Source organism: Mycolicibacterium sediminis (assembly GCF_010731735.1).
Taxonomy (GTDB): Bacteria; Actinomycetota; Actinomycetes; order Mycobacteriales; family Mycobacteriaceae; genus Mycobacterium; species Mycobacterium sediminis.
The window spans coordinates 4506133-4732616 of the sequence record NZ_AP022588.1 but is presented as its reverse complement, the minus strand read 5'-3'; the positions used below and the strand labels follow the sequence as shown (position 1 = coordinate 4732616).

The 226484-nt window shown below is 68.7% G+C and carries 225 protein-coding genes and 3 pseudogenes (2 of these 228 only partly in view); 131 read left to right on the top strand and 97 right to left on the bottom strand.

The annotated features are described in order from the left end of the window. Window positions 1-482, bottom strand: partial view of a thioesterase family protein gene (locus tag G6N64_RS22665; RefSeq protein WP_163799991.1) — the 5' portion only. Its footprint begins 319 nt before the window's first position; the window shows 482 of its 801 coding nt (coding positions 1-482); the start codon lies at window positions 480-482; the stop codon falls past the left edge of the window. After that, window positions 479-1357, bottom strand: coding sequence for a RecB family exonuclease (locus tag G6N64_RS22660; RefSeq protein WP_163799989.1), 879 nt, complete (start codon window positions 1355-1357; stop codon window positions 479-481). The genes G6N64_RS22665 and G6N64_RS22660 overlap by 4 nt, the downstream gene beginning before the upstream one ends. An 82-nt stretch (window positions 1358-1439) precedes the next feature. Between G6N64_RS22660 and G6N64_RS22655 the strand changes: the two genes are divergently transcribed. Next, window positions 1440-2267: a tRNA (adenine-N1)-methyltransferase gene (locus tag G6N64_RS22655; RefSeq protein WP_163799987.1), complete on the top strand. Its 828-nt coding sequence runs from the start codon at window positions 1440-1442 to the stop codon at window positions 2265-2267. 30 nt (window positions 2268-2297) lie between these two features. On the opposite strand, the gene G6N64_RS22650 is transcribed toward G6N64_RS22655, so the two are convergent. From G6N64_RS22650 to G6N64_RS22640, 3 genes are read right to left on the bottom strand one after another with little or no spacing between them, the layout of a single operon-like run. Next, the gene (locus G6N64_RS22650; protein ID WP_163799985.1) at window positions 2298-2594 is read right to left on the bottom strand and encodes a DUF503 domain-containing protein; all 297 of its coding nucleotides are present in this window, start codon (window positions 2592-2594) and stop codon (window positions 2298-2300) included. A 6-nt stretch (window positions 2595-2600) separates the two neighbouring features. Continuing rightward, on the bottom strand, window positions 2601-3113 hold the full coding sequence (lppK, locus tag G6N64_RS22645) for a lipoprotein LppK (protein ID WP_484549456.1): 513 nt from the start codon (window positions 3111-3113) through the stop codon (window positions 2601-2603). A gap of 9 nt (window positions 3114-3122) precedes the next feature. Further along, a complete protein-coding gene (locus G6N64_RS22640; protein ID WP_163799980.1) occupies window positions 3123-3614 on the bottom strand; it encodes an MTB12 family secreted protein in 492 nt (163 codons plus the stop codon). A 145-nt stretch (window positions 3615-3759) separates the two neighbouring features. Here G6N64_RS22640 and arc point away from each other — a divergent pair, with 145 nt between their 5' ends. Next, complete coding sequence (arc, locus tag G6N64_RS22635) at window positions 3760-5601, top strand: proteasome ATPase (protein WP_163799978.1); 1842 nt, start codon at window positions 3760-3762, stop codon at window positions 5599-5601. A 61-nt stretch (window positions 5602-5662) separates the two neighbouring features. Here arc and G6N64_RS22630 read toward each other — a convergent pair whose 3' ends face one another. Next, a complete protein-coding gene (locus tag G6N64_RS22630; RefSeq protein WP_409370774.1) occupies window positions 5663-6838 on the bottom strand; it encodes a hypothetical protein in 1176 nt (391 codons plus the stop codon). A gap of 42 nt (window positions 6839-6880) precedes the next feature. Between G6N64_RS22630 and G6N64_RS22625 the strand changes: the two genes are divergently transcribed. Further along, window positions 6881-8269, top strand: a complete 1389-nt coding sequence (locus tag G6N64_RS22625; RefSeq protein ID WP_163799974.1) for a sensor histidine kinase — start codon at window positions 6881-6883, stop codon at window positions 8267-8269. Here the strand turns inward: G6N64_RS22625 and G6N64_RS22620 are convergent. Both G6N64_RS22620 and G6N64_RS22615 read right to left on the bottom strand, forming a co-directional pair. After that, window positions 8230-8919 (bottom strand): response regulator transcription factor, encoded by a 690-nt coding sequence (locus tag G6N64_RS22620; protein ID WP_163799972.1) that lies wholly within the window; start codon window positions 8917-8919, stop codon window positions 8230-8232. The two genes, G6N64_RS22625 and G6N64_RS22620, sit on opposite strands and share 40 nt — an antisense overlap. 23 nt (window positions 8920-8942) lie before the next feature. Then, complete coding sequence (locus G6N64_RS22615; RefSeq protein ID WP_163799970.1) at window positions 8943-10112, bottom strand: hypothetical protein; 1170 nt, start codon at window positions 10110-10112, stop codon at window positions 8943-8945. A 112-nt stretch (window positions 10113-10224) separates the two neighbouring features. On the opposite strand from G6N64_RS22615, the gene dop reads away from it, so the two are divergent. From dop to G6N64_RS22575, 8 genes are all read left to right on the top strand, one after another. Then, on the top strand, window positions 10225-11733 hold the full coding sequence (gene dop, locus G6N64_RS22610; RefSeq protein ID WP_163799968.1) for a depupylase/deamidase Dop: 1509 nt from the start codon (window positions 10225-10227) through the stop codon (window positions 11731-11733). Between the two features lie 118 nt (window positions 11734-11851). Continuing rightward, window positions 11852-12046 carry a ubiquitin-like protein Pup gene (locus G6N64_RS22605; RefSeq protein WP_163799966.1) on the top strand — a complete coding sequence of 65 codons (195 nt, stop codon included), beginning with the start codon at window positions 11852-11854 and terminating at the stop codon, window positions 12044-12046. Then, window positions 12043-12945 carry a proteasome subunit beta gene (prcB, locus tag G6N64_RS22600; protein WP_409370773.1) on the top strand — a complete coding sequence of 301 codons (903 nt, stop codon included), beginning with the start codon at window positions 12043-12045 and terminating at the stop codon, window positions 12943-12945. Before G6N64_RS22605 ends, prcB begins: the two co-directional genes overlap by 4 nt. Then, window positions 12942-13685: a proteasome subunit alpha gene (gene prcA / locus G6N64_RS22595; RefSeq protein WP_163799964.1), complete on the top strand. Its 744-nt coding sequence runs from the start codon at window positions 12942-12944 to the stop codon at window positions 13683-13685. Before prcB ends, prcA begins: the two co-directional genes overlap by 4 nt. A gap of 64 nt (window positions 13686-13749) precedes the next feature. After that, window positions 13750-15243 carry an aldehyde dehydrogenase family protein gene (locus tag G6N64_RS22590; protein ID WP_163799962.1) on the top strand — a complete coding sequence of 498 codons (1494 nt, stop codon included), beginning with the start codon at window positions 13750-13752 and terminating at the stop codon, window positions 15241-15243. Between the two features lie 13 nt (window positions 15244-15256). Continuing rightward, the gene (locus G6N64_RS22585) at window positions 15257-16813 is read left to right on the top strand and encodes an APC family permease (RefSeq protein ID WP_163799960.1); all 1557 of its coding nucleotides are present in this window, start codon (window positions 15257-15259) and stop codon (window positions 16811-16813) included. Further along, window positions 16806-18356 (top strand): GMC family oxidoreductase, encoded by a 1551-nt coding sequence (locus G6N64_RS22580; RefSeq protein ID WP_163799958.1) that lies wholly within the window; start codon window positions 16806-16808, stop codon window positions 18354-18356. Before G6N64_RS22585 ends, G6N64_RS22580 begins: the two co-directional genes overlap by 8 nt. A 52-nt stretch (window positions 18357-18408) precedes the next feature. After that, complete coding sequence (locus tag G6N64_RS22575) at window positions 18409-20181, top strand: putative nucleotidyltransferase substrate binding domain-containing protein (protein WP_163799956.1); 1773 nt, start codon at window positions 18409-18411, stop codon at window positions 20179-20181. 6 nt (window positions 20182-20187) lie between these two features. On the opposite strand, the gene G6N64_RS22570 is transcribed toward G6N64_RS22575, so the two are convergent. Both G6N64_RS22570 and G6N64_RS22565 read right to left on the bottom strand, forming a co-directional pair. Next, window positions 20188-20979 (bottom strand): class I SAM-dependent methyltransferase, encoded by a 792-nt coding sequence (locus G6N64_RS22570; protein WP_163799949.1) that lies wholly within the window; start codon window positions 20977-20979, stop codon window positions 20188-20190. Between the two features lie 33 nt (window positions 20980-21012). Beyond that, window positions 21013-22587, bottom strand: coding sequence for a DUF222 domain-containing protein (locus tag G6N64_RS22565; protein ID WP_163799947.1), 1575 nt, complete (start codon window positions 22585-22587; stop codon window positions 21013-21015). 260 nt (window positions 22588-22847) lie between these two features. Here G6N64_RS22565 and pafA point away from each other — a divergent pair, with 260 nt between their 5' ends. From pafA to G6N64_RS22530, 7 genes are all read left to right on the top strand, one after another. Then, complete coding sequence (gene pafA / locus G6N64_RS22560; RefSeq protein ID WP_174266864.1) at window positions 22848-24206, top strand: Pup--protein ligase; 1359 nt, start codon at window positions 22848-22850, stop codon at window positions 24204-24206. A gap of 62 nt (window positions 24207-24268) precedes the next feature. Then, window positions 24269-25315, top strand: a complete 1047-nt coding sequence (locus tag G6N64_RS22555) for a helix-turn-helix transcriptional regulator (RefSeq protein WP_163799945.1) — start codon at window positions 24269-24271, stop codon at window positions 25313-25315. Next, a complete protein-coding gene (locus G6N64_RS22550; protein ID WP_163799943.1) occupies window positions 25312-26295 on the top strand; it encodes a helix-turn-helix transcriptional regulator in 984 nt (327 codons plus the stop codon). The genes G6N64_RS22555 and G6N64_RS22550 overlap by 4 nt, the downstream gene beginning before the upstream one ends. Before the next feature lie 30 nt (window positions 26296-26325). Then, window positions 26326-26589, top strand: a complete 264-nt coding sequence (tatA, locus tag G6N64_RS22545) for a Sec-independent protein translocase subunit TatA (protein ID WP_163802036.1) — start codon at window positions 26326-26328, stop codon at window positions 26587-26589. A 62-nt stretch (window positions 26590-26651) separates the two neighbouring features. Further along, window positions 26652-27599, top strand: coding sequence for a twin-arginine translocase subunit TatC (tatC, locus tag G6N64_RS22540; RefSeq protein ID WP_163799942.1), 948 nt, complete (start codon window positions 26652-26654; stop codon window positions 27597-27599). Further along, complete coding sequence (locus G6N64_RS22535; RefSeq protein WP_163799941.1) at window positions 27583-30372, top strand: DEAD/DEAH box helicase; 2790 nt, start codon at window positions 27583-27585, stop codon at window positions 30370-30372. The genes tatC and G6N64_RS22535 overlap by 17 nt, the downstream gene beginning before the upstream one ends. A gap of 63 nt (window positions 30373-30435) precedes the next feature. Then, window positions 30436-31245 (top strand): DUF4333 domain-containing protein, encoded by an 810-nt coding sequence (locus G6N64_RS22530; protein WP_163799940.1) that lies wholly within the window; start codon window positions 30436-30438, stop codon window positions 31243-31245. A gap of 17 nt (window positions 31246-31262) precedes the next feature. Here the strand turns inward: G6N64_RS22530 and G6N64_RS22525 are convergent, their stop codons facing one another. Then, window positions 31263-32168: a LysR family transcriptional regulator gene (locus G6N64_RS22525; RefSeq protein WP_163799939.1), complete on the bottom strand. Its 906-nt coding sequence runs from the start codon at window positions 32166-32168 to the stop codon at window positions 31263-31265. Window positions 32169-32260: 92 nt separating this feature from the next. Here G6N64_RS22525 and G6N64_RS22520 point away from each other — a divergent pair, with 92 nt between their 5' ends. Continuing rightward, the gene (locus G6N64_RS22520; RefSeq protein WP_163799938.1) at window positions 32261-33103 is read left to right on the top strand and encodes an SDR family oxidoreductase; all 843 of its coding nucleotides are present in this window, start codon (window positions 32261-32263) and stop codon (window positions 33101-33103) included. Window positions 33104-33112: 9 nt separating this feature from the next. Here G6N64_RS22520 and G6N64_RS22515 read toward each other — a convergent pair whose 3' ends face one another. Then, complete coding sequence (locus G6N64_RS22515) at window positions 33113-34069, bottom strand: 5'-3' exonuclease (RefSeq protein ID WP_163799937.1); 957 nt, start codon at window positions 34067-34069, stop codon at window positions 33113-33115. Between the two features lie 22 nt (window positions 34070-34091). Between G6N64_RS22515 and G6N64_RS22510 the strand changes: the two genes are divergently transcribed. Both G6N64_RS22510 and G6N64_RS22505 read left to right on the top strand, forming a co-directional pair. Beyond that, a complete protein-coding gene (locus G6N64_RS22510; RefSeq protein ID WP_163799934.1) occupies window positions 34092-34487 on the top strand; it encodes a VOC family protein in 396 nt (131 codons plus the stop codon). 10 nt (window positions 34488-34497) lie between these two features. Beyond that, window positions 34498-35643 carry a M24 family metallopeptidase gene (locus G6N64_RS22505; protein ID WP_163799932.1) on the top strand — a complete coding sequence of 382 codons (1146 nt, stop codon included), beginning with the start codon at window positions 34498-34500 and terminating at the stop codon, window positions 35641-35643. Window positions 35644-35664: 21 nt separating this feature from the next. Here G6N64_RS22505 and G6N64_RS22500 read toward each other — a convergent pair whose 3' ends face one another. Further along, window positions 35665-36090: a F420-dependent biliverdin reductase gene (locus tag G6N64_RS22500; protein ID WP_163799930.1), complete on the bottom strand. Its 426-nt coding sequence runs from the start codon at window positions 36088-36090 to the stop codon at window positions 35665-35667. A gap of 35 nt (window positions 36091-36125) precedes the next feature. Between G6N64_RS22500 and dprE2 the strand changes: the two genes are divergently transcribed. From dprE2 to G6N64_RS22480, 4 genes are read left to right on the top strand one after another with little or no spacing between them, the layout of a single operon-like run. Beyond that, window positions 36126-36908 (top strand): decaprenylphospho-beta-D-erythro-pentofuranosid-2-ulose 2-reductase, encoded by a 783-nt coding sequence (dprE2, locus tag G6N64_RS22495; RefSeq protein WP_163799927.1) that lies wholly within the window; start codon window positions 36126-36128, stop codon window positions 36906-36908. Continuing rightward, window positions 36905-38083 carry a precorrin-6y C5,15-methyltransferase (decarboxylating) subunit CbiE gene (cbiE, locus tag G6N64_RS22490; RefSeq protein ID WP_163799925.1) on the top strand — a complete coding sequence of 393 codons (1179 nt, stop codon included), beginning with the start codon at window positions 36905-36907 and terminating at the stop codon, window positions 38081-38083. Before dprE2 ends, cbiE begins: the two co-directional genes overlap by 4 nt. Further along, window positions 38080-38841, top strand: a complete 762-nt coding sequence (gene cobM / locus G6N64_RS22485) for a precorrin-4 C(11)-methyltransferase (RefSeq protein ID WP_163799922.1) — start codon at window positions 38080-38082, stop codon at window positions 38839-38841. Before cbiE ends, cobM begins: the two co-directional genes overlap by 4 nt. Further along, entirely contained in the window at window positions 38841-39578 is a 738-nt protein-coding gene (locus G6N64_RS22480) for a cobalt-precorrin-6A reductase (RefSeq protein WP_163799921.1), read from the top strand. Before cobM ends, G6N64_RS22480 begins: the two co-directional genes overlap by 1 nt. Here the strand turns inward: G6N64_RS22480 and G6N64_RS22475 are convergent. From G6N64_RS22475 to G6N64_RS22460, 4 genes are all read right to left on the bottom strand, one after another. After that, on the bottom strand, window positions 39565-40623 hold the full coding sequence (locus G6N64_RS22475) for a phosphotransferase family protein (RefSeq protein ID WP_163799919.1): 1059 nt from the start codon (window positions 40621-40623) through the stop codon (window positions 39565-39567). The two genes, G6N64_RS22480 and G6N64_RS22475, sit on opposite strands and share 14 nt — an antisense overlap. An 83-nt stretch (window positions 40624-40706) precedes the next feature. After that, window positions 40707-42191: a precorrin-2 C(20)-methyltransferase gene (locus tag G6N64_RS22470; RefSeq protein ID WP_163799916.1), complete on the bottom strand. Its 1485-nt coding sequence runs from the start codon at window positions 42189-42191 to the stop codon at window positions 40707-40709. After that, the gene (locus G6N64_RS22465) at window positions 42188-42814 is read right to left on the bottom strand and encodes a precorrin-8X methylmutase (protein WP_163799914.1); all 627 of its coding nucleotides are present in this window, start codon (window positions 42812-42814) and stop codon (window positions 42188-42190) included. Before G6N64_RS22465 ends, G6N64_RS22470 begins: the two co-directional genes overlap by 4 nt. 45 nt (window positions 42815-42859) lie before the next feature. Further along, window positions 42860-44734, bottom strand: a complete 1875-nt coding sequence (locus G6N64_RS22460; RefSeq protein WP_163802035.1) for an AMP-binding protein — start codon at window positions 44732-44734, stop codon at window positions 42860-42862. 183 nt (window positions 44735-44917) lie between these two features. On the opposite strand from G6N64_RS22460, the gene G6N64_RS22455 reads away from it, so the two are divergent. The 6 genes from G6N64_RS22455 to G6N64_RS22430 all read left to right on the top strand — a co-directional run bounded on the left by G6N64_RS22455 (window position 44918) and on the right by G6N64_RS22430 (window position 50358). Further along, entirely contained in the window at window positions 44918-45316 is a 399-nt protein-coding gene (locus tag G6N64_RS22455) for a GlcG/HbpS family heme-binding protein (protein WP_163799912.1), read from the top strand. Between the two features lie 72 nt (window positions 45317-45388). Then, a complete protein-coding gene (locus tag G6N64_RS22450) occupies window positions 45389-45817 on the top strand; it encodes a diol dehydratase small subunit (RefSeq protein ID WP_163799911.1) in 429 nt (142 codons plus the stop codon). 9 nt (window positions 45818-45826) lie between these two features. Then, entirely contained in the window at window positions 45827-47539 is a 1713-nt protein-coding gene (locus tag G6N64_RS22445) for a propanediol/glycerol family dehydratase large subunit (RefSeq protein ID WP_163799908.1), read from the top strand. Between the two features lies 1 nt (window position 47540). Next, window positions 47541-48125 carry a propanediol/glycerol family dehydratase medium subunit gene (locus tag G6N64_RS22440; protein ID WP_163799889.1) on the top strand — a complete coding sequence of 195 codons (585 nt, stop codon included), beginning with the start codon at window positions 47541-47543 and terminating at the stop codon, window positions 48123-48125. An 11-nt stretch (window positions 48126-48136) separates the two neighbouring features. Beyond that, the gene (locus G6N64_RS22435) at window positions 48137-49984 is read left to right on the top strand and encodes a diol dehydratase reactivase subunit alpha (protein ID WP_163799887.1); all 1848 of its coding nucleotides are present in this window, start codon (window positions 48137-48139) and stop codon (window positions 49982-49984) included. Then, window positions 49981-50358 (top strand): glycerol dehydratase reactivase beta/small subunit family protein, encoded by a 378-nt coding sequence (locus G6N64_RS22430; RefSeq protein WP_163799884.1) that lies wholly within the window; start codon window positions 49981-49983, stop codon window positions 50356-50358. The genes G6N64_RS22435 and G6N64_RS22430 overlap by 4 nt, the downstream gene beginning before the upstream one ends. Here G6N64_RS22430 and cobG read toward each other — a convergent pair. Further along, window positions 50355-51464 carry a precorrin-3B synthase gene (gene cobG, locus G6N64_RS22425; protein ID WP_163799883.1) on the bottom strand — a complete coding sequence of 370 codons (1110 nt, stop codon included), beginning with the start codon at window positions 51462-51464 and terminating at the stop codon, window positions 50355-50357. The two genes, G6N64_RS22430 and cobG, sit on opposite strands and share 4 nt — an antisense overlap. Before the next feature lie 4 nt (window positions 51465-51468). Further along, window positions 51469-52434, bottom strand: coding sequence for a TauD/TfdA dioxygenase family protein (locus G6N64_RS22420; RefSeq protein WP_163799881.1), 966 nt, complete (start codon window positions 52432-52434; stop codon window positions 51469-51471). Window positions 52435-52826: 392 nt separating this feature from the next. Here G6N64_RS22420 and cobN point away from each other — a divergent pair, with 392 nt between their 5' ends. From cobN to G6N64_RS22385, 7 genes are all read left to right on the top strand, one after another. After that, on the top strand, window positions 52827-56420 hold the full coding sequence (cobN, locus tag G6N64_RS22415) for a cobaltochelatase subunit CobN (protein WP_163799879.1): 3594 nt from the start codon (window positions 52827-52829) through the stop codon (window positions 56418-56420). Between the two features lie 90 nt (window positions 56421-56510). Continuing rightward, on the top strand, window positions 56511-56900 hold the full coding sequence (locus G6N64_RS22410) for a PPOX class F420-dependent oxidoreductase (protein ID WP_163799877.1): 390 nt from the start codon (window positions 56511-56513) through the stop codon (window positions 56898-56900). Window position 56901: 1 nt separating this feature from the next. Next, complete coding sequence (locus G6N64_RS22405; RefSeq protein WP_163799875.1) at window positions 56902-57297, top strand: PPOX class F420-dependent oxidoreductase; 396 nt, start codon at window positions 56902-56904, stop codon at window positions 57295-57297. A 43-nt stretch (window positions 57298-57340) separates the two neighbouring features. Next, window positions 57341-57826 carry an FxsA family protein gene (locus G6N64_RS22400; protein WP_163799873.1) on the top strand — a complete coding sequence of 162 codons (486 nt, stop codon included), beginning with the start codon at window positions 57341-57343 and terminating at the stop codon, window positions 57824-57826. Window position 57827: 1 nt separating this feature from the next. Beyond that, window positions 57828-59438, top strand: coding sequence for an amidohydrolase (locus tag G6N64_RS22395; protein WP_163799869.1), 1611 nt, complete (start codon window positions 57828-57830; stop codon window positions 59436-59438). Next, entirely contained in the window at window positions 59431-61155 is a 1725-nt protein-coding gene (gene lnt / locus G6N64_RS22390) for an apolipoprotein N-acyltransferase (RefSeq protein ID WP_163799868.1), read from the top strand. Before G6N64_RS22395 ends, lnt begins: the two co-directional genes overlap by 8 nt. 52 nt (window positions 61156-61207) lie before the next feature. After that, window positions 61208-61966, top strand: a complete 759-nt coding sequence (locus G6N64_RS22385) for a polyprenol monophosphomannose synthase (protein ID WP_163799866.1) — start codon at window positions 61208-61210, stop codon at window positions 61964-61966. 21 nt (window positions 61967-61987) lie between these two features. Here the strand turns inward: G6N64_RS22385 and G6N64_RS22380 are convergent, their stop codons facing one another. After that, window positions 61988-62326, bottom strand: coding sequence for an RNA polymerase-binding protein RbpA (locus tag G6N64_RS22380; protein WP_163799864.1), 339 nt, complete (start codon window positions 62324-62326; stop codon window positions 61988-61990). Window positions 62327-62448: 122 nt separating this feature from the next. Here G6N64_RS22380 and G6N64_RS22375 point away from each other — a divergent pair, with 122 nt between their 5' ends. The 9 genes and pseudogenes from G6N64_RS22375 to G6N64_RS22335 all read left to right on the top strand — a co-directional run bounded on the left by G6N64_RS22375 (window position 62449) and on the right by G6N64_RS22335 (window position 70771). Continuing rightward, entirely contained in the window at window positions 62449-62790 is a 342-nt protein-coding gene (locus G6N64_RS22375; RefSeq protein WP_174266862.1) for a hypothetical protein, read from the top strand. Between the two features lie 35 nt (window positions 62791-62825). After that, the gene (locus G6N64_RS22370; RefSeq protein WP_246230766.1) at window positions 62826-64460 is read left to right on the top strand and encodes a RecQ family ATP-dependent DNA helicase; all 1635 of its coding nucleotides are present in this window, start codon (window positions 62826-62828) and stop codon (window positions 64458-64460) included. A gap of 72 nt (window positions 64461-64532) precedes the next feature. After that, entirely contained in the window at window positions 64533-65759 is a 1227-nt protein-coding gene (locus G6N64_RS22365; RefSeq protein WP_163799862.1) for an alpha/beta hydrolase, read from the top strand. Window positions 65760-65845: 86 nt separating this feature from the next. Continuing rightward, window positions 65846-66553 (top strand): hypothetical protein, encoded by a 708-nt coding sequence (locus G6N64_RS22360; RefSeq protein ID WP_163799860.1) that lies wholly within the window; start codon window positions 65846-65848, stop codon window positions 66551-66553. A gap of 122 nt (window positions 66554-66675) precedes the next feature. After that, window positions 66676-67488, top strand: a complete 813-nt coding sequence (locus G6N64_RS22355) for an ABC transporter permease (RefSeq protein WP_174266986.1) — start codon at window positions 66676-66678, stop codon at window positions 67486-67488. Next, window positions 67485-68225, top strand: a complete 741-nt coding sequence (locus tag G6N64_RS22350) for an ABC transporter ATP-binding protein (RefSeq protein ID WP_163799858.1) — start codon at window positions 67485-67487, stop codon at window positions 68223-68225. Before G6N64_RS22355 ends, G6N64_RS22350 begins: the two co-directional genes overlap by 4 nt. Window positions 68226-68263: 38 nt before the next feature. Further along, a pseudogene (locus G6N64_RS22345) lies at window positions 68264-69013 on the top strand (PhnD/SsuA/transferrin family substrate-binding protein); the annotation flags it as partial. A 98-nt stretch (window positions 69014-69111) separates the two neighbouring features. Further along, the gene (locus tag G6N64_RS22340) at window positions 69112-70152 is read left to right on the top strand and encodes an LLM class flavin-dependent oxidoreductase (protein WP_246231295.1); all 1041 of its coding nucleotides are present in this window, start codon (window positions 69112-69114) and stop codon (window positions 70150-70152) included. Between the two features lie 46 nt (window positions 70153-70198). Beyond that, window positions 70199-70771, top strand: a complete 573-nt coding sequence (locus G6N64_RS22335; RefSeq protein WP_163799854.1) for a hypothetical protein — start codon at window positions 70199-70201, stop codon at window positions 70769-70771. Between the two features lie 4 nt (window positions 70772-70775). On the opposite strand, the gene G6N64_RS22330 is transcribed toward G6N64_RS22335, so the two are convergent. Then, the gene (locus G6N64_RS22330; RefSeq protein WP_246230765.1) at window positions 70776-71486 is read right to left on the bottom strand and encodes a hypothetical protein; all 711 of its coding nucleotides are present in this window, start codon (window positions 71484-71486) and stop codon (window positions 70776-70778) included. A 67-nt stretch (window positions 71487-71553) separates the two neighbouring features. On the opposite strand from G6N64_RS22330, the gene G6N64_RS22325 reads away from it, so the two are divergent. The 4 genes from G6N64_RS22325 to G6N64_RS22310 all read left to right on the top strand — a co-directional run bounded on the left by G6N64_RS22325 (window position 71554) and on the right by G6N64_RS22310 (window position 77540). Next, window positions 71554-73065, top strand: a complete 1512-nt coding sequence (locus G6N64_RS22325; protein ID WP_163799852.1) for a carboxylesterase/lipase family protein — start codon at window positions 71554-71556, stop codon at window positions 73063-73065. Between the two features lie 59 nt (window positions 73066-73124). Next, window positions 73125-75062 (top strand): primary-amine oxidase, encoded by a 1938-nt coding sequence (locus G6N64_RS22320; RefSeq protein WP_163799849.1) that lies wholly within the window; start codon window positions 73125-73127, stop codon window positions 75060-75062. 90 nt (window positions 75063-75152) lie between these two features. After that, window positions 75153-77123 carry a DUF7064 domain-containing protein gene (locus G6N64_RS22315; protein WP_163802030.1) on the top strand — a complete coding sequence of 657 codons (1971 nt, stop codon included), beginning with the start codon at window positions 75153-75155 and terminating at the stop codon, window positions 77121-77123. A 90-nt stretch (window positions 77124-77213) separates the two neighbouring features. Further along, window positions 77214-77540, top strand: a complete 327-nt coding sequence (locus tag G6N64_RS22310; RefSeq protein WP_163799847.1) for a YnfA family protein — start codon at window positions 77214-77216, stop codon at window positions 77538-77540. Window positions 77541-77640: 100 nt separating this feature from the next. On the opposite strand, the gene G6N64_RS22305 is transcribed toward G6N64_RS22310, so the two are convergent. The 3 genes from G6N64_RS22305 to G6N64_RS22295 form a co-directional block, all read right to left on the bottom strand. Then, window positions 77641-78528, bottom strand: coding sequence for an SCO6745 family protein (locus tag G6N64_RS22305; RefSeq protein WP_163799845.1), 888 nt, complete (start codon window positions 78526-78528; stop codon window positions 77641-77643). Window positions 78529-78616: 88 nt separating this feature from the next. Then, a complete protein-coding gene (locus G6N64_RS22300) occupies window positions 78617-79108 on the bottom strand; it encodes an RDD family protein (protein ID WP_163799843.1) in 492 nt (163 codons plus the stop codon). Between the two features lie 25 nt (window positions 79109-79133). Beyond that, window positions 79134-80144, bottom strand: coding sequence for a DoxX family protein (locus tag G6N64_RS22295; protein WP_163799841.1), 1011 nt, complete (start codon window positions 80142-80144; stop codon window positions 79134-79136). A gap of 150 nt (window positions 80145-80294) precedes the next feature. Between G6N64_RS22295 and G6N64_RS22290 the strand changes: the two genes are divergently transcribed. Further along, window positions 80295-81692, top strand: coding sequence for an FGGY family carbohydrate kinase (locus G6N64_RS22290; protein ID WP_163799839.1), 1398 nt, complete (start codon window positions 80295-80297; stop codon window positions 81690-81692). Between the two features lies 1 nt (window position 81693). On the opposite strand, the gene G6N64_RS22285 is transcribed toward G6N64_RS22290, so the two are convergent. Further along, window positions 81694-82599 carry a LysR family transcriptional regulator gene (locus G6N64_RS22285; protein ID WP_163799837.1) on the bottom strand — a complete coding sequence of 302 codons (906 nt, stop codon included), beginning with the start codon at window positions 82597-82599 and terminating at the stop codon, window positions 81694-81696. 67 nt (window positions 82600-82666) lie between these two features. On the opposite strand from G6N64_RS22285, the gene G6N64_RS22280 reads away from it, so the two are divergent. Continuing rightward, complete coding sequence (locus G6N64_RS22280) at window positions 82667-83479, top strand: acyl-CoA thioesterase domain-containing protein (RefSeq protein ID WP_163799835.1); 813 nt, start codon at window positions 82667-82669, stop codon at window positions 83477-83479. A 23-nt stretch (window positions 83480-83502) separates the two neighbouring features. Next, window positions 83503-84984 (top strand): FGGY-family carbohydrate kinase, encoded by a 1482-nt coding sequence (locus tag G6N64_RS22275; RefSeq protein WP_163799833.1) that lies wholly within the window; start codon window positions 83503-83505, stop codon window positions 84982-84984. A gap of 10 nt (window positions 84985-84994) precedes the next feature. On the opposite strand, the gene G6N64_RS22270 is transcribed toward G6N64_RS22275, so the two are convergent. Continuing rightward, window positions 84995-86029, bottom strand: a complete 1035-nt coding sequence (locus tag G6N64_RS22270) for a sugar-binding transcriptional regulator (RefSeq protein ID WP_163799831.1) — start codon at window positions 86027-86029, stop codon at window positions 84995-84997. 130 nt (window positions 86030-86159) lie between these two features. Here G6N64_RS22270 and eltD point away from each other — a divergent pair, with 130 nt between their 5' ends. From eltD to G6N64_RS22230, 8 genes are all read left to right on the top strand, one after another. After that, the gene (gene eltD, locus G6N64_RS22265; protein WP_163799829.1) at window positions 86160-87248 is read left to right on the top strand and encodes an erythritol/L-threitol dehyrogenase; all 1089 of its coding nucleotides are present in this window, start codon (window positions 86160-86162) and stop codon (window positions 87246-87248) included. A gap of 85 nt (window positions 87249-87333) precedes the next feature. Beyond that, window positions 87334-88713: an extracellular solute-binding protein gene (locus G6N64_RS22260; RefSeq protein ID WP_163802029.1), complete on the top strand. Its 1380-nt coding sequence runs from the start codon at window positions 87334-87336 to the stop codon at window positions 88711-88713. Between the two features lie 15 nt (window positions 88714-88728). After that, a complete protein-coding gene (locus G6N64_RS22255; protein WP_163799826.1) occupies window positions 88729-89685 on the top strand; it encodes a carbohydrate ABC transporter permease in 957 nt (318 codons plus the stop codon). Window positions 89686-89688: 3 nt separating this feature from the next. Then, window positions 89689-90576 (top strand): carbohydrate ABC transporter permease, encoded by an 888-nt coding sequence (locus G6N64_RS22250; protein WP_163799824.1) that lies wholly within the window; start codon window positions 89689-89691, stop codon window positions 90574-90576. After that, window positions 90576-91682, top strand: coding sequence for an ABC transporter ATP-binding protein (locus G6N64_RS22245; protein WP_163799822.1), 1107 nt, complete (start codon window positions 90576-90578; stop codon window positions 91680-91682). The genes G6N64_RS22250 and G6N64_RS22245 overlap by 1 nt, the downstream gene beginning before the upstream one ends. Beyond that, window positions 91679-92803, top strand: coding sequence for an ABC transporter ATP-binding protein (locus G6N64_RS22240; RefSeq protein ID WP_163799820.1), 1125 nt, complete (start codon window positions 91679-91681; stop codon window positions 92801-92803). Before G6N64_RS22245 ends, G6N64_RS22240 begins: the two co-directional genes overlap by 4 nt. Next, window positions 92800-94545 carry a D-erythrulose 4-kinase gene (gene derK / locus G6N64_RS22235; protein WP_163799819.1) on the top strand — a complete coding sequence of 582 codons (1746 nt, stop codon included), beginning with the start codon at window positions 92800-92802 and terminating at the stop codon, window positions 94543-94545. The genes G6N64_RS22240 and derK overlap by 4 nt, the downstream gene beginning before the upstream one ends. After that, window positions 94542-95012, top strand: a complete 471-nt coding sequence (locus G6N64_RS22230) for a ribose-5-phosphate isomerase (protein ID WP_163799817.1) — start codon at window positions 94542-94544, stop codon at window positions 95010-95012. Before derK ends, G6N64_RS22230 begins: the two co-directional genes overlap by 4 nt. 8 nt (window positions 95013-95020) lie before the next feature. Here the strand turns inward: G6N64_RS22230 and G6N64_RS22225 are convergent, their stop codons facing one another. Continuing rightward, window positions 95021-95653: a flavin reductase family protein gene (locus G6N64_RS22225; protein WP_163799815.1), complete on the bottom strand. Its 633-nt coding sequence runs from the start codon at window positions 95651-95653 to the stop codon at window positions 95021-95023. A 100-nt stretch (window positions 95654-95753) separates the two neighbouring features. Here G6N64_RS22225 and G6N64_RS22220 point away from each other — a divergent pair, with 100 nt between their 5' ends. After that, on the top strand, window positions 95754-96623 hold the full coding sequence (locus tag G6N64_RS22220; protein ID WP_163799813.1) for an EamA family transporter: 870 nt from the start codon (window positions 95754-95756) through the stop codon (window positions 96621-96623). Between the two features lie 80 nt (window positions 96624-96703). Here G6N64_RS22220 and G6N64_RS22215 read toward each other — a convergent pair whose 3' ends face one another. Genes G6N64_RS22215 through G6N64_RS22200 form a run of 4 tightly spaced genes read right to left on the bottom strand, consistent with a single transcriptional unit; the run spans window position 96704 to window position 100884 of the window. Next, window positions 96704-97561: an ABC transporter permease gene (locus G6N64_RS22215; RefSeq protein ID WP_163799811.1), complete on the bottom strand. Its 858-nt coding sequence runs from the start codon at window positions 97559-97561 to the stop codon at window positions 96704-96706. Beyond that, entirely contained in the window at window positions 97558-98433 is an 876-nt protein-coding gene (locus G6N64_RS22210; protein ID WP_163799809.1) for an ABC transporter permease, read from the bottom strand. Before G6N64_RS22210 ends, G6N64_RS22215 begins: the two co-directional genes overlap by 4 nt. Window positions 98434-98436: 3 nt before the next feature. After that, entirely contained in the window at window positions 98437-99624 is a 1188-nt protein-coding gene (locus G6N64_RS22205; RefSeq protein ID WP_163799807.1) for a polyamine ABC transporter substrate-binding protein, read from the bottom strand. Window positions 99625-99675: 51 nt separating this feature from the next. Further along, window positions 99676-100884: an ABC transporter ATP-binding protein gene (locus tag G6N64_RS22200; protein WP_163799805.1), complete on the bottom strand. Its 1209-nt coding sequence runs from the start codon at window positions 100882-100884 to the stop codon at window positions 99676-99678. A 362-nt stretch (window positions 100885-101246) separates the two neighbouring features. On the opposite strand from G6N64_RS22200, the gene G6N64_RS22195 reads away from it, so the two are divergent. Further along, window positions 101247-101726, top strand: coding sequence for a TspO/MBR family protein (locus G6N64_RS22195; protein ID WP_163799803.1), 480 nt, complete (start codon window positions 101247-101249; stop codon window positions 101724-101726). 7 nt (window positions 101727-101733) lie between these two features. Then, window positions 101734-102222, top strand: coding sequence for a phosphate-starvation-inducible PsiE family protein (locus tag G6N64_RS22190; RefSeq protein ID WP_163799801.1), 489 nt, complete (start codon window positions 101734-101736; stop codon window positions 102220-102222). A gap of 1 nt (window position 102223) precedes the next feature. Here G6N64_RS22190 and G6N64_RS22185 read toward each other — a convergent pair whose 3' ends face one another. Next, window positions 102224-103381 (bottom strand): epoxide hydrolase family protein, encoded by a 1158-nt coding sequence (locus G6N64_RS22185; protein WP_163799799.1) that lies wholly within the window; start codon window positions 103379-103381, stop codon window positions 102224-102226. 10 nt (window positions 103382-103391) lie between these two features. Further along, a complete protein-coding gene (locus G6N64_RS22180; protein ID WP_246230764.1) occupies window positions 103392-104927 on the bottom strand; it encodes an adenylate/guanylate cyclase domain-containing protein in 1536 nt (511 codons plus the stop codon). 195 nt (window positions 104928-105122) lie between these two features. On the opposite strand from G6N64_RS22180, the gene G6N64_RS22175 reads away from it, so the two are divergent. Next, a complete protein-coding gene (locus tag G6N64_RS22175; RefSeq protein WP_163799796.1) occupies window positions 105123-106334 on the top strand; it encodes an acyl-CoA dehydrogenase family protein in 1212 nt (403 codons plus the stop codon). A gap of 105 nt (window positions 106335-106439) precedes the next feature. Here the strand turns inward: G6N64_RS22175 and dacB are convergent, their stop codons facing one another. The 6 genes from dacB to G6N64_RS22145 form a co-directional block, all read right to left on the bottom strand. Next, entirely contained in the window at window positions 106440-107795 is a 1356-nt protein-coding gene (gene dacB, locus G6N64_RS22170) for a D-alanyl-D-alanine carboxypeptidase/D-alanyl-D-alanine endopeptidase (protein WP_246230763.1), read from the bottom strand. 48 nt (window positions 107796-107843) lie between these two features. Then, window positions 107844-108467 (bottom strand): uracil phosphoribosyltransferase, encoded by a 624-nt coding sequence (upp, locus tag G6N64_RS22165; RefSeq protein ID WP_163799794.1) that lies wholly within the window; start codon window positions 108465-108467, stop codon window positions 107844-107846. A 4-nt stretch (window positions 108468-108471) separates the two neighbouring features. Further along, window positions 108472-109677 (bottom strand): URC4/urg3 family protein, encoded by a 1206-nt coding sequence (locus tag G6N64_RS22160; protein ID WP_163799792.1) that lies wholly within the window; start codon window positions 109675-109677, stop codon window positions 108472-108474. After that, a complete protein-coding gene (locus G6N64_RS22155; RefSeq protein WP_163799791.1) occupies window positions 109674-110942 on the bottom strand; it encodes a GTP cyclohydrolase II in 1269 nt (422 codons plus the stop codon). Before G6N64_RS22155 ends, G6N64_RS22160 begins: the two co-directional genes overlap by 4 nt. Window positions 110943-111014: 72 nt before the next feature. Further along, window positions 111015-111260, bottom strand: coding sequence for a hypothetical protein (locus G6N64_RS22150; protein WP_163799789.1), 246 nt, complete (start codon window positions 111258-111260; stop codon window positions 111015-111017). A gap of 89 nt (window positions 111261-111349) precedes the next feature. Then, window positions 111350-112807 (bottom strand): MFS transporter, encoded by a 1458-nt coding sequence (locus tag G6N64_RS22145; protein ID WP_246230762.1) that lies wholly within the window; start codon window positions 112805-112807, stop codon window positions 111350-111352. 258 nt (window positions 112808-113065) lie between these two features. On the opposite strand from G6N64_RS22145, the gene G6N64_RS22140 reads away from it, so the two are divergent. Further along, window positions 113066-113803 (top strand): YoaK family protein, encoded by a 738-nt coding sequence (locus G6N64_RS22140; protein ID WP_163799788.1) that lies wholly within the window; start codon window positions 113066-113068, stop codon window positions 113801-113803. A gap of 98 nt (window positions 113804-113901) precedes the next feature. Here G6N64_RS22140 and G6N64_RS22135 read toward each other — a convergent pair whose 3' ends face one another. Together G6N64_RS22135 and G6N64_RS22130 are read right to left on the bottom strand one after the other, a co-directional pair. After that, complete coding sequence (locus G6N64_RS22135) at window positions 113902-115761, bottom strand: HNH endonuclease signature motif containing protein (RefSeq protein ID WP_425487201.1); 1860 nt, start codon at window positions 115759-115761, stop codon at window positions 113902-113904. A 150-nt stretch (window positions 115762-115911) separates the two neighbouring features. Further along, window positions 115912-116580: a response regulator transcription factor gene (locus tag G6N64_RS22130; protein WP_163799786.1), complete on the bottom strand. Its 669-nt coding sequence runs from the start codon at window positions 116578-116580 to the stop codon at window positions 115912-115914. Window positions 116581-116713: 133 nt separating this feature from the next. On the opposite strand from G6N64_RS22130, the gene G6N64_RS22125 reads away from it, so the two are divergent. Together G6N64_RS22125 and G6N64_RS22120 are read left to right on the top strand one after the other, a co-directional pair. Continuing rightward, entirely contained in the window at window positions 116714-116995 is a 282-nt protein-coding gene (locus G6N64_RS22125) for a GlsB/YeaQ/YmgE family stress response membrane protein (RefSeq protein ID WP_163799784.1), read from the top strand. A gap of 94 nt (window positions 116996-117089) precedes the next feature. Further along, window positions 117090-117479, top strand: coding sequence for an STAS domain-containing protein (locus G6N64_RS22120; protein ID WP_163799782.1), 390 nt, complete (start codon window positions 117090-117092; stop codon window positions 117477-117479). Here G6N64_RS22120 and G6N64_RS22115 read toward each other — a convergent pair. The 4 genes from G6N64_RS22115 to G6N64_RS22100 form a co-directional block, all read right to left on the bottom strand. Continuing rightward, on the bottom strand, window positions 117454-118776 hold the full coding sequence (locus tag G6N64_RS22115) for a metal-dependent hydrolase family protein (protein WP_163799780.1): 1323 nt from the start codon (window positions 118774-118776) through the stop codon (window positions 117454-117456). The two genes, G6N64_RS22120 and G6N64_RS22115, sit on opposite strands and share 26 nt — an antisense overlap. A gap of 67 nt (window positions 118777-118843) precedes the next feature. Continuing rightward, window positions 118844-120019 carry a polyamine ABC transporter substrate-binding protein gene (locus G6N64_RS22110; protein WP_246230760.1) on the bottom strand — a complete coding sequence of 392 codons (1176 nt, stop codon included), beginning with the start codon at window positions 120017-120019 and terminating at the stop codon, window positions 118844-118846. A 105-nt stretch (window positions 120020-120124) separates the two neighbouring features. Beyond that, window positions 120125-120934, bottom strand: coding sequence for an MOSC domain-containing protein (locus tag G6N64_RS22105; protein ID WP_163799778.1), 810 nt, complete (start codon window positions 120932-120934; stop codon window positions 120125-120127). 637 nt (window positions 120935-121571) lie between these two features. Next, window positions 121572-122255, bottom strand: a complete 684-nt coding sequence (locus G6N64_RS22100; protein WP_308206622.1) for a carboxymuconolactone decarboxylase family protein — start codon at window positions 122253-122255, stop codon at window positions 121572-121574. A gap of 24 nt (window positions 122256-122279) precedes the next feature. Between G6N64_RS22100 and sigJ the strand changes: the two genes are divergently transcribed. Then, on the top strand, window positions 122280-123212 hold the full coding sequence (sigJ, locus tag G6N64_RS22095) for an RNA polymerase sigma factor SigJ (protein WP_163799776.1): 933 nt from the start codon (window positions 122280-122282) through the stop codon (window positions 123210-123212). Between the two features lie 102 nt (window positions 123213-123314). Here sigJ and allB read toward each other — a convergent pair whose 3' ends face one another. Further along, complete coding sequence (gene allB, locus G6N64_RS22090) at window positions 123315-124673, bottom strand: allantoinase AllB (protein WP_163799773.1); 1359 nt, start codon at window positions 124671-124673, stop codon at window positions 123315-123317. Between the two features lie 221 nt (window positions 124674-124894). On the opposite strand from allB, the gene G6N64_RS22085 reads away from it, so the two are divergent. Both G6N64_RS22085 and G6N64_RS22080 read left to right on the top strand, forming a co-directional pair. Beyond that, window positions 124895-126400, top strand: coding sequence for an NCS1 family nucleobase:cation symporter-1 (locus tag G6N64_RS22085; protein WP_174266861.1), 1506 nt, complete (start codon window positions 124895-124897; stop codon window positions 126398-126400). Window positions 126401-126413: 13 nt separating this feature from the next. After that, on the top strand, window positions 126414-127136 hold the full coding sequence (locus tag G6N64_RS22080) for an aspartate/glutamate racemase family protein (RefSeq protein ID WP_163799772.1): 723 nt from the start codon (window positions 126414-126416) through the stop codon (window positions 127134-127136). A 54-nt stretch (window positions 127137-127190) separates the two neighbouring features. Here the strand turns inward: G6N64_RS22080 and G6N64_RS22075 are convergent, their stop codons facing one another. Together G6N64_RS22075 and G6N64_RS22070 are read right to left on the bottom strand one after the other, a co-directional pair. Beyond that, on the bottom strand, window positions 127191-128006 hold the full coding sequence (locus G6N64_RS22075) for a bifunctional allantoicase/(S)-ureidoglycine aminohydrolase (protein WP_163799769.1): 816 nt from the start codon (window positions 128004-128006) through the stop codon (window positions 127191-127193). Then, window positions 128003-129280, bottom strand: a complete 1278-nt coding sequence (locus G6N64_RS22070) for a DUF6986 family protein (RefSeq protein WP_163799767.1) — start codon at window positions 129278-129280, stop codon at window positions 128003-128005. Before G6N64_RS22070 ends, G6N64_RS22075 begins: the two co-directional genes overlap by 4 nt. A 179-nt stretch (window positions 129281-129459) precedes the next feature. Between G6N64_RS22070 and G6N64_RS22065 the strand changes: the two genes are divergently transcribed. Both G6N64_RS22065 and G6N64_RS22060 read left to right on the top strand, forming a co-directional pair. Next, the gene (locus G6N64_RS22065) at window positions 129460-130221 is read left to right on the top strand and encodes an IclR family transcriptional regulator (protein WP_163802022.1); all 762 of its coding nucleotides are present in this window, start codon (window positions 129460-129462) and stop codon (window positions 130219-130221) included. Window positions 130222-130400: 179 nt separating this feature from the next. Beyond that, window positions 130401-130850 carry a CDGP domain-containing protein gene (locus tag G6N64_RS22060; protein ID WP_163799765.1) on the top strand — a complete coding sequence of 150 codons (450 nt, stop codon included), beginning with the start codon at window positions 130401-130403 and terminating at the stop codon, window positions 130848-130850. Here G6N64_RS22060 and G6N64_RS22055 read toward each other — a convergent pair. Further along, window positions 130835-131797, bottom strand: coding sequence for an EamA family transporter (locus G6N64_RS22055; protein WP_246230759.1), 963 nt, complete (start codon window positions 131795-131797; stop codon window positions 130835-130837). The genes G6N64_RS22060 and G6N64_RS22055 overlap by 16 nt on opposite strands. 69 nt (window positions 131798-131866) lie before the next feature. Here G6N64_RS22055 and G6N64_RS22050 point away from each other — a divergent pair, with 69 nt between their 5' ends. Further along, entirely contained in the window at window positions 131867-132739 is an 873-nt protein-coding gene (locus G6N64_RS22050) for a LysR family transcriptional regulator (RefSeq protein WP_163799763.1), read from the top strand. Between the two features lie 312 nt (window positions 132740-133051). Further along, complete coding sequence (locus G6N64_RS22045) at window positions 133052-134281, top strand: sensor histidine kinase (RefSeq protein ID WP_246230758.1); 1230 nt, start codon at window positions 133052-133054, stop codon at window positions 134279-134281. Between the two features lie 509 nt (window positions 134282-134790). Here the strand turns inward: G6N64_RS22045 and G6N64_RS22040 are convergent. Next, window positions 134791-135039: an alpha/beta fold hydrolase gene (locus G6N64_RS22040; RefSeq protein ID WP_163799761.1), complete on the bottom strand. Its 249-nt coding sequence runs from the start codon at window positions 135037-135039 to the stop codon at window positions 134791-134793. Window positions 135040-135203: 164 nt separating this feature from the next. Here G6N64_RS22040 and G6N64_RS22035 point away from each other — a divergent pair, with 164 nt between their 5' ends. Then, a complete protein-coding gene (locus tag G6N64_RS22035; protein ID WP_163799759.1) occupies window positions 135204-136076 on the top strand; it encodes a GntR family transcriptional regulator in 873 nt (290 codons plus the stop codon). 16 nt (window positions 136077-136092) lie between these two features. Here the strand turns inward: G6N64_RS22035 and G6N64_RS22030 are convergent, their stop codons facing one another. From G6N64_RS22030 to G6N64_RS22010, 5 genes are read right to left on the bottom strand one after another with little or no spacing between them, the layout of a single operon-like run. Next, window positions 136093-136857: an SDR family NAD(P)-dependent oxidoreductase gene (locus G6N64_RS22030; protein ID WP_197748302.1), complete on the bottom strand. Its 765-nt coding sequence runs from the start codon at window positions 136855-136857 to the stop codon at window positions 136093-136095. A gap of 29 nt (window positions 136858-136886) precedes the next feature. Continuing rightward, window positions 136887-138131, bottom strand: coding sequence for a flavin-dependent oxidoreductase (locus tag G6N64_RS22025; protein ID WP_163799755.1), 1245 nt, complete (start codon window positions 138129-138131; stop codon window positions 136887-136889). Next, window positions 138128-139627, bottom strand: a complete 1500-nt coding sequence (locus G6N64_RS22020) for an aldehyde dehydrogenase family protein (protein WP_163799753.1) — start codon at window positions 139625-139627, stop codon at window positions 138128-138130. The genes G6N64_RS22025 and G6N64_RS22020 overlap by 4 nt, the downstream gene beginning before the upstream one ends. Then, window positions 139624-140622 (bottom strand): PDR/VanB family oxidoreductase, encoded by a 999-nt coding sequence (locus G6N64_RS22015; RefSeq protein ID WP_163799752.1) that lies wholly within the window; start codon window positions 140620-140622, stop codon window positions 139624-139626. The genes G6N64_RS22020 and G6N64_RS22015 overlap by 4 nt, the downstream gene beginning before the upstream one ends. Window positions 140623-140634: 12 nt before the next feature. Continuing rightward, window positions 140635-141723 carry an aromatic ring-hydroxylating dioxygenase subunit alpha gene (locus G6N64_RS22010; RefSeq protein WP_163799750.1) on the bottom strand — a complete coding sequence of 363 codons (1089 nt, stop codon included), beginning with the start codon at window positions 141721-141723 and terminating at the stop codon, window positions 140635-140637. Window positions 141724-141950: 227 nt separating this feature from the next. Here G6N64_RS22010 and G6N64_RS22005 point away from each other — a divergent pair, with 227 nt between their 5' ends. Genes G6N64_RS22005 through G6N64_RS21960 form a run of 10 tightly spaced genes read left to right on the top strand, consistent with a single transcriptional unit; the run spans window position 141951 to window position 149940 of the window. Then, window positions 141951-142421, top strand: coding sequence for an SRPBCC family protein (locus G6N64_RS22005; RefSeq protein ID WP_163799748.1), 471 nt, complete (start codon window positions 141951-141953; stop codon window positions 142419-142421). Window positions 142422-142434: 13 nt separating this feature from the next. After that, window positions 142435-142794, top strand: a complete 360-nt coding sequence (locus tag G6N64_RS22000; RefSeq protein WP_163799746.1) for a nuclear transport factor 2 family protein — start codon at window positions 142435-142437, stop codon at window positions 142792-142794. Further along, a complete protein-coding gene (locus G6N64_RS21995) occupies window positions 142787-143551 on the top strand; it encodes a glucose 1-dehydrogenase (RefSeq protein ID WP_163799744.1) in 765 nt (254 codons plus the stop codon). Before G6N64_RS22000 ends, G6N64_RS21995 begins: the two co-directional genes overlap by 8 nt. Before the next feature lie 18 nt (window positions 143552-143569). Continuing rightward, the gene (locus G6N64_RS21990; RefSeq protein WP_197748301.1) at window positions 143570-144313 is read left to right on the top strand and encodes an SDR family NAD(P)-dependent oxidoreductase; all 744 of its coding nucleotides are present in this window, start codon (window positions 143570-143572) and stop codon (window positions 144311-144313) included. Between the two features lie 55 nt (window positions 144314-144368). After that, window positions 144369-145259, top strand: coding sequence for a fumarylacetoacetate hydrolase family protein (locus G6N64_RS21985; RefSeq protein ID WP_163799742.1), 891 nt, complete (start codon window positions 144369-144371; stop codon window positions 145257-145259). Beyond that, on the top strand, window positions 145256-146362 hold the full coding sequence (locus G6N64_RS21980; RefSeq protein WP_246230757.1) for a quinone oxidoreductase family protein: 1107 nt from the start codon (window positions 145256-145258) through the stop codon (window positions 146360-146362). The genes G6N64_RS21985 and G6N64_RS21980 overlap by 4 nt, the downstream gene beginning before the upstream one ends. 33 nt (window positions 146363-146395) lie before the next feature. Beyond that, window positions 146396-147316, top strand: a complete 921-nt coding sequence (locus tag G6N64_RS21975) for a VOC family protein (RefSeq protein WP_163799740.1) — start codon at window positions 146396-146398, stop codon at window positions 147314-147316. Beyond that, the gene (locus G6N64_RS21970; RefSeq protein WP_163799738.1) at window positions 147313-148386 is read left to right on the top strand and encodes a cupin domain-containing protein; all 1074 of its coding nucleotides are present in this window, start codon (window positions 147313-147315) and stop codon (window positions 148384-148386) included. The genes G6N64_RS21975 and G6N64_RS21970 overlap by 4 nt, the downstream gene beginning before the upstream one ends. A gap of 2 nt (window positions 148387-148388) precedes the next feature. Next, entirely contained in the window at window positions 148389-149210 is an 822-nt protein-coding gene (locus tag G6N64_RS21965) for a fumarylacetoacetate hydrolase family protein (protein ID WP_163799736.1), read from the top strand. A gap of 7 nt (window positions 149211-149217) precedes the next feature. Further along, window positions 149218-149940, top strand: a complete 723-nt coding sequence (locus tag G6N64_RS21960) for a maleylpyruvate isomerase family mycothiol-dependent enzyme (protein ID WP_163799734.1) — start codon at window positions 149218-149220, stop codon at window positions 149938-149940. A gap of 24 nt (window positions 149941-149964) precedes the next feature. Here G6N64_RS21960 and G6N64_RS21955 read toward each other — a convergent pair whose 3' ends face one another. Genes G6N64_RS21955 through G6N64_RS21935 form a run of 5 tightly spaced genes read right to left on the bottom strand, consistent with a single transcriptional unit; the run spans window position 149965 to window position 154102 of the window. Next, the gene (locus tag G6N64_RS21955; RefSeq protein ID WP_163799733.1) at window positions 149965-150819 is read right to left on the bottom strand and encodes an NmrA family NAD(P)-binding protein; all 855 of its coding nucleotides are present in this window, start codon (window positions 150817-150819) and stop codon (window positions 149965-149967) included. After that, window positions 150819-151715, bottom strand: a complete 897-nt coding sequence (locus G6N64_RS21950; RefSeq protein WP_163799731.1) for an LLM class flavin-dependent oxidoreductase — start codon at window positions 151713-151715, stop codon at window positions 150819-150821. Before G6N64_RS21950 ends, G6N64_RS21955 begins: the two co-directional genes overlap by 1 nt. Beyond that, complete coding sequence (locus tag G6N64_RS21945) at window positions 151712-152212, bottom strand: nitroreductase/quinone reductase family protein (protein WP_174266860.1); 501 nt, start codon at window positions 152210-152212, stop codon at window positions 151712-151714. The genes G6N64_RS21950 and G6N64_RS21945 overlap by 4 nt, the downstream gene beginning before the upstream one ends. Next, the gene (locus G6N64_RS21940; protein WP_163799729.1) at window positions 152209-152982 is read right to left on the bottom strand and encodes an SDR family NAD(P)-dependent oxidoreductase; all 774 of its coding nucleotides are present in this window, start codon (window positions 152980-152982) and stop codon (window positions 152209-152211) included. Before G6N64_RS21940 ends, G6N64_RS21945 begins: the two co-directional genes overlap by 4 nt. Window positions 152983-153016: 34 nt before the next feature. After that, window positions 153017-154102: an alkene reductase gene (locus tag G6N64_RS21935; RefSeq protein ID WP_163799728.1), complete on the bottom strand. Its 1086-nt coding sequence runs from the start codon at window positions 154100-154102 to the stop codon at window positions 153017-153019. 191 nt (window positions 154103-154293) lie between these two features. Here G6N64_RS21935 and G6N64_RS21930 point away from each other — a divergent pair, with 191 nt between their 5' ends. Beyond that, window positions 154294-154806 (top strand): MarR family winged helix-turn-helix transcriptional regulator, encoded by a 513-nt coding sequence (locus G6N64_RS21930; protein WP_163799726.1) that lies wholly within the window; start codon window positions 154294-154296, stop codon window positions 154804-154806. 64 nt (window positions 154807-154870) lie between these two features. On the opposite strand, the gene G6N64_RS21925 is transcribed toward G6N64_RS21930, so the two are convergent. The 6 genes and pseudogenes from G6N64_RS21925 to G6N64_RS21900 form a co-directional block, all read right to left on the bottom strand. Next, complete coding sequence (locus tag G6N64_RS21925) at window positions 154871-155341, bottom strand: nuclear transport factor 2 family protein (RefSeq protein WP_163799724.1); 471 nt, start codon at window positions 155339-155341, stop codon at window positions 154871-154873. A 151-nt stretch (window positions 155342-155492) separates the two neighbouring features. Beyond that, complete coding sequence (locus tag G6N64_RS21920) at window positions 155493-157952, bottom strand: helix-turn-helix transcriptional regulator (protein WP_163799722.1); 2460 nt, start codon at window positions 157950-157952, stop codon at window positions 155493-155495. Between the two features lie 17 nt (window positions 157953-157969). Then, window positions 157970-158290 (bottom strand): annotated as a pseudogene (locus G6N64_RS30715) (AAA family ATPase); the annotation flags it as partial. Between the two features lie 62 nt (window positions 158291-158352). Beyond that, window positions 158353-159801, bottom strand: a complete 1449-nt coding sequence (locus tag G6N64_RS21910) for a dihydrolipoyl dehydrogenase family protein (protein ID WP_163799718.1) — start codon at window positions 159799-159801, stop codon at window positions 158353-158355. Between the two features lie 19 nt (window positions 159802-159820). Beyond that, entirely contained in the window at window positions 159821-160705 is an 885-nt protein-coding gene (locus tag G6N64_RS21905) for an alpha/beta fold hydrolase (protein WP_163799716.1), read from the bottom strand. 365 nt (window positions 160706-161070) lie between these two features. Beyond that, window positions 161071-162042, bottom strand: coding sequence for a LysR family transcriptional regulator (locus G6N64_RS21900; protein ID WP_163799714.1), 972 nt, complete (start codon window positions 162040-162042; stop codon window positions 161071-161073). A 160-nt stretch (window positions 162043-162202) separates the two neighbouring features. Here G6N64_RS21900 and G6N64_RS21895 point away from each other — a divergent pair, with 160 nt between their 5' ends. Next, window positions 162203-163138 (top strand): LysR family transcriptional regulator, encoded by a 936-nt coding sequence (locus G6N64_RS21895; RefSeq protein ID WP_163799711.1) that lies wholly within the window; start codon window positions 162203-162205, stop codon window positions 163136-163138. A 393-nt stretch (window positions 163139-163531) separates the two neighbouring features. Here the strand turns inward: G6N64_RS21895 and G6N64_RS21890 are convergent, their stop codons facing one another. After that, window positions 163532-164257, bottom strand: a complete 726-nt coding sequence (locus G6N64_RS21890) for a TetR/AcrR family transcriptional regulator (protein ID WP_163799709.1) — start codon at window positions 164255-164257, stop codon at window positions 163532-163534. Between the two features lie 61 nt (window positions 164258-164318). Here G6N64_RS21890 and G6N64_RS21885 point away from each other — a divergent pair, with 61 nt between their 5' ends. Further along, window positions 164319-165251 carry a LysR family transcriptional regulator gene (locus tag G6N64_RS21885; protein ID WP_163799707.1) on the top strand — a complete coding sequence of 311 codons (933 nt, stop codon included), beginning with the start codon at window positions 164319-164321 and terminating at the stop codon, window positions 165249-165251. A gap of 27 nt (window positions 165252-165278) precedes the next feature. Here G6N64_RS21885 and G6N64_RS21880 read toward each other — a convergent pair whose 3' ends face one another. The 3 genes from G6N64_RS21880 to G6N64_RS21870 all read right to left on the bottom strand — a co-directional run bounded on the left by G6N64_RS21880 (window position 165279) and on the right by G6N64_RS21870 (window position 167997). Further along, window positions 165279-165911, bottom strand: a complete 633-nt coding sequence (locus tag G6N64_RS21880; protein ID WP_163799705.1) for an isochorismatase family protein — start codon at window positions 165909-165911, stop codon at window positions 165279-165281. A gap of 24 nt (window positions 165912-165935) precedes the next feature. After that, window positions 165936-166604: an MspA family porin gene (locus tag G6N64_RS21875; RefSeq protein WP_409370771.1), complete on the bottom strand. Its 669-nt coding sequence runs from the start codon at window positions 166602-166604 to the stop codon at window positions 165936-165938. 715 nt (window positions 166605-167319) lie between these two features. Next, window positions 167320-167997: a cutinase family protein gene (locus G6N64_RS21870; protein ID WP_163802015.1), complete on the bottom strand. Its 678-nt coding sequence runs from the start codon at window positions 167995-167997 to the stop codon at window positions 167320-167322. Window positions 167998-168222: 225 nt separating this feature from the next. On the opposite strand from G6N64_RS21870, the gene G6N64_RS21865 reads away from it, so the two are divergent. Then, window positions 168223-169215, top strand: a complete 993-nt coding sequence (locus G6N64_RS21865) for an NADPH:quinone reductase (RefSeq protein WP_163799703.1) — start codon at window positions 168223-168225, stop codon at window positions 169213-169215. 101 nt (window positions 169216-169316) lie between these two features. After that, window positions 169317-170528 carry a multidrug effflux MFS transporter gene (locus G6N64_RS21860; RefSeq protein ID WP_308206620.1) on the top strand — a complete coding sequence of 404 codons (1212 nt, stop codon included), beginning with the start codon at window positions 169317-169319 and terminating at the stop codon, window positions 170526-170528. 23 nt (window positions 170529-170551) lie between these two features. Here G6N64_RS21860 and G6N64_RS21855 read toward each other — a convergent pair whose 3' ends face one another. Both G6N64_RS21855 and G6N64_RS21850 read right to left on the bottom strand, forming a co-directional pair. Continuing rightward, entirely contained in the window at window positions 170552-172909 is a 2358-nt protein-coding gene (locus G6N64_RS21855; protein ID WP_246230754.1) for an FdhF/YdeP family oxidoreductase, read from the bottom strand. Between the two features lie 53 nt (window positions 172910-172962). Continuing rightward, the gene (locus G6N64_RS21850; protein WP_163799701.1) at window positions 172963-173406 is read right to left on the bottom strand and encodes a nuclear transport factor 2 family protein; all 444 of its coding nucleotides are present in this window, start codon (window positions 173404-173406) and stop codon (window positions 172963-172965) included. Between the two features lie 187 nt (window positions 173407-173593). Here G6N64_RS21850 and G6N64_RS21845 point away from each other — a divergent pair, with 187 nt between their 5' ends. Then, a complete protein-coding gene (locus tag G6N64_RS21845; protein WP_264002326.1) occupies window positions 173594-174019 on the top strand; it encodes an ester cyclase in 426 nt (141 codons plus the stop codon). A 13-nt stretch (window positions 174020-174032) separates the two neighbouring features. Here the strand turns inward: G6N64_RS21845 and G6N64_RS21840 are convergent, their stop codons facing one another. Then, entirely contained in the window at window positions 174033-174611 is a 579-nt protein-coding gene (locus tag G6N64_RS21840; protein WP_163799697.1) for a TetR/AcrR family transcriptional regulator, read from the bottom strand. Window positions 174612-174710: 99 nt separating this feature from the next. Here G6N64_RS21840 and G6N64_RS21835 point away from each other — a divergent pair, with 99 nt between their 5' ends. Next, window positions 174711-175589 (top strand): SDR family NAD(P)-dependent oxidoreductase, encoded by an 879-nt coding sequence (locus G6N64_RS21835; RefSeq protein WP_163799696.1) that lies wholly within the window; start codon window positions 174711-174713, stop codon window positions 175587-175589. A gap of 5 nt (window positions 175590-175594) precedes the next feature. Then, on the top strand, window positions 175595-175981 hold the full coding sequence (locus G6N64_RS21830; protein ID WP_163799694.1) for an NIPSNAP domain-containing protein: 387 nt from the start codon (window positions 175595-175597) through the stop codon (window positions 175979-175981). Between the two features lie 545 nt (window positions 175982-176526). Here G6N64_RS21830 and G6N64_RS21825 read toward each other — a convergent pair. Both G6N64_RS21825 and G6N64_RS30710 read right to left on the bottom strand, forming a co-directional pair. Next, window positions 176527-177177: a TetR/AcrR family transcriptional regulator gene (locus G6N64_RS21825; RefSeq protein ID WP_163799692.1), complete on the bottom strand. Its 651-nt coding sequence runs from the start codon at window positions 177175-177177 to the stop codon at window positions 176527-176529. A 107-nt stretch (window positions 177178-177284) separates the two neighbouring features. Continuing rightward, window positions 177285-177632 (bottom strand): annotated as a pseudogene (locus tag G6N64_RS30710) (TetR-like C-terminal domain-containing protein); the annotation flags it as partial. Window positions 177633-178090: 458 nt separating this feature from the next. Here G6N64_RS30710 and G6N64_RS21815 point away from each other — a divergent pair. From G6N64_RS21815 to G6N64_RS21805, 3 genes are all read left to right on the top strand, one after another. After that, a complete protein-coding gene (locus tag G6N64_RS21815; protein WP_246230753.1) occupies window positions 178091-178432 on the top strand; it encodes an MmpS family transport accessory protein in 342 nt (113 codons plus the stop codon). An 84-nt stretch (window positions 178433-178516) separates the two neighbouring features. Beyond that, window positions 178517-179107, top strand: coding sequence for a YceI family protein (locus tag G6N64_RS21810; protein WP_163799688.1), 591 nt, complete (start codon window positions 178517-178519; stop codon window positions 179105-179107). 1 nt (window position 179108) lies between these two features. Beyond that, complete coding sequence (locus tag G6N64_RS21805; RefSeq protein ID WP_163799686.1) at window positions 179109-179798, top strand: hypothetical protein; 690 nt, start codon at window positions 179109-179111, stop codon at window positions 179796-179798. An 84-nt stretch (window positions 179799-179882) separates the two neighbouring features. Here G6N64_RS21805 and G6N64_RS21800 read toward each other — a convergent pair whose 3' ends face one another. The 3 genes from G6N64_RS21800 to G6N64_RS21790 all read right to left on the bottom strand — a co-directional run bounded on the left by G6N64_RS21800 (window position 179883) and on the right by G6N64_RS21790 (window position 181232). Further along, window positions 179883-180131: a hypothetical protein gene (locus tag G6N64_RS21800; RefSeq protein ID WP_163799683.1), complete on the bottom strand. Its 249-nt coding sequence runs from the start codon at window positions 180129-180131 to the stop codon at window positions 179883-179885. Between the two features lie 179 nt (window positions 180132-180310). Then, window positions 180311-180568 (bottom strand): DUF3297 family protein, encoded by a 258-nt coding sequence (locus tag G6N64_RS21795; RefSeq protein WP_163799681.1) that lies wholly within the window; start codon window positions 180566-180568, stop codon window positions 180311-180313. Window positions 180569-180632: 64 nt separating this feature from the next. Continuing rightward, window positions 180633-181232 (bottom strand): LGFP repeat-containing protein, encoded by a 600-nt coding sequence (locus G6N64_RS21790; RefSeq protein ID WP_163799679.1) that lies wholly within the window; start codon window positions 181230-181232, stop codon window positions 180633-180635. Window positions 181233-181388: 156 nt separating this feature from the next. Between G6N64_RS21790 and G6N64_RS21785 the strand changes: the two genes are divergently transcribed. Beyond that, the gene (locus tag G6N64_RS21785) at window positions 181389-183077 is read left to right on the top strand and encodes a GMC family oxidoreductase (protein WP_163799676.1); all 1689 of its coding nucleotides are present in this window, start codon (window positions 181389-181391) and stop codon (window positions 183075-183077) included. Between the two features lie 67 nt (window positions 183078-183144). After that, the gene (locus G6N64_RS21780; RefSeq protein ID WP_163799674.1) at window positions 183145-183954 is read left to right on the top strand and encodes an LLM class F420-dependent oxidoreductase; all 810 of its coding nucleotides are present in this window, start codon (window positions 183145-183147) and stop codon (window positions 183952-183954) included. A gap of 29 nt (window positions 183955-183983) precedes the next feature. On the opposite strand, the gene G6N64_RS21775 is transcribed toward G6N64_RS21780, so the two are convergent. Then, complete coding sequence (locus tag G6N64_RS21775; RefSeq protein ID WP_174266859.1) at window positions 183984-184775, bottom strand: SDR family oxidoreductase; 792 nt, start codon at window positions 184773-184775, stop codon at window positions 183984-183986. A 62-nt stretch (window positions 184776-184837) separates the two neighbouring features. Further along, on the bottom strand, window positions 184838-185806 hold the full coding sequence (locus G6N64_RS21770) for an aldo/keto reductase (RefSeq protein ID WP_163799670.1): 969 nt from the start codon (window positions 185804-185806) through the stop codon (window positions 184838-184840). A 146-nt stretch (window positions 185807-185952) separates the two neighbouring features. Here G6N64_RS21770 and G6N64_RS21765 point away from each other — a divergent pair, with 146 nt between their 5' ends. From G6N64_RS21765 to G6N64_RS21755, 3 genes are all read left to right on the top strand, one after another. After that, entirely contained in the window at window positions 185953-186411 is a 459-nt protein-coding gene (locus G6N64_RS21765) for a nuclear transport factor 2 family protein (protein WP_246230752.1), read from the top strand. Between the two features lie 20 nt (window positions 186412-186431). Continuing rightward, on the top strand, window positions 186432-187124 hold the full coding sequence (locus tag G6N64_RS21760) for a helix-turn-helix transcriptional regulator (RefSeq protein WP_163799668.1): 693 nt from the start codon (window positions 186432-186434) through the stop codon (window positions 187122-187124). Window positions 187125-187278: 154 nt separating this feature from the next. Continuing rightward, entirely contained in the window at window positions 187279-188400 is a 1122-nt protein-coding gene (locus tag G6N64_RS21755; RefSeq protein WP_163799666.1) for an epoxide hydrolase family protein, read from the top strand. A 72-nt stretch (window positions 188401-188472) separates the two neighbouring features. Here the strand turns inward: G6N64_RS21755 and G6N64_RS21750 are convergent, their stop codons facing one another. Both G6N64_RS21750 and G6N64_RS21745 read right to left on the bottom strand, forming a co-directional pair. Further along, window positions 188473-188724: an anti-sigma factor family protein gene (locus G6N64_RS21750; protein ID WP_174266858.1), complete on the bottom strand. Its 252-nt coding sequence runs from the start codon at window positions 188722-188724 to the stop codon at window positions 188473-188475. Beyond that, the gene (locus tag G6N64_RS21745) at window positions 188721-189347 is read right to left on the bottom strand and encodes an RNA polymerase sigma factor (RefSeq protein ID WP_174266984.1); all 627 of its coding nucleotides are present in this window, start codon (window positions 189345-189347) and stop codon (window positions 188721-188723) included. Before G6N64_RS21745 ends, G6N64_RS21750 begins: the two co-directional genes overlap by 4 nt. A 304-nt stretch (window positions 189348-189651) precedes the next feature. Between G6N64_RS21745 and G6N64_RS21740 the strand changes: the two genes are divergently transcribed. After that, on the top strand, window positions 189652-190158 hold the full coding sequence (locus G6N64_RS21740) for a YkgB family protein (protein ID WP_163799662.1): 507 nt from the start codon (window positions 189652-189654) through the stop codon (window positions 190156-190158). 72 nt (window positions 190159-190230) lie between these two features. Beyond that, window positions 190231-191682, top strand: a complete 1452-nt coding sequence (locus G6N64_RS21735) for a dihydrolipoyl dehydrogenase family protein (RefSeq protein ID WP_163799660.1) — start codon at window positions 190231-190233, stop codon at window positions 191680-191682. Between the two features lie 28 nt (window positions 191683-191710). Here G6N64_RS21735 and G6N64_RS21730 read toward each other — a convergent pair whose 3' ends face one another. Further along, window positions 191711-192256, bottom strand: coding sequence for a YceI family protein (locus G6N64_RS21730; protein WP_174266857.1), 546 nt, complete (start codon window positions 192254-192256; stop codon window positions 191711-191713). Between the two features lie 173 nt (window positions 192257-192429). Between G6N64_RS21730 and G6N64_RS21725 the strand changes: the two genes are divergently transcribed. Then, window positions 192430-192987, top strand: a complete 558-nt coding sequence (locus G6N64_RS21725) for a hypothetical protein (protein WP_163799658.1) — start codon at window positions 192430-192432, stop codon at window positions 192985-192987. Between the two features lie 28 nt (window positions 192988-193015). Continuing rightward, on the top strand, window positions 193016-194011 hold the full coding sequence (locus G6N64_RS21720) for an NAD(P)H-quinone oxidoreductase (protein ID WP_246230750.1): 996 nt from the start codon (window positions 193016-193018) through the stop codon (window positions 194009-194011). Window positions 194012-194113: 102 nt separating this feature from the next. On the opposite strand, the gene G6N64_RS21715 is transcribed toward G6N64_RS21720, so the two are convergent. Then, entirely contained in the window at window positions 194114-194356 is a 243-nt protein-coding gene (locus G6N64_RS21715) for a hypothetical protein (RefSeq protein ID WP_163799656.1), read from the bottom strand. Window positions 194357-194635: 279 nt separating this feature from the next. On the opposite strand from G6N64_RS21715, the gene G6N64_RS21710 reads away from it, so the two are divergent. After that, window positions 194636-195550, top strand: a complete 915-nt coding sequence (locus G6N64_RS21710; RefSeq protein ID WP_163799654.1) for an MBL fold metallo-hydrolase — start codon at window positions 194636-194638, stop codon at window positions 195548-195550. Here the strand turns inward: G6N64_RS21710 and G6N64_RS21705 are convergent. From G6N64_RS21705 to G6N64_RS21675, 7 genes are all read right to left on the bottom strand, one after another. After that, window positions 195544-195927, bottom strand: coding sequence for a hypothetical protein (locus tag G6N64_RS21705; RefSeq protein ID WP_163799652.1), 384 nt, complete (start codon window positions 195925-195927; stop codon window positions 195544-195546). The two genes, G6N64_RS21710 and G6N64_RS21705, sit on opposite strands and share 7 nt — an antisense overlap. A gap of 52 nt (window positions 195928-195979) precedes the next feature. Then, window positions 195980-196816 (bottom strand): alpha/beta fold hydrolase, encoded by an 837-nt coding sequence (locus G6N64_RS21700; protein WP_246230749.1) that lies wholly within the window; start codon window positions 196814-196816, stop codon window positions 195980-195982. Between the two features lie 72 nt (window positions 196817-196888). Then, window positions 196889-197656 (bottom strand): SDR family NAD(P)-dependent oxidoreductase, encoded by a 768-nt coding sequence (locus G6N64_RS21695; RefSeq protein ID WP_163799650.1) that lies wholly within the window; start codon window positions 197654-197656, stop codon window positions 196889-196891. 36 nt (window positions 197657-197692) lie between these two features. Further along, window positions 197693-198775 (bottom strand): ABC transporter permease, encoded by a 1083-nt coding sequence (locus G6N64_RS21690; protein WP_197748300.1) that lies wholly within the window; start codon window positions 198773-198775, stop codon window positions 197693-197695. Beyond that, complete coding sequence (locus G6N64_RS21685; RefSeq protein WP_163799649.1) at window positions 198772-199779, bottom strand: ABC transporter permease; 1008 nt, start codon at window positions 199777-199779, stop codon at window positions 198772-198774. The genes G6N64_RS21690 and G6N64_RS21685 overlap by 4 nt, the downstream gene beginning before the upstream one ends. After that, window positions 199776-201308 (bottom strand): sugar ABC transporter ATP-binding protein, encoded by a 1533-nt coding sequence (locus G6N64_RS21680; RefSeq protein WP_197748299.1) that lies wholly within the window; start codon window positions 201306-201308, stop codon window positions 199776-199778. The genes G6N64_RS21685 and G6N64_RS21680 overlap by 4 nt, the downstream gene beginning before the upstream one ends. Window positions 201309-201311: 3 nt before the next feature. Next, complete coding sequence (locus G6N64_RS21675; RefSeq protein WP_197748298.1) at window positions 201312-202358, bottom strand: autoinducer 2 ABC transporter substrate-binding protein; 1047 nt, start codon at window positions 202356-202358, stop codon at window positions 201312-201314. Window positions 202359-202673: 315 nt separating this feature from the next. Here G6N64_RS21675 and G6N64_RS21670 point away from each other — a divergent pair, with 315 nt between their 5' ends. Both G6N64_RS21670 and G6N64_RS21665 read left to right on the top strand, forming a co-directional pair. Then, window positions 202674-203798, top strand: a complete 1125-nt coding sequence (locus G6N64_RS21670; protein WP_163799646.1) for a substrate-binding domain-containing protein — start codon at window positions 202674-202676, stop codon at window positions 203796-203798. Further along, window positions 203789-204484 (top strand): helix-turn-helix domain-containing protein, encoded by a 696-nt coding sequence (locus G6N64_RS21665; RefSeq protein ID WP_163799645.1) that lies wholly within the window; start codon window positions 203789-203791, stop codon window positions 204482-204484. The genes G6N64_RS21670 and G6N64_RS21665 overlap by 10 nt, the downstream gene beginning before the upstream one ends. On the opposite strand, the gene G6N64_RS21660 is transcribed toward G6N64_RS21665, so the two are convergent. After that, on the bottom strand, window positions 204478-205647 hold the full coding sequence (locus G6N64_RS21660; RefSeq protein WP_163799643.1) for an AI-2E family transporter: 1170 nt from the start codon (window positions 205645-205647) through the stop codon (window positions 204478-204480). The genes G6N64_RS21665 and G6N64_RS21660 overlap by 7 nt on opposite strands. Window positions 205648-205716: 69 nt before the next feature. Between G6N64_RS21660 and G6N64_RS21655 the strand changes: the two genes are divergently transcribed. After that, window positions 205717-206448, top strand: a complete 732-nt coding sequence (locus G6N64_RS21655) for a hypothetical protein (protein ID WP_163799641.1) — start codon at window positions 205717-205719, stop codon at window positions 206446-206448. Here G6N64_RS21655 and arr read toward each other — a convergent pair. Continuing rightward, window positions 206435-206854, bottom strand: a complete 420-nt coding sequence (gene arr, locus G6N64_RS21650; RefSeq protein WP_163799639.1) for an NAD(+)--rifampin ADP-ribosyltransferase — start codon at window positions 206852-206854, stop codon at window positions 206435-206437. The two genes, G6N64_RS21655 and arr, sit on opposite strands and share 14 nt — an antisense overlap. Before the next feature lie 244 nt (window positions 206855-207098). Here arr and G6N64_RS21645 point away from each other — a divergent pair, with 244 nt between their 5' ends. Then, complete coding sequence (locus G6N64_RS21645) at window positions 207099-207716, top strand: FKBP-type peptidyl-prolyl cis-trans isomerase (protein ID WP_163802003.1); 618 nt, start codon at window positions 207099-207101, stop codon at window positions 207714-207716. Between the two features lie 18 nt (window positions 207717-207734). Here G6N64_RS21645 and G6N64_RS21640 read toward each other — a convergent pair whose 3' ends face one another. Next, the gene (locus G6N64_RS21640) at window positions 207735-207869 is read right to left on the bottom strand and encodes a DUF2256 domain-containing protein (protein ID WP_163799637.1); all 135 of its coding nucleotides are present in this window, start codon (window positions 207867-207869) and stop codon (window positions 207735-207737) included. Between the two features lie 74 nt (window positions 207870-207943). On the opposite strand from G6N64_RS21640, the gene G6N64_RS21635 reads away from it, so the two are divergent. From G6N64_RS21635 to G6N64_RS21615, 5 genes are all read left to right on the top strand, one after another. Beyond that, on the top strand, window positions 207944-208333 hold the full coding sequence (locus G6N64_RS21635; RefSeq protein ID WP_163799635.1) for a TA system antitoxin ParD family protein: 390 nt from the start codon (window positions 207944-207946) through the stop codon (window positions 208331-208333). 34 nt (window positions 208334-208367) lie between these two features. Continuing rightward, window positions 208368-208943 carry an ATPase gene (locus G6N64_RS21630; RefSeq protein WP_163799633.1) on the top strand — a complete coding sequence of 192 codons (576 nt, stop codon included), beginning with the start codon at window positions 208368-208370 and terminating at the stop codon, window positions 208941-208943. 81 nt (window positions 208944-209024) lie between these two features. After that, the gene (locus tag G6N64_RS21625; protein ID WP_163799632.1) at window positions 209025-210476 is read left to right on the top strand and encodes a sugar porter family MFS transporter; all 1452 of its coding nucleotides are present in this window, start codon (window positions 209025-209027) and stop codon (window positions 210474-210476) included. Between the two features lie 46 nt (window positions 210477-210522). Then, a complete protein-coding gene (locus G6N64_RS21620) occupies window positions 210523-210804 on the top strand; it encodes a hypothetical protein (protein ID WP_163799630.1) in 282 nt (93 codons plus the stop codon). Between the two features lie 40 nt (window positions 210805-210844). Continuing rightward, on the top strand, window positions 210845-211117 hold the full coding sequence (locus tag G6N64_RS21615; protein WP_163799628.1) for a YdeI/OmpD-associated family protein: 273 nt from the start codon (window positions 210845-210847) through the stop codon (window positions 211115-211117). Between the two features lie 6 nt (window positions 211118-211123). On the opposite strand, the gene G6N64_RS21610 is transcribed toward G6N64_RS21615, so the two are convergent. After that, window positions 211124-211414, bottom strand: coding sequence for a putative quinol monooxygenase (locus tag G6N64_RS21610; RefSeq protein ID WP_163799626.1), 291 nt, complete (start codon window positions 211412-211414; stop codon window positions 211124-211126). Window positions 211415-211508: 94 nt separating this feature from the next. Between G6N64_RS21610 and G6N64_RS21605 the strand changes: the two genes are divergently transcribed. From G6N64_RS21605 to aceA, 10 genes are all read left to right on the top strand, one after another. Next, on the top strand, window positions 211509-212327 hold the full coding sequence (locus G6N64_RS21605) for a DNA-formamidopyrimidine glycosylase family protein (protein ID WP_276018163.1): 819 nt from the start codon (window positions 211509-211511) through the stop codon (window positions 212325-212327). A 16-nt stretch (window positions 212328-212343) separates the two neighbouring features. Beyond that, window positions 212344-212709, top strand: coding sequence for an Hsp15 family ribosome-associated heat shock protein (locus G6N64_RS21600; RefSeq protein ID WP_163799624.1), 366 nt, complete (start codon window positions 212344-212346; stop codon window positions 212707-212709). 152 nt (window positions 212710-212861) lie between these two features. Next, window positions 212862-214331 carry a DUF3375 domain-containing protein gene (locus G6N64_RS21595; protein ID WP_163802001.1) on the top strand — a complete coding sequence of 490 codons (1470 nt, stop codon included), beginning with the start codon at window positions 212862-212864 and terminating at the stop codon, window positions 214329-214331. Between the two features lie 20 nt (window positions 214332-214351). Further along, the gene (locus tag G6N64_RS21590) at window positions 214352-215080 is read left to right on the top strand and encodes a DUF4194 domain-containing protein (RefSeq protein WP_409370786.1); all 729 of its coding nucleotides are present in this window, start codon (window positions 214352-214354) and stop codon (window positions 215078-215080) included. Then, window positions 215073-218465, top strand: coding sequence for an ATP-binding protein (locus G6N64_RS21585; RefSeq protein ID WP_163799622.1), 3393 nt, complete (start codon window positions 215073-215075; stop codon window positions 218463-218465). The genes G6N64_RS21590 and G6N64_RS21585 overlap by 8 nt, the downstream gene beginning before the upstream one ends. Window positions 218466-218488: 23 nt before the next feature. After that, window positions 218489-218797: a hypothetical protein gene (locus G6N64_RS21580; protein WP_163799620.1), complete on the top strand. Its 309-nt coding sequence runs from the start codon at window positions 218489-218491 to the stop codon at window positions 218795-218797. Further along, on the top strand, window positions 218794-219579 hold the full coding sequence (locus G6N64_RS21575) for a DUF6498-containing protein (RefSeq protein ID WP_163799617.1): 786 nt from the start codon (window positions 218794-218796) through the stop codon (window positions 219577-219579). Before G6N64_RS21580 ends, G6N64_RS21575 begins: the two co-directional genes overlap by 4 nt. Window positions 219580-219644: 65 nt before the next feature. Next, window positions 219645-219872, top strand: coding sequence for a hypothetical protein (locus G6N64_RS21570; RefSeq protein WP_163799615.1), 228 nt, complete (start codon window positions 219645-219647; stop codon window positions 219870-219872). Between the two features lie 23 nt (window positions 219873-219895). After that, the gene (locus G6N64_RS21565) at window positions 219896-220648 is read left to right on the top strand and encodes an alpha/beta hydrolase family protein (RefSeq protein ID WP_163799614.1); all 753 of its coding nucleotides are present in this window, start codon (window positions 219896-219898) and stop codon (window positions 220646-220648) included. A 127-nt stretch (window positions 220649-220775) separates the two neighbouring features. After that, a complete protein-coding gene (gene aceA, locus G6N64_RS21560) occupies window positions 220776-223073 on the top strand; it encodes an isocitrate lyase ICL2 (RefSeq protein ID WP_163799612.1) in 2298 nt (765 codons plus the stop codon). A gap of 1 nt (window position 223074) precedes the next feature. On the opposite strand, the gene G6N64_RS30520 is transcribed toward aceA, so the two are convergent. Then, window positions 223075-223206 (bottom strand): hypothetical protein, encoded by a 132-nt coding sequence (locus G6N64_RS30520; protein ID WP_264002311.1) that lies wholly within the window; start codon window positions 223204-223206, stop codon window positions 223075-223077. A 108-nt stretch (window positions 223207-223314) separates the two neighbouring features. Between G6N64_RS30520 and G6N64_RS21555 the strand changes: the two genes are divergently transcribed. After that, window positions 223315-223986 carry an alpha/beta hydrolase gene (locus G6N64_RS21555; protein WP_163799610.1) on the top strand — a complete coding sequence of 224 codons (672 nt, stop codon included), beginning with the start codon at window positions 223315-223317 and terminating at the stop codon, window positions 223984-223986. Window positions 223987-224000: 14 nt separating this feature from the next. Here the strand turns inward: G6N64_RS21555 and G6N64_RS21550 are convergent, their stop codons facing one another. After that, entirely contained in the window at window positions 224001-225341 is a 1341-nt protein-coding gene (locus G6N64_RS21550; RefSeq protein WP_163799608.1) for an APC family permease, read from the bottom strand. 109 nt (window positions 225342-225450) lie between these two features. On the opposite strand from G6N64_RS21550, the gene G6N64_RS21545 reads away from it, so the two are divergent. The 3 genes in view from G6N64_RS21545 to G6N64_RS21535 are tightly spaced (at most 38 nt apart) and all read left to right on the top strand, a layout consistent with a single transcriptional unit that may run on beyond the window. After that, on the top strand, window positions 225451-225837 hold the full coding sequence (locus tag G6N64_RS21545) for a nuclear transport factor 2 family protein (protein ID WP_197748297.1): 387 nt from the start codon (window positions 225451-225453) through the stop codon (window positions 225835-225837). 38 nt (window positions 225838-225875) lie between these two features. After that, window positions 225876-226307, top strand: a complete 432-nt coding sequence (locus G6N64_RS21540; RefSeq protein ID WP_246230748.1) for a PPOX class F420-dependent oxidoreductase — start codon at window positions 225876-225878, stop codon at window positions 226305-226307. Window position 226308: 1 nt separating this feature from the next. After that, a protein-coding gene (locus G6N64_RS21535; protein ID WP_163799606.1) for an NAD(P)/FAD-dependent oxidoreductase crosses the window boundary here: on the top strand, window positions 226309-226484 show its beginning. It continues 1183 nt past the right edge of the window; 176 of the gene's 1359 nt are visible here — the first part of the coding sequence; it begins with the start codon at window positions 226309-226311; the stop codon falls past the right edge of the window.

The following is a 226484-nucleotide window of genomic DNA, read 5'->3' as shown; positions in this document are numbered from 1 at the left end:
GCGGTGACCTGACTGCGCCAGCTCACCGATTCCAGGTATCCGGGCGCGCCCATCCAGCCGTGCGCATTCTCCCTGGCCTCGCCCTCGACGAGCGGGGGATGGCGGTCGGTGACGACGTCGGTCGTGTCGCTGGTCGCGAGCAGCCAGGCGCTCAGGCGGGCGACCGCGCGGTCGGTGCCGTCCGGACGGGTGGCGAGCATCTCGGCCATCATCAGCGAGATGCGCGATCCCGGCCGGTCCACCCAGGCCCGAACCTTCACCGGCGCAACGGGAATCGCGCCCAGGATGTCCATGGCCAGACGGCCGACCCGCAGGCCCGGCGCGGTGTCCGCGGCGAACTCCTCGATGGCCTTCGTCATCAACGCCAGCGGCGGCGAGCCGTGCTGGATCGACGAGTCCCAGTTGCTCGCCGTGCCCATGGTCGACTCGAACACCTGGAGGTCGCCGTCCGCCGGCAACCGGCGGTAGTGGCGGTCGATCACGCGGCGGGCTCCGTCATCTCGGGCCAGCCGGGATACGGCGGCGGCGTCCCCCCGAAGACGGGGCAGAACTCGTGGTGGGCACACCAGTCGCACAGCCGCGACGGGCTCGGCCGGAAGTCACCGGTCCGACCGGCCGCCAGGATCGCCCGCCACATGGCCATCAACGTCTTCTCGAACCGTTCCAGCTCGTCGAGGTCGGGCGTGTAGTCCAGCACCTGCCCGTCGGTCAGGTAGATCAGCCGCAGCCGCGCCGGCAGCACGTTGCGGGAGCGCAGCAGCGCCACGGCGTAGAACTTCATCTGGAACATCGCCTTGGCCTCGGCGACCGCCCGCGCGGCCGGCGGAGCCTTCCCGGTCTTGTAGTCGACCACCCGCATCTCCCCGGTCTTGGCGACGTCGATCCGGTCGACGAAACCGCGCAGCAGGGTGCCGTCGGCGAGTTCGACCTCGACGTGCTGTTCGCAGCTCTGCGGGTCGAACCGGGTGGGGTCCTCCAACCGGTAGTACCCCGACAGCAGCCGGCGGGCCTGCTCGAGGAGTTCGGCCTGCATCTCCGGTGCGAAACCGGCTGCCACCTCGGGTCTTTCGCCCGCAACGCGCTCCCAGGCGGGACCGACCAGCGACAACGCGGTGGCGGGGTCCCGTTCCGCAGCGGGCAGTGCGTACAGCTGCTCGAGGGCGGCGTGCACGACGGAGCCGCGGACCTGCGCGGTCGACGACGGCTCGGGGAGCCGGTCGATGGCGCGGAAGCGGTAGAGCAGCGGGCACTGCTTGAAGTCGCTGGCGCGCGAGGGCGACAGCGCGGGACGCCGGACCCGCGCGGCCGGCGGCACGGTGATCTGCTCGTCGTCCAAGCCCGTCCCTCCGTTCTTCATCCGTCGTCCCTCGAAGGGTATGACGGGGGTCGGACAACCCCGCGCACCGCATTCGGCGCGCCCGATGGCAGGCTGATCACCCGTGCCCACTACCGGTCCGTTCGTCGTCGGCGATCGCGTGCAGTTGACCGACCCCAAGGGTCGGCACTACACGATGGTCCTGGCGCCGGGCGGCGAGTTCCACACCCACCGCGGAGCGATCACCCACGACTCCGTCATCGGTCAGCCCGAGGGCAGCGTCGTCAAGTCGACCAACGGTGACCAGTTCCTGGTGCTGCGGCCGCTGCTCATCGACTACGTGCTGTCCATGCCGCGTGGTGCGCAGGTGATCTACCCGAAGGACGCCGCCCAGATCGTGCACGAGGGCGACGTGTTCCCCGGGGCGCGCGTGCTCGAGGCGGGCGCCGGATCGGGGGCACTGACGTGCTCGCTGCTGCGCGCCGTCGGCCCCGAGGGGACGGTGACGTCCTACGACGTGCGCGCCGACCACGCCGAACACGCCGAACGCAACGTCGTGACGTTCTTCGGTGGGCACCCGGCCAACTGGGACCTTCGCGTGGCCGACGTCAAGGACTACGACGGCGACGAGGTCGACCGCGTGGTGCTCGACATGCTGGCCCCCTGGGAGGTGCTCGAGTCGATCGCCGGGGCGCTGATCCCCGGCGGCGTGCTGATCGTCTATGTGGCGACGGTGACGCAGCTCTCGCGCACGGTCGAGGCGCTGCGCGAGCAGCAGTGCTGGACCGAACCGCGGTCGTGGGAGTCGCTGCAGCGCGGCTGGGACGTCGTCGGGCTCGCGGTCCGGCCCCAGCATTCGATGCGCGGCCACACCGCGTTCCTCATCAGTGCCCGCCGGTTGGCGCCGGGTGCGGTGACGCCGGCGCCGTTGCGCCGCAAGCGGAACATCTAGGCGTCGTCACTGCTGCGACGCAGGAGCGGCTCAATCGTCACTGCTGCGACGCAGGCCGCGCCGCGCTGACAGCAGCTGGATCTCCGGACGCGAGGCCACCAGACGCTCGGCCGCGTCGAGGATCTCGACCACGTGGCCCCGGTCCGCCGCCACGACCGCCGCGCCGATCCCGGCCCGCCGGTGCAGGCCGAGGTCGCCCGTCTCGGCGGCGGTCACGCTGAGGCGGCGGCGCAGCTCGGCCACGATGGGCCGGACCACGGAACGCTTCTCCTTGAGCGACCGCACGTCGCCGAGGAGGAGGTCGAATTCGAGCCACCCGATCCACACGGGCGATCAGCCGGGCGGTGCGGGGGAGCTGACCAGGGGTAGCAGCTGATCGGCGCTGCGACGGGCCAGCTGCCAGCCGTCGCGGCTCGGGCTGAACTCCATCGGGTACACGAACGGCGGGAGTGAGGACTCCGCCGCACCCAGCGTCATCGTCGCCGAGACGTCGCCCGGCTGCGGGGCCCAGGCGATGTCGCCGGCCTGCACAGTCAGCGGTGCGTAGCCGTTCGCGGCCAGCGCGTCGGCGAAGTTCTGTAGGACGGGCCGGTCCTCGGCCGTCCCGTACTGGATCAGCCCGACCTTCCGCTCAGGGGGAACCGAAGGGTCGGCCAGCGCGAGGACCACGGCCGTCAGCGCCTCGGGCGCGGGCAGTGGCGTCGCCTCCGGGGCGACGGCCGACGGGGTGGCGAGGGCGCGGGTCGCATCCGGCTCGGGGGACGCCGCGTCGGGAGCGCACCCGGACAGCCCGAACGCCGCCACGAATGTGACGGCGCTCAGGACTGCTGTCGGGGTGCGGCGCACCGGTGGGGGTCAGCCCACCGCCGACATCACGGCAAGGGCGGACTCCTTGGTGATCTGGTATCCGGTCGGGCTGGGACCCGAGACGAAGACCACCGGCTGGGTGGCGGTGCCACCCGTGGCCGCGGTGGCCGTCACGTTGGCGGTGACGACGGGACCGTTCTGGTCGATGTCCACGACGGTGAACGTGACGGGGAAGTAGCCCTTGGCGGCTGCGTCCTGGTACTTGCGGTCGGCCAGGCGGCTCTCGACACGCCCGAGGCCACCCTGGATGTAGGTGCCCTTCGAGGAGAACGAACCCGGGCCGACGAGACCGTTGAGGGTCTGCGTCAGCGGTGCCTGGAGATCGGGCGCGGGGGCCTGCGGCAGTGGTGCATCCCACACGACCGGGGTGATGGCGGGCGAGGCGGCGAGCGTGCTCGATGCAACGGACGTCACACCGCCTGCTGCTGCGGCTACCACGGCCGCCGCTGCCATGCCGGTAACGAGGGTTTTGAGGATCACGACGGACCTTTCGATGGGACCAACTCTTGTCAGAGGCTAACAGTGTTGCTGGTGTGTCGAATTCCTACACCACACACAAAGACTGAATCGCCGGTAGCGTTGAAGGTGTTACTGCACCAACTTTCGGTGCGGGGAGGAGCCTGACATGAGTGAGTCGGAGCGTTCGGGAACGAACCCAGAGGACTTCACCTCTCCACTATCGAGCAGTGATGCTGCCGAACTGGAGGAACTGCGCCGCGAGGCGGCGTTGCTCCGGGAGCAACTCTCGGAGGTCGCGAGCACGCCCAGCGCGTCACGCAGCCCGCGCGACGTCCATCAGTTGGAGTCCAGGATCGACTCGCTCGCCGCGCGCAACGCGAAGCTGATGGACACCCTCAAGGAGGCGCGCCAACAATTGCTGGCGCTGCGCGAGGAGGTCGACCGGCTCGGACAGCCGCCGAGCGGCTACGGCGTCCTGCTCGCCACGCACTCCGATGACACCGTCGACGTGTTCACCTCGGGCCGCAAGATGCGCCTCACCTGCTCGCCCAACATCGAGGTCGACGAACTCAAGCAGGGCCAGACGGTTCGCCTCAACGAGGCGCTGACCGTGGTGGAGGCCGGCAGCTTCGAGTCCGTCGGCGAGATCAGCACGCTGCGCGAGGTGCTCTCCGACGGGCACCGCGCCCTCGTCGTCGGTCACGCCGACGAGGAACGCATCGTGTGGCTGGCCGAGCCGCTCGTGGCTGCGGAGTTCCTGCCCGAGGGCGTGCCGCTGCCCGACGACCAGCCCAACGACGACTCGCGGCCGCGCAAGCTGCGCCCGGGTGACTCGCTGCTGGTCGACACCAAGGCCGGATACGCCTTCGAGCGCGTCCCCAAGGCCGAGGTCGAGGACCTGGTCCTCGAGGAGGTACCGGACGTCAGCTACGAGGACATCGGTGGCCTGACCCGGCAGATCGAGCAGATCCGCGATGCCGTGGAGCTGCCCTTCCTGCACAAGGACCTCTACCGCGAGTACTCGCTGCGTCCGCCGAAGGGCGTGCTGCTCTACGGCCCTCCCGGCTGTGGCAAGACGCTAATCGCGAAGGCCGTCGCCAACTCGCTGGCCAAGAAGATGGCCGAGCTGCGTGGCGAGGACTCCCGCGAGGCCAAGTCGTACTTCCTCAACATCAAGGGTCCCGAGCTGCTCAACAAGTTCGTGGGCGAGACCGAGCGGCACATCCGGCTGATCTTCCAGCGCGCACGGGAGAAGGCCTCCGAGGGCACGCCCGTCATCGTGTTCTTCGACGAGATGGACTCGATCTTCCGGACCCGTGGCACCGGCGTCAGCTCCGACGTCGAGACCACGGTCGTGCCGCAGCTGCTCAGCGAGATCGACGGCGTCGAGGGCCTGGAGAACGTCATCGTGATCGGCGCCTCCAACCGCGAGGACATGATCGATCCGGCGATCCTGCGGCCCGGCCGCCTGGACGTCAAGATCAAGATCGAGCGGCCCGACGCCGAGGCGGCGATGGACATCTTCTCGAAGTACCTGACCGAGAACCTGCCCGTGCACGCCGACGACATCGCCGAGTTCAACGGTGACCGTTCGCTGACGATCAAGACCATGATCGAGAAGGTCGTCGACCGGATGTACGCCGAGGTCGACGAGAACCGGTTCCTGGAGGTCACCTACGCCAACGGTGACAAGGAGGTCATGTACTTCAAGGACTTCAACTCCGGCGCCATGATCCAGAACGTCGTCGACAAGGCGAAGAAGTTCGCGATCAAGTCCGTCCTCGAGAGCGGTCAGCACGGTCTGCGGATCCAGCACCTGCTCGATTCGATCGTCGACGAGTTCGCCGAGAACGAGGACCTGCCCAACACGACGAACCCCGACGACTGGGCCCGGATCTCGGGCAAGAAGGGCGAGCGGATCGTCTACATCCGCACGCTCGTCACCGGTAAGTCGTCGAGTGCCAGCAGGGCGATCGACACCGAGTCGAACCTGGGTCAGTACCTCTAGCCACCCACCGCCGGCCACCCACTCCGGCGAGCAGTCACGAACTTCCCTGAATCCCCGTGATTCAGGGGAGTTCGTGTCTGGTGGACTGCTCGAGCTCGAGGTAGACGTCCCGGCCGGCGAGGCTGACCGCGACGTCGGCGATCAGCGGGTCGAAGAACCGCTCGCGGTACAGCGGGTCGACGCTGGTGCTCACCGTGAAGTACAGCCCCGACAGCACGGCGACGAACAGCGACATGTGCACGACCGTCTGCGGCACCGGGACGTGGACGCCGAACCAGGTTCCCGCGCACGGTGGTTGACCCACTGCGCACGATTCCTCGGCCGACCACAGGACGGCGACGTCGTCGGGTACCGCGATGACGCCCAGCGCCAGGAAGAACGCGAACAGCCCGGCGGTGAAGAAGACCACCTGGATCGCCTGCGACACCACCATGACCGCGACCACGTTGATCTGCTCGCCGCGCGACAGGGGAGTGCGTGGCACGGCGCGCCCGGCGGCCACGGCCAGCGGCGTCGCGGCGAGCAGCCGTGCAGTGTCGGTGTTCTCGGCGCGGTCCTCGCGCAGCGCACGGACCTCGTCCCGGATGGTGGTGACCATGAACAGCAGCGCCACCAGGGCGAGGAACCCGATGACCTGCCACAGTCGCTGCCGGGTCATTCGCGCGGCGAGCTGCCACAGTTCGCCGGTGAAGTAGACGACCACGGTCAGCATCAGCAGCGGCAGGGCCCGGCTCATCAGCGTGCCGAGCGCGCCCAACTGCACCCAGGCGAACCGGAACGCCCACGCCGCGATCGATCCGAAGCCCAGGTAGGTCAACCACACCGCGAGCAGCGTGATGACGACGAACAGCGGGGCCTCCGCGGCCGCGGCGCCGGTCCAGCCGCTCACGGTGACGGGCATGACCACGACGAAGATCGCCATCACGAGCAGTGCGGCGCCGCGCCTGCCGGCCTCGCCGCGCGACGTGTCTAGGCGGTGCAGCACGTACAACCCGAACGGGGCGCCCAGCAGGACGGCGCCGATGACCCCCAGCCGCAGCGCGTAGCCGTAGTCGGGACGGTCGCCCGTCACCTCGGCCAGGAGCATGGTCACCGCGGTCAGCGCGCCGACACCGCTCACCATCGGCGCCGACCGCGCGATCAGATTCCGGGACCGGACCCGCCGGGTGAGCACCAGGGGCAGCCCGCGGTGCAGGAACCACTCGTGGATCTGCTTGATCTCCGGCGCGTCGGGCACGGCTGACATTGTTACCCGACGCTGTGGTCAACTGGCCTGACTATGGCGAGGGGATTCACCGGCCGCTACTCCGCGGGCATCTCGGCACGCTCGGCGTTCGTCGCGGCCACGGTGGTGTTCGTGGCGCTGGGCGTCGCCGGCGCGGGACTCGCCGCCATCCAGTACCGCACCCTGCTCGAGGGCGTCGACGACGCTGCCGCGTCCAGGGTTGCCGCGGTGTCGAGCGACGTGGCACTGGGCGGGCCCGCCGCGGTGGACCCCGCGCTGCTGGCCACCGACGAGCGCATCGTCGCCGTGCAGATCATCGCCTCCGACGGCACCGTCGTCAGTCGTTCGTCGTCGGCGCCCGAGCGGCCGCTGCTGCCGGCCGCCGAGGTCGGGACGGGGTTGCGGATCGGGATCCCCGACCGGGCGTCCCCGTACGGCAACATCCGGTTCAGCGCACAGACGCTCGACGGGCCGGACGGGCGGTACACGGTGCTGGTCGGGGAGGGCAGCGCCTCGATCGTGTCGACGTTGCGCAACGTGATCCTCGCGCTGGCGCTCGCCGCGCCCGTCGTGATCGGCGTCTCGGGCCTGGCGACCTACCTGCTGGTGCGCCGGTCGCTGCGGTCGGTCGACGAGATCCGTTCGCGGGTCGCCGAGATCACGACCTCCGACCTCGCGGAGCGGGTACCGGTGCCCGAGAGCCGGGACGAGATCGCGGCGCTGGCGGTGACGATGAACGAGATGCTGGCCCGCATCGAGGCGGGCCACGCCGCGCAGCAGCGCTTCGTCGGCGACGCCTCGCACGAACTCCGCAGCCCCCTGACGACGATCATCTCGGCGCTCGAGGTGGCGGTGGCGCATCCCGAGGTGTTCGACTCCGAACTCGCAACGGCGACACTGCTGCCCGAGACTCAGCGGATGAAGGCCCTCATCGACGACCTGCTGCTGCTCGCGCGCGCGGACGAACGGGGTCTGACGGTGGCGCGTGACGACGTCGACCTCGACGACCTCGCGGCAGCGGAGGTCGACCGGCTCCGCCGGGGTACGACGCTGACGGTGCGGACCGACATCCCGCCGGCGCGGGTGGTGGGCGATTCGGCGGCGCTCGCACGGGTGCTGCGCAACCTCGTCGACAACGCCGCGCGGCACGCCGCCTCCCGCGTCGAGGTGACGGTGGAACCCGGGCCCGAGGCGGTGGCGGTGCGGGTGTTCGACGACGGTCCCGGCATCCCGGTGCGCGACCGCACCCGGGTGTTCGACCGCTTCGTGCGGCTGGACTCCGACCGGTCGCGCAGCGCGGGGGGCACGGGCCTCGGGCTCGCGATCGTCCGCGAGATCGTCGGCGCGCACGGCGGCACGGTGACCGTCGGCGACCGCGACGGCGTGGGTACCGTCGTGACGCTTCAGTTGCCCGTGACGTCGGCTCCCGAGTCGAGGCGGTAACCGACACCGCGGATCGTCTGAATCGTGCTGACGCCGAACGGGATGTCGATCTTGCGCCGGACGTAGCCGACGTAGACCTCGACCACGTTGTCCGCCCCCTCGTAGTGGGCGTCCCAGACGTTCTGCAGGATCTCCGTCTTCGTCACCACGGTGTCCTTATTGCGCATCAGGTACTCGAGCAGGCCGTACTCGCGCGGGGTGAGCGAGATCGCCGTGGCGTCGCGGTGCACCATCCGGCGCGAGGGGTCGAGGGTCAGCGAGCCGGCCGTCAGCATCGCGGGCCGCTGCGGTGCGGACCGCCGGATCAGGGCGCGGAGCCTGGCGACCAGCACGATGAACGAGAAGGGCTTCGTCATGTAGTCGTCGGCGCCGAGTTCGAAGGCGTCGGTCTGGTCGTACTCGCCGTCCTTGGCCGTCAGCATGAGCACCGGTGTCCAGACGTCCTTCGAGCGCATACGGCGGAGCACCTCGTAGCCGCTGAGGCCGGGAAGCATGATGTCGAGCACGATCACGTCGAAGTCGTTCTCGACGGCGTGACCGAGACCGTCCACCCCGTTGTCGGCGGCGACGACGACGAAACCCTCGGCGCGCAGTCCGATGGCGAGAGTTGATGCCAACAGTGGCTCGTCCTCGACGACCAGAACCTTCATCGCACCGCCGATTCTGCCATCCGTCACAGCCCGCGATGGAGCCGCGTGACGTACCCCCGGTAGCGGTTGCGGGCCACCAGGACGGCGCGGAGGTCGTCGATGAGGGGGTCGAGGAACTGCTTGCGGTACTCGCCGTCGCCCACCGACCGGGCGCTCACGTACATGAACGTCAACGCGCCGAGAAACATCGAGACGTGGATCAGCGCCTGCGGGATGGGCAGCGTCATGCCCATCCAGGTGCCCTGCCAGGACCCGTCGACGGTCAGCCGGGTCAGCAGCTGCGGGGTCAGCGCGAGCAGGCCCATGATGAGGAAGATCACCGACGTCACGGCGGCGACCGCGGCGATCTGGACGAACTGCGACACCGCCACGACGAACACGACGTTGGCGCGCTCGCCGCGGGACAGGGGAGCGTCGGTGCCCTCCGCCGGATCCGGCAGGGCGGCGAACGGGGTGTCCTCGAGCCGGGTGACGTCGACGTCGCGCACCGCGTGCGCCGACAGCATCGGCCGGACGCGCTCGACGACGCCCGTGCACAGGAACATCCCGGCCAGCACCACCATGAACCCGATCAGCAGCCACAGCCTGCCGCGGCCGATGGTCGTCGCCATCGACCACACCGGGCCGTTGAAGAAGACGAGCACGGTGAGCAGGAGCACCGGTAGCGCGCGGGTGAACAGCGCGCCGACGGACTTCAGGTGCGACAGCGTGAGCCGGATGGACCAGCCCACCACCGATCCCGCTCCGCTGCCGTTGAACAGCAGGACGGCGGCCACCGCCGCGGCGGTGGAGAGCACCTCGGCGAGGATCGCCGCGGGCTTGCCCGCCGCGGCGTCGACGACGGCGAACACCAGCAGCGACGCCCCGAGGGCGATGCGGCGGCCCCGCCGGGTGGCGATGCGCGAGGTCCACCACGCGGCCGCGCCCGCCAGCGGCAGGACGACGACAAGGATGGCCACGATCAACCACTCGGCGGGTGTCGGGTCGTTGTCGATGTCGATGTAGCCGCCGCCGGAGGCGACGGTGACGATCCGGACGGCGACGGCCACGGTGGCCAGCGCGGTGAGGGCGGGCGCGCTGCGCCACCACAGCCGCCGCCAGCGCGCCCGTGGGGTGAGGACCGACGGCAGGCCGAAGCGCAGGAACCACTGTTCGGCGGCGACCCGATCACCCGCCGGGACGGGGGCCGTCACCCGGCGAGCCCGCGGAACGGGGTGGTCTGCGTCGACGGCGTACTCATCGTCGACTACTGCACCAATCAACCGCGGTCTCCGCAAGCGAACGCGGGTAGTTAGGGTTGACCTCATGCAACGGATCATCGGTACCGAGGTCGAGTACGGCATCTCCTCGCCGTCGGATCCGACCGCGAACCCGATCTTGACGTCGACGCAAGCCGTACTGGCCTACGCCGCGGCAGCCGGGATCCAGCGGGCCAAGCGGACCAGGTGGGACTACGAGGTCGAGTCGCCGCTGCGCGACGCGCGGGGTTTCGACCTCAGCCGCGCGTCCGGACCGCCGCCGGTCATCGACGCCGACGAGGTCGGCGCGGCCAACATGATCCTCACCAACGGCGCGCGGCTGTACGTCGACCACGCCCACCCCGAGTACTCCGCGCCCGAGGTCACCGACCCCATGGACGCCGTCATCTGGGACAAGGCCGGCGAGCGCGTCATGGAGGCGGCCGCGAGGCACGTCGCGAGCGTGCCGGGTGCCGCCAAGCTGCAGCTGTACAAGAACAACGTCGACGGCAAGGGCGCCTCCTACGGGACGCACGAGAACTACCTGATGTCGCGGCAGACCCCGTTCTCCGCGATCATCGCCGGCTTCACGCCGTTCCTGGTGTCGCGTCAGGTGGTCACCGGGTCGGGACGCGTCGGCATCGGTGCGTCCGGCGACGAGCCCGGCTTCCAGCTGACCCAGCGCGCCGACTACATCGAGGTCGAGGTCGGCCTCGAGACGACGCTCAAGCGCGGCATCATCAACACCCGCGACGAGCCGCACGCCGACGCGGACAAGTACCGCCGCCTGCACGTCATCATCGGCGACGCCAACCTCGCCGAGACGTCGACCTACCTCAAGGTCGGCACCAGCTCACTGGTGCTCGACCTGATCGAGGAGGGTCCGCAGCACGGCCTGGACCTCTCCGACCTGGCGCTCGCGCGGCCGGTGCACGCGGTACACGTCGTCAGCCGAGACCCCTCGCTGCGCGCGACGGTGGCGCTCGCCGACGGCCGGGAACTGACGGCGCTTGCGCTGCAACGCATCTACCTCGACCGCGTGGCCAAGCTGGTCGACGCCCGCGACCCCGACCCCAGGGCCACCCACGTGCTCGAGACGTGGGCCGACGTCCTCGACCTGCTCGAGCGCGACCCGATGGAGTGCGCCGAGATCCTCGACTGGCCCGCGAAGCTGCGTCTGCTGGAGGGTTTCCGCCAGCGGGAGAACCTGGGCTGGTCGGCGCCGCGCCTGCACCTCGTCGACCTCCAGTACTCCGACGTCCGCCTCGACAAGGGTCTCTACAACCGGCTGGTGGCCCGTGGTTCCATGCGCCGCCTGGTCACCGAGCAGCAGGTGATAGACGCCGTCGACAACCCGCCCACCGACACCCGCGCCTACTTCCGCGGCGAGTGCCTGCGCCGGTTCGGCGCGGACATCGCCGCCGCCAGTTGGGACTCGGTGATCTTCGACCTCGGCGGCGACTCGCTGGTCCGCATCCCGACCCTGGAGCCGCTACGCGGGAGCAAGGCCCACGTGGGGGCGCTGCTCGACTCGGTCGACAGCGCCGCCGAACTCGTCGCTCAACTGACGAACTGACCCGGGGAGCGCGGCGAATCGCGCGTCGGGGCAGCCCGGCTGATCGGTCGGGCGACCGGTAGGGTGAAGAGACTGGTGGGCAGTTCACGAGCCCGCCTATTCAACGCAGGAGGCAGCGATGGCTCAGGAGCAGACCAAGCGTGGCGGCGGTGGTGGCGATGACGACGACGCCACCGGCGGATCGGGCGCGGGTCAGGAGCGTCGCGAGAAGCTGGCCGAGGAGACCGACGACCTGCTGGACGAGATCGACGACGTCCTCGAGGAGAACGCCGAGGACTTCGTCCGCGCGTACGTCCAAAAGGGCGGACAGTGACCTGGCCCAGTAGCGACAAGCTGGCCATCTCGCACCCGATCTCCGGAGCATCCCCACTTCACATGGACTCCTCGTCCTTCTCGGAACTCCTGCGCAGGCAGGCTCCGCATCTGCTGCCGTCCGGCCACGATGGACTGCACGGCGTGCCACCGATCTCCGACGCGTTGCCGCACGGCACCACGATCGTCGCGCTGAAGTTCCCCGGCGGCGTCCTGATCGCCGGTGACCGGCGCTCTACACAGGGCAACATGATCGCCGGTCGCGACGTGCAGAAGATCCACGTCACCGACGACTACACCGCGACGGGCATCGCGGGCACGGCGGCCATCGCCGTCGAGTTCGCGCGCCTCTACGCCGTCGAACTCGAACACTACGAGAAGCTCGAGGGCGTCCCGCTGACGTTCCCGGGCAAGGTGAACCGCCTCGCGATCATGGTGCGCGGAAACCTCGGAGCCGCCCTGCAGGGCTTCGTGGCCCTGCCCCTGCTCGTCGGGTACGACCTCGACGACTCCGATCCCCGGGGTGCCGGCCGCATCGTGTCGTTCGACGCGGCGGGTGGCTGGAACGTCGAAGTCGAGGGCTACCAGTCGGTGGGCTCGGGTTCGCTCTTCGCCAAGTCGTCGATCAAGAAGCTCTACTCCCGCGTCACCGACGCCGACACGGCGCTACGCGTCGCCGTCGAGGCGCTGTACGACGCCGCCGACGACGACTCGGCGACCGGTGGGCCCGACCTGGTGCGCGGGATCTACCCGACCGCCGTGGTGATCGAGGCCGAGGGCGCCGAGGAGATCGGCGAGGAACGCATCGCCGCCATCGCCCGCGACGTCATCCAAAGCCGTTCGCGGACCGACACGTTCGGGCCCGACTCGGCCAACCACCCCGGTGAGGTCGACCTGTGAGCTTCCCGTACTTCATCTCGCCCGAACAGGCGATGCGCGAGCGCAGTGAACTGGCGCGCAAGGGCATCTCCCGCGGCCGCAGCGTCGTCGCGCTCGCCTACTCCGGTGGCGTGCTCTTCGTCGCGGAGAACCCGTCGCGTTCGCTGCAGAAGGTGAGCGAACTCTACGATCGCGTCGGCTTCGCCGCGGTGGGCCGGTTCAACGAATTCGACAACCTGCGGCGCGGTGGCATCCAGTTCGCCGACACCCGTGGCTACGCCTACGACCGGCGCGACGTCACCGGCAGGCAGCTGGCCAACGTGTACGCCCAGACGCTGGGCACCATCTTCACCGAGCAGGCCAAGCCCTACGAGGTCGAACTCTGCGTCGCCGAGGTCGCGCACTACGGCGAGACGAAAGCGCCTGAGCTGTACCGGATCACCTACGACGGGTCAATCGCCGACGAGCCGCACTTCGTCGTCATGGGCGGCACCACGGAACCGATCATCACCGCGCTCAACGACACGTTCCAGGAGAACGCCAGCCTGGAGGAGGCAGCCAAGATCGCCGTCGACGCGCTGCGGGGCGGTGCCGGCGGCAACGGCGCAGAGCCGCGCACGCTGGGGCCGTCGGTCTTCGAGGTGGCGGTGCTGGACGCCAACCGGCCGCGCCGTGCGTTCCGCAGGATCACGGGGTCGGCGCTGGAGGCGTTGATACCCGCCGAGGAGCCGGTCTCCGACGAGGAGAAGACGGCCGACTAGTTCACCTCTCGTTGCGCTCCGTGCCGGGGTAGTGTCCCGTCTCGGCAACGCGAAGGGGTGACCGATGAACGGCGAGCCTGACCTCTGTATCGGAGGCGCGTGGCGCCATGCGTCCGACGGCGGCACGCGCAGCAGCATCAACCCGGCGGACGGCAGCGTCGCCGGGGTCGTGGACGAAGCCACCGTGGAGGATGCCCGGGCAGCCGTGGCGGCAGCACGAACGGCCTTCGACGACGGGACGTGGCCCTCGACGCCGGTGATCGAACGTGCCGCACTGCTCGACCGGGTCGCGGACCTGTTGCAGCGCGACAAGGAATCGCTGTCGCTGCTCGAGACGGCCGACACCGGAAAGACGCTGGCGGAGAGCCGGATCGACATCGATGACGTCACGTCGGTCTTCCGGTACTACGCGAAGCTGGTCGGCGTGCAGTCCGACCGCCTCGTCGACGTCGGCGATGCCAGTGTCGTCAGCAGGGTCGTGCGCGAGCCGATCGGCGTGTGCGTCCTCATCGCGCCCTGGAACTATCCGCTACTGCAGATGTCGTGGAAGATCGCCCCCGCGCTCGCCGCGGGCTGCACGATGGTCGCGAAGCCGAGCGAGGTCACCCCGCTGTCGACGATCGCGTTCGTCCACCTCCTCGAGGAGGCCGGCGTCCCGCCGGGAGTGGTCAACCTCGTCCAGGGCAGCGGCGCCGTGCTCGGCGATGCGCTGACCGGTGATCCGGCCGTCGACTTCGTGTCGTTCACCGGCGGGTTGGCCACCGGCCGCACCATCTCCCGGGTCGCCGCCGAACACGTCACCAAGGTGGCGGTGGAACTCGGCGGGAAGAACCCGCACATCGTGTTCGCCGACGCCGCCGACTCCGCCGAGAGTTTCGACATGGCCGTCGACCACGTGCTGACCGGGGTGTTCCTGCACTCCGGCCAGGTCTGCTCGGCGGGCACCCGGTTGATCGTCGAGGAGTCGATCGCCGACGACTTCGTGGCCGCACTCGCCGAGCGGGCCGCCAAGATCCGCGTCGGGAACGGGATGGATCCGGCGTCGGAGACCGGCCCGCTGGTCTCCGAGCAGCATCGCGACAAGGTCGAAGCCTATGTGGCGCTCGGGATCTCGGAGGGTGCCAAGCTCGTCGTCGGAGGAGAACGCCCGAGCGATCCCGCGCTCGCCGACGGCAGCTACTACCTGCCCACGATCTTCGATCGGTGCGACCGGACGATGCGCATCGTCACCGAGGAGACCTTCGGGCCGATCCTGACCGTCGAGCGGTTCACCGACGAGGCCGAGGCGATCCGCCTGGGCAACGACACGGACTACGGTCTCGCGGCGGGGGTCCGGACGTCCGACGCCGCCCGCGGTGAACGCGTGGTGCGCGCGCTTCGGCACGGCACGGTGTGGCTCAACGACTTCGGCTACTACACCGCCGCGGCGGAGTGGGGTGGGTTCGGGAAGTCCGGCAACGGCCGCGAACTCGGCCCCGCCGGGCTCGCGGAATACCAGGAGATGAAGCACATCTGGCACAACACCGCGCCGATGCCGGCCGGCTGGTTCAAGGGTTAGGGAAGGGTCCGTCATGGTGATCGAACAACCGCCCGGAGCGACGGGGAGTGCCCACGGTGACAGCGGCATGGAGGACTTCGGCTACAAGGAGTCCCTCGACCGCAGCATCGGCAAGTTCGCGAGCTTCGCCGCAGGGGTCAGCTACATCTCGATCCTGACCGGCACGTTCCAGCTGTTCTACTTCGGCTTCGGCACGGCGGGTCCCGCCTACCTGTGGTCGTGGCCCATCGTGTTCGTCGGCCAGATGGCCGTCGCGCTGTGCTTCATGGAACTCGCCGCGAAGTACCCGGTCGCGGGATCGGTGTACAACTGGTCGAAGAAGCTCGGCAGCCGGCTGGTCGGCTGGATGTCGGGCTGGCTCATGCTGACCGCGTCGATCGTGACCATCTCGGCGGTCGCGCTGGCCTACCAGCTGAACCTGCCGCGACTGTGGAGCGGCTTCCAGATCATCGGCGACGGCACCGGCGAGTACGACTACGCCGCCAACGCCGTCCTGCTGGGCACGGTGCTGATCGCGTTCACCACGCTGATCAACGCGCTCGGCGTGAAGCTGATGTCGCGGATCAACAGCGCCGGCGTGTTCATCGAGCTGATCGCGGCGGTGCTGATCGTCGTCCTGCTCGCGGTGAACGTCGAGCGCGGGCCGGACATCTTCTTCTCCAGCAACGGTTATGGCGCCGGCGAGAGCGGCGGCTGGCTCGCCGCGTTCCTGATCGCCTCGCTCGCATCGGGATACGTGATGTACGGCTTCGACACCGCCAGCTCGCTGGGGGAGGAGACCGTGGAACCCCGACGCACGGCCCCGAAGGCGATCTTCCGGGCGATCCTGGCGTCGTTCGTCATCGGCGGCGGCATCCTGGTGTTCGCGGTGATGGCCGCGCCGAACCTGGAGGACCCCGCACTGGGCGAGAGCACCGGCGGCCTGCAGTACATCGTCGAGCAGGTGATGTGGGGCCCCCTCGGCACGATCTTCCTGATCTGCATCGTGATCGCGGTGACGGTCTGCACCCTGGCCGTGCACACGGCCGCCATCCGTCTGACCTTCGCGATGGCACGCGACAACGCACTGCCGTTCGGCGAGCGCCTCGCGACCGTCAACCCGAAGACCCAGACGCCGATCATTCCGGCGGTCACCATCGGCGTCATCTCGGTGATCATCCTGGTCATCAACATCGGTCAGCCGAAGATCTTCACCGTGCTGACGTCGATCGCGATCATCATGATCTACCTGGCCTACCTGATGGTGACGGGACCGCTGCTCAAGAAGCGCCTGCGCGGCGAGTGGCCGCCGAAGGACCTCAAGGAGGGCGGCTACTTCACGATGGGCCGCTGGGGCCTGCCGGTCAACATCGTCGCCGTCGTCTGGGGAGTCGGCATGGCGCTGAACCTCGCGTGGCCGCGGTCCGCGGTCTACGGCGACCCCTGGTACAACACGTGGGGCGCGTTCGTCTACATCGGCGTGATCCTGGGCGCCGGCCTGCTGTGGTATTTCATCAAGGGCCGCAACCACATCGGCACGCTGAAGTCCCATGCCGCGGAGACCACGGCGACGGCGCTGCCGGATGCCTGACGCCACGTTCGACTACGTCATCGCGGGCGGCGGGTCGGCGGGCTGCGCCCTCGCGGCGCGCCTCTCCGAGGACCCGGACGTCACCGTCTGCCTGCTCGAGGCCGGGCCCTCCGACGTCGGCGACGACGACATCCTGGTGCTGTCGGAGTGGATGCACCTGCTCGACTCGGGCTACGACTGGGACTACCCGGTAGAGCCGCAGGAGCGGGGCAACTCGTTCATGCGGCACGCCAGGGCCAAGGTCCTCGGCGGGTGCTCGTCGCACAACTCCTGCATCGCGTTCCTGCCGCCCGCCGAAGCGCTCGACGACTGGGTCGCGATGGGTGCGACAGGATGGAGTCCGGCCGAGATCGCACCGCTGGTGCAGCGTCTCACGGGCACGGTCGGATTACTGGACGTCCCGCCGGCCGATCCGTGCGGCACCGCGGTACTCGAGGCGGCCGCCAAGGTGGGCCTGCCGACCGTCGCGTTCAACCGCGGCGAGACTGTGCGCAAGGGCGCGGGCTGGTTCCAGATCAACGCCACCGACGACGGCATCCGGAACTCCAGCTCGCACGCCTACCTGCACCCGATCCTCGACTCGCGGCCGAACCTCGAGGTGCGCACCGGCTGCTGGGTGTCGGAGATCCTGTTCGACGACGCCACAGATCCCACGTCCCCTCGCTCCGCTCAACCAGTTGCCACCGGGGTGCGCTACCAACGCCCCGACCTCACCGGCTACGACGTCGCGACCGCTCGGCGCGAGGTGATCCTCACCGCCGGCGCCATCGACACCCCGAAGCTGTTGATGCTCTCCGGGATCGGGCCGACCGCACACCTGCGCGAGATGGGCATCCCCGTCCGGGTGGACTCGCCGGGCGTCGGATCGAATCTCGACGACCACGTCGAGGGTCTCGTGTTCTGGGAGGCGTCGCGCCCGATGGTCACCACGTCGACGCAGTGGTGGGAGATCGGACTGTTCACCACCGTGGACGAGGGCGTCAGCCAGCCGGATCTGATGATGCACTACGGCAGCGTGCCGTTCGACATGAACACGCTGCGGCGCGGCTACCCCACCACCGACAACGGGTTCTGCCTGACGCCCAACGTCACGCAGGGCAAGTCCCGAGGCACGGTTCGCCTGCGCACCAGGGACTTCCGTGATCGGCCCAAGGTCGACCCGCGCTACTTCACCGATCCCGACGGGTACGACGAGCGGATCATGCTCGCGGGGCTGCGGCTGGCCCGCGACATCGCCGCCCAGTCGCCGCTGGCGGAGTGGGTGGCGCGCGAACTGGCCCCGGGGCCCGATGCCACGACCGACGACGAACTCCTCGACTACGTGCACCAGTGCCACAACACCGTCTACCACCCGGCCGCCACCGCGCGGATGGGTGCGGCCGACGACCCCATGGCGGTGCTCGACCCGCAGCTGCGGGTCAAGGGCGTGTCGCGGTTGCGGGTCGTCGACGCCTCGGCCATGCCGAAGCTGCCTGCGGTGAACCCGAACATCACCGTCATGACGATGGCCGAGAAGTGTGCCGAACTCATCCGAAACGCCTGACGCCGACCTTGACCTAGCGTCGTTCCTGGCGAAGTACACACCGTTCCAGGCCATGGCCGTCGACGAACTCGACGCCCTGGCGGCCGACTGCACCGTCGTCGACTTGGACGCGTCCGCGTTGGTCGCGGACTACGCCGCGCACGTGCCCGACGAAGTGTGGATGGTGCGGTCGGGTCAGGTGTCGCTCACGGCCAGTGACGGTTCGGTGATCGACACCGTGGGCCCCGGCGGCCTGTTCGGCTACACGCCGCTGCTCACGTCGGGGTCCGTGGAGTTCGCGGCGCACACCACGATGCCCACCACCCTGATCCGGCTGCCCGGCGGCCTGGTCCGTGCCCAGTTCGCGAAGCCCGCGGGTCTGGCGTTCCTCGCGGCGTCGGCGTGGACGGCCGGTTCGGCGGAGCGGCCGACCGTGGCACCGGCGACCGACAGCAGGCCGGTGACCGATCTCCTGCACGGGGAGGTGCTGCTGGTCGCGCCCGAGACGTCGGTCCGGGACGCCGTGGTGCGGATGACGGAGCGCGGGGTGTCGTATGCCCTGATCCGTTCCGCGGACGGGGAACTCGGCATCTTCACCGACCGCGACCTGCGTACCCGCGTCGTCGCGCAGGGGTTGCCCGTCGACGTGTCGATCGCGTCGGTGATGAGCGCACCCGCCCGGACGATCACCGCCGATCTGACCGCCGAAAGCGTCCTGATGGAGATGCTGGAGTGCGGGTTGCGGCACATGCCGGTGGTGACCCCGCGCGGCGAGGTGATCGGCGTGCTCGAGGACGCGGACCTGCTCGCCGCCTCAGCCCGGCAGAGCTTCGTGCTCCGACGGTCCATCGGCATGGCCCGCACCGCGGACGATCTGTGGGCGCTCGGGGGTCGCGTGTCCGGCATCGCCGCCGACCTCTTCCGCAGCGGCACGAAGGCGTCGGCGACGAGTGCGATCGTCTCCGTCGTCACCGACAGCCTGGTCCGAAAGGCGTTGCAGCTCGCGGTGGCCGAGCAGGATCGGCCACCGACGGACGGGTTCGCGTGGCTGCTGCTGGGCAGCGTGGCCCGGCGCGAGGCGATGCCGTCCTCGGACGTCGACAGCGCCCTGTCCTGGCGCGATGACCTGGATCCCGAGGCAGGGCGGTTGCGGGCCGTGGCGGCGCGCACCCACGAGATCCTCGACGGGTGCGGCCTGCCGGGGGACACCAACGGCGCAGTGGCCCACCACCCGAACTTCGCCCGCTCGCAATCCCAGTGGACCGCCGCGGCGCACGGCTGGCTGGACGATCCGCTGCGGGATCGCGGTCTCATCCTGTCGTCGCTGCTGATCGACGGCCGTGTCGTCTGGGGTGATCCGGCGCTGAACACGGTGGCGTCCGCGTACCGGCGGATGCGCCGGGACCATCCGAATGCGCTTCGGCTGCAACGGCTCAACGCGTTGGCCGATCGGGTGCGGGCACGGTCGCTGCGCGACGTCCTGTCACGGCGCGGTGGCACGTTCGACCTCAAGAGCCATGCGGTGACGCCGATCGTCAACCTCGCCCGCTGGGGTGGCCTCGCCGCGGACGTCACGTCGGCGACGACACCGGTGCGGCTGAGCGCCGCGGCGTCGGCGGGCGCGATCCTCGAGTCGGACGCCACGACACTGGCCGACGTGTTCGTCATGCTGCAGCGGCTGCGGATGGCGCACCAGGTCGACCAGCTGTCCGCGGGGCACCCGCCCGGCGACGTGATCACGATGTCGGAGCTCTCCCCGCTGAACCGCAGCCTGCTTGGTGACGGGCTGCGCGAGATCGCCGCCGTGCAGCGACGGGTGCGAGGATCGGGGTACGTACCGGGCTGATCCGGGTCACGGCCTGGTGGCGATCAGGACCTCCAGGGCGACGGGTTCGACGAACTCCGCGCCCGGCTCGATCACGAGCAGGGCGTCGGTCACCGCCCGCTCGAAGGCCGCTCGATCGTCGCCCAGCAGGTCGCGCAGTGGGACCGAGGTCGAGTACAGGTAGCCGATCGCCTGCTCGACAGTCCACGTCCGGGTGAACTCGACGACCCTGCGGTGGACGCGCGTGAACGCCGACCGCGCCAGGACGTCCTCGTGCGACCCTCCGGCGTCGCCCGGGTTCGGTGCGGCCGCCGGCCACTCCGGCAGGAACCGATGCTGCAGGTCGTCGATGGCCCGCTGCCATGGCGTGGTCGGGTGGACGAGGCAACCGTCGTTCGCGATGACGAGGCCGCCCCCGTCGTCGACCATGCCGTCGAGGACCGTCAGCACGCGTTCGCGGTCCATCCAGTGGAACGAGCGGCCCATGGTCACCAGGGTGAAGCGGCCCAGTCCGCCGGGAAGGTCCGCGGAGCCGCCGCGTGTCCAGGTCACGTTGCTTCTCTGGGCCACTCGCGCCCGCTCGGCGGCCTCGACGAGCATCTCGGGTTCGGGGTCCAGGCCGACGGCCTCGGCGACGTGCCGGGCGAGGGGGATCGTCAATTGGCCGGTGCCACAGCCCAGGTCGAGCAGTCGTCCGGTCCCGTCCAGGTGGAATCGCGCGACGAGATCGTCGACGAAGACGTCCGGGTAGCCGGGCCGGTACCGTGCGTAGTGCCATGCGGTCCCGGCGAAGAGGCCGCGCTCCGACTCGGATGTCACGCGCCCATCGTGCGCCTGCTGCGTCTGCGAGCGCTATGGGACGTCGTCGTCCACCCGCCCCGGGCCGATGAGCCGTTCGGGGTGGTGGAAGTGGTTGATCCGGGACTGGCCGGTGTCCAGTTGGGGCGGCGGGATCCACTCGGTCAGACCGTTATCGCGCTTGCGGGTGCTCCATCGGGTCGTGTCGACCAGGCGATTGTGCGGACCGCAGGCGAGGGTCAGGTCGCCGACGTCGGTGCGGCCGCCGTCCTTCCAGTCGGCAACGGCGTGGTGCACCTGCGAGTGATAGCCGTCGACCGTGCAGCCCGGTCGCGTGCAGCCGCGTTCCCTGGCGATCAGCGCGATGCGTTGCGCCGGCGAGGCGCAGCGTCTGCTGCGGCCGAGGTGCAGTGTCTCGCCTGTGTGCTCGTCGTACACGTGCAGGTAGTGGTACGCCCGAGCCGACAGTCGGATCAGGTCTGCCATCGGCAACCGCGACCCACCCGCGGTGAGCGCGACGCCTGCGCCTCTTTCCAGCTCCTGCAGCGTCGTCGACACGATCACGGTGACCGGCAGGCCGTTCAGCTTGCCGAGCTTTCCGGAGCAGAGCAGCGTCCGGCACAGCGTGAGGACGGCGTCGTGGTTGCGTTGCGGCTGAGAGCGGTAGTCGCGGTAGGTGGGTGCGGGCTCGTCGAAGGGGTCGGGCTGCGGTTCGGGGTCCCTGGCGGGCTCGAGTTCCGGCTCGTCGAACGAGTCGGGCTGGGGATTGTCTGGCGGGGGTTCCGGCCCGAATTCGGAGGCGGGCTCAGGTTGTTCGAATGCGAGCTGACCCTCGGTGTCCCCGGACCCGTCTTCTCCAGGGCTGGCTTCGCCGGAGCCGTCGTCGTAAGAATCATCCAAAGCCGGCACTGTCGGGACGTCGTCGTCGGGGTTGCACATCCCGTAGCCGGCGAACTTCGCCAGCAGCGGCTCGGCCATCGCACGCAACTCGGCGCTGATCCATCCCTGGACGTACGACGTGCCGTCGGCCTGCTGCTTGCCGATCGCAATGCCCCGCTTGCGCTTGCACTCGGCGTCGGAGAAGTCGCCGTCGGGGTGCAGAACCGTCAGCGTGTACTCCGCGAGCCCGGACAGCTCCTCGGGTCCGTACTGCGTGGCCAATTCGGCGAGTTCCCGCTCGACCTGCTGGCCGGTGGCGAAGTCGACGTGGGCGGGCAGCTTCTTGAAGAACCACTGGATGACCTGGACGTGCTCGTCGCCGATCAACCCCAGGGCCTGGGCGGCGGCGGTGTGCTCGAGCAGCGGCGGAAGCGGCTCGCCGGTGAACGACCGTCGGTGCCCGAGGTTCGCCGCCCGGGTGAAGCGGCGCGACGCCTCCGCGGTGCTGATCCGCGACCGGTACGCCAGCGCCTTGACCAGTGTCGTGTCGCCGAAGTCCTGCGGGCTCGCTTCTGCCTTCAGGCGGTTCAGGGCGGCGTGTTGCATGACCGGGACGCGTCGGTGTGCTGTTTCGACGTCGTGCAACGCCTCCAGCAGTTCCGACGGGCTGGACCCGCCGACGTCCGCGGCGACCAGCGCGTCGACACCGGCGAGGAACGCGGCGACGGCGGCGGACAATTCCCGGGACATACCTCGAACACTAGTTCGATGGTCTGACATCGAGGGCCTCATTTGTGACGAATGAAACCGTTGTGGCAGAAGAGTTTTGAGGGATTTGCGAGGGTGCGGAAACTCAGGTATCGAACCGGCGTGTCGCCCGCAGACACGCACGCTCGCCGAAGGTCTGACGCCCGCGGTTACGAAAGGCGGGACGACTGTCACGCGCGGCGGGTGACACGAGGGGGCGGCTCTCCCCACTTCCGCCGGCACCAGCCCGTAAGCTCGGGAACGTGCAGCGGCGAATCATGGGCATCGAGACCGAGTTCGGCGTGACGTGCACGTTCCACGGCCACCGGCGCCTTTCTCCGGACGAGGTGGCGCGCTACCTGTTCCGCCGGGTGGTGTCGTGGGGACGTAGCTCCAACGTCTTCCTCCGCAACGGTGCGCGGCTCTATCTGGACGTCGGATCCCACCCCGAGTACGCCACGGCGGAATGCGACAGCTTGGTGCAGCTGGTCACCCACGACCGCGCCGGCGAGCGCGTGCTGGAGGACCTGCTGATCGACGCCGAGCAGCGCCTGGCCGACGAGGGCATCGGCGGCGACATCTACCTGTTCAAGAACAACACCGACTCCGCGGGCAACTCCTACGGCTGCCACGAGAACTACCTGATCGTTCGCGCCGGCGAATTCTCCCGGATCTCTGACGTCCTGCTGCCCTTCCTGGTCACGCGTCAGCTGATCTGCGGCGCGGGCAAGGTCCTGCAGACGCCCAAGGCGGCGACGTTCTGCCTCAGCCAGCGCGCCGAGCACATCTGGGAGGGCGTCTCCAGCGCCACCACGCGCAGCAGACCGATCATCAACACCCGCGACGAGCCGCACGCCGACGCCGAGAAGTACCGCCGCCTGCACGTCATCGTCGGTGACTCCAACATGTGCGAGTCGACCACGATGCTCAAGGTCGGCACCGCCGCGCTGGTGCTCGAGATGATCGAGGCCGGCGTGCCGTTCCGCGATTTCTCGCTCGACAACCCGATCCGCGCCATCCGCGAGGTCAGCCACGACCTCACCGGGCGTCGGCCGGTCCGGTTGGCGGGTGGGCGGCAGGCCAGCGCGCTCGACATCCAGCGCGAGTACTACAGCCGCGCCGTCGAGCACCTGCAGACCCGCGAGCCCAATGCCCAGATCGAGCAGGTCGTCGATCTGTGGGGCCGTCAGCTCGACGCCGTCGAGAGCCAGGACTTCGCCAAGGTGGACACCGAGATCGACTGGGTGATCAAGCGCAAACTGTTCCAGCGCTACCAGGACCGGTACAGCATGGAGCTGGCCGATCCGAAGATTGCTCAGCTCGACCTCGCCTACCACGACATCAAACGGGGTCGCGGCGTCTTCGACCTGCTGCAGCGCAAGGGTCTGGCCGCCCGCATCACCACCGACGAGGACATCGAGGCAGCGGTCAACGAGCCGCCTCAGACCACGCGCGCGAAGCTCCGCGGCGAGTTCATCAGCGCCGCGCAGGCGGCGGGCCGGGACTTCACCGTCGACTGGGTGCACCTCAAGCTCAACGACCAGGCGCAGCGCACCGTGCTGTGCAAGGACCCGTTCCGGTCGGTCGACGAGCGGGTGAAGCGGCTCATCGCCAGCATGTGATGAGGCCGGGCGCGCGCCATGCGTGCGGCCGGGACACCGCGGCGGGGGATTAAGCTTCACCAGTGGGGATCTCAAAAGTCGAGCGGTTGATGAACCTCGTCATCGCACTCCTGTCCACCCGCAACTTCATCACCGCGGAGCGCATCCGCAAGACCGTCTACGGCTATGGCGACAGCCCCAGCGACGAGGCGTTCTCCCGGATGTTCGAGCGCGACAAGAACGAGTTGCGCGACCTCGGCATCCCGCTGGAGACCGGCAAGGTGTCCTCGATGGACCCCACCGAGGGTTACCGGATCAACCGGAAGGCCTACGCGCTGCCTCAGGTCGAACTGACCGCCGACGAGGCGGCTGCGGTCGCCATCGCCACCCAGCTGTGGGAGTCGCCGGAACTGGTCACCGCCACCCAGGGTGCGCTGCTCAAGCTGCGGGCCGCGGGTGTCGACGTCGACGCGCCCGACAGCGACGTCATGATCAGCACGTCGGCCGCGATGCCCGGGTTGCGTGGCTCCGAGGACGTGCTGCGAATCCTGTTGGACGCCATCGACTCCGGTCAGGCCGTCCAGTTCCAGCATCGATCCTCGCGCACCGCCCCGTACACCACCCGCACCGTCGAACCGTGGGGCGTGGTCACCTACCGGGGCCGCTGGTACCTGGTCGGCCACGACCGCGACCGAGACGACACCCGGACGTTCCGGCTGTCCCGCGTCGGGTCGGAGGTCACGGCGATCGGCCCGCGCGACCAGGTCGTACGACCCGAGGGCGTGGATCTGCGCGAGATCGTGCACCGTGCGGTGGCGGAGTGGCCGCCGGGCGCGCAGGCACGGGTCTGGGTCGCGGAGGGGCGTGGCACCGCGCTGCGACGCTCGGCGACGGGGTCGACCGCCAGGACCGTCGGCGGCCGCGCCGGTGACGAGCTGGCGATCGACATCGGCATGCACGACAGGCTGGCCCGCGAGGTGGCCAGCTACGGCGCCGATGCGCTGGTGCTCGACCCACCGTCGCTGCGGGACGACGTGATCGCCCGGCTGCGCGCCCAAGCGGGAATGGGGGCGCGACCGGTGGAAGCGCCGGCCGAGGTCGCCGCGAACAGCGGGGCGGAGCGCCCGTGACCAGTGTCTCGACGCGCCTGGTGCGGCTGCTCAACATGGTGCCGTACTTCCAGGCCAACCCCCGGATCACCTACGACGAGGCGGCGATCGACCTCGGCGTCACGGTGGACCAGCTGCGGGAGGACCTGACGCAGCTGTTCCTATGCGGGCTGCCCGGCTACGGCCCGGGCGACCTGATCGACTTCGAGATGGACGGGACCACCATCGAGGTCACGTTCTCCGCGGGGATGGACCACCCGCTGCGGCTGACGTCGCCCGAGGCCACCGGCATCCTGGTCGCGCTCCGGGCGCTGCTGGAGGTGCCCGGCATGGTCGACCCGGCCGCGGCGCGCAGCGCGATCGCGAAGATCGAGTCCGCGGCGGGCACGGCCAGCGGTCAGGAGGGGGGCGTCGCCGCGGCGTCGGACGAGCCCGCGCCCGTCGAGAGTTCGGCCGCGGCCGCAGTGCGGTCGGCCGTGCGCGACGACCACGCACTCTCCATCGACTACTACTCGGCGTCGCACGACGTCCTGACGACGCGCGTCGTGGATCCGATCCGCGTGGTGCTGGTCGGTGACCACAGCTATCTCGAGGCGTGGTGCCGGTCGGCCGAGGGCGTACGGCTGTTCCGGTTCGACCGCATCGTCGACGCCCGCGAACTCGAGGAGCGCTCGGCGCCGCCCGAGCCGGCGGTCGCCGCCGGGCCGGACACGTCGCTGTTCGACGGTGATCCGTCGCTCCCGTCGGCGACGCTCCTGATCGAGCCGTCGGCATCGTGGATGTTCGACTACTACCCGCTGCGCGTCGAGCGGGAGTTGGCCGACGGCACCTGCGAGGCGACCATGACGTACGCGTCGGACGCCTGGATGGCGCGGTTCGTGCTCGGCTTCGGCTCCGGTGTGCGGGTGCTAGAGCCGCAATCGCTGGTCGAGAGGGTGCGCGAAGCTGCGGTCGCCGCGCTGAAGGCGTACGAACTCGGTGGGGCCGAAGTCGGCGGGTAGACTCGGCGACGACACTTGGAGGTGACCGAAATGGGTGGTCTGCAACCCTGGCATTGGTTGATCGTGATCGCAGTATTCGTGCTGCTGTTCGGCGCCAAGAAGCTGCCCGACGCAGCACGTTCGCTCGGCAAGTCGATGCGCATCTTCAAGTCGGAGATCAAGGAAATGCAGTCGGACGGCAAGCCCGACGCGACCGATGCTCCCGCGACGCCGATCGCCTCGGAGCGCGTCGTTCCGAGTTCCGAGCCCACGGCGCATCCGGTGGCCGAGCCCTCCGACAAGCGCACGGCCTGAGCCACGCCCCCGGCGACCGCGACGACACGTCGCGTCGCTAGTCGGTGCCTTCCGGACCCCCCGTGCGCACACCCGGTCTCTTCACGAAGCTGGATCCGCGTCGTCGACGCTCGCGGGTCAATCCCGACGGCACCATGTCGCTGGTCGACCACCTCGCGGAACTCCGCAATCGACTGCTGATCGCCGTCGTCGCCGTCGTCTTCACGACGACCCTCGGCTTCTTCTGGTACACCCACGGCATATTCGGCACGCCGAGCCTCGGCGACTGGCTGCGCCAGCCCTACTGCTCGCTGCCCGCGTCGTCGCGCGCGACGATCGCGCCGGACGGCGAGTGCCGGCTGCTCGCCACCGCGCCGTTCGACCAGTTCATGCTGCGCCTCAAGGTCGCGTTGACCGCGGGCGTCGTCCTCGCCTGCCCGGTGTGGTTGCACCAGATCTGGGCGTTCATCACCCCCGGCCTGTACAAGAAGGAGCGCCGCTTCGCGTCGGTGTTCGTCGGCTTCGGGGCGACGCTGTTCATCGCCGGCTCGGTGCTCGCCTACGTCGTGCTGTCGCAGGCCTTGGCCTTCCTGCTCACGGTCGGCAGCGACGTCCAGGTCACGGCACTCTCCGGCGACCAGTACTTCAGCTTCCTGCTCAACCTGCTGCTGGTATTCGGCATCAGCTTCGAGTTCCCGCTGCTGATCATCATGCTCAACCTCGTCGGGATCCTCACCTACGAGCGGTTGAAGGCATGGCGGCGCGGGCTGATCTTCGGCATGTTCGTGTTCGCCGCATTCGCGACGCCGGGTTCGGACCCGTTCTCGATGCTCGCGCTCGCGTGCGCCCTGTCCCTGCTGCTCGAACTCGCGATCCAGGTGGCCCGGTTCAACGACCGCCGCAAGGCCCGCCGAGCGGGTCTCGACACGCCCGACGACGAGGCCGCCCCGATCGGGGAGACCGAGGACGTCGGCGCGCCGAGTCCCGTTCCCGATCCGTCCCGACTGACGGTCGATGACCAAGCCACCTGAGTCGTCGCTGCCCGGCGAACTGGGCCGGTTCGCCGCGGAACTGCCGTTCGGACTCGACCCCTTCCAGCTGCGGGCCTGCCGCGCGCTGGAATCCGGCCACGGCGTGCTGGTCTGCGCGCCGACCGGCGCGGGCAAGACGGTCGTCGGTGAGTTCGCCGTCCACCTCGCGCTCGCCGCAGGCCGGAAGTGCTTCTACACCACGCCGATCAAGGCCCTGAGCAACCAGAAGCACGCCGATCTGGTCCGGCGCTACGGCGCCCACCGCATCGGCCTGCTGACGGGGGACCAGTCGATCAACGGCGACGCCGACGTCGTCATCATGACCACCGAAGTCCTGCGCAACATGCTCTACGCGAACTCGACTGCGCTGCACGGGCTCTCCCACGTCGTGATGGACGAGGTGCACTTCCTCGCCGACAGGATGCGCGGCGCGGTCTGGGAGGAGGTCATCCTCCACCTCCCCGAGGAGGTCCGCCTGGTCAGCCTGTCGGCGACAGTGAGCAACGCCGAGGAGTTCGGCGGCTGGATCCAGACGGTGCGCGGCGACACCACCGTCGTCGTCGACGAGCACCGGCCCGTGCCGCTGTGGCAGCACATGCTCGTCGGCCGACGCCTGTTCGATCTGTTCGAGGGCGGTCAGGCAGGCCCCGGTACGACGCTGGTGGACAAGGAGTTGTTGCGCCACATCTCGCTGCGCCGGGAGTCCGACCGGATGTCGGACTGGCAGCCGCGAGGGCGCGGCCGGTCGGGCGGCAGGGACCGGGGTGGCCGGCCGACCATCTACCGGCCACCGGCCCGTCCGGACGTCATCGGGACGCTCGACCGCGAGGGTCTGCTGCCCGCGATCACGTTCGTGTTCTCCCGGGTGGGCTGTGACGCCGCGGTCAAGCAGTGCCTGCGCTCGCCGCTGCGGCTGACCACCGAGGAGGAACGGGGGCGCATCGCCTCGGTGATCGACCGGCGCTGCGCCGATCTCGCCGAGGAGGACCTCGTCGTGCTCGGCTACCACGAATGGCGCGAGGGCCTCCTCCGCGGCATGGCGGCCCACCACGCCGGGCTGCTGCCCGTGTTCCGGCACACCGTCGAGGAACTGTTCACCGCCGGGCTGGTCAAGGCCGTGTTCGCCACGGAGACACTGGCTCTCGGCATCAACATGCCCGCCCGCACCGTCGTCCTTGAGCGCCTGGTCAAGTACAACGGCGAACAGCACGCCCCTCTGACACCGGGGGAGTACACCCAGCTGACGGGTCGCGCCGGCCGGCGCGGCATCGACGTCGAGGGCCACGCCGTCGTCCTGTGGCAGCCCAACGACACCAGCGTCGAGCCGGCCGACGTCGCGGGGCTGGCCTCGACCCGCACGTTCCCGCTGCGCAGTTCCTTTGCGCCGTCGTACAACATGACCATCAACCTGCTCGGCCAGATGGGTCCAGAGCAGTCCCGCAGACTGCTCGAACGGTCGTTCGCGCAGTTCCAGGCGGACAAGTCGGTGGTGGGTCTGGTCCGCGGCGTCACACGGGGCGAGAAGATGCTCGACGAGATCGCCACCGAGCTGGGCGGCAGGGATGCGCCGGTACTGGAGTACGCGCGGTTGCGTGCGGCGGTCTCGGCACGGGAGCGGGCGCAGTCGCGGTCGTCGCGCCTGCAGCGGCGCAAGGCGACCAACGACGCGCTGGCCGCCCTGAAGCGGGGCGACGTCATCGCGATCGGGCAGGGCAGGCGCAGCGGGGTCGCCGTCGTCCTCGAACCCGCCGGCGACGCGGATGATCCGCGGCCGCTGGTGCTCACCGAGGAGCGCTGGGCGGGGCGGATCTCGTCGGCGGACTACACGGGCCCGTCGTCGAAGCTCGGCACGATGTCACTGCCCAAGCGCGTGGAGCACCGCCAGCCCCGGGTGCGCCGCGACGTCGCGGCCGCGCTGCGTTCGGCCGCAGCGTCTCTCGACGTTCCGTCGCGCCGGTCACGACGCGACGCCGAGGGCGAACCGGACATCGATCCCGAACTGGCCAGGTTGCGCGAGCAGGTGCGCAACCACCCGGCGCACCACGAGCCCAACCGCGAGGAGCGGGTGCGGGTCGCCGAGCGGTACCTGCGCATCGAGCGGGACAACGCCGACATCGAGAAGAAGGTGTCCTCGGCGACGAATTCGCTGGCGCGGACCTTCGACCGCATCCTGCTGCTCCTCACCGAACGCGGCTTCGTGGCCGAGTCCGAGGACGACACTTGCGGCGCAGGCGACCCCGTGGTGACCGACGACGGCCGGCTGCTGGCGCGCATCTACAGCGAGAGCGACCTCCTGGTCGCCGAGTGCCTCCGGCAGGGCACGTGGGAGGGGTTGAAGCCGGCCGAACTCGCGGCGGTGCTGTCGTCGGTGCTGTACGAGTCCCGCGGCGACACGCCCGGCGCGGCACCCGGGGTCGAGTCGATCACCACGCCGCTGCGTCGCGCCCTGTCGCAGACCCGAAAGACCTGCGCCGAGATCCGCTCCGACGAGCAGAGGCATCGCCTGGCGCCCAGTCGGGAGACCGATCCGGGTTTCGTGGTGGCCATCCACCATTGGGCGACGACAGGCGATCTGTCGGCGGCGCTCGCCGCATCCGACGCGAACGGCAGCGGATCGCCGCTGTCCGCAGGAGACTTCGTGCGGTGGTGCCGACAGGTTCTCGACCTGCTCGATCAGGTGCGCAATGCGGCCCCGTCCGCGCCTCTGCGCAGTGCCGCGAAACGCGCCATCACCGACATTCGGCGCGGCGTCGTCGCAGTTGATGCAGGGTAGTGTGTTGCCAGCGCTTCGGTTACCAACACAATCGCCAGAGCGAGCAATCATCAAGGAGAGACGATGAGCGGACCGCAGGGATCCGACCCGAATCAGCCGTGGTCGGGTCAGCAGTCGCCGCAGGGCGACCAGCCCGCCTGGCAGCAGCAGAACGCCACTCCCGATCAGCCCGCAGGTGATGCTCCCGCGTGGCAGCAGCAGCCGCCCGCGTACAACCCGCAGCAGTACTCGCCGTCCGACCAGTTCGGTCAGCAGCCGACGGCGTACGGCCCCACCTCGTATCAGCCGCCGCAGCCCGAGCAGCAGTACGGGCAGCAGCCGCAGTACGGCCAGCAGCCGCAGTACGGCCAGCCCGGCCAGTACGGCCAGCCGCAGTACGGCCAGCAGCCGGGTCAGTACGGTCAGCCGCCGCAGTACGGTCAGCAGCCGGGCCAGTACGGCCAGCCGCAGTACGGGCAGCCGGGCCAGTTCGGCCAGCCGGGTCAGCCCGATCAGCAGTTCGGTCAGTACGGGGCGCCGGGTGACGGCCCGAAGAAGTCGTCGTCGAAGCTCATCCTCGCGGTGGCCGGCGGTGTGCTCGCGCTCGTCGTGATCGTGGTCGTCGTCCTCGGCTTCTTCACCCCGGGCTGGTTCGTCGAGAAGCAGCTCGACGTCGACGCCGCGCAGACCGGCGTCGCGCAGGTGCTGGGCGACGAGGCGAACGGATACGGTGCCAAGAACGTCTCGGACGTCAAGTGCAACGACGGCGCCAATCCTCAGGTGAAGAAGGGTGACACCTTCTCCTGCGAGGTCAGCATCGACGGCACCAAGCGTCAGGTCACCGTCACGTTCCAGGACGACGACGGCACCTACGAGGTCGGCCGACCCAAGTAGGCGGTTCAGCCGGCTGGTCAGCGGGTCGCCACGACGTCGTGGACCATCGACCTGAGGGCGGCAACGCCAGGGTCGGCGTCGACGCGTGCATGCCAGTGCAACCGGATGTCGTATCCGGGCAGTGTCAGCGGGATCTCGAAGATCTCGACACCCCGCGTGCGTGCGTAGTGTTTCGCGAGCCTGCGCGGGATCGCCGTGGCGCAATCGCTGGACTCCACCACCGGGACGGCCGAGCTGTAGTGCGGCGCGGTCACGACGACCCTTCTCGTGCGCCCGATCCGGGCGAGCGCATCGTCCACCTCGCCCCCTCGCTCGGGTGTCACGCGCACGTGAGCGTGCGGGATCGACAGGTAGTCCTCGAGCGAGAAGTCCCGATGCGCCAACGGATGTCCCGCGCGCACGATCCCGACGATGCCGTCGGTGAACGCCGGCTCTGACCGCCATGCCGCCGGTATTGCGGCGGCGATGCCCAGGTAGAGGTCGAGGTCTCCGAGTTCCATCGCATTGGTGGCGGCCATGCGGTCCAAGGTGATGACGCGCAACGACGATTCCGGCGCGGTGGCCTGCATCCGTTGATACAGGCCGGGCAGCAGGGTCGGCCCGTACAGTTCGGCGAACGCCATGGTCCACGTGCGACGGGTCGTGGCGAGATCGAACGCGGCGAGATCACTCGTCAGCTCTTCCAGTGCGCTCAGTGCCGCCGAGAGGCGAGGCGCAATGGCGAGCGCACGTGGTGTCGGTGCGAGTCCTCGGCCCGTCCGCACGACGAGTGGGTCGTCGAGCAGAATCCTCAGGCGGGCAAGGGCATTCGACACCGCGGACTGGGTCACGTTGAGCCGCGCCGCCGCCTTCGTCGCGCTGCCCTCGTCCAGGACGGCCCGCAGCACGACGAACAGGTTGAGGTCGACCGACGCGAGATTCACGACGGTGATTCTAGCCATGAGAACGAATGATTGGTGTAAATGTCGGAGCGCTCGTAGCGTCGAAGACGTCGACCAACCACGAGGAGGTACCCATGAGCGTTCTTGTGACGGGTGCGAGCGGCGGCATCGGCTCCGCGATCATCGAGACGCTGCGACGTTCGGGTGCGCCCGTTCGAGGGTTGTGCCGCAACCCGAGCGGCGTTCCGATGCCCGAGCCCGATCTGTTCGTCGGCGACCTCGCGAAACCGCGTTCGCTGCGGGCGGCACTGCACGACGTGCGGGCCGTCTTCCTGTACTCCTTCCCCGAGCCTGATGGTTTACCCGCCCTCGTAACGGAATTCAGATCGGCGGGAGTCGAGAAGGTGGTCGTCCTGTCGACCATCGACACCACGCGGGACGAGCCGTTCGTCGAGTACAACCGGGAACGTCACCTCGCCGTGGAGAACGCGATGGTGGACGGCGGTTTCACGTGCGTCTGCCTGCGTCCGGGTGCCTTCGCCCGCAACGCGGTGCGCTTCTGGGGCGAACAGATTCGTGCGGAGAGGTTGGTTCGCCTGCCGTTCCCCGAGTCTCGGCAGGCCCCGATCGCCGACGAGGACATCGCTGCCGTCGCCGTGCGGAGTCTCACGTCAGACGCCCTGGACCACCGGCGGATCGTGCTGACCGGGCCGGAATCCCTGACGATGCGCAGGCAGGTGGCACTCATCGGTGCCGCAATCGGTGAGCCGATCGACGTCGACGAGATCTCCGAGCCCGCGGCCCGGACGCTGTACGGGCGCGTCCTGCCCCCGGCCTACCTGGATCTTCTGATGGGGCAGTGGGCCTTCGAAGTGACCGAAGACGCCGTCGTCACCGACGCGGTCGCGACCATCACCGGACGCGACCCGATCGACTACGGGACGTGGGCACTCACCCATCGCGCCATGTTCGCGTGACGCCGGCACCTAGCCGGGCAGATCGTCGAGCGCCTTCTGCAGCCTGCCGATCGACGAGGTGACGCCGTACTCCGCGGCGAGTTCGGCGACCTTGCGGGGGTGCTTCGCGGTCAGCGGCAGCACGTCCGAGTCGCCCGAGACGGTCACGGGCGCGTCGCGTGCCACCAGCACCACCGGCTCGGCGGCGGCGATGTAGTCGGCGGCCGCCAGGAGCTTCTTCCGCTGTGCGGCAGGCATCTTCGAGGTCTTGTCGTTGGCCGCGGCGACGATCGCCTCGAGCGATCCGTGCTGGGCGAGCAGCGTCGCGGCGGTCTTCTCCCCGATGCCAGGCACCCCGGGCAGGCCGTCGGACGGGTCACCACGCAACAGCGCGAGTTCGGCATAGGCGGTACCCGCCCGGTCGAGCGGCACGCCGTAGGTCTCGGCGACCTCCTTCGGCCCGAAGGTGATCGCCTTCGACAGCCCCCGGCCGATGTAGAACACCCGCACCGGCACGTGCTCGTCGCCGACGAGCTGCAGCAGGTCGCGGTCACCGCTGACCACGACGACGGGGTCGGTCCGCTCGCGGGTCGCCAGCGTTCCCAGCACGTCGTCGGCCTCGTAACCCGGTGCGCCCGCGGTGGCGATGCCGAACGCGTCGAGCATCGCCATGATCATGTCGACCTGCGGGGTCAGCTCGTCGGGCACCTCCTCGACGTCGGGCTCGCCGCCGGTGTGCTCCTTCTCGACACGATGCGCCTTGTACGACGGGATCAGGTCGACCCGCCACTGCGGCCGCCAGTCCAGGTCGAGGCACACCACCAGGCGTGACGGCCGCTCCCGGGTGATGAGGGTGGCAACGGTGTCGAGGAATCCGCGCAGGGCGTTGACCGGCCTGCCGTCGGGCGCCGTGATCGAGGACGGCACCCCGAAATAGGACCGGAACCACATGCTCGCGCCGTCGAGAAGCAGGATGGGTGCGCTCACCCGAGTGACAGTAGCGTGGGGTATGACCTTCGCCGTCGAAAGCATCGACCACGTCGTCCTCAACTGCCACGACGTCGAGACGACCGCCGACTGGTACGTGCGGGTGCTCGGAATGCGGCGCGAATCCTACGGCGACGGCCGGGTGTCGCTGACGTTCGGCGGCCAGAAGATCAACGTCCGTCCCACCGGTGCCGAGGGCTGGGTCACCGCCGCGGCGGACGCCCCGGGCTCGCTGGACCTGTGCTTCATCGTCGACGCCGAGGCCGCCGAGGTCGGTGACCAGCTGCGCGCCCGCGGTGTCGAGATCACCGAGGGCCCGATCTCGCGGACCGGCGCCAGGGGCCCGATGACGTCGCATTACTGCCGGGATCCCGACGGCAACCTGGTCGAGGTCGCCACGTACCGGGGCGCCGATTAGCCTCGAAGACATGGACTCCGACGTCGAGAACAGTGGACGATTCAGCACCGACGTGTACGCCGATCGACTGCGCGCCGCCCAGGAGGCCACCGCGGCCGCCGGCCTTGCCGGGCTGATCATCACGCCCGGGTACGACCTGCGCTACCTGCTGGGGTCTCGCGCCCAGACGTTCGAACGACTGACCGCGCTCGTGCTGCCCGCGGCCGGGGCGCCGACGATCGTCGTCCCCCGGATGGAGCTGGCGGCGCTGCGCGAGTCCGCGGTTCCCGATCTCGGCCTGGCCGTGCGGGATTGGGTGGACGGCGACGACCCCTACGCCCTGGTCGCCGACACCCTCGGCGGCCTCGGTGTCGCGACCGCCGTCACCGACTCCATGCCCGCACTGCACCTGCTGCCGCTCGCCGACGTGCTCGGCGTGGTGCCGGTGCTCGCCACCGACGTGCTGCGCCGGCTGCGGATGGTGAAGGACGCCGCCGAGATCGACGCGCTGCGCAAGGCCGGTGCGGCGATCGACCGCGTCCACGCCCGGGTGCCCGAGTTCCTGGTCCCGGGCCGCACCGAGGCCGACGTCGCCGCCGACATCGCGGAAGCGATTGTCGCCGAAGGCCATTCGGAGGTGGCGTTCATCATCGTCGGATCCGGGCCCAACGGCGCCGATCCGCACCACGAGTGCTCCGATCGCGAACTGCTCGAGGGCGACGTCGTCGTGGTCGACATCGGCGGGCCGTACGAGCCCGGCTACAACTCGGACTCGACGCGCACGTACAGCATCGGGGAACCGGCCGAGGACGTCGCACGCCGTTATGCCGTGCTGGAGCGAGCGCAGCGGGCTGCGGTCGCGGCGGTGCGGCCGGGCGTGACCGCCGAGCAGGTCGACGCCGCCGCGCGCCATGTGCTCGCCGCCGAGGGCCTCGCCGACGTCTTCGTCCATCGCACCGGGCACGGCATCGGTCTGTCGGTGCACGAGGAGCCCTACATCGTCGCCGGCAACGACCTGCCGCTCGAGGTGGGCATGGTGTTCAGTGTCGAGCCGGGGATCTACTTCTCCGGCGAGTGGGGCGCGCGCATCGAGGACATCGTCGTGGTCACCGAGGACGGCGCGCTGTCGATGAACGACCGGCCGCACGAGTTGGTCGTGGTGCCGGTGCGGCGTTAGTCGCCCCGTCGGCGGAGCCGATCAGTCACCGGAGCGGTCGAGCAGTTCCGACGAGCCGAGCACGCGCTCGACGCGGACCTCGATGACGACGCGTCGCGGGTTGACCCGCGGGGTCCGGTAGCGCTGTGCGTAGCGCAGTTCGGCGTCGCGGACGGGTTCGGTGTCGCCGCTGACCGTCGACTTGCCCTCCAGCGAGAGCCACCGCGCGCCGTCCACCTGGCTGAGCACCGCGACGCCGCGCTCGGCCGCGTTCACCGCCTTCTGCGACCCGCCGGTCGTGATCACCCGGGCGATGTGCGTCTTCGGGTCGAACGTGAAGCCGACCGCCACGACGTGTGGTGAGCCGTCGGACCGCAGCGTGGTCAGCATGGCGAGATGGCGCTCCGTGAGGAACGCGATCGCGTCGTTCGTGAGCCGGGTCGTTGCCTTGCGACCGGAAGTAGCCATCGGGGTCCAACCTAGCGCAGGACATAATCGCAGCCATGGAGGACACGACGGCCCGGGACGGCCTGCGCGAGGAACCGCCGGCGGGCGGCGTGGTGGTCGTGTTCGGCGGCCGCAGCGAGATCGGGGTCGAGCTGGCGACCCGGCTCGCCGCCGGGGCCACGGTGGTGCTCGCCGCGCGTCGTGCCGATCAGTTGGACGACGAGGTCGCCGCGGTGACGGCGGCGGGCGCCCGGGCGGTGCACACGGTCGAGTTCGACGCCGACGACCTGGCGTCGCACCCGAAGGTCGTGGCGTCCATCGTCGCCGATCACGGCCGGATCGGCACCGCGGTCGTGGCGTTCGGGATCCTGGGTGATCAGGCCCGCGCGGAGGGCGACGCCGCCCACGCGGCGGCCATCGTCCACACCGACTTCACCGCACAGGTCAGCCTGCTGACGGTGCTCGCCGCCACGATGCGCGGCTGGGGTCGCGGCGACCTCGTGGTGTTCTCGTCGGTCGCCGGCGCGCGGGTGCGCCGGGCCAACTACGTCTACGGGTCGGCCAAGGCGGGTCTCGACGGGTTCGCCCGCGGTCTCACCGACGCGCTGCACGGGTCGGGGGTGCGGCTGCTGCTCGTCCGGCCGGGCTTCGTGATCGGCCGGATGACCGAGGGCATGTCGCCTGCCCCGCTGTCGAGCACCCCGGCCCAGGTGGCAGAGGCGGCGGCGAAGGCACTCGCCGGTCGGCGGACCGAGATCTGGGTGCCGAGGGCGCTGGGCGCGCTGGTGGTGGTGCTCCGGTTGATGCCGCGTGCGGTGTGGCGGAGACTTCCCCGATGATCGTCGTGGTGGGCATCGGCGCCGACGGGATGGCGGGCGTCGCACCGGCGTCGAGAGCCGAATTGCACCGCGCCACGGTCGTCTACGGCTCGAGCCGGCAGCTGGAGCTGCTCGACTCGTCCGTGACCGCGGTGCGCCGGGAGTGGCCGTCGCCGATGTTGCCCGCGCTGCGCACGCTGCTCGACGACGTGGACGGCGACGTGCACGTGGTGGCCAGCGGGGATCCGCTGCTGCACGGCGTGGGCGGGGCGCTGATCCGAGTGCACGGCGCCGAGCGGGTCGCGGTGCTGCCGCACGTGTCGTCGGTGACGCTGGCGTGCGCGCGGGTGGGGTGGCCGGTGCAGGACACCGAGATCATCAGCCTCGTCACCGCCGAGCCGCACACCGCGGTGCGTCGCGGTGGCCGCGCCGTCGTCCTGTCCCGGGACGGCTCCAGCCCGGCTGCGCTGGCGCGACTGCTGACCGACACCGGCCGGGGCGAGTCGGAGATGACCGTGCTCGAACAGCTCGGCGGTCCAACCGAACTGCGTCGTGCCGCCACGGCGCGCGAGTGGGCGTCGCGCCCGCCGACGGGCGTCGACGCGCTCAACGTGATCGCCGTGCGCTACCTACCCGAGGAGCGTGTGCTGGCGACGCTGCCCGACGACGCGCTGGAGCACGACGGCCAACTCACCAAGCAGTCGATGCGGGCGGTGACGATGGCGGCGCTCGCGCCACGGCCCGGCGAGATGCTGTGGGACGTCGGATCCGGCTCGGGGAGCATCGCCATCGAGTGGTGCCGTGCCGGGATGGATTGCCGCGCAATCGCGTTCGAGCGCTCGGAGGTGCGGCGCGCGCGGATCGTCGCCAACGTCGCGGCTTTCGGCGCCGCGGTGACGGTACGGACCGGCGCACCGGGGGCGTTCGACGCCGAATCGGCGCCCGACGTCGTCTTCGTGGGCGGCGGGGTCAGTCAAGCAGGACTGCTCGACGCGTGCTGGGACCGTCTCCCTCCGGGTGGCAGGATCGTCGCCAACGTGGTGACGGTCGAATCGGAGGCCGTTCTGGCGCAGTGGTATTCACGCCATGGGGGTGAGCTGCGCCGCTTCCAGCACTCGCGCGGCGAACCCGTCGGCGGCTTCACCGGCTGGCGGCCCGCCATGCCCGTCACCCAGTGGATCGCGAGCAAGCCGTGACCGTGTATTTCATCGGCGCCGGACCGGGCGCCGCCGACCTGATCACCGTGCGCGGACACCGGCTGATCGAGCGCTGTCCGGTGTGCCTCTACGCCGGCTCGATCATGCCCGCGGACCTGCTGGCGCTGTGCCCGCCGGACGCGAGGGTGGTCGACACCGGACCGCTGAACCTGGACCAGATCGTCGACGAGCTGGCCACCGCGGACGCGGCGGGCCACGACGTCGCCCGCCTGCACTCGGGGGACCCGTCGCTGTACAGCGCGATCGCCGAGCAGTGCCGACGCCTCGACGCGCGCGGCATCGACTGGGAGGTGGTGCCCGGCGTACCCGCCTTCGCCGCCGCGGCCGCCACGCTGGGCCGGGAGCTGACAGTGCCCGGCGTCGCGCAGACGGTCGTCCTGAGCCGCGTCGCCACGCTGTCGACCGCCATGCCGCCGGGGGAGGACCTGCGCACGCTGGCCACCACGGGCGGGACACTGGTGCTGCACCTCGCCGCGGCGCAGATCGACGCCATCGTGCTCGAGCTGGTCGCCGGGCGGTTCACGCCCGAGACGCCCTGTGCCGTGGTGGCATTCGCCAGCTGGCCGGAGGAGACGGTGATCCGGTGCACCCTGGCCGACGTCGCCGAGCGGATGCACGCCGCGAACGTCACCCGCACTGCGGTGATCGTGGTCGGCGACGTGTTGGCCGCGGACGGCGTCGGCGGCACCGACAGCTACCTGTACTCCGCGGACCGTCGCCGGGGGAGTCGGCACTAGTGCGCCTGCTGTTGCTCGGCGGTACCGGTGAGGCGCGCGCCCTCGCCGCCCGCCTGCACGACGAGGTCGAGGTGATCAGCTCGCTCGCCGGCCGCGTGCCCGATCCCGCGCTACCGGTCGGACGGGTGCGGATCGGTGGCTACGGCGGCGCGGCCGGACTTCGGGACTGGTTGACCGACAACGCCGTCGACGCCGTCGTCGACGCCACCCACCCGTTCGCCGCGACCATCACCGCGCACGCGACGGCGGCGTGCCGCGCTTCGCAGGTGCCCCACCTGGTGCTGGCCCGGCCCGCGTGGGCACCCGGCCGTGCGGTGGTGGTGGGGTCCGACGTCGAGGCCGCCCGCGTCGTCGCCGAACGGGGCCACCGGCGGGTGTTCCTGACCACGGGCCGATCCGGCACCGCGGCGTTCGCCGGCGTCGACGCGTGGTTCCTGATCCGCGCGGTCACCGCGCCGGACCCCGACACGCTGCCCGCTGACTGCGAGCTGCTGCTCTCCCGCGGCCCCTACCACGTGGACGGCGAACGGGACCTGTTGCAGCGGTACGGGATCGACGTGCTGGTCACCAAGAACAGCGGTGGTGCGATGACCCACGCGAAGCTCGACGCGGCTGCCGACCTCGGGGTGGCGGTCGTGATGGTGGAACGACCCCCGCTGCCCGACGGCGTCGAGGTGGTGGCGACCGTCGACGAGGCCGTGTCCTGGGTCCGGGCGCGCGAGGTCAGCGCCTCGTGATCAGGTCCATGCTGTCGAGGTCGCGGATCGCCTGGCAGCCGCGTTCGAGCATGACGCGCATCATCTCGTCGCCGCGCTCGGTGTTGCCGGCGAACGCGCAGCCGAGCGTGGTGATCAGCGGCGCCTGCAGCATGCCCAGTCGGTAGTCCCGCCAGCACGCGTCGCGGTCGTAGTCCGTCACGCCATACCCGAGCAGTTCGTCGTGGTAGGCGGCCACCAGGTGCTCGTCGAGTTCGGCGCGCAAATCCGGCAGCAGGCTGGTCGCGGTGAAGTAGGCCAGGTCGCGCGCCGGCAGACCGGCGCCGAGGGTCTGCCAGTCGACCACCGTGATCGCGGTCCGGTCGGGGGTGAACAGCAGGTTGTCGAGCCGGTAGTCACCGTGCATCAGCGAGAACCGACCCGGCTCGGCGAGCAGCCACGGCGTCACCTTGGCCATGGACTGCGTTGCGGTCGAACGGTTCTCGTCGGCCATCCGGTCGCCGAGCCGGTCGAGGGTGATCTGGGTGGCCATGACCGCGAGGTCGCCCATGCCCTTGGCGATGTCGGCGGTTGCCAGCGGCATCACCAGACCGGGGAAGTCGGCCCAGGCAGGGTCACACCACGTCGGTCCGTGCAGGCCGGCGATGGCGCGGACGGCGAGTTCGGCCTCGGTCGCGTCGCAGCCGCCGATCTGGTCGCCCTGCACCGCGGGGGCCATGTCGGCGAGCAGCAGCACGATGTCGCCGCCGTCGTCGGAGATGTCGCAGTAGTACATCCGTGGCATCGGCACGCGGACGGACTCCGCGATCCGCGTGTAGAAGGCGTGCTCAGCGCGGTATCCGAGCGCGACGCGTTCGCGCACGGTCTCGTCCTGCGAGGGCAGCTTCACCGCGAAGGTCGGGGGCAGGTCGACGTCCCGCGCGTAGGTGACCGTCAGGCGGTACGTCGCACCGGTCTGCCCGGTGCCGATCGGTTCGGCCTCGACGGCGGTCACGTTGGTGCCGAGCGCCGCGGTCAGGAACTCCGGCGTCACGTCGGCGGGACTGCGCGGAATCGATACGGCCATACCCGGGTCCGACGTCACGAGGCCGGACACTATCGGCGGTGCTGACAGCTGTCAACGGTGGTCGACGGCCTGCGGCGGGTCGTTCAGTCGGGGTAGCGGCGCAGGGTGAACACGCGGTCACCCGAACCGTTCGAGTGCCACCGGGTCTGCGACGAGCCGACGATGAGCAGGCAGCGCATGTCGACGTCGGCCGGGTCGAGGTCGCCCAGCCGCACGACGCGCACGTGCTCGCGCGGCCCGGATACGTCCCTGCCGATCACGACCGGGGTGCCGGGATCGCGGTGCTCGAGCAGGATGTCGCGCATCGCACCGACCTGCCAGGTGCGGGTCTTGCTCGCCGGGTTGTAGATCGCGAGGACCAGGTCGCTGGTGGCGGCCGCGGTGAGCCGGGCGGCGATCACGTCCCACGGCTTCAGGCGGTCCGACAGCGAGATCACCGCGTAGTCGTGTCCCAGCGGTGCGCCGACCCGGCTCGCCACGGCCTGCGCCGCCGTCATCGCCGGGATGACCCGCACGTCGACGTCCGGCCACGCCTCGGCCTCCTCGAGCACCGCGGTCGCCATCGCGAACACGCCGGGATCACCGGAGGAGACGACGGCCACCGCCCGACCCTCCCGGGCGAGCGAACAGGCCAGCCGGGCACGCTCGGGCTCGTCGGTGTTGTCGCTGGGGTGCAGTGTCTGACCGTCGCGGACGCCGACGCGGTCGAGGTAGGGGGCGTAGCCGATGAGGTCGGTCGCCGCCGCCAGCTCACGGCGCGACTGCGGCGTCATCCACTCGGCGTCGCCGGGGCCCAGGCCCACGACGGCGACGCTGCCGGCCGGTTCCGGTGGCGAATCCGGCGACGGCGCCATTCCGGGCACCATCGCGATCGCGAAGTACGGCACCGACTCGGGATCGGCGTCGGCGGCGGGCAGCACGCGCTGCCGTTCGGTGCTGGCCCGTTCGACGTAGAACGCCCGATCGAGCCGGCCTGCCTCCGAGAGTGCCCGAAGCACAGCGGGATACGTGCGGCCGAGCTTCATGATGACGGCGGCGTCGGTGTCGAGCAGCCGGCGGCGGAGTTCGGCGGGCGGCAGGGTGCCCGGCAGGATCGTCAGGACCTCGTCGCCCTGCACCAGCGGTGTGCCCGTCGCGGCCGAGGCCGCGCTGACCGACGTGACGCCGGGCACGATGATCGCCTCGAAGCGTTCCGTCAGCCGGGTGTGCATGTGCATGTAGGAGCTGTAGAACAGCGGATCGCCCTCGGCGAGCAGTGCTACGTCGCGGCCTGCCTCGAGGTGCACGGCGATCCGCTCGGCCGCCTCGGTGTAGAAGTCGGCCATCGCGCCCGCGTAGCCGCCCGGGTGGTCGCTGGTCTCCGTCGTCACCGGGTAGACCAGGTGCTCCTCGATCTGACCGGGCCGCAGGTACGGCTCGGCGATGCCGCGAGCGATGCTGCGGCCATGTCGCGCACTGTGATACGCCACGACGTCGGCCTCGCCGATCACCCGGGCGGCCTTCACGGTGACGAGTTCCGGGTCGCCGGGGCCGAGCCCGACGCCCCACAGCCTGCCGCGTGCGGTCATTCGCGCTCGCTGGCGATCGCGTTCACGGCGGCCGCGGCCATCGCGCTGCCGCCCCGCCTGCCGGTCACCACCAGGTAGGCCATCCCGCGGGGTCGGGCGATCAACTCGTCCTTGGACTGCGCCGACCCCACGAATCCGACGGGACCGCCGAGCACGGCGGCCGGGACGGGCGCGCCCTCGTCGATCAGTTCGAGCAGCCGGAACAGCGCGGTCGGCGCATTGCCGATCGCGAGCACCGCGCCACCCATCCGCTCCGCCCACAGGTCGACGCCCGCCGCGGAGCGCGTGCTGCCCAGCTCGACGGCCAGGTCCGCCGCGCGCGGGTCGGTGACCAGCGGGACCACCTCGTTGTCGGCGGGCAGTCGCGCGCGGGTGATGCCCGACGCGACCATCGAGGCGTCGCAGAGGATGGGCGCCCCGGCGGCCAGCGCCGCGTGCGCGCGGGTCACGACGTCGTCGGTGAAGGCCACGTGGTCGGCGACGTCGACCTGCCCGCAGGTGTGGATCAGCCGGACGACGACACGGGACACGTCGTCGGGGAAGCGGGCCAGGTCGGCCTCGGCGCGGATCGTCGCGAACGACTGGCGGTAGATCTCCGCGGCATCGCGGACGTAGTCGAGCACCCGCTCACCCTACGGGGAGGCCGAGCGGCAGAGGTCGCGCGCCGGTCACCCGCTCGGCACCGTCGCGGCGGCCAGCGCGTCGAGCACTCCGGGATCCTCGATGGTGGGTGGCACCGCGTACTCCTCACCGGCCGCGATCTGGCGCATCGTGCGGCGCAGGATCTTGCCCGACCGCGTCTTCGGCAGGGCGGGCACCGCGAACACGTCCTTGAGTGCGGCGACGGGTCCGATCTGGTCGCGGACCAGTGCGACGACGTCGGCGCGCAGCGTCTGTGCGTCGACGGTGGCGCCCGACTTGAGCACGACGTAGGCGGCGGGACGTTCACCCTTGAGTGCGTCGGGGACGCCGATCACCGCGCACTCGGCCACCGCGGGATGCGTGGCGACGACGGCCTCCATCGATCCGGTGGTCAGGCGGTGACCGGCGACGTTGATGACGTCGTCGCTGCGTCCGAGCACGAACAGGTAGCCGTCGTCGTCGAAGTAGCCGGTGTCGCCCGTGGCGTAGTGACCCGGGAACGCGCGGAGGTAGGAGTCGACGAAGCGTTCCGGCGAGTTCCACAGTCCGAGTAGCGATCCGGGCGGCAGTGGCAGCGCGATGACGATGTTGCCCTCCTGCCCGGCCGCGACGTCGCCGCCGTGGGCGTCGACGACCTTCACGTGGTAGCCGGGCACCGGCAGAGACGCCGAACCGGGCTTCACTGGCATCGGCTCGAGCCCACGCAGGTTGGCGCAGATGGACCATCCCGTCTCGGTCTGCCACCAGTGGTCGACTACCGGCCGGCCCAACCTATTGGCGGCCCAGTGGTAGGTCTCCGGATCGAGTCGCTCGCCCGCGGCGAACACCGTGTGCAGCGAGGGCATCTCGTAGTCCGCGAGCAGGGCGCCGTCGGGGTCCTCCTTGCGGATGGCGCGCAGGGCCGTCGGCGCACAGAACAGCACGTTGACGTCGTGCTCGGTGATCACCCGCCAGAACGCGCCCGCGTCCGGGGTGCCCACGGGCTTGCCCTCGTAGAGCACCGTCGTGGCACCGGCGATGAGCGGCGCGTAGACGATGTACGAGTGGCCGACGACCCAGCCCACGTCCGACGCCGCCCACATGACGTCGCCGGGGTGTACGTCGTAGATCGACGCCATCGACCACGCCATCGCGACGGCGTGTCCGCCGTGGTCGCGCACCACGCCCTTCGGCTTGCCGGTGGTCCCCGAGGTGTAGAGCACGTACAGCGGATGGTTGGCGGGGACGGGTACGGCGTCGACCGGTGCGGCGTCGGCCACCACGGTGTCCCAGTCGAGCCAACCGGCGGGCGTCACGGCGTCGGCGGAGACCTCGGGCCGGTGCTTGACGATGACGGTCGACGGCGGAGAGGCGCTCAGCGCCAACGCCTTCGACACGGTCGGCAGGTAGTCGACGGTCCGGCCGGGTTCCAGGCCGCCGGTAGCGGTGAGCAGTGCCGTCGGCTGGGCGTCGTCGATCCGGGCAGCCAGCTCCGCCGCCGCGAAGCCGCCGAACACGACCGAGTGCACGGCGCCGATCCGCGCGCAGGCCAGCATCGCGACGAGCGCTTCGGGGATCATGGGCAGGTAGATGATCACGCGGTCGCCGAACTCCACGCCGAGCGATCTCAGCGCGCCGGCGAGCGTGGCCACTTCGTCGCGAAGTTCGGTGTAGGTGAACCGGCGCCGGGTCCCCGTCATCGCGGAATCGAAGATGAGTGCGGGGCGGTCGCCGTGCCCGGCGTCGACGTGCCGGTCGAGGGCCTCGTGACTGGTGTTCAGCATCCCGTCCGGGAACCAGCGCCACGCGTGCGGGTCGGTGTGGTCGAGTGCCGACCGGGGCGGGGTGTGCCAGTCGATGGCCGCCGCAGCGCGCAGCCAGAACGCCTCGGGGTCGGCGATGCTCTCGCGGTACGCGCCCATGGCGGCAACGGAATCCGGAACGCTCAACGGCCGTCCTTCCTCGTGTCGGTCTCGTGCAAGCTAGGCGCGCCAGCGTTGCATCACGGTTGCACCGGGACCGCCGTCCATCGTCTACGCTCGCCAATCATCGGCGTCGCCCGACGTCAAACTGGTTGACCGAGAGCACATCCGAAGGGGCAGGCCATGAACCGACTTCCACTCGACACCGCGACGAGGATCGTCGCGGCCGCGACCGCCAAGGCGACGGAGATCGGCCAGCCGATGAACGTGGCCGTCGTCGACGACGGCGGGCACCTCGTCGCATTCGCCCGGATGGACGGCGCGATCAAGGCGAGCATCGACATCTCGATCCGCAAGGCGCGGACGTCGATCCTGATGAACCTGCCCACCAGCGCGCTGATGGACGTGTGCCAACCGGGTGGCGAGCTGTACGGGCTCGAGCAGTTGTCGGGTGGCCTGGTGCTGTTCGGCGGTGGACTGCTGCTCGAGGTCGACGGCGAGGTCGTCGGGGCCATCGGCGTCAGCGCGGGAAGCGTCGAGCAGGACGTCAGCGTCGCCGAGGCGGGCGTCGCCGCGCTCTGACGGGATCGGGCCACGCGGGTCTGACCTGCCGTGCAACGAACATGCAACGTGACCCAGCGCACAATCGAAGGCGTGACGGAACCCGTACTGGACCCGGCGGCCGACTACCCACTGAGCGTGCACCGCACCGACGTGCTGTTCACACCCACCGGGAAGTCGATCGAGGACATCACGATCGAGGCGGTGATGGCCGGTGAGGTCGGCGCCGAGGACCTGCGCATCACACCGGACACGTTGCGGTTGCAGGCGCAGCTGGCCGAGAAGGTCGGACGTCCCCAGTTGGGCGACAACCTGCGGCGCGCCGCGGAGATGACGGCCATCAGCGACGAGCGCGTCCTCGAGATCTACAACGCGCTGCGGCCGAACGCGTCGACCAAGCCGGAGTTGGACGCGATCGCCGACGAACTCGAATCCGTCTACGGTGCAACGTTGCTCGCCGGTCTCGTCCGCGAGGCGGCCGACGTGTACGAGCGTCGCGACGTCCTGGCCACCGGCGAGTAGGAGCAGACGATGACCGCAGCACCGCAGCACGGCACCGACGGCGTCCGGCACTCCAAGCGCACCGAGGTGCTGGAGAACCGCCCGGTCAATCTCGACGGCTTCGTCGAGGAGTGGCCCGAGGCCGGCATGGTCGCGATGGACAGCGCGTTCGACCCCGCCCCGAGCGTGCGGGTGGCCGACGGGCTGATCGTCGAGATGGACGGTCGCGTCCGCGCCGCCTTCGACTTCATCGACCAGTTCATCGCCGACAAGGCGATCGACGTGGCGAGCACCGAGGAGTCGATGGCGCTGTCGGCGCAGCACATCGCGCGAATGCTGGTCGACCCCGGCGTCTCCCGCGACGAGGTGCTGTCGGTGACCCGGGGCCTCACCCCGGCGAAGCTGCTCGAGGTGGCCAAGGCGATGAACATCGTCGAGATCATGATGGGCATGCAGAAGATGCGGGCCCGCCGCACGCCCGCGAACCAGGCGCACTGCACCAGCGCCCGGGACAACCCGCTGCAGGTGGTGTGCGAGGCGGCCGAGGCGGCGATCCGCGGCTTCGCCGAGGTCGAGACCACCCTCGGCGTCGTGCGCTACGCGCCGCTGGTCGCGATGGCGCTGCTGATCGGCAGCCAGGCCGGCGAGGGCGGCCCGCTCACGCAGTGCGCGCTGGAAGAGGCCACCGAGCTGGAACTCGGCATGCGCGGCATCACCGGCTATGCGGAGACCATCTCGGTGTACGGCACGGAGGCGGTGTTCGTCGACGGCGACGACACGCCGTGGTCCAAGGCGTTCCTCGCCGCCGCCTACGCGTCGCGCGGCATCAAGATGCGCTTCACGTCGGGCACAGGCTCCGAGGTGCAGATGGGCAACGCCGAGGGCCGCTCCATGCTGTACCTCGAGATCCGCTGCATCCTGGTCGCCAAGGGCGCGGGAGTGCAAGGGCTGCAGAACGGTTCGATCTCGTGCATCGGCGTGCCCGGTGCGGTGCCCGCGGGCATCCGGGCCGTCGCCGCGGAGAACCTCATCGCGTCAGCAGTCGATCTGGAGTGTGCGTCCGGCAACGACCAGTCGTTCTCGCACTCGCCGATGCGTCGCACCGCGCGCCTGATGCCGCAGATGATGCCGGGCACCGACTTCGTCTGCTCGGGCTACTCGGCGGTGCCCAACTACGACAACATGTTCGCCGGGTCCAACGTGGACGCCGAGGACTTCGACGACTTCAACACCCTGCAGCGCGACTTCCAGATCGACGGCGGTCTGCGGCACGTCCGGGAGCCGGAGATCCTGGCCGTCCGGCTGCACGCCGCGAAGGCGCTGCAGGCGGTGTTCCGCTACCTCGACCTCGCGCCGATCACCGACGACGAGATCGATGCCGCGGTCTACGCCCACGGCAGCAACGAATTGATCCCGCGCGACGTCCTCGAGGACTTCAAGAGCGCCCAGCAGGTAATGGATCGGGGAGTCACCGGTCTCGACATCGTCAAGGCGCTCGAGTCGACGGGTTTCTCCGGCATCGCGGACCACGTGCTGACCGTTCTGCGGCAACGGGTCTCGGGCGACCTGCTGCAGACCTCGGCGATCCTGACCAGGGACCTCGTGCCGCTGTCGGCGATCAACGACCGCAACGACTACGCCGGTCCCGGCAGCGGCTACCGGCCGTCCGGCGCCCGGTGGGAGGAGATGAAGCGGCTGCGACACGTCACCAGCGCCGCCAACCCGGAAGAGGAGGTCGACTGAGATGACGTCACCGGTCGAGACACGGACGCTGGCCTTCACCGAGATCGGCCCCGCCGAGCGCGGCACGCGCTCCGACGAGGTCGTGGTGTCGGTGTCGCCGGCGTTCGCGGACTTCTTCTCCAAGACCATCACCGGGCTGTCGCACGCCGACGTGATCCGCCAGTTGCTCGCGGGCATCGAGGAGCAGGAGGTGGAGGCACGCTGCATCAGGGTGTCGCACAGCTCCGACCTCGCGGTGGTGGCCCACACCGGCGCCAAGCTGTCCGGGTCGGGCATCGGGATCGGTCTGCTGTCCCGGGGCACCACGATGATCCACCAGCGCGACCTGCCCCGGCTCTCGAGCCTCGAGCTGTTCCCGCAGTGTCCACTCATGACGCTGGAGACCTACCGCCAGGTCGGGTCGAACGCGGCGCGGTACGCCAAGGGTGAGTCGCCCGAGCCGGTTCCGACGATGAACGACCAGATGGCGCGGCCCCGCTGGCAGGCGAAGGCCGCGCTGCTGCACCTCAAGGAGACCGAGCAGATCCGCAAACAGGCGCGGCCACTGGAGGTGTCGCCCGAGTTCTCGGCGGTCGCCGCGAGCTGAGGGTCCACGACGTGGCAGTCCTGTGCGTCGGGGTCGACATCGGCAACTCAACCACCGAGGCCAGTGCGGCGACCGTCTCCGACGACGGCGGTGTCGACTACCTCGGTAGCGCGCTGACCCCCACCACCGGCGTCAAGGGGACCGTCGGCAACGTCGACGGAGTCGTTGCGGCGGTGACCAATTCGCTCGCCGGCGCGGGCGTGGCGCTGGCCGACCTCGACGTCATCCTGCTCAACGAGGCGACCCCGGTGATCAGCGGGCTGGCCATGGAGACCATCACCGAGACGATCATCACCGAATCGACGATGATCGGACACGATCCCCGCACGCCGGGCGGCCGTGGGCTCGGCATCGGAGTGGTCGTCGCGTTCGGCGACCTTGGCCAGGTCGACGCCGGCACGGCCGTCATCGTCGCCGTGCCCGCAGGCGTCGACTTCGACGCCGCCGCAGCGGCGATGAACGCCGCCCGTACGCGCGGGGTGGCCGTCGAGGGGGCGATCCTCTGCCACGACGACGCCGTCCTCGTGGTCAACCGGCTCGAGGTCAAGATCCCCGTCGTCGACGAGGTCTCGCGCATCGATGCCATCCCGGTCGGCATGCGCGCGGCGGTGGAGGTCGCCGCACCCGGCCAGTCGATCCGGACGCTGTCGAACGCCTACGGTCTGGCGACGATCTTCGAACTCGACGCCGCGGAGACGAAACTCGTCGCGCCCGTGGCCCGCGCGCTCACCGGCAACAGGTCGGCCGTGGTGATCCGCACGCCGTCCGGCGACGTGGGCGACCGCGTCATTCCCGCGGGCTCGCTGGTGCTGACGGGGGAGCGGCGGCGGGCCACCGTCGACGTCTCCGGCGGCGCCGCCGACATCATGGCGGCCGTCGAACGCGTCGGCCCGCTGACCGACGTCACGGGCGAGGCCGGCACCAACACCGGCGGGATGATCTCCGGCGTCCGACAGAGCATGGCCGACCTGTGCGGCCACGACCTCGGCGACGTCCGCATCGGCGACCTGCTCGGCGTCGACACGTTCGTGCCGCAGGAGGTCCGCGGTGGGCTCGCGGGCGAGGTGGCGCTGGAGAACGCGGTCGCTCTCGCGGCGATGGTCCGCACCCGCGAGAGCGGCATGCAGGCCGTCGCCGACGCGGTCCGCGAGCGACTTCGCGCGGTGGGCGCCACGCACGTCGACGTCGTGGTCGGAGGCGTCGAGGCGGAGATGGCCGTGCTCGGAGCGCTGACGACCCCCGGCACCGACCGTCCACTGGTGGTGCTCGACCTCGGCGGCGGATCCACCGACGCCGCGCTGCTCACCGCCGGCGACGCGGTCGGCACCGTGCACCTGGCGGGCGCCGGCGATCTGGTGACCAAGTTGATCGACGCCGAACTCGGCACGCAGAACCTCGAACTCGCCGAGGAGATCAAGCGCCACCCGCTGGCCAAGGCGGAGAGCTTCTTCCACGTCCGGCTCGAGAACGGCACCGTGCAGTTCTTCGAGAAGCCGCTGCCCCCGCCGTCGTTCGGGCGCGTCCTGACCCTCGGCGAGCACGCGATGAGTCCCATCCCGACCCGGCACTCGCTGGACCGGATCCGCACCGTTCGGCGTTCCGCCAAGGACCGGGTGTTCGTGGTGAACGCGCTGCGGGCGCTGGCCCGGGTGGCCCCCGACGGCGACCTGCGCCGGATCGGCTTCGTGGTCCTCCTCGGCGGGTGTGCGCTCGACTTCGAGATCCCGCAGATGATCGCCGACGCGGTCGCGCCCCACGGGATCGTCTGCGGCACGGGCAACGTCCGGGGGACCGAGGGGCCGCGCAACGCGGTGGCCACCGGGTTGGTGGCGTCGTTCGCGCGGCGGCACGCGTCGTGAGCCGCGACAAGGGGCCGACCCGGCCGGTGATCGTGGTCGCCAGTGTCGCCGCCGGGCCCATCGAGGACGCCGTGCTCGCGGGCATCGAGGAGGAGGGCGTGCCGTTCGTCGTCGACAGGGACGTCGACCGCGCCGAGGGAGCGGATGCGGCGGCCCTGGCCCGGGTCGCCGCCCTGCGGTCACCGCTCGGCGTCGGGGTCGGAATCGATGCGGCGCAGGGGATCTGCGTGCAGCCCGAGAAGGTGGCCGACCCGATGGCCGATCTGATGTCGCCCCCCGGGGCCGGAGCGGAGACGGCCCGGGTACTCGGGCACGACGCCGCGCGCATCTGCGTCGGCCTGCCGCTCAAGGGTGCCGGCCGGCGCGGGACCTAGTCCCGTGACCGGTAGCCGTCCTCGGTGGCCACCAGCACGTCACCCACCGGCGGGCTGCCGCAGGCGCGTCCGCACCCGACGAAGTGCCGGTGCACGGCGCTCGGCTCGCGGACGGCCTCGGCGGCGTCCCGCCGCACGTCGGTGAGCGACCGTTCGCAGCCCGGACTGCCGGTGCAGGCGCTGACCGACAACCAGGGGGAGTCGGCGTCGAACACCAGGCCGAGCGGCGCGAGCACCCGCAGCGCGACGTCGGCGACGCCCTCGTCGAGGTCGCACACCAGCACCGAACGCCAGGGCGTAATGACCAGGGGCGCCTCGATGGCGGCCAGGAACTCCGCGGTCCGGGCCTCCAGCACGCCGAGGCGCACGGCCGCGCCGAGCGCCACGCGACCGTCGTCCTGATCGATCCATCCCACGGGCGGGCGCACCTCGGGCGGCCACGTGGCGCCGGGGTCGGCCGTCCGCTCCAGACCGGCCAGCACCACCGTTGGATCATCGAGTTCACCGACCCGCCAGGCCTTTCCGCGGACATCGACGAACCGTCGGGCGATGCTCGTCAGTGCGTCGACCGCGTCGTCCATCGCCACCCGCACCCCGGTGTCGACGCCGGACAGCAGCACCGCCGCGACGTCGGGGGTCAGCGCGTGCACGGCGGCGTCGGTACCCAACCCCGACACGTCGCCGCGACCGTCGTCGACCCCGAACAGGAACCGCCCGGGGAGATTCTCGAGGACCGCGTCGCGCCGGATCGCCGCGTCGAGGTCTCCCACCACGGCGCGCACGTCGACGATGCCGCCCGACCGGCCCGACAGCGGGGACGCCACGACGTTGCGCACCCGCTCGTGGCTGGGCGAGGGCAGCAGGCCCGCGTCGGCGACCGCCTCGGCGAAGGCGCCGGTGTCCGTGACGCCTCGAGCCTGCAGGTTGCCGCGGGAGGTGAGTTCCAGTGTCGCCGAGCCGAATCGGGTGGCGGCCGCGGCCAGGGCGCCCAGTTGCCCGGCGGTGATCATGCCCCCGGGCAGGCGGATCCGCGCCAGGGCACCGTCGGCCGCCTGGTGCACCTGAAGTGCGCCGGGACACGCATCGTCATCGCGGCTACGGATCACACCCCTACGGTACGGCGGTGAGCCTCCGCGGTGCCACGACGTCGGAGTAGTGCGAGGCGTCGCCGGTGATGACGCGGCTGGTCGCGCCGTGTACGTCGACGGGAACGTCGCCCGCCAGCGTGACCCGGCTGAGCTTGCGGTACTGGTCGTCGTAGTCGGACACGGCGTAGTGCTGGGTGGCACGGTTGTCCCAGATGGCGAGGTCGCCGGGCAGCCAGTTCCAGCGGATGGTGTTCTCCAGCCGGGTGACACGCGCCTGCAGCAGCGCCAGCAGCGTCGCCGACTCGTGGTTGCCGAGCCCGACGAACCGCTTGACGAAGTGGCCGAGCAGCAGCACCTTGCGGCCGGTCTCCGGGTGGACGCGCACCACGGGGTGTTCGGTCTCGTAGGTGTCGGACACGAACTCGTCGCGGTACTGCCGCGCGGTGTCGGCGGCGGGGTTCTGCGCGGCGGCCCGGCTCTCGTCGTAGTCGCGGATGTAGTCGTAGTCGTTGGTGTGGATGGCCCGCAGGTTCTCGACCAGGTGCCGCAGCGGCTCGGGCAGCTGGTCGTAGGCGGCCTCGGTCGACGCCCAGGTGGTCGTGCCGCCGTACTCGGGCAGCGTGACCGCCCGCAGCAGCGACGCCTTGGGGATGCGATCGACGAACGTGACGTCGGTGTGCCACGAGTTCGCCTTGTCGTAGCGCGAGTCGATCGGCAGGACGTCGGTACCCCGGGACAGCACGGTCGGGTGGGCGAGCGTGGGGGTGCCGAGCAGGCGGGCGAACTCCAGCTGCAAGGCGTCGTCGAGGTTGTGCTGATCCCGGAAGAAGATCACCTTGTGGGTGAGCAGTGCGTCGTTGATCGTCGCGACCGTGGCGGAGTCGAGGTGAGGGCCGAGGCGGACGCCGTCGATCCGGGCCCCGATGTGGGCGCCCAGCTTGACGACGGTGGGTGCGTCGGCACGAGCGGACGGTTGAGGAGAAGCCATCCCGTCATCTCCTCAGACGGACGCCGTCGGCGCCACCGTTTCGCTTGGCACGAGCCGAAGTCCGGCCGCCCAGGGTGACCTGGGTCACGTCGCGAGTCGATGTGTTCCGTGCCACACGAAACCCGCACATCCGGTACCGCCGGTACTACGTTTTGCTCAGCAGTACCGCCCGCCGGGACAACGACGTCCACGGGCGCTGATCGAGAGGAACGACCATGTTCGCACTCATCGCCTTCGCAACCCTCGTCGTGGCACTCGTCGCGATCCTGGGCCTTCCGTACCCGCAGTCCTGGCAGAGTCGCTGGGGCAACTACGACCGCTGATCGATGCTGCGGTCGCATCGGACCGCGGGGATGGACCGGCCCCGCGGCCCGGTGCGGTACGAATAGGGCGTGGCTGAAACTGCGTCGGTGCCGACCATCCTCCTGCTGTCGACGTCCGACACGGACCTGATCGCGGCGAGAACGAGCGGCGCCGCGTATCGCTGGGCCAATCCCTCGCGGCTGGTGGAGGGCGAACTCGCCGAACTGCTCGACGGCGTCCAGGCGGTCGTGGTGCGCATCCTCGGCGGCTACCGGTCGTGGGAGGACGGCATCGACCAGGTCGTCGCCTCCGGACTGCCCACGGTGATCATCAGCGGCGAGCAGGCACCCGACGCGGACCTGATGAGCCATTCGTCGGTCCCCGCGGGCGTCGCACTCGAGACGCACGTCTACATGGCCCAGGGCGGCGTCGCCAACCTGACGCAGATGCACGCGTTCCTGTCCGACACCCTGCTCATGACCGGGTACGGCTTCGCGCCCCCGGTGGCCACCCCGACCTGGGGTCTGCTGGACTGCCCGGCCGGCAACGAATCGACGAACACCGGACCCCGCGTGGCGGTGCTCTTCTACCGCGCACAGTTCCTCGCGGGCAACACCGCCTACGTCGGCGCGCTGTGTCACGCCATCGACGCGGCCGGCGGTCGGCCGGTCGCCATCTACTGCGCCTCGCTGCGCAACGCCGAACCCGACCTCCTCGACCTGCTCGGCTCCGTCGACGCGATGGTGACCACGGTGCTCGCCGCCGGCGGTGCCACCCCGGCCGCCGTGGGTGCCGGCGGCAACGACGACAGCTGGAACGTCGCGCATCTCGCTGCGCTCGACGTCCCGATCCTGCAGGGTCTGTGCCTCACGTCGTCGCGCAGTACCTGGGCCGCCAACGACGACGGCATGTCGCCACTCGACGTCGCGACGCAGGTGGCCGTCCCGGAGTTCGACGGCCGCATCATCACGGTTCCGTTCTCGTTCAAGGAGATCGACGACGACGGCCTCATCTCCTACGTGGCCGACCCGGAGCGGTGCGCACGGGTGGCGGGCCTCGCGGTGCGCCATGCCCGTCTGCGCCACGTGCCGCCCGCCGACAAGCGGGTGGCCCTGATGTTCTCGGCCTACCCCACCAAGCACGCGAGGATCGGCAACGCCGTGGGGCTGGACACCCCGGCCAGCGCGGTCGCCCTGCTGCGCGCCATGGACGCCGCCGGCTACGACATCGGCGAGGTCCCCGGCGTCGAGGCCGGCGACGGCGACGCCCTGGTGCACGCGCTCATCGAGCGCGGCGGGCAGGACCCGAACTGGCTCACCGAGCAGCAACTGGTCGGGAATCCCATCCGGGTGTCGGCCGCCGAGTACCGGGAGTGGTTCGCCGCGCTGCCCACCGACCTCACCGATGCCGTCACCGCGCACTGGGGTCCGCCGCCGGGCGAACTCTACGTCGACCGGAGCAAGGACCCGCAAGGCGAGATCGTCATCGCCGCAATGCAATCCGGCAACGTGGTCATCATGGTTCAGCCGCCGCGCGGCTTCGGTGAGAACCCGGTGGCGATCTACCACGACCCGGATCTGCCGCCCAGTCACCACTACCTCGCCGCCTATCGCTGGGTGGACCGCAAGTTCGGCGCCGACGCCGTCGTGCACCTCGGTAAGCACGGCAACCTCGAGTGGCTGCCGGGCAAGACCCTCGGCATGTCCGCCAGCTGCGGCACGGACGCCGCCATCGGCGACCTCCCGCTGATCTACCCCTTCCTCGTCAACGACCCGGGGGAGGGCACGCAGGCCAAGCGCCGCGCGCACGCGATCCTCGTCGACCACCTCATCCCGCCGATGGCCCGCGCCGAGAGCTACGGCGACATCGCCCGCCTCGAGCAGCTGCTCGACGAGCACTCCGCGATCTCGGCGCTCGACCCCGGCAAGCTGCCCGCGATCCGGCAGCAGATCTGGACGCTGATGCGGGCCGCCAAGATGGATCACGACCTCGGCCTGGCCGACCGCCCCGACGAGGACGTCTTCGACGACATGCTGCTGCACGTCGACGGCTGGCTCTGCGAGATCAAGGACGTCCAGATCCGGGACGGGCTGCACATTCTGGGCGTGGCACCCACCGGCGACGTCGAACTCGACCTGGTGCTCGCGATGCTGCGCGCCCGCCAACTCTTCGGCGGCGAGCAGAACGTGCCGGGGCTGCGCGAGGCGCTCGGACTGGCGGAGGACGGTCAGGACAGCCGCATCTCGGTCGACGCCGCAGAGGAGGAGGCCCGCCGGCTCGTCGCCGCCCTGCAGGACTCCGGCTGGGACGCCGCGGCCGTCGACGGCATCACCTCCGACCCAGCGGTCGCGTCGGTACTGCGATTCGCCGCCGACGAGGTGGTGCCCCGGCTGCGGGGAACCGAGCGCGAGATCGACCAGATCCTCCACGCCCTCGGCGGCGGGTTCATCCATTCGGGCCCGTCGGGGTCGCCGCTGCGCGGGCTGGTCAACGTTCTGCCCACCGGCCGCAACTTCTACTCCGTCGACCCGAAGGCCGTCCCGTCCCGGCTGGCGTGGGACACCGGTGTCGCGCTGGCGGATTCGCTGCTGCAGCGCTACCACGCCGACCACGGCGAGTGGCCCCGGTCGGTGGGTCTGTCGGTGTGGGGCACGTCCGCGATGCGGACCTCCGGTGACGACATCGCCGAGGTGTTCGCGCTGCTCGGCGTCCGGCCGGTGTGGGACGACGCGTCGCGGCGCGTCGTCGACCTCGAGGCGATGTCGCTCGCCGAACTCGGCAGGCCCCGCATCGACGTGACGGTGCGGATCTCGGGCTTCTTCCGCGACGCCTTCCCGCACGTCGTCGCGATGCTCGACGACGCGGTGCGCCTGGTGTCGCGGCTCGAGGAGTCCGACGCCGACAACTACGTGCGCGCACACACCCGCGTCGACCTCGCCGAGCACGGCGACGAACGCCGCGCCACCACCCGCATCTTCGGGTCCAAGCCAGGCACGTACGGCGCCGGCCTGCTGCAGCTGATCGACAGCCGCAACTGGCGCGACGACCAGGATCTCGCGGAGGTCTACACCGCGTGGGGTGGGTTCGCCTACGGCCGCGGCCTCGACGGCGCCCCGGCGACGGCCGACATGAACACGGCCTACCGGCGCATCGCGGTGGCGGCGAAGAACACCGACACCCGCGAGCACGACATCGCCGACTCGGACGACTACTTCCAGTACCACGGCGGCATGATCGCGACCGTCCGTGCACTTACCGGCCGCGACCCGGCCGCCTACATCGGCGACAACACCCGGCCGGAGTCGGTGCGCACCCGCTCGCTGTCCGAGGAGACCAACCGCGTCTTCCGCGCCCGGGTGGTCAACCCGCGGTGGATGACCGCGATGCGCCGACACGGTTACAAGGGCGCCTTCGAGATGGCCGCAACCGTGGACTACCTGTTCGGCTACGACGCCACCGCGGGCGTGATGGCCGACTGGATGTACGAGCGACTCGCCGGCGAGTACGTCCTCGACGAGGAGAACCGCAAGTTCATGAACGAGTCCAACCCGTGGGCGCTGCACGGGATGGCCGAGCGACTGCTCGAGGCGGCCGGCCGCGGCATGTGGGACCAGCCGGAACCCTCGACGCTGGCCGACCTGCGCCAGGTGCTGCTGGAGACCGAGGGCGACCTCGAGGGCTGAGGGCCGTCGTCGAGACTGCGCCGGTGGTCGTGATCTCTGCGCAATCACGACCGTGGGCGCGGTCTCGACGCCATTGAGTAGGTTGATCACATGCCCGTGACCTTCGCCGACGTCGCCACGTCGGAGTACATCCTGCTCACCACGTTCACGAAGGACGGCCGGCCCAAGCCGACCGCCATCTGGGCCGCGCCGGCCGGGGACGCCCTGATCGCGATCACCCAGGAGAAGTCCTGGAAGGTCAAGCGGATCCGCAACACCTCGCGCGTGACCATCGCCGAGTGCGACCGCGGCGGCAAGCCGAAGGGTGAGGCCGTCGAGGCGTCGGCGACCATCCTGCCGAAGTCGGCGAACGCCAAGACCTACGACGCGATCGGCAAGCGGTACGGCCTGATCGGGAAGACGTTCAACGTCTTCTCGAAGCTGCGCGGCGGCATGACGAAGAACGTGACGATCGAGCTGACGCCGGCCCAGGGGAGTTGAGATGGCGCCGGAGTTCAAGGACGTCTACGGCGAGAAGTACCTGCTGCTGACCACGTTCACCAAGGACGGACGGCCGAAGCCCACCCCGGTGTGGGGCGTGCCCGACGGCGACAGGCTGGTCATCAGCACCGACGACGGGTCGTGGAAGACCAAGCGCATCAACAACACTCCGCGCGTCACCATCCAGAAGTGCGGCGTGCTCGGCAAGGTCAAGGGCGAGCCCGTCGAGGCGGTGGCCCGCAACCTGCCGAAGTCGGAGACCCGTCGGGTGTTCGACATGGTGACCCGCCGGTACTGGTGGCACGCGTGGTGGTGGATCCCGCAGGCGCGGATCCGCGGCGGCGTCGACAAGGTGCACGCCGCCATCGAGGTCACCGCGGTCCCCGACGGCGGCTAGGGACTTGAAGGAACCCGGGCGATCCCGCGAACGTTGTCACCACATGGCTATGCGGCTCTTCCTGGTCTACGTCCTCGCCGAACTGGCAGTGGTCGTCGGACTGGCATCGACGATCGGCATCGGGTGGACGTTCCTGATCCTGGTGGGCACGTTCGCCCTGGGGTTGGCGGTCGCCGGATCGCAGATCAAGCGGCAGGTCCGCCTGCTGCAGTCCGGTCTGACGTCGCCGCAGGGCGCGGTCACCGATGGAGCGCTGGTCGCCCTCGGCGTCGTCCTCACGGTGATCCCGGGCCTCGTCACGTCCGTACTGGGCCTGCTGCTGCTCGCCCCGCCGACCCGGGTGCTCGCGCGGCCGGCAGTGGCCGCGCTGGCAGCCCGCGGGTTGGGCCGGATGCCGCTGATCGTCACGACCGCCACCGGACCGCGTCGGGCGCGGCCCGGGGACTACATCGACGGCGAGGTCGTCGACGTCACGGACACCGAGCGGCCCGGCCTGCCGCCGACCTTCGGTCGACCGCCCGCGCCGTGACGTGACCACACTGCTCGTCAACGGCCGGATCCACAGCCCGGCCATGCCGGACGCGACGGCGATCGCGGTCGGCGACGGCCCCGACGCCACGGTCCGATGGCTCGGCTCCGACGACGTCGGCCGTCTGCAGTTCCCCGACGCCGAGGTGGTCGACCTCGCCGGGGCATTCGTCGCCCCCGCGTTCGTCGATGCCCACGTTCACCTCACCTCCACCGGGTTGAACGTCGACGGCCTCGACCTTCACGAGGCGACGTCGCTGGAGCACTTCCTGCGCCTGGTCGGCGACTACGCGCGTCGCATCCCCGAGGGGCCGGTCTGGGGACACGGCTGGGACGAGTCGACCTGGCCGCGGCCCGTGCCCCCCACGACCGCCGACCTCGACGCCGTGCTGGGGGATCGACCGGCGTACCTGGCGCGGGTCGACGTGCACTCGGCGGCGGCGTCGACCGCACTGCGGGCCCTGGTCCCGGAAGCGGGCGCGGCCCCGGGATGGGATCCGGAACGACCGCTGACGGCCGACGCGCACCACCTGGTCCGCGCCGCGGCGCGGGACCTGCTGACCCCCGGGCAGCTGACGGCGGCGCGGATCGCCGCGCTCGACCTCGCCGCGCGCAACGGTGTCGTCGCCGTCCACGAGTGCGCGGGCCCGGCCATCGGGGGACTCGACGACTGGCTGGCGGTGCGGGATCTGGTGCACGGCGTCGACGTCGTCGGCTACTGGGGCGAGGCGGTCGGCACGGCCGCGCGGGCCCGCGAGCTGGTGGACGCCACCGGGGCCGCGGGCCTGGCGGGCGATCTGTTCGTCGACGGCGCGCTCGGTTCGCGCACCGCCTGGTTGCACGACCGGTACGCCGACGCCGACACGTGCGGCAACGCCTACCTCGACGTCGACGCCGTGGAGGCGCACGTCGCGTCTTGCACCGAGGCGGGCGTCACCGCCGGGTTCCACGTCATCGGCGATGCGGCCACCGCCGCGGTGGTCGAGGCCTTCGGCCGCGTCGTGGGACGCGTCGGGGCGCCCGCGGTCGCGCGGTGTGGGCATCGTCTCGAGCACCTCGAGATGGTGTCCGAGCAGCAGGCCGCCCAGCTCGGCGCGTGGGGCGTCATCGCGAGCGTGCAGCCGCACTTCGACGCCGTCTGGGGTGGTCGCGACGGCATGTACGCCGCTCGGCTGGGGCCCGATCGGGCCTCGGGGCTCAACCGGTTCGCCCTGTTAGCATCCTCAGGCGTGCCACTCGCCTTCGGTTCCGATTCCCCCGTGACCAGCATCGATCCGTGGTCGACCGTGCGCGCTGCGGTGCGTCACCGCACCCCGGGCAGCGGGGTGTCGGCGCGGGCGGCGTTCGCTGCGGCCACCCGCGGGGCATGGCGGGCCGCCGGTGTCCGCGACGGGGTGACCGGCACGCTGGTCCCCGGAGCACCCGCGTCCTACGCGGTGTGGGAACTGCCCGACGGACCCGCCTCGCTCGAGGTGGCCGCACCCGCCGACCAGGTGCAGCGCTGGTCCACCGAACCGAACTCGCGGGTGCCCGCGCTGCCGAACCTCGATTCCGGACGTCCCCTGCCGCGGTGCCGCACGACGGCGCACCGAGGGGTCGTCCTCCATGGCTGAGCCCAGTACGACGTCGGAGGCAGCCGACCCCGACGCCGCGACGCCCACGACGACGTCACCCGGCTTCGCCGCCCGGGCCGCGACGCGCGCCCGCGGTGTCCTGACCCCGCGCCTGATGCGGCTGAGCGCGTCCGTGGCGGGCGGCCTCGCGCTGTGCCTGGCGTTTCCGCCGTTCGGCTGGTGGTTCCTCGCGTTGCCCGCGGTCGCGTTGCTGGCCTGGGTGCTGTTGGAACCGGCGACTAGTCGACGCGGTGGCTTCGGCTACGGCTTCGTGTTCGGGATGGCCTTCTACCTGCCGCTCATCCCGTGGATCAGCGGCCTGGTGGGCGCCTTCCCCTGGGTGATGCTCGCCGCGCTCGAGGCGCTGTTCGTCGGGGTGTTCGGCCTGCTGGCGGTCGTGGTGCGCCGACTGCCGGGATGGCCACTGTGGTTCGCGGGCGTCTGGATGCTCGCCGAGTGGCTGAAGTCCGTGATCCCGTTCGGGGGCTTCCCCTGGGGTGCCGTCGCCTTCAGCCAAACCGACAGCCCGCTGCTGACCGTGGCGCGCCTCGGTGGTGCGCCGTTGGTGTCGTTCGTCACCGTCCTGGCCGGGTTCTGCTTCGCGGCGCTGGTGTTCGAGGCGGTGCGGTGGTGGCGCACCGATCACCACCTGGCCCGGATCTCGCTGCCCGCCGTCGTCGTGCCGGGGGTGTGCCTGGTGGTGATCCTGCTGCTGATCGCACTCGCCGGACCCGCGGTGCGCAAGGCCGGTGTCGGTGCGGGTGACGACGAGACGGTGGCGGTCGCCGCGATACAGGGCAACGTGCCGCGTCTCGGCCTCGACTTCAACGCCCAGCGCCGGGCGGTGCTCGACAACCACGTCCGGGAGACGATGCGCCTCGCCGAGGACGTTCGCGCGGGCCGTGCGCCGCAGCCCGCCATCGTGGTGTGGCCGGAGAACTCGTCGGACATCGACCCGATCGCCAACCGCGACGCCGCCGAGCAGATCTCGCTCGCCGCCGACGCGATCCGTGCGCCGATCCTGGTGGGCGCCGTCGTGAAGGCGCCCGGCTACACCGTCGACGCCCCGGCCGCCCACAACACGGTGATCGTGTGGAACGACGCAGGTCGGGAACCCCCCGGGCCGGGTGAGCGGCACGACAAGAAGATCGTGCAGCCCTTCGGCGAGTACCTGCCCTGGCGCAGTTTCTTCAGCCTGTTGTCCTCGTATGCCGACCGGGCGGGCTACTTCGTCCCCGGCGAGGGCAACGGCGTGGTGCACGCCGCCGGCATCCCGGTGGGTGTGACCACCTGCTGGGAGGTCATCTTCGATCGCGCCGCTCGCGAGTCGGTGCTCGGCGGCGCCCAGCTCCTCACCGTGCCGGCCAACAACGCGACGTTCGACGAGCCGATGAGCGCCCAGCAGCTGGCCTTCGCCCGCCTGCGCGCCGTCGAGCACGACCGGTACGTCGTCGTCGCCGGCACCACGGGCATCAGCGCCGTGATCGCTCCGGATGGCCGCGAACTGGCCTCCACGGCGTTCTTCGAGCCCGCCTACCTCGACATGCAGGTGCGGCTGAAGTCGGATCTCACCCCCGCCACCCGCTGGGGACCCATCGTCCAGGGGCTGCTGGTGTTGATCGGGGTGTCGTCCGTGGTCGCAGCGATGCTGCACAATGGAGCTTTCGTGCGTCGCCGCCGGACGGCGCCCGCACCCGACGGTGAAGGAGTGGCATGACCGACCAGCGAGGAGCCTTGCGGTCGCGCATGACGTCGGAGTGCGGTCGCGCATGACCAGTGGTGAACGCCCCAGTCAGCGCACGCTGGTCATCATCCCGACCTACAACGAGCGCGAGAACCTTCCCCTGATCGCAGCACGGGTGCACGCCGCCGTGCCGCACTGCCACGTCCTGATCGTCGACGACGGCAGTCCCGACGGCACCGGTGAACTCGCCGACGAGCTGGCACTCGCCGATCCCGACCGGGTGCACGTCATGCACCGCGTCAGCAAGGACGGCCTGGGCGCCGCGTACCTGGCCGGCTTCGCCTGGGGGCTGGGACGGGGCTACTCGGTGCTGGTCGAAATGGACGCCGACGGCTCGCACGCCCCGGAGGAGCTGCATCGTCTGCTCGACGCCGTCGACGCGGGCGCCGACCTGGCGATCGGTTCGCGCTACGTGCCCGGTGGCGAGGTCAGGAACTGGCCGCGGCGCCGAATGGTGTTGTCGCGGACCGCGAACGGGTACTCCCGCATCTCGCTGGGAGTCGACGTCAACGACATCACCGCGGGTTACCGCGCCTACCGCCGCGAGGTGCTCGAGAAGATCGACCTCGGCGCGGTGGACTCCAAGGGGTACTGCTTCCAGGTCGACCTGACGTGGCGCACGATCAGCGCGGGCTTCGTGGTGGTCGAGGTGCCGATCACGTTCACCGAACGCGAGCTGGGCAAGTCCAAGATGAGCGGTTCGAACATCCGCGAGGCGATCGTCCGGATCGCCCAGTGGGGCATCCGCGGGCGCATCGATCGCGCCCGCGGCGCCGTCCGCTAGGGGCGGCGGTCCGCTGCCGGGTCAGTTGCCCCGGCGGCGCGTCTTGATCAGGTCGAGGCGCTCCTTGAGCAGCTCGTCGAGTTCCTCCACCGAGCGGCGCTCGAGGAGCATGTCCCAGTGCGTACGCGGCGGCTTGACCTTCTTCTGCTCGGGCACCTCGCCGTCGATCAGCGTGCCCTCCATGCCGTTGCGGCAGGGCCAGGTGCCCGGGATCTCGGCGTCGTCGGCGAACGGGACCTCGAACTCCTCGCCGTTGTCGGTGCGGTAGCGAGCGACCTGACGCGGCGCCAGGTCGTGATTGCGATCGGTCTCGTAGCTCACGGCCCCGAGCCGGCTGCCCCTCAACACACGATCAGCCATCGTCACCACTCCTTCTCAAGATTTCGTCCGAGAACGTCAACGCGTTGCGGCGCCGAGAAGTTCCCGACCCAACGGTCCATGATACCGGGATACCCACGATCGGCCGTTTAGAGTCAGTCGTCGTGGAGACCGCGACCCGCAGACGCGCCAAGTCCCAGCCCTGCCGGTGGTGTGGCCGCGACGTCGACGATGCGGGCATCGGCCGGCGCAGACAGTACTGCAGGCAGTCCTGCCGGCAACGGGCCTACGAGCAGCGGGCACTGGTGAAGGGCACGTCGGTGCCCACCGACGCGGTGGTGCTCACCGCCGACGAGGCCGCCCAACTGGCCGACCGCGTGTATCAGGTGAGGTGCGCCGCCGAGGACGTCGCGACCGCGGTCGACGAGGGGGCCGACGCGGACGAGCTGCGCGGCCTGTGCGACGCCCTGATGCGGGCGGCGAAGGCCGCCGACGGCTGGCGCTAGGTTTTTCCCACCGTCCCGCGGGTAGCTGCACGCCCGTGGTGAGGGACGACGGGTACGCGGACGAGTTGCGCAGCGCCGCAAGAGAAGTGTTCGGCTGGCAGGAGCTGCACCCGGAGCAGCTGGAGGCGATGACGGCGGTGATGTCCGGCCGCGACGTGCGGGCCGTGCTCCCCACCGGATCGGGCAAGTCGGCGATCTATCAGGTCCCCGCAGTCCTCCTCGACGGCGTCACGCTGGTGGTGTCCCCGCTCATCGCGCTGCAGCAGGATCAGATCGCGGGCCTCGACGACACCGACGCGCTCCGGGCCGTCGCCATCCACTCGGGGCAGGGCGTCCATCAGGTGGAGGACGCCTGGGCAGCCGTGTGCGAGCGGGACGCCGACTACGTCTTCCTGTCGCCCGAACAGTTGGCGAACGACGACGTGGTCGCTCGCCTCGCGTCGACCGGGGTGTCGCTCATCGTCGTCGACGAGGCCCACTGCGTGTCGGCCTGGGGGCACGACTTCCGTCCCGACTACCTGCGGCTGCCGGACGCATTTGCGGCCATCGCGCCGTCGGCTCCGGTCGTCGCACTCACCGCGACCGCGTCGACGGTGGTGCGCCGCGAGATCGCCGAGCGGCTGCGGCTGCGGGATCCGCTGTTCGTGACGGGGAGCTTCGACCGGCCCAACCTCCGGCTCGAGGGCAGGCAGTACCTCCGGGACGCCGACAAGCGCAGCGCGGTGGTGGCAGCCGTCGCCGAACTGGCGGTCCCGGGGCTGCTGTACACGGCGACCCGCCGGGACGCCGAGCGCTACGCCGCCGACCTGACCGGGCGCGGCATCGGGGCGGCGGTCTACCACGCGGGGCTGTCGGCGGGTCAGCGCAACGCCGTGCACGAGGGGTTCCGCGGGGGGCACCGGGCCGAGGCGTTCGACGTGGTGGTCGCGACGTCGGCGTTCGGGATGGGCATCGACAAGCCGAACGTACGGTTCGTGGTGCACGCGTCGGTGCCCGACTCGCTCGACTCCTACTACCAGCAGATCGGCCGGGCGGGTCGCGACGGCGGGGACGCGCTCGCGCTGCTGTTCTACCGTGCCGAGGACCTCGGCCTCGCCACCTTCTTCACCGTGCACCGGCCGAACGAGGATCTGCTGGCGGCGGTCCACGGCGCCCTCGACGTGGACCGGCCGAAGCGGATCAAGGCGCTGCGCGCCGAACTCGACGTACGCGGGCGCACGCTCACCAACGCCGTCAACCTGCTGGAGCAGGCCGGCGCGATCACCGGCACGCGCACGGGTTTCCGCTCGACCGGGTGGGCCGTCGAGGACGCGGTGCGCGGCGCCGTCGAGGTGGTCGAGGCCCGCGAGCGCATCGACCGCAGCCGCGTCGAGATGATGCGCGGTTACGCCGAGACCCGGGATTGCCGGCGGCAGTTCCTCCTCACCTACTTCGGCGAGACGCTGCCGGGTCCGTGCGGCAACTGCGACCGGTGTGCGGAGCGGGCCGCCGACGCCGACACGGCACCGCCGGCGATTCCGGTCGATACCGCTGTGTCGCATCGGGATTGGGGACGCGGCGTGGTCATCGGCGGGGATCCCGACCGCATCACCGTGCTGTTCGACGACTACGGCTACCGCACGCTCGCAATGGCGCTCGTCGAAGAACGGGACCTCCTGACCGCCCGCTGATCTCGCGCGAGACGCCCTGTGTGCCGGGGCGAGGCCGTACGATGAGGCCCCCGACTGCCGAAATGGGGAGCCGTGTCCTCGTCCCCGCCCGATGCCGGCCCGACCGCTGACGGAACCCGGCGCGTCTGGAGCTTCGCCGGCTTCGTGCTGGATACGGCGCGGTACGAACTGCGCCGGGGTACTGCGGTGATCCGTGTCGAGCCACAGGTGTTCGACGTACTGACACTGCTGGTGCGACACCACGATCGGTTCGTCGCGAAGGAGGAGCTGTTCGACTCGGTGTGGGGTGGGCGCTTCGTCGGTGAGGCCGCGCTCACCAGTCGCATCAAGGCGGCCCGTCGGGCGCTCGGCGACGACGGCGAGTCACAGCGCTTCATCCGGACGGTGCGAGGCCGTGGCTACCAGTTCGTCGCCACGGTCGACGTCGACGAGACGGCTGTGCCCGATCCGTCACCCGCGCCGCGGCAGCACATCGCGTTCTGCCGTGCCGCCGACGGCGTCCGGCTCGCCTACGGCGTCGCGGGGGAGGGCCCGCCGCTGGTGCGTGCCGCCAACTGGATGACCCATTTGGGTTACGACATCGAGAGCCCGGTGTGGCGCCACTGGGTACGCGATCTCGCGGCGCACCACACGTTCATCCGGTACGACGAGCGTGGGTGCGGACTCTCCGACTGGGAGGCCGGCGACTTCACGTTCGACGACTGGGTCGACGACCTCGAGACCGTCGTCGAAGCGCTTGGACTGGACAGCTTTCCACTGCTGGGGGTGTCGCAGGGCGGCGCGGTCGCAGTCGCCTACGCCGCCCGACATCCCGGTCGGGTCACCCACCTCGTCCTGTGCGGCGCGTACGCCCGCGGCCGAGCCGTGCGGGCCACCAGTGACGAGGAGAACCGTGCCGCCGCACTCGATCTCGACCTGGCGCGGGTCGGGTGGGGCCGCGACGATCCCGCCTTCCGGCAGGTGTTCGCCGCCCAGTTCCTGCCCGACGGCTCCCGCGCGGACTGGGAGGCGTTCGACCATCTGCAGCGGCGGACCACCTCGGCGGACAACGCGGTGCGGTTCCTCGAGGAGTTCGCGCGCATCGACGTCCGCGACGATGCCGGCGCCGTGGCCTGCCCCACGCTCGTCCTGCACTCGCGCGACGACCACCGGGTGCCGGTGCGCTACGGCGAGGAGTTGGCCGCGCTCATTCCCCGGTCCCGTCTGGTCGAGCTGGCCAGCAGCAATCATCTGCTCGTCGAGGGCGAACCCGCATGGCAGGTGTTCTGCGACGAGGTCGAGGCCTTCCTGTCGGGGTGAGTCGCGGGGTGAGTCGCGGGCGATCTCCACGCAATCTCCATGCAATCTCCATGTACCGCCCGCACCGGCGACACATCATGATCACCATGAGAAGACACCTCCGCACCCTGCTCGTGGGTCTCAGCGCACTGACCGCACTGGCGACCCTGTCCGCCTGCTCCGGCGGGTCGTCGAGCCAGTCGTCGCCCACCGCGGCACCGTCGTCGACCACAGCCTCGGGCCCGGCGCCGTTCCCCGCCTCGGCCCGCTACATGGCCGACGCGGAGGCCGACGGCAAGAAGATGACGATCGGCATCTCCGTGGATGGAGACAGCATCGCCGCCTACGCCTGCAACGGCGTCGACGACGAAGCCTGGTTCTTCGGTGAGCAGTCCGACGGGAGCGTCGACATCACCTCGCGGTTCCGCGACACCCTGAACGCATCGTTCGACGGCACCGACGTCACCGGTGACCTGACCATGAACGGCGTGACCTACGACTTCCGTGCCGCGGCGGTGTCGGCACCCGCGGGCATGTACACGGCGGCGCTCGACGGCACGCGCGCGTCGTGGATCGTCCGGCCCGACGGGTCGGTGACCGGCGTGCAGTTCACCGCCGGGAGCACCGGCCGCGACTTCGAACAGGCCGAGCTGCAACAACTCAACGCGGCCCAGTTCCAGACGCAGGTGCGCAACAAGCGGATCCTGCAGCAGGCGAACCAGTCGGTGAAGCTCACCAACGGAACCCTCACCTCGGCGATCAACGGGCGCACCGTGACCGCCGACCTCGTCGTGGGCACCACCAGGTTCGGCTGACCCGGCGAATGCGCACGCCCCCGTCGGTGGGCCGATACCCGGTCCCCGTCGGGGGCGTCGCCTTTTCGTCAGGGGGAATCGAACCCTTCCGGCCGTCGACGCGGGTTGCGTAGCGTCGCCGCATCGTGACCGCTTCCCTCAACGCCGCCGCAGCTGCGTCCCCCACGACGGGGAGGACGCCGCGGCCCCGCCGCCGGTGGGCACTGATCCGGCTGGCCTCGCCGATCGCACTGCTCGCGCTGTGGCAGCTGGCCAGCGCGGTCGGCGTCCTCCCGCAGGACGTGCTGCCCGCACCGTCGCTGATCCTCGAGGGCGGGTTCGAACTGATCGCCAACGGGCAGTTGGCCGACGCGCTCGGGGTCTCGGGCCTGCGGGTGCTCGAGGGTCTGGTGCTCGGCGGTGTCGTCGGGGTGGCGCTCGGCACCGCGGTGGGTTTGTCCCGCTGGACCGAGGCGACCGTGGATCCGCCGATGCAAATGCTCCGCGCGCTACCGCATCTGGGTCTGATCCCGCTGTTCATCCTCTGGTTCGGCATCGGTGAGCTGCCGAAGGTGCTGCTCGTGGCGCTCGGCGTCAGCTTCCCGCTGTACCTCAACACGTTCTCCGCGATACGCCAGGTCGATCCGAAGCTCTTCGAGACCGCCGCGGTGCTCGGATTCTCGTTCCGCCAGCGGTTCCTCGACATCATCGTCCCGAGCGCGGCGCCGCAGATCCTCGTCGGCTTCCGGCAGTCACTGGCCATCGCCTGGCTGACCCTGATTGTCGCCGAGCAGATCAACGCCGACAAGGGAATCGGCTTCCTGATCAACAACGCCCGCGACTTCCTCCGCATCGACGTCATCATCTTCGGCCTGATCGTGTACGCCCTCCTGGGCATCGGCACCGATGCCGGAGTCCGCGCCCTCGAACGACGAGCACTGAGGTACCGCCAATGACCATCCTGTCCGAACCCCAGACCGGCACCGCCGCAGCGGAACTGCGCCACGTCGACAAGTGGTACGGCGATCACCACGTGCTCGACGACGTCTCACTACGCGTCGGTGACGGCGAAATCGTCGCGCTGATCGGGCGCAGCGGATCGGGCAAGTCGACGGTGCTGCGCGTCCTCGCCGGCCTGTCGGACGACCACACCGGCGAGCGGGTCGTGTCCGGCGCTCCCGCACTGGCCTTCCAGGAGCCGCGGCTGTTCCCGTGGCGGGACGTCCGCACCAACGTCGCGTACGGCCTGCGACGGACCGCGGCGTCCGCGAAGGAGGCCGCCGCGCGGGCCGAGGTCGCGCTCGCCGACGTGGGACTCGCCGACCGGGCCGGCGTCTGGCCCGTCACGCTGTCGGGCGGCCAAGCGCAACGGGTGTCGTTGGCCCGAGCGCTGGTCGCCGAACCAAGGCTACTGCTGCTCGACGAGCCGTTCGGTGCGCTCGACGCCCTGACGCGACTGACGATGCGCGCGCTCCTGCTCGACCTGTGGCGCGAACACCGCTTCGGCGTCCTCCTCGTCACCCACGACGTGGACGAGGCCATCGCCCTCGCCGACCGCGTGGTCGTCCTCGACGAGGGGCGCGTCATCCACACCCTCGACGTGGCGGACCCACGCAGACCGGCGGGCGACCCGTCGCCGGACACCGAGCGGCACCGCACCGAACTGCTCGACCAACTCGGCGTGCACCTCTGACCGCCGACTCCGCCAACCACCCCGCGAAAGGGAGCACCGTGCTTACGCCCCGACGAATCGTCGCGTCGAGAATCCTCGTCCTGCTCACCGTGGTCGGCGTCCTGGCCGGCTGCGTGTCCCGCGAGGAGAGCACACCCGCAGCGGCGGCGCCCCCGACGGTGCCACTGTCCGACCTCGCCGGACTGGTGCTCGCGGTCGGTGACCAGAAAGGTGGCACCGAGGCGCTGCTGCGGTCGGCGGGTCAACTCGACGACCTGCCGTACCGAATCGACTTCTCGACCTTCACCTCCGGCCCCCCGCAGATCGAGGCGGCCACGGCGGGCCGGATCGACTTCGCCATCACCGGGAACACGCCGCCCATCTTCGGTGCCGCGTCGAACGCGAAGGTGAAGGTCGTCTCCACCTATGACGGTGGAGGAGCGGGCGATCAGATCCTCGTCCGCAACGATGCAGCCATCCGGTCCGTGGGCGACCTGCGCGGCAAGTCCGTGGCGCTGGCCAAGGGCAGCTCCGCGCACGGCCACGTCCTCGCGCAGCTGGACCGCGCCGGGCTCTCGCCCTCGGACGTCTCGCTGGTCTTCCTGCAACCCGCCGACGCGCTGACCGCGTTCACCCAGGGCCGGGTCGACGCCTGGGCCACCTGGGATCCCTACACGGCGCAGGCCGAACGGCAGCTGCCCGTGCGCAGCATCGCCGACGCCGACGGCGTCACCAACGGCGCCGGCTTCGGCATCGCCTCGGACGTCGCGCTCGCAGATCCGTTGCGCAACACAGCCCTGTCCGGACTGCCGAGGCCTGCCGCGACAGGCGGATCTCCGGGATGGGCCAATGACCGACGAATCCGGACAGACGTGGCGCCGACGCGCCAACTTCCGTTACGCCGACGATCGTCGCCTCGTCGCACGCCTCGTCGCAGCAAGTCGTGCCCGACGGCTTTCGCCCACCGACCCGTCGCTACCTGGCCGAGATCGCCCGCGCCGCCGACCGACTCGGGTACGAGGGGGTGCTCACCCCCACCGGCACCTGGTGCGAGGACGCCTGGCTGACCACGGCCGCCCTACTCGCCGAGACGGAGCGGTTGAAGTTCCTGGTGGCCTTCCGGCCCGGTCTGGTGCCGCCGACACTGGCCGCGCAGCAGACGGCCACGCTGCAGCGGTTCTCCGAGGGCAGGGTGCTGCTCAACATCGTCACCGGCGGTGACGACGTCGAGCAGCGCCGCTTCGGGGACTGGCTCGACCACGACCAGCGGTACGCGCGGACGGGGGAGTTCCTGCACGTCGTGAACTCGGTGTGGCGCCAGGAGTCGGTCGACTTCGAGGGCGAGTACTACACCGTCAAGGACGCCCGCGTGTCCGCACCGCCGAACCCGTTGCCGCAGATCTACTTCGGCGGCTCCTCGCCTGCCGCGATGCCCATCGCCGCCGAGCACGTCGACGTCTACCTCACGTGGGGAGAACCACCCGCGGCGGCGGCCGCGAAGATCGCCCGCGTGCGCGAACTGGCCGAGCAACGCGGCCGCAAGATCCGCTTCGGGATCCGGTTGCACACCATCAGCCGTGACACCTCCGAGGCGGCGTGGGCGGTGGCCGACGAGCTGCTCGCCGGTCTGTCCCCGGAGCAGATCGCCAACGCCACTGCGCTGCACGCCAAGTCGGAGTCCGAGGGCCAGCGGCGCATGACCGCACTGCACGGCGGCAGGGTCGACCAGCTCGAGATCCACCCCAACCTGTGGGCGGGCGTCGGCCTGGTCCGCGGCGGCGCGGGTACGGCGCTCGTCGGCAGTCACGACGAGGTGGCCGCGCTCATCGGTCAGTACCACGCCGCGGGCTTCGAGGAGTTCATCCTGTCCGGCTATCCGCACCTCGAGGAGGCGTACTGGTTCGCCGAGGGGGTCCTGCCGCGGCTGCGGCGGGCGGGCATCGCCTGAGCCGGTCGAACTCCGGCGTCCCGCCCGACCTCGCTAGGCTCCTCGCGTGGACGACTGGTTCGAGCGCAGCCCCTTCGTGGGGTTCGCGCCGTGGATCATCTACTGGGTGGTGGCCGAGGGCCCCAGCACGTGGCTCTTCGGCGCGCTGTGCGCCGTGCTGTCGGCCATCATCCTGGGCGTGTCCATGGGATTCGGCGGACCGCGCCTGCTGGAGATCGTCACGATCGTCTTCTTCGTCGGCGTGACCGCCGCGGCGATGGCGGTGGGCGCCGCCGACCGCGACTGGATGGACACCTACGCCACGACGCTGTCCAGCGGCGTCCTCGCGGTGATGGCGCTGGGCTCGCTCGCGTTCACGCCGTTCACCGAGCAGTACGCCAGGGTGTCCCCGCCGCTGGAGGGCTGGGAGAAGCCGGCGTTCCGGCAGACCAACCGCGTGCTCACGCTGATGTGGGCGCTGGTGTTCACGTTGATCGCGGTGCTGGGCTTCGTCGCCGCCCAGGTCCCGCAGACCCGCGACTGGACGAACTGGGTGATCCCGATCGTCGTGATCGTCGGCGCGGTGGGGATGACGCAGACCTACCCGGCCAAGGTGCGGGAGAAGGCACGTCCCGCCTGAGCGGTCAGCAGGACAGGTGGTCGCCTATGCCCTCGGGCGGCGCGGCGCGGCGCAGGCAGCCGAAGCCCTCGATTCCCGTGGCGGCGAACCGCACCCCGGTCCGGTCGGCGTAGTCGACGCAGTAGACGTCGGAACCGTCGACGCGACAGCCGTAGTCGCCGAACGTCAGGGACCGTCCTGCCGGCAGTTCGGGACCCAGCCCGCTGCCGAACCGTCCCGGATCGCCGTGCGACGACCCGATGTCGACGCCTCTGCCCGGGAAGTCCACCCAGCCGCCCTTCCACTGGCCGTACGTGTCGGGCGCCTCCGCCGGCGGATCGGCCAGGTCGACGAGGCACGCCAGCGCTCCGTCGAAGCGGCGGTCGGTCATGCAGTTGGGCGTCCCCGAAGGCCCCGTGAACGCCACGTCGTCGCCCAGGTCGGTGGCGACGCCGCCGCGGGTCGCGGTGCGGTAGGCCGACGCCTCCGCGGGCGTGCCCGCCTCGATCCACCCGATCAGGTCGCCGATCGGCGCGCCCGCAGCGGGCGGCCGCGCGGTGCCAGGAGGGGTCCCGGTGGTCGGTCGTGCCGTGGTGGTGGGCGGGGTCGACGCGCTGCTCGACGGCGTCGTGAGCGCGGTCATGGAGCGTGCGGGCTGGTCGTCGGACGTCGCGGAACACCCCGCCAACAGCGCGGACGCCGCGATCACAGCCGCGATCTCGAAGGCCATCCGCATGGCTGCCAGGCTAGCGGGCCACCCCGCGGCGTCGACGGCCATACGGTGTCTTCGCTACCGTCTTGTCATGCACGAGAACACCGTCCGCGTGACGATCGACAGCGGCACCATCGAGGGTTTCACCCGCGACGGGGTGCATCGCTGGCGTTCCATCCCGTACGCACGCCCGCCGATCGGTCGTCTGCGCTATCGCGCGCCGCAGCCGGTGCAGCCGTGGCGGGGCGTCCGGTACTGCCACGGTTACTCCTACTGCGCGCCCCAGGAACGCAAGTACACGCTGCTCGGAGTCGGCCGATACCAGCCGATGAGCGAGGACTGCCTGACCGTCAACGTCGTCGCTCCGGAGGGGGGTCCGCAGGACGGTCCGCTGCCGGTGATGTTCTTCGTCCACGGCGGCGGCTACATCCTGGGCAGCTCCGCGACCCCGATCTACGACGGCGCGTCGCTGGCCCGACGTGGATGCGTGTACGTCTCGGTCAACTACCGGCTCGGGCCGCTGGGCTGTCTGGACCTCGCGTCGCTGGCGACCGAGGAGAACCCGATCGACGACAACCTGTTCCTGCGCGACCTGGTGCTCGCGCTGCGCTGGGTCCGTGACAATGCCGCGGTGTTCGGCGGCGACCCGGACAACGTGACGATCTTCGGCGAGAGCGCGGGTGCGCACGCCGTCGCGACCCTGATGGCGGTGCCGGAGGCGAAGGGGTTGTTCCACCGGGTGATCTCGGAGAGCCCGGCGAGCGGCATGGCGGGCAGCCGTGAGGTTGCCGCGGAGTTCGCCGACGACTTCGCGGGCATCCTCGGCGTCGCGCCCGCGGACGGTGCCGCCGCGGTCATGTCCGCGAGTTCCACGCGGCTGGTCGACGCACTCAGCGAGTTGATGCGCGACGGCATGAAGAAGATGCGTGGCGCCTTCCCCGTCGGACCGACCTACGGCACCGACCTGCTGCCCAGGGACCCTGTGGCGGCGATGCGCGACGGCGACGCCCACCAGGTGCCGCTGATCGTGGGCACCAATGCCGACGAGGGCAGGCTGTTCACGCGGTTCCTGCAGTTGCTGCCCACCACCGAGCCGATGATCGAGATGCTGCTCGCCGACAGCGACGTCGAGGTGCGCGACCGGATCACCTCGGCCTATCCCGGCTACCCCAGCGCGTCGGCGTGCGTGCGGCTCGGCGGGGACTTCGCGTTCGGAACCGCGGCCTGGCAGATCGCCGAGGCGCACGGCACCCACGCGCCGACCTACGTGTACCGCTACGACTACGCGCCGCGCACGTTCCACTGGTCCGGGCTCGGAGCGACCCACGCCACGGAGTTGTTCGCCGTGTTCGACGTCTACCGCACCCGGTTCGGCTCGCTGATGACGGCGGCAGCGGACCGCCGGTCGGCGCGCCGGGTGAGCAACGACGTGCAGAACCGGTGGCGCGCGTTCAGCCGCGAAGGGGTGCCCGGCGAGGGGTGGCCGACCTACTCCCGGGAGGAGCGCGCGGTGATGGTGTTCGACCGTCGCACCCGCATCGAGCACGACCCGAACCCGGAGCGCAGGCAGGCCTGGGAGGGGTTCTCGCTCACCGCGAACTGACGCGTGACGGCGCGCCGCGAAAGGCCGCGCCGCCCCGCGGGATGTGATCGAGTGAGCGGGTGAGCCACCCACTCGACCCCCTGACCGCCGACGAGTTCACCGCTGCCGCCCGGACGCTGAGCCGCGACCACGGTGTCGGCCCGGGCTGGCGCTACGCGTCCATCGAACTGCTCGAGCCTGCCAAGGCCGAGGTGGCCGCGTTCGACGCTGGCGGCGTCGCTCCCGAGCGACGTGCCGTCGTCGTCTGCTTCGAGCGCTCGGCGAACGCCACCTACAAGGCCGTCGTCTCCGTGACCGCGGGCCGCACCGAGTCGTTCGACCACGTTCCCGGCGTGCAGGCCAACTTCACCGTCGACGAGTTCGCGGAGTGCGATCGGGTGCTACGTGCCCACCCCGACGTGCTCGCCGCGCTGGCTCGGCGGGGCATCACCGACATCGACGGCGTGTTCATGGACACCTGGACCTACGGCGCCGCCGTCATCCCCGAGGAGTTCCGCGGCCGACGGCTCGGCTGGTCCGACACCTGGTACAAGGACGCACCGGGTTCGAACCCTTACGCGCACCTCGTGAGTGGGCTGCACTGCGTGATCGACCTCAACGACATGGAGGTGCTGCGCGTCGACGACGACGGGCCGTTCGCGAACGGTGCGCACGAGCAGCCACCCGTGATGGGCGAGTACGTGCCGGCCCGCGTGCCCGAGGCGATCCGGTCGGCGTCCCGCCGGGAACCGCTGAAGCCGCTGCACATAACGCAGCCCGAGGGTCCGTCGTTCACCCTCGACGGGAACCTGCTCCGGTGGCAGAACTGGTCGCTGCGCGTCGGATTCAACTATCGCGAGGGCATGACCCTGCACACCGTGCGATACCGGGACGGTGATCGCGACAGGTCGGTCGCACACCGAATGTCGTTCGCGGAGATGGTGGTTCCGTATCGCGACCCGTCCATCGACCACTACCGCCGGACGGCGTTCGACATCGGCGAGTGGGGCCTGGGCTTCATGACGCAGTCGCTGGAACTGGGCTGCGACTGCCTGGGCGAGATCCGCTACCTGGACGCCGTCCTGCACGACAGTGCCGGTGAGCCGTACACGATCACCAACGCGATCTGCATCCACGAGGAGGACAACGCCGTCCTGTGGAAGCACGTCGATCACGACACCGGCGCGGAGGTCCGCCGCATGCGTCGGCTTACGGTGTCGTTCCACGTCACGGTGGCCAACTACGAATACCTCGCCTACTGGCGGTTCTACCAGGACGGCAACATCGAGTGCGAGGTCCGCGCGACCGGCATCATGGTGACCACGCCGCTGATCGACGGTCAGTCGCACCCGAACGGCACGCTGGTCGACGAACGGACCTATGCGCCGTTCCACCAGCACTTCCTGGTGGCCCGCCTCGACATGGACGTCGACGGGTCGGACAACACCGTCTACGCGAGCGAGTCGTACGCCGAGCCGATGGGTCCGGACAATCCGCACGGGCTGTCGGTGGTGGTGCGGAACACGCCGCTGCGCACCGAGTCCGAGGGAATGCAGGACATGGACTTCGCGACCCAGCGGGCGTGGAAGGTGGTCAACACCAACGTCGTCAACGGGCTGGGCACCCACCCGTCGTACAAGCTGGTGCCCGGTGGGGCCATCCCGCCGATGTTCGACCCCGAGTCGCCGGTGTTCAAGCGCGCCAACGTCATCGGGCACACGCTGTGGGTGACGCCCAACCATCCCGAGGAACGCTGGCCGGCGGGGGAGTTCGTCAATCAGTCGGCGGAGGACGACGGTCTGGGCGTGTGGACCATGGCGGACCGGCCGATCGAGAACACCGACGTCGTGCTCTGGTACGTGTTCGGACTGCACCACGTCACCCGGCCCGAGGACTGGCCCGTGATGCCGGTCGACGTCGTCTCGTTCTGGCTCAAGCCGTACGGCTTCTTCGACCGCAACCCGAGCCTGGACGTCGCACCGTCGCCGTCGGAGCACTGCGAATCCTCGGGTAGTTGACACCCGTCAACTGAATGTCCGGAAACGTCCTGCGGTGCGCCGTCGGTGTCCTAGGTTGACTACGTGCAACCCGACACCGCCGCGCCTCTGATGGAACGCCCCACCGACCTGACCGCGGAATGGCTCACCGCCGCCCTCGGACGGGGCACGGTCACCGACGTCACGGTCGACCGCATCGGCACGGGACAGATGAGCGAGTGCTACCGCGTCGGCCTCGTGTGGGCCGACGGCGACGGTGGCCCCGCGTCGGTGGTGCTGAAGGTGGCCGCCGCCGATCCCAGCAGTCGCCAGACCGGACTGGCGATGGGTCTGTACGAGCGCGAGGTGCGGTTCTACGCCGACATCGCGCCGGGGATGAGTGGACCCGTTGCGCCGTGTCACCACACGGCGTACGACGCGTCGACGGGCGCCTTCGACCTGCTGCTGGCCGACGCCGCACCCGCGACGGTCGGCAACGAGATCCGCGGCGCCTCGCTCGACCAGGCGGTCCTCGCACTGACCCAGCTGGGACTGGTCCACGGCCCGCTGCTCGGGAACGCGGCGCTGGCGGGAGCCGACTGGCTCAACCGCGAGTCCCCGGTGAACCAGGGCCTGCTGTCGGCGCTGTACGCCGGCTTCATCGACCGCTACGGCGACCAGATCGCACCCGAGTACCGGAACGTCTGCGAGAGGTTCGTCGAGTCCTACGACGCGTACGCCGCCGCGGAGGCGGAGTCCGACGCGCCACACGGCCTGGTCCACGGCGACTACCGGCTGGACAACATGCTGTTCGGTGAGGAGGGCGCCGACCGCCCGCTGACCGTCGTGGACTGGCAGACCGTGACCTGGGGTCCGGCCTTCACCGACGTCGCCTACTTCCTCGGTTGCGCACTGCCGACGGACCGGCGCCGCGAGCACTACGACACGCTGCTCCGGGCGTACCACTCGGCGCTCGGACCGGATGCCGGCGTGACGCTCGAGGAGGTGCGCGACGGCGTCCGCCACCAGACGTTCTTCGGCGTGCTGATGTCGATCGTCTCGCCGATGCTCGTCGCCCGCACCGAACGCGGCGACGAGATGTTCATGGCCATGATCGAACGCCACTGCCAGCACGCCATCGACACCGGCGCGCTGGCGATCCTGCCGGAGCCGTCCGCGCCGGAGCCGTTGCAGCCGAGCGCCGACGACGAGGGTGGCCACCCGCCGACCGACGAACCGCTGTGGAGCGAGAGCTGGTACTTCGACTTCATCGACGCCGCACAGGACGTGGGCGGGTGGATCCGCCTCGGCCTGCTCCCCAACCAGGGGCACGCGTGGATCAACGGGCTGCTGTGCGGGCCGGGCATGCCGACCATCGCGGTGCTCGACTTCGAGGCGGCGCTGCCCGAGACGCCCGGCCAGGTGCGCACCGACGACGTGGAGTTGACGCTCGAGGCCGCCGAACCGCTTCGGCGCTACCGTGTTTCGCTGCGGGGGCGGGGTGAGGCGCACGACGATCCGGCTGCGCTTCTGCGCGGCGAGGTTGGCCGCCCGGTCGACGTCGTCATGGACCTGGAGTGGACCACCGTCGGCACCCCGTACCAGTACCGGCTCTCCACGCGGTACGAGATCCCGTGCACGGTGTCGGGCAGCGTTGTCGCCGACGGTCGCACCTACGAGTTGGCCGGCGTCCCCGGTCAGCGGGATCACTCCTGGGCGGCGCGGGACTGGTGGAGCATGGACTGGGTCTGGAGCGCACTGCATCTCGACGACGGCACGCACGTGCACGGCCTGGATCTGCGCATCCCCGGCGCTCCACCGCTGGCGGCCGGCTACGTCCAGAAAGAGGGCGAGCCGCTCGTCGAACTCGCGGCGGTGACCGCGCGTGAGACGTTCGACGACGACGACCTACCGGTGTCGACCGTGCTCGAGTGTGCGCCTGGGGATCTGACCGCGAGCGTCGAGGTGCGCGGTCACGCCCCGGTGCTGCTCACCTCGCCCGATGGGCGGGTCAGCCGCTTCCCGCGCGCGTGGGCGACGGTGACCACCGCCGACGGCCGTACCGGCGTCGGCTGGCTCGAATGGAACCGCAACCTCACCTGACTCCTCCCTCTTCCGGCGAGCGTGCGTGTCTGCGGGCGACACGCCGATCGCTGCCCGGAGTTCACGCACGCTCGCGGCAGGCTGTCGGGCATGGTGCTCAAGTCGATCGTCCTGTTCGTCGCGGCCGCGCTGCTCGAGATCGGCGGGGCATGGCTGGTCTGGCAGGGCGTTCGCGAGCATCGTGGCTGGCTGTGGATCGGCGCTGGCGTCGTAGCGCTCGGCGCCTACGGTTTCGTCGCGGCGTTCCAGCCCGACGCGAACTTCGGCCGGGTGCTCGCGGCCTACGGTGGGGTGTTCATCGCGGGATCGCTGCTGTGGGGCATGGTCGCGGACGGCTTCCGGCCCGACCGCTGGGACGTCACCGGCGCGGTCATCTGCATCGTCGGCGTTGGACTGATCATGTACGGGCCGCGGTAGCCGCCGGCGAGCGTGCGCGACGTCGGGTTCGCGACCGGCGTGTTGCCCGCAGACACGCACGCTCGCCGAAGGAACAGAGCCGGAGGAGTCAGGCCAGCGGCTAGGGCAGGTGAGGGTCGTCGTCGTCGAGGTCGTCGCGCGTCAGTCCCATCGGGGTGGCGGAGGGGATGTCGCCACCGGCGATTACGGCGCGGGTGATCGGACCCAATGTCGAGAACAGCGTGGTGAGTTCGTCGTCATCTAGGGCGTCGAACGCGGGCAGGGCCAACGCGTCGGTGACGTCCTCGACGCGCTGCTTCAGGTCGCGACCGGCGTCACTGAGCGTGCCCGTCGCATCGACGAGCCCCCGGTCGGCCAGACCCGCCACGCACCGGTCCCACTCGTCGTCGTCGTACTGCCTGCTGAACGTGATGAACTCACGCGGCACCCGGTCGGCCAGGGCATGCAGGACGTTGCAGTCCCGGCCCCCGATCCCGTTGGCCAGCAACACCGCAACGTGACCGTCGCCGCGGTGCTCGCGCAGGAGCGTGGCCGCATGCCACAGCCGCGCGACCGGCTCGTCCGGCCAGGGCAGCGACAGGTTGGCGGCGAACAGCGGCCGGCCGGTCCAGTCCGCGCTGCGCGCGGCCTTCTCGAGCAGGGCAGCGGCAATACCCACGGACTCGGTGTCGACGACGCCGCAGCGGTTCAGTGCGGCGACCGCCGACTCCTGCCGGGCTTGCAGCGCGGCGGCGGGTGACGCATGGGTCCACGCCGAAGGCAGCGCACGCGACACGTGCTCGGCGGAGAAGTTGTAGAACGCGGCGGCGACCACCTGCGCGGGCACCTCGCCCAGCGGGGCGGACCGGCCGGCGAAGTAGCCCATCCAGAATCCGCGGTACCCGGCGGCGTCGAAGGCCGCCTTGGCCTCGGGGGCGAAGTAGGTCAGGGCGTGAACGGGCTCGATGCGGTCGAACAGCCTGCGAGCAATCAGCGGTGATCTGGTCACCCCGACGAGTCAACCATCCCGGTGCCGGTGGCCTCGACGGGCCGCCTGGGCATCGCGTCCCTCGCCGCATCGCCGGTGACGCAGGTCCTCAGCTCTTGAGGACCTGCGTTCCCTCGGCCAGTTCGTCGTGCTTGCCCTGCTTGGTGGCGCTCCCGCTGATGGTCACGGCGATCACGACGATGGCGACGAACCCCAGCAGACCGCCCACGTAGGGAACGATCGGCAGCAGTGTGAACGCGTTCCGGATCGCCGACTCCTTGAGGTCCGGCTTCGGCATCCCGCGGCCGCCCCGCACGTGCAGACCCAGCACCTTCTTGCCCGGCGTCCACCCCTGCGTCACCTCGAACAGCAGGAAGTAGCCGAACATCAGAGCGCCGGTGAACAGCCCGGTCACCAGGATGTTGGACAGCGTGTCCGTCGTGAAGGCGAGGAAGAATCCGACGATGCCGACGATGAAGCCGTCGATCACCCTGGCGAAGAACCGGACCAGGAGGCCGCCGGGCGTTCCGCCCGCGTTCGGGTAGGGCCCGCCGCCGTAGGGCGCCGAGTGCGGATCGGGGTAGGGCTCGCCATACGTCATGCGGGCCAATCTACGCCCGCACGACTCAGATGAGACCCTGCTTCTTCGCCTGCTTGCGTGCCTGCTTGACCTGCTTGCGGGTCAGATCGGCGTACTCCGAGCCGCGGTCGCTCGCCAGTTCGGCCAGCTCGGCGCTGCGCTCACGCGCGCGCTCGGCGAACTCGGCGCTCCGGTCGCGGGCGAGGGCGGCGAGTTCGGGTCCGCGCTTCTGCGCCTTCGCCGCCAGCTTCTCGCTGCGCTTCTGCGCCTTGGCGGCCAACTTCTCGCCACGCTTGGACGCCACGTCGGCGAACTCACCACCGCGCTTCTGGGCCACGTCCGCGAACTCCGCGCCACGCTTCGAGGCGACTTCCGCGAACTCGGCGCCGCGCTTCTGCGCGACCTCGGCGAGTTCCGCACCGCGCTTCTGGGCGACCTCGGCGAACTCCGCGCCGCGCTTGGAGGCGACGTCGGCGAACTCGGCGCCGCGCTCACGGGCGACGTGCAGCCCGCTCTGGACGTTGTGGCCGACGCGGTCGACCAGTTCGCTGTCGATCAGCGCGGTGTTCGATCCGACGCTGGGCAATGCGTGGGTCACCGACTCGGAGACCTTGCGCGCCGCGCGCCGTCCGCGCCAGCCCAGTGAGGGTCGGCCCTCGAGGTCGACGGCGGCGATGATCAGACCGCCGATGAGGCTGACGTCGGCGAGGAAGGCCTTGCGCTCGCCGGCCTTGCGCTCGGGGTCGCTCTCGTTCCAGAAGGCATGCGCACCAAGGCTTCCGGGCACCACGCTGACGGCCAGAGCGGCAGACGCCACGCGGGGCAGCTTGCCTGCGGCCAGCAGCAGGCCCGCGCCGATCTGCACGCCGGCGGTCACCTTGGCGACCGTCTCGGCATTCGTCGGCACGTTCGGGCCGACCGGTTCGGGGAGCTTGCTGAGTCCGTCCAGAGTGGGGCGAGCGGCTTCGATGGCCGGTTTCGGGTTGCGCAGAGAGTCCACACCGCGGGAAATGAAGGTGGTTGCGAGCATGGGGCGTGCGACACGACGAATCAACATGGCGCATAGGTTCCCCGAAGATCAATCTCACAAACACTGTCGGCGCCACCCGTCCCAGTCCATGAAATCGCCAGGTGAGACGGGTGGGCACCGCCGTCGCCGACCTGCGGGCGGTAACTTCGCACTAGGTACAAGTAGAAGGAGATCGCGGTGACACTCGTCGCGGGAATCGACTCGTCTACCCAGTCGTGCAAGGTCGTCGTCTGTGACGCCGACACCGGCGAGATCCGACGGTCGGGATCGGCGGCGCATCCCGCCGGCACCGAAGTCGATCCGGTGGTGTGGTGGACGGCGCTGGGCGAGGCGGCCGAGGCCGCGGGCGGTCTGGACGACGTGGCGGCGGTGTCGGTGGGCGCTCAGCAGCACGGCATGGTCTGTCTCGACTCGGCCGGGCAGGTGGTGCGCCCGGCGCTGCTGTGGAACGACACGCGCTCGGGTGAGGCTGCATCGGCACTGGTCGACGAACTCGGCGGCACCGCGGCCTGGGCGGATCGCATCGGCGTCGTGCCGGTCGCGTCCATCACTGCCGCCAAGTTGCGGTGGCTGGCCGACGCCGAACCCCGCAACGCCGACGCCACCGCAGCGGTCTGTCTACCCCACGACTGGCTGACCTGGCGGCTGTCCGGATCGACAGACGTCGACGACGTCCGCACCGATCGCAGCGACGCCAGCGGCACCGGCTACTTCTCCGCGGAGGACGACGACTACGACCTGGACCTGCTCGCGATGGCGATGCGGGGGCGGCGGCCTGCGGTGCCGACGGTGGTGGGTCCCTCGGCGTCTGCGGGCCGCGCGACGACGGGGGCGGTGCTCGGCGCGGGTGCGGGTGACAACGCCGCGGCCGCACTCGGCATCGGCGCCGGACCGGGCGACTGCGTGGTGTCGCTCGGGACGTCGGGCGTCGTGAGTGCCGTGGGCGACGCGGCGTCGCACGACGCCTCCGGTCTGGTGGCGGGCTTCGCGGATGCCACCGGACGGCAGCTGCCCCTGGTCTGCACCCTCAACGGTGCGCCGGTGCTGGCCGCGGTGGCGAAGATGCTGGGCGTCGACTTCGACGAGTTGGACCGCCTCGCGCTGTCGGCGGCCGTCGGCGCGGAGGGGCTGAGCCTGGTGCCCTACTTCGACGGGGAGCGCTCACCCAATCTGCCCGAGGCCCAGGGTGCCCTGCAGGGCGTCACGACCCGGAACCTGTCCTCTGCCAACGTCGCTCGGGCGGCCGTCGAGGGACTGCTGGCCTCCATCGCGTTCTGCCTGGACCGCATCGCGGGTCAGGGCGTCGACGTGGAGCGCGTGCTCCTGGTGGGTGGCGGCGCGCGATCGGAGGCGGTCCGGCGGATCGCGCCCGCCATCCTCGGCAAGCCGGTGCACGTTCCGACCCCGGCGGAGTACGTCGCGCTCGGCGCCGCACGCCAGGCCGCCTGGGCGGTGTCGGACGCCGAGGAGCCGCCGTCGTGGTCCTTCGGCGTGACGGCCACCTACGAGGCGGATCACACGCCCGAGGTGGTCGAGCGGTATCAGGTGGCGCAGCGGCTGACGTTCGGTCAGTGAGTCACGGCCGCGGCCACGACGTCCGCGGCGGCACCCGATCGGTGGGCGTCAGCCGGTCGAGGACCGCGCGCAGCGGTGACCACGTGGCGCGGCCCGCGCGGGTGACCGCATAGGCGGTGAGGACCACCGGTGGATCGGTGAGCGGGAGCACCGTCACGCCGGCCCGGGTGGGCCGGTCCATCGGTAGCAATCCGATGCCGTACCCGGCCGCGATCAGGTCCTCGACCAGGTCCAGGCTGTCTATCTGGTGCGCGATCCGCGGGGTGAACCCGGCCAGAGCGCCCAGCGTCCGCACCGCGTCCTCGTCGGCGGTGTTGCGGGAGTTGACGATCCACGTCGCACCGGCACGGGCCGGGAGGTCCGCCGCGCCGTGCGGGTCGTCGGCGGGCACGCCGAGACCCCACGCCGTCGACCACATCGCCACCGGGGTCAGCACCGGGCCGGGCGACGCGGGCGCGAGGTTGTAGTCGTAGGTCAGCGCGAGGTCGAGGTCGTCGTCGGCGAGGAGGGCGAAGGCCTCGATGGGCTCGTACTCGGAGATGACGACGTCGATGCCCGGGTGCCGGTCGGCGAGTTCGGCGAGGATCGGCAGCAGGGAGTTCCGGATCCCGGTCGCGAAGCCTCCGACCCGCAGGGTGCCGGCGGGTTCGGCGTCGGGGTCGAGGTCCAGGCGAGCGGCGTCGACGGCGGCGAGGATGTCGACGGCGTGGTCGGCGAGACGCCGCCCCGCCGGCGTGAGGCGCACGCGACGGCCTTCGGGCTCGATGAGTTGGACGCCCGTCTCCTTGGCCAGCGCGGCGATCTGCTGGGACACGGTCGAGGTGGTCAGGTGGTGGCTGTCGGCCACCGCCCGCATCGAGCCGAGCCGCGACAGCGCGAGCAGCAGCCGGAGTCGTCGGGTGTCCACGGTGCCATTGTCCGCACATCGCGATCGCTGCGTGGGTCAACGATCGAGGATGTGCGACGATGCCGGAATGGCCACCCGCCCGGCGCACTTCGTGCAGACGTCCGACGACACGTTCGAGCCGACGGCACTCGCCCAGAGTCACTGGGGCGACGACCACCTCAACGGCCCGGCCGTGGTGGGACTCGCGGCGTCGGTGCTCGACGAGGTACACGGAGATCCGTCGTTCACGCCGGCGCGGTTGACGGTCGACCTGTTCAAGGCGGCCAGGGGAGTCCCGACGACGGCGGTGACGCGGGTGATCCGCGACGGTAGGCGCGTGCGCAACGTCGAGTGCGAACTGCTGCAGGACGGCGCCGCGGTCGCCCGGGCGATCCTGGTTCAGTACCGCAGCTCGGAGGCGCCGCGTGGTGAGGAATGGTCGCGGACGGTCGAGTTCGTGCCGCCACCCGACGTCGACGACTCCCTGCACATCTACGTGGGGTGCGACGACGTCGGATGGACGAACGCGATCGCCGAGCACCAGAACGCCGCACGGAAACGGTGCCTGAACCGGTCGATCGACGCGGTCGAGGGCCGCGCGAACTCGCCCCTCACCAACGCAGCGGCCGCCGCCGAGGGCACCAGCCTGGTGACCAACCTCGGCACCGCGGGCGTCGGCTACATCAATGGCGACCTGACGGTCGCGCTCGCCCGGTTGCCGCGCACGCACTGGATCGGGGTGCAGGCCGACTCGCACTGGACTGCCGACGGCATCTCGGTGGGTACGGCGACGCTCTTCGACGACGCGGGTCCGTTCGGGACCGGTGTCGTCACCGCGGTCAGCAATCCGGCCGCACAGATCGACTTCGGCCACGACCCGTTCCCGGACCGAACCCGCTGATCCCGGCACGTAGGGTTGGCGCCGTGGACCTGCTGCTCGGCATCGACATGGGGACGGGGAGCACCAAGGGCGTGCTCGTCGATGCCGCCGGTACCGTGCTCGCGACCGAGACGATCGCCCACTCGGTGGACCTGCCGCGTCCCGGCTGGGCCGAGGTGGACGCCGAGAACCTGTGGTGGCGGGAGGTCTGCGAGGTCAGCGGCAGGCTGATGGCGGCAATGCCCGACGGCGGCAGGCTCGCGGCGATGTGCGTGAGCGGCGTCGGTCCCTGCCTGGTGCTCTGCGATGCCGACCTGAGGCCGCTGCGACCCGCGATCCTGTACGGCATCGACACCCGCGCCACGGCCGAGATCGACCTGTTGACGGAGGAATTCGGTCGGGACGCGATCCTCGACCGCGCCGGCACGCTGCTGTCGAGCCAGGCCGTGGGCCCGAAGCTGGAGTGGGTGTTCCGGCACGAACCGGAGGTGTTCGCCGCGGCCGCCGGTTGGTACGGCTCGAACTCCTATGTCGCCGCGAAGCTCACCGGCGAGTACGTCATGGACCACCACACCGCGAGCCAGTGCGATCCGCTGTACGCGACGCGGCACTTCGACTGGAACCGGCCCTGGGCGGAACGCATCTGCCGTCATCTCCCGCTGCCTCGGCTGGTGTGGCCGAGCGAGGTCGTCGGGACGGTGCGGCCCGAGGCCGCGGAGGCGACGGGCGTGCCCGTCGGGACGCCCGTGGTGGCGGGCGCCGTGGATGCCTACTCGGAGGCCTTCTCCGTGGGCGTCCGGGAGCCCGGCGACCAGATGCTCATGTACGGCTCGACGATGTTCCTCGTCCAGGTGATCGACTCCTACTACAGCGACCCGACGCTGTGGACCACCGTGGGCGTCGAGCGCGGGACGCTCGCGCTGGCGGCCGGGACGTCGACGGCCGGCAGCCTCATCGGCTGGTTGCAGACCGTCACGGGGGGAGCGCCGTTCGACGAGCTGATGGCCGACGCCGCTGCGGTGCCACCGGGTAGCGAGGGGCTGCTCGTCCTGCCCTACTTCGCGGGCGAACGCACACCGGTGTTCGATCCGCGGGCCAGGGGAGTGGTGGCCGGACTCACGCTGCGGCACGGCCGCGGGCACCTGTTCCGTGCCGCCTACGAGGGCATCGCGTTCGGCATCCGGCAGATCCTCGAGCGGTTCGACGACGCGCACACCGGCATCCGGACCGTGGCCGTGGGCGGTGGCCTTCGCAGTCCCGTATGGGCCCAGGCCGTCAGCGACGTCACCGGCCGCGCCCAGCTGGTTCCGGAGCAGGCGATCGGCGCGAGCTACGGTGATGCGCTGCTGGCCGCGATCGGGGCCGGTCTGGTCCCGAGCGACACCGACTGGGCGAAGATCTCGCGGGAGATCGAGCCGAACCCGTTGACGCGCAACCTCTACGACGATCTCTACGAGACCTGGCGCGAACTGTATCCGGCGACGCGCGATCAGGTGCACCGCCTCGCGGGGCCGACCACGCCCTGAGGCGGCGGGGTCAGGATCCCGAGGCGGCGCCGAGGAGCGCCTCGGCGGTGGCGGGGTCGGTGACCAGTCGGTTGAAGTAGCCGCCGCGGGCGCCCGCGACGATCGAGGCGAGCTTCTCGGGCCCGACCGCCACGGCAATCGTGACCGGAATGTGTTGCAGGGTGTCCAATTCGAGGGCGATCAGCCGATCGCTTCCCTCGAAGTCGACCTCGACGCCCGCGCCGTCGTAGAACCTGGAGCAGACGTCGCCGACGGCGGCGCGCAGCGACGTCGAACCGGTCGGGACGAACCGCGGGATGTCCGAGCGGGTGAGCGGCGGAGCGCCGATCCCCATCAGCGCGCACCGCGCCGCCGGCCACTGGTGCAGCACCCGCTGGATGCTCGGGTCGTTCAGCAGCGACTGGTACAGCTCGGGTCCGGGCAACGCGGGGGCGAACAGGTAGTTCGCCCGTCCGCCAACGCGATTGGCGACCAGTCTCGTGATCTCGTTGGTCTGGTACCACTCCTCGGGCTGGTCGTTCCCGCCGACCGTGGGCGCGATCACCACGCCGGGTAGTGGGGTCAGGTCGTGCTGGGCGAGTTCGTAGACGGTGCGACCGGACGACACCAGGAGGACGTCGCCGGGGAGCAGGCCCGCCTCGGCGAGGGCGCGGCCGGTGGCGGGTGCCAGGGTCCGGCCCATCACGTCGACGACCCCGCGGCCGGGACCCGGTGTCGGCAGTGGGGCACTGAGGTACACGCGTTCCAGACCGGTGGCACGTGCCACCTGGTCGGCCAGGTCCCCGGACCGGGCCTCGGCCGGTGGGACCACCTCGATGCGGACGATCCCCTGACGCTTCGCCTCCGCGAGCAGCCGGCTGACCGTGGCTCGGCTGGTGCCGAGCTGGTCGGCGACCTCGGCCTGGGTGACGTCGTCCTCGTAGTAGAGCCGGGCCGCGGTGTAGAGCAGCGCGGACGGGAAGTGGCTGGTCTCGCCCTCGGAAGGGGTCCCGGGATGGCCGTCGACGGTCGCCGTCGCGGGGTTCTGCGGTACCGACCGGGGCATGGTCGAAGTATGCCCCAGAACATCTGTTCTGGGCAGATTTTTGCTGAACATCGGTTCTGGACAAATGTGCAAGCCGTCGATAATGTGAGCGCGACCACACATGCGAAGAGTGCCATGAAGGGCTGGAACGATGAGCGAACAGATCCCCGAGAAGATGCAGGCCGTGGTCTGTCACGGCCCCCGCGACTACCGCCTCGAGGAGATCGCCGTCCCGCAGCGCAAGCCGGGCGAGGCCCTGATCCGAGTCGAAGCCGTCGGCATCTGCGCCAGCGACCTGAAGTGCTACCACGGTGCCGCCAAGTTCTGGGGCGACGAGAACCGCCCCGCCTGGACCGAGACCATGGTGATCCCTGGACACGAATTCGTCGGCCGCGTCGTGGAACTCGACGACGAGGCGGCGTCGCGGTGGGGCATCGCGGTCGGTGACCGGGTGACCTCCGAGCAGATCGTGCCCTGCTGGGAGTGCCGATTCTGCAAGCGCGGGCAGTACCACATGTGCCAGCCCCACGACCTCTTCGGCTTCAAGCGCCGTACGCCCGGTGCGATGGCCTCCTACATGACGTATCCGGTCGAGGCGCTGGTACACAAGATCTCCGGTGACCTGCCGCCCGCGCACGCCGCGTTCGTCGAGCCGCTGTCGTGCTCGCTGCACGCCGTGGAGCGCGCCCAGATCACCTTCGAGGACACCGTGGTGGTCGCAGGCTGCGGGCCCATCGGGCTCGGGATGATCGCGGGCGCGAAGTCCAAGAACCCCATGCGCGTCATCGCGCTCGACATGGCACCCGAGAAGCTCGAACTCGCCAAGAAGTGCGGCGCCGACCTGGTGATCAACATCGCCGAGGAGGATGCCGAGACCATCGTCAAGGACCTCACCGAGGGATATGGGGCCGACGTCTACCTGGAGGGCACCGGCCACCCGTCCGCGGTGCCGCAGGGACTGAACCTGCTCCGCAAGCTCGGCCGCTACGTCGAGTACGGCGTCTTCGGCAGTGACGTGTCGGTCGACTGGAGCATCATCAGCGACGACAAGGAACTCGACGTCCTCGGCGCGCACCTGGGGCCGTACTGCTGGCCCGCCGCCATCAAGATGATCGAGTCCGGCGTGCTGCCGATGGACCAGATCTGCACACACCAACTGCCGTTGACCGAATTCCAGCAGGGCCTCGACCTCGTGGCCAGTGGCAAGGAATCCGTCAAGGTCTCACTCATCCCGGCCTGAGAGGCAACCCCATCATGAATCGCAGGCAACCATGAATCCCGTTCCAGGACAGCGCTTCCGCGGTCCGCAGATGTCGCGTCGCAACATGCTGGCCGCCATGGGAATGGCCGGCGCCGCAGCGGCGAGCCTGCCGCTGCTGTCGGCGTGCGGCGTGGGCGGCGGGACGAGTCTGCCGAACGGCGCGGGTGAGGTGAGCGGTGGCTTCGACTGGCGCAAGGCCGCGGGGTCGACGCTCAACATCCTGCAGACCCCGCACCCCTACCAGCTGTCGTATCAGCCGCTGCTCAAGGAGTTCACCGAACTCACCGGGATCAATGTCAACGTCGATCTCGTTCCCGAGGCGGACTACTTCACCAAGCTGAACACCGAACTCGCCGGCGGGTCCGGCAAGCACGACGCGTTCATGCTGGGCGCCTACTTCATCTGGCAGTACGGGCCGCCGGGATGGGTCGAGGATCTCGGCCCGTGGCTGCAGAACACCTCGGCGACGAGTGCGGAGTACGACTTCGACGACATCTTCGAGGGCCTCCGCACCTCCACCCGCTGGGACTTCACGCTCGGCAACCCGCTGGGTACCGGCGGGCAGTGGGCGATCCCGTGGGGCTTCGAGAACAACGTCGTCGCCTACAACAAGCGGATCTTCGACGAGAAGGGCATCACGAAGCTGCCCGACAACCTCGACGACTTCATCCAGTTGGCGGTCGACCTCACCGACCGGTCGGAGAACCGGTACGGCCTGTCGACCCGAGGGTCGAAGTCCTGGGCCACGATCCACCCCGGATTCATGACGCAGTACACGCGCCAGGGCGCGGTCGACTACACGTGGAACGGCTCGGAACTCGTCGCCGAGATGGACAGCGACCAGGCGATCGACTTCACGAAGAAGTGGATCGACCTGCAGCACCAGGCCGGTCCGACGTCGTGGACCACCTACGACTACCCCAACGCGACAGGGGATCTCGGTGACGGCAAGGCGATGATGGTGTTCGACGCCGACAGCGCCACGTACCCGAAGAACAAGCCGGGTGCGAGCAAGGAGGCAGGCAACATCGCCTGGTATCCCGGTCCCGCGGGCCCGGACGGCAACTACAAGACCAACCTGTGGACGTGGAGCTGGGCCATGAGCGCCAATTCGCGCAACAAGCTGCCCGCGTGGCTCTTCATCCAGTGGGCCACCGGCAAGGACTCGATGAACAAGGCCGTCGAGGGCGGCACGTACGCCGACCCGGTGCGGAAGTCGGTGTTCGACACCACCTTCAAGCGCGTCGCGGCCGACCAGTTCGGGTACCTCGAGACCTTCGAGACCGTCATCGGCGAGTCGAAGATCCAGTTCACCCCGCAGAAGAAGTTCTTCGACACCACCCAGAATTGGGCCGTCGCGCTGCAGGACATCTACGGCGGTGACGACGCGGCGTCGCGGCTCCGCAGCCTGGCGAAGACCAACACGTCCAAGGTCAACCTCTAGGAGATCTGGTAACCCATGACGACTCAGACTCCGAAGGCGCCGGCCACCTCGCCGGAACAGCCCGCCGCCGCGTCGCGGCGCACCCTGCCCGAGGTGCCGAGCTGGCGCCGCAAGGCCCGGCCCTACCTGCTGTCGATCCCCGCCGTGGTGATCGTCATCGGCATCCTCTACCCGTTCGCGGTCGGCGCCTACTACGCCTTCCTCAACTACGCTGCCGTGAACCCGGATCCGCACTTCGTGTGGTTCCAGAACTTCGGCTCCGTTCTCGGCGACCAGGTGTTCTGGAAGAGCGTCCAGGTCACCGTCACGTTCGCCCTCGTGGCGACGGCGGTCGAGACGGCGCTCGGCGTCGGGCTCGCGCTGCTGCTGAACCGGTCGTCGATCATCGGCAAGATCTTCGAGAAGGTCCTGATCCTGCCGCTGATGATCGCTCCCGTCATCGCGGGCGTCATCTGGAAGCTGATGTTCAACCCGCAGTTCGGCATCCTCAATCACGTGCTGGGGCTGGGCAACACGTTCGACTGGCTGTCGGCGGGCACCGCCCTGTGGTCGGTCATCCTGGTCGACGTCTGGATCTTCACCCCGTTCGTGGCCATCCTGGTGCTGGCCGGCATCCGGTCGCTGCCGAAGGAGCCGTTCGAGGCCTCCGAGGTCGACGGGGCGTCGGGCATCTACATGTTCCGCAAGCTGATGCTGCCGATGCTGTGGCCCTACATCCTGGTAGCCGTCATCTTCCGCTTCATGGACAACCTCAAGGTGTTCGACCACATCTACGTGTTGACCGCGGGCGGCCCGGGAGTCGCGACCCGCACGCTGCAGATCGGCGCCTTCGAGGACTCGATCATCAACCTCGACTACTCCCGCGGCAGCACGTACATGCTGCTGCTCTGGATCATCGTGTTCATCACGGCGCGCTACCTGGTCAGCGTGCTCGGCAAGGCGCAGCGTCGTGCTGCGGGAGCGGAGTCCTAGATCATGGCCGCGAAGTCGTTGTTCAGCAGGGCCGAACTCCTGCCGGGTCAGAAGCGTCTGTCGATCGGGTCGGTCGCCGCCGACGTCGGTCTGGTGTTCTGGTTCCTCTTCTCGCTGTTCCCGATCTTCTGGATGCTGATGCTGGCCCTGAAGAACGCCGAGCAGCAGACCACCACGTACTTCACGTTCAGTCCGACGTGGTCGAACTTCGCCACGGTGCTGTCGGACAAGGGCACTCAGATGACGAGCGTCGACTTCAAGGCGTCGTTGCTCACCAGCCTGCTGAACTGCGGTGGTGCGGTGATCGTCTCGCTCGTCATCGGCATCCCCGCCGCGTACGCCGCGGGACGGTGGCAGTACCGCGGGTCGAACGACCTGATGTTCCAGATGCTGTCGTTCCGGTTCGCCCCCGAGCTGATGGTGATCGTGCCGCTGTTCGTGATCTACAACCAGATCGGCCTGTTCGACACCAAGGTCGGCATGATCTGGGTGCTGCAGCTGGTCACGATGCCGCTCGTGGTGTGGATCCTGCGGTCCTACTTCCAGGACCTCCCCGAGGATCTGGAGCAGGCGGCCCTGCTCGACGGGTACACCCGCCGGCGGGCCTTCCTGATGGTCGCGCTGCCCATCGTGCGGCCCGGCATCGCCGCCGCCGCGCTGCTCGCCTTCATCTTCGCGTGGAACAACTACGTGTTCCCGCTGATCCTGGCCGACAGCAACGCCGGCACCGTCACGGTGGCGATCACCAAGTACCTCGGCGGCGGCGGGCAGGCGTACTACAACCTGACCGCGGCGGCGGCGCTGATCGCCGCGCTGCCACCACTCATACTCGCGCTCACGATCCAGCGTTATCTGGTGCGTGGCCTGTCATTCGGGGCGGTGAAGGCCTGATGGCCTCCGTAACACTCAAGAATCTGTCGAAGACCTTCGGCAAGACCCAGGCGGTCCGCGACCTCACGGTCGACATCGCCGACGGTGAGTTCTTCGTCATCCTGGGCCCCAGCGGCGCGGGCAAGACGACGACGCTCAAGTCGATCGCCGGTCTCGTCGACATCGACGGGGGCACGGTCGCCATCGATGGCACCGACGTCACCAACGTCGAGCCGTACCACCGCAACGTGGCCATGGCCTTCGAGAGCTACGCGCTGTACCCGCAGAAGACGGTGAGCGAGAACCTCGCGTCACCGCTGAAGTCCGGACGGACCGGCAAGTACACGGCGGCCCAGCAGACCGAGCGCATCGATCAGGTCACCACCACGCTGGGAATCAACCACCTGCTCAAGCGCTTCCCGCGGGAGCTGTCCAACGGTCAGCGCCAGCGCGTGGCACTGGGCCGGGTGCTGGTGCGACCCGCCGACGTCTACCTGCTCGACGAGCCGCTCAGCCACCTCGACGCGAAGCTGCGCGCCTCGATGCGCGCCGAACTCAAGCAGCTCGGCGCGATGTCGAACACGACGACCGTCTACGTCACCCACGACTACCAGGAGGCGCTCGCGCTCGGCGACCGCATCGCGGTGCTCCGCGAGGGCGTGCTGGTGCAGATCGGTACGCCGGAGGAGATCTGGCGGCGTCCCGCCGACACGTTCGTCGCGCGGGCCCTGGGTCAACCCGAGATCAACGTGTTCGACGGCGTCGTCGACGGCGGTCGAATCCGGCTGGGCGACGGCACGTTCGACGTGCCGGTGCCCGCGGACGTCACCGCGTCCTCCGGAGACCGGGTACGGGTCGGCCTGCGGCCGTGCGACGTACACGTCTCGGAGACCGGGTCGCTGAAGGGTTCGGTGCAGCTCGCCGAGCGGCTCGGCCGCAACGTCGAACTCACCGTCCAGATCGGCGGCGAGCAGCTCATCGTCCTGGCCTCGGGCAGGGAGGGCGTCGGCGAGGGATCGCCGGTGTCGATGTCGATCGCCGACTCCGACGTGCACGTGTTCGAAGCGGGCGAGGGTGACACGACCCGCCTCGGTGCGCACGACAAGACCCTGGAGGCAGCACAGTGACCACCACCACCGAACGTCCGACGACCACGACGGCACAAAGTCTCACCCTGACCGATCTGGTGAAGACGTACACGGCCCGCGGGCGCGAGAGCTTCGCCGCGGTCAAGGGCATCAACCTCGACATCGCGCCCGGCGAACTCGTCGCCCTGCTCGGCCCGTCGGGCTGTGGCAAGACGACCACGCTGCGCATGATCGCCGGGCTGGAGACCGTGACGAGCGGCTCCATCAAGATCGGTGACCGCGAGGTCTCGCAGCTGCCGGCCGCCAAGCGCGGCATCGGCGTGGGCTTCGAGAGCTACGCGCTGTACCCGCCGATGTCGGTGCGCGACAACCTGCTCTACGGCCTCAAGGCGCGCAAGGTCAAGGGCGCCGAGCAGATGGTCGACTCGATCAGCACCCGGCTCGAGATGGACGAGTTGCTCGGCCTGCGTCCGGCCGGTCTGTCCAGTGGCCAGAAGCAGCGCGTCGCGCTTGCGCGTGCCCTGGTCCGCAACCCACCGGTGCTGCTGCTCGACGAGCCGCTCAGCCACCTCGATGCCTCCGCGCGCCAGCGGGTCCGTCGCGAACTGAAGGTGCTGCAGAGGGAATTCGGCTACACCACCATCGTGGTCACCCACGACCAGGTCGAGGCGCTGTCGCTGGCCGACCGGCTCGCCGTGATGGACGCCGGCGTGGTGCAGCAGTTCGGCACGCCGGACGAGGTGTTCGACGATCCGGCCAACCTCTTCGTCGCCCAGTTCGTCGGCGAGCCCGCCATCAACGTCGTCGAGGGCGTCGTCCGGGTGGCCGACGGACGCACTCGGGTCGAGATCGGTTCACGGGCAGGCCATCTCGAGACGAGCGCCACCTCCGTCCCGGACGGTACCCGCGTGAAGGTCGGCGTCCGCCCGCAGGACTGCTCGCTGACCGAGTCGGGGGAGGGCGTCGCCGTGACGGTCGCGTACTTCGAGCACCTGCTCGAGTTCGGCCTCGCCACCACCACGGTGTCGGGCATGGAGGACGGCCTCGTCGTGCAGACCCCGGCCACCGAGGAGTACCAGCTCGAGCAGACCGCCGTCGTGACGGCACCCGCCGAACGCGTGTACCTCTTCGACGCGGAAACCGGGGATCGGCTCCGATGACCAAGCTGTTCAACGACCCGGCCCGCTTCACCGAGGACATGCTCACCGGGTTCCTCGACGCCAACGCGAGGTACGTCGTCGGCGTCCCCGGCGGCGTGGTGCGGGCGCACGACACCCGCCCGGGCAAGGTGGCCGTGGTCATCGGCGGGGGATCGGGCCACTATCCCGCCTTCTGCGGGACCGTCGGCCCGGGGTTCGCCGACGGCGCCGTGGTCGGGAACGTCTTCACGTCGCCCTCGGCGGAGGACGCCGCGTCCGTGGCCCGTGCCGCGCACGGTGATGCGGGCGTGCTTCTCACCACGGGCAACTACGCGGGCGACGTCATGAACTTCACCCTCGCCGTCACCCAGTTGCGCAACGAGGGCATCGACGCCGAGTACTTCGCCGTCACCGACGACGTCGCGAGCGCGCCGAAGGGCGAGGAGGCCAAGCGACGCGGCATCGCCGGCGACGTCACGGTGTTCAAGTGTGCCAGCGCCGCCGCCGAGGACGGGCTGGACCTGGCCGGGGTGGTACGGGTGGCCCAGGCCGCCAACGCCGCCACCCGGACGCTTGGGGTGGCCTTTGACGGCTGCACCCTGCCCGGCGCGGACCATCCGCTGTTCACCGTGCCGGAGGGCCACATGGGCCTCGGTCTCGGCATCCACGGCGAGCCGGGCGTCGCCGACGAGAAGATGCCCACCGCCGAGGAATTGGCGCACACCCTCGTCGACGGTGTACTGGCCGACCACACCGAGTCCGACTCGACGCGGATCGCGGTCATCCTCAACGGCCTGGGCCGCACCAAGTACGAGGAGCTGTTCGTGGTGTGGGGCACCGCGTCCCGGCTGCTGCGCGAACGCGGCTACGAGGTGATCGATCCCGAAGTCGGGGAGCTGGTCACCAGTCTCGACATGGCCGGCTGCTCGCTGACCGTCATGTGGCTCGACGACGAACTCGAGAAGTACTGGACCGCACCGGCCGACACCCCCGCCTACCGCAAGGGATCGACGACGCAGCGCGACGAGGGTTCGGTCCGGACGGACGCGGCCGCGGATGCCGCCGCACCGACGGTCGACCTCGCCGAGTCGTCGGACGACGACGGTCGTGCGTGCGGTCGCACCGTCGCCGCCGCGTTCGACGCCCTGGCGACCATGCTGGCCGGCGCCGAGGACGAACTCGGCCGCATCGACGCCGTCGCCGGTGACGGTGACCACGGTCGCGGCATGGTGAAGGGGTCGTCCGCCGCCCGTGAGGCCGCGGCCCGAGCCGTCGAGGGCGGCGCGGGTCAGGGATCGGTGCTGGCCGCTGCCGGCAAGGAGTGGGCCGCGAAGGCGGGCGGCACGTCGGGCGTGCTGTGGGGTGCGCTGCTGACCGCGGTCGGGACGCGGCTGGGCGACACCGGCCGACCGGACGCCGCGACCGTCGCCGCGGGAATGCGCGACGGCTACGACGCGCTGATCACCCTGGGCGGTGCGGCACCGGGCGACAAGACGATGCTCGACGCGATGCTGCCGTTCGTCGACGAACTCGAACGTCGGGTGGCCGACGGTGCGTCGTGGCTGGACGCGTGGACTGCGGCCGCGGACGTCGCGACCACCGCGGCGGCCGAGACGGCGGACATGCGGCCGAAGGTCGGTCGTGCCCGGCCGCTCGCCGAACGCAGCGTCGGCACGCCCGACGCGGGTGCGACGTCGCTCGCGATGTGCGCACACACGGTCGCGGAGAGCTTCGCGGCCACCACGAGGGAAGACGGGACATGACCGAACGCACACTCCGCATCGTCGTCGGCTCCGACGACGCCGGCTTCGAGTACAAGGAAGCCCTCAAGGGTGACCTGAACGCCGATCCGCGCGTCTCCGAGGTCACCGACGTCGGCGTCGGCACCGACGAGAACACCGCGTACCCGCACATCGCCGTCGCCGCGGCCAGACTGGTGGCCGAGGGCAAGGCCGATCGCGCACTCCTGGTGTGCGGCACGGGTCTCGGCGTCGCGATCAGCGCGAACAAGGTGCCCGGGATCCGGGCGGTCACCGCGCACGACGGCTTCTCCGTGGAGCGCTCGGTGCTGTCGAACGATGCTCAGGTGCTGTGCTTCGGCCAGCGCGTCATCGGTCTGGAACTGGCGCGGCGGCTGGCCCGCGAGTGGCTGGGTTACGAGTTCGACCCCAACGGCCGGTCGGCCGACAAGGTCGAGGCGATCTGCTCCTACGAGTCCGTCAGCCAGTAGCCCCGGCTTCAGGACCGGTCGTCGGGCCGCGTCATCGCGAACTTCGACTCCGGGCCGATCTCCGCGTAGTCGGCGGGCCCGCCCGCACGCAGGATGGGTCGGGCGCCATAGGTGTCGTAGACGCCGTCGATGAGGCGCTCGCGGTCGATGTGGACGGCCACCACCTGGCCCAGGACGAGCCACGTGTCGACGTCGGTGCCGTCGACGTCGGTGAGCCGGATCAGTTGCGTCAGGCGGCATTCGAAGTTCACCGGACTCTCGAGCACCCGTGGCGAGCCGACCAGTCGGGACGGCACGGGCGTCAGGCCGCTGCGGGTGAACTCGTCTTCGTCGGACGGTATGGACGCCGAGGTCTCGTTCATCGGGTTCGCCAGTTCACGGGTCGCGAGGTTCCACACGAAGTCGCCCGTCGCGGAGGCGTTGGCCACCGAGTCCTTCCACCCGATCGACGAGAAGCCGACGATCGCGGGCCGGTAGTTGAAGCCGTTGAAGAAGCTGTACGGAGCCAGGTTCCGCGTTCCACTCGCACTCAGCGACGAGATCCATCCGATCGGGCGCGGACCGACGATGGCGTTGAACGGGTCGTGCGGCAGGCCGGTGCCCGCGGCGGTCTCGTAGAAGTGCGCGTCGTCTCTGGCCATGGGGTGCCTCCTGGGTCGCTCTTGATCGTCCACGAATGATGAACGGTGTGTCCATGTAAAACACGTGGACGCGAATGGTCATGCACCGTTGAATGGCCTGGTGACATCCAATCAGGCCCGCACCGGCGCCTTCATGGCGACCGGATCGATGCTGAGCGTTCAGGTGGGGCTCGCGTTGTCGTTGAGCTTCGTCGACCGCATCGGCGTCGAGGGCGCGGCGTGGTTGCGCCTCGTCTGGGCCGGGGTGCTGCTCTTGGTGCTGGTCCGCCCGCGGCCGTCGGCGTTCACCAGACGATCCTTCCTGACGTGCGTGCTGCTGGGCCTCGTGACCGCCGGCGTCACGATGCTGTTCATGGCGGCCATCGCACGCATCCCGCTGGGCACCGCCAGCGCGCTGGAGTTCCTCGGACCGCTCGGCGTGGCGGTGTTCGTCGGCAGGGGCGGGCAACGTTTCCTGTGGCCCGGTCTCGCCGCAGTGGGCGTCCTGCTCCTGACGCGGCCGTGGGAGGGCACCGTCGACCTGGTCGGCGTCGGCTTCGCCCTGTCGGCGGCCGTCTGCTGGGCGCTGTACATCCTGCTCACCCAGCGGGTCGGCGACGACGTCGAGGGCATCCAGCCGCTCGCCGTGTCGATGGCGACCGCCGGTCTCTTCGCGACCCTCGTCGTGGGCCCGATGGTGCTGCCACGCGTCACGCTCGACGTCCTGCTATGGGGCATCGGCCTGGCACTGCTGCTGCCGGTCATCCCCTTCACCCTCGAACTGCTCGCGCTGCGACGCCTCACGACCGCCGCGTTCGGCACGCTGATGGCCGTCGAGCCCGGCTTCGCGATGCTGGTCGGATTCGTCGTGCTGGCCCAGGTGCCCGGCGTCGCGGCGCTGATCGGCATCGCACTGGTGGTGGCCGCGGGCATCGGCGCGGCCCGCAGCGGCGCCCGCACCGTGCCTCCCGTACCGGCCGAGGTGGGCTGACCCGCTACCCTCCGCCGAAACTGCGGTGAGATCGCGATTTTCGGCTCGCCGACGATCTCCCAGCAGTCTCGGCGAGATCCTCAGGTGATCTTCTTGCGGCGGTACAGCGTGCCGACCGCGAGCAGGATCAGGCTGATCACCAGGATCGCCGTCGCCAGCACGTTGATCTGTGGCGGCACCGCGGCCTTCACCGCCGCGTTGACGTACAGCGGATAGGTCACCGTCGACCCGCTCACGAAGTACGTGATGATGAAGTCGTCGAGCGACAGTGCGAACGAGAGCATGGCCGCGGCAACGATTCCCGGCACGATCAGCGGCAGCGTGACCTTGAAGAACGTCCGGGCCGCGTTGGCGCCGAGGTCCATCGACGCGTCCTCCAGCGTCCAGTCGAAACCGCGGACCCGGGCCCGCACCGTCATCGCGATGAAGCTGACCTGGAAGGCGATGTGCGCGATCACGATCGTCGAGTAGCCCGCAGCCCAGCTGAGGTCGAGGAAGAGCGTGAGCAGCGATGCGCCCATCACCACCTCGGGTGCGGTGAGCGGCAGGATGAGGAACGTGTCGATGGCCCGGTCGCCACGAAAGCGCTGGCGTACCAGGGCGATCGCGACAAGCGTGCCGAGCACCAGCGCGACGGCAGTGGACACCGCGGCGACGTTGAGGCTCAGTTTGAGCGCCTCGGTGAGTGCCGGGTACTTGAACGGGTCGGCCCAGTTGTCCAGCGTGAAGCCCTGCCAGGTGTAGTTGAACTTGCCGGCCGGCTTGTTGAACGAGAACAGGATGATCACGAAGATCGGCAGGAACAGGTACAGCAGTACCAGTCCGGCGACGATGCGAAGCACGTTGTCGCCCAGGTTGAGTCGCTGCGCGAGGGACCGCTTGGGAGTCACGTCGCCGACGGTCTCGTTGGCCTCGGTGATGTCGTCGTGAATCGTCATACGAGGTCCTCCGTTCCCAGCGCCCGGGTGTAGAGCAGCACGCCCACCACGATCAGCGCCATCAGCAGGAAGCTCAACGCGGCCGCCGCCGGATAGTCCTTGACCACCAGGAACTGTTTCTGGATCACGGTGCCGATCATGGTGGTCTGGGTGCTGCCGAGATAGTCGGCGTTGATGAAGTCGCCGACCGCGGGGATGAAGACCAGCATGCTGCCCGCCAGCACGCCGGGCATCGACAGCGGCAGGATCACCTTGCCGAAACTTCGTGGCGCAGATGAGTACAGGTCCTTCGACGCCTCCAGCAGGCGCGGATCGATCTTCTCCAGGCTCACGTACAGCGGCAGGATCATGAAGATGATCCAGTTGTAGGTCAGCCCGCCGATCACGGCCCAACCCGTGGACAGCAGCCGGCCCTCGTCGGGCAGCAGTCCGATGGCGCCGAGCCCCTGCACCACCCAGCCCTCGTCGGCGAGGATCGTCTTCCAGGCCAGGGTTCGGATCAGGAACGTCACGAAGAACGGCAGGATGACCAGGCCGAGGATCAGGTTCTTGTATCTGCCTGCCTTGAAGGCGATCACGTACGCCAGCGGATAGGCGAGCAGGATGCACAGCACCGTCGCCACGGCCGCGTAGATGAACGATCTGGTGATCTGGTCGGAGTACGTGCTGAAGGCGTGACCGAAGTTGCCGAAGTTCCAGTCGAACGTCAGCGTCGGCAGGTAGATCGAACCGGCCGAGGTGGACAGGGACGTCCGGGCCAGTGACACGAACGGCACCACGAAGAAGATGCCGAGGTACACGAGCGCCGGCAGGACCATCAGGTAGGGCGCGACCTTGCTGCGCTGCCTACCGCTCGCTGCGACTCCTGCCATGCGTCAGCCGCCGGTGACGGCGGCGTAGAGGGTGTTGTACTCCTGGGTCTGCTCGTCCGTCAGCGCAGCCCACGACTTCAGGTTCGAGTCCATCTCGGACGACGGGTTGATCAGCGGGTTCTTCGCGGCTTCCGGATCGACCTTGGCCAGCTCGTCGGTCATGTCCGTCAGCACCGGCACGTACTGCACGAACGCCACCAGCTTGGCGTAGTTGGCGCGGTCGTAGACGTAGTTGATCCACTCCTCCGCCCCCTTCTGGTTCTGCGTGGTGTACGGGATCGTCATGGTGTCGATGAACCAGTCGCCACCCGACTCCGGCACGATGAACTGGAGGTCCGGGTTGTCCGCCTGCAGCTGCACGATGTCACCGGAGTAGGCCTGGGCGATCGCGATGTTGCCCGCGGCCAGGTCATCGGCGTAGTCGTTGCCGGTGAACCGGCGGATCTGGCCCTTGTCCTTCTGCTCGCGGACGAGGTCGACGGCCTTGGTCACGGAGTCGGTGCTGGGGTCCTCGACCGACCCGCCCTGGGACTGCATGATCATCCCGAGGCCGTCCTGCATGTCGGAGAACAGGCTGACCCGTCCCTTGAACGCGGGATCCCACAGATCGTCGATCGACCTGATGTCTCGTCCCGTGGCCGCCCGGTTGTAGGCGAGGCCGACCATGCCGGTCATGTACGGCGCGGTGACCTTGCGGCCGGGGTCGACCTTCGAGTCGAGCAGGTCCGGGCGGAGGTTCTTCTTGTTCGGCACGCCCTCCTCGCTGATCTCGTTGAGCCAGCCGAGGCCCTTGATGCGGGCGGCCATGAACTCCGTGGGGACGACGAGGTCGGCGCCGATGTCCTGCTTGCGCGACAGCGGCTCCTTGACCTTGGCGAACCACTGCTCGTTGTCGTTGAAGTCCTCCTTGTAGTCCACGGTCAGACTCGAGGCGGTCTGGAAGGCGGCCACGAATCCGTCGGCCATGTACAGCGGCCAGTTGGAGATGCGCAGGGTGTCACTCGACGTCCCCGTCGTGTCACTGCCGCCGCCACCGGAGGACGAGCTGTCCGACCCGCACGCCGCCAGGAAGGCCGGCCCGAGGATCGCGGCGGCCGCCGCCGCGGCACTGCCGCCGATGAATCGCCGCCGGCTGGTCGGATTCGCCGCCAACCGGGAGAGGAGTCGAGGGTCGAAGTCGTTGCGGGCCATGGCTGCTGTGCCTTTCGTCGGGTGCGTGGAGAAGTCGAGGAGGTCGATCGGTCAGTCGTCGAGCATCTCCTCGAGATCCTCGGTGGTGGGGATGTCCGCGGCGGGCAGGACGAGGGACGCCTCGGGATCCCAGCCGACGTGCACGGCTTCGCCAGGGTGCAGGGTGGGCAACCGCTGCTCGGGGCCGACGTGCGCGAGCACCACGGAGCCGTCGGGTGCGGTGATCGACACCCGGATGACCGGCCCCTGGAACGTGAGGTCCTTGACCGTGCCCCGAACGGAGACGAACTCCCCGGAGAGCGGATCGAGGGAGACGCGCACCCGCTCGGGGCGCACCATGAGCGTGGCGTGACCGCCGGACTCGATGGCCGTCGCACCCGCACGCGCCTTCAGCGACGTGCCGAGGACGGACACCTCGGCGACGCCGTTCGAGACGGCGGTCTGGCGTCCTGGCCAGAGGTTGGCCTGCCCGATGAAGCTCGCCACGAACACCGTCGACGGAACGTCGTAGATGTCGGTCGGCGACCCGATCTGCTCGACGTTGCCCGCGTTCATGACCGCGATGCGGTCGCTCATCGTGAGCGCCTCCTCCTGGTCGTGCGTCACGTAGATGAACGTGATGCCGACCTCGCGCTGGATGCGCTTCAGCTCGAACTGCATCGCGTGCCGCAGCTTCAGGTCGAGCGCGCCGAGTGGTTCGTCGAGTAGCAGGGCGCTCGGGTAGTTCACCAGTGCGCGGGCCAGGGCGACGCGTTGCTGCTGACCACCGGAGAGCTGGGAGGGCCTGCGCTTGGCGAAGTCGGTAAGCCGGACGATGTCGAGGATCTCGTCGACGCGGCGCTTGACCTCCGCTGAGTCCATCCGGGCGGACTTCTTCCGACTGCGCGGCCCGTACGCGACGTTGTCCCACACGTTCATGTGCGGGAACAGCGCATAGTGCTGGAACACGGTGTTGACGTTGCGCTTGTGCGGCGGGACCTTCGAGACGTCGACGCCCTCGAGGCGGATGGCCCCGGTGGTGGGGGTCTCGAAGCCCGCGATCATCCGCAGCGTGGTGGTCTTGCCGCAGCCCGACGGTCCGAGCATTGAGAAGAACTCGCCGGAGGCGATCGAGAAGTCGGCGTCGGCCACGGCGACGTAGTCGTCGAACCTCTTCGTGACGTGGTCGATCTCGATGACCGGGCGGCCCGCACTGCGGGTGGCCCCGTCCTCTCCGGTCGTGTGGTCGACGGCTGTGGTGCCTGTGCCGGTCAGTGTCATCTCCCTCGTACCCGCGCACGGCTGTCCGCCGGGGCCATGCCGGCCCTGATCAGCCCGTGCGCCGTGGGTAAACCTTCGCTGATCTTGCAGACCTTCGCAACCGTTTCCGCAACGAATTTACATTCGGACGATGGATTCCCTCGTCGTGAATGTGGCCGAGATGCAGATTCCGCGCGCCCGGACCTGGGCACTTACGCACCCGTCGACCGCGCCGGACCAGTCGGCGCACTCGGTATCGGCCAACACCGCCGTGTCGTCGGCTCCGCTGTGGCAGCGTCCTGTCTCGCGTGACTACGGTGGGATCGCGATCGCGCCCGAGCGTGTGGCGCACCGGCCCCCGGGCCCGACGAAGGGATACGACGATGCGTCCTACGACTCTTGCCAAGACCGGCGGGGCGGTCCTCGCCACCGCGGTGGTCGGCGGTCTCGCGAGCCGCCCGGCCCAGTCCGCCTGGTTCGCCGCCCTTCGCAAGCCCAGCTTTCAGCCGCCGCGCCAGGCGTTCCCGATCGTGTGGCCGATCCTGTACGCCGACATCGCGGTGGTGTCGGCGAATGCGGTCGACACGCTGACCGAGCAGGGCCGCCGAGACGAGGCGAAGACGTTCTCGATCCTGCTCGCCCTGAACCTGGTGTTGAACGCGAGCTGGTCGTGGCTGTTCTTCAGCCGACGCAAGCTCGGGACGTCGGCGATCGCGGCGGGGGTTCTCGCCGTCAGCAGCGCCGACCTCACCCGCCGGGCGGCGAACGTCAACGGTGCCGCGGCAGCACCGCTCGGGTTGTATCCGCTGTGGTGCGCGTTCGCGACGGCGCTGTCCACGCGGATCTGGATGCTGAACCGCTGAGCCGGTGATGGCCAAGTCCGAGGGCGACGGCGAAGAGGAACGCCAGCGCCTCGCCGACCGGGTGCTCGGCTGGGCCGAGGACGCGATCTACTGGGGCATCGCCGTGGTGCTGCTCCTGGGCTCGGTCGCGATCCTGGTGGCCCAGTTCGCCAAGCTCCTCCACCTGCGCGATACGCCGACGTCGACGCTGGCCATCGAGATCCTCGACGGCCTGCTGCTCATCTTCATCTTCGTGGAACTGCTCTATGCCGTCCGGGTCAGCCTGCGCTCGCACGAGATCGTCGTCGAGCCGTTCCTGATCGTCGGGATCCTGGCGGCCATCAAGGAGATCGTCGTGCTCTCCGTCGAGGCCGCCGCCCTGCTGAACAAGGGTCCCGAGTTCTCCCGCGCGGCGGTGGAGATCGGCGTGCTCGGCGGTGTGGTCCTCGTGCTGTCGCTCTCGGCGTGGGTGATGCGGGTGCGGACGTCGGAGAGCGGCACGCGGGACGAGGACTGACTCAGCGCACGCTCGAGAAGAAGGCCCGCACGTCGTCGACGAACAGTTCGGGTTGCTCGAACGCGGCGAAGTGACCGCCGCGCGGCATCGTCGTCCAGTGCGTGATGTGGTAGTTCTGCTCGCACCACGACCGCGGCGTCGGGCCGATCTCCTTGGGGAACGACGCGACGCCCGTGGGCAGTTCGATGCGGCCGGCGCCACCGAACGACGTCTGGCTCTCCCAGTACAGGCGCGCCGACGAGGCACCGCTGGCGCCGACCCAGTAGATCATCACGTCGTCGAGCATCTCGTCGCGGCTGAGCGCGTTCTCGGGATGGCCGTCGCAATCGGTCCACGACCAGAACTTCTCGACGATCCACGCCAGCAGCGCGACGGGGGAGTCGACGAGGCCGTACCCCACCGTCTGCGGACGGGTGGCCTGCTCCTTGAAGTAGCCGTTGTCCTGGGTGCGGTAGTGGTTCAGCCCCGCGAACGCGGCCTCGTCCTCGTCGGTCGGATTGGACTTCGCCTCCTCGGTGGGGGAGCCGATGGGGAAGTTGGTGTGGATGGCGACGCAGTGTCCGACGTCGCGTCCGATCTGCGCGGTGACCGCGCCACCCCAATCGCCGCCCTGCGCGCCGTAGCGGCCGTAGCCGAGCCTGGTCATCAACGTCTCCCACGCCGCGGCGACTCGGGCGACGTTCCATCCCGTCGCGTCCGGCTTGCCCGAGAAGCCGTAGCCGGGCAGCGACGGGCAGACGACGTGGAATGCGTCCTCGGCGCGTCCGCCGTGCGCCGTGGGATCGGTGAGCGGCTCGATGATCTTCGCGAACTCGACGATCGATCCGGGCCAACCGTGCGTGATCACGAGCGGCATCGCGTCGGCGTGCTTCGAGCGCTGATGGATGAAGTGGACGTCGAGGCCGTCGATCTCGGTGGTGAACTGGTCGAACCGGTTGAGCGCGGCCTCCCGCGCCCGCCAGTCGTACTCCGACGCCCAGTACCGGGCGAGTTCGCGAGTGTAGGCGAGCGGGATGCCCTGACTCCAGTCGAGTGCCGTTCCGTCGCCGACGGTTTCGGCCTCGGGCCACCGGGTGTCGTCCAGTCGCCGCCGAAGGTCGGTGAGGACGTCGTCGGGGACGGCGATGCGGAACGGGATGACGTCGTCGGTGGAGGGCATGCCCTCCTTTCTAGTCGCGGTGGGCGACCAGGCGCACCGAGATCCGCGTCGGTTCGGCGCGTCCGCGCAGCAGGATGGGATCTCGGATCTCCCAGTGCGCGCGTTCGGCGTCATCGACGCGGTCGGTGGCGGCGCCGGACGCGAGCGCGCGGCCGTCGACGACCTTGGCGGCGTCTGCGAGACGCGCGGCCTCGTTGACCGGGTCGCCGATCACCGTGTACTCGTAGCGGTTCTCGGCCCCGATGTTGCCGGCGAAGACCGGTCCCGCGGACACGCCGATGCCGAAGTCGACGTCGGGTAGCCGACGCAGGTCGTCGGCGAGGGCACGTGCCGTCCGCAACGCGGCCTCCGCGGCGTGCTCGGTGGCCACCGGCGCCCCGAACACCGCGAGGGCGGCATCGCCCTGGAACTTGTTGATGAGCCCGCCGCGTTCGTCGACGGCGGCGACCACGATGCGGAAGAAGTCGTTGAGCAGGGCGGCCACCTCGCGCGGTGAACGGGTGGACGGAAGGCGCGTGGACCCCGCGAGGTCGATGAACAGGATGGCGACGTCGCGGACCTCGTCGGACTCGGCGCCCCCGCCGGACTCCACGGCCAGCCGTGCGACGTCGGGACCGACGTGCCGGTCGAACAGGTCGCGCAGCCGGTCCCGCTCGAGGAGTCCGGCGACCATGCGGTTGAACCCGTTCTGCAGCCTGCCGATCTCGGACTGCTCGTAGACGTCCACGGTCCGCCCGAGTTCGCCGCGTTCCACCTCCGCCATCGCCGCGACGACGTCGTTGAGCGGGTCCGAGATCGACTTGGACACCAGGATCAGCGCCCGCAGGCTCAGCGCCACGGACGCCGCCGACAGCACGACGACCGGCACCACGACCGACGCCGACGTGGGGATCAGCCAGCCGTTGGCGGCGAACACCACGATGAGGGCGATCGTCGCGGTGGGCAACGCACTGTTGACCAACCACATCAGGACCAGGCGAGCAGTGACACCGGGAGCGGTCTCGCGGCTGACGAACTCCTTGCTGGCCGCGGCGACGACGGGCCGGAGGATCGGCTGGGTGAACAGCATTCCGGTGCTGACGCTGGACGTGCAGCCGAAGGACACCGCGAGCAGTAGGAGCAGTTCGACGCCGATCCCGGCGCGCGTGTTCGCCGCGAGCAGCACCGCCCCACCGACCAGCCAGGTGGCGAGCAGCAGGATGGACTGGCGCCTGTTGGCGTCGATCGCGCTACTGCGCTGCACGGCGTCGGGTGGGTCGCCCGAGACGTACCAGCGCAGCGATGGCGCGACGATGAGGTACCCACCGCACGCCGTCGCGATCACGCCTCCGACGATCAGCCCGATGGCCAGCGCGAGGTTGAACGGGGTGGAGAGCCCGGCGGCTTCTGCGCCGTGGACCTGCAGTGACAACGAGATGACGACGGCGGCGACCTCGGCGGCCGTCACCAGCTGGGCCAGGGTCAGCCCCAGTGCGTAACGGACTCCCAGGCGCGTCGCGGAGACCCGGCGAGGCGTCCTCGACTGGTCGTTGCGCACCGGGGTCACGGTGTCACATCTTCGCGGTAGCGGGACGCCTCGGCGGGGAGAACCGTCGATCTCGGCCACCGCGGGGGCGGGGCGGGACTTGACCGACCGGAATCACAGTGTACAGTCGTTCACCGAAGCCGGTTGTCGATAGCTCGCATCACGCTGCCCACACCTCGCGCCCCTGCACCCGGACCCGTGAAAGGACCACTCCCGATGTCGTTTTCGCTCGAACCGTCCGAGGACGTCATCCAGATCAGGGACTGGGTGCACGAGTTCGCTGAGAACGTGGTGCGCCCCGCGGCCGCGGAGTGGGACGAGCGCGAGGAGACGCCGTGGCCGATCATCCAGGAGGCGGCCAAGGTCGGCCTCTACTCCCTGGACCTCTTCGCGACCCAGTCCGCAGAGCCCACCGGCCTCGGCATGCTCACGGTGTTCGAGGAGATGTTCTGGGGTGACGCCGGCATCGCGCTGTCGATCCTCGGCACCGGGCTCGCGGCGGCGTCGCTGGCCGCCACCGGAACCCCCGAGCAGCTCGGGGAGTGGCTGCCGCAGATGTTCGGCACCGTCGACGAGCCGATGCTCGCGTCGTTCTGTGCCTCGGAGCCGGGCGCCGGCTCCGACGTCTCGGCCATCATCACGCGGGCGAAGTACGACGAGGCGTCCGACGAGTGGGTCATCAACGGCACGAAGACGTGGGCCACCAACGGTGGCATCGCCAACGTCCACATCGTGGTCGCGTCGGTCTACCCCGAACTGGGCTCGCGAGGCCAGGCGACGTTCATCATCCCGCCGGGCACCAAGGGATTCAGCCAGGGCCAGAAGTTCAAGAAGCACGGCATCCGCGCCTCGCACACCGCCGAGGTGGTGCTCGACGACGTCCGTCTCCCCGGCAACCTCATCATCGGCGGCAAGGAGAAGTTCGACGAGCGGATCGCCAGGGCGCGCGACGGCAAGCGCTCCGCCGGCCAGGCCGCGATGAAGACGTTCGAGCGCACCCGGCCGACGGTCGGTGCGATGGCGCTCGGCGTCGCCCGCGCCGCATACGAGTACGCGCTCGACTACGCCCAGCAGCGTGAGCAGTTCGGCCGCAAGATCGGCGACTTCCAGGCGACCGCGTTCAAGCTCGCCGACATGAAGACCCGCATCGACACCGCCCGCCTGCTGGTGTGGCGCGCCGGCTGGATGGCCCGCAACGACAAGCCGTTCACCAACGCCGAGGGATCGATGGCCAAGCTCGCCGCCAGCGAGACCGCGGTCTACGTGACCGACGAGGCCATCCAGATCCTCGGCGGCAACGGCTACACCCGCGACTACCCGGTCGAGCGGATGCACCGCGACGCCAAGATCTTCACGATCTTCGAGGGCACCAGCGAGATCCAGCGCCTGGTGATGGCCCGCGCCATCACCGGTCTCCCGCTGAAGTAGGGAGCTCCCTCGGCGACCGTGCTCCCCGCAAGCGGGGTGCCCCAGTCTGCAGCCGACACGCCGACCCGGAACCTGAGTTCACGCACGCTCGCGGCAGGTCCGCGCTCAGCGGCATCCGCACTGCCGCAGGACGGTGGCCACGGCGTCGAGGGCGGGTTTCGCGACGTCCTGCATCGTTCCGGTCGACATGAGCGTGAAGGTCAGCGCCCGTCCGTCGACGTCGGTGACGAAGCCCGCCAACGCGTTCACGAAGTCCAGGGTGCCGGTCTTCGCCCGCACGAACCCCGCACCGGGGGCCGGCGCGACGAACCGGTTGGACAGCGTCCCCGAGCCGCCGCCGACTGCGAGGTCGTCGACCATGGGTCGCAGCGTCGTCGAGTGCTCACCCGAACCCGTTGCTGCGGTGAGGATGTCGTCGAGGAGTCGGGCGGGGATGCGATCCTCGGTCGAGAGGCCGTTGAGGTCCTCGATCGACAGTCCCGTGAGGTCGAACCCCGCTTCGGTGAGCGCCTCGGACACCGCGGCCACCGACCCGTCGAAGGTCGGCGACTGTCCGCGGGCGCGCGCCACCTCGAAACCGATCGTCTCGGCGGTGACGTCGTCGGAGGCGACCATCATCTGGTGCAGCCGCACGCTCAGCGGCGCGGACCACACGGTGGCGACGGGCTCCGCCGTCGGCGGGGCCGCACCCGTCGTGACGGCCGCGGGGTCCACCCCCAGCCGCTGGGCCAGCGCGCGGCCGACGTCCAGGGCGGGCGTGGCCGAGCGAGGCGAGTAGTCCATCAGCGGCGGTAGACGCCCACCCTCAAGCATGACCGACTCGATCGGCGCGATGCTGCCGCCGGCGATGTCGATCGGGTTCCATCCGACGGCCATGGTGGGTCCGGGGAACAGTGACCCGTCCACCACGACGTTCCGCACCGGGATGCCCGACGCGCGGACCTGGTCGGCGAGGTCGTCGAGCCGCGGTGCGTCGGTGTAGTAGCCGATCGTGCCCGCCGGCTCGGCGGTCAGCGTCGCGTCGCCGCCGCCCACGAGGACGACCTCACCGGGAACGGCGCCGGGAACCACCGTCGTCGGCACCCGGTGTGCGGGCGACAGGGTGAGCAGGGCGGCGGCGGCGGTGAGGACCTTGGTGACCGAGCCGGGTGTCTGCGGGAGTGCTGCACCCTGCGACCACAGTTCTGCGCCGGTGAGGGCGTCGGTGACCTGTCCGGTCAGCAGGCCCAGGTCGGGGTTCGCCAGCGCGGGGGCGAGTGCGGCCGCGAGCCCGTCGACGGTGGGGGTGGGCGCGTCGGGGGACAGCGGAGCGAATGGCGTCGCCCGCAGTTGGGGGCCGACGTCCTGCTGCGGGGTCGGCCGCGTGGCATGGACGCGGGTGTAGGCGTAGATCCCGGTGGCACCGGCGAGGAGGGCGATGACGACTGCTGCCGCGATGAGGACCACCCGGCGTGACGTCACGCCCGATTGTCGGCTACGCCCGGTGCGTCGGGCAAACCAGGGTGGCCGCTACTTGGTGCCGAAGATGCGGTCGCCGGCGTCCCCGAGCCCCGGCACGATGTAGCCGTGCTCGTCGAGCTGCCGGTCCACGGCGGCCGTGTAGATGGGCACGTCCGGGTGCGCGCGCTCCATCGCCGCGATCCCCTCCGGGCACGTCAGCAGGCAGACGAACTTGATGGACTTGGGTCGGGCCTCCTTGAGGCGCTCGACGGCGGCCACCGCGGAGTTGCCGGTGGCGAGCATGGGGTCGACCACCACGACGTCGCGCTCGTCGAGGTCGCCCGGCAGCTTGAAGTAGTACTCGACGGCCACCAGGGTCTTCGGATCGCGGTACAGACCGATGTGGCCGACCCGTGCGCCCGGGACGACGGCGAGCATGCCGTCGAGGATGCCGGTGCCCGCCCGCAGCACCGATACGAAGACTAGCTTCTTGCCGTCGATGACCCTGCCCGTCGTGTGTTCGAGCGGTGTCTCGATCTCGACGTCCTGGGTGGGGATGTCGCGCAGCACCTCGTAGGCCATCAGCATCGAGACCTCGTGCAGCAGCTGCCGAAACGTCCTCGTGGACGCATCCTTTCGGCGCATGAGCGTCAGCTTGTGCTGCACCAGCGGATGGTCGATCAGATGCACCATGGCGTCAGAACACCGTCCCGTCACTATCGATGGTCAGGGGTGGGAGTCCACCCCGGAGGCGATGGGCGGTGGCGCGGCCGGCTGCCCACGTGCCACCTTCGAGGACGCGGGCCAGCGGCACGTCGACGCCCAGGTCGGTTCGGACGAGCGCGGCGACCTCGTCGAGCAGTGCCACGGTCAGCGCTCGCCACTCGACGACGAGTTCGTCGCCGGCCGACCACGTGCGCGTGGACCATTCGGGGTCGCGCAGCGCCAGCACGCCGCCGTCGATCAGCAGTCCGCCGTTGCGGTACTCGGGCAGCCCGGTGAGGGCGTCGATCCCGTCGACCGCCACCCCGGACCACTCGAGGGGTTCGAGCAGTGAGTAGGTGAGCCACTGCGACAGCTTGTGGAACGGCATCCAGCCACCGGTGCCGTCGGGTCCGGGGATCGCGGCGTGGTGCCAGCAGTCTCCGAGCGGGATGTCTCCGATCACGTTGTCCGACGGCCAGATCGGCGACAACGAGACCAGCAGCTGGGTGAGGATGGCGTGGGCGGTGATGCGCCGGTCCGCGCCGACGAGCGCGTCGAACAGACCGCCGGGCCGAGCGGGGGAGCCGAACACGACAGGCTGCGCGTCGAGTTCGGCGCCGAGGCGGCGTAGCACCTCCACCCGGCCGGGAAGTCCGATAAGTGGGTTCGACGCGTCGACCTGGAACGCCCGGGCGAGGGAGTCGACGTCGAGCGCGCGCAGGCTTGCGGCGTCGGCGCGCAGCGGTCGGGTGGGGTCGCTGGAGAACAATCCCGCCGTGAAGGCGTGAAAGCTGGCCACTCCCAGGCCCTCCGAGCGCGTGAACGTGGCGCCGCCCGTCTCGCGGTAACGCCAGTCCGGACCCGCGCCCGCGTCGAGCAGCACGCTGACGACGGTGAGGTCGATCATCGCCCGGGCGCGTTCGCGGTCGTCGGCGTCGTCGAGGAGATCGCCGAGTCGGCGCCTGCGGTCCACGCCGCCCGCCTCGAAGTGCCGCCACCGACTGTGGAACGGCACGTCCAGGTCCGGATGGCGCGACCGGGTGAGCGTCGCGACGTCATGAGCGACCTCGGGCAGTCGGTCGTCCCACACGGTGAACCAGGGGGAGTCGCCCGCGCGTGCCCGGTTGAGCAGCAGGCCGGCTCGTTCCCGGATGGTGGCGGTGGACCTGAGCGTCGTCGCTGCCGCGTGGGCGTTCACGCGTCGAGTCCGCGGCCCTTGGCCTTCTTCAGTTCCGCGGCGTCCGGGATGGGTCCGGGTGTGAAGTACCCGGCCGCGGTCTTCGCGTCGATCTCCACGCGTGCGTCCGCCGGGATGAGGTCGTCGGGGAGGTTGACCCTCGTCCCCACCTCGATGCCGGAACCGGTGATGGCGTCGTACTTCATGTTGCTCATCGAGACCAGTCGGTGGATCTTGCGGATTCCCAACCAGTGCAGGACGTCGGGCATCAGTTCCTGGAAGCGCATGTCCTGCACGCCCGCAACGCATTCCGTGCGAGCGAAGTACTGGTCGGCGGTGTCGCCACCCAGTTGTCGCTTGCGCGCGTTGTACACCAGGAACTTCGTCACCTCACCGAGCGCGCGACCCTCCTTGCGCGAGTACGACACCAGTCCGACGCCGCCGCGCTGGGCGCCGAGGATGCACTCTTCGATCGCGTGCGTCAGGTAGGGCCGGCAGGTGCAGATGTCGGAGCCGAACACGTCGGAGCCGTTGCACTCGTCGTGCACCCGCGCGGTGAGTTCCACCGAGGGGTCGGCGAGATCACCCGCGTCGCCGAACACGTAGAGCGTCTGCCCGCCGATCGGCGGGAGGAACACCTCGAGGTCCGAGCGCGTGACGAGTTCGGGATACATGCCACCCGTCTCCTCGAACAGCGCGCGGCGCAGATCGCTTTCAGTGCAACCGAACCGGCGGGCCACCCCCGGCAGGTACCACACGGGCTCGATGGCTGCCTTGGTCACCAGTGCGGCGCCACCCTCGAGCAGGAAGCGGCCGTCGGGTCTCAGGCGGCCACGCGCGATGGCGTCGGCGATCTCGGGGAGGATGACGTGGGCACGCGTCACCGCGATCGACGGTCGGATGTCGTACCCGGCGGCGATCTCGCCCGCGAACACGTCGGCGACCGAGGCACCCCACGGGTCGAGGCTGACGATCGCGTCCGGGTCGCTCCACTGCGGATGGGGACCGATCAGGTGGGTGGGCGACGTGTTGGTCAGATCCGCGCGGTGGTCGCGTGACAGGGCACCCGCGGCCACGGCGAGTGCGCGGTAGACGCCGTACGAGCCGCTGTGCGTGCCGATGACGTTGCGGTGCAGGCGCGTGGTGGTGGTGCCGACGACGGGCCCACGTCCTGTCGGCGTATCGGCGCCCCAGGTGATCGGCAGCGCGCCGAAGCCGCCGCCGTGTGACGTCAGCCGGATGTGGCCTGCCGACCGGGGTGCCGCAGGTGTCACGTCAGACGACATGGTGCCTCCTGGTGGGAAGGCGCCAGCTTAGCGATCCTTCGGAGCCGCTGCCGGTCGTCCGGCGGGGTGGGGTTAGTCGGGTGTCTCGGTGGTGGCCGTGACGGGTGGCGTCGCCACGATCGGGGTGTCGGGACCTTCGGTGGCGCCGCCGTCCACGGAGGGCTCGGCGGTGGTCATCTCGGGGGTGGTGACGGGCCCCGGCGGTGCCGGCTCCGGCTCGGCCTGGCTGGCGCCGCTGAAGGTGACCGCGACGGCAGCCGCGACGACGGCGGTGGCTCCGGTGAGCCCCATCGACTTCTTCATCGGGGTCGATTCCATGACTGTCTCTCCTCGGTGTTCGTGACGACTGCGCTGTCGTCGCCCGAGCGCCTACCCGGCCGTCCACCGGCTAATCGGGCGTTCCGTCATCAGCCCCACTCGTGGTTCATCGCCCGCGAGTCGACGTTGGTGTCGGCCGCACGAGGCGACCCCTGGCCGGCGCGGGACGTCGCGATGAGGACCAGGGCCGCAGCCGCGGTCACCGCACCTCCGGCGAAGATGAGGACGAAGGCGTGCTCGGAGGGCAGGCCCGTCGACCCTTCCGCGGCGGAGCGGGCGAGCAGGACGGCGACCGCTGCCGCCGCGATGGAACTGCCTACCGTGCGGGCGATGGCGTTGACACCTGTGGCGACCCCGGTCTCGTCGGCGCGAACCTCGCTGACGACCAGCGCGGGCAGTGCCCCGTAGCCGAGGCTGATGTAGGCGTTGACCCAGATGCCGGCGACGATCACCTGCCAGGATTGGTCGTGGGAGATCGCCAGCCAGAGGAAGCCGATCACCCCGGTGACGGCGCCACTGACGAGCACCACCCGCGCACCGAAGCGTTCGATGAACCGTCCGCTCAATGTCGCGGTGACGAATCCCGCGATCGCGCCGGGGAGTAGGAACACCACACTCGCCTGCAGGACCGTCGCGCTGAAGCCGTATCCGGCGACGTCGCGGTCCACCTGGACGAACTGCGTAAGGCCGAGGAAGCCGAAGTACAGACCCATGCCGACGAAGATGGTGGCGAGATTGGTCAGCAGGACCGCGCGCCGCGACAGCATCGTGATCGACACAAGCGGGTGCCGCTGCCTGCGTTCCCAGGCCCACCACGCTGTCAGCACCGCCACTCCGGCGGCGGTGACGCCCAGGGTGGCGGGCGAGACCCAGCCCCAGGAGTTGCCCTGGGTAATGGCGAGCAGCAGCGCGGACAATCCGACTGCCAACCCCGCTGCGCCCAGCCAGTCGACGGTTCCCACGCCGCGGGTGGAGACGGCCGGGACGACGGTGACCGCGAGGACGATCACGACGAGCGTGAACCCCGTGGTGAGCCAGAACACCCGGTGGTAGCCGGCGTCGCCGTTCATGAGGAGGCCGGTGACAACCAGGCCGACCCCGCCGCCGAAGCCCAGCGTGCCGGACAGGACGGCGAGCGCACCCACCACCGCGCCCTCGGGCAGTGCGTCGCGTAGCAGAGCCACGCAGATCGGGTACAGCGAGAAGGAGACGCCCTGGAGCACTCGGGCCACGATGAGCAGGGGCAGCGACGTCGTCAACGCGGCGAGGATCGAGCCGGCCAGCACCGCGACGAGCACGCAGAGCAGGACGTACTTCTTGTTGTAGAGGTCGGCGAGACGCCCGATCAGCGGGGTCGACGCGGCGGCGGCGAGTAGGTTCGCGGTGACGGCCCAGCTGACGGCCACGGTCGACGCGTTCAGCTGTTCGGCGATGATGCCGAGGATCGGGACGACGGCGGTCTGCAGCACCGCGACGGTGAGCGCCACCAGGCTCAGCGCGGCGACGAGCAAGCGCGGCCGAGGATGGATGGTGCTGACGTCGGACACCCGTGCCGCCTCCTTCGCTTAGGTAATTACCCAGCCTATGCAGGCGCTGGTTCGTGGAGCGCGTCGAGGTGGCGCAGCACACGTGTGATGACCAGTTGGTGACACGCCAGGAGCGCCGGTTTCCTCGCTCGGAAGGCTGGGGAAAACACGGCCGTCGAATCTGGAGTGCGCGTGCACCTCGATGACGACCCGGCAGCTGCGCCGGACCGCAACGAGGCGGACTACTCACGTCCACGACGACATCATCGAAGGATTACGATGCCCGACAAGGGTTTCCCTGCTGACGCCAAGGTGAGGGTCAGATTCGCCGTTGCGTTGGCTGCGGTCGCAGGCATTGCCGATGCGATCGGTTTCATCCAGTACTCCCAGCTGTTCATGTCGTTCATGAGCGGCAACACGACGCGGTTCGGCGAAGCGGCCAGCACCGCGGACTGGACGCAGGTGATCCGCTTCGGCGGAGTCATCATGCTGTTCTGCTTCGGGGCCTTCGCCGGGACCCTGATCGCCGCGTGGGCCAAGCGGTGGCGACTGGCGACGCTGCTGACGATCCAGGCGTGCCTGCTCGCGGTCGGCAACGTGGTCCCGCAGGGCTCGGAAGCGGTTCCGCTGCATGCCTATCCGGTGGTGCTGGCGCTCGGGCTGCAGAACGCGACGCTGCAGGACGAGGCCGGACGCAGCCTGGCGCTGACGTACGTCACGGGCTCGGTCGTGCGGTTCGGTGCCGGCCTCGCGAACATGCTGCTGCACAAGCCTGCGCCGTCGTTCTGGATCCAGGGTCCGCTGTGGGCGGGTCTGACGGTGGGTGCCGTCGTGGGTGGACTACTCGCCAACCGCTACGGGGAGGCGGCGTTCCTCGCGCCGGCGGCGCTGTCGGCCGGGCTGGCGCTCATCGCGCTGGTGATGACGATTCGCAACCCCGAGAGTGACGCCATCGCCAGCGATTTCGCCCCGCAGCCCGATGCGCACCCCGAGGCCAAGCCGACCGTGGCGCTGTGAAGGTGGCGCTGTGAGGGTGGCACCGTTCGGAACGGCGCGCGGGTAGGCCCGCGACACTCGGCTCCGGCCGATGGGCTGGGGTGGCGGGTGCGGCGGCGCTAGGCCGCGGCGGTGTCGGGTGGGCCGCGTCCGTCGGCGTGGGGGTGGATGCGCAGCAGGGTCCAGCCTGCGTCGCGGAGGCGGATGTGGTGGGGTGTGTTGGGATCGTCGTCTAGCGCAAGGCATGCTTGGGCGCCGACGGGCGTGGCTTTGAACGCGAGGGTCAGCGCTGCGGCGTGGTCGGAAGTCGTTGCGGAAGCGCTTGCGGGCGTTGGGGTGCCGGGCTCATGGTCGGGCTGCATTGGTCTCGGCTGCGGTTGCGGCTGCGGCTCCGGCGACCCCTGTGGCTCCGGCGGCGGGTCGGGCTTCGGCTCGGGCCCCGCAGATTCCGGCGACCTTTGTGGCCGCGGGTCGAGCCCTTCCTCGGCTTCTGCCTCTGCGGGCCCCGGCTCCTGCGGCTGCGCGGGCCCTGCCTCTGCTCCCGGCGGTTGTCGCAGGCTGGCGGATCTGCGTCCTTGCGTTTCGTCGGCGTCGTCGCCCGTGTCGTCCTGGGGTGGGCGCAGGAGCAGTTCGGGGCGGTGGCGGTAGTTGATCGGGGTGTGGCCGTTGTCGAGGTCGGGTGGGGGTTGCCATTCGACGTCGCCGCGGTCGGTGATGGTGGTGGTCCAGCCGCCCTCGCCGACGAGGCGGTTGTCCGCGCCGCACGCCAACGCCATCTCATCGACGTTGGTGTTGCCGCCCCGGGCCCAGTCGGTGACCGCGTGATGGACCTGGCAGCCGTACGCCCCGACCGGGCAACCCGGTTTGGTGCAACCCCCGTCGCGGGCGATCAACATGATCCGCTGCGCGGGGGACGCGACCCGGCGAGCCCTGAACAACTCCAACGCCGACCCGCTCGCACGGTCGAACACCGCCAAGTAGTGGTGGGCGTGCGCCCCCATCCGCACCACGTCCTTGATCGGTACGGTGGTGCCACCGCCCGTGACGCCGACCCCCGCCCTGGACTCCAGATCCTGCAGGGTGGTGCGGATGATCACCGACACCGGCAGCCCGTTGAGCCGGCCCAGGTCCCCACTCATCAACGCGATCCGCCCGATCACGATCAACGCGTCGTGCTGGCGTTGCGCGCGGCTGCGGTGATCACCGTCGATCTGAGCCTGGCTGGGGGTGCCCGAGATACACGGGTCGGGATCGGCGGGATTGCACATCCCCGGCGCGGCGTACTTGGCCATCAGCGGCTCCAACACCGCCGCCGCCTCCGGACTCAGATGACCGCTCAGGATTCTGGTGCCGTCAGGCCCTTGCGGGCCGAACTCCACACCCCGGGACTGCTCGGGTTCGGTGTCGTCGGGCTCGGGGCCGTCCTGGTCGAGCAGGAACAGCCGCATCTCCGCGGCGTCCTTGAGGTCCTTCGGCCCGACGGTGACCGCGATCCGCACCAGGTCCACTTCGATCTGGTCGCGGGTGGGGGTGTCCACCCACGCCGGCATCCGGCCCATCGCGTCGCGCAGGATCTTCACGTGTTCGGCGGTGATCGCCCCGACCGCCTGGGCGGCGGCCACCGCGGGCAGCAGCGGCGCCAACGGTTCCCCGGTCAGGCCCGTGCGGGGTGCGAGGTCGGCGGCCTCGGCCAGCCGGCGGCTCGCCTCGGCCGCAGACACCCGCCACCGCAACCGCAGCACCTCGTTCCAGGACTTCGCGCCCATCCCCTGGGGGGTGGTCTCGGCCTGCAACCGGGCCAGCAGGCGGTGGCGTTGGGTGGGCATCTGACACGCGAACGCCTCGAATTCGTCCCACACGGCCAGCACCTGGGACCGGGTCAGCAGATCGATCGGCAACGCGGCGAACGCCTCGTAGTCGGCGCGCAGCCGTCCGACCGCCTCCCACGCCGCCTCCGCCTGCATCCTTCGAACATACATTCGAACACCGACAAGCGGAGCGAAATCGGCAACTTCGGCTTTCGTCTCGCCGCCATGGAGGTCTTGCCGAGTACGGGCCTAGCCGTGTCAATTGCCTTGCTTGGCAGAGTGGAACGCTCGCCATGTCATCAGCGCACGGCGCGGGACGAACTACGGTCCGCCCTTCCAGTGCTCGATGCGGTTGTGATCCGGGGTGAAGCCGTGCTTCACACCCCACAGCACGGCCTGCGTCCGACTCAGCACGTCGATCTTGCGGTAGATCGTTCGGATGTAGGACTTGATGGTGTTGGGACTGAGATAGGTAAGGGCCGCGACCTCGGCGTTGCTCTTGCCCTGGGTGATCAGGGCAAGGATCTCCGCTTCCCGGTCGCTCAGTCCCTCCCCGCGGCCCGGCCAGTCGAGCCCGACGGCGCTGCGGGCACGCGGCGGGACGTCGCTGACGATCGTCTCGCCGGCGTGCACGGCCTCCAGGGCTGCCACCAGTTCTCGCGCCGGCAGTGTCTTCGACAGGTAGCCGTGGGCACCCTTCTCCTGCGCGTTGGCGATCAAGTCGGGATGGAAGTTCCACGTGTACACCACGACTCGGCGTGCTCGAGGATTGGCGACCAGGGCGGCGATTTCGTCGTGGTCGGCCTCCGGCTGGGCGAAGGAGTCGTACAGGACGATGTCGACGGAGTCGTCGAGACTCATGTTGGAGTCGATCTCCGCGACGACGACTCGATCGCGATAGCGATCGAACATGTTGGCCACGCCGATGAGGACAACGTCGTAGTCGTCGACCAACGCAACGGTGATAGGAGTGTTCTCGGGCGGCGCCATCCCATCAGATTACCTACTTAGGGGTGTACCGGTACCCCCCTTAGGGGTGTTGAACTGCTATCAGCGTCGAGCACTCGCCCGACCGACTCGATCGCAGCGCGTAGTAGGCGCTGATTCAGAAAGGCTCACAGCCATGATCGGACTCATCGTCACCATCATCGTCGTCGGACTCATCGCCGGTGCGCTTGCGCGCCTGCTGGTTCCGGGCAAGCAGAACCTGTCCATCGCCATGACGATCGTCCTCGGCGTCGTCGGTTCGTTCGTCGGCGGGTTCCTCGGCTACCTGCTGTTCGGCAAGGACAGCGCACAGGGCCTACTGCAGCCCTCGGGGATCATCGGCTCGGTCATCGGAGCCGTCCTGGTCCTGGTGATCTGGCTGGCGGTCAGCCGTCGCAGCGCGGTACGCACCCGGTAGTTCGTACGCGTGCGACGGAGGCCCATCCCGGTGGGCCTCCGTCGTCGCACACCCATTGTCAGGCAATCAATTTCGAACGAGGTTAGGAACGGCCATGATCGACGTCGGCAATGAAGATGCGGGCCCGGCAGCCTCGGGCACGGTGGAGGAGTGGTTCGGGCGCGTCGTCGTCATCGCGGTGTCCGGCGATCTCGACATGGTGACCGCCCCGCGGCTGAACGTTGCGATCGACGCGGCGATCCGGAAGGACCCGCAGGCGCTCGTCGTCGATCTGTCGGCTGTCGACTTCCTCGCGTCTGCGGGAATGGGCGTGTTGATCGCGGCGAGTCAGCGGCTCGCGAACTCGACGGGGTTCGGCGTGGTGGCGCATGGTCCCGCCACGAGCCGGCCACTGATGCTGCTCGGCATCGATTCGCTGCTGGACGTCTTCGACACGCTCGACGAGGCCCTGACGTCGGTCACCACGCCAGCAACCCGTCGATGACGGTGAGCTTTCCGTCGCAGAACGTCAGATGGATGTTCTCGGCGTCGTAGAGCACCATCGGGTCTTCGGTCGGATCCCGTCGCAGGACGAGCAGATCGGCGAGCTTTCCCGGCTCGACACTGCCCAGGAGACGTGACATGCCAACGGCTTCGGCGCTCGTGACGGTCGCCGCGGTGATGGCCTCACTCGTCGTCATCCCGTATTCGACGAGAGCGCGGAACTCGAGCGCGCTGTACTCGCCGTACCGTGTCAGCGGCTCGTAGACGGTGTCCGAACCAAGGGCGATCTTCACGCCGGCCGCCTTGGCCGTCTGGAAGCTGGTCACCGCCTGCGAACTGTAGGCGTGGCCGAACTCCTCGTCGTGATCGTCGTAGAGGTCGCGGTAGAGGAATGCGTCGGGACGGACCTTCGGTGCGACGGGGCCCCCGAGGGGGACGAAGTCCCGATACCAGTTCACGATCAGCTGCAGTGTCGGCACGAGGATGGTGCCGTTGCGGGCCATCTTCGCGGCCAGTGCCTCATCGATGTCCTCGCCGTGTTCGATCGTGTCGCAACCGGCGTCGACGGCCATTTCGATGGCGGTGCGGTTCTCGGCGTGCGCCATGACCATGGTTCCGGTCTGTCGGTGTGCCTCCTCGACGCACGTGCGCAATTCGTCCATCGAGTAGTGCACGTCGCCGTTTCGGTCGTGCGGCCAATTGTCCCCGCCGCTCACGAAGATCTTGATCGCGTCGGCGCCCTCGCGAAGCAGGTACCGGACCGACTTGATGATCTCGTCCGTACCGTCCGCCATGATTCCCCAGACCCCGTTCTCGCGAACGTAATCCGGGGTGAACTGAAACAGGTCGGCGTGACCACCGGTACGCGACAGCCCCGGCCCACACGCGATCACCTTCGGGCCCGGCAGCTTCTGTTCGAAGAAGACCCGCTTGAGATACAGCCCGTTCCACGACACGTCGCGCGCCGTCGTAAACCCCCTCTTCAGGAGCTGTTGTGCTTCGTACACGGATCGCATGGCGCGCAGTATCTTCGGCTCGGCGATGACCCCGAGCTCCTGGTCGTCGATCGTGGCCCTACCGCCGGATAGATGAACGTGCGCGTCGATCATCCCGGGCATGACGTAGTGCCCGTCGAGCGGGACTTCCTGTATCGAGTCGTCGGTCCGGTAGTCGGCCATCGGAAGGACGGCCGCGATTCGGCCGTCCCGGACCACGACGGCCTGATCCAGTCGGGGCGGACCACCGTGTCCGTCGACCACGCCGACGGACAGCAATGCGAAGTGCCTGCCGATCTTCACGTGCCGAGTTCCTTCGTCCGGTCCGGTTGGCGGAACGCGTACCAGCTCAGGTCATTCGGCGGGCGGGTCAACCGCCGGTCACCGCGGAGTAGATGGCGTTGAACTCCTGGGTCTGCTCGTCGGTGAGAAGCGGCCACTGCTTGACCTTCGCGAGGATCTCCGGCGGCGGATTGATCAGCGGGTCGTCCGCCAGCGCCGGGTCGATCCGGGCAAGGTCGTCGGTCATGTCCGACAGCACCGGGATGTACTGGATGTAGGCGACCAGCTTGGCGTAGTTGGCGCGGTCGTAGGTGTAGTCGATCCATTCCTCCGCCGCAGCCTGGTTCTGCGTCGTGTACGGAATGACCATGTCCGTGAGTGTGAGGGTGCCGCCGGCCTCCGGCACCACGAACTTCAGATCGGGGTTGTCGGCCTGCAACTGGACGACGTCGCCGGAATACGCCTGGGAAATCGCGACATTGCCACTGGCCAGATCGGTGACGTAGTCGTTGCCGGTGAACGAACGGATCTGGCCCTTGTCCTTCTGCGTGCGGACGAAGTCGGCGGCTCGCTGGACGCTCTCGGTGGTTGGTTCGGCGGGTGTGTTCCCTTGCGCGAACATCACCATCCCGAGCGCGTCGAGGGTGTCGCTGAACATGGTGACGCGGCCCTTGAACGCCGGATCCCACAGATCGTCGACCGACGTAATGGGCCGGCCGGTGGCCTTGGCATTGTAGGCAAGTCCGGTGATGCTGTTCATGTACGGCGCAGTGAACTTGCGGCCCGGATCGGCGGACGAGTTGAGGAGGTCGGGCCGCAGGTTCTGCAGGTTGGGCACGCGGGCGTGGCGAATCTCGTTCAGCCAGCCCAGGCCCATTAGGCGGGTGGCGATCACCTCGCTGGGTACGACGAGGTCGGCGCCGATGTCTTGGCGTCGGGAGAGTGGTTCCTTGTTCTTGGCGAACCACTGCTCGTCGTCGTTGTAGTCCTCCTTGTAGTCGACCACGAGGCCGGTGGCCGACTGGAACTGCGCGACGGTGTCCGGGGCGATGAACAACGGCCAGTTGGACACTCGAAGCGTTCCCGTTGCCGCAGTGCCATCGTCGGGCGTGGACGACGACGTCGCCGCGGTCGTGTCCGAGCTGCCGCAGGCCGCGAGTACGGACGGGCCGAACAGGATGGCGGCTCCCGCGGCGGCACCGCCGCCGAGGAAGCGGCGGCGCGAGGGGAGTTGAACTCCGGATCGCGGACGAGGTGACCTCACGGAGTTCCTCCCGATGTCGATCGTCGGCGTGCTGTTACGGCACCCTATCGAGGTGTGACGACGGACACAATGAGCCTGATGAGTAGTGGGGGGATGGTCGCATGGTCACTGCCCGGTGGCGTCGAGGGTGATCGGGTCGCCGACCGCGATGTCACCGGGTTCGACGACCGACGCGTATACCCCGAACATCAGGCCTCGCCCGAATTCACCGTGTCCGACGCCCCGAACCCGATTGATCGTCTGCAGCACCTTGAACGTGCGAGACCGGTCGGTCGGATTATGCTCGGCACCAACGCATCTCGGGACAGGCCCGCCGATCCGGAGCGTGCAGTCGCCAACGGTGGCCTCGCGTCCAGCCCAACCGTCCTCGGCGAAGGCCTCGGCGACGTCGACGAGGGTCACCTGCATGCGGAATCGGCGTCGGTCGACGGGGGACCCGTCGGTCTCGTGCCCGAGCGCCGCCAACGAGGCCTCGCTCTGAAGGGTGACCGGATGGGCGTCGTACGCTCCGCCGGGCTGAACGCTTCGCACCAGCGACAACGGTCGCTGCGTGATGCCCGAGGCCCAGTCGTCCCACGGGCCGGCGACGAACCGTCCGACCCGAGGTGAGCCCTCGAAGTCGAACTCGGCGGTGTCGCCGTCGGTGGGGAGGGCTTCATCGAACACCGTGTCCCGTCCTTCACCGATCAGGAGGTGGTTGGTCGCGGGCTCGAAGCGAGACCAGTACGGCAGCAGGTGTGAATCCACGTCCACGGAGAAGAGGCGACCGCTCGGCTCGGCGAAGAAGAATTCGCGATTGCCGAGGACCCCGGTGACGGTGACGGTGATGCGCTCGGTGGGGACGACGGCGAAACCCTTGATGGCCGTGACGTCGAGGTGCCCGACGTGGCCCACGCCGGCGTCGGTAGTGGTCACTCGTCTCATCTCCCTTGACTGCCTCGCGCGATCGCCGAGGAGGCCGAAGCTCGAACACTATCGAGATACGGCGATGATCTCGCGTATCAGCACGCGTCGAGTATGACCGTGGTGTGGAGAACCTCCTGTCGAAAGTCATCACTGAAGCTCCTCGTCCTCGTGACGGGCCCGCTGGGCCGCGTGGCGGCTACGGTGCAACGATCCAGGGAGAGTGCGCCGACCCGATTGAGGTGCGCCGAGGACGGCGCGGCCGAGGCGCGGGCGGGAAAGGCGACGATTGCGATCGCGACGATCTCCGCTGCCAGGAGCAGGCCTGTGGCGACCCAAGCGATGACAGCGGCTGACACCGCCGATCCGTTGCGACGTCGGCCGCCGAACTCACCTGCGACGGAGTTCACCGAGGCGTGGTCACTGCCGTTCGGGTGGATCTTCATCGGCATTCCCTTCGTGTCGCCCTCAGCTCCATTGCCACGGGGTCACATACCTTGACGCCCAAGCGAAGCGTTCTGTGAGGGTGACGTCGGGCACGTTCCGCTGAATCAGTTGAGGCGCGGTAGGTGTCCATTCGTCGCCGCTGCCGCCCTGAACTCCGTTGTGACGGAACGGAGTTGTGTCGCGAAGACACCCGCGGGTGAGTTCACGAAGCGGGTGTGACGGGCAGGTGGCTCGAGATGGCGACTCTGTTGAAGGCATTGATCACGATGGCCAGCCAGTGAACGGCGGCGATCTGTCCGGCGGACAACGACTCGCGGATCCTGGCGTGTGCGTCCGCCGACAGTTCGGCTCCGCCGATGTGAGTGACGTACTCCGTGATCTCCAGAGCCGACGTTTCGTCGGGCGCGAAGTAATCGGTGGTCTCCCGCCACGCCGAAAGCACCGCCAGCCGATCCGTCGTCTCACCGTGTCGCAGGGCATCGACTGTGTGCATTCGGAGGCAGTAGGCACAACCGTTCATCTGGGATGCCCTGATCTTGACCAGTTCGACGAGTCTTGCACTCAGGCCCACCTCGACCGCGGCCTTGGTGGAAGCGACGTGCAGCTCGATCAGCGCCTTGTAGCTGGCGGGTTGCGTGCGGCCGATGTCGACGTGGTTCACGTTGGCTCCTCTGATGATCGAGTGTTGGTAGACGGCCGAGCACCGGCCGCACCTGTCAGACGACGTAGGCACCGCCGGTGTGACGTCGACACTCGCGCCGTGGTTCGCCGTAGGGTGCGGTGCAGGTTCCCAGCAGCCACCGCTCATCACGAACCGCCTGGCCATTTCGTCTTGATGGTAGGAAGTGCCTTCACCGGTCCGACACACCTGGTTGGCGGTCGGCACGTCGGTCTACGAGAGGAGACCCCGATGAGCACCGCTGAGCCGTCGAACCCCGATGTCGGCCAGTACCGGAAGCTGCTGCTCAGTGTTGCCTTTCGTCTGCTGGGTTCGACGCACGACGCCGAGGACATGGTCCAGGAGGCGTATTCGCGCTGGTACGCAATGAACTCGCAGGCACAATCGTTGATCGAGGTGCCGCAGGCCTGGCTGGTGCAGGTGACGAGCCGGGTGTGTCTCGATCAACTCCGGTCGGCACGTGTTCGCCGCGAGGCGTATGTGGGTGACTGGTTACCCGAACCGCTGCCCACCAGTTACTTCGCAGCCAATTTCGGTACCGACGCGCTGGCTGGTGGCGACCCGATCAATGAGGTCACCCTCGATGAATCGGTGAGCACGGCCCTGCTGGTGCTTCTGGAGGAGGTGACGCCGGCCGAGCGGGTCACGCTGATCCTGCATGACGTGTTCGCGATCCCCTACAAGGAGATAGCAGAGATCGTCGGCAGGTCATCCGATGCCTGCCGCCAGCTCGCCGTCTCGGCCAGGCGGCACATCAATGCCGAACGGTATGGACGGTCCTCGGACGCTGGTGCCCATTCGGCTGTAGTGGCTGCGTTCAAGAAGGCATGCAGTAGCGGAAGACTGGACGAGCTGATCGACACGCTAGATCCGAACGTGGTGGTGCGCGTGGATGGAGGGGGCAAGACTCGGGCCGCGCTCCGGCCGGTGATCGGGTCGGACAAGGTAGCGCGATTCGCGCGCGGCATCCTCGTCAAGCAGGATTGCGCGCAGCTCGTCGAGCGCAGTGTGAACGGCCAGAGCGGTCTGCTGTTGCTGTCCGGAGATCAAGTCGTCAGGGTGTATTCCTTCGACGTCGTGGACGGCAAGATCGTTCGAATCTGGATCGTTGCCAACCCCGACAAACTCGGCAACTGGAACGCGCCGGCCGACGCCGCCGACTGAACACCAAGCGACAGCCGCCGCGCCCCAGGCCCCGGCGCTGCCGCCACCAAAGATCAGCCCGCGCGCGCTGCGGTGCTAGCCCGACGCGTCGCTCGTCGAGCGCTACACCCCGCCGCGACGCAGCATCCGGCCATGTGCGGTCTGGAAGTCGATCTTCTTGCCGCGCAACCAGGTACCCGTCACGACACCGGCGAGCGCACGCCCGTCGTACGGGCTGACGGGGTTCTTGTGGTGCAGCTTGTGCACGTCGACGACCTGTGCGGACTCGGGTTCGAAGATCGCGAAGTCGGCGTCGTAACCGAGGGCGATCTTGCCCTTGGTGTTCAGTCCGGCGAGCGCGGCGGGCTTGGCCGCCATCCAGTCGAGCACCTGCACGAGTTCGATGCCGCGACGCTTCGCCTCGGTCCAGATCAACGACAGGCCCAGCTGCAGCGACGCGACGCCGCCCCACGCCACGCCGAAGTCGCCGTTCTCGACGTCCTTGAGGTCGACTGTCGAGGGTGAGTGGTCGGAGACGATGCAGTCGATCGTTCCGTCGAGCAGGCCCTGCCACAGCAGTTCCCGGTTCGACGCCTCGCGGATCGGCGGGCAGCACTTGAACGCGGTGGCGCCGTTGGGGATCTCCTCGGCCAGCAGCGTCAGGTAGTGCGGGCACGTCTCGACGGTGATCTTGACGCCGTCGCGCTTGGCGGTGGCGAGCATGGGCAGGGCGTCCGACGACGAGAGGTGCAGGATGTGTGCGCGGACGCCGGTCCACCGAGCGCGTTCGATGACCTCGGCGATCGCGACGTTCTCCGCGCCGCGCGGCCGCGACGCGAGGAAGCGCTCATACTTGTTGCCCTCGGCCGAGGGGGCACGATCGATGGCGCGCGAGTCCTCGGCGTGCACGATCATCATGGAGTCGAAGCCGGCCAGCACGGCCATGTCCTTCTCCATCTCGTCCGCGTCGAGATGCGGGAACTCGTCGACTCCGGAGTGCAGCAGAAAGCACTTGAAGCCGAACACGCCATCGTCGTGCAGGCCGCGCAGATCGCCGGTGTTGCCGGGGATGGCGCCGCCCCAGAAGCCGACGTCGATGTGCGTCTTTCCCGCTGCGGCCGCGCGCTTCGCGTCGAGCGCCTCGACGTTGACCGTCGGCGGAATCGAGTTGAGCGGCATGTCGATCAACGTGGTCACACCGCCCGCAGCCGCTGCGCGGGTAGCGGAGTCGAATCCCTCCCACTCGGTGCGACCCGGCTCGTTGACGTGCACGTGCGTATCGACCAGACCGGGGATCATCACCTGCTCGTCGGTGAGTTCGATGACCTCCGTGCCGGTGAGGCCGCTCCCGAGCGGCTCGATGGCGACGACGCGGCCGTCGCGGATGCCGATCTCCCGGGCGACGATTCCCGCCGTGGTCAGCATGCGTTCGCCGCGGACCACCAGGTCGAAACCGGAGTGGTCGGGGGTGTCGGCGGTCATCGGCAGTTCTCCGTTGCTACGAGAAGATTCCTCATCGTGGAATTTCAACTCCATTCCTTGGGTGACTCTAGGTGTGAGCCGTGGCACAGTCAATCGCTCCGAACCCTTGACAGGCGGTGTCCTGATGCGACTTACTGATCGCATCCGTGGAACATTACTTCCGCACAGTGGAATCCGGCGTCGGCGCTGAGCGTCGGCGCCCCGACGTGACAGGCGTATCCATGAGCACAGAGTCCACCGGGGTCATCGGCGACTCCAGTCGTGACGATGCAAGGCCGTTCGCCGACGTGAGCCCCTCTCTGTACAACCCCGAACTGGCGCCCACGAAGCGCCACGGGCGACGATGGAGCGCATACAACATCTTCACCCTGTGGGCGAATGACGTGCACAGCCTGGGCAACTACTCGTTCGCCATCGGACTGTTCGCCCTCGGCCTCGGCGGGTGGCAGATCCTGCTGGCGCTCGGCCTGGGTGGCGTCTTCCTGTTCCTGCTGCTCAACCTGTCCGGGTTCATGGGGGAGAAGACCGGTGTCCCGTTCCCGGTGATGAGCCGCATCTCGTTCGGCACCCTCGGTGCTCAGATTCCGGCGCTCATCCGCGGCGCGGTCGCGATCGCGTGGTTCGGCATCCAGACCTACCTGGCGTCCGTGGTCCTGCGCATCCTCATCATTGCGCTCGTACCGTCCGCTGAAACCCTCGACTCGAACAGCTTCTTGGGGCTGTCGACGCTCGGCTGGATCTCGTTCGTCGCGCTGTGGGTGATCCAGGTGATCATCGTCAGCTACGGCATGGAGATGATCCGCAGGTACGAGGCGTTCGCCGGCCCGGTCATCCTGTTCACGATGATCGCGCTGGCCGTCTGGATGCTCAGCAACGCCGACTGGACCATTGCATGGACGACGCCGGACTCGCTGACCGGTGTCGACATGTGGCTGCAGATCATCGGCGGCGCCAGTCTGTGGGTGGCGATCTACGGCACGTTCGTCCTCAACTTCTGCGACTTCACCCGTAACGCGACGTCGAAGCGCGCCATCGTGACGGGCAACTTCTGGGGCATCCCGCTCAACATGCTGGTGTTCGGCGCCATCGTCATCACCCTGGCCGGCGCCCAGTTCCGCATCGACGGACGCATCATCGAAGCGCCCGCCGACATCGTCCAAGAGGTGCCGAACACCCTGCTGCTGGTGCTCGCGGCACTCGCGCTGTTGATCCTGACGGTCGCCGTGAACCTGATGGCGAACTTCGTCGCCCCGATCTACGCGCTCAACAACCTGTTTCCGAAGCAACTGAACTTCCGTCGCGCAGCGTTCATCTCGGCCGTCATCGGACTGGTGATCCTGCCGTGGAACCTCTACAACTCGCCTGCCGTCATCAACTACTTCCTCGGTGGGCTCGGTGCCATCCTGGGTCCGCTGTTCGGCATCATCATGGCCGACTACTGGCTGGTGCGCCGTTCCAAGATCAACGTTCCAGCCCTGTTCACGACAGACGTGAACGGTGAATACCAGTACTCGAAGGGCGTCAACGTGCGTGCCGTGGTCGCCCTCGTCATCACCGCGGTGGCGGCACTGTTGATGGCGTTCGTTCCGGCGTTCAAGATCGTCTCGGAGTTCTCCTGGTTCATTGGTGCGGGACTCGGGGCCATCGTGTACCTGGTGGTCGCCGACCGCCGAGGACCGTTCAACGACGTCTCCGGCGAGCCCATCGCCGTGGCCAGCACACACTAGTGGGGACCACCACATGAAGATTCTCGTCGCCAACGTCAACACGACGGCCTCGATGACCGACGCGATCGCCGAGTCGGCGCGCGGTGTCGCGTCGCCGGGCACCGAGATCGTCGGCATCACACCGCGTTTCGGTGCGGACTCTTGCGAAGGGAACTTCGAGAGCTATCTCGCGGCCATCGCCGTGATGGACGCGATCACCTCGTACTCCGAGCCGTTCGACGCCGTCATTCAGGCCGGCTACGGCGAGCACGGCCGGGAAGGTCTGCAGGAGTTGCTCGACGTCCCGGTGGTCGACATCACGGAGGCGGCGGCGTCGACGGCGATGTACCTGGGACACAAGTACTCGGTCGTGACCACGCTGGACCGCACCGTCCCCCTGATCGAAGATCGCCTCAAACTTGCGGGGCTCGACGCGCGATGTGCGTCGGTACGGGCGTCAGGCCTCGGTGTGCTCGAACTCGAGTCGGATCCGGATCGGGCGGTCGAGGCGATCGTCCGTCAGGCCCGAGAGGCAGTCGAGAACGACCACGCCGAGGTGATCTGCCTCGGCTGCGGCGGCATGGCCGAACTCGAGGAGAAGGTGACGGCCGCGACCGGCGTCCCGATCGTCGACGGAGTCCGCGCGGCCGTCACCATCGCCGAGGGGCTGGTCCGAATGGGCCTGTCGACGTCGAAGGTGCGTACCTACGCGACTCCGCGCTCGAAGAAGGTCACCGGCTGGCCATTCCGGTTGTAGGACGACGAGACACACGGGACCGGACGCCTCGACCCCGGCGTCCGGTCTGACGCGTCAGAGCAGGATCTGGCGGTTGACGTCCTTGTACAGCAGGTAACGGAAGTTCGACGGTCCACCCGCGTAGCACGCCTGCGGGCAGAAGGCTCTGAGCGAGAGGAAGTCGCCTGCCTGGACCTCCACCCAGTCTCCGTTGAGGTGATAGACGGCCTTGCCCTCGAGCATCAGGAGGCCGTGTTCCATCACGTGGGTCTCGGCGAAGGGAATGGTCGCACCGGGCTCGAAGGTGACGACGTTGACGTGCATGTCGTACCCGAGGTCCTGCGGGTCGAGCATGCGGGTCGTGCGCCACTTGCCGTCGGTCCCGGGCATGGCCGACGGTTCGACGTCCTGCTCGTTGCCGAATGTGACGGACACCGTGTGGCCCTCGATGGCCTCGTAGCGCTTGCGGATCCAGACGAACGTCGCGTCGGCGTCGCCGTCGTTGCGGGCCGACCAGTCGGTGCCTGCGGGAAGGTAGGCGAAGCCGCCCTCGGTGAGTCTCTGTGACTGGCCTGCCGCGTCGACGGTGAGCGCACCGGACGTGACGAACAGGAAGCTTTGTACCTCGGGCTGCGGCTCCGGTCGCTGCGCGCCGCCGCCCGGCTTCACCTCGACGATCGCCTGGAAGTACGTCGTCGCACCACCGGCGACGGGTCGGTTGATGATCCATGCGCGCGTGTCGGTCCATTCCGGGAACACCGAGGTGACGATGTCCGAGAGCACTCCTCGCGGGATCACCGTGTAGGCCTCGGTGACGATGGCGCGGTCGGTCAGCAGATCGGTCTGCGGGGGCAGGCCGCCGCGGGGCGTGTAGTACGACGCAGTGGTCACTGGTTGCTCCTGGATGTGCGGCCGAGCGCGGTGTCGCGCACGGTGGTCAGGGGGAGATCGGTGGCTGTCTCGATCTCGTCGACGGTGAGGGCGCCGCACACGCTGCCACGGTGGATCACACTGGCGAGTGCGCGGGCGGTGGCCGGCTCGTCCATGACGGTCGAGTCGAGCTGGTGGACGTAGTTGCGCAGCCGCGTCGCGGCGGGCGCGAAGGCGCCACGATAGAACGCGTAGGTCGCCAGGTATCGGGTGACGAGTTGTGCGGGGTGCATGTCCCAGCCCTGGTAGATGCCGCGTTCCAGGTGGCGCCGGACGAGGCGAGCGTGCAGCTTCCATGCCATGGCGACGTTGTCGGGTTCGCCGACCGGAAGGATGTTGGTCGAGCCGTCGGAGAGGTGAACGCCGGTGCCTGCGACGGCGAGTTGCATGACGTTCTTGGCGTGGTCCGCCGCCGGATGCTCCATCGACTGGTAGGCGGCGGCGATGCCGAGGGACGCCGAGTAGTCGTAGGTCCCGTAGTGCAGCGAGCTGACCCGACCCTGCCCGGCGTGGATGAATTGGGCAACGGCCGCGCGGCCGTCGGCGCCGAGGATCGCCTGCGGTGTCTCGACCTGCACTTCGAAGCGGATTCGCCCGTCCGCGAGCCCGTTCGCACTCTCGAGGGCGCTTGCGACCGCGACCATCGCCGAGACCTGGTCGACGGACGTCACTTTGGGGAGTGTGAGGTTCAGGCCGTCGGGGAGGCCGCCGGAGTCGACGAGGCCACTGACGAACATGTCGAGCGTGCGCAGTCCGCGTGCCCGGGTGCCCGCTTCGAAGCACTTGAAGCGGGTGCCGACGAACGGTGTCGAGGTGCCGGCGTCGAGCGGGATGCGCAATGCTGCGATCGCCCGTGCGACGTCAGCGTCCTCGGTCGCGTCGTCGAACGTGCCGTAGCCGTCCTCGAAGTCGATGCGGAGGTCTTCGATGGGCTCGGTGGTCAGCTTGTTCTCGACGAGCGCCGCGAGAGTATCTGGCTGGCAATCGGTTCCACTGCTCGCGCCGACGAGTGCGGCCACGGCATCGAGCCCGCCCGCGTCCGTCGCGGCTGCGAGGGCGGCGGATCCCCAGTCGGCCGGCATCGTGGTCGAGTACCGGTTGCCCGGGACGTAGACGGTGTGGACGGGCTGCCGACGGCCGTCGTCGCCGGGGTAGTGGTTCGCCAGGTGCGCATCCGCCGCCGCGAGGCGGCGGTCAATGTCGGCGAGCACCCCGTCGTCGAGACGTCGTGTCACGTCCGCCCCTCCCTGGGGGAGCGATCGCCTCGGGCACCGAATTCCACATCGTGGAGTTTAGTGTGCGGCTGCCGAAATGTACATGATCCGCCCGCTGTGGCTCCCGGTAATTCCGTATTGCGGAATGAATTTTGGATCTGTTGAATGAAATCAGAGTCACCCAATCGAAAGTGGATCGCATGGTGGAGAAGTCGGGCGGCGTGCAGTCGGTGGAGCGCGCATTCGAGCTGATGGAGCTGATCGGGCGTGCGGGAGGGGAGTGCTCGCTCACGGAGTTGTCCGCGGAGTCTCCGCTACCGCCGCCAACGATCCACCGCCTGCTGCGCACGCTGGTAGGGGTTGGCTACGTCCGCCAGCTGCCGAATCGTCGGTATGCGTTGGGCCCGAGACTGATTCGGCTCGGCGTCGTGGCAAACAGGCAATTGGGCGCGGTCGCTGGCCCGGTCCTGCAATCGTTGGTCGACCTGCTTTCGGAAACGGCGAGTCTCGCGGTGCTCGACGGCGACATGGTGATCTACACCGGGCAGGTGCCGTCTGCGCGGCTGATGCGGACCAGCGACGAGGTCGGCAAGCGCGTGGGTCTGCACACGTCCGGTGTGGGCAAGGCCGTCCTGGCTGAATTGGACGATGCACGCATTCTGAAACTGGTCACCCAGTCCGGACTTCCGGCGCCGACCACGAACAGCGCCACGACCCTCTCTGCGGTCTTCGCGAACGTCGAACGGGTGCGCAACGACGGATATGCGATCGACGACGAAGAACTCGAGATCGGTGTTCGCTGCGTCGCGATGGCGGTACCGGGTGCGCCGACTCCGATGGCAATCGGCATCTCCGGGCCAACGACTCGCGTGAGCAAGGACATGATCGCTCGCGCCATTCCCGCCCTGAGGAATGCGACCGGCGTGATCTCCGAGGCGTTGGTCGGGGCGAACGAGCAGTAGGCCCCGGGTAATGAACGGCGAGGTGTTCTGGGCTGTCCCCTGATCGGGGGATGGCAGGTCCATCCCGTCTCCTGTCCGATTGCCGGACGCACTGCGCCACTGCGCTGCGGCACTCTTTCGTACGTCACCCGGCACGAGCCGAGACAGCGTGAGAGACAGAAGATCGACAGGGGATTGCAATGACGACCACCACCTCCAGCCGGATGCGCCGCGTCGCGGGCGGATTCGTTCTGACCGCCGCTTCGGCGCTGATCGCCGTGGGCGCCCCCGCCGTCGGCCATGCCGACCCCGGCCCCGCTGCCGGGCCCGCCATGGGATGCGAAACCATCCACTGGGGACTCTTCGGCAGTGACCGCCGCAAGGTCTGCGACGGCCCCAAGCAGTCGGACGGGACCTGGCAGCGCACCCGCACGGTCTTCACCCCGGCGAGCAACCCGCCGCTTCGGTGTCACAGCAACGCCGTGACCGGAAGCTATGGCCAGATCATCGGAAACCCCGACGTCACGTGTACCGGTGGCTACCCGATCGCGGAGACCACCCAGGCGCAGGATTCCTACCCCGTGGCGCCTGACACGGTGCTGCCGGACGAGCCCGGTTGGCTGCCGCCGTACACCTACAACGTCCTGTAGCGACGAGGGCGTGCCTCTTGGCTCCCACCGTCGTGCGAACCGGTATCGGAGGCCATCACCGTGACGAGGACGTTGCTGCCCACGATCATCGCGATTCCGGCCCACTCGGGGATGGACGGGATCTGGCCGAGTACAACGGTTCCCGCTACGGCTGCGCACACCGGGTTCATGCTGGCGAAGATTCCGAAGACATGAGTGGGCACGCGTCGCAACGCCATCAGGTCGGTGACGTACGGGATGACCGAAGCCAGCACTCCGCACGCCGCTGCGTAGGCGATGGCGCGAGGTGTCGGCGGGTGTGCGGCGAACCACGAGGCGCCGACCGGGACCCAGCATGCGGCCGCCACGAGGCTGGCCACGGCGGTGCCATGTAGGCCCTCCACCCGTGCACCGACGGCGCGATTGAGCAGGATGTACGACGCCCACGACGCCGCGGCGATCAACGCGAGTCCTACGCCCAGCACGTCGGTGTTCACCCCCGGGTGGGTGAGTACGAGGACGCCTGCGCCGGCGAGTACGGCTGCGCACATGTCACGGGATCGACGCGAACTGCCGATCGCCACCGCCAACGGCCCAAGGAACTCCAACGTCACCGCCATCGCGAGGCCGACGCGCTCCACCGCGGCATATAGCGACACGTTCATCACGCTGAACACGAGTGCCAGCGCGATGATTGGCCGAATTTGGTGTCCAGTCAGGCTCCGCAGACGAGGCCGCACGATTGGCGTCAAGACCAGCGCCGTCACGACTTGCCGGATCGCGATCACGCCCACGGGGCCGATCTCCGGGAACGCCAATGCCCCGGCCGCGGCACCGGTTTGATTCGAGGTCGAACTGGCCAGCATCAATGCCACCCCCGCGGCTCGGCTTTGCCGGCTCTGCCCCGCACCCGGGGAGGCGAGGACCGTGGCGGCTAGCCGCGACCCATCGGTGCCGTCATCCTTCATGCGTGGAACGCTAGGAGTGACATCGGCCCAACACAAATGCATGGATTACGACTGCTATACGCTTTGTTCATGGATTGGAACTTGAGGGAACTGCGCTGCTTCGTGGCGGCTGCAGAGTTGGGGTCCTTCACCGACACCGCGGCTCAGCTCCAGGTCTCTCAGGCGGCGGTATCTCGCACGATCGCGGGCCTCGAAACCGCCATCGGCGTCAAGCTGCTCCGGCGGGTACCGCGCGGATGCGAACTGACCGCTGCGGGGCAGCAGATCCTTCCGCAGGCCCGCATCGTGCTGGCCGAGGCCGACCGGTTCACCGACTTCCTGTCCACCCGTCGTGGCACCCTGCGCTTGGGCTATGCGTGGGCCGCACTAGGGAGTCACACGGTGCAGCTGCAGCGGGATTGGGCTGCTCGTCACGACACCATCGAGCTGCAACTCCTGCGGTACAACTCACCGACCGCAGGCTTGGCGGAGGGTCTCTGCGATGCCGCGATCCTTCGAACGTCGCTCGAGGACAAACGTTTCGAGCAGGTAGTCATCGGCCTCGAACGCCGGCTGGTCGCGTTCCCCTCGGATGATCGGCAATGGGCGCGGCGTCGGCACGTGAGCATGCGCGAAATCGCCGACCGCACCGTCGTCATCGACCCCCGCGTCGGCACCACCAGCAGCGATCTGTGGACTGATCCGGGTCATCGGCCGAATTTCATCGAATCGAACGACGTCGACAGTTGGCTCGACGCCATCACCGCCGGCCGCGGGGTGGGAACGACGGCCGACGCGACCGCCCACCACCATCCGCGACCAGGAATCACCTATCGCCCCATCAAGGACGGCCCGCGCATCGCCGTACGGCTGGCGTGGTGGAAGGACCACCGTCCCGACGGCATGGGCGATCTCCTGGACATCGCCACCAAGCTCTACGCAGAACCACGTCGTCGTTCGTGATGGACGGGCGGAGCGCTTCGAGATTGCCGAGGCATGAACCCGTTGTTGGAGAACGGCTTTACCCGCCGGTCCAGCGATGGCGGCGTGAATCGACTCGTGACGGAAACCAGAGGTTCTTTCGGTAGCCCAGGGGAGTGACAGAAGGATGAGAATCCGCGGCCGTGAACACGGGCTGAGAGCGCAGGTCGGCACGTCGGACGGGACGCGGAACACGGGAAGCCCACAGCAACGACTGCGGTGCCGTCGCTACGATCACCGATGAGTGGCGGAGTCGCTAGATACCCGTCGACCCGGGGATGAGGAGACGATGCCGTGATCGACGTCGGCGCAGATGGGGCTGCTGGCGCAGAGGGCCGCACGGCGACGCCCCATGGTTCGCTGTTGCAGGGCAGTCTGCGCCTGTTGCTCGTCGCGTTCATCGTCATCACCCTGCTGTTGGAGCCGCCGCACAACGACAGAGGGGCATGTGTCGGGCTCACTGCCGCCTACGTCGTCGTGGTCGGCTGCTGGAGCGTGTGGGCGCATCGGCCGAGGATGACCGATTCCCGTTCGCGCACGGTGAATCGCGTGACGCTCGGGATGTTGGCGGTCGACATCGCCGTCGTAGCCGTGTTGTCGGTGCTGACTGGCTACTTCTCTCAGGAGGATTGGACGTCGGACGTCCTCCGCAACGGTCTGTTCCTCGTACCGTTGATCGCCGCCGCGCAGTTGAGCCCCTACGTCAGTACCGTCGTAGCCGCTCCGACGGTGTTGGCCTTCGTCGCCGCCAGCTGGATCACGCAGTCCGCCAATGAGGAGCCGTGGGCGTCGATCTTGTTGAGCACCGCAATCTTGACGGGTCTTGCCGGGGGATCGGTTGCATTGTCTCGGATTCAGCTGACCAAGGTGCAGCTGATCGGGCAACTCGCGCAGCAGCGCACTCAACTGCTGCACGAACTGCTCGCGGTCGAGAAGCACGAGCGGCAGGAGGTAGCTGAACGCGTGCACGACGGCGCGCTGCAGTACGTGCTCGTCGCGCGGCAGGACATGGAGGACGTACGAGGCGGGGACGTCGCTTCGATGAGTCGAGTCGAGTCCGCGCTCGTCGAGGCCTCGCGGTTGCTCCGTGACGTCGCGCGCGAGTTGCACCCGGAAGTCCTCGAGCGACTAGGTCTGAAGGCGGCGCTCGTCCATCTGGCAGCGGGACTGAACGAACGGCCGGATCTCGATGTGGAGGTCGACGTGGAGGATTGGCCCGACAGCGGACGCTCGGATGTCGATTACGTACTGTTCGGCGCCGCAAGGGAAATGCTGACCAATGCCGTCAAACATGCTCGAGCCAGGACGATCTGGATCACCCTGCGCAACAGTGCGAAGACTGCGGTGCTGACGATCGCCGACGACGGGGTCGGCATTTCGGAGGACGCCATCACGAAGAGCCAGGACGACGGACACATCGGCTTGTCATCCATTCGCACCAGGGTGCTCGCAAGCGGTGGGGTGTTCGACGTCGAAGCCGGCCAGCCGGGAACTCGCATCACCATTCGGATCCCGCTGCGCTAGGAGCGCGAACTCGAGGTGGTACCTCTGGCTGGCGTGCCTCGAACCAGGGAGGCTTCGTCGGGAACACAACCCGCCGTCCCAGCCTGCCATCACTAAAACGTCACTGTGACGAATTGATCGGTGGACATGGGATTTGGAGCGAGGTTCCTCGCCGATGCCAGATCATCGCTGGGTCGCCAGTCGTGCCGACCGGGCGGCCCATGGTCACCCGGATTCAGAACATCGAGGTTCGCCGGCTGGGGCAAGAGCATGGCGTGTCGGCGCGGCTACTGAGCGGGAACTGTCGGGTAGTCACGGAATGCGGACGACGAGCCTGACAGCGACGAAGGTCTGTTTCGCCTGCCCAGCCACGTGACCCGCACACGGGTTTGTGCCGATAAGCCACATTATGTCAAGTTGTACATTGGTTATGCGCTTGGGATGCGAGTACAACCACTGCGGTGTCGCCCACCTGCTGCTCCAAAACCTTTCGTAGACAACGGTATTGTGATTCGCGCCGTCCCGTCCAGCTAGGCGTTCCCGCCGAGTGTGATGATCCCGGCGATGCGTTCCGGCTGGGCACTGGCGATGCGCAGGCCGATGGGTGCGCCGTGGTGGCGGATGTAGGCGGCGAAACGGTCCGAGCCGAGCTGCGTGATGAGGCCCTCGGTGATCTCGGTGAGTAGGTCGAAGCTGTAGGCGAAGTCGTCAACCAACGGCACCGACGACCGGCTGAACCCGATGTGATCCGATGCCACCACGTGATACGCGTCGGGCAAGAGGTGATCAGATTGCGGCGAACGCGACGGAAAGCAGTGCAGGAGCAGCAGAGTCGGGTTTCAACCTGTCATTAGCCTCACGGTAGAACACGTCGAGGCGGTCGATCGTCGCGAGGTGGTAGAGCCTGCCGAATCGGTCATGGCGAACCATATGTGAAAGTGGCGTGACCACCTCGTCACCGCTCGCGTCGGTGACCAACGGCATCCGCACTGAGCTGGTACTGTGTATACACAATCGCTCCCCCGCCGTCCAGCACTTCACGGCGCACGATCGAAGGAAGAACCCGATGCCGGTTCGCGTTGATGCTGCGCTCGACGACCTGGTGGTCCCCACGCTCGACAACCCCCGTGAGTTTAGCTCGCAACTGCACACGCATCTGCGCAGGCTCATCAACGACGGCGCGATCGCCCCTGGCACCGAGCTTAATCAGGCCGACCTTGCCCGCCGGTTCAACGTCAGCCGCATCCCCATGCGTGAGGCGTTCCGAATGTTGCAGCAGGAGGGTCTGATCGACGTCGCGCTCAACCAACGCGCGGTTGTTCGGGCGTTGGACGCTGGCGAGGTCGATCAGCTGTACGGGGTCCGGATTACCCTGGAAGCCCTCGGGGCGCGGATTACCGCGGGTCGCCTGTCGGACGCGGAGGTGGCGGAGGCGCAGGAGTGCCTGCGCCGAATGCGAAAGACCAAGCGGGCGCAGGACATGAGTGAATGGGTCGCCGCCCACCGACGCTTCCACACCCTGTGCACGGCGCGGGCCGGGGCGCCGCTGGCGGGGATCATCCTGTCCTACTCTGAGCGCACCGAGCGATACGTGCGCTTCGGCCAGCGGGCCCACGCCGACACCTTCGCCGTGGCCGAGGCCGAACACGAGCAGATTCTGACTGCACTGGCCGCCGGTGAGGTCGACGCCGCAGGTGCGTCGATGGCGCGTCACCTCGCCCACACTGCCGCAACGGTGTTGGCCGATCTCGACGGCGACTTCGAGGCGCTCACGGTGGCTCAGTCGGTTCAGATGTGCGCGGGCGGACCGCTGTAGTAGGGCGCTCTGACCCTCAGGAGAAGACGAGTCCGCCGTCGACCACCATCGTCTGTCCGGTGATGAATCCGCTGGCCGGGGAGCACAGGAAGGTGATGGCCCCGGTGAGGTCGGCGGGCGTCATCGCACGCGGAATGGCGCGCTGCCGTTCGAGCGTCGGAAAGTACGACGTGTCGTTGAGCGCCGCGGAGGATTCGTTGTCGACGAGCCCGGGCGCGACGGCGTTGACGGTGATGCCGTCGCGGCCCACCTCCTTGGCGATGGACCTCGTCACCGCGATGACGGCACCCTTGGACGCGGTGTAGTGCGCGAAGAACGGCACGCCAGCGTGCACGGTGGCGGACGCGATGTTGACCACGCGGCCGTAGCCCTGCGCCTTCATCGCCGGGTAGACCGCGGCGGTGGCCAGCCACACGCCCTTGGCATTGACGGCCATCACGCGGTCCCAGTCGTCGACCGAGATGTCGGCGAAATGCTTCTTGGCGCCCAGGCTTTCGTAGATCGCAGCGTTGTTGACCAAGGCGTCGATCCGCCCGTACCTGTCCACGGCCGCCGCGGCGAGGTCCTGCATCGACGCGGGGTCGACGACGTCGGTGCGGTGAAAGAACGCGTCGGTGCCGCCGTCGTTCAGCGTGGCGGCCAGCGCACTGCCGTCCTCGGCGAGCACGTCGGCCACCACGACCTTGGCGCCCCGGCCAGCGAGATGCGTTGCCAGCGACGCCCCGATACCGCGGGCGCCGCCGGTGACGATGATGACCGAGTCAACGACGGAGTCCTGCACGGCATCATGGGATTTGGACATCATTCGGGTCACCGTGCCGCATCGGGAAGGGAGAAGCCAGCCACCTGGCGGTAACGCTGCGAGATCGCGTCGAGCTCCGCCGGGCTGATGACGTCGTCGACGTCGTCGAAGGGCTTGTCGCCGGTGCGTTCCCAGACCTCCTTGAGAATCGCGTCCGGTGGGGTCGCGCGGTTGGTCAGCACCACGGCAGACGTCTTGGGACGCCGGTCGGCCTCGTAGGCCTGCAGCGCCGTTGGGACGTCGTCCTCTGCCTGCAGCGCCACGCGCAGCGCGCGTGCGTCGAGGATCGCCTGCCCGGCCCCGTTCGAGCCGCGCGGCACCATCGGATGGGCGGCGTCGCCGAGAAGCGTCGCGCGCCCCACGGTCCACGAGTCCAGCGGGTCCTGGTCCACCATGGGGTATTCCAGCACCGTGTCGGCGCCGCGCAGCAGGGCGGGCACGTCGAGCCAGTCGAAGTCCCAGTCGGCGAAGGCGGGGGCGAAGTCGGCGGGGTCGCCCGGCTTGCCCCAGTCGCGGTCACCGGAATACGGGCGTTCGATCTCGGCGACCCAGTTGATGAGCTGGGTGCCGTCGGGGTTGTCGCGAATCGGGTAGATGACGAGCTTGCCGTCGCGTAGCCACCCGGCGCGCACCATGCTTGCCCCGGATAGGAACGGTCGGCCGACCGTGGTCCCACGCCACATCAGGACCCCGGAGTAGCGCGGCGTGCCCTCGTCGGGATGGAACTGTTTGCGGATGGCCGAATGCACGCCGTCGCAAGCTATCACCGCCCTACTAATCACCGATTCCTGAGGTTGACTGGTCGACGGCGAGCGGAATCGTGCGGTGACGCTCGAGCCGTCCTGGTCGATGCCGAGGCACTGGTGGTCTGTGACGATGGCGTCGGCACCCAGCCGTTCCCGGACGACGTCGGCCAGCGTCAGCTGCAGGTGTCCGCGGTGGATCGACAGCTGCGGAGTGGGATACCCGGCGTAGCGGCCGGCTGGCTCGGTGTAGACGTGCTGGCCGAACCGGTTGTAGAACACCGCCTCCTGCGTCTGCACGGCGATGGCCTCCAGCCGTTCCAGCACGCCGAGCTCGGCCAGGACCGCCGTCGCGTGAGGCAGGACGTTGATGCCGACGCCCAGTGGGCGCAGCTCCGGCGCCGCTTCGTAGACGCGGCACGGAATGCCCGCGGCGTGCAGTTCGAGGGCCAGCGTCAGGCCGCCGATTCCGGCGCCGACGATCGTGATGGGCGTGGTCGTTGTCGTCATGGCCGTGCCTTCTTCGGGTGGGTTAATTTGGTGTGCATGTCGATTCGATCTGCGAGGATCTGAACTTCGGAGGCCTCGTCGAGCGCGATCTCGCCGTGGCCGCGGCCGATGCCGCTCTGCTTGAAACCACCGAACGGCATCGAGGGATCCGATGCGCCGACGCGGTGGATGTTGACGAAGACCGATCCGGCCTGGATGCGCCGTCCGACGTCGAAGGCGTGATCGACGTCGTCGGACCAGACCGACGCCGCCAGGCCGTACTCGCTGTCGTTGGCGAGCGCAATGGCCTCGTCCTCGGTGTCGTACGCGAGGATGGGTACGACTGGACCGAACTGCTCCTGCTGCACCAGGGCCGAGTTCTGTCGCAGACCGGTCACGATCGTCGGCCGGAGGAAGTACCCGCCGTCGGCGTCGGCGTCGAGGTACTGCCCAACCTCGGCGACGCTGGCACCCTCGCTCCGGCTCGCCTGGATCAGATCGGTGACGGTGCGGTGTTGCTGTCGATTGTTCAACGGACCCATCCGGACTGCGGGGTCCAGGCCGTCACCGACCACGAGCGTGTCGGTCGCCGCGGTGAAGGCCTCGGTGAATTCGTCGAACAGGTTGCGGTGCACGTAGAGTCGTTTGGGTGCGTAGCACACCTGCCCGGTACTGGTGAAGGCGCCCCGCACCAGTTCATCGATCAGTTGCGCGTCGACGGTCGCGCTGTCGAGGACGATCGCTGGATCGTTGCCGCCCAGTTCTAGGCTGAGGTTCTTCAGGTTCACGCTCGCGTCACGCATGATGGCGCGGCCGGTGGCGGTACTTCCGGTGAAGCTGACCTTTCGCACCCGCGGGTGGGTGGTCAGTGCCGCGCCGACGTCCTGGCCGGATCCCGCGACGACGTTCACGACTCCGGGTTCGACGGCAGACGCCAGCCTTCGCAGAACCAGCGCCAGTGCCAACGGCGAGTTGTCGGGCAGTTTGACCACGACGGTGTTTCCGGCCACCAGTGCGGGTGCGATCATTAACGTGGCGAGCAGCACGGGATAGTTCCACGGCACGATGACAGCGACCACACCCATGGCGGCCCGCCGTTCGACGATGCGTCCCCGGTGGTCCTCGGTGGTGGTTTCCCGGGACGCGTAGTCCGCCAATCCGGTGTAATACCTCAGGGTTCGGGCCGTGTTGGCGATCTCCGCAGTCGCGTCGGCGAGGATCTTGCCGTGTTCGCGGGTGAGCAGCGTGGAGAGGTTCGCGAGGTCGGCGTCGATGGCGTCGGCGGTCAGCGTCAGAGCGGCGGCGCGATCGCGTGCGGGCCGGGCCGCCCAGCCGGGGAACGCGGCTTCGGCGGCGGCGACTGCCGCGTCGACCGATGCGCCATCGCCGGTGGCGTACCCGCCGACGGTCTCGGTGAGGCGGGCCGGGTTGCGCACCTCGGTGATCGGCCCGTCGACGTCGCGACCGTCGATCAGGAGTGGGATGGTGACCGTGGCGGCCTGGTCGGTGGCGGTCATGACACGTCGATCGTGACGACCGGCGTCTCGCCGGCGAATGCGATTGCGGTGCCCCGGGTGACGCGGGATACGCAGCAGCACATCCGGCGGTTGGCTTCGCGCTGACGGGCGCTGTAGAAGACGTCGCGGTGATCGACGATGCCGTCCACCCCGAGGAGCTTGACCTCGCAGAGGCCGCACTCGCCCTTGCGGCAGTCCGACATCATGTCGACACCGGCGCCCTCGAGCGCCTGCAGCATCGACTGATGCGTTCCCACCCGCGTCTCCACGTGCAGTCGCGGGATCCGCACGATGAACTCATCGGCCTCGAACCATCCGCTGTTGCCGAAGGTTTCGTAGCGCAAGTTCGAGGCGGGCAGGTCGACGTCGGCCCAGCACCGGCGGACGGCGTCCATCAGTCTGATCGGGCCACACACGTACAGTTCGGTGTCGTGGTCGACGGTCTCCACCAGCTTGGCGGCGTCCAGTGACGTGCCCTCGTCGTCGACGTGGACGACCAACCTGTCGCCGTGCAGCTCCTGCAGTTCGGACAGGTACGCCATCGCCGGCCGTGAGCGCCCGACGTACACGAAGGTGTAATCGGCATCCAGGTGTCGAAGCACGCGCGCCATCTCGGCCACGGCCGTGATGCCGATGCCCCCGGCGAGAAGGAGGTAGCCGGGGGCGCCCACGCGCAGTGGGAAGTTCTGCAGCGGCTGGGTCAGCTCGATCGACTCACCCATGGTGAGCGAGTGCATGAAGACCGATCCGCCCCGCGAGTTCGGCGCGCGCAGGACGCTGATGACCAGTCGCTTTCCACCGTCCTGGGATTCGATCACCGAGTAGGAGCGGGTGTCGCGCCGCCCGTCCACGTGGACGGCGACGTCGACGTGTGAACCGGGCTGAGCAGGAACGGGATTGGACACCTCGACGACGATGCGGCGGATGTCGGTGGCGACGGCGCGCGTCTCGACGACGGTGCCGAGTTGCCAGACTTCCCTATTTGTGGCAGCCATTGGTCGACCCCGTCAGTTCTGCGGGTGGAGGCGCCCTTCGGCCTCCAGTTGGCGGGTGAGCAGTCGGCGTATCCACATACCGCCAGCGTCGATGTTGAGGTTGTAGAACTCGTAGTCCGGGTTGGCGTCGATCGCCTTCTGCTGGGCCTGCAGCATCGCCGTGTCCTCGGTGAAGACGTGCCGGATGCCGTCGCGGATCTGCGTCGTCAGAAGCTGACTGTCCATCAGGTAGTTGCGCATCCACGCCCAGTGGTAGCGGCACGTGGTGTCGGTCTCGGGGGTGATGGTGTTCATCACGTAGCCGTTGATGCCCTGGCTGCGATCCCCCTGCGGCGCTCCGGTGCCGGTCTTGGCGACGCCGACGTCGATACAGATGGTCGAGGGGTACTGGTAGTGGATGATCTGCCACCGGTCGACGTTGCCCTCGAAGCCGGGAAACTTGTTGCGCATCTGGGCCGCCATGAACGGCACCGGTGGGATGTCGATCATCCACCTGCTGAGCGTGACGCTTTGGCCGTCGTGCACTACGTCGAACGCCGAGGTGCTGATGTTCTCCCCACCGATGCTGCTGGTGTGCAGGAACTCCTCGTGGGTGAGGTCCATCAGGTTGTCGAGCACGAGCTGGAAATTGCATTGCAGCGCAATCGTCTCCCCATCACCGGCCCACTCGTCCATCTGGTGCATGTCGGGCACGTCGTCAGCCTTCGCGAGGTAGGGGTCCCCCAGCCATACCCAGACGAAGCGGTGCCGTTCCACGACGGGATAGGACGGCACGGTCGCGCTGGGGTTGAGGACCTCCTGAGCGGGCATCGACGCGCAGCGACCCGCCGAGTCGTAGACGATGCCGTGGTAGGGGCACCGGATTCCGTCGCGACCGACGAGCTTTCCCATCGAGAGGGGGGCGAGGCGGTGCCAGCAGGCGTCGGCGAGCGCCACCGCCCGGCCGTCCTCGGTCCGGTACAGCACCAACGGTGTTCCGTTGACTCGCACGGCCGTCGGCGTGCGACCGACCTCTCGATCCCACGCGGCGACATACCAGCCGTTGCGCGGTGCGGGTTGCGTCTTGATCGTGGTGGAGCTGCGAGCTTCGACCGTCGTCATGGTGCGTGAGCCTTTCCGGTTCGGGCGCCCCGTCAATGTGGGCCGCGTCACGTTCTGAGCAAAGAGTATACACATTGACATCGAAGCGCAAGGGGCTCGAACAACCAGAAATCGAACTCCACCAAAGTGTAGACACATTGACTTGAGATGGGTTACGGTGGTCCACGTCACAAAGGCAGAGCGTGTCGCATCGCATGGAACGACCCGATACATCAAGGAGGCACAACATGATCGACATCAGCCGGACGATCCCGATCAACGACGGCATCGAACCCCCGCTGACGGTGGATGACGTGTGGGCCGGGCTCGTCGAGAAGGCCGAGAATCCACTCCCCTACGTCGCCGCGATCAGCGCGTGCACCGTCGTCGACCGGTTCGAGGGCGGCCTGGTCCGCGACATCGAGCACGTCGGCCCCGTCCGCGAGGTCGTGACGTTCTACCCGAAGAAGCTCGTGCACTTCGTCCGCACCCACGGCGCCGCGCGGGGAACCATCGACAACGAGATCTGCGTCGACGAGGCCGGCAATGACGTGCTGAAGTTCAGCTTCCGGCTCGTTGTCGACGGAATCGTCGAGGGTAGCGCTGAGGAAGCGGCGTTCGGCGAGCAGATGCGGTCGGACTATTTCGACGCCGTTCACACGACGCTGCAGGCCGTCCGGGACCGCATTGTCGGTAGCAGCACGTCGGCCGCGAGCTAGGAGGATGAACGTCATGGTGGCACCGACAGCCGCTCAGGTCTTCGCGATCGTCGATTCGATGGATCTGGAAGCACTTTCAAAGCTTTACGCAGACAACGGGTCGCTGGTCTTCGCCAACCGGCCCGCCTTGATTGGCCCCGACGAGATCCGCGAGGGGGTCGGATGTTTCTACGACACCATCGCCGGATTGAAGCACACTATCCTCGCCGAGTGGACGTTCGGCGCCGACACCGTCGTCGAGCTGACCGTCACCTACCGTCGTCACGACGGTGGCGAGGTCACCATCCCCGTGGCCACCCTGTGGCACGTCGACCACACGGGCAAGTTCGACAGCTACCGCGTCTACTTCGACCTCGCTCCCGTCTATGCCTGAGTATCCCGAACTCGCGGGCAGGGTCGCGGTGGTCACCGGCGGTGCCGGCGGCATCGGTCGCGCCTGCGTCAATGCCTATGCCGCCCAGGGCGTGTCGGTGGTCATCGCCGATCGCGACGACGCCGCGGGACGCGCGACGCTCGACGGTCTGCCGCCCGGTTCCAAGGCCATCTTCGTACCGACCGACGTGACCGACGCGGACTCGGTCAGAGCGATGGTGCGGGCCGCGGTGGACACCTTCGGCGGGCTGGACATCGCCTACAACAACGCAGGCGTCGAGGCGGCCGGCAAGGCCGTCGCCGACATGGCCGACCGGGACTGGCAACGCGTGATCGACGTCAACTTGACCGGTGTGTGGCAGTGCATGCGCGCCGAAATTCCCGCACTGCTGGCCCGCGGCGGCGGCTCGATCGTGAACACGGCATCAGCGTTGGGGCAGGTGGCCTTGCCGCTGCAGGCGTCCTACGTCGCCTCCAAGCACGGCGTGATCGGATTGACGAAGGCTGCGGCGCTCGAATATTCGACACGCGGGATTCGGATCAACGCGATCTGTCCCGGGGTGGTGCAGACGGCCATGATCGACGAGGTAGCCGCCGCCAACCCCGGCTTCATGGCCGACATGTACGCCAAACATCCGATCGGCCGCATCGCTGCCGTCGACGAGATCGCCGACGGCGTCCTGTGGCTCAGTTCGTCTGCATCGGCGTTCGTCACCGGCAGCGCGCTGAGCATCGACGGCGGCTACAGCGCCGCATAATGAGAGGGGAAACCGAACGTGACTGACTTCGACGGCAAGGTGGCCATGGTCACCGGCGCCGCCCGCGGCATCGGCGCCGCATCGGCCATGGCGCTCGCGAGCGCAGGCGCTGCGGTGGCGATCTGCGACGTCCTCGACGAGGACGGAGAGCGCACCGCGGCCGGCATCAACGCCGCGGGTGGCTCGGCCATCTACGTCCACACCGACGTGGCCGACGCCCCATCGGTCGAGTCCACAGTCGCCCGGATCGTCGATCGCTTCGGTCGCCTGGACTTCGCCCACAACAACGCCGGTGTGTTCAGCCCGGCGCCGACGGCCGACCTCGACGTCGAGCGGTGGCGGTGGGTCATCGACGTCAACCTCACCGGCGTCTTCTTCTGCATGAAGTACCAACTGCCGCACATCGTGAAGAACACCGGCGCAGTGGTCAATACGGCATCGGTGTGGTCCCAGGCCGGCGCCGCCACCCAGGCCGCCTACAGCGCCAGCAAGCACGGCGTAGTCGGACTGACCCGCACCGCCGCCCTGGACTACGGCACCACCGGGGTCCGCATCAACGCCATCGCCCCCGGACCCATCGCCACTGCGATGACCGCCTCGGTGCCCACCGAGATCATGGACGCCGTCGTCGGCCGCACGGCTGCAGGCCGCTACGGCCAACCCGATGAGGTCGGCAAGGCCGTCGTATGGCTGTGCTCACCGGACTCCTCCTACGTCAACGGCGCGGTCCTACCCGTCGACGGCGGGTGGCTGGCCGGATGAAACCCGAGTGCTCCAACCACATTCAGCGATCCTCTCGACATCAGGAGAACCGACTATGACCAACCGCAATTGGGCACTGGCGCAGTACCGCACCTCGGACGGCATCGCGACCGGCATTCACGTCGACGACCACGTCCTCGCGGCGCCACCAGTCCTCGAGGGTCTCGACGTGATGGAACTCCTCGCGGACTGGGATCGCTGGGCCGACGTGCTGCGCACCCTTGACCTCGATGGCCTGACACCGGTCGCGGACGCCGATCTGGTGGCACCACTGACCTACCCCAACAAGGTGATCTGCGCCGGGGCGAACTACTACGATCATGCCGATGAAATGGGAGTCGATCGACCAGACCCGGCGGTCGAGCCCTTCTTCTTCCTCAAGACACCCACCACCACCGTCGTCGGTCCCACCGCGGAGGTCGCCATCTTCGACGACGGTCGCTCCCAGGTGGACTGGGAAGCCGAACTGGGCGTCGTGATCGGTCGTCGGTGCGCGAACGTAGACGCCGCCGACGCCGCCGAGGTGATCGCCGGCTACCTCGTCGCCAACGACGTCTCCGACCGCGGGGTCTTCCACCGAAACGGAGCGGTGGCACCTCCCTTCGAGTGGGACTGGCTGGGACACAAGAGCCAGGACGGCTTCTGCCCGCTCGGCCCGGGACTGGTACCGGTCTGGCTGGTGCCGGACCCGCAAGCGCTCAAGATCCGGCTCGAGGTCAACGGCATCGTCAAGCAGGACTCCAACACCTCGCAGATGGTCGTGGACGTGTACGGCTTGATCGCTTCTGCGAGCCGGGTGTTCACCCTCGAGCCCGGGGACGTCATCCTCACCGGCACACCCGCAGGAGTCGGCATGCCGCGCAAGGACTTCCTGCGCCCCGACGACGTCGTCACGATCGAGATCGAGGGCATCGGCCGCATCTCGAACAAGGTCGTGGCCAAGTGACGAGCCCCGCCAACACCGCAACGACTCAGTGGCCGGCCGTCGGACCGGTACCCACGACGATGCGTGCGGTTGCGTTCCACGAGTTCGGCGGCCCCGACGTACTGCGTGTCGACGAAGTGCCCACCCCCCGACCGGGTTCCGGTGAAGTCCTCATCCGCATCGCCGCCGTGAGCGTCGGCCGATTGCTCGACCTCGTCGCCCGCTCGGGCCGCCACCCCTACGCCACGTTCACCTTCCCGCACGTGCTCGGAGCCGAGCACACCGGAGTCGTCGCGGCCGTCGGCGACGACGTGACGGGATTCACCATTGGCGACCGGGTCGCGACGTTCCCCGTCCTCACCGACCCGAGCTGTCCCATGGTGACCTCGGGGTTTGCCGAACTCTCACCCACTGCCCGGATCATCGGCACCCACCTGTCCGGCGCGTACGCCGACTACATCGCGGTACCCGCCACCAACGTCTCGGCCGTACCCGACGGTATGTCCCCGGCCGACGCGGTGGCGCTAGCGCTGGCCGGCGTGGTGGCGATGAACCAGTTCACCCGCGCGGGACTCGCACCGGGACAACGGGTCGTCGTGCAGGGAGCGTCCTCGGCACTCGGATCCACCACCGCACTGCTGGCTCGACATCTCGGGGCCCGGGTCATCGTCACCTCGCGCGACGAGGCCAAGCGCACCCGGCTGCGGGAACTCGGCTTCGACGCCGTGCTCCAGGCCTCCTCGACGAGCTTCGCCGACGACGTGCGTGACGTGTTCGACGGCCACGGTGCCGACATCGTCGTCGACAACCTTGGCGACCCGCTGGTGTGGACCCACGGCATGGATGCGCTGGCCGCCGGCGGGGCCATGGTGTCCTCCGGCGCGTTCCTGGGCAGGACGGTACCGGTCGACTTGCAGCGGCTCTACTCGTTCGGCCAACGGGTCATCGGCGTGCGCTCGGGCAATCTCGACGCCGCACAACGCCTCTGGGAGGAGGCGGCCGCGGGCTTCCGCAGCGTGGTGGACCGGACCTTCCCCCTCACCGAGGCCCCGCGGGCACACGAGTACGTCGAGGCCAGCGCCAACGTCGGCCGCGTCGCCCTGCTCACCGAACCCGATGCGTGACCCACACCAACTCCCCAGAAAGGCATCCATCCCATGACCGAAACACCGTATACCACAGGCGAACCCGCAGCACCGGTGTCCAAACTGGGCTACGTCACCTTCGACACGCCCGACGTCGAACGCATGACCTGGTACTACACCAAGGTCCTCGACCTCGAGGTGGTCGAACAGTCACACGACTACGCCTACCTCACCACCGGCGCCGATCATCACTGCGTCGTCATCCGCAAGACCGACGGCGTCAAGCCCCGCTCCGCGGTCGGCTACGAGGTATGGGGTTCGCTCGGCGACGCCCACCAACGACTGAAGAACGCCGGCTACGACGTCGAGCGCCGATCCGACGTCGCACCAGGCACGCCGGACGTCCTGGTGATGGCCGAGCCCTCGACGGGCGCCGAACTTCACCTGTTCGAGAACCCGACCCCGAGCGGTGTCGACGGCCGAGCCACGCTGCGCCCGACCAAGCTCGGGCACGTCGCTGCCTTCACCACCGAACTCGAACGGCTGCAGGGCTTCTATCAGGATCTGCTGGGCTTCAGGTGGTCCGACACCATCGGTGACTTCTTCGTCTTCCTGCGCTGCAACGCCGACCATCACGCCGCCAACTTCCTTCGTAGCGTCAATAGAACGGGTATGCACCACATCGCCTATGAGATGCGGGACCCCAACCACCTGATCACCATGGTCGACCATCTGGCCAAGAACGACTTTCGGCTGCATTGGGGCCCCGGCCGCCACGGACCCGGCCACAACATGTTCACCTACCACCGCGACCCCGACGGCAACACGATCGAACTCTTCACCCAGCTCGACCTCATCCTCGACGAGTCCAAGGGGTACTTCGAGCCCCGCCCCTGGCACGAGAACTACCCGCAGTACCCGCGGACGTGGGAGGTCGACATCGCCACCATCAACATGTGGGGCCCGGTCACCGAGTCGGAGCTGGAACGGTGAGGACCCAGACGCACGTCGAGGATCCGGCGTTGGAGCAGCTGTACGGCGACTTCGCCGCCGAACACCTCAATCCGCTGTGGACCCAACTCGGCGACCTCATGCCGATGGTCCCGACTCCCAAGGCCGTTCCGTTCGTGTGGAAGTGGTCCACCTTGTACCCGCTCGCCCAGCGAGCCGGTGACCTCGTCCCCGTCGGTCGCGGCGGCGAACGGCGGGCGATCGCCCTGGCCAACCCCGGCCTCGGCGGGCTCCCCTACGCCACCCCCACACTGTGGGCGGCGATCCAGTACCTCGGCCCCAAGGAGACCGCACCCGAGCATCGCCACAGCCAGAACGCGTTCCGCTTCGTCGTCGAAGGCGACGGGGTGTGGACCGTGGTCAACGGCGACCCGGTCGCAATGCGGAGAGGCGATCTGCTCCTCACCCCGGGGTGGGCGTTCCACGGTCACCACAACGAGACCGACCACCCGATGGCATGGATCGACGGCCTGGACATCCCGTTCGTCAACTACACCGACACCGGATTCTTCGAGTTCGGCTCCGACGGCGTCACCGACGAATCAACACCCGACGTGTCCCGGGCGGAGCGCCTGTGGTCACACCCGGGTCTGCGACCGCTCGTCGGTCTCGGCAGGCGAACCACCACGCCCATCACCGCCTACCGATGGCAACACACCGACGCCGCACTGCACGAGCAACTCGCGTTGGAAGACGAGGGGTACGCCGCCACGACCGAACCCGGCCACGCCGCAGTACGTTTCACCAACCCCACCACCGGTGGTGACATCATGGCGACCATCCGGGCCGAGTTCCACCGACTGCGTGGTGGCACCCACACCCGGGCCCGACGCGACGTCGGCTCCACGGTGTACCAGGTGTTCGACGGCACCGGCCGATTCCACCTGGGAGACGACACCACCGAAGTCGGCACCGGCGACCTCGTCGTTGTCCCGTCCTGGACGGAATGGTCCATCGAAGCCGAGACCGACTTCGACGTGTTCGCGTTCTCGGACGCGCCCATCGTGGAGCGCCTGCACATGGACCGCAGCCACGTCACCGAAGGAGCATGACCATGAGACTCGCCACCCTGAGAACCTCGACCGGCACCGCGGCCGTGCGGATCGACGATCCCGCGACCGCGACGATCATCGACGGCTTCGCCGATCTGTCGGTCCTGCTGACCGACCCCGACTGGGAGACGCTCGCACGCGACGCGGCAGGCGCCACGGTCGACCTTGCCGGCGCCGACTACGCTCCGGTGCTGCCGAACCCGGGCAAGATCGTCTGCGTCGGGTTGAACTACGCCACCCACATCACCGAGATGGGTCGCGACCTCCCGCATTACCCGACGCTGTTCGCGAAGTTCGCCGAGGCGCTCACCGGTCCCTACGACGACGTCGTGGTGCCCGGATACGCTGCGGCCGAGCTGGATTGGGAGGCGGAGCTGGCGGTCATCGTCGGGGCGCGGGCCTATCAGGTCGCCGAGGCCGACGCCGACGCCTACATCGCAGGCTACTCGGTGATCAACGACTACACGATGCGGGACTACCAGTACCGCACCCTGCAGTGGGATCAGGGCAAGACGTTCGAGAAGACGAGCGGGTTCGGTCCCCACCTGGTCACCAACTACACCCTCGGGACCCGCATCGAGGCGCGTCTAGAGGGCGAGGTGATGCAGAGCGCCAGCACCGACGATCTAGTGTTCGGCCCGGCGAAGCTCGTCGAGTACATCAGTCACATCGTCACGTTACAGCCGGGCGACGTCATCATCACCGGCACCACCGGCGGTGTCGGCCACGCCCGCAAGCCCGCCCGCTACATCCAGAGCGGCGAGACCGTCGAGGTAACCATCGACGGGATCGGCAGCGTCAAGAACAAGACGATTGTCAAGTAGGCATCGTATGGCGTTCGACGCACTCGAGCTCTCAGAGCGGGTCCTGATCGCTCGTCGGGGCACCGCGTATCTGGCGCAGCGCATCGCGGAGTTGACCGACGCCGACTTCGGCGGCGGCACCCTGCTCGACGGTTGGACCCGACGACACTTGGTGGCCCACGCGGCCTACAACGCGGTGGCGCTGTGCCGGCTGCTCGACTGGGCTACCACCGGCGAGGAGACGCCGATGTACACCTCCGCCGAGCAACGACATCGCGAGATCGCCGAGGGCGCCACCCTCAACGCCGGAGCATTGCGAAACCTGTTCGCGCACAGCTGCGCGCGGCTGGACGAGAAGTGGCGGCACCTTCCGGGTGCTGCCTGGCGGGAGACGGTGCGCACCGCGCAGGGCAGACAGGTGCCCGCCGAGGAGACGGTGTGGATGCGCACCCGCGAGGTCTGGGTCCACGCGGTCGACCTCGACAACGGGGGTCGGTTCGGCGACGTTCCGGTCCCGGTTCTGGACTCGCTGCTCACCGACGTCATCGGAGCGTGGCGCACCAGGGGCGACGGCGCGGGTCTAGTTCTCGCCGTCGCCGGACGGGAACCCGTGGTCGTTCACGACGATGCCGCGCCGACCATCACCGTCTCGGGTGAGCTGCCCGCCGTGGTCCGCTGGGCAGCCGGCCGCGGCGCCATCGGCGTTACGGCCGGGACCGCAGGTGACGCCGTCGCGCCGCGGTGGCTCTAGCCAGCACGAGGGCCGCCGCCGTCCTCAGTTCAGCCGGCGGCCTGCCAGCCACTGCGACAGGCTCTCGACGTCGGGATCCAAAGTGCGGGTGCGCGCCCGGTCCGCCTGGTAGGCGGGTGTCTCGTTGAGCCAACGCCACATCGCGGCCTGATCCACGTCCTCCACGTCCTCGACCGGCTGAGGTGCGAAAACCGCAGGTGCGCCGAGGCGTTCGGCAATGTGGTCGGCGATCTGCGCACCCGTGAGGTCGTCACCGGCGATCTCGACTGCCGATCCGGGGTCGGGTGGGCTCAGCAGGAACGCGGCCGCGACCGCCCCGATGGTGCGGACCGATACCATCTGCAGCGAGGCATCCTGGGCCAGCGGCAGTACCACACGGATGACCCCACGCTCCCGGTCCATCTTCGACGGGAGATTCTCCATGAACCACGTCGGCCGTACGAAGGCCACCGGCACGGAGTCGAGCAGAAACCGCTCGACGCGTCGCTTGCTCTCGAAGTGCGGCACCCCGCTGTTTCGATCGGCCCCGCCGACCGAGCTGTATACCACGAAGGGCAGCCGGGCCCGCTCGGCGGCGCGGGCGATGACGCGTCCGTTGGCGACCTCCTCGTCGATCCCCCCGGGACCGGTCATGGTGGTCATCGCGAACGCCGCGGCCGCGCCGTCGAACAGCCCCCGGACCGAATCCTCCGAACCCAAGTCGATCTCCGTCAGCTCCACACCGTGATCACCCAGCGCCACGGCCCTGGGAGCCTTTGGGTCTCGCACCGCGGCACGCACCGTCGCGCCGGCGTTGAGCAGCATCTCGACCGCCGCGCCGCCCTGCTGACCGGTTGCACCGATCACCGCAACGGGGGCGGCGCTGTCACTCTGCCTCATCAATGCCGCCCCCTGCTCCGGGCAACCGCGGTGCGCACCGCGGGCACGACCTCCTCGGCGAAGCGTCGCGTCTGGGTGAGGTCGTCGTCGGGGGCACCGAAGATGAACGTGTCCATGCCGGTATCGACGGCCAGCGTCGTCAGATCCTCGGTCCACTGCGAAACCGTTCCTCGAAAGCGATCGCCGGTCTCGTGGTCGCCAATCTCGCCGAACACGTTGTAGGCGCGCACGATCGTGGATGGGTCACGGCCGGCGTCGGTGGCCCCGCGGTCGATCTGCGCGCTCATTGCGGGAAGTGCCTCCGGCGGGAAGTAGGAGTTCGACGGGAGCCACCCGTCGGCATGCCCGCCGAGATACCGGAGCAGCTTGGGTCCACCGACGCCCAGCCAGATCTGCATGTCGTGGGCGGGTTGGGGACCGGGATGGACGCCGTGGAGCCCATAGAAGTCGCCGTCGTACCTGACCGAGCGCTCGCCCGACCACATGAGTCGGGTTACCTCGACCGCTTCGCGCAGCGCTCGGGCGGCCTCTCCGGCGGTACGCCGCGGCCCGCCCATGGCCACGATCGCATCCCAGAACGCTCCCGCTCCGAGCGCCAACTCCACCCGCCCGCCGGAGATGACGTCCAGGCTCGCTGCCGTCTTGGCCAACACCGCCGGGTTGTGCAGCGGCAAGTTGGCGACATCGGGCACCACCCGTACCCGGTCGGTGCGCGCCAGCAGCGTCGCCATGAACGCCCACGCCTCCAGGAAGTGTTTTTGGTATGGATGATCCTGTACGCCAATGAAGTCCAGTTGATCATCAGCGATTTCAGCGATGGCGTAACTATTGTCGAGGAGGTCCGGGCTGGGGGTGACGAAAACCCCGAATTGTAGATCTCGTCCGTAGTCGGTCATGTTAGATTTCCTTCCCTCTCGGCTGACGCCCCTGCGGCGGACCGTCTCGTCAGACGGATGACGGGTATCTCGCGGTCGGTCTTCTGCTCGTACTTGCCGAATTGCGGTGCTGACGCGATCACCGTCCTCCAGGCGTTGGCTCGGGCGTAGCCGTGGAGTTGTTCGGCGGCGACGTCGACGTGGAGAGTGCCGATCTCGATGCGCACTTGGTCCGGGTGGGCGGCGATGTTGTGGTACCAGGCTGGGTTGTTTGGCGCGCCGGCCGCGGAGGCCACGACCAGCCAGGCGTCGGGGCCGTCGGTGAAGTATCCGACCGGTGTGCTCCGCGGCTGCCCGCTCTTCCTGCCCACGGTGGTCAGCACCAGCGCATCGATCTTGCCGAACTTTCCACCCGTGCGGCGCAGCACACCCATCATGGCGCGGTTCATCCACCGCAGCACACGTCCGTTGCCGGGCTGGCGGGCGCCCTGTGTGCCGTTGGTGGCGGTGAAGGTCATCGCATCCACCCGCCTGCCACGTCGAGGGTCGATCCGGTGACGTAGGAGGCGTTCTGCGACAGCAAGAAGGCGACCGTGTCGGCGATCTCCTCGGGCCGCGCGAGCCGACCGAGAGCGTTCATCGAGCGAGTCACGTCGTGCGGCGCGACCTTCGCCAGCGCGGGATGGACGTAGTCCGCCCCGTTCTCGGCAGCCATGTCGGTCGCCGTTCCGCCCGGAGCGACGGCATTGATGGCGATGCCCACCTCGGCCAGTTCCGGTGCGAGGTTGAGCGCCATCGCCGTCACTGCAGCCTTGCTCGCGGCGTACAGCGTGTGGTGGTGAACGGCGATGCGTGCACTGACCGACGACGTCAACACGATGCGGCTTCCCGGCGGCATCACTGCAGCCGCGGCCTGTACCGCGAACAACTGGCCGCCGACGTTCGTGCGGAACACGTCCTCGAAGTCGGCGAGGGTGATCTCCGCCAGCGGGGCGAAGTGCTCAATGCCCGCATTGCTCGCCAGCAGGTTCAGGGTCCCAAACTCGGCGACCACCTTGGTGACCACGTCGGCGATTTGATTGGGGTCGGTGACGTCACCGCCGAACGACTCGGCGCGATGTCCCTCCGAGCGCAGATCCTCGACGAGTTCCTCGGCGGCGCCGGCGTTGGACCGGTAATTGATGGCGACCGTGGCGCCCGCCTCGGCCAGCCGCCGCGCGATGGCGGCGCCGATACCGCGGCTGCCACCGGTAACCAGGGCGACGCGGCCGTCGAATGTCGTACTCATGTTTGATCTCTCGTTCTCTCGTCAGGACCCGGAATCACGCCGGGGTCGGTACCGCGTCGAGTGCGGGGTAGTCGGTGTATCCGTGGTCGTCGCCCCCGTAGAAGGTGGCGCGGTCGGGTGCGTTCAGCGATGCCCCCGTTGCCAGACGGCGGGGCAGATCGGGATTGGCCAGGAAGGCCGCGCCGAACGCCAGCAGATCGGCCGTGCCATCCTCGACCAGGCCCAGCTCGTCCGAACCGGTGAATCCACCCGGCGTCGCTGGATTGAGGATCAGGGTTCCGCCGAACCGATCACGCAGCTCGTGGGTGAACTCGCGATCACTCGTCTCCAGGACGTGAAGGTAGGCCAGCCCCGTGGACGCCAACGCGTCGACGAGTGCGAGATAGGTGTGGCGGTAGTCGTCTTCGCGAATGTCGTTGAGCGGATTGTTCGGCGAGATGCGCAGCCCGACGCGGTCGGAGCCGATCGCATCCGCCACGGCCTCGACGACGCGCAGGGTCAAGCGGATACGGTTGTCGACCGAGCCACCCCAATTGTCGCTGCGCAGGTTGGCGTTGGAGGACAGGAACTGGTGCAGCAGATAGCCGTTGGCGCCGTGCACCTCGACACCGTCGAAGCCGGCAGCAACGGCGTTGCGGGCCGCTGCTGCGAAGTCGAGCACCGTCTCGGTGATCTGCTCTTCGGTGAGTTCATCGGGAACCACGAAGGGCTGCATGCCGTCGAGGGTAAAGACCTCCCCGGCCGGTGCGATCGCAGACGGGCCCACGGGAACCATGCCCGACGGGAGCAGGCTCGGGTGACCGATACGACCGGTATGCATCAGCTGGGCGAAGATGACGCCGCCGCCCGCGTGGACGGCGTCGGTGACGGACCTCCACCCGTCGACCTGCTGATCGGAATGCAGGCCCGGGGTGTTCGGATAGCCCTGGCCGATCACCGATGGTTGCGTGCCCTCGGTGATGATCAGGCCGGCGCCGGCCCGTTGGCCGTAGTACTCGGCCATGCTCGGCGTCGGTGACGCACCCGCGCCGTACGCGCGGCTGCGCGTCATCGGTGACATCACGATGCGGTTCTTCAGCTGAATGGCGCCCACCGTGGTGGGGTCGAAAGCAGTGGTCATCACAGTTCCCTCGTTCCATACTCTTCACGGCCACGGTTGGTGACCTGGTCTTCGCCGATCCGCGTTTGACGCGGGCGGTTACCTGTCCGAACAGCTAAACCCCGAATGTCATTCCCTGCACGTGAAAATCGACTACGAACAGCCTGTGGCACATAGCCGATGTCCCATTCTCGGGTGTAAACTGCTCGGACATGAAACGTCCATCCAAGGCCGACGGTTCGACGGCGGCCTCACTCGGTTCCAGCGTTCCGCTGCCCGCCGCCGCAGAGAGCGGCCCCATCAGTCACGCCATCTTCCGCGTGGCGCGGTTGCACCGGATGATCGCCGGGCACCTGCTGCGCGAGGTGGGGTTGCACCCCGGACAAGAAATCGTGATGATGCACCTCTGGCAGGCCGGGCCCCAACGCCAGGTCGACCTTGTGCGGGTGCTGGACTCGGATGCCGCCACGATGACCCGGACGATCCGACGGCTGGAGAACGCGGGTTTCGTCCGCCGCGTGGCGACGCCAGCCGACAAGCGGGCCTCGCTCATCGAGCCCACCCCCGCGAGCATCCCGCTGCGCCAGCGCGTGGAGAGCATCTGGGCCGAACTCGAAGACGCCGCCGTCGGCGGGCTCGGGGATTCAGAGTGTCGGGTCATCGAGGGCAATCTCCTGACGTTGGAGGCGCGACTCAGCCGTGTTGCGGACGGCCTGGGACACTAAGCCGCGCAGCGGGCAGCCTGCGGTGTGTCCGCTGATAAGAGCCTCGGCCCGTCGTCAACATGCGCTACCAGATCGGAATGTCGCGGCCGCAGCCTCTTTGGTCGTCTGGACGCGGGCCGAAGTAGCGGCGTTCGGACTCGGCGATGGCCAGGTCGTTGATGCTGGCCTCGCGTCGGGCCATCAGGCCGTTGCCATCGAACTCCCACAGCTCGTTACCGTAGCTGCGCCACCATTGGCCACGCAGGTCGCGGCACTCGTACTGGAAGCGCACGGCGATCCTGTTGCCGTGAAAGTCCCAGAGGCTCTTACGCAACGAGTACTCGAGCTCCCGCTGCCACTTGGCGGTCAGGAACTCGACGATGTGCTCACGGCCGGTGAGGAAGACGTCACGGTTCCGCCAGACGCTGGTGGGGGTGTAGGCCAGGCTCACTCGTTGGGGGTCGCAGGTGTTCCACGCGTCCTCGGCAGCCTGCACCTTCTGCGCGGCCGTCTCTAGGTCGGAGGGCGGAAACGGTGGACGGGCCCCGTCATTCATCACTTGGCTCCTTTCGTTCGACCCCGGCGGGTGCTCGGCACCGATGGGCCACCAGGTCTTTGACAAATCGTACGAAGTACCATCGCGCGTTGCCGGGCCCTGAAAGTTCGACGGCACCAAGATAGGTGGGTGTCACCGAACGGCGGCAGGCCTAGGGGCACCGCGGCGCGTGCCGGATGACCGGCCCCGGCCTGCTTTGGCTCGTCGCCGTCGAGGGAAGCGCGTGACGGATCTCCCGACGGGACTTGACACCGAGCTTCGAAAAGATGCTTCGCAGGTGCGCGTCGACGGTGCGCGGACTCAGCACCAGCTCCGCAGCGACCTCCTTGGACGTCTTCCCGTCGGCAACGCGTTCGGCCACCTCGAGCTCCTGGTCCGAGAGCTCTCCCCTACGGCTGCGCGGCTGTGGCGCCATCTCCCCCGCCGCCCGCAGTTCCCGCGACGCACGCTTCGCGAACAGCGCCGCGCCCGAGACGGAGAACGCGTCGAAGGCCTCCCGCAGATGGACGCGCGCTTCGCTGCGCCGTTGACGACGGCGCAGCCACTCACCGAACAGCATGTGACTGCGCGCCAACTGGATTGGCGTCCGACTCGCCCGCAACTGGCCGATGGACTCCGTGAACAGTTCCTCGGCGTCCGACTCCCCGGCCACCAGGGCCTGGCACCGCCGGTGAACGCCCAGCGCCCACGGCGTGCCTGCAGCTTCTGTATGCCGCCCGAGGCGCGTGGAGAGTTCGACGGCCTTGTCCATGCGACCACCGAGGGCAGCCGCCTCCACGAGCTCCGGCGGAATGAACACGTGGAACCAGAGCTCGTCGAGACCGGAGCTGGCCTCCGCGGCAGCGAGCGCCTCCCGGTAATTGCCCGTTGCATTGTTGATGAGCAGTCGCGCATAGGCCACTGCGGCCAGCTGCATGGGTCTTGGCCCCAGCGTCGCTGACCCCGACAACCGCTCGCACAGCTGATCGGCGGTCCGGCGATCACCGCGCCACGCGGCGACCCCGAGCTCGACGAGCTCGGGAACGACGTCGGAGTACTTCTTGGCCTCGGCGACGCATTCAGCGGCACGCCCCAATTCCCCTGCGTGCATGTGAACCAACGCTCGCGAGGCGAGCGTAACCGGCAGAGCACCAACCCTTCCCGTGTCACGCACCACCGCGACCTGCTCGTCGAGGATCCTGGCGAGCGCGTGATCGTCCCACGCGATGCTGCAGGTAATCCACGCCGACGCGGGATTGCAAAGCTCCAGCTGGGCGGCATCCTCGGACAACGCATCCACGGCTCGTCTAGCCTGTGGGACGGCTGCCGCGCGGTCGCCGAACATCGCCGAGGACAACGCCACCGCGGCGAGATCGGCGAACCCCGCCCCGTCGGGCTCTGACGCCTGCTGATTGATCACCGACACCTCGTCGGTCAAGTCCGTCCCGTGGCCGGTCCAGTATGCGGCGACCAAGGCCTGCAGCCATATGGGCGCCCCCTCACCCGGTTTTCGCGTAGCCAAGCGATGCGCTGCAGCTACCAAACCTCTGGCCTCTTCTGCACGCCACGTCTTCGCGAACGCCGATTGAGCATCGAGGGCGTCCAGCCGCATGGCGTCCATCTCGTCGGTCGCGTCGAGCCGCGCCGCGGAAGTCAGGGCGGCCGCGGCGTCCACGTCGCCGGCGTCCAACTTCACGGCAGCGGCGTCGATCGTCAGGTGAAAACGACGTGCGGGGTGGGCCGAAAGGGCGGCGGCTCGTTCCAGGAAGGCAGCCCCAGCTGCGAAACCACCTCTCCTGCAGGCCACCTTCGCGTTGGCCTCCAGCTCGCGTGACACGTCCTCATCAGGACCGATTGCCGCCTGGCCTCGATGCCAGGCACGCCGGTCGGGCGCGTTCGCCGCGTCCGTTGCCGCGGCGAGTACGTCGTGGCTCGCCCGGCGCTGCGACGCATCGGCCCAGTGGTAGACCGCCGAACGTGCCAATGGGTGGGCAAAAGTGACGCGTCTGCCGATGGTCATCGAGACGGCGTCGGCGGCGGCTGCCGCATGTTCCTCGACGCCCGCTGATTGCGCTGCCCGCCAAAGCAATGCGGGATCACCCGTGGGGTCACTGGCGGCGAGCAGCGCGAAGCTCTGCGCTGGGCCGGCGAGACCGTCCAGGCGGCCTTTGTAGTCGTCCATCAGAGGCCTCGGAGGAGTGATGATTCCGGGAAGCGCATAGCCACCGGCCAGAGCAGCTGCGGTGCGGACACAGCCTGCGATACCTGCAATCGCAGCGGGTATCCCGCGGGCCTCGCCGAGGATCTGGTCGCGGACCGCGGTATCGAGGGGCGCACCCAACGTCGAGGACAACAATCGTCGTGCACCGTCGTGCAACAGCGGCGTCAGAGGAAGGTGAGGCAGTTCATCGAGAGCGGCGACCCCGTGGTCAGGACGGGCGAGGAGGACGACGGTCACCGGCTCGTGGCCCAGTCGTCTCGTCGCAAGGACGAGCGCCTCAGCGCTCAACGGGTCGAGATGGTGGGCATCGTCGATGAGACACAGGGTGGGGGCCACCACCGCGAGCAATGCGACGACGCCCAAGCCGACCTTGAAGGGATCGACCTGGCCGGGCCGCAGCCCAAAGGCCATCTCGAGCGCTGCGCGAGCGCTGCGCGAAGTGGCCCGGGCAGTGTGGGTAGCAATGGCAGTCGGGGCGCCAGCAGATGCTGCAGAGCAGCGAAGGGCATGCGGGACTCGAACTCTACGGCGCGTGCTCGCAGAATTGCGAAGTCCGTCGCCATTGTCTCGACCTCGGCGAGTAGGGACGTCTTTCCGAGTCCTGCCGCACCAATGACGACTACTCCCGCCGACGCTCCGGCGCGGGCGGTGTCCAGGAGCCTGCCGAGCGCCTGTACCTCGGTGCGCCCACCGATCTGCGCGGACTTCACGAAATCCTGCACGAGCAGTTCACTGCCTTCTCTTCTCATCTACGGTCGACAGGCGCGAGGTAGTCTCATGTCCTCTTCGCCGCACGCCTTTTGGTCAATTATTAGGAGTCGCAACGAGATCGGTCATCGTCTGGCCCATGTGGGCTGCCCTGGACATCGTGCAGAGCCTCCCTGAGTTGCCAGAGTGGGTTCTCCAGCACTTCTCCGAAACTGGGGAAGGGGTGTACGACGTCGGCGAGCAGGGAAATAGGGCTGGAGGCGCGGATCGCGAGCGAAACAGTCACGATCCACTCCTCGGCGTTCTGGCCCATCCCGGTCGCGCCGATCAGACGCCCGCTTTGGGGATCAGCCAACAAGGTGACCCAGCCTGCGCTTTGGCCGTCGGTGATGGATCGGACGGCGGCAGTTCGCATCTCGACGCTTGCGGAGATCGGTTCGATGCCGGCGTGGCGCGCCGTGGCCCAGGTGTGGCCGACCGAGGCCAGTGTCGGTTCGACGTAGACGGCGCGCGGAATCGCGGCGTAGTTGGCCCGTATCGAATGTCCGCGGAGGTTGGAGGCGACCACCCTGCCCTGGTAGTGAGCGGTGTGGGTGAACGCTGACTTTCCGGTGACGTCACCGATCGCCCAGAGGTGCTCGAATCCCACGACCCGACAGTGATCGTCGACGGGTATTGGGGCGTGATCGTCGAGTTGAAGACCAACATTCGACAATCCAAGGCCAGCGCTATTGGGCAGTCGGCCGGCGGCGAGGACGATGCGCTCGACTGTTATGCGCGGGCCGCTGCTCAGCTGAGCGCGGGTCCTGTCTCCCTGGGAGGCAACCCCGGTGACGGTGGCATCGGTGTGGATTGTGACGCCGAGTTCGGCGAGGGCTTGCTCCACCGTGGCGCTGGCGCGGGGCTCCTCGTCGGGGAGGAGACGCGAACCACGCTGAACTAGGGTGACTGCGGTCCCGAAAGTGGCGAACAGGAACGCGAGCTCGCAACCCACCGCACCGCCACCGAGGATCAGCATGCTGGACGGGAGTTCGGTGGCACTCAGGGCGTCGTCACTAGTCCAGGTCGGCGCCGATTCGAGTCCGGGGATGTCAGGTCGTCTCGACCTCGATCCGGTATTTATCACCAACTCCCGGTAACGCAGCGTGCGGCCGTCGACGTCGAGGACGCCCGGTTCCCGTAGCTGACCGTGGCCGCGTACCAAGACCGCTCCGGTGCGCTCGAGCGCTTCGGCGTTGAGGATGTCGTCGCGGTGGTGGACGATCGCGTCGCGCCGCTCGCAGGCCAGCCGGTAGGCCTCTGCGGCGGGGACTCGCCCGGTGAACAGCGCAGGCTGTTGCGTGTCGGCACCCAGCTGCCAGACCCGCGCGGTGCGTAGCATCGGCTTGCTGGGCACGCACGCGACGAACGGGCACGCCCCGCCCACCCGTGACCGCTCGACGACGGCAACCGAGCGGTCCCCAACAGCGCCCCAGATCAATTTCGCCCCGGCGCCACCGCCGAGGATGACGACGTCGAAGTCATTCGTGTGCTCTTTGGTGGATGTGGTCATCGGCCGGGGCGCGATCAGATCAGTTCGCCGTCGCGTTCAGAGCTCGTGGCAGGAAGTCGCGGATATACCCGCTGATTTCTTCACCGTGGGTTTCCAACGCGAAGTGGCCGGCGTCGAGGAGGTGGAACTCGCCGTTGGGGAGGTCTCGGCGAAACGCCTCCGCGCCTGCGGCGCCGAAGATTTCGTCGTTGCGGCCCCACACGACCAGCAGCGGTGGCTGATGGGTGCGGAAGTACTCCTGGAACCTCGGGTAGCCGTCCAGGTTGAACTGGTAGTCCCAGAACAACTGCAGCTGGATGGCGTCATTGCCCCTGCGGTCCAGCCCAAGTTGATCGAGCTGCCAGGTCTCGGGCGCGATCCGGTCGAGCCGATCCGCGGGCACTCCGTGGGTGTACTGCCACTTGGTGGTTTCGGGCGTGAACTTCTCGCGCACGCCATCTTCGTTCGCAGCGCGGTCCTGCGCATGGGCGAAGAGGATGTCCCAGAACGGTGTAAAACCCTCCACGTAGGCATTGCCGCTCTGGGTGATGAGGCCGGTGATCCGCTCCGGCTTCGCACTCGCGATGCGCAGCCCGATCGGTGCGCCGTAGTCGTGAATGTAAACGGCGAAGCGATCAAGCCCGAGACTTTCGATCAACGCTTCGGTGACTTCGGTGAGTCGGTCAAAGCTGTAGGTGAACTGATTCACCGACGGCATCGACGAACGGCCGAAGCCGATGTGGTCGGGCGCCACGAGATGGTAGCTATCGGACAGGGCGTCGATCAGGTCTCGAAACATGTGCGAGCTCGATGGAAACCCATGCAGGAGCAGCAGAGTCGGGTTCGCCGGGTCGCCCGCCTCGCGATAGAACACGTCGAGTCCGTCGATCGCGACGGTATGGTAGCGCGTGCTGAAGTCGGTCATCGTGGCTCCTCTTGGGTGGTCTCTCGTGTCGGGTTCTCGTAGCGGCTAGGTGTGTAGGTTCAGCGTAAGGGAATGTCGGGGCCGCATTTCGGACTAGTGCCGTCGTCCGACATAGACGCGGTCGGGCTCTCGTTGGCAAGGTCGTCGTTGCCGGCCTTCCGACGGCGCGAGGCCCTCGCCGCGGGGGCCGGGCCTTCTGACGGGCGGACTCACGCCGAAGGGCGGCAGCGGTGGTCGAAGACCATTTTCGCTCAACGATTGCTCCTCCCGCGGTGACCCCATCAGGTTGCCGTCAGCTCAGCTCGGGAACAAGCGCCATCTAGAGATGAGTTTCATCTGCGCACGCGATGAATGAGCCGCTAGGCTTAGTCGAACCGCTCCGCGTCGCTCGCAGCATCCTGCGAATCCTCGCTGACGACAGCCGGTTCGGCGGTCTTGGACCACCCGGCCGGAACAGCCTGCGGGCCCCCCGCAAAGTCGACGAACCGACTCACCGCTCCGTTGGAAACGCGGTCGGGAATCCACTGCAGGGTGTAGGGGACGACGCGGGGCGAGATCACCGGCCGCGCCACGGCAGCCATGCCTTGGTCTACGATCGAGCCGGTCGAGAGAATCCAATCCACTTCGTTCTGGCTCGCCCAGGTCGCCGCCGACACGTGATTGTCAACGAGCTCGACTGTGCGGGGCGAGATGCCAGCCGATGCCAGCACTTGGCGCTGCGCCAGTACCCACGCGGGAAAGAGAAGCTCGCTCTGAATGCCGAGGGTCTCTCCGGCAAGTTCGGTGAGGGCCACTTCAGGACGGTCGGCGAGTCGGTGGTCCGGTCGCAAGCAAACCAGGAGGGGTTCCGCGCAGATCACTTCACTAGCCGCATGCGGCACGTCCGGGACGATTCCACACGATATCGCCACGTCGACCGTCTCATCGGCGAGTGCCTGCTGTAAGTGGAACAGCCACATGCGCGTGATCACCAAATCCACGTCTGGCGCTTGGGTACGGAGCACCTCGACCAGATGATTCGCCAAGATCGGCGCAGCCAGCGGCGTGATGCCCAGCCGCACCGTTCCAGCATCGCCTGTCGAGATACGCTGAATTGCAGCGCCAGCGACTGCTACCTCGTTCAAAATCACTTTGGCACGCTCGAACAACTCGGTGCCCGCGCCCGTAAGCGCGACACGGCGGGTGGTGCGCGTCAGGAGTTCGGTGCCCATCTCACGTTCCAACCGTCGCACCATGTCACTCAGGGATGGTTGACCGATCTGCAACTTCTCGGCCGCTCGACCAAAGTGCAGCTCGGTGGCCACCGCGACGAAGGCCTCCAGCTGACGTAACTCCACGACTCACATCGTAGAGGCGGCCACCGGTTTGCTCGCCGATTAATCGATTCCGTCGATGACAGTCATCGCCGCGACGGAAGGAAACCCATCAATCGCTGAGGCCTCCTCTTAACTGGGAGCCCATTTGCTTGTCTGCGCACAAACAAGTAAGATCGCGACCATGGAACTGCGGCAGCTAGAGGCCTTCGTCGCGGTGGCCACCGAGCTGCACTTCGGCAGGGCCGCTCAACGATTGAACATGGGGCAACCCGGGCTGAGTGATCACATCCGCCGTCTGGAGCGCGGCATCGGGGCGAGCTTATTCACTCGGACGACGCGACGGGTGCAACTGACAAGCGCCGGGTCGGATCTGCTCAACCGGGCCACGGTGATCTTGGACTTGGCATCCGACGCCGTAGCGTCTATGCACCGGTGGGCCGATTGCGACGCCGGCCTCGTCCGCCTCGCGGTCACCCCACCGGTCGCCCCATCGCTGGTGGCGCGCCTGTCGGCACGGCTCGCAGAGGTAGCGCCGAACATCGAACTCCAGGTAAGCCTGATGTGGTTCGGCGACCTCGAGCGCGCCATCACCAAGGGCGCGATCGACGTCGGCATCTCGTGTGGATCGCTACCCACTCACCTCGGCACGAACAACGAAAGGCTTTACGCCGAAGCCTGGTTCGTGGGGTTGCGACCGGATCACCGGCTCGTCGAGAAAGAGGCCGTCGATCTGAAGGATCTGGCCTCCGAGACGCTCGGGCAGCACAGCGCATTGCTCTTCCCGGCATGGTGCGCGGCCCAGAACGTCGCGCTCCGGGAGGCTGGAATCTCGCCACCGACAGCCGAGCTCGCAGAACCGGACCTGGGGGCCCGTAGGTGGTCCGAACAGTCCGACGTGGACTGGGTGCTGACTACCGCGTCCATCGCAATACCGGACTCGCCCGCAACCATCCGACCGCTCGCGCCGTCCCAATCCCTGCCGCTCACCCTGCACTGGGTCCCCGGCCGCGCCACGAGCCCGGCCGTCGGACGCTTCGTACGCCTGGCCGAGTCCGTCGACTTACCCGATGGCTTCACCCATCTGAACGAATGTCGGGTCTGGGACCGCGCGTCTTGACACAGTCGTTCATCGCGATGAACGATCACGAACGGCCGAGACGGCTCCTTCTGAGATGATCGTCGCCGTCGTGTCCATTGCTCAGGCGACGGTTCTCGCGTTCGGCGGATCCGCACAGGCGGTTGTGCTGTCTTCCCACATGCGCTCATCGGTCCGCCATCTGCCGCGCGGTCGCTCATGGGCTGTATCCGGTCTCTCACCCGTTTGTCGGCAACGTCGTCTCAATCGCGGCATCCATCGCGATGAACGTCACGACGCTGTCGGCCGTACCGGCCGCGCCTGAGACCAGAACCATTCCCGAGCAAGCGACCGACACGGCGAGACCGACGTCGCCGAACGTGGTGCGCTTAGAACAGATCTTCGGCGCACCTAGGATCTGCTCGCGCGGTAGCACTACCTAGTAGACCGAGGTGGAATCGGACCTACACCATCGGGGCTGAGGGCGGCGGGCAATTCGAGTGCATGCTTCACCCACTCCCGCCAGCGTGCGACCGTTGATGGAAGGTCGATCTGCTCGGGCATCATGATGGACCAGTAGGCGTAACCGATGCCTGCAGTCAACGCTTCCCGGCTGAGCTCGTCGGCGTCGACGCCGGCGATCACCGAGCCGTCCTCCAATCCTTCGCGGATGCCTTCGCGAATGGCATCACGTAGTCGGTTCAGCCACAGCCGAATTCGCTCGCGGAACTCGCCGGTGTCGTGCATCGCCTCGAAGCTGACGACGAACATCGCCCGCGCAAAGACCGGATCCTCGTTGACCAGACGGAGCATGCCGTCAAGCGGTGCCAGTGCCTTGTCCAGACCGGAATCGTACGTAGCGATGTCGTCGTCGACGCGGCCCTCGTAGTCGTTGAGCAATGACTCGAGCAACGCGTCCTTGCTCCCGAATCGCTCGGCCAACATCGCTCGGCTGTAGCCAGCTCGCAACCCGATGTCCTTGGCCGTCGTCTGTGCGTAGCCCTTCTCGTTGATGAGCTCTATCGCAGCGGCAATGAGTCGCCTCGCCGACTCGTCCGCTCTGGCCCGCTGACTCCGCCGAGGGCCTGTGCCAGTCAACGGAGCTCGACCTGTGTGGCCATGTGATCTGCGTGATAGTGCTGGTCCACGGGCGTAGAGCATACACCGGGCCCGGCCGAACACGACGCTTGTCTGCGGGCAAACAAGCAAATATGCTAGTCACGTGGAACTGCGAGAGATGCAAGCGTTCGTCGCCGTCGCCTCGGAATTGCACTTCGGGCGCGCCGCGGAAAAGCTTCGCATGGGCCAGCCCGCCGTCAGTGGACTGGTGCGTCGCCTGGAACACGAGATGGGCACGAAACTGCTTGATCGCAATGCCAGGCGGGTGGCCTTGACGGAGGCAGGAGTCGAGTTCCACCGACGCGCCGAAGCAATTCTGGAGAGCGTCACTGCGGCTACCGTTGGTGTGCGCCGGTGGGCCGACGGTGAAGTCGGCACCGTTCGGTTGGGCGTCACGCCGCCCGTGGCGCCAGGCATCCCGCGGCATCTGGACGCGGCACTGCGCGACGAAACCCCAGGACTTGCACTACAGGTCCAGCCGATGTGGCTCAACGACCTGTGTGCTGCCCTATCAGAGGGACAGATCGACGTCGGGTTGACGTGCGGTCCGGTGCCGCCGCAGCTGGGGTTGTCCAGTCGAGCAATCTGCAGGGAGAGGTTGTTCGTCGGGTTCCGAAGCGATCATCGACTGGCGCGGAACGCCACCGTCGACCTTGGTGAACTGGCCAATGAAACGCTCGGCGTGCACAGCGAGGGCTTGTTCCCGACCTGGGTGCGCGCGCAAAAGCAAGCGCTTCGCGATGCGGGTGTGGCTCCTCCGGTCGTTGAACTCGCGGACACTGATCCTGCTGCATGGCAGTGGTTGCAGCAGAACGAAGTCGACTGGATTCTCACGACTCCTTCGACGATGGCGCCCAACGACGGGGTCGCGGTACGGGCGTTGTCTCCCACGAGGTACGTGCCGACGATGCTGCACTGGCTGCCGAGCCGGGAACCCGGCTCGGCAGCACGACGTTTCGTGGAGTTGGCGACGTCCGTCGAGATACGGGCCGACTTTCCATCAGCGGCGAGCCGATCTGAAGCTGACGCGTCCTGACACCGTGAAGCGCGGTGTGCGTGGGTGTTAGCCGCCGCTCTTGGCGAACGCCAAGAGCGACGAGTAGGCGGGAATCGCATACTGGCCGAAGATCGAGGCGATCTGATCACCGCCCTTGGTTCGCCAATCGACGAGGAGCTCCGCGGCTACGGCAACCGTGCTCGTCAGAATGACGCCGGCACGCGACATCCGGTCACAGGCCGCGTCGGCCGACAACGTGCTCCATGTGCCGGACGCATCCGTGACCGCCCACGCGCCGTATCCGGCGGCGATCGCGGACTGCGCCACGAAGGACACACAAACGTCGGTGCTGATGCCCGACAGGATCAGTTGGTCGCGGCCGCTATCGCGCAATGCAGCCGCAAAATCGGGGTTGTCCATGGCGTCGATCTCGCCCGGCCGATGCACGATGGTGGCATCGGGGACGACCGATGCGAGTTCGGAGATCACTGGACCATTGGGCCCGTCGGCGGCGCTTGTCGTCATGATGACCGGCACCTCGAACGCCTTCGCGATCAGCGCCAGGGCAATGACATTGCGGCGAAGTTCCTCTTTGTCGTGGTCCTGCACGCCAAGAAGTAGTCCTGCCTGATGGTCGACGAAGACCATCGCAGCGCGCTTGCGGTCGAGCCGTACTGCGGGATAGGAATTGTTGGACATGGAGCTCCTTCACTAGTTGTGTTTTTAGATGCGAATTGGATCGCCGTAGACGGCGAACTCGGACCGTTCGACCTCGGTCCCGATACGGACGTAGGCGAAGGACCGGATCGTCACCGGCCCACCGCAGGCGTCGGCCTTGATGTGGACGTTGGTGACGTCGAGCATGCCAAGTCCGCCAGGGCTCAACGGCATACTGGCCATGGGAAGGTCAACGATGACGCCCGGTTGCAGGTTGGTCTGCAGGTAGCCGGTCAGGCCGCCGCCCAGACCAGCGTTGACGGCGGGGCCAGCGGGGCTGAAACCCACTGCGCCGGATGGCGCTATGGCGCCGGCGCCGCCTAGTTGGAGGCCACTGGAAACGTCGGTCTGACACCCCAACTGATATCCGGCGACGAACGTGCTGTCGGTGATGGGCAGTCCGTTCCCACTCGCGTTCGCGGTCGCCTCGTAAGTCACGAACGCCTCTCGGGAATTGGCCGCTGCGGCAAGGTTCGGTACCGAGTTCACAACCTCATTCGCGAGCGTCAGCGTCAGGCTGAGGCCGCCGCGCGTCTGTTTCGTGTCCGTCTTTGCCGTCATCGGCTGGCCGTCGGCCTGCGCGGATGCGATCCCCAACGTCGCCACGGCGGCAGCCGCGGTCGCCAGCGCTACGACTGTGCAGAGGCGATGTTGCGTCAATCCCCGAGCCCTCATTCCGCCGGCACCAATGTGATTGGCAGTGACGGCGGCGCGCCGAGATCGACACCGGCGGTGACAACCGGAGCTTCCGGGGGGGCCGAAGGCGCCTCCGGAGCCGCGAGCGCGCCGTGATCGATGTCGGAGAGGACGCTACTGCTGAAGGCGCTTCCCGGCCCCGCCACTCCGACCGCTATCCGGGTTGCGGGTCCGGGTTTTGCGTTCGGCATCACCGCCGCGGGGCCCCCTAACTGCGAGAGCGAACCAATACCGGCGCCGCGGGCATCGAGCTGCTCTCGTGGTGGTCCATTCACGAAGGCTGGCGGCGTCAGTTGCAAGGGGCCGAATGGTGCGCTCTGCGCGCCGGGGACGCGCGGCTGCGACGGCGGAAGAGGCGGCGGCTCCGCTCCGGCAGCTGGCGCGAATATCGTTGCCGTCGAACAACAAAAGACGGTAGTAGCGGTCGCCCACGTAAGTGTTGAGCGGAACGCTCTGCTGGTTCTCTGTGACACTCCCTCAGTGTGGTCGGCCGCCAGCACGTGGGGAAGACGCAGTATCGAATTTCTGAGATCGGTTACGACGATGAATCCCGACGCGCGCGAACCCGGGTCGAATTGCCAGTCTGAAAGCGACTGCGGCGTCAGTGGTTCGCCGTGCTGACGGGAGGCGGGGTAGGAAGAGACGGGGAAGACGCCCCCACCCTTCTTGGGTCCGTGACGACGCGAGAATCTCATCACCAGTGCAGTGCCGCCGCGGCGAAGTCTGCCGCCTGGTCGATCGACCCGTTGTCGACGTAGGCACTGTGGGCGGGACGGTCTCGCCCGCCGGGCTCGCAGACCGGATCACCCGGATTGCACAGTTGCAGCACCTTGCCGTTGAACGGGGCGCCGATGACGATGGGCGGCGCCTGTGAGTCCAGCAGGGAGACGACGCCATCCGTCGGGAGCCCGAACAGCACCACAGCCGCGACGTGCGAGGCGACCTCTGATGACAGCGGGCCGACAATGCCCGGCGGGAGATCGTAGTTCGGCGGCAGGTGGTCGAAGGTGGTGTACGCCGCCACCGCGGCCCCCTGAGAGTAGCCACCCAGCACCACCTTCGTCGTGGGGCAGGACTGCGCGATGTCGCGAATGGTGTCGCTGGCATCGATCACCCCGTCGACGACTCGCGGAAAGTCCAGCGAAGCAGGGTAGTCCACCGGATGCTCGTCGACGGTGCGCTGGCCCGCGCGAGCCCGCATCGCGGCGACGAATGGATCGCCCACCTTGCCCGCGCCCGGCCCCTCGAACGTACCGCGCGCAAAGACCACCAGCACCTCCGGGCAGCCGTCCGCGGCCGCGGTGGCGGAACTGAGGTTCGCGACGGCGACCGCTCCGCCCGCGACGAGTGTTGCCGCCGTGACGGTCTTCATCGTGACCCAGATAGATTGCTTGATGTCCTGCTCCTTCGATGAACTGCCCGTCACGCGGTTGCCGGGGTTTCCGCGAAGTGTGGCCCACGGCAAACCCACCGCCCACGAGATAGGTAGGTTCTACCGAGTGGGGATCCTGCGTATCACGGTGCCTACGCCGAATGCTGTTCTTATACAGCTGGTTTCATACCGTTCTCAGATCGGCTCCGCTTACAATAGTTGTCCATGCGCGCCATCTATTACGACCGCCAGGGACCGGCTCACGACGTTCTCGCGGTCGGCGACCTCCCCGCCCCGGTGGCGGGAACGGGAGAGGTGCTGGTCCGTGTTTACCGGTCGGGCATAAACCCCAGCGACGTCAAGAACCGCACCGGCTTCGTGTCGAAGATGCCGTTCGACCGCATCATTCCCCATCAGGACGGGGCCGGAGTCATCGAATCGGTGGGCGCGGGCGTGTCTCCCGACCGACTCGGTCAACGCGTCTGGGTCTACGAGGCCCAGTACGGCCGGGCGGGAGGGACGGCGGCGGAGTACGTGGCGGTGCCGTCGGCTAACGCGATTGCGTTGCCGGACGCCACGTCGTTCGACGTGGGTGCATCGCTGGGCGTTCCAGCAATGACCGCGCATCGGTGCCTCTTCGCCGACGGGGACCTGCGAGGCCGACGCGTGATGGTCCACGGCGGTGCCGGTGCGGTGGGCTCAGCCGCAGTTCAACTGGCCAAGTGGGGCGGCGCCTGGGTGGTGGCGACGGTCCGCCGACCCGAGCAGATGGAGGTCGTTCGCCGGGCCGGTGCCGACCTCGTTCTGAACCTGCGCCAGGGTGACGTGGCTGTCGACGTCAAGGCCGGCACGGACGGGGCTGGCGTCGATCACATCGTCGATGTCGACGTCGTCGCCAACGGGGAGCTCGACCTCGCGTGCCTGGCGAACGGCGGAGCGATCAGCGCGTACTCGGTAGGCGATCGCGACGCCACGGTGCCGGTACCGGTGCTGCCCTTCATGCTGGTAAACGGAGCCGTGCGCTTCGTCTACGTCTACACCATGCCGACGTCGGCGAAACAGGCAGCAGTAAAGGACATTACGAGTTGTCTCACCGCGGGTGCATATCGCCCAGAGATCGGTCTCATCCTTCCCCTCGACCGCACCGCCGACGGACACGACGCGGTCGAGAGGGGCGCGGCGCAAGGCAAGGTCCTCATCGCGGTCATGGACGCCTGAGTCGTCGTAAACACGGTTGGACGCGTCGTCGGATCGGTGACTACCGCCTAAAGACGCCGGGCAAGGCGACATTCGACGTACGGTGCCCGGGTGATGCCGCAGTGCCGTCCAGGGACCCTTTCACGTTGACGCCGATCTCGCCAACTGCCCCGTTTCCAATCAGCTGGCTCTGGGTCCTCGCGCTTCTCACCGCCGTCGGTCCGCTGTCGGTGGACATGTATCTTCCGGACTTCCCCGCCATGACTGCCGAATTCGGTGCCGCCCCGTCGGCCACGCAGGTGACCTTGATGACCTTCATGGTCGGGATGGCCACGGGCCAATTGGTGGGGCCGTTGTCCGACCGGTGGGGGCGGCGCCCGCTCCTGCTGATGGGGACGGTCCTGTGCACCGCCGCCGGTGCCGCGTGTGCGCTCGCGCCCTCCGTCGGGCTTCTTGCAGTGTTCCGATTCCTGCAAGGGTTCGGCGGCGCCGCCGGTGTCGTGCTCAGTCGGGCAATGGTGTCCGACCGGGCCGAGGGGGCGGCTGCGGCGCGGATCTTCAGTCTGATGATGATCATCAACGGCGCAGCACCCATCGTGGCCCCGCTCATTGGCGGGGGCCTGTCGGGGTTGATTGGCTGGCGTGGTGTGTTCTGGATTCTGACCGCCCTCGCTGTCGTGATGGTGCTCGGCGCGACCTTCGTGCTCTCCGAGACCCATCCCGCGTCGGGCCACTCGAAGGCCAGTCGCGCAAATACTTTGCGCGAGGGTGAGAACGTGCTTGGCAACCGTCACTACGTCGGGTACACCTTGGCCTTTGCATTCGGCTTCTCGGTGATGTTCGCCTTCATCTCGGCCTCACCCTTCGTCCTGCAGACCATCCTGGGTCTGTCGACCGTGGGCAATGGAATCGCGGTTGCCGCGAATGCATTCGGGCTGCTGGCCATGAACGCCGTCAACGCCAGGATCGTCGGTCGGTTCGGCCAGCGACGCCTGCTGACGACGGGCACCGCACTGATGGCGGTGTTCTCCAGCCTCGTCCTGGTCGACGCCGTCGCCGGCCCGACGATCTGGGTCATGCTGCCGCTGCTGTGGTGCACCGTAACCAGCCTCGGCCTGGTGGTGGCCAACGCCACCTCGCTCGCGCTCGATCAGGTCCGCCGCGTGGCGGGAACAGGTTCGGCGGTGCTCGGACTGCTCCAGTACTCGCTGGCTGCCATCGTGTCTCCGCTGGTGGGTCTAGCGGGTAGCGCCACCGCCGTTCCCATGGCGATCACGATGACGGCGTGCGCACTGGTGGCGGTGGGTGCAGTCCAGCTCGCGCGCTCACCGTAGTCTCATCAGGGGCGCGCCCGATCTCAGGGCAGCTCAGCCGATTTGTCGACGGAGACGATCTGGTGCTTCATCAGCGGTTGATCACTCTGGCTGCTGAAGTCACCGATCGCGCACAGCAGATTCAGCTCCGGCATGTAACCGCACACGTTCCCGGCCGGGATGTCGTAGGCGATCACCCGGTACCCCCACACGGTGCGGGTGCTGCCGTCCCTGGCAAAGCTGGTGATGTCGATGAGGTCGAACTCGGCGAGCCCTCGCTCGGTCATGTCGGCCCGATTCATGAAGAGGAGGGTTCGGAGGTTCTTCACCCCTCGGTAACGATCGTCGTCGGAATAGATGGTGGTGTTCCACTGATCGTGAGAACGCACCGTGGACAGCACGAGCCTTCCGGGCGGCGGCAGTACGTCGGGCAACGGTGACGGTGCGAACTCAGCCCTCCCCGACGCGGTGAGGAACACACGTTCCCTGGCGGGTTGGCGGATGCGGAACCCGAGCGGCATCCGCACCCGCCTGTTGAAATCCTCGAAGCCGTCGAGTACCGCGGCCATCGTGTCACGGATCCGGTCGTAGTCCTCGACGTAGGACTCCCACGGAGTCGACGACTCCGACAGGGTCGCTCTCGCCATGCCGGCCAGAATGGCGCACTCGGACAACAGGTGTGAAGACGGAGGTCGGCGCATTCCGTGGGACAGGTGCACCATGCTCATCGAGTCCTCGACACTGACGCCTTGTTCACCGCCCCGTTGGACGTCCTTCTCGGTACGGCCCAGGCACGGCAGAATCAGTGCGGCCCGGCCGTGGACCAGGTGGCTGCGGTTGAGCTTCGTACTGACCTGGACGGTCAGTTCGGTGTTACGAAGGGCCTCGAAGGTGGCGTCGGTATCTGGTGCGGCCAAGCTGAAGTTTCCGCCCATGCAGACGAAGACCTTGACGCCACCCGAGCGCATGGCCTCGATCGTGGCAACGGTATCCAAGCCGTGTTCGCGGGGCGAGGTGATGCCGCAGACCTCGTCGAGGCGGTCCAGAAACGTTGCGGCAGGCCGATGGTCGATCCCGCATGTGCGGTTGCCCTGAACGTTGCTGTGCCCGCGAACCGGAGACGGCCCCGCCCCCTCGCGCCCGACGTTGCCACGAAGCAGCAGCAGGTTGACGATCTCGCGGACCGTGTCGACGCCGTGCTCCTGCTGCGTAAGGCCGAGGCACCAGCTGATCACGGCGCGGTTCGCGGCGAGGTACTTCGCGGCCAGCCCGCGAATGTCCTTTTCCGAGACCCCGGACTGCCGCACCAGGTCCGACCACTCCGTGGCCTCGACGAGCGCGCGGTAGGCCTCGAAGTGAGCGGTGTGATTTCGGATGAACTCACGGTCGATCGCCTTCGCGTCGGTGGCCGCCCGTTCGAGCACCGCCTTGGCCACCCCCCGCAGCAGCGCCAGATCCCCGCCAATGCGCGGCTGCACGTTCATCGTTCCCGTCCTGGTGGCGTGAAACGTGGCCATGGCGGCGATTTCGTGCGGCACGATGGTGCGCCGCGACGCGGCCTCGACCATTGGATTCACGTGGACGATCTGGGCGCCGCGCCGGTACGCGTCGGCCAACGCCGTGAGCATCCGAGGTGCGTTCGACGCCGCATTGACGGCCATCACCAGCAACAGATCCGCCTGGTTCCAGTCGTCGATGTCGCAGGTGCCCTTGCCCGTGCCGAGGGCAGCTTGCAGCGCGCGGCCGGATGCCTCGTGACACATGTTCGAGCAGTCCGGCAGGTTGTTGGTGCCGAACTCGCGCACCCACAGCTGATAGAGGAACGTCGCTTCGTTCGACAGTCGACCCGAGGTGTAGAAGGCCGCCTCGTGCGGGCTGTCGAGGCCACGGAGGGCGGATCCGACCATCGCGAAGGCGTCCCCCCAGGAGATGGGCACGTATCTGTCGCTCACGGGGTCGTAGCTCATCGGCTCGGTGAGACGGCCCTGATCCTCCAGTGCGAAGTCGGTCCAGCCTGACAGCTCCGTTACGGTGTGCGCGGCGAAGAAGTCGCGATCGACCTTCTTGCGGGTCATCTCCCACGTGACGTGTTTGATGCCGTTCTCGCAGATGTCGAGGTGCAAACCGTCGCGGGCGTCGGGCCATGCACACCCCGGGCAGTCGAAACCGCCGTTCTCGTGGTTCATCTTGAGGATCGCGTGGGGTCCTCGCAACGGTTCCCTGGCCATGCCCAGGACGCGCGCGACGCTACGCGCCGCGCCCCATCCGGCGGCCGGGGCCCGATCGTCTTCCTGGGAGAACTCACCACCCCGGTTGGGTCCCCTACCGACGGCGGGCGCCCCGGGCGCGCCGTGGCCCAGTTCGTCGCCCGGTGAGATTGGTTGTGCAGTAATGGGATTCACCCTCCGATGTCACCGGGGAGCTACCGCCGGCGTTATTCCTGCGCCGAAGGCGGTTAGCGGCCGAACTGCTGGGCGCGGTGAATCAGCGTCCAGTCACCACGGAACAGCGGTGTGATGACCTGCGTTCGCCATCGCCATGAACCGTCGACTGCCTCGAAAACGCTGTCGAACCAGCACGCCGAAACGAGTTCGGCCGGCCCGGCCTCGTCGACGGCGAACAGACTGAGGTAGTTGCGCACTCGCGCCCGACTCGGTGCGTCAAGGTCGTCGAGTTCGATCGACACCGCGGACAGGGCATGCTGGGTACGGGCATGGTCCTTCACCACCGACTCACCCCACCGAATCACCGCCTCACTTCCGTCGGCGTCGGCGAAGTGGTACCGACCGTGGCTGAACAAGGCGCCCAACCGTGGCCAGTCGTGGGTGTCGGAGGCGATTGCATACTCGAAGAGCTGTCGATTGATCTCCTGGTGGGCGGCCAGTGCTCGACGACTCACCCGACCTCCCGACTCGACGTTGACCTAAAGACCGAGCGCCAACTGAACCTGGCGCCCAGTAGAGTTTGGCTGACGGCGGAGTTCGGACCCGCAAGATAGGCGAGTTTTGCCGAGTCGCGGAGCCTGCCACCGTACTCTCCGGCGTCTGGCGACGTTCACCAATGCCGTGTCGTCGCGCCAGTCCACGATGGGGCGAGGCGAGAGGTCGCAATCAAAGCACCTGCGAACAGAACGAGGCGCTGTATCAGGCGAATCCGTAGGGTGCTGCAACGCCGACGACCTCGACCCTATGACGGCGTTCTGCACGCCGACCCTCGTGGTCAACGACGCTCCCATCCCGGCCGGTGCCGTCACCGAACAGTTCGAGCCACTGGTGCACGCCTTCCCCGATTGGCGTTGGGAGGTCCGCAGTCTGGTGCCCGAACGCGACCTGATCTCGCTGCACTTCACGGTCACCGGCACCCACCTGCGCACCTTCCAGGGGATCGAGGCCACCGGCCGCCGCATCGCGGTCCAGGAGTTCACCCTCTACCGCGTCGAGGACGGCAAGTTCGCCCAAGTGTGGGATCTGCTGGACGTCGACGCGGTGCTGAAACAGATCGGTGCGCCCTGACCGTTGTGAGCCACTAGGGCAGCGGCGCGTCGGCGATGGCGTCGAAGACGGCCTCCAGCAGTTGCACCAGTTGATCGGGATGGCGGCCGTTGAGCGCCTTGGTGCCCAACACTTTCCGCATCAAGAGCACACCGCAGATCACCGACAGCAGGAGGTCGCTGCGCAGTTGTCGGCCGGGTGCGGGAAGCTGCCGCGCCAGGCGTCGCCCGACGTGTCGCTCGATGGCGTCGCGCACGATCTCGGCCGCGTGCGGATTGGATGCCGACCGCAGCATGATCAGGAACGGTTCCAGCTCCTCGGCGTCCGGGCCCGAACGCGCCACCACCGCCGTGGCCGCATCCCGCGACAGGTCGTTCGGCGTCTCGGCCACGAATACCGGAGAGGCGAACGACGCCTCCACGGCCTCGGCGAACAACTGCTCCTTGGAGCCGAAGTAGCGGTTCACCAGCATGGCGGTGACGCCGGCATCGCCGGCGATCTCGCGGACCCCGACGCCGTCGTACCCGGCCCGGGCAAAGTTCCAAATGGCCGAGGCCAGGATCGCCTCCCGGGTGACGGCGGCATTGCGCGGTCGCGAGCGGTCGGCGGGCATGACCCCACGTTAGGGAATACCGCCGCCGAAGTCTACGTCTGTATATTCGGAAGTCTACAGTCGTATACACAGCTCACTCTCCCACGGATTGGACCATCCATGACCGACACGTCACACGTCTTCCTCGTCTCCGGCGCCTCGCGCGGACTCGGGCGCGACATCACCGAGGCCGCCTTGAACGCCGGGCACCGCGTGGTCGCCGGCGCCCGCTCGGTGTCAGCCCTGGACGACCTCGCCGTGGCGCACCCCGACCATCTCGTGGTCGTCGAACTCGACGTCACCAACGACGACCACGTCCGCGCTGCCATCGCCACCGTCGTCGACCGGTTCTGCAGGCTCGACGTGTTGGTCAACAACGCCGGCTACGCCAACATGGGCGCCATCGAGGACGTCGACTTCGACGACTTCCGCACCCAGATCGACACCAACTTCTTCGGCGTCGTACGCCTGACCCAGGCGGTCCTGCCGGTCATGCGGACCCAGGGCAGTGGCCACATCGTCCAGGTGTCCTCGGTGGGCGGCCGAATGGCCCGGCCCGGCCTGGCGGCCTACCAGTCGGCCAAGTGGGCCGTCACCGGGTTCTCCGGGGTCCTTGCTCAGGAGGTTGGCCCACTGGGCATCAAGGTCACCGTGCTGGAGCCGGGCGGGATGCGCACCGACTGGGCTGGATCCTCCATGCGCATCGATCCGGTACGCGACGAGTACAGGTCGACCGTCGGCGCGGCTGCGGCGCTGAGCAACTCGGCGTCGATCGGTGCCAGCGATCCGGCCAAGGTCGCCAGGCTGCTGCTCGACATCGTCGAGATGGCCAAGCCACCCGCCCGTCTCCTGGTCGGCCCCGACGCCTTCCGTTACGCCACCGCGGCTGGGCGGGACCTGCTGGCCACCGACGAGCAGTGGGAGTCTCTTAGCGTTTCGACGGCCGCCGACGACGCCACCGCCGATCAGCTCGATCCGCTGGCCTCCCAGAGCCGCTGAACCCCATGGAACTGCACACCTACACGCTGAAAAGCGCCGACGCCTTGCGCCGCTACACCGAGGAGTTCTGGCCCCGGCACGTACGCACGCTGCGCGCCTACGACATCACCGTCCGTGGGGTGTGGATCGACGCCGACACCGACGAGCACCGCGTGGTCGCCCTCGTCGACTATCCACCCGGAAGCGACCCCACCGTCCTGGCCGACAGGTACCGCACCAGCCAGGATTTCGACGCGGATCACGCCGACTTCGACGATTCGCTCATCACCGCACGGCAGACGACGCGCCTCAAGGACATTTCACAATCACCGTCGAAATCGTACCGGTGCGCGACCTCACACGACCTTGACCCGGTTCTGCCTTCCGTGTCCGCTAGTGAACGGCAGCGATAAGCTGTAGGACAAGCGCTACTACCGTGTTCAGGGATCAGAAACGCGCTGGGACTTGGTCTCTCGATTAAAACCAATGCGTCGGATTCGGACACCTGCGAGACCACTTATGAGGCGTTGCCCCTAACAGGGGGCGCGGTCATCGACGGCTCGGCGGTGCGGGTTCGTGTTAGAGCCCAACGCTCAGAGCTTTACCACGGCCCGCGAAGGAAGGCGGGCCCCGCCCCTGCATTGACCAGGGATAGTCGACGTTATCCATCGCTCACCGCGAGGGTCTGGGATCCCATGAAGAGGGAATGAATATCGACTGTTATCAATGAAGGCCCGCCAGAATGAGTCCCACTCTGAACGTGGCCGCAGTTGCTCGGCGGACCCCCCGAACCGGTGGGATCTAAGTCAAGTCTCCCCTGCCCGGCGGTTTCGACCGCCGAGGAATACGACCGAAGTTGATACGACAGTTATCCAGTGGCGGATCGGTTGTTCGCTTGGAGTGCTAGACATACCCGCCTCCCCCCGTACGGTCGGTCGCTCGAGCAGCGCACCACCAGCTATTGCGACGGTCGCTGTACCGTCCAACGTTCCGTCAGTTCTCCGAAGTCGGGCGCGGCCCCTGGGAGGTGGCCGGAAGATTGCGGGCGGAGTCCGTCCAACGCAAGGGCGAGATACCTGCGGCGAAGTTCTTGGTCGCGCTTCGGGTTCTGGCTTCGAATGCTGCATATTTGTGCGGCGAGCAGCGGAACGTCCGCGCCTGTGAAATCTCGACGCAAGGCACCGGCCGCAATCGCTCGGTCTACCACCTGCTGCGTCAGCTCGTAGAGATCAGCCGCCAAGGTGAAGAGGTCCTCGTCGGGCACGAACAACCCTGCCAGCATCAATTGCGCTGCAGCGCCGGATTCGATGTAGTGCTCCATGAAGCCGGTGAAGGCCTTCCATGGATCTGCCCCGCCTTCGAGTGCGCGCTTAGCGGCGGACGCGATTGACTGCATGCCATCGGCGGACACGGCGTTCAGAAGCTCGCCCTTGGACTTGTATCGTCTGTACAGACTGGCCTGGCCCAGCCCAGCGCGGGCCGCGACATCGGACATCTTGGCCTCCGGCCGCTCCACGAATACCTCGCGAGCCGCGTTCAGCACGGCGTCGTCGTTGCGAAGGGCCTCACGGTACCGACCTCGCGGGGTCGGGACCTTTTCTGCTGTCACCACTGAAGATTACCCACGCGGACATCCAGAGAATTGGACCGGAGTCGATTGCGGCCGGAGTGTTGAATCACCGCGAAAGTACCGACCCTGTCCAGACGATCCGACGGTCATGTGCCCCGGTCGCGTATGAGGCTCGCGAAGAGCACCTGCTCGATTAACGCGCAGTCGGTGTGTTGGTTCGACGAGTCAGCGGACGTCAGTGAACGAAAGGCCGGGTAGCTAGCCAGGACATCGTCGACTTCGTCGTTCGGCACCTCAGCGCTGACTCTCCCCCGGTGCACTGCGTCTCCGATCATCTCCGTGAGCACGCGCTTGCAAACGAACTCGTTGTGAAAGGCTCTCGTGAGCGTGGGATTTCGGGCCCACGCACCTAACATCGCGCGCCCGGTGCTCCCGTGCTCGCTGACCTGTTTACCCACCGATGTGCCGATCTGGGGCAGGTCCTCCCTCAGCGAATCGGTACACGGGGCGCCCTCTGACGCTCGCCTGGCTCAAGTGAGATCCAGCACCAGCTCCTCCTTGGAGAGCCGCCGCCGGTACAGCGTTGACTTAGTGGCTTTGCCTCAGTTGCCACTGCCTGCAGAGTCGGCCCGGCAGTTCTGCCTATCGGGCGGTCCGGCGCGATTCGGGCAAGCTGGCCGTTGCGTCATGCGTTCGTTCCCACAAGATAGGCGGTCACCTCACTCTTTCTGACCGTCAACTCTTTTCATGGTGAATAGGTGCCGGACGCATTGATGCCCACGCGAAGCCGGTTGGCGACCGGCAAAGGGCGGCCGCAGGTTGCGACATAACGGACTGTACCGTATCGTTTTACTTTGGTCCGGCTGAATGCCGGCCGTGAAGGCGGTCGGATGTCATCTTGTCGCATGTCGAAAGGCTTTCTTGGGTGAAGGATCTTTCGTTTGGGGGCCCAATGAGGCGACGGTGGACCGTCATCGTCGCGCTGGTGACCGTGGTCGACTTCAGCGTGACCCGGCTGCGCGCGATCTTCGGGTCCGACAATCAGGCGTTCAGGCCGGCCGCGGACGAGCTCGAGAACACCGGACTCAACCCCAAGCGTGTCCTGGTCGAGGTGTTCGCCTCCCCCGGCGCTGCAGCCACCGTCAACTTCCTCGACGAGCACGCCCATCCCCAACGCGGCGACGACGCGCCACTCCCGTGGTCGCACACGCTCACCACCGACGACCCGACACAGGTCGCGGATCTGCGCCCATGCGTTGGCGTTCGAGGACGGGACTGCCCCCACTGCGTTTGACTCGTGGGGTTGAGCGATCCAGGCCGCATGTGCGGTCCGGTTGATGAGAGCGGCAATTGCCAAGTGACCTGGAGGCCGAGACCAATGGCACGAACATCCGACGACTACGTGACGGGCACGTGGGCGATAGATCCACAGCGAAGTGCGGTGAAGTTCTCGATAAGCCACTTGATCGCCATGAAAGTGCCGGGGGTGTTCACCGAGTTCGACGGCGAGATCGTGACTCGTCCCGACGTCACCGAGTCCTCCGTCCAGGCAAGCGTCCAGGTGCGCTCGATGGATACCTCCAACACCCGACGTGACGAGGGAACGCTCGCCAAGGACCCGTTCGACGCAAGAAATCACCCAGCTATCACCTACACGTCGACCGCAATCACACCGAGCGACAATGAGATTCGAATTGACGGATCTCTCACCATTCGCGGTGTCACCCGCCCGGTAGTGCTGGCGGTGACGCAGATTCGGTTCGAGCGCGACGCCAACGGACGCCACGACGTCCAGTTGCGTGCGACGGGGCAGGTGAATCGTCAGGACTTCGGGGTCCGCTTCGCCGTTCCGCTGGATCGACAGGGGGTCTTGGCGGGCAATCGGGTCGATATCGAGCTCGAAGTGACTGCTCGGCTGCTCGACGAGCATGACGATGATCGTGTGTCAGAAGAAACTGGAGGTAAGTGACATGGACGACGTGAACTTCGCTGAGTCTCCCTTCGTCGTCGTGATGAGTGCAGACGCCAACGTGCGCGACGCAGGGGTCGGATGGACGGGCCTCGTGACGTCCACCGAGGCGCTTGCACGGCCGCGGGCCGGGTATGGCGGAGCGATCTGGCTAGCGCAGGGCCGGGTGCTCGGTCCGCCCTCCACCCCCGACACCGAACATCTCATGGGGTTGCATTTCTGGCGCACCAGCGGCGACGCCGAGGCGTTTGCCGCCGAACTGATCCACGCGCAACCCGACGACGAGGTCGTCGACGTCCTCGTCGTAGACGACGGGCTCTATCGGTTCAGCGCCACGGTGAGTGCAAGCCCGGAGGACGTGACCCTGGTCGACCCCTCGCGCAATGAATCCGAAGTGACGACCGAGATCATCAGAATGACACCTGTCAGCGGAAAACAAGGGTGGGTCGGCGAGTACAACGAGAGCGAAACACGCGAGCACATCAAGCATCTCGACGGCTTCCTGTCGGCGAGCTTCTTTCACGACCTCCGGAGCGACCGAATCGTCGAGTACGTGCAATGGCGCTCGCCCGCCGACTTGACAGCGGCGTTCGGCGACGCCCGTTTTGCCGAGCACCTGAGCGTGAACAGTCATTACTCCGCAGGAGAGGCTTTCCTCTTCGGAGAACGATTGGCCGGCGAGACCGTGTAGGCATCATCGGACCCCGTGCTTCAGAGGCACAATCCCGCGTGATCAGTTAGCCCGCATCAATCAGCGCCGAAACCCCAGGTGTCGCTACCAGGTGGTGCCATCGAGCCCGGGAATGACACACCGCCCGTCTGCGGCGACGCGGCCGATCACCATGCTGTCGTAGCCGGTGCAGGACGAGTTGAGCGGCTCGCAGGTATTGATCGACGTGATCACCTTGTCGGGGCCGCACGGGGACCCCGGAGCTGGAGGGTCGGCTGCGGCGACGGCGCTACTGAGGCTCAGCGCGAGCATCGCAACGGACGCGGCGGTAACTGAGCGGGTCGAGATCAGCATGATCGGAACTCCCCTATTGACGGTCCCCGGCGTCCTTCGAGGCTACGCCCGGATCGGGTGACGACAGCTGGGTTCAGCAAAGGTGGGGATCATCGGTGCAGCGGAACTGGGACGCTCTGTTGTCGACACGAGTCCGTGGCGGCACGTGGACGGCGTCGGAACCGGGACCTTGGAGTCGGCTATCCCGCGTCGCGATAGAAGGGTTCGACCGTGCCGTTGAGCTTGACGACCATGGGATTTCCGCGGCGATCCTTCGCGGTGGGGACTTCGACACGCACCCAGCCCTCGGCTACGTCGTATTCGTGGACGTTGGTCTTCTCGGTGCCGTTGAAGTTGATGCCCACACCGCGTTGCAGAGCCTCCTCGCTATAGAAGGTGCTGCGCGGGTCGATGGAGAGGTGGTTCGGTGGGACGTCTGTGTTCTCTTCCGCGGACATGGTGGCCTCCGGTGAATCTGCGGTGGGTGCTCGGATTGTCTGTCGTGAACCTGCGCCGTGTGAATCAGAGTCCGGACGGAACGACCTTGCCGTCGACCGTGACCTCGACCTGATTCGTCTTCGGGTCGTACTCGATCTTGCCGTGATCGAAGGTGGTGACGAGGAGATCGCCGACGGCGTTCTCGTCGCTGGTGGGTGCGCCCAGCGGACCCACTGAGCCGTTCTCGCCGGTGACCGCAGGTACGCCCGCGGGGTCGCGCTGGACATTCCAGGCCTCGCGGATTTTGCCCCACGTGATGTACCCGGGCGTGCCCGCGTCGTCGTTCTTCGCGGTGATCACACCGCCTTGGAACTGCTGAAACACGACACCACTCTCCCGTGCTCCCGCGTTGCGGTCGCCCGTGAGCGGCTTGCCGAGAGCCTGCTTCTGATACTCGGTGGCCAAGGCGTACTTGGCCGCGATCGGACCGGTCAGCGTCACCTCGACGTCCCGCTCCCCGATGAGCTTCACTTCGGCGGGCGGGGCTGCGACCTCGGAGGTGGCGATCAAACCGACCTGTGGCTGCGTCGACGCGGGGTTCTGACCATTGCTGCAGCCCACGGTGATCAATGCGACGACGGCCAGGCCGACGGCCGCCGGGGTGCGGTACGTGATCCTCCTCATGGACTCACTCTCGCGTCCCCCGTCGGTGTGGGTCAAATCATGGCCGGCTGCTGCGGACCTCGAGCCGTGACACGGATCCAGCGCTGCACGACGTTCGGCGACGAAGCCCGCGCGCGTATGCGATCGTCGGTTGCCGCATCGACGCCATGGAGGAAGATGAGCCCCGCCACCGAGTTCGACTACGTCATCGTGGGAGCGGGCAGTGCGGGCTGCCTGCTCGCCAACCGGCTCAGTGCGAACCCCGATCACCGGGTGCTGTTGGTCGAAGCCGGTGGCAAGGACGATTGGTTCTGGATCAAGATCCCGGTGGGCTACCTGTACACGATCGCCAACCCCCGCACCGACTGGTGCTTCGCGACCGAGGCCGATCCGGGTCTGGCCGGCCGCACCATTCACTACGCGAGGGGCCGCGTCATCGGCGGCAGCTCGTCGATCAACGCCATGATCCACATGCGTGGCCAGGCCTCCGATTACGAACTGTGGGCCCGAGCCACCGGTGACGAGCGGTGGCTCTGGGGTGGCACCGAGGACTCCGGCGGGGAAACCCTGAAGATCTACAAGCAGTTGGAGGACTACTTCGGCGGCGCCGACGAGTGGCACGGCGCCGGCGGTGAGATCGCCGTCGAGCGGCCGCGGGTGCGCTGGAAAATCCTGGACGCGTGGCAGGCCGCTGCCGCCGAACTCGGCATCGCCCCGATCGACGAGTTCAACCGCGGAAGCAACGACGGCAGTGCGTACTTCCACGTCAACCAGCGGCGTGGCCGTCGCTGGTCGATGGCCGATGCCTTCCTGCATCCCGTCGCCCACCGACCGAACCTCACCGTCTACACCCACGCGCAGGCGTTGAAGCTGCTGATGGACGAACACGTCCACGGCGATCAGCGTCGAGGCGCCTGGACGACGGCCCGGCACCGCGCGACCGGCGTGCGACTGCTCAGGGACGGGCAGATCGTCGACGTCGGCGCCCGCCGGGAAGTGATCCTGACTGCCGGGGCGATCGGGTCGCCACAGCTCATGCAGGCCTCGGGTCTGGGGCCGGCGGGGCTGCTCAGCCAGCATCAGGTGCCGGTGGCCGTCGATCTGCCCGGAGTGGGTGAGAACCTCCAGGACCACCTGCAACTGCGAACGGTCTACCGGGTGCGGGGCGCCCGGACCGTCAACACGCTGTACCGCAATCTGTTCACCCGAGCGGGCATGGGCCTTCAATACCTGTTGCTGCGCTCGGGACCCATGACGATGCCGCCCTCCACGCTGGGAGCCTTCGCAAAGAGCGATCCCGGGTTGGCCAGTCCCAATCTGGAGTGGCACGTGCAGCCGTTGTCCTTGGCCAAGTTCGGTGAACCGCTCCATCGGTTCGGAGCGATCACTCCTTCGGTGTGCAATCTGCGACCCAGCTCGCGGGGCCATGTGCGGATAGCCGGTGCAGATCCGCTGGCCCACCCCAAGATCTCCTGCAACTACCTGTCGACCGACGTCGACCGGAAGATCGCGGTGCAGGGCTTGAGGATGACCCGGCAGATCATGGCGGCGCCGTCCATGTCCCGCTACCGCCCGGAGGAGCTGCTGCCCGGCCCGCAACTGGTGAGCGACGATGACCTGCAGCAAGCGGCCCGCGAACTCGGCACGACGATCTTCCACCCGGTGGGCACCTGTGCGATGGGAGCGTTCGACGCACGGGGTGTTCCGCGGTCACCCTCGACCGTGCTCGACACCGACTGCCGCGTGTACCGCGTCGCAGGCCTTCGAGTGGCCGATGCATCGGCGATGCCCACCATCACCTCAGGGAACACGAACGCGCCGGTCATGCTGATCGCCGAGCGCGCGGCGAGGGCGATCTTGGAATGAGGGCGGAATAAACCCCCGCCTGGTGAACTTGGCTCAGGAGTCGCACCTCCCCGACTCAGGAGCATCCATGACCCGTCCCGTTCGCGTCGCCGTGCAGATCCAGCCCGGCGGCACACCCGATTACCGAACATGGCGTGAGGCCGTACTGGCCGCCGACGACCTGGGCGTCGACGTCATCTTCGGCTACGACCACTTCCACTTCCCGGCGATGGAGGGCATCGTCGACGGCAAGCCCGTCCTGACCGAGGAGCAGCCCGACGTCCCCAACTTCGAGGGCTGGACCGCGCTCGCGTCCTGGGGCGAGATCACCTCACACGCTGACATCGGACTCCTCGTCACCGGCGTCGGCTACCGCAACGCCGATCTGCTCGCCGACATGGCGCGCACCGTCGACCACATCAGCGGCGGCCGCCTCATCCTCGGCCTTGGCGCGGGTTGGTACGAAAAGGACTACACCACCTATGGTTACGACTTCGGTACCTTCGGCTCCCGCTTCGATCTGTTCGACGAGAGCCTGATCCGCATCGAGAACCGGCTTGCCGAACTCATCCCCCCGCCCGTGCGAAAGTTGCCGATCCTCATCGGTGGCACGGGTCCGAAGCGTTCGCTACCCGCAGTTGCCCGGCACGCGGACATCTGGCACGCGTTCACCGACCTCGACGCCTTCCGCAAGTCCAGCGACCGCGTCGACGAACTGGCGGCGACATTGGGTCGCGACGGCGCCGACATCGAACGATCGACGCTGTGGACGGACGCCGACAGCGCCAATGCCTTTCGGGAGGCAGGAGTCACGTTGTTCCAGACCGAACTCACCGCACGAGACGGTTACGACCTCAAGTCGCTCAAGCAGATACTGACCTGGCGCGACAGCGGGTAGCCGTACCGCTTCGACTGCCCCGCAATGGCTCATGCGGTCGTGGCGATCCCTCCGTCGACGGGTATGACGGCGCCCGTCAGGTAGGCGCCCGCCCGGCTGGCGAGAAACACGGCGACCCCGGCCATGTCGTCGTCGCGGCCGATCCGGCGCAGCGGGGCCGACGCTGCGATCGCCTCGCCGAGTTCGTCGAGGGTTGCAGCCATCATCGTCGACGGGAACGGTCCCGGTGCCACGGCGTTCACCGCGATGTGTTGCGGGCCAAGCTCCTTGGCGAGGACTCTGGTGAGTTGATGTAGCGCGGCCTTGCTACTGGAGTAGGAGTAGTTGGGCCGGTTGGGGATGTGTATGGCGGCGATGCTGCCGACGTTGATGATCCGTGCGGGGTCATCGGCGGTGCCGGCGTCACGCAGCGCAGGGAGCAGTGCCTGAACCAGCCAGAACGGCGCCTTCAGGTTGAGGTCGAGGACCGTGTCCCATGCCGCGTCCGGGAAGGTCTCCAACGGCTCGTCCCACATGGCGCCCGCATTGTTGACGAGTATGTCGAGACTGCCTGCGTCGGCCGTGACGAGGTGCGCGAGGCGCTCACACTCGTCGTGCTGTGATAGATCGGCGGGGACGGCCGAGACGTCGCCATATGTCGACAACTCTTGCCGGGCCTGGTCACATGCGTCGGCGCTGCGCGAGCTGATGACCACGCGAGCGCCCGCCTGTAGGAGTCCACGTGCGATCATCTTCCCGATGCCCTTGGTGCCACCGGTGACCAGGCCGCGCTTACCGGTCAGATCGAAGAGTCCTGCGTGCGTGGTCGATTCGCCGACCATCAATTGTCGACCTTTCTGTCCACATGGGCCGCGCGAGAGGAAGGCTCCCCCTGCAGGGCCATTCAGCGCACGCCGTGATCGGTGTAGCGCCCGCCCGTCACCATGTCGCTCAGGGGCTGGAGCCGTGCGAGTGCATCCGCGTCCAGTCCGACGTCGAGCGAGGCCACGTTCTGATCGAGTCGATCGGCGTGGCGGGTTCCAGGGATGGGCACCACTGGAACTCCCAGCCGGTCCGCCTGGGAGTGAACCCAGGCCAGTGCAACCTGCGCCGGCAGTACGCCGATCCGGTCCGCGACCTCGCGGACGGTGTCGGCGATGACCGCGTTCTGCTGGCCGGCGTCACCGGTGAAGCGCGGGTTGCGGGCGCGGAAGTCGTCGGGATGCAAGGTCGCGGTCTGCACCGATCCGGTCAGGAACCCCCGTCCCAACGGCGCGTACGGCACCAGGCCGATGCCAAGTTCCGCCATCACGGGTGTCACCTGCTCGACTTCCCGTGTCCACAGCGAGTATTCACTCTGCACCGCGGTGATCGGGTGCACCGCGTGAGCGCGGCGCAGCAACTCGGCACTGACCTCGCTCAGGCCCAGGTGCCGCACCTTGCCCGCTGCCACCAGTTCGGCCATCGCCCCGACGGCGTCCTCGATCTCGGCGTTCTGCGGGGGGCGGTGCAGGTAGTACAGATCGACGTGATCGACCCCCAACCGAAGCAGTGAGGCGTCGCAGGACCGCCTCACGTAGGGCGGATCACCGCGATACACCCGCCTGTCGTCACCGCTGCTGCGGTCGATGCCGAACTTCGTGGCGATCTGGACGTCGTCGCGCCTGCCCGCGACGCCGCGTCCGAGGAGCACTTCGTTGTGGCCCGAGCCGTACTGGTCGGCAGTGTCGAAGAAGGTGACGCCAACGTCGATGGCGTGCTGGATGGTGGCGATGCTGGTATCCCAGTCCGAGGCACCGTAGTACTCGCTCATCCCCATGCAGCCCAAGCCCTGGGCCGATACGTCGAGATCGCCGAGTGTGGTTCGCAGCATGTCCGATCCCCTTCCGTTGGAAGCCGCCGACAGTAGGTCGGTCTTGGCGTGCAGCGCAGGTCCCAAGCCTATTCGGCGAACGAGCACGGACAATGGGTGCAATACACCTAGGACTCGGACTCCCCTGCCAGGCTGAGCGTCACGACGTGCTGCAACCTGCCGACGAATACCGACATACCGTTGTCGCGACCATGTCCGATGCTCATGTCATGAACGAGAACTCGAACACGGTGTTGGAAACGTCGGATGCAGCGCTCGCGGTGTGGTTGGAGATGTGGAACGGGGACGTTGACATCGCGCGTCGGATCTGCAGCGAGGATTTCCGGATTCACTTCCTCATCTCCGAGCAGGATGGGTCGAACCCGGGCGACGACGTGTTGGGCGCGGAGAGTTTCGCGCGGTACCTCGGGCGATACCGCCAACTGCACCCTGACGTGGTGTTCGTCGAGATCGAGCGGGCAGTGGACGGCGCGCACGGCCGAATGTTGTGGAACGTGCGGGACGGCGAGCTTGCCGCCGGCGGGATCGACGTCTTCGACTTCACCGACGATGGGCTGATCAGCGAGGTGTGGTCGACGACCGGAACCCGCACGCATCCCGCCTGAGACGAGGAAGACTCACTCTCGTGCGGAGAGCCGAGCGGTTGTACGCGCTGGTGGATCTCCTGCGGGGGTCGCGCCGGCCGGTGTCGGCAGCTCGGCTCTCCGAGGAGTTCGAGGTATCGAAGCGCACCATTGAGCGCGACGTCCAGTCCCTCCAGCTCGCAGGGGTCCCGATCTATGCCGACTACGGTGCGTCGGGCGGCTATTCGATCCTGCGGGAGCACTCCCTGCCGCCCCTCAACCTCACCGTCACAGAATCACTCGCAGTGCTTGCGGGACTTGGCTTGCTGGAGACCTCGCCGTACGGTGCGGCGGCACGCCGGGCGCGAGCCAAGATCCTCGCGATCAGCAAAGAGGACCAGCTCGCGCCCGTCGACGAGGCCTTGGCGTCGATGTTCGTCATCGACTCCCAGTCCCCCACCGACGCCGCGATTTCGTTGATCCCCGAGGCGATCGCGGCGCGCCGAGTCGTGCGCCTGGAGTACACCTCCGAGGACGGCGCGACCCACACCGCCCGTGACGTGGAGGCGATGGGGCTGCTCCGCGGAGGTGATGCGTGGTTGTTCGTGGGATGGTGTCGGCTCCGCGCGGGCATCCGGGGATTTCAGCTCGACCGCATCCTGCGCCTGGAGATGACGGGCGAGGTGTTTCCCGAACGCGATCCCGCCGTGCTGGACGCCGATCTGTCGCGGTGGAGTACTCGGCGGCTCGGCTGACGGCGCCGACCTCACATCGCCAGTGTCGTTTCCTGCCCTGCGGGTAGCCGCGCGGAACGGGTAGTTTCGACCAGAGTCGGATCCTGGGGATGACGTGTGGCCGACCATCGACGCCGCCCACGCCAGGTTCCACCGAGCACGAGAGGAAGCCGCCGTGGCCGCCGAGCCGTTCGAGGTCAGCATCACCGAAGCCGAGATCGAGGATCTGCGAGAGCGGTTGCGGCGGACGCGATGGCCGGAGCCCGAGCCGGTCGACGACTGGTCCCAGGGAGTGCCACTCTCGTATGCCCGTGACCTCTGCCGCAGTTGGGCGGACGAGTACGACTTCGGTTTCGGCAAGCGGCTCAACGCCTTCCCCCAGTATCGCGACACCGTCGACGGTCTGGGCATCCACTTCGTGCACGTGCGCTCACCGGAACCGGACGCGTTCCCGCTGGTGCTCACGCATGGGTGGCCGGGGTCGGTGCTCGAGTTCCTGGAGGTCTTCGGTCCGCTGACCGACCCCCGCGCGCACGGCGGTGACCCCGCGGACGCGTTCCACGTGGTGGCGCCCTCCCTGCCCGGCTACGGGTGGAGCGACAAACCGTCGACCACCGGATGGGGCATCGGCCGCATCGCGCGTGCCTGGGACGCCCTCATGGTGTCGCTGGGATACGAGCGCTACGGGACTCAGGGCGGAGACTGGGGTTCGGCGGTGTCCGGCGCGGTCGGCGAGGTCGCGCCCGAACGCGTTGCCGGCGTGCACGTCAACATGGGTGCCGTGGCAGCAGGCACGTTCGACGACCCCACGCCTTCGGAAACGCTGAACCTCGCGGCCGCCAACGAGTTCCAGCGCACCGGCCGCGGGTACTCGGGACAACAGGCGACGCGTCCGCAGACGCTCGGCTACGGTCTCACCGATTCTCCCGCCGGCCAGGCCGCCTGGATCGCCGAGAAGTTCTGGGCGTGGACCGACAACGACGGCCACCCCGAGGACGCGGTGTCCCGACAGAAGATCCTCGACGAGATCTCCGTCTACTGGTTCACCGCGTCCGCCACGTCGTCGGCGCGCCTCTACTGGGAGAGCTTCGGCAACTTCCGCGACACCGTCACCGCGCCATCCGGCCTCTCGGTGTACCCGAGGGACCTCAACCGCCCGTCCCGGCGGGAGGCGGAGCTGCGTTTCACCGACCTCCGCTGGTTCGAGGAGATGCCGCGCGGCGGCCATTTCGCGGCGATGGAGCAACCGGACTCGCTCGTCGACCAGATCCGCGGGTTCTTCCGTCTCGTCCGCTGAACGTCCGTCCAATCCCATTGGACAGTGCGCGATTTCGCACGATCCGATGCCAAACCGAGGACAGTCGCCGTACTACTCTGGGGTGGACGTCCATCCGCGGAACGTGTCGAGGAGGCGCTCGCGGAAGCCGTCGTCGAGCTCATCGGACGGCACCCGCCCCAGGGTGCTGATCGTCGACCGGAACTGCTCGAGATAGCTCACGCAACCATCACATTCCAGCAGATGCGCGTCGAATCTGGCGGCCACGTCGGGGGCGAGCGATCCGTCGAGGTAGTCGGTCACCAGCTCGACGAGCTGCTCGCAGACGATCTCGTCGCCGCTCATGCGCTCGTCCCGAGATAGTCTTCCAGCTCTTGGCGAACCACGGCTCTGCCGCGATGCAACAGCACCCGCTGATTCGCCGCACTGATGTCCAACAATCGACACACCTCCTCGGAACTGAACCCCTGTACGTCGCGCAACGTGACCACCTCACGCTGGCGTGCTGGCAACCGGCCAAGTCCCGCGGCTGCGACTCGAGTCAGTTCACCGCTGAGCAGCGACCCCTCCGGCGTGTCCGGAAACGGGACGGGTGACTCCTTCCAGTGACCGGGAAACTCATCGCCCTGGTCTCGGAACCGATCCGGATCGACGGTGCCGCCGCTCACGACGCGCACGGCGGTGTCGGTCTGGCGGCGTTCAGCCAGGCCGTGTTTCTTGGCGACGTTGATCAAGATGCTGAAGATCCACGTTCGTAGCGAAGCTCGGCCCTCGAACCGGTCGATGCCCTTGAAGACCGCGATCCACGTCTCCTGGACGACGTCCTCGGCCTGTTCGCGGTTGGACACGTACCCGCGCGCTACTCGGAGCATCGACGACCCGTAGAGGTCGAGCAGCGTGCCGAAGGCGTCCGGATCGCCGTTGCGCAATCGGTCGGCCAGTAGTGCCGCATCCACCGGTTCCAGCATGCCGGGCATCTCCCCCTCGGTGGTACGCGGACGACCGCCGCCCGGGCGCCGCGTCGTCGCGACCGACGTCACCGGTGAACAGCACAGTAGTCGGCCCATGTGGGACGCATGCCTCGTTGGGGTCACGGAGGTGGGTGTCGAGCCGAGGGCGTTTCGTTACAGCCACCGGGATACACCAACGCGCTTGCGAGACGCACCGCCGCGGAATTGGTCACGCACGGGACGACGCCGTCGTGTAACGCCACGCCGTATCTGCGACACCCCTGTTCCGGAACGGTTCACCCATCACGATAGAAGGAAACCAATGTCATTCGGAACGATCACATCTCGCGTGTATGACTCACCCATCGTCTCTCGGGTGGCTCCGGCGGGGGACTTCGCGGCGCGATACGCACTCGTGGGCGTCATCGCCTGGATCGGGGCACTGAAGTTCACCGCATACGAGGCCAACGCCATCCAGCCGCTCGTGGCGAACAGCCCCCTCATGAGTTGGGTGTACGACGTCTTCTCGGTGACGGCGTTCTCGGCACTGCTCGGTGTCGTCGAACTGACGGTCGCCGCGCTGATCGCCGTAAAGCGCTGGGCCCCGGCGGTTTCCATCGTGGGCAGTGTGATGGCGATCGGGATGTTCATTACGACGCTCAGCTTCATGTTCACCACTCCCGGCGTGATGGCACCCGAAGCCGGCGGTTTCCCGGTGCTGTCCTTGGTCGGCAGCTTCTTGGTGAAGGACGCCGTCCTGCTCGCGGTGGCGCTGTGGACGCTGGGCGACGCCGTGCGGACTCTGCGTCCGGGATCGGTGACTCGATGACGGTCGGCACCCTGCGTTCCGCAGCGACCATCCATACCGACGAAGCACGAACCGAAGAGAAAAAGGCCTGACATGAACGAGGATTCAGAGTTCGACGTAGTGGTGATCGGCGGCGGCCCCGGTGGCGCCTCGGCGGCGGAGTACCTCACCGCCGAAGGGTTGGAGGTGGCGCTGGTGGAGGAGCGCCTCATCGGCGGTGAATGCCACTACTGGGCATGCAATCCGACCAAGACGCTGCTGCGTCCGATCGAGGTGCTCGCCCTGGCGAAGGCCGTGCCCGGCGTTCGGGAGGCCGTAGGGCTGGGGCAGCTCGACGTCGCCGCCGTCTTCGCGAAGCGCGACGCCATCGTCGACCATCTCGACGACGAGGACGTCACCGCCACGCTGCAGCAGGACGGCCTCGCGGTGATCCACGCCCACGGTCGGCTCGCCGGCCCACGCGCGGTCACCGTCATCCACCCGGACGGCCGCGAGGAGACGATCCGGGCGCGGCAGGCGGTCGTGCTCGCCACCGGCACCCGCCCCGCGATCCCGGACGTACCGGGACTGGCCGAGGCGCACCCCTGGACCAACCGCGACCTGGCCGCCATGACGCATGTGCCACCACGAACCTTGATCATCGGCGGCGGCGTCGTCGGCGTCGAGTTCGCCACGATCCTGGCCGGCCTGGGCTCCAAGGTCACCCTGCTCGCCCGCGGCGGCACCCTGCTGCGCAACTCCGAGACCGTCGCCAGCGAGATGGTCACCGAGTCGTTGCGGCGCAAGGGTGTAGACCTCCGCTTCGACGCTCACCTGTCTGGCCTGAATCGACCCGCCGAGGGTGGCACCGTCAGCGCCACCGTCGGCGACGAGACCATCGAGGTCGACGAAGTCGTCGTAGCGGCCGGACGAGTCGTCAACACCGATTCGGTTGGCCTGGAAACCGTGGGTCTGCGCAGCGGAGAGTTCGTGGCCGTCGACGACCACCTGCAGGCACTCGGAGCGGACGGCACCTGGCTGTACGCGATGGGCGACACCACCGGACGTGCGCTTCTGTCGCACCTGTCGCAGTACCACGCAGTCGTCGTTGCCGACGTCATCGCTGCCCGCGCACGTGGCCGCCAGCTCGGCGACGACGAGCTCATCGCCCGCGACCCCCACAATCTCCCACAGGTCGTCTACACCGACCCTCAGGTCGTCGAAGTGGGGCGAACCGAAAGCCAGGCGCGCGCCGACGGATTCACGGTCACGACGACCACCGCGCGGTATCCGGAAGCCGTGCCCGATCTCGCCATCTTCCGCGACGGCTTCGACGCCTGGGCCAAACTGGTGATCGACGCCGACACGGACACGCTGCTCGGCGCGACGTTCGTCGGGCCCGAGTTCGCCGAACTCGCGCAGGCGGCCACACTCGCCGTGGTCGCCATGGTGCCGATCGAGACACTGCGCCACGTTGTGGCGCCGCACCCGTCGATCAACCAGATCTGGAACCCCCTCCTCGCGCGACGGAGGGGACCCTCGGATTGTCCGACGAGCGAACGTTGAGAGGAGAAGGCTTCGGCCGCGGTCCGGCTCAGTGGGGGCGAGTCGCCGTGAACGACACCGTCACCTCGTCGGCCACCTTCAACGATCCGAACATCAACGAATACGGCGTGACGCCGAAGTCGGATTGGCGGACGACCGACTCACACGTCAGGTGCCATCGGTCGCCGACGTCGGTCACCCGAACGGCGACCTCGCACGGGCGGGTGACGCCGTGGATGGTCAGCGATCCCGCGAGCCGGTAGCCGTCGTCGGTCGCCGCGACGTCGTCGCACCGGAAGCCGATCGTGGGATGACGCTTCGCGTCGAGTGCCTTGAGGGCATTCGATCGCACCAGGGCCTTCTCCGGACCCGACAGCGACTTCACTCCCCCGTCACCGCGCAGTACGGACAGGGACGCCACCTGAACCGTCACGTCCGCCACGCTGGGACGCTCGTCGGACCACGACAGTTCGGCCACCCAGTCCTCCATGACGATCGTCAGGTCGTGACCGAGTCGCGCCGCCGGACCCGCGGCGTGCGTCTGCACCAGCAACTCGCCGACGGAGGGGTCGAACGTCCACGACGAGGTGTCCACGAGCCGACTGTATAGCTCTGCAGGTTCGATCGATCCGGCACCGGCGAGGTACGGCTAGCACTACCCGCCGAAGTGACGCCAGCGGCATTGTTGGCGCGACCACGGCTGAAGGATTCTCGATGGGTCGGTTTCCGCCAACCCGGGCGGCCGTCGGAAGACAACAGGAGCACCCGATGAGTACGACGGTCCGCGACGATCTGATCCTCTCCCACGCAGTCGTCACCGCCGACGTCGAAACCTCGTTCCACGACGTCGACATCGCCCAGTGGCTCAAGACCCTTCCCACGCATGAATATCAGCGCTGCGCACCCGGGGACCACAAGGCGGCCGGCTACACCGTCGACGACGACGGCACGCCGATGTCCATCAACGTCGAGATGATCGGCACCGGCCTGGTGATCCAGCAGTACCGCTTCGACGTCGCCGAGGCCCACTACTGCCGGATGGTGTCGCTCTCGGACATCCTGACCCCGAAGGGATGGACGACGACACAGGTCATCTGGGAACTCCGCATGGAGCAGCTCGACGGAGACTGGTGCCGCTACACGAACACGGTGACCTCGCACCCCACGGAGGACTTCCTGACGTTCATCGCCGCGCAGGGCCAGACGTTCGCCGAAGCGGCGGAAGCCCGCCAGGAGGCCTCGGGACGCCACTGCGAGGTCGAGACGCCACGATACGCGCAGAGCATCTCCCGTTGGGCTGCAGCGCATTCGACCGTGTCCGCCTGATCCGAATCCACAGCTGGGGAGAACGTCCGTGACATCCGCAATTCTGTTCGACCATCCCGGATCGCCGGAGGTACTGCATTGGCGCACGGTCGATCCCGTCCATGCTCGACCCCACGAGGTGGTCATCGCCGTCGCGGCCGCCGGGGTCAACAATGCCGACCTCCTGCAACGCCGCGGCCTCTATCCGGTACCGGCGTGGGCGCCTCGACCGCTGGGGCTGGAGTGCTCGGGAACGATCGTCGAGGTGGGTTCTGCGGTCACGTCGTGGTCGCCCGGCGACCGCGTGTGCGCCCTGCTCGACGGCGGAGGTTACGCCGACCAGGTCGCGGTCCCCGAGACCCAGGTCATGCCGATCCCGGCCGGGATCTCGATGATCGAGGCGGCCGGGATTCCCGAGGTGGCGGCCACCGTCTACTCGAACCTCGCAATGATCGCAGGCCTGACCGCCGGCCACACCGTGCTGATCCACGGTGCCGGTGGCGGAATCGGCACCTTTGCCATCCAGTGGGCGTCGGCCATCGGGGCACGGGTGATCACGACCGCGGGCAGTGACGACAAGGCGCGGGCCGGTCTCGATCTCGGCGCTCAGACGGCGATCAACTACCGCACCGAGGACTTCGTGGCCGCGACACGGCAGGCCACCGACGGCCGTGGCGTCGACGCCATCCTGGACGTGGTCGGCTCGCCCTACCTGCCGCGCAACGTCGAATGCCTGGCGCCGGACGGCCATCTGGTGGTGATCGGCGGCACGACCGATCCGGTCCTGCTCGATCTGGGACTGCTGATGTCCAAGCGTGCCAGCATCTCGGCGACCATGCTGCGCGCGCGCCCGATCGAGCAGAAGGCGGACATCATCGCCGCGGTGGTCCGCGACGTCCTCCCCCTCTTCGCCACCGGCGCCGTCCGCGTGGTGGTGGACACGGTGGTTCCCATGGCGGAGGCGGCGCGGGCACACGAACTGGTCGAGTCCAAGCAGACCGTCGGCAAGGTCATCCTCGACAACGGCGGCGGTGCCTCCGGCTGACGCTCACGCGTAGCAGACCCGCGCTGCCATGGTGCCGACGCCGCTGCACGACCGGCAAGCCCATTTGTCAGAGCGGCAACAACGTGAGCCTACGATGGGCGGCTACTCGGGCGTCATCGCCGCCGTGACGCCGGTTTCGGTGAAGACCATCGGAGGTTCGGCGCTTGCATCCGCCGGACAGAACACTCCGACCGCGAGGATTCCGCCCGTCAGGGCCAGCGGGCGGATCACGTTCGCCAATCCCGCCAACACGTCGACGGCGGTGACCGCGGTTCTGCCGTTCTTGGGTCTGACGATGCCGCCTGTCCTCGGACGGGCGTGAAAGGTGAGCGCGGCTGTCGTCATGTCGGTCCTCCACGGAACTCCGTCGGATGTGAGCGATCGTCGAGCGCGAAGGCCACCCCGGTAACGCTCTGACACCGGGGTCACATTCGAGACACGGTGCGGTAACCATCTGGAACCTGTGCGTCGTGTCCCTTCACGGTGCCGCCGGGCGATGCCAGCATTCCGGCCCCTTCGGGACCCGGCCGTGTCACAGAATGCGACCCCACTCGGTCCTTCCCTTGGGTGGCCAACACGCCGCCCACAGCCACGACTTCGGCACACCACCCAGGAGGAGAACACATGAGTCTGGACACCACGTCGCGCCTCGTCACCGGATCGACCGACGAGCTGGTCCCGTCGCGCTACGCCCTGACTGTGGGCGACATTCAGGTGCTGGTGATCAGCGACGGCGTTTTGCCGATCACCGCCGTGACGATGGCCACCAACGCCGAACCCGGCGATCTGTCGGCCTGGCTCGAGGACATGTACCTGCCGCCGGAGGTGACCGATTGGCCACTGAACGTGGCGGTGGTCCGCAGCGGCAGCAAGACGATCCTCGTCGACTCCGGGCTGGGCACCGAGTTCCCAGACTTCCCGCGCGCGGGGCAGTTGGCCACCCGGCTCGTCGCGGCGGGTATCGACCCCGCGTCCGTCACCGACGTGGTGCTGACCCATCTGCACATGGACCACATCGGTGGGTTGCTCGTCGACGGGTTGCGGAACCGCCTCCGACCCGACCTGGTGGTCCACCTCGCGGCCGCGGAGGCAGAATTCTGGGAGGCGCCCGACTTCTCGCTCACGGTCATGCCCGAGCCGATCCCGGACGTCCTGCGCCGCACGGCAGCGCAGTTCCTGGACGTGTACCGCGGCCGGCTGCGAACGTTCGAGACGGAGTACGAGGTGGCGCCCGGCGTGCTGCTGCGCCGCACCGGCGGACACACCCCCGGCCACAGCGTCGTCCGGCTCGAATCTCGTGGCGAGGCATTGACGTTCGCCGGTGACGCGGTGTTCCAGCCGGGGTTCGACAACCCCGAGTGGCAGAACGGCTTCGAGCACGATCCCGAGGAGTCGACGCGGGTGCGCATCCGCCTGCTGGGCGAGCTGGCCGCGAGCGGCGAGGCACTGGTAGCCACCCACCTGCCGTTCCCGTCCGTCTGCCACGTCAGGGCCGTCGGCAACGGCTTCCGCATGGTGCCGACGACCTGGGACTACTGAGCCGCCGGGTACCGGTTCACCACTCTGAGTTCGGATGCCGGCGGGAAGGTGGGTCTCGCCGGCGGGGAGAAGGTGACGAGTTCGAGGGACTCGAGCCAGCCGTCGCGGGCGAACAGCAGGAGCTGGACGTGGTCCTCGCCCGTACCCTCCGCTTCCACCGGGAGCAGCGGGGTGCCCGCGAAAGTCGCCCGCCTGCAACGACTCCGGTCCACGGCGACGCCGATGGTCGGGCAGCCGCAGCTGCACCGATCAGTGACGCACAGGTGGTCGGCCTGGTCGCGGTAGACGTCCACGTCGGGGAACCCGTCCGGGGGCAGGAGGAGTTTGATCGTCGCGATCTCCAGTTCCGTTGCCGGACGCCGCTCGAAGTCGTCCATCAGGTGTCGAAGCCCGCCCGCGTCACCCTGCCAGCCTAGGGCCGACGTCCGATCAGAACATCCCCGGCGTCACCGGGACCTCATCGTCGAGGAACGCGCTCACCATCGGCACCAGGACGTCGGACTCCGCCGAGATGCCGACGTGCGACATCGCGGGCAACACGACCAGCCGCGCGGGCGGAACGTGCGACAGCACACCGGACGCGGCTGCGTCGGCGTCCCCTCCCCCGCGCAACGCGAACATCTCGAGCGCATGGTCGAGTCGCACGCCGTCGGCGTCGCCGACGATCACCATCGTCGGGGCGGTGATCGACCGCATCTCGTCGTCGCTGATCTGCTGGTCGTCAAGATTCAACGTCGTCATCTTCCGGATCCAGCGGTCGAACGCCGCGGGTTCGGGAGTGTGCGCCTGGAACGACGTCTCGACCGGCGTGTCGGCGAACATCTCGGCGGTGAGTCCCCCGATGGCCTCGAACACCGACGGATGCCAACCGTCCCTGCGGAAGGTCGCCGACATCGAGACGAGGTGGTCGACCAGCCCGGGATGGCGGAGCGCGAGTTGCAGTGCGACGCCGCCACCCTGGGAGTAGCCCATGACGTCGGCTCTGTCGACGCCCAGGCCGCGCAGCAGGGCCGCGGCGTCTTCGCCGAACTGCTCGTACGACAGCGGTCGCGACGTATCCGGCGTGCGGCCGTGCCCCTGCTGGTCGAACACGATCACCGCGCGGTCGCGGGCGAACGCAGTCGTCCACGCCTCCATCGAGTCGCAGGCCATGAATGCGCCGGGGATCAGCAGCAGTGGCGACCTGGCCGCACCGAGGTCACCATGCACCTCGTAGTACAGGTCGATCCCGTTGACGGGCAGGTATCCGGAGCGGTCCGCAGTCACGATGTCCCCCTGAGGTCGGTGGTTCCTTCCGAGGAAGGACCTGCGGACGCCCCCGAACTCATCGCCGACCGGTCAGTAGACGGTGTAGCCCCCGTCGATGACCACCACCGAACCGGTCATGAACGCGGACGCGTCCGACGCCATGTACACGATGGTCGGTGCGATCTCCTCCGGCAGCGCGTACCGCTGCATCGGAGCGTCCTCGATCCAGTGCCGACGGAACCGGGGTTCGTCCACGGGTGCCATCTCGGTCTTGACGTAGCCCGGCGCGATCGCATTGACCCGGATGCCGTACGGCGCCCACTCGGCGGCCAGAGACTTGGTCAGCTGATGCACCGCCGCCTTCGACGCGTTGTACGACGGTTGCCACTGCGGGCGGTTGACGATGAGCGAGCTGATCGAGCCGACGTTGAGGATGTTCCCTCCGCCGTGGTCCTTCATGTGGGCGCCGGCCCGCTGACTGAGCCGCCACAGCGACCGGGTGTTCACGTCGAAGACGAGATCCCATTCCTCGTCGGTGATCTCGAGTGCGGGCTTGTGCAGGGCCAGCCCCGCGTTGTTGAGCAGGAGGTCGAGCCCGCCGAGTCGTTCCACCGCGCCGGAGATGGCCTCGTCCGGGCCGTCGGGCGCGGTGACGTCGACCTCGAACGCCTGCACGCGCAGCCCATCCTCGGCCAGGGCGTCGACGGCGGCGGCGTTGCGGTCGGCATCGCGGGACACGAAGACGACGTCGGCGCCGGCCTCGGCCAGGCCTCGCACGAATGCCAGCCCCAGGCCTCGGTTGCCGCCGGTCACCAGGGCCCGCTTGCCGGTCAGCGAGAAGGCGTCGAGCACTGTCATGGAGTGTCCTTCGTTACGTGGGTGCAGAGCGCCGGATCAGTCGCTGCCGCTGAATCTTCGGGTGGTCAGCCCATTGAGGAGTGCGGACAGGATGAGCACCACGCCCAGCGCCAGCAACTGGAACTGCGTGCCCGTGTTGCCCTCGAAGTAGAGGATGATGCCGGCGTTCAGCCACACGATCAGCAAGGTGGCCAGCAGGACGCCCGCCAACCGGCCGACGCCACCGGTGATCGCGACCCCGCCCAGCACGGCGATGGTGATGGCGGGAAGTGCGAGGCCGTTGCCGGCGGTGCCGGCATCGGGCCGGGCCGAGGCGAACTCCGCGGTGATGTACACCGCGACGAGACCCGACAGCACCCCGGAGATGACGTATGCCCGCATCCGGGTGCCCGGGACGTCCACCCCCGCCCACCGCGCCGCGACGTCGTTGGTGCCGACCGCGTACAGCCGGCGCCCGAACGTGCCGCGGTCCAACGCGAGCCACAGGATGAGGAGGACCGGCGCGAAGAACGTGAACACCCCGAGGGGGACGTCGGGGATGTAGTCGCCGATGATCGGGACGCGCACCGAACCGGTCAGCGAGTAGAGATCCTGGATCTCGGCACTGTTGATCGGCTTCTGGTCGTTGATGACCAGCGCGATCGACCGGTACGCGTAGTAGGTCGCGAGGGTGGCGATGAGCGCCGGAAACCCGATGCGCGCCACCAGGAAGCCGTTGATGGCGCCCAGCACGCCGCCGACGACGACCGCCAGCAGGACGGCCGCCAGCAGCGGCCAGCCCCATGAGCCGTAGGCGAAGCCGAAGATCATGCCGACCAGGGAGACCATCGCACCGACGGACAGATCGATGCCGCCGCGACCGGACACGATGACGACGAGTTCGGCGAAGGCCAGCAGCGCCAACGGAACCGCGTCGATGAGCGTGGCCGACATGTAGTCGAAGTCGTAGTCGCCGTTGAGATAGCCGTTCGTACTCAGGTACATCAGCCACGCGACGACGATGACGATGAGGACGCCGAGCAGCACGATGCGCTGGGTCAGCACCGCCTCGACGACACGGTCGATCCGGCGGCGGCCGGCCGACCGCTCGGCGGCGGGTGCGGCGGCGTCGACACTCACGGGTTCCTCCTCGCGCGGCGTCGGAGGAGGTCGGTGCCCACGGCCACCACGATGAAGATCCCGACGAACAGGTCCGATAGTTGCGACGGCCAACCCAGTTGGGTGACGCCCGACTTCACCGTCTGGACGAGCAGGGCCCCGAGCACGGTGCCCAGCACCGACCCGCGGCCGCCCATGATGGACGTGCCGCCGATGACGACCGCGGCGATCACGGCCAGTTCCTGGCCGGAGCCCACCGACTGGTCGAGGTTGGAGGTGCCCTTGGCGAGGGTGAAGACCGACGCGAGACCGACCAGCAGTCCGGTGATCACGTAGGCGATCAGGATGCGTCGCTGCACCCGGATCCCGGCGAGTCGGGCGGCGACCGGATCCCCACCGACGGCGAAGAAGTGGCGGCCACCGGCCGTGTGCCGCAGATACCACCAGGCCGCGGCGGCGAGGATCACCATGATCGCGAAGCTGTGCGGTATCGACGCCGTCCGGCCGTCGACGCCACGACCGAACCACGCCAGCGTGTTCGGCATCCCGCTGATCGGTTGGGAGTTGAAGATCTGCAGGCCCACGAAGAGGAAGACGTTCCACGTGCCGAAGGTGATGATGATCGCGTGCACGCGGCCGTAGGCGATCAGCGTGCCGTTGACGAGCCCGAGGACCGCACCGGTGGCGAGTGCGACGGCGAGGCAGGCCCACATCGGTAGCGCCTGATCGCGCATCAGCTTCGCGGTCACGACCGAGCACACCATGATGGCGCCGCCCACGGAGACGTCGATGCCGCCGGTGATGATGACGAAGGTCATGCCGATGCCGATCAGCGCGACCGGGGCCACCTCGACGAGCAGCGGGATGATCGACGCCGCGCTGAGGAACGCAGGTGTCGCCGCGGCCAAGCCGATCCATAGGACGACCAGGACGGCGACCAGGACGATCTCGGCAGGCGTGACCGGGGAGGGGAGTACGCGCTGCCTCGTCCGCGGCGTCGCGTCGGTGTCGGTGTTGGCGCTCATGCGGTGGCCGACCCCTCCTGGTCGCCGGCGGCGGCGGCGAGGATGTCGGCCTGCCGGGCGTCGGGGCCGAACTCCGCGGCGATGGTGCCCGCGCGGACGACGAGCAGTCGGTCGGTGATGCGCTGGGCCTCCTGCAGATCGGACGTGGCGACCAGGACGGCGGTGCCGCTGTCGGCGAGGTCGGTGATGATGCGGTGGATCTCCTCCTTGGCGCCGATGTCCACGCCCTGAGTGGGTTCGGCCAGGAGCAGCAGCGCGGGCCGTTCGACGAGTTGGCGTGCCAGCATGACCTTTTGGGCGTTGCCACCGGAGAGGTTGCCCACGTGCTGGTTCTCGTCGGTCGCACGGACCGCCAGCCGCTTCATCAGATCCCTGACCACCGAGCGCTCCCGGCGCCGGTCGACGAACGCCCGCCCGCGGGAGAGCCGGGCGAGGTGGCCGATGGAGACGTTGAAGGCGATCGACTGGAAGGAGAACATGCCCTCGGTCTTGCGGTTGGCCGGGAGCAGTGCGATGCCCGCGTCGGCGGCCTCCCGCGGTGACCGCGGTGCGACCGCGCGGCCCTCCACGACGATTTCGCCGCCGCTGGTCTTCGCCAGGCCGTGGATGCACTCCGCGATCTCGGCGACGCCGGATCCGACGAGTCCGTAGAGGCCCAGGATCTCGCCGGCCCGCAACCGGAGGCTCACGTCGTGGAACGAACCCGAGCGCGAGAGCGACTTCAGCTCCAGCACCGGCTCTCCCGGCGGCGTGGACCGCGGGCCCGAGTGCTCCGAGAGTGCTTCGCCCACCATGAGTTCGGCCATGCGACGGACGGTCATGTCCTCCATCGGATGGGTGCCGATGGTGCTGCCGTCACGCATGACCGTGACCTCGTCGGCGATCTTCACGACCTCGTCGAGGCGGTGGGAGATGTACACGATTGCCACGCCGTCGTCGGCGAGCCTGCGGATGATCCCGAACAGGACGTCGATCTCCGCGTCGGTGAGTATGGCCGACGGCTCGTCGAGGATGAGCACCCCGGCCTCGCCCGCGAGTGCCTTGGCGATCGACACCTGCTGCTGGGTGGCCACCGAGAGGTCGCCCACCGTGGCCGTCGTGAGCTTCGCGGGTAGGTCGAGCGCCGCCAGGAGGTCGGCGACCCGGGCGTTCTGGGCCGCCCAGTCCACCCGCCCACCCTTGACGATCTCGCGTCCCATGAACACGTTCTCGGCGACGGTGAGTTCGGCGAACAGTTGCGGCTCCTGGTACACCGTCGCGATGCCCAGTCCGATCGCGTCGACGGTCGACGAGATCGTCACGGGCGCACCCTCGTAGGTGACCGTGCCCGCGTCGGGCGTGGTGGCGCCGGAGATGATCTTGATCAGCGTGGACTTGCCCGCGCCGTTCTCTCCCACCAGCGCATGAACGCGGCCCGCATGGATCTCGACGTCGGCGTGCCGGATCGCCTTGACCGCTCCGTAGTTCTTGACCACGCCGCTCAGCGTCAGCCTCGGCTGCGCCATGGTGCCCTCACCCGGTGACGGCACCGATCAGTAGTTGAACTGGTCGACGTTCTCGGTGGTGATCAGCAGCGGATCACCGAGCACCAGGGTCTTGCTCGCCTCTTCCCACTTGACGTCGGGCATCGCATCGCTGACCTTGTTGGTCGCCTCGAACGGCTTCCCCTGTGCCACTTGCTGACCGGCCCATGCCGTCAGGTAGCCGAGGTTCTGCACGTTCCACAGGATGGAGCCCGACGAGGAACCGTCCTCGAGGTACGGCTTCATCGACTTGGGCGTGCCGATTCCGACGGAGAACACCTGGCCGATCTTGCCCGCGTCCTTGACGGCCTGCGCGACGCCGACAGCGGAGGTCGTGCACTGCCCGAGCAGACCCGTCAGGTCGGGGTGCGCGCTCATCAGGTCGGTGGCCATCTGCGTTCCCTTGGCCTGGTCCTCGCCGGAGTAGACGACGTCGACCAGCTCGGCCTCGGGGTACTTCGACGACACGTAGGCCTTCTCCGCGGCGATCCAGGAGTTCAGGTTCTCGGCCGTCTCACCGCAGGACACGATGGCCCACTTGCCCTTTCCGCCCATCGCCTTCATCAGCGTCTCCGCGGTGGTGTTGCCGATGCCCTCGGCGGTGGCCTGATTGATGAACGCCTCGCGGACCGAGTTCGGCGCGTCGGTGTCGGCCGTCATGACCTTGATGCCCGCGTCCTGCGCCTGCTTCATCAGCGGCGCCATCGAGTCGGGATCGTTGGGTGCGACGACGAGGACGTCGACCTTCTGCTGGATGAAGGAGCGGACGATCTGCGCCTGGGCGGCGGCATCGGCCGACGTGGGGCCCTGGTAGAGCCATTCGACGTCGCCGAGTTCACCGGCTGCCTGCTTCGCACCGGTGTCCATTGCCTCGAAGTAGGGCGAGCCCTGGAGTTTCGGCACGAAGGCGACCTTGACCGCGCCGCCCGAATCCTGTGCGGCGCTACTCCCCCCGGACGCCGGAGGTGCTGCCGAGTCCTTCTTGGTGCACCCACCGGTGACCATGGCGAGCGCGAGGACCACGCTGATCGCACCGACGACACGCTGAGAAGCCACCACGAGATCTCCTTCGACGACATGGGCGGAACACCGCGACGACGTCCCGTCGATGCCGCCCGCGAGCACCTGGCACGGACCCGTCGCAGGCGCGGCGGGTCCGGCTGGTCCGTTTCACATGTCGAACCAGCCACCGAGTGATGAAACACACACTAAGCAGGCCGCTGTGACCTTGTCAATGATCGGAGCCGTCGTCCGCGCGACGTGTCGGGTGGACCACGTCGTCCACGTGGAGCGCGAAAGTAACCGTGCGAGCGAGGTATTCGGCGACGAGTTCGCCGCCCCGTGGCCGGTCCGTCGGTTATCGTGACACGGATGACCGACCCAGCGGTCGGGGCGCAATCGTCCCGTGCGCCCGTCAGCCGCGGACGCGTTCCCGCGCTGTCGCGTGCGGCGACGGTGCTCCGGGTCGCCGGCGACGTGGCACGGCCACTCGCCCTCGCCGAACTCGCCGACATCACCGGCTACCCCAAGAGCAGTGTGATGGGCATCTGCCATGCGCTCACCGCCGAGAACCTCCTGTCCCGCGGCGTGGACGGTACCTACGTACTCGGACCCCGCGCCTACGAGCTGGGTTCCACCGCGAGGGCCGAGTACTGGCCGATCGGGGAGATCGGTTTCAGCTATCCGCTCGGCGAGGCCTTCTTCCGGGCCGAGATCGACGCCCTGCACGAGGAGGCCGACCGCCTCGGCGCGCGGCTGCACGTCCACACCGCCGGGGAGGACAAGTCGGAGCAGTCTCGTCGCATCGTCGAGTTCGTCGACGATGCAATGGATCTCATCCTGATCGAGCCCGTCGCCACCAACGGTCTCGAGGAGGCCTGCGCTCGCGCTCGCGCCGCGAGGATTCCGGTGGTCGCCATGGGGTCGGCGGTCAGCGGCGCCGACGCGGTGGTGGCGACGGACAACACCAAGGCAGGCACCCTGGCCGGTGGTGCCCTGGCTCGAGCCCTCGGCGGGCGCGGCCGCGTGGCCGTGGTCGGCGGGATACCCATCACGGCCAATTCCGACCGGATCGCCGGTTGCCTCGCCGCGCTGTCCCGGTACCCCGGCCTCGAGGTCGCCGTCACCAGCTATGGCGAGTTGGACGCCCCGTCCGGGCGGCGGGCCGCCGAGGAGGTCCTCCGAAGCCACCCCGACGTCGACGGGTTCTTCGCGAGCAACGATCAGATCGCCATCGGCATCTCGCGCGTCCTCCGCGAGCGGGGTCTCGCCGTCCCCATCGTCGGCGTCGACGGCGCGCGAGGGGCCGTCGACGAGATCCGCGCCGGTGGACCGATCATCGCCACCGCGACGCAGGATCCCCGGGCCCTCGCGCAGACGGCGATGGAGATCGGTGCGGCGCTGCACCGCGGCGCCTCCGTCACGCGGTCGTCGGTGTACCTGTCCCCGCGGCTGATCGACGTGGACAACGCCTCGGACTACGAACCATGGGGGTAGACGGCCCGCGCAGCCCCGCCGTGCATCGCGGCGCGCGGCTGCTCGACGCGATCTCCTCGGGCGCCGCCGGCACGCCCGCCGAACTCAGCGCCACGCTCGGCATGCCCAAGAGTTCCGTGTCGGACCTGCTCGACACCCTCGAGGACGTCGGGTTCGTGGCCCGCGGTCCGGACGGTGCCCTCCGGCCGGGCGCGGGCTGGCCCGGCCTGTCCGATCCCGACGCGGTGGTGCACCGCGTCTTCCGGGCCTGTGCCACACCCGAACTCGACGGGCACACCGTCTCACTGGTCCGGTTGTTCGGCAACCGGGTGGTCTTCGTGGACGTCCACCCGGGCAGGGAGCCCCTGCCGCTGACCCCACGACCCGGGCAGCGCGCCGATGCCGCGGCATGCGCGGGCGCCGCCGCCATCCTGTCCGCGATGTCGCCTTCCGAGGCGAGTGCGTCGGTACGCGCCGCGGCCACCCACCTCGGGCTGACCGACGACGAGGTACGAGCGACCCTCGACCTGCGGCGCCCCCGTCGCACGCGGATCCACCGGTCGCAGTCCGCGGTCCTCGGCCGGCAGCTCGCCTGTGCCGTCACGGACACCCGACTCGCGGTGACCCTGCACGTCCCGGATCACCTCGGCGAGCCCGTCGCCCGCCGGGCCGGCGCCGCCCTGTACGCGGCCGCGGTCCACTACTGAGCGTCGGCGCCGTCCGCGCTGCGCGCCACGTCGGTCTCGTCATCGGCCTCGTCGCCGCGGGCGGCGTCGTCGTGCTCCTCGGGCGGCGGCTGCTCCCCCGCGCGATCGCCCACCTGCTCGCCGTAGTACCGGATGATCACCGCCACCGCGGCCGCGACCGGCACCGCGAGGAAGGCGCCGATCACCCCGAAGGTGGACGCGCCGAGTGTCACCGCCAGCAGGACGATCACCGCGTGCAACTTCATCGACTTCGCCTGGAGCCACGGTTGCAGCACGTTCCCCTCCAACTGCTGCACCGCCAGGATGATGCCGAGGACGATCAGCGCGTTCACCGGTCCGTTGGCGACCAGTGCGATCAGGACGGCGAGGCCACCCGCGACGAATGCGCCGACGATGGGCACGAAACCACCGATGAAGGTGAGGATTGCGAGGGCGTAGGCCAGCGGCACCCCGAGGACGACCAGCCCGATCCCGATCAGTACCGCGTCGACGAGGCTGACCAGCGCCTGGGTTCGAATGAACCCGCCGAGGGTCGACCACACGCGCGACAGGATCTCCGCGAGGTGGGGGGCCGCGGGCATGCCGACGACGCGACGAAGCCACGGTACGAAGCGGGGACCGTCCTTCAGGAGGAAGAACGTGACCACCACCGCGGTGAACAGGGTGACCAGGGCGGACGTCGCCGCACCGACGCCGGTGAACAGACCCGCCGCGATCTGGGCGCCACTCGAGTTGAGCTGGTCGTTGATGGCGGTGACCGCCGAGTTGAGTTGCGCGTCATTGATGTTCAGCGGCGGGCCACCCAGCCAGTCCCTGACCTTCACGACGCCCGCGGTGGCCTGCTCGGCCAGTTCCGTGGCCTGCTCGACGATCGCCGGCGCCACGGCGGCGAACAGGCCGGCGACCACGGCCACGGCGAGCAGCAGGACGACCAGGACCGCCACCGCGGGTGCCACACCCTTGCGCAGCAGCCACCCGACCGGCGGCCACAGCACCGTGCAGATGATGACCGCCAGCACCACGGGGAGAACGACGACCCAGGTCTTGCCCACCACCCAGGCGAGGATCCACAGGCCGGCGGCCACCGCGACGAACTGCACGGCGACGGTCGCGGTCGATCGGAGGTGTGCCTGATAGATCGAACCGCGGGTGGGGGCAACCATGACGTCATCCTCCACGACGACCTCCCGTACATCCGTCGGGAGCGCCCCGCGGTGCTAGCGTCAGCGCGCATGAACCCGTGGCAGCAACCGGATCCGAATGCTGGTCCACCGCAAGCCGGTCCACCGCAACCCGGTCCGCCACGTCAGTCGTATCCCGCACCCCCGCCTCCTCATCAGCCGTATCCGTTCCCGCAGCAATACCCGCAGTACCCCGGACCGCAGCAGCACTACCCCGGGCAGCCTCACCAGTACCCCGGTCCGTCCCACCAGTACCCCGGTCCGTCCCACCAGTACCCCGGTCCGCCGCAGCACTACCCCGGCTACCCGCCGTATCCACCTCCGCCCGCCTCGTCGGGCGCCGCGGTCACTGCGATCGTGCTGTGCTTCGTCATCGCACTGCTGCAGGGCTTCGCCGTCATCGGCTACCTCGCCGTCGCCTCCGAACTGGCGGAGTCGGGCAACGCCATCGCGGCGTGGGTCCCGACCTTTCTCGCGGTCATGGGCATCGCGCGCCTCGTGGTCGCGGTGGCACTGGTCGTCGGCGCGGCGTTGCTGATCCGGCGTTCGCCGACGGGCCGTTCGGTGGCCGCCGGGGCGGCACTCGCGATGGTGCTCCTGCAGTTGGTCGAGTACGGGGTGCGCGCGAGCGCCCTGCCGACCTCGGGAGCGAACCCCTTCAGCACGCTGAGCAGCGTCATCCTGCCGATCGTGCTCGTCATCGTCGTCCTGACCGGCTCCACCCGCCGGTGGCTCGACGGTGGCGCCAACCGTCGACGGGACGACCCGCTCAGTCGTAGATGACGGCGAGGCCCTGGCGCCGAAGGTGGTCCAGGGTCTCGTGCATGGTCGCGAGTTCGTCCACCGAGTGGCCGTCCCAGTCCTCGAGTTCGCCCACGATGCGCACCGGCTCGCGGGTGCGGAACGAACGGGTCGGATTGCCCGGCATCTTCTTGTCCGTCACGTTGGGATCGTCCTCGACCTCACCCAGCGGTTCCACGACGTAGATCCGGCCCCGCCCCTCGCCCCTGGCCATCTCGGCCCCCCACGCGGCGGCGTCGAGCGTCTGGGTCACGTAGACGTGGTTCATGATCCGCCCCTCCTCGAAGTTCGAGGGGCGGCCCGGCACCAGCAGATCGCCGACCGAGAGGTCGGCTTTGGTCCCGTGGAGAAACGCACCCGACGGGTGCACTTCGAATGGCGTCGGCATGGTCGCTACCCCGTTTCGCGTCGTCGGCCGGACGATTGTGCAGCAGGAAGACGGTCTTGCGGCAAGCCCCCACTCCCGCCGTAAGATGAGAGTGGGAGGACGTTCCCGGAGCCTTCGTCCCGATGCGATTCGCGTCCCCGACCGCGAAAGACGTTGGCGGACCGGACTTTCGGAGCGTCCATCGGGGGTCCAACCGGTTCCGTGGTCCCCCGGCTGTAGCGTGGCGATCGTGACCTCACCCCGTATGTCCTCCTCCGTGGCCATGCTGGCCTGCGCCGCGTCTCTCGTCCTGACGGTCGCCGCGTGCGGTTCGGACGACCAGTCGGCGGCGACGAGTTCGTCGTCCCCCGTCTCCGACGTGTTCACCCCGCCCAACCTCACGGAGACCGCGACCGAAGCTGCGGGCTGCCCGACCGCGGCGCCCGCACCGGGCGGAAAGCCCGAGTGGACGTTGTCCGGTGGGACGGGATCGGTCGCCGTCACCGGATCGACGGACGACACCGCACCGCTCGTGACGGTGACCCCCCCGTTCAGCGTCACCGAGACGCAGGTGCACACCCTCAAGGCGGGTGACGGGCCGGTCGTCGCGGACACCGCGACGGTGCAGGTCTGCTACATGGGCGTCAACGGCCGCGACGGCACGGTCTTCGACAGCAGCTACGAGCGCGGAGCGCCTGCGGAGTTCCCCCTGACCGGCGTCGTGCCCGGCTTCCAGAAGGCCATCGCCGGACAGAAGATCGGGTCGACCGTGGCGGTCGCCATGACTCCGGCGGACGGCTACCCGGAGGGCCAGCCCGCGGCAGGCATCGAGAAGGGCGACTCGCTCGTGTTCGCGATCAAGGTCCTCAACGCCACGACCTGACCCGCGGGGCTCGCCGACCTACTTCGCCGTGTTGCGGCACCGGGTCGAGCAGTAGACGACCTGGTCCCACTGTCCCCGTGAACGCCACTTCTTCCGGTTCGCGAACGGACGCCCGCACGTGATGCACGTCTTCACCTCGGCGTCCTTCGGCATCCCGCCATCATGCCCGACGCCGGGTGTAGCGTAGTGCTACAACGTGTAGCAGAGTGCTACGAAGGAGGTGGATCGTGTCCAGTCCGACCGATCGCGTCACCCGGGTCGCCGCGGACCTCGTCGAAAGCGCCACGGTGGAGGGTGCGCGACAGAGCCGCTCGGCCAAGCAGCAGCTCGACCACTGGGCACGCGTGGGTCGTGCCGTGTCCAGTCACCAGACCGCCTCGCGGCGCCGCGTCGAGGCGGCACTCGCCGGCACCCTCAAACTGACGGCGCTGGACGACGACGAGGGCATCGTGTTCGGTGCGGAGATCACCGCTGCGATCGAGGAGCGTCTCGCGACGACGAACTACGGCGACGTCCTCGCCGCCAGGGGCATCACCATGGTTGCGCTCGACGACGACGGACGGATCGTCGAGTACTGGCCCGACGGCAGCTCGTCGGTGGTCGACACCGGCGCGTGAGCGCCGCCGACACCACCGACGCCGTGTTTCCGCCGTGACGCGGCTCGACCTCGTCGTCGGCCCCAACGGTGCGGGCAAGTCGACGTTCGTCGCGCTGACGCTCGCTCCCCTGCTCCCCCGCAGCGTCTTCGTCAACGCCGACGAGATCGCGCGGCAGCGGTGGCCCGCCGACCCCATGGCGCACGCGTACGACGCGGCGCGGGTCGCCGCGCAGACCCGTGCCAAGCTGATCGAACTGGGCACGCCGTTCATCGCCGAGACCGTCTTCTCCCACCCCTCGAAGCTCGAGCTGGTGCGCACCGCCCAGGCGTCCGGCTGCACCGTCGCACTGCACGTCGTCCTCATCCCCGAGGACCTCGCCGTCGAACGCGTCCGACGCCGGGTCCTGCACGGCGGCCACGACGTTCCCGAGGAGAAGGTCCGGCAGCGACACCGACGGCTCGCGACGCTGGTCGCCGCCGCGTCGGCCATGGCCGACACCGCGACCGTCTACGACAACTCCCGGCGCAGCGGCCCGCTCATCGTGGCCCAGCTGACCGCAGGAATGGTCGTCGGCTCACCGACCTGGCCGGACTGGGCGCCTGCACCGCTGCGGGACCGGTGGCCCTGAGGCGTCCGCCTGGATTGCCGCGCGCCACGGGCGGGTAATCGGCGCGCGTCCGTGACGTCGTCGTACGTGGGAAGGCCTGCAATGACACAGTCCGAGAGTCGGCCGTCGGAACCCGTCGACGACCACGAGGACGCCCCCGGCCAACTCACCGGCGCCGCCGTGATCGTCGCGCTCGTGTCGGCCACCTCGGGCCTGCTCTACGGCTACGACACCGGCATCATCTCCGGTGCCCTCCTGCAGATCACCGAGGACTTCGGCATCGCCGAGGCCTGGAAGCAGGTCATCGCGGGCAGCATCCTGCTCGGCGCCGTCATCGGGGCCCTCGTGTGCAGCTACCTGTCCGACCGGCGTGGCCGCAAGGGGACGCTGATCCTGCTGGCGGTGGTCTTCGTGGTCGGTGCACTGTGGTGCGCGCTCGCACCCAACCCGGTGCTCCTGTCCCTCGGGCGGCTGGTGCTCGGCTTCGCGGTCGGTGGCGCGACGCAGACGGCACCGATGTACGTCGCGGAACTCGCGCCGCCCAAGTACCGCGGTCGGCTGGTGCTCTGCTTCCAGATCGCGATCGGCGTGGGCATCGTCATCGCGACCATCGTCGGCGCCAGCGAGGTGATCCCGTGGCGGTGGTCGATCGGCGCCGCGGCCGTGCCCGCCGCGATCATGCTGGTGCTGTTGCTCCGACTGCCGGAGAGCCCGCGTTGGCTCGTCAAGTACGGCGACCGGGACGACGCCCGCAGCGTGCTGGAACGGGTACGCCCATCGGGCTACGACGTGGACCGGGAGCTGGACGAGACCGCGGAGTTGGCACGCGTCGAGCGCACGTCGTCGACTCGCGGCTGGTCCGGTCTGCGGGAGGCGTGGGTGCGCCCCGCACTGATCCTCGGCTGCGGCATCGCGATCTTCACTCAGCTCAGCGGCATCGAGATGATCATCTACTATTCGCCAACCATATTGACCGACAACGGTTTCGACACCTCCGTCGCCCTCCAGGTCTCGGTGGCGCTCGGCGTCGCGTACCTCGTCGCCCAGCTCGTCGGACTGTCGATCATCGACAGGGTGGGCCGGCGCCGCCTGACGCTGATCATGATCCCGGGCGCCGCGGTCAGCCTGTTCGTCCTCGGTCTGCTCTTCGTCACCGGCAACAGCGGCCGCGAATCCATGCCGTACGTCATCGCCTGCCTCGTCGTGTTCATGCTGTTCAACGCGGGCGGTCTGCAGCTGATGGGCTGGCTCACCGGGTCGGAGACCTACCCGCTGGCCGTGCGGCCGGCCGGCACGGCGGTGCAATCGGCGACGCTGTGGGCGACGAACCTGTTCATCACCCTGACCCTGCTCTCGCTGATCACTGCGATCGGAGTAGGACCGTCGATGTGGCTGTACGCGGCCTTCAACGTCGCCGCCTGGATATTCGTGTACTTCCGCATGCCCGACCTCACCGGCCGCAGCCTCGAGGAGATCGAGGGCAAGCTCGCCGATGGCAAGTTCCGGCCCGCCGACTTCGCACGCACGTCGCCGCCGAGTGCGGCGGTCACGTAAGGTTATGCCTACTAAGTATCCCGGAACCCGACGTGGGAGTTCGTTCATGACCTCGATCAAGACCGCACTGACCTCGGTGGCCGCCGCCGGCATATTCGCCGCCGCGACCCTGGGTTTCGGAGCCGCATCGGCCATCGCCGAGCCGCCCCCACCGCCACCTCCGCCGATGCAGGGTGAGGTGCCGCCCGACTGGGCGCCGCCCAAGCCCAACGAGTTCTTCGACGGTCATCCCGTGGTCTGGTACTCCGGGTGGGGCGGTCGCTGGGGCGTCTGGATCAACGGCCAATTCCTGACCCTGTCGTCGAACCCGGTCACGAACGGCGGCTGAGCCCTCCCCGTCGCCTGGCCGGAGGCGTTATCCTCGCCGGGTGAGCACCGAGACCGTACCCGGCGGCGTCGTGCATGAGTTGCCCGAGGATTTGCGGGAGGCGTTGAGCGGCAACGGTGTTGCGCTGTCGGCTTGGCACGACATCACGCCCCTGGCCCGCAACGAGTTCATCTGCTGGGTCGAGGACGCCAAGCAGGAGAAGACCCGGCAGCGGCGCATCCGCCGGACGCAGGAGGAACTCGAGGAGGGCAAGCGCAGGCCGTGCTGCTGGCCCGGGTGCAAGCACCGGGAGCGGACCGGCGCCCCGCGCTGATCACGACTACCCGAACAGCCGGCGCTCGTCGGTGACGTCGTATTCGGCCACCGAGCCCGACAGCAGAGCCGCACCCTGCTCGTCGCTGGGTCCGCTGCCGCGAAAGGCCTCGACCGCAGCCCGGGACTCCCACCGCTCGAAGACGTTGACGCGACCGGGATCGAGGAGATCACCGCAGATCGCGAAGTCCAGGCAGCCCGCGGCGCCGCGCGCCTGCACGACCACGTCCGCGCACCCCTCGAGGTAGGCGGCGCGTTCGGTGGATTCGACGATCAGGTACCCCGCCACGATGACCACGTTCTCGCTCCTCGAGTCGACGACGTTCTCCACCGTGCCGACTCCGGGGGGCGCCCGAAGTCATCGCTGCGCCGATGTCCGACGAGCATGGACCATGGAGGACGTGCCCGAGGGTGACACCGTATTCGCGTTGGCCCGCCGACTGAGGGCGGCGCTCGACGGTCGCGTCCTGACCCGCGGCGAACTGCGCGTGCCCGCCCACGCCACGGCCGACCTGGCAGGACGCACCGTCCTGGCCCACGTCACCCACGGCAAGCACCTGCTGACGCGGTTCTCCGACGACCTGACGCTGCACACCCACCTCAAGATGTCGGGCTCCTGGACGGTCTCGCAGACCGGACGCGGCCTGCCGCCGACCGTCATGCCCGACGTGCGGGTCGTCCTGCGCACCGACGGCCCCGCCGCGTACGGCGTGAACCTGCCCCTCGTCGAACTGCTCGAGACGCGGGACGAGGCGCTCGCCGTGGGCCACCTCGGCCCCGACCCGCTGCGCGACGACTGGGACGCCGGTGAGGCCGCCGCGCGGGTCGGGTCCGATCCCGGTCGCCCCCTCGTCGCCGCGCTGCTCGACCAGCGGTGCGTGGCGGGTTTCGGCAACCTCTGGGCCAACGAATTGTGCTACCTGCGCGGCCACAGCCCGTGGACCCCGGTGTGCGACGTCGACGTGCCCGCCGTGCTGACCCTCGGCGCCCGCGCGCTGCGGCACTCCGCCACCGTGCCCGGCGCGATGCAGGTGACCACGGGCGTGCGACGCAAGGGCGAGCAGCACTGGGTGACGGGTCGCGCCGGACGGCCATGCCTGCGGTGCGGCACCACCGTGCGCGTCGTCGCCGAGATCCCCGGTGATCCCGAACGGCGTCGCACCTGGTGGTGTCCGCACTGTCAACCGGGCCCCCAGGAACCACCGCGATAGGGCGATGATGGAACACATGGAGTCGACCCGCATCGATCGATGGTTGTGGGCCGTGCGGCTGACGAAGACCCGCCCCGACGCCGCCGCGGCGTGCCGCGGCGGGCACGTGCGGATCAACGACCGCCCGGCGAAACCGGCGAGCACGGTGGCGCCCGGCGACGAGGTGCGCGCCGTGATCGGGGACCGGACGCGAATCGTCGAGGTGACGCGGGTGATCCAGAAGCGGGTCGGTGCCGCCGATGCGGTCACGTGCTACCTCGACCGCACCCCCGCGCTCCCGCCCGTCGTCGCCGTCCCCGTCGCGCTCCGGGACCGCGGAGCGGGCAGGCCCACCAAGCGTGATCGCCGTGTTCTCGACAGGTGGCGCGCAGGTCAGGGGTGATTCCTGGGCCCCGACGCACTCCATCGTCGTCACATCCGACACAGTGGCACCGCCCCAGGGTGTCGGTTCGGGTGATGCCCGCGTCCTGATTAGGGTGGGCGGTCCGGTGTTCTACGAGGGACGGGAGATACGTGGCTGACGACGACCTGACGATGTCGGCTGCGCCATTGCTCGAGGCGAACCGTGACCTGCAGGCCTCGCCGGCGGTCCGCCTGCTCTCGACGCTCAACCTGGGCCTGTTCGCCACGCTGATGGACCGCCACCTCGGGGCGGGCGTGGTGCCCGAGACGGAACTCGTGGTGCACCTCGAGCGCGACCTCACCGACCTCGGACACCCCGACGGGCAGACCGGTCTCGCGCTGATCAAGTCGTGGTCCAGCCAGGGCTGGCTGCACCGCGTCGCCGACCGACGCACCGGCGTCGAACGCAACGTCTGCTACCTCACGCAGGACGCTCGCCGCGCCCTGGACTTCCTGCGCGGAATGCGCCGTCAGGACACCATCGCCACCGGCGGTTCCATCCACGGGATCGCGTCGCGGCTCAAGCAGGTGGCCATCCGTGTCGCCGACGACCCGGACCGCGTCCGCGCCGGCATCGAGGCACAGATCGACGCCCTGCGCGCCGAACTCGACCAGCTCGACGCCGGCGCGAGCCGACCCGAGGTCGACGTGACCGACGCCTACGACGAGGCGCGTGCGATCGCCCTGCAGATGGAACGGCTGATAACCGACATCGGGCAGTACGGGACCATGATCGAGCAGGCCACCGCGGCCCTCGACGAACCCATCGACACCAACGTCGAGTACCGCGACCGGCAGCGTCGGATGTACGCCGACTACGAGGCGGCGTGGGACTCGCAGGGTCGCGATTCGCACCGCGCCTTCCTGCGGATGATCAACGATCCCGATCAACGCGCCGAGTTCGAGGCCGACGTGGCAGCCGTGGCCGACGCGCTCCCCGCGCTGGACCCGGCGCTGCGCACGGTGATGGCGGGTTTCTTCGAGCTGGTCGGTCACCAGATCGACGAGGTCGAACGCATCCAGCAGCGGTGCGCCCAGCGGGTCAAGCGCTTCACCGCGTTCGGCACCCTCGAGCAGAGCAGGGGCGTCGCCCGCCAGCTCAACGATGCGATCGGCGCGGCGCGGGCGCTGCTCAAGACCTCGTTCGTCGACTCGCGCCTCGACGTCGAACTCCCGCTCGCGCGCCACGCGATCAGCTCAGTCGGTGCGCTGGGGTTCCGGATCGGGGATCTGTCGAATCCGCGACCCGCCATCGCCTCCCGCGACGAGGTGGACCTCAGCGGCTTCGCCGCGCTCACCACGCAGGTCGACGCACCGGCGATGTCGGAGATGATCAACCGCGCGATCGTGGACGGCCCGGTGTCGCTGCCCGACGCGGTGACCCTGCTCGACGACGCCGGGCAGTCCGCCTACCTCGGACACGTGATCGTGCTGTGGTCCTGGGCGCTGGCGCAGCCGCACCTCGACCGGGCATCCGGGTCGGACACCGTCCGCTTCCGGTCGCTCGATGGCCGCGACCGGGTGATGGAGGTCCCCCGGCTCCTCTTCACCGAACCCATCTCGACCGAATTCACGTCCCTCGAGCCGGAAGCCGCACCGTGACACGTCAGATCGACGCACCCATCTCCGACCAGGACATCTCCGCGTTCTCCGCGCTGCCCCAGGTCGACCAGACCGCGCGGGCACCACAGCAGCGCCGGCCCCGCTTCGACGGTGACGTCAGCGAACTGCCCGACCGCGCGTGCTGGGCGCTGCAGCACCTGCTCACCCGGCGGTTCATCAGCGCCGACGCCGAGCGCGATTTGTACAGCTGGGTGCTGGAGTACCGCGCGCCGCTCAGCGTGCGGCTCTCCGAACTCGACCTGCAGCTCCGCATCGTCGACGGGGTGGACGTCGCCTTCGTCGAACAGGCCCGCTACGAATCCGCACGCGGCGTCAAGCTCCTGCGTCGTGAACCGCTCGGCACCTACGACTCGATCCTCGCCCTGCACCTCGCCCAGATGATGCGCGCGTCGGGTGATCAGACCGTGCTCATCAGCCGGGAGGAGGTGCACGGACTGTTCTCCGGCGTGCTCAACGAGGTCGACCGCGACGCCGTCACCTTCACCGCACGCATCGACGGCGCGATCGCCCGCCTCGCCGCGCTGGAGATCCTCAAGCGCAGCGGCGACGACGAGGACAGCTACACCGTCAGCCCGGTGATCACCGCCGTCATGACCGCGTCTGTCATCACCGAACTGCAGCAGCAGTTCGAGGCGCTGATGGGCGGCGCGGCCGCCGCCCCGGCCGTCGCCGCCGCCCCCGCCGTCGCCGTCGTCGCCACCGAGCAGGAGGGTGACCTCGATGCCTGAGCAGTTCCACCTGTCGCGGCTGCAGGTCGTCAACTGGGGCGTGTTCGACGGGTACCACTCGATCCCCTTCGACCGGGGCGGCGCACTGATCGCGGGCGCCTCCGGCAGCGGCAAGTCCTCACTGCTGGACGCGATCTCGCTGGGCTTCCTGCCGTTCAACCGGCGCAACTTCAACGCCTCCGGCGACAACACCGCCGCCGGATCCAGCGCGGGCCGGCGCACCGTCGACAAGTACGTCCGCGGCGCGTGGGGGCAGCGCAGCGACGGTGGCACCAGCCGGGTCATGTACCTGCGCGGCGACGGCACGGCCTGGTCCGCAGTCGCGGTGACCTACACCAGCACCGCCGGCCGCACCGTCACCGGCCTCGTGCTGAAGTGGCTGACCGGCGACTCGCGCTCGGACTCGTCGAGCCGATTCGTGCTCGCCGACGGCGACCGCGACATCGAGGACGTCTGCAACCGTTGGGCCGCAGGGCGATTTGACGCGAGCGTGTTCAAGGTCCCGGGCGAGCGAAGCGACGGGAAGGATTCGGAGTGGCGGTTCTCCACCAGGGTCGAGTCGCAGTACCTTGCGCAGCTGTACGCCACCATCGGCATCCGCGCGTCGGATGCGGCGCAGCAACTGCTCGGAAAGGCGAAGTCGCTCAAGAGCGTCGGCGGGCTGGAGCAGTTCGTCCGGGAATTCATGCTCGACGAGCCCGGCAGCCTGGCCCGGCTCCCGGAGGCGCTCAAGCAGATCGACCCCCTCGTGGACGCGCGTGAACTGCTCGCGGTGGCGCAGCGCAAGCGCAAGATCCTCGGCGACATCGAGGCGATCCAGCAGCGGTACGCCCTGGAGTCGTCCGATCTGGGCATCATCGACCTGGTGGACCAGCCGATGGTCCGCGCCTACACCGACCACGTCCGGCTGGCGCGGTGTCCCGCGCAGATCGTCGGGCTCGACGCCACGATCGACCAGCTCGGCAACGAGTACGAGGACGTCACCCGCCAGCTGAACCTGGCCAAGGCCGAGGGCGACTCGCTCAACGCGCAGATCAGCGGGTCGAGTGCGAGCATCGGGCCGCTGCAGTCGCAGGTCGCCGGCGCCGAGGCCCAGGCCGAGGAGGTGTCGCGGCGCCGCGCCGTCTACGACGCGATGCTCGCCGCGCAGGACCTCGACGTGCCCGAGACCGCCGACGACTTCTGGAACCTGCGCGAGGACCTCGGCGGTCGGATCACCGAGCTGACCGCCAAGCTCGACCGCGGCCGGGAGGCGTCCACCGACGCCGAGTACACGCAGAAGGTGGCGCGCATCGCCCGCGACGACGCCGCCAAGGAACTGCGCCGCGTCGAGCACGTCGGGTCCGCGCTGCCCGAGTCGGCGATAGCGATGCGCGAACTCGTCTGCGACTCAGTGGGACTCGACGCCCGGGAACTGCCGTACGTCGCCGAACTGATGGATCTGCGTCCCGAACACGGCCGCTGGCGAATGGCCGTGGAGAAGGTGCTGCGCAACGTGGGCCTGCGCCTGCTGGTGCCCGACCGGCACTACGCGGCGGTCCTGCGCTTCGTCAACGAGACCGACATGCGCGGTCGCCTGCAGGTGCACCACGTCCGCGAACGGCTCCTCGGCGCCGAACCGGCCGAAGCCGACCCGAACACGTTGGCGGGCAAGCTGTTCGTCGTCGACGCCACGCACGTCTGCGCGGCGGAGGCCGCCGACGTGGTGGCTGCCGCCGGCGACCACGTCTGCGTCGAGACGCCCGACCTGTTCCCGCGGTTCCGCCGCGCCGTGACCGACACCGGTCTGTACAAGGACTCCGACCGGCTCGCCGTCAAGGACGACAGACGCGCGCTGCGGCAGTCCGACTACATCTACCAGGGCGACGTCGCCGCGAAGATCGACGCGTTGACCGTCGACCTCGCCGTGGCAGAGGAGACGTATCAGGCCGCGCGGCGCGCAGCAGACGACATCGCCGCTCGACGCCAGCAGATGCGCGACCGGGCGACGGCGTGCAAGGCGATCTGCGAACAGTTCCCGCAGTGGAATCAGATCGACACCGACACCGCCGACGGGCACGCCGAGAGGCTGCGCGAACAGTACGAGTTGCTGCTGGCCGACCACCCGGACATCGAGGCGCTCAACGCCCGCGCCGACGCGTGCTGGGACGAGATCCAGGCCCTGATGACCCGGCGTGGTGCGATCCAGACCCGTCGCGACGACCTCGACGGACGGCGTACGCGCCTGCTGGAACTCCAGGAGCGGCTGGCGCCCGCGTTCGTCTCCGAGCCGCTGACCGAGCTGCTCGACCGCTACGCCGGCGACGTGCCGGTGACCCTGGAACTGCTCAACCCGGAGCCGCATCGCGAGGCGGTGTTCACGGCCCTCCGCCGCGAGCGCGACCAGCTCCGCGAGAGCAGGAGGCGCTCCTACGACGAACTCGCGCGCATCCTCAACACCTTCGACACCGCTTTCCCCGACGCCGTCCCCAACGACAGCGACGTCTTCGACGAGCGCGTGCACGACTACGTCGCGGTGTGCAGGCACATCGACGAGCGGGAGCTCCCGGAGGCCTACGAGCGCATGATGCGACTGGTCACCGAGCAGGCACCGGACGCCATCCTCACTCTGCACCGGATCGCCGAGCAGGAGGCTCGGCGCATCAGCGACCAGATCGACCGCGTTAACACCGGTCTCGGCTCGGTGGAGTTCAACCGCGGCACCCGGCTGACCCTGCGCGCCACCGGGCGCAGTCTCACGGCGGTGTCCGAGCTGACCGAGGTCGTGCGGGCCATCTCACGGAGGATCGCCGAGGTCGGACTGGGAGACAAGCAGGCCATCCTCGACCAGTACGCGGACATCCTGCGGCTGCGGAACCGGTTGGCGTCCAACGCCCCCGAGGACCGGGCGTGGACCCGCGACGCGCTCGACGTGCGCAACCGGTTCACCTTCGACTGCGCGGAGTGGGACGTCGCGAGTGGAGAGCTGATCCGCACGCACAGCAACGCCGGCGACAACTCCGGCGGCGAGCAGGAGAAGCTCATGGCGTTCTGTCTGGCGGGGGCGCTGAGCTTCAACCTCGCGGCGCCCGGCAGCTCGGACAACCGGCCGGTGTTCGCCCAGTTGATGCTCGACGAGGCGTTCTCCAAGTCCGACCCGCAGTTCGCGCAGCAGGCCCTGCAGGCGTTCCGCAAGTTCGGCTTCCAGCTCGTCATCGTGGCGACGGTGCAGAACGCCACCACCATCCAGCCCTACATCGACGGCGTGGTGATGGTGTCCAAGCGGGAGGCGACCGGTCGCGATGCCCGGCCCGTCGCCACCGTCGCGACGAAGACGATCTCGGACTTCGCCGCGCTGCGCAAGGGGCTCGGAGCACCGGTCGAGCGGGTTCCCGCCGGAGTCTGACCGTCCGACCTACACTCCCGAGTGTGAGCACTCCCCCGACCACCGAGGACGGGCACTACTTCGTGATCGACGGGCGCCGGTGGCGTGCCACCGACCCGTCGATCCCCGAGGAGCGGCGTGCCGAACTGGTGGCCATCCTGATGGCGTGGCGACGAGAGGTGCGGCGCACCAAGGGAACCGACGACGAGCGGGCTTCCCGGGCGGGAGTCCAAGCGACCAAGGTGGCCCTCGGGGAACGCGGTACACCGCCGTGGTGGGAGCAGTCCGACGCCGAACGCCGGGCGCGGTGGGAGTCCGACGTCCCGGCGCCGAAGAGTGACCGGTCACCGTGACGCGCATCGGTGGGCTGCTGACCCTGCTGGCGATCAACGCGGTACCCGCGTTCGGGTGGTTCGCCGGGAACTGGTCGGACGGCACGACGCTGGCGGTGTACTGGTTCGAGAACGTCGCCGTCTGCCTGTCGGTGTGGGCCCGGATCGTCGTCCACCGCAGGCGCAGTCCGCGTCGCGGGCACTTCCGGTACGAGGCGGCCGGCGAGTCCAAGCGCAGCTCGACGGGATCCTTCGTGCAGGGCTACCTGATCACCACCCTGGCGTTCTGCACCGCGCACGGCGTCTTCCTCGGCATGATCCTTCTGCTGCTCACCGTCAACGGCCGAGGCGAGTTCGCGGTCGTCGACTGGCGGACCGTCGGCATCGGGTGCGCGTGCGTGGTGGTCGTCCTGCTGGTCGACTTCGCCGTGGACCTGAAGAGACTGCCGAACTGGTCGTTCCTCTCGATCGAGCAGATGGCCTACCGGGGACTGGGCCGCGTCGTCGTCGTCCACCTCACCCTGATCTTCGGCCTCGTCGCGGTCGCCATCACGGACGCGCCCAACTCACTGTTCGGCGTCTTCATCGTGCTCAAGACCCTCTACGCCGTGGCCTCGGCGCTGCCGCAGTGGGAACCGGCGAGTGCACCGCCATGGCTGAGCCGGGTGATGAACCGGATGCCGAACGTGCACCCGGGCGAGAAGTTCGAGGAGTTCTGGGCCAGGGATCGCGTCGGCGAACTCGAGCGGCGGGCACGCAACGAAGAGCCCTGGACGCCACCCGGCACCCGCCGCGTGCACTGAGGCATCACCCGCCTCGGCGCGGGTACCCCTCCCTCTCGGTGGCGACGAACGAGAGGAGTCTCGAGATGACGGCACATGGCTGGCAGGTCGTCGTCGCACGGGCGTACGACGCGGGAAACCCCACGGACGGAGCGCAGGAGACCGTCGTCGCCGACGCGGGCGAGGACGAGGCGCGGCGCGTCTACGCGGACACGGTCGCCGCGGCCGCCGACGAGGGATACACCTACGTCCGCTTGAGATCGGCGGGGCGAGACGTCGATCACTGGCCGCCCGCGTCCGGTTGGACCTGCTGACCTCCGGTGACAGGATGGTCCGCGTGGCAGAGCGCGTCGAATTCCCGAGCAGTACCGGACCCACCCTGGCCGGTGTCCTCGACACCCCGCACGGCGAGGTACGCGGCTGGGGGGTCTTCGCGCACGGGTTCACCCTCGGCAAGGACTGCCCGGCCGCCAGTCGCATGTGCAAGCAACTGGCGAGCGAGGGCATCGGCATGTTGCGCTTCGACAACCTCGGACTCGGCCACTCGGACGGCGACTGGGGGGACGGCTCCTTCTCGCACAAGGTGGCAGACACCGTCCGCGCCGTCGAGTTCATGAACGGGTCGGGTCGCGAGGTCCGGGTCCTCGTCGGCCACTCGTTCGGCGGTGCCGCCGCCATCGCCGCCGCGCACGACTGCCCATCGGTGGCCGCGGTCGCCAGCGTCGGCTCCCCCTTCCAGCCGGCGCACGTCGAGCACAACTACGACGCCCTGGTGCAGCGGATCGAAGAGGACGGCGAGGCGCCGTTCCTGATCGGCGGCAAGGCGCTGACGCTCAAGCAGCACTTCATCGACGACGTGCGCGCGGCAGATCTGCGGGAACGCATCAAGACGCTGCGCAGGGCGCTGCTCGTCATGCACTCCCCGACCGACAACACCGTCGGCATCGCCAACGCCAGCGACATCTTCCGGGCGGCGCGGCACCCGCGCAGCTTCGTCTCGCTCGAGGGTGCCGACCACCTGCTCACCGGCAAGAATCAGGCCGCGCGGGCGGCACGCATCATCAGCGCCTGGGCCGACCCCTACCTCTGACGGCAGGCCCGTCGACGGGTGCGCCGGACGGCAGATCCGTCGTGCGAATGCACCCAAACGGCGGGTGACCCGCAGCTAGGCTCGGACGGGACACCCGGGAACCGAGCTCAGCGAGGAGCAAACGCCCATGGCCAGCCCAGCACACCACGACGCCGACCCGACCGCGGAGACCCCCTTCGACCGCGCGGTCGCCGCCACCCAGAGCTACTTCGACGCACCACGCTTCGAGGGCATCATCCGGCTGTACGGCGCCCGCCAGGTCGTCGAGCAGCGCGGCACGATCGCGTCGGACCACACCGTCGCCCGGGAGGCCGCCGAGGCGTTCTATCCGCATCTGCGAAAGTTGTTCGCGGAGAAGCGAAGCATCACGACCTTCGGCCCCTACTCGCCGGGCCAGGCCGTGGTGATGAAGCGGATGGGCATCGAGGGCATCTACCTCGGCGGCTGGGCGACGTCGGCGAAGGGATCGATCAGCGAGGATCCGGGGCCCGATCTCGCGAGCTACCCGTTGAGCCAGGTGCCCGAGGAAGCCGCCGGCCTGGTCCGGGCGCTGCTGACAGCGGACCGCAACCAGCAATACCTGCGGCTGCAGATGAGCGAGGAACAGCGCGCGGCGAGCCCGGTCTACGACTACCGGCCGTTCATCATCGCCGACGCCGACACCGGGCACGGCGGCGATCCGCACGTCCGCAACCTGATCAGGAGGTTCGTCGAGGCAGGAGTACCGGGTTACCACATCGAGGATCAGCGGCCGGGGACCAAGAAGTGCGGCCACCAGGGTGGCAAGGTCCTGGTGCCGTCGGACGAGCAGCTCAAGCGCCTCAACACCGCACGCTTCCAGCTCGACGTGATGGGGGTGCCCGGCATCATCGTGGCGCGCACCGATGCGGAGGCCGCCAACCTCATCGACAGCCGCGCCGACGAACGCGACCAGCCCTTCCTGCTCGGCGCCACCAACCTCAAGATCCCCACGTACAAGTCGTGCTTCCTGGCCGTCATGCGCCGCTTCCACGACAGGGGCGTCACCGAACTGAACGGCCACCTCCTCTATGCGCTGCCCGACGGCGAGTACGCCACCGCCGAGGCGTGGCTCGAGCGGCAGGGGCTGCTGAGCGTCATCGACGAGGCCGCGGCGACCTGGCTCGACGGCCGGGAATCGTCCGTGGACAAGGTCTACGACGAGGTCGAGTCGCGATTCATCGATGCCTGGCAGCTCGATTCGGGCCTGCAGACCTATGGCGAGGCGGTGGCCGAGATGCTCGACTTCCGTGCCCGCGAGGGCGAGACCCCGGGGATGAGTGCCGACGAGTTCCGCGCGTTCGCTCAGCGGGCACCGCTCTACACGGCGCGGGAGAAGGCACGTGAACTCGGCGTCGACGTCGCGTGGGACTGCGAGCGCGCCAAGACCCCGGAGGGCTACTTCCAGGTGCGCGGCGGCATCCCCTACGCGATCGTGAAATCGCTTGCCGCAGCACCCTTTGCGGACATCCTGTGGATGGAGACCAAGACCGCGGACCTCGCGGACGCCCGCGAGTTCGCCGAAGCCATCCATGCCGTCTACCCCGAGCAGATGCTGGCCTACAACCTGTCCCCGTCGTTCAACTGGGACACCACCGGCATGACGGACGACGAGATGCGGGCCTTCCCCGAGGAACTCGGCAAGATGGGCTTCGTCTTCAACTTCATCACCTACGGCGGTCACCAGGTCGACGGCGTCGCCTCCGAGGAGTTCGCCACCGCCCTGCGGCAGGAGGGCATGCTCGCGCTCGCCCGGTTGCAACGCAAGATGCGGCTCGTCGAATCTCCCTACCGCACACCGCAAACGCTGGTCGGCGGTCCCCGCAGCGATGCCGCGCTGGCCGCATCGTCGGGTCGGACAGCCACCACGAAATCGATGGGCAAGGGGTCCACCCAGCATCAGCACCTGGTGCAGACCGAGGTGCCGAAGAAGCTGCTGGAGGAGTGGCTCGCGCTGTGGAGCGAGTACTACGAGTTCGGCGAGAAGCTGCACGTTCGGCTGCGGCCGCGACGCGCCGGGTCCGACGTACTCGACCTCGGGATCTACGGCGACGGCGAGGATCCCCTGGCCAACGTGGTGGTCGACCCGATCAAGGATCGGCACGGCAGGAGCATCCTCACGGTGCGCGACCAGAACACGTTCGCCGAGAAGCTGCGCAAGAAGCGGTTGATGGACGTCATCCACCTGTGGCTGATCCACCGGTTCAAGGCCGAGATCGTCTACTACGTGACGCCCACCGAGGACAACATCTACCAAACCGAGAAGATGAAGAGCCACGGCATCTTCACCGACGTGTACCAGGAGGTCGGCGAGATCATCGTCGCCGACGTCAACCAGCCGCGGATCGACGAACTCCTGGCGCCGGACCGGGAGGCGCTGTCCCGGTTGATCCGCAAGGAGGACTGAGCTAGTCGGTGTGCGGCGTCGCCGGGGGTTCCGGCGCGGCGCCGCCGTCCTCGGGCAGCAGTTCGGCCGAGCCGTCGTCCTCCTCGGCGGCGAGGTGCTCTTCTTCGACCCGTCGGCCCGAGGGTTCCGTCATCGTCGTCCGTCCTTCCGGTGGTGTGTCGGGGCTACCCCGGCGGCGGCGTCGCCAATCAGCCGCCCGATCGATCGGAGTGAGGTCGCGAGATCCGGGCATCCCCCGTCCATGACGACCACCCTCGAATACGCGCCCGGCCGCCACGCCGACGTCTTCGCCGAGCACGAGCGTCCCACCGTCCTGCTGTGGCACGGCATGCAGACCGACTCCCGGGGCGCCGTCGGACCGCTTGCCGAGCGGATCGCCGGGCACGGCCTGTGCGTCGTGGCGGCGGATTGGGACTCCCACGCCGAGGACGGTGGCCGCTCCGATCTGCTCGCATCGGTGGAGTTCGCCCAGCACCGGGCGCAGGAGGGGCTGATCCTGGTCGGCTGGTCGATGGGCGGCCTCGCCGCGGCCGGGGTGACACTGGAGGCGTCACGGCTCGGCGTGCACCTCGTGCACACCGTCTGCTTGGCCGGCGCATTCGGCGCGCGCGACCCCATCTCCGGCGGCCCGCTGAAGCGGACCCCGCTCGGTGCCGGCGCGGGCACGCCGTTCACGCTGCTGCACGGTACGGCGGACGACGTCGTCCCCGCAGAGGTGAGCAGGGCCTTCGCCGCGCGTCTGCACGAACTCGACTGGCCGGTCGAGGTGGTCGAACTCGACACCGACCACGGCGCCATCGCAGGCGCCGTCTACGACCCGCGAGCGGACCGCTACGAGCCCGCGACCGACGACGAATCACTGCGGGTGGCAACCGATGTCGCGGCCCGGATCGCGGCGGTCGTGCGCCTCTGATCGCGCGCCGGGAATCAGCGTGACGCGGTGCGCCGGGTCGCCGCCCGCGCGCCGAGGTACAGCACCGCTCCCACGGCGAGCAGGATCGCGGCGAACAGCCACACCGTCGCCGTCTGCTGGGTGAGCAGCAGCACGCACGACAGGACGCCCAGGACCGGGATCGCGGTCCACACCCGGAAGTGGTCGTGGTCCACCTGGTCGCGCCGGAGCACCAGCACGGCGACGTTTGTCGAGATGAACACGAACAGCAGCAGCAGGACCACCGTTTCGGCGAGGGTCGATAGGTCTCCGACGAGGGTCAGCACCATCGCAACCGCGGTGGTCGCGACGATCGCCACCCACGGCGTACGGCGTTGGGGCAGCACCCGGTTCAGCGCGCTCGGCAGCAGGCCGTGCTCGGCCATGCCGTAGGCGAGCCGGCTCGACATGATCATGGTGAGCAGCGCCCCGTTGGCGACGGCGACGAGTGCGATGGCGCTGAACAGCCAGCTCGGGACGTTCACCCCAGAGGCGCCGACGACGGCGAGCAGTGGACCCGAGGAGGCCGACAGCTCGTCCGGCGGCAGAGCGATCGCACTCGCGATGCCGACGAGTGCGTACACCACGCCCGCGGTGATCAGGGCACCGAAGAGCGCGGCCGGGTACACCTTGCTCGGATTGCGGATCTCCTCCGCGACGTTGGCCGAGGTCTCGAATCCCACGAACGAGTAGTAGGCCACGATGGCGCCGCCGAGGATGGCCAGAGCGGGCACCGAGCCCTCGGGGAACTGCGTGATCCGGTCGACCTCGCCGCGCCCACCGCCGACCATGACCGCCACCACGACGATGACGATCAGCAGGCCGGACAACTCGATGACGGTCATCACAACGTTGCTCTTGAGCGACTCGCTGATCCCGCGTGCGTTGAGGCATGCGACGAGCACCAGGAACACCATGGCCGCCGGCACCGCAGGGACGTCGATGAACGTCGACAGGTAGTCGCCGGCGAACGCCAGCGCGAGACCGGCGGCGCTGGTGACGCCCGCGGCGAGCATGCAGAAGCCGATCAGGAACGACACGACCGGTTGACGGAAGGCACGCTCGGCGAACACGGCTGCGCCGCCGGCCTTCGGGTACTTGGTGACGAGTTCGGCGTAGGACCCGGCGGTCAGCAGCGCCAGCACCAGGGCCGCGACCAGCGGGGCCCACAGCACGCCGCCCACGTCCTCGGCGAGCACGCCCATCAGCGCGTAGATGCCCGCACCCAGGACGTCACCCAGGATGAACAGGAATAGCAGCGGGCCGGTGATGCCCCGCTTGAGCTTGCCCTCCTCCGGTGCATCGGTGGTGGGGTGAGCGTCGGCCTCTGATGTCATGTGCCCTCCTGGGTGATCGTGATACCCCGTCGATCACCGTCCAAGCATGGGCGGTGACGGGGAGGTGACGGCCCCGTGTGAGCACGCCTCGACCGGGTACAGGCCCGTCATGACCGACATGGCAGAACGATTCACCTCCGCACTTGGCGAACTCCACGGCAGTAAGGACGTCGAACCGCTCGTCCTGCTGTTCGGCGAGGACGCGACGTTGACCAAGGCAGGACTGCCCCACCAGGAGAAGGGCAAGGACGGCGCCCGCACGTTCTGGGAGCAGTACCGCGACGTCTTCGGCGACATCGAGTCCGACTTCAGCCATCAGGTGGTCGACGGCGACCTCGTCGTCCTCGAGTGGACGTCCAACGGAACCCTGCGCGACGGCAGCGACTTCACCTACGACGGGGTCAGCATCTTCGAGGCCGACGGCGACTCGATCACCGCGTTCCGCACGTACTACGACACGGCGGCGTTCCTCAGCGCGGAGGCGAAGAAGCGATAGCGGCCGACTTCTCCGTAGGCGGTGGCACAGTGAACGGTGTGAATGCCTCGCCGACCGCCGATCCCGCCGCGCTGACCGCCCGCCTCGCCGGCGAGAAGTTCGTCTCCCTCGTCACCTACCGGCGCAGCGGCGAGCCCGTGGCCACCCCGATGTGGGTCGTGCGCGACGGTGAGCACCTGTCGGCATGGACGCCGGCCGACGCGTGGAAGGTGAAGCGGGCGCGACGCGACGGCCGTGTGACGCTGCGGGCCTGCGGCCGCACCGGCAAGGTCGACTCCGGTGAGCCGGTGCTGGAGGGCCGTGCCGAGGTGGTCACCGACCGCGGCGAGGTGGCGCGGGTCGAGCACCTGGTCAAGCAGAAGTACGGGTTCGAGTTCCGCGTCATGACCATCATCGAGGCAATCGTGGCGCGGGGACGCAAAGACCGTGTGCTGCTGAGAATCTCGCCGACGTCCACGAAGGAGGACTGACATGTCCGCGAGGCGACCGAAGGTACTCGTCATCGGCGGTGGGTTCGGTGGGTTGTTCTGCGCCCGCCGACTCGGCAACGTCGACGTCGACGTGACGCTGCTCGACCGCGCGGCGTGCCACGTGTTCCAGCCGCTGCTGTACCAGTGCGCGACCGGCACGCTGAGCATCGGTCAGAT

Coding starts and splice junctions, on each gene's coding strand:
- G6N64_RS21600 (WP_163799624.1), top strand. CDS start 212,344: ATGGAGTCGACCCGCATCGATCGATGGTTGTGGGCCGTGCGGCTGACG.
- G6N64_RS21875 (WP_409370771.1), bottom strand. CDS start 166,604: ATGAGGGCTCGGGGATTGACGCAACATCGCCTCTGCACAGTCGTAGCG.
- G6N64_RS22520 (WP_163799938.1), top strand. CDS start 32,261: ATGAGCGTTCTTGTGACGGGTGCGAGCGGCGGCATCGGCTCCGCGATC.
- tatA (WP_163802036.1), top strand. CDS start 26,326: ATGGGTGGTCTGCAACCCTGGCATTGGTTGATCGTGATCGCAGTATTC.
- G6N64_RS21790 (WP_163799679.1), bottom strand. CDS start 181,232: ATGAGGAGGATCACGTACCGCACCCCGGCGGCCGTCGGCCTGGCCGTC.
- G6N64_RS21905 (WP_163799716.1), bottom strand. CDS start 160,705: ATGACCGACTTCAGCACGCGCTACCATACCGTCGCGATCGACGGACTC.
- derK (WP_163799819.1), top strand. CDS start 92,800: ATGACCAAGCTGTTCAACGACCCGGCCCGCTTCACCGAGGACATGCTC.
- G6N64_RS22050 (WP_163799763.1), top strand. CDS start 131,867: ATGGATTGGAACTTGAGGGAACTGCGCTGCTTCGTGGCGGCTGCAGAG.
- G6N64_RS21750 (WP_174266858.1), bottom strand. CDS start 188,724: ATGAGCGGCGACGAGATCGTCTGCGAGCAGCTCGTCGAGCTGGTGACC.
- G6N64_RS22330 (WP_246230765.1), bottom strand. CDS start 71,486: ATGCGGATGGCCTTCGAGATCGCGGCTGTGATCGCGGCGTCCGCGCTG.
- G6N64_RS22135 (WP_425487201.1), bottom strand. CDS start 115,761: ATGTATGTTCGAAGGATGCAGGCGGAGGCGGCGTGGGAGGCGGTCGGA.
- G6N64_RS21810 (WP_163799688.1), top strand. CDS start 178,517: ATGGCACGAACATCCGACGACTACGTGACGGGCACGTGGGCGATAGAT.
- G6N64_RS22085 (WP_174266861.1), top strand. CDS start 124,895: ATGAGCACAGAGTCCACCGGGGTCATCGGCGACTCCAGTCGTGACGAT.
- G6N64_RS21625 (WP_163799632.1), top strand. CDS start 209,025: ATGACACAGTCCGAGAGTCGGCCGTCGGAACCCGTCGACGACCACGAG.
- G6N64_RS21795 (WP_163799681.1), bottom strand. CDS start 180,568: ATGTCCGCGGAAGAGAACACAGACGTCCCACCGAACCACCTCTCCATC.
- G6N64_RS21930 (WP_163799726.1), top strand. CDS start 154,294: ATGAAACGTCCATCCAAGGCCGACGGTTCGACGGCGGCCTCACTCGGT.
- lnt (WP_163799868.1), top strand. CDS start 59,431: ATGGCTGAGCCCAGTACGACGTCGGAGGCAGCCGACCCCGACGCCGCG.
- G6N64_RS22260 (WP_163802029.1), top strand. CDS start 87,334: ATGCTGGCCGCCATGGGAATGGCCGGCGCCGCAGCGGCGAGCCTGCCG.
- G6N64_RS22325 (WP_163799852.1), top strand. CDS start 71,554: ATGCACGAGAACACCGTCCGCGTGACGATCGACAGCGGCACCATCGAG.
- G6N64_RS22250 (WP_163799824.1), top strand. CDS start 89,689: ATGGCCGCGAAGTCGTTGTTCAGCAGGGCCGAACTCCTGCCGGGTCAG.
- G6N64_RS22360 (WP_163799860.1), top strand. CDS start 65,846: ATGAGAAGACACCTCCGCACCCTGCTCGTGGGTCTCAGCGCACTGACC.
- G6N64_RS21710 (WP_163799654.1), top strand. CDS start 194,636: ATGAGTCTGGACACCACGTCGCGCCTCGTCACCGGATCGACCGACGAG.
- G6N64_RS22245 (WP_163799822.1), top strand. CDS start 90,576: ATGGCCTCCGTAACACTCAAGAATCTGTCGAAGACCTTCGGCAAGACC.
- G6N64_RS22620 (WP_163799972.1), bottom strand. CDS start 8,919: ATGAAGGTTCTGGTCGTCGAGGACGAGCCACTGTTGGCATCAACTCTC.
- G6N64_RS22280 (WP_163799835.1), top strand. CDS start 82,667: ATGGCCACCCGCCCGGCGCACTTCGTGCAGACGTCCGACGACACGTTC.
- G6N64_RS22025 (WP_163799755.1), bottom strand. CDS start 138,131: ATGACGACAACGACCACGCCCATCACGATCGTCGGCGCCGGAATCGGC.
- G6N64_RS21815 (WP_246230753.1), top strand. CDS start 178,091: ATGAGGCGACGGTGGACCGTCATCGTCGCGCTGGTGACCGTGGTCGAC.
- dop (WP_163799968.1), top strand. CDS start 10,225: ATGCAACGGATCATCGGTACCGAGGTCGAGTACGGCATCTCCTCGCCG.
- G6N64_RS21845 (WP_264002326.1), top strand. CDS start 173,594: ATGGGGCGAGGCGAGAGGTCGCAATCAAAGCACCTGCGAACAGAACGA.
- upp (WP_163799794.1), bottom strand. CDS start 108,467: ATGGTGCATCTGATCGACCATCCGCTGGTGCAGCACAAGCTGACGCTC.
- arr (WP_163799639.1), bottom strand. CDS start 206,854: ATGCCGACGCCATTCGAAGTGCACCCGTCGGGTGCGTTTCTCCACGGG.
- G6N64_RS22460 (WP_163802035.1), bottom strand. CDS start 44,734: ATGGGCGCGTACCGCGAGAGCATCGCCGACCCCGAGGCGTTCTGGCTG.
- G6N64_RS22190 (WP_163799801.1), top strand. CDS start 101,734: ATGGCCAAGTCCGAGGGCGACGGCGAAGAGGAACGCCAGCGCCTCGCC.
- G6N64_RS22255 (WP_163799826.1), top strand. CDS start 88,729: ATGACGACTCAGACTCCGAAGGCGCCGGCCACCTCGCCGGAACAGCCC.
- G6N64_RS21740 (WP_163799662.1), top strand. CDS start 189,652: ATGTCATTCGGAACGATCACATCTCGCGTGTATGACTCACCCATCGTC.
- G6N64_RS22175 (WP_163799796.1), top strand. CDS start 105,123: ATGTCGTTTTCGCTCGAACCGTCCGAGGACGTCATCCAGATCAGGGAC.
- eltD (WP_163799829.1), top strand. CDS start 86,160: ATGAGCGAACAGATCCCCGAGAAGATGCAGGCCGTGGTCTGTCACGGC.
- G6N64_RS22295 (WP_163799841.1), bottom strand. CDS start 80,144: ATGTTGATTCGTCGTGTCGCACGCCCCATGCTCGCAACCACCTTCATT.
- G6N64_RS22410 (WP_163799877.1), top strand. CDS start 56,511: ATGCCCGTGACCTTCGCCGACGTCGCCACGTCGGAGTACATCCTGCTC.
- G6N64_RS22470 (WP_163799916.1), bottom strand. CDS start 42,191: ATGACCGCACGCGGCAGGCTGTGGGGCGTCGGGCTCGGCCCCGGCGAC.
- G6N64_RS22055 (WP_246230759.1), bottom strand. CDS start 131,797: ATGAAGGATGACGGCACCGATGGGTCGCGGCTAGCCGCCACGGTCCTC.
- G6N64_RS21945 (WP_174266860.1), bottom strand. CDS start 152,212: ATGACCTTCACCGCCACCAACGGCACACAGGGCGCCCGCCAGCCCGGC.
- G6N64_RS21545 (WP_197748297.1), top strand. CDS start 225,451: ATGACCGACATGGCAGAACGATTCACCTCCGCACTTGGCGAACTCCAC.
- G6N64_RS21655 (WP_163799641.1), top strand. CDS start 205,717: ATGAACCCGTGGCAGCAACCGGATCCGAATGCTGGTCCACCGCAAGCC.
- G6N64_RS22585 (WP_163799960.1), top strand. CDS start 15,257: ATGGTGATCGAACAACCGCCCGGAGCGACGGGGAGTGCCCACGGTGAC.
- G6N64_RS22000 (WP_163799746.1), top strand. CDS start 142,435: ATGGTGGCACCGACAGCCGCTCAGGTCTTCGCGATCGTCGATTCGATG.
- G6N64_RS21660 (WP_163799643.1), bottom strand. CDS start 205,647: ATGGTTGCCCCCACCCGCGGTTCGATCTATCAGGCACACCTCCGATCG.
- G6N64_RS22420 (WP_163799881.1), bottom strand. CDS start 52,434: ATGGCTTCTCCTCAACCGTCCGCTCGTGCCGACGCACCCACCGTCGTC.
- G6N64_RS21735 (WP_163799660.1), top strand. CDS start 190,231: ATGAACGAGGATTCAGAGTTCGACGTAGTGGTGATCGGCGGCGGCCCC.
- G6N64_RS21620 (WP_163799630.1), top strand. CDS start 210,523: ATGACCTCGATCAAGACCGCACTGACCTCGGTGGCCGCCGCCGGCATA.
- G6N64_RS21570 (WP_163799615.1), top strand. CDS start 219,645: ATGACGGCACATGGCTGGCAGGTCGTCGTCGCACGGGCGTACGACGCG.
- G6N64_RS22080 (WP_163799772.1), top strand. CDS start 126,414: ATGAAGATTCTCGTCGCCAACGTCAACACGACGGCCTCGATGACCGAC.
- G6N64_RS22405 (WP_163799875.1), top strand. CDS start 56,902: ATGGCGCCGGAGTTCAAGGACGTCTACGGCGAGAAGTACCTGCTGCTG.
- G6N64_RS21920 (WP_163799722.1), bottom strand. CDS start 157,952: ATGGCCTTTGGGCTGCGGCCCGGCCAGGTCGATCCCTTCAAGGTCGGC.
- G6N64_RS22120 (WP_163799782.1), top strand. CDS start 117,090: ATGATCGACGTCGGCAATGAAGATGCGGGCCCGGCAGCCTCGGGCACG.
- G6N64_RS22185 (WP_163799799.1), bottom strand. CDS start 103,381: ATGCCCTCCACCGACGACGTCATCCCGTTCCGCATCGCCGTCCCCGAC.
- G6N64_RS21910 (WP_163799718.1), bottom strand. CDS start 159,801: ATGACCACATCCACCAAAGAGCACACGAATGACTTCGACGTCGTCATC.
- G6N64_RS22445 (WP_163799908.1), top strand. CDS start 45,827: ATGACCGCAGCACCGCAGCACGGCACCGACGGCGTCCGGCACTCCAAG.
- G6N64_RS21880 (WP_163799705.1), bottom strand. CDS start 165,911: ATGTCCAACAATTCCTATCCCGCAGTACGGCTCGACCGCAAGCGCGCT.
- G6N64_RS22020 (WP_163799753.1), bottom strand. CDS start 139,627: ATGACCGCCACCGACCAGGCCGCCACGGTCACCATCCCACTCCTGATC.
- G6N64_RS22510 (WP_163799934.1), top strand. CDS start 34,092: ATGACCTTCGCCGTCGAAAGCATCGACCACGTCGTCCTCAACTGCCAC.
- arc (WP_163799978.1), top strand. CDS start 3,760: ATGAGTGAGTCGGAGCGTTCGGGAACGAACCCAGAGGACTTCACCTCT.
- G6N64_RS22195 (WP_163799803.1), top strand. CDS start 101,247: ATGCGTCCTACGACTCTTGCCAAGACCGGCGGGGCGGTCCTCGCCACC.
- G6N64_RS22270 (WP_163799831.1), bottom strand. CDS start 86,029: ATGCCCCGGTCGGTACCGCAGAACCCCGCGACGGCGACCGTCGACGGC.
- G6N64_RS22300 (WP_163799843.1), bottom strand. CDS start 79,108: ATGACGTATGGCGAGCCCTACCCCGATCCGCACTCGGCGCCCTACGGC.
- G6N64_RS21940 (WP_163799729.1), bottom strand. CDS start 152,982: ATGAGTACGACATTCGACGGCCGCGTCGCCCTGGTTACCGGTGGCAGC.
- G6N64_RS30520 (WP_264002311.1), bottom strand. CDS start 223,206: ATGACGGAACCCTCGGGCCGACGGGTCGAAGAAGAGCACCTCGCCGCC.
- aceA (WP_163799612.1), top strand. CDS start 220,776: ATGGCCAGCCCAGCACACCACGACGCCGACCCGACCGCGGAGACCCCC.
- G6N64_RS21770 (WP_163799670.1), bottom strand. CDS start 185,806: ATGCTGCGAACCACACTCGGCGATCTCGACGTATCGGCCCAGGGCTTG.
- G6N64_RS22310 (WP_163799847.1), top strand. CDS start 77,214: ATGGTGCTCAAGTCGATCGTCCTGTTCGTCGCGGCCGCGCTGCTCGAG.
- G6N64_RS21640 (WP_163799637.1), bottom strand. CDS start 207,869: ATGCCGAAGGACGCCGAGGTGAAGACGTGCATCACGTGCGGGCGTCCG.
- G6N64_RS21555 (WP_163799610.1), top strand. CDS start 223,315: ATGACGACCACCCTCGAATACGCGCCCGGCCGCCACGCCGACGTCTTC.
- G6N64_RS21595 (WP_163802001.1), top strand. CDS start 212,862: ATGTCGGCTGCGCCATTGCTCGAGGCGAACCGTGACCTGCAGGCCTCG.
- G6N64_RS22580 (WP_163799958.1), top strand. CDS start 16,806: ATGCCTGACGCCACGTTCGACTACGTCATCGCGGGCGGCGGGTCGGCG.
- G6N64_RS21805 (WP_163799686.1), top strand. CDS start 179,109: ATGGACGACGTGAACTTCGCTGAGTCTCCCTTCGTCGTCGTGATGAGT.
- G6N64_RS22010 (WP_163799750.1), bottom strand. CDS start 141,723: ATGACGACGGTCGAAGCTCGCAGCTCCACCACGATCAAGACGCAACCC.
- G6N64_RS22385 (WP_163799866.1), top strand. CDS start 61,208: ATGACCAGTGGTGAACGCCCCAGTCAGCGCACGCTGGTCATCATCCCG.
- G6N64_RS22440 (WP_163799889.1), top strand. CDS start 47,541: ATGACGTCACCGGTCGAGACACGGACGCTGGCCTTCACCGAGATCGGC.
- G6N64_RS22505 (WP_163799932.1), top strand. CDS start 34,498: ATGGACTCCGACGTCGAGAACAGTGGACGATTCAGCACCGACGTGTAC.
- G6N64_RS22455 (WP_163799912.1), top strand. CDS start 44,918: ATGAACCGACTTCCACTCGACACCGCGACGAGGATCGTCGCGGCCGCG.
- G6N64_RS22535 (WP_163799941.1), top strand. CDS start 27,583: ATGACCAAGCCACCTGAGTCGTCGCTGCCCGGCGAACTGGGCCGGTTC.
- G6N64_RS22350 (WP_163799858.1), top strand. CDS start 67,485: ATGACCATCCTGTCCGAACCCCAGACCGGCACCGCCGCAGCGGAACTG.
- G6N64_RS21725 (WP_163799658.1), top strand. CDS start 192,430: ATGAGTACGACGGTCCGCGACGATCTGATCCTCTCCCACGCAGTCGTC.
- G6N64_RS21960 (WP_163799734.1), top strand. CDS start 149,218: ATGGCGTTCGACGCACTCGAGCTCTCAGAGCGGGTCCTGATCGCTCGT.
- G6N64_RS21780 (WP_163799674.1), top strand. CDS start 183,145: ATGACCCGTCCCGTTCGCGTCGCCGTGCAGATCCAGCCCGGCGGCACA.
- G6N64_RS22400 (WP_163799873.1), top strand. CDS start 57,341: ATGGCTATGCGGCTCTTCCTGGTCTACGTCCTCGCCGAACTGGCAGTG.
- G6N64_RS21975 (WP_163799740.1), top strand. CDS start 146,396: ATGACCGAAACACCGTATACCACAGGCGAACCCGCAGCACCGGTGTCC.
- G6N64_RS22205 (WP_163799807.1), bottom strand. CDS start 99,624: ATGGCCCGCAACGACTTCGACCCTCGACTCCTCTCCCGGTTGGCGGCG.
- G6N64_RS21775 (WP_174266859.1), bottom strand. CDS start 184,775: ATGGTCGGCGAATCGACCACGCACGCAGGACTCTTCGATCTGACCGGT.
- G6N64_RS22200 (WP_163799805.1), bottom strand. CDS start 100,884: ATGACACTGACCGGCACAGGCACCACAGCCGTCGACCACACGACCGGA.
- G6N64_RS21890 (WP_163799709.1), bottom strand. CDS start 164,257: ATGCTCTACGCCCGTGGACCAGCACTATCACGCAGATCACATGGCCAC.
- G6N64_RS22015 (WP_163799752.1), bottom strand. CDS start 140,622: ATGGCTGCCACAAATAGGGAAGTCTGGCAACTCGGCACCGTCGTCGAG.
- G6N64_RS21695 (WP_163799650.1), bottom strand. CDS start 197,656: ATGACAGTGCTCGACGCCTTCTCGCTGACCGGCAAGCGGGCCCTGGTG.
- G6N64_RS21605 (WP_276018163.1), top strand. CDS start 211,509: ATGGAGGACGTGCCCGAGGGTGACACCGTATTCGCGTTGGCCCGCCGA.
- G6N64_RS22475 (WP_163799919.1), bottom strand. CDS start 40,623: ATGGCCGTATCGATTCCGCGCAGTCCCGCCGACGTGACGCCGGAGTTC.
- G6N64_RS21840 (WP_163799697.1), bottom strand. CDS start 174,611: ATGCCCGCCGACCGCTCGCGACCGCGCAATGCCGCCGTCACCCGGGAG.
- G6N64_RS21665 (WP_163799645.1), top strand. CDS start 203,789: ATGGGGGTAGACGGCCCGCGCAGCCCCGCCGTGCATCGCGGCGCGCGG.
- G6N64_RS21685 (WP_163799649.1), bottom strand. CDS start 199,779: ATGAGCGCCAACACCGACACCGACGCGACGCCGCGGACGAGGCAGCGC.
- G6N64_RS22590 (WP_163799962.1), top strand. CDS start 13,750: ATGAACGGCGAGCCTGACCTCTGTATCGGAGGCGCGTGGCGCCATGCG.
- G6N64_RS21835 (WP_163799696.1), top strand. CDS start 174,711: ATGACCGACACGTCACACGTCTTCCTCGTCTCCGGCGCCTCGCGCGGA.
- G6N64_RS21935 (WP_163799728.1), bottom strand. CDS start 154,102: ATGACCACTGCTTTCGACCCCACCACGGTGGGCGCCATTCAGCTGAAG.
- G6N64_RS22625 (WP_163799974.1), top strand. CDS start 6,881: ATGGCGAGGGGATTCACCGGCCGCTACTCCGCGGGCATCTCGGCACGC.
- G6N64_RS22060 (WP_163799765.1), top strand. CDS start 130,401: ATGACGACCACCACCTCCAGCCGGATGCGCCGCGTCGCGGGCGGATTC.
- G6N64_RS21925 (WP_163799724.1), bottom strand. CDS start 155,341: ATGAATGACGGGGCCCGTCCACCGTTTCCGCCCTCCGACCTAGAGACG.
- G6N64_RS22660 (WP_163799989.1), bottom strand. CDS start 1,357: ATGAAGAACGGAGGGACGGGCTTGGACGACGAGCAGATCACCGTGCCG.
- G6N64_RS21830 (WP_163799694.1), top strand. CDS start 175,595: ATGGAACTGCACACCTACACGCTGAAAAGCGCCGACGCCTTGCGCCGC.
- G6N64_RS22210 (WP_163799809.1), bottom strand. CDS start 98,433: ATGGCAGGAGTCGCAGCGAGCGGTAGGCAGCGCAGCAAGGTCGCGCCC.
- G6N64_RS22530 (WP_163799940.1), top strand. CDS start 30,436: ATGAGCGGACCGCAGGGATCCGACCCGAATCAGCCGTGGTCGGGTCAG.
- G6N64_RS22125 (WP_163799784.1), top strand. CDS start 116,714: ATGATCGGACTCATCGTCACCATCATCGTCGTCGGACTCATCGCCGGT.
- G6N64_RS22065 (WP_163802022.1), top strand. CDS start 129,460: ATGGTGGAGAAGTCGGGCGGCGTGCAGTCGGTGGAGCGCGCATTCGAG.
- G6N64_RS21715 (WP_163799656.1), bottom strand. CDS start 194,356: ATGACGACAGCCGCGCTCACCTTTCACGCCCGTCCGAGGACAGGCGGC.
- G6N64_RS22380 (WP_163799864.1), bottom strand. CDS start 62,326: ATGGCTGATCGTGTGTTGAGGGGCAGCCGGCTCGGGGCCGTGAGCTAC.
- allB (WP_163799773.1), bottom strand. CDS start 124,673: ATGACCGCCGACACCCCCGACCACTCCGGTTTCGACCTGGTGGTCCGC.
- G6N64_RS22225 (WP_163799815.1), bottom strand. CDS start 95,653: ATGGCCAGAGACGACGCGCACTTCTACGAGACCGCCGCGGGCACCGGC.
- G6N64_RS22130 (WP_163799786.1), bottom strand. CDS start 116,580: ATGGCGCCGCCCGAGAACACTCCTATCACCGTTGCGTTGGTCGACGAC.
- G6N64_RS22605 (WP_163799966.1), top strand. CDS start 11,852: ATGGCTCAGGAGCAGACCAAGCGTGGCGGCGGTGGTGGCGATGACGAC.
- G6N64_RS21995 (WP_163799744.1), top strand. CDS start 142,787: ATGCCTGAGTATCCCGAACTCGCGGGCAGGGTCGCGGTGGTCACCGGC.
- G6N64_RS22215 (WP_163799811.1), bottom strand. CDS start 97,561: ATGACGATTCACGACGACATCACCGAGGCCAACGAGACCGTCGGCGAC.
- G6N64_RS22150 (WP_163799789.1), bottom strand. CDS start 111,260: ATGGAATCGACCCCGATGAAGAAGTCGATGGGGCTCACCGGAGCCACC.
- G6N64_RS21670 (WP_163799646.1), top strand. CDS start 202,674: ATGACCGACCCAGCGGTCGGGGCGCAATCGTCCCGTGCGCCCGTCAGC.
- G6N64_RS21800 (WP_163799683.1), bottom strand. CDS start 180,131: ATGCTGATCTCGACCCGCTCAGTTACCGCCGCGTCCGTTGCGATGCTC.
- G6N64_RS21965 (WP_163799736.1), top strand. CDS start 148,389: ATGAGACTCGCCACCCTGAGAACCTCGACCGGCACCGCGGCCGTGCGG.
- G6N64_RS21950 (WP_163799731.1), bottom strand. CDS start 151,715: ATGACCGACTACGGACGAGATCTACAATTCGGGGTTTTCGTCACCCCC.
- G6N64_RS22230 (WP_163799817.1), top strand. CDS start 94,542: ATGACCGAACGCACACTCCGCATCGTCGTCGGCTCCGACGACGCCGGC.
- G6N64_RS22140 (WP_163799788.1), top strand. CDS start 113,066: ATGCCCGACAAGGGTTTCCCTGCTGACGCCAAGGTGAGGGTCAGATTC.
- G6N64_RS21895 (WP_163799711.1), top strand. CDS start 162,203: ATGGAACTGCGGCAGCTAGAGGCCTTCGTCGCGGTGGCCACCGAGCTG.
- G6N64_RS21865 (WP_163799703.1), top strand. CDS start 168,223: ATGCGCGCCATCTATTACGACCGCCAGGGACCGGCTCACGACGTTCTC.
- G6N64_RS21645 (WP_163802003.1), top strand. CDS start 207,099: ATGTCCTCCTCCGTGGCCATGCTGGCCTGCGCCGCGTCTCTCGTCCTG.
- G6N64_RS21785 (WP_163799676.1), top strand. CDS start 181,389: ATGAGCCCCGCCACCGAGTTCGACTACGTCATCGTGGGAGCGGGCAGT.
- sigJ (WP_163799776.1), top strand. CDS start 122,280: ATGAGCACCGCTGAGCCGTCGAACCCCGATGTCGGCCAGTACCGGAAG.
- G6N64_RS22005 (WP_163799748.1), top strand. CDS start 141,951: ATGATCGACATCAGCCGGACGATCCCGATCAACGACGGCATCGAACCC.
- cbiE (WP_163799925.1), top strand. CDS start 36,905: ATGATCGTCGTGGTGGGCATCGGCGCCGACGGGATGGCGGGCGTCGCA.
- G6N64_RS21955 (WP_163799733.1), bottom strand. CDS start 150,819: ATGAGGCAGAGTGACAGCGCCGCCCCCGTTGCGGTGATCGGTGCAACC.
- G6N64_RS22500 (WP_163799930.1), bottom strand. CDS start 36,090: ATGGCTACTTCCGGTCGCAAGGCAACGACCCGGCTCACGAACGACGCG.
- G6N64_RS21745 (WP_174266984.1), bottom strand. CDS start 189,347: ATGCTGGAACCGGTGGATGCGGCACTACTGGCCGACCGATTGCGCAAC.
- G6N64_RS22565 (WP_163799947.1), bottom strand. CDS start 22,587: ATGTCCCGGGAATTGTCCGCCGCCGTCGCCGCGTTCCTCGCCGGTGTC.
- G6N64_RS21585 (WP_163799622.1), top strand. CDS start 215,073: ATGCCTGAGCAGTTCCACCTGTCGCGGCTGCAGGTCGTCAACTGGGGC.
- G6N64_RS22155 (WP_163799791.1), bottom strand. CDS start 110,942: ATGTCGTCTGACGTGACACCTGCGGCACCCCGGTCGGCAGGCCACATC.
- G6N64_RS21550 (WP_163799608.1), bottom strand. CDS start 225,341: ATGACATCAGAGGCCGACGCTCACCCCACCACCGATGCACCGGAGGAG.
- G6N64_RS21985 (WP_163799742.1), top strand. CDS start 144,369: ATGACCAACCGCAATTGGGCACTGGCGCAGTACCGCACCTCGGACGGC.
- G6N64_RS21705 (WP_163799652.1), bottom strand. CDS start 195,927: ATGGACGACTTCGAGCGGCGTCCGGCAACGGAACTGGAGATCGCGACG.
- G6N64_RS21870 (WP_163802015.1), bottom strand. CDS start 167,997: ATGAAGACCGTCACGGCGGCAACACTCGTCGCGGGCGGAGCGGTCGCC.
- G6N64_RS22575 (WP_163799956.1), top strand. CDS start 18,409: ATGGCCGTCGACGAACTCGACGCCCTGGCGGCCGACTGCACCGTCGTC.
- G6N64_RS22315 (WP_163802030.1), top strand. CDS start 75,153: ATGGAACGCCCCACCGACCTGACCGCGGAATGGCTCACCGCCGCCCTC.
- dprE2 (WP_163799927.1), top strand. CDS start 36,126: ATGGAGGACACGACGGCCCGGGACGGCCTGCGCGAGGAACCGCCGGCG.